Source organism: Sphingomonas horti, assembly GCF_009753715.1.
Lineage (GTDB): Bacteria > Pseudomonadota > Alphaproteobacteria > Sphingomonadales > Sphingomonadaceae > Sphingomonas_B > Sphingomonas_B horti.
Map to the genome: position 1 here is coordinate 333,830 of NZ_WQMS01000006.1, position 185,951 is coordinate 519,780.

179 protein-coding genes, 1 tRNA gene and 1 other RNA gene (1 of these 181 cut by a window edge) are annotated in these 185,951 nt (G+C 67.9%); 88 read left to right on the forward strand and 93 right to left on the reverse strand.

Annotated elements, in window-relative coordinates:
- Nucleotides 1-882 carry the 5' portion of a protein adenylyltransferase SelO family protein gene (locus GON01_RS16605; protein WP_181599908.1) on the reverse strand. 474 nt of this gene lie to the left of the window's left edge, so 882 of the gene's 1,356 nt are visible here — the first part of the coding sequence; the start codon lies at nt 880-882; its stop codon lies beyond the left edge, outside the window.
- A 36-nt stretch (nt 883-918) separates the two neighbouring features.
- On the opposite strand from GON01_RS16605, the gene GON01_RS16610 reads away from it, so the two are divergent.
- The 3 genes from GON01_RS16610 to GON01_RS05265 all read left to right on the forward strand — a co-directional run bounded on the left by GON01_RS16610 (nt 919) and on the right by GON01_RS05265 (nt 4,969).
- Nucleotides 919-1,806: an alpha/beta fold hydrolase gene (locus GON01_RS16610; protein ID WP_181599909.1), complete on the forward strand. Its 888-nt coding sequence runs from the start codon at nt 919-921 to the stop codon at nt 1,804-1,806.
- A gap of 205 nt (nt 1,807-2,011) precedes the next feature.
- Entirely contained in the window at nt 2,012-3,418 is a 1,407-nt protein-coding gene (locus GON01_RS05260; protein ID WP_157026493.1) for an NAD(P)H-dependent flavin oxidoreductase, read from the forward strand.
- A 57-nt stretch (nt 3,419-3,475) separates the two neighbouring features.
- Nucleotides 3,476-4,969: a tetratricopeptide repeat protein gene (locus GON01_RS05265; protein WP_157026292.1), complete on the forward strand. Its 1,494-nt coding sequence runs from the start codon at nt 3,476-3,478 to the stop codon at nt 4,967-4,969.
- A 13-nt stretch (nt 4,970-4,982) separates the two neighbouring features.
- Here the strand turns inward: GON01_RS05265 and GON01_RS05270 are convergent, their stop codons facing one another.
- The 4 genes from GON01_RS05270 to GON01_RS05285 form a co-directional block, all read right to left on the reverse strand.
- Nucleotides 4,983-6,251: an acyl-CoA dehydrogenase family protein gene (locus tag GON01_RS05270; RefSeq protein ID WP_157026293.1), complete on the reverse strand. Its 1,269-nt coding sequence runs from the start codon at nt 6,249-6,251 to the stop codon at nt 4,983-4,985.
- Entirely contained in the window at nt 6,251-6,946 is a 696-nt protein-coding gene (locus tag GON01_RS05275) for a dienelactone hydrolase family protein (protein WP_157026294.1), read from the reverse strand. The genes GON01_RS05270 and GON01_RS05275 overlap by 1 nt, the downstream gene beginning before the upstream one ends.
- A gap of 3 nt (nt 6,947-6,949) precedes the next feature.
- Nucleotides 6,950-8,263, reverse strand: a complete 1,314-nt coding sequence (locus GON01_RS05280) for a phosphotransferase family protein (protein ID WP_309503112.1) — start codon at nt 8,261-8,263, stop codon at nt 6,950-6,952.
- A 164-nt stretch (nt 8,264-8,427) separates the two neighbouring features.
- The gene (locus GON01_RS05285; protein ID WP_157026295.1) at nt 8,428-9,417 is read right to left on the reverse strand and encodes a 2-hydroxyacid dehydrogenase; all 990 of its coding nucleotides are present in this window, start codon (nt 9,415-9,417) and stop codon (nt 8,428-8,430) included.
- Nucleotides 9,418-9,494: 77 nt separating this feature from the next.
- Here GON01_RS05285 and GON01_RS05290 point away from each other — a divergent pair, with 77 nt between their 5' ends.
- Nucleotides 9,495-9,962 (forward strand): SH3 domain-containing protein, encoded by a 468-nt coding sequence (locus GON01_RS05290; protein WP_157026296.1) that lies wholly within the window; start codon nt 9,495-9,497, stop codon nt 9,960-9,962.
- A gap of 75 nt (nt 9,963-10,037) precedes the next feature.
- Here the strand turns inward: GON01_RS05290 and GON01_RS05295 are convergent, their stop codons facing one another.
- Complete coding sequence (locus GON01_RS05295) at nt 10,038-10,550, reverse strand: CinA family protein (protein ID WP_157026297.1); 513 nt, start codon at nt 10,548-10,550, stop codon at nt 10,038-10,040.
- Entirely contained in the window at nt 10,551-11,738 is a 1,188-nt protein-coding gene (locus GON01_RS05300; protein ID WP_157026298.1) for an acetyl-CoA C-acyltransferase, read from the reverse strand.
- Between the two features lie 132 nt (nt 11,739-11,870).
- On the opposite strand from GON01_RS05300, the gene GON01_RS05305 reads away from it, so the two are divergent.
- Nucleotides 11,871-12,617: a prepilin peptidase gene (locus tag GON01_RS05305; protein ID WP_157026299.1), complete on the forward strand. Its 747-nt coding sequence runs from the start codon at nt 11,871-11,873 to the stop codon at nt 12,615-12,617.
- Nucleotides 12,618-12,669: 52 nt separating this feature from the next.
- Here GON01_RS05305 and eda read toward each other — a convergent pair whose 3' ends face one another.
- Nucleotides 12,670-13,329: a bifunctional 4-hydroxy-2-oxoglutarate aldolase/2-dehydro-3-deoxy-phosphogluconate aldolase gene (gene eda, locus GON01_RS05310; RefSeq protein WP_157026300.1), complete on the reverse strand. Its 660-nt coding sequence runs from the start codon at nt 13,327-13,329 to the stop codon at nt 12,670-12,672.
- Nucleotides 13,330-13,463: 134 nt separating this feature from the next.
- On the opposite strand from eda, the gene GON01_RS05315 reads away from it, so the two are divergent.
- The gene (locus tag GON01_RS05315) at nt 13,464-14,195 is read left to right on the forward strand and encodes a S8 family peptidase (protein ID WP_181599910.1); all 732 of its coding nucleotides are present in this window, start codon (nt 13,464-13,466) and stop codon (nt 14,193-14,195) included.
- On the opposite strand, the gene GON01_RS05320 is transcribed toward GON01_RS05315, so the two are convergent.
- Both GON01_RS05320 and GON01_RS05325 read right to left on the reverse strand, forming a co-directional pair.
- A complete protein-coding gene (locus GON01_RS05320; protein WP_157026302.1) occupies nt 14,192-15,391 on the reverse strand; it encodes a L,D-transpeptidase family protein in 1,200 nt (399 codons plus the stop codon). The two genes, GON01_RS05315 and GON01_RS05320, sit on opposite strands and share 4 nt — an antisense overlap.
- A 143-nt stretch (nt 15,392-15,534) precedes the next feature.
- Complete coding sequence (locus GON01_RS05325) at nt 15,535-16,443, reverse strand: NAD(P)/FAD-dependent oxidoreductase (RefSeq protein ID WP_157026303.1); 909 nt, start codon at nt 16,441-16,443, stop codon at nt 15,535-15,537.
- A 369-nt stretch (nt 16,444-16,812) separates the two neighbouring features.
- Between GON01_RS05325 and trmD the strand changes: the two genes are divergently transcribed.
- The 3 genes from trmD (at nt 16,813) to GON01_RS05340 (ending at nt 20,849) form a co-directional block, all read left to right on the forward strand.
- Nucleotides 16,813-17,559, forward strand: a complete 747-nt coding sequence (gene trmD, locus GON01_RS05330) for a tRNA (guanosine(37)-N1)-methyltransferase TrmD (protein ID WP_157026304.1) — start codon at nt 16,813-16,815, stop codon at nt 17,557-17,559.
- Nucleotides 17,556-17,948, forward strand: coding sequence for a 50S ribosomal protein L19 (gene rplS, locus GON01_RS05335; protein WP_157026305.1), 393 nt, complete (start codon nt 17,556-17,558; stop codon nt 17,946-17,948). The genes trmD and rplS overlap by 4 nt, the downstream gene beginning before the upstream one ends.
- A 102-nt stretch (nt 17,949-18,050) precedes the next feature.
- Nucleotides 18,051-20,849 (forward strand): DUF3857 domain-containing protein, encoded by a 2,799-nt coding sequence (locus GON01_RS05340; RefSeq protein ID WP_309503117.1) that lies wholly within the window; start codon nt 18,051-18,053, stop codon nt 20,847-20,849.
- A 94-nt stretch (nt 20,850-20,943) separates the two neighbouring features.
- Here GON01_RS05340 and GON01_RS16885 read toward each other — a convergent pair whose 3' ends face one another.
- The 3 genes from GON01_RS16885 to GON01_RS05355 all read right to left on the reverse strand — a co-directional run bounded on the left by GON01_RS16885 (nt 20,944) and on the right by GON01_RS05355 (nt 22,942).
- Entirely contained in the window at nt 20,944-21,693 is a 750-nt protein-coding gene (locus GON01_RS16885) for a PEPxxWA-CTERM sorting domain-containing protein (RefSeq protein WP_157026307.1), read from the reverse strand.
- 145 nt (nt 21,694-21,838) lie between these two features.
- Nucleotides 21,839-22,711, reverse strand: coding sequence for a DMT family transporter (locus GON01_RS05350; protein ID WP_157026308.1), 873 nt, complete (start codon nt 22,709-22,711; stop codon nt 21,839-21,841).
- A gap of 45 nt (nt 22,712-22,756) precedes the next feature.
- A complete protein-coding gene (locus GON01_RS05355) occupies nt 22,757-22,942 on the reverse strand; it encodes a hypothetical protein (protein WP_157026309.1) in 186 nt (61 codons plus the stop codon).
- 160 nt (nt 22,943-23,102) lie between these two features.
- On the opposite strand from GON01_RS05355, the gene GON01_RS05360 reads away from it, so the two are divergent.
- From GON01_RS05360 to GON01_RS05375, 4 genes are all read left to right on the forward strand, one after another.
- Nucleotides 23,103-24,809, forward strand: coding sequence for a tetratricopeptide repeat-containing sulfotransferase family protein (locus GON01_RS05360; RefSeq protein ID WP_157026310.1), 1,707 nt, complete (start codon nt 23,103-23,105; stop codon nt 24,807-24,809).
- Between the two features lie 199 nt (nt 24,810-25,008).
- Nucleotides 25,009-27,663 carry a TonB-dependent receptor gene (locus GON01_RS05365; protein WP_309503121.1) on the forward strand — a complete coding sequence of 885 codons (2,655 nt, stop codon included), beginning with the start codon at nt 25,009-25,011 and terminating at the stop codon, nt 27,661-27,663.
- A 1,203-nt stretch (nt 27,664-28,866) separates the two neighbouring features.
- On the forward strand, nt 28,867-31,077 hold the full coding sequence (locus GON01_RS05370; protein ID WP_157026311.1) for a S9 family peptidase: 2,211 nt from the start codon (nt 28,867-28,869) through the stop codon (nt 31,075-31,077).
- Nucleotides 31,074-31,475, forward strand: a complete 402-nt coding sequence (locus tag GON01_RS05375; protein ID WP_157026312.1) for a dihydroneopterin aldolase — start codon at nt 31,074-31,076, stop codon at nt 31,473-31,475. Before GON01_RS05370 ends, GON01_RS05375 begins: the two co-directional genes overlap by 4 nt.
- Here GON01_RS05375 and GON01_RS05380 read toward each other — a convergent pair.
- Nucleotides 31,472-34,876: a peroxidase family protein gene (locus GON01_RS05380; protein ID WP_157026313.1), complete on the reverse strand. Its 3,405-nt coding sequence runs from the start codon at nt 34,874-34,876 to the stop codon at nt 31,472-31,474. The genes GON01_RS05375 and GON01_RS05380 overlap by 4 nt on opposite strands.
- A 134-nt stretch (nt 34,877-35,010) precedes the next feature.
- Nucleotides 35,011-35,853: a hypothetical protein gene (locus tag GON01_RS05385; protein WP_232328665.1), complete on the reverse strand. Its 843-nt coding sequence runs from the start codon at nt 35,851-35,853 to the stop codon at nt 35,011-35,013.
- A 229-nt stretch (nt 35,854-36,082) separates the two neighbouring features.
- Here GON01_RS05385 and GON01_RS05390 point away from each other — a divergent pair, with 229 nt between their 5' ends.
- The 6 genes from GON01_RS05390 (at nt 36,083) to GON01_RS05415 (ending at nt 41,719) form a co-directional block, all read left to right on the forward strand.
- On the forward strand, nt 36,083-36,745 hold the full coding sequence (locus GON01_RS05390) for an energy transducer TonB (protein ID WP_157026314.1): 663 nt from the start codon (nt 36,083-36,085) through the stop codon (nt 36,743-36,745).
- A gap of 58 nt (nt 36,746-36,803) precedes the next feature.
- Nucleotides 36,804-37,646, forward strand: a complete 843-nt coding sequence (locus GON01_RS05395) for a MotA/TolQ/ExbB proton channel family protein (RefSeq protein WP_157026315.1) — start codon at nt 36,804-36,806, stop codon at nt 37,644-37,646.
- Between the two features lie 82 nt (nt 37,647-37,728).
- Nucleotides 37,729-38,208: an ExbD/TolR family protein gene (locus GON01_RS05400; protein ID WP_157026316.1), complete on the forward strand. Its 480-nt coding sequence runs from the start codon at nt 37,729-37,731 to the stop codon at nt 38,206-38,208.
- A gap of 12 nt (nt 38,209-38,220) precedes the next feature.
- Nucleotides 38,221-38,646: an ExbD/TolR family protein gene (locus GON01_RS05405; protein WP_181599911.1), complete on the forward strand. Its 426-nt coding sequence runs from the start codon at nt 38,221-38,223 to the stop codon at nt 38,644-38,646.
- Nucleotides 38,647-38,816: 170 nt separating this feature from the next.
- Complete coding sequence (gene hrpB / locus GON01_RS05410) at nt 38,817-41,366, forward strand: ATP-dependent helicase HrpB (RefSeq protein WP_181599937.1); 2,550 nt, start codon at nt 38,817-38,819, stop codon at nt 41,364-41,366.
- Nucleotides 41,367-41,437: 71 nt separating this feature from the next.
- Complete coding sequence (locus tag GON01_RS05415) at nt 41,438-41,719, forward strand: NADH dehydrogenase ubiquinone Fe-S protein 4 (RefSeq protein WP_157026317.1); 282 nt, start codon at nt 41,438-41,440, stop codon at nt 41,717-41,719.
- A 28-nt stretch (nt 41,720-41,747) separates the two neighbouring features.
- Here the strand turns inward: GON01_RS05415 and GON01_RS05420 are convergent, their stop codons facing one another.
- The 4 genes from GON01_RS05420 to GON01_RS05435 are packed head-to-tail and all read right to left on the reverse strand — an operon-like array spanning nt 41,748 to nt 44,490.
- Entirely contained in the window at nt 41,748-42,266 is a 519-nt protein-coding gene (locus GON01_RS05420) for an NUDIX hydrolase (protein WP_157026318.1), read from the reverse strand.
- Nucleotides 42,263-42,928 (reverse strand): TPM domain-containing protein, encoded by a 666-nt coding sequence (locus GON01_RS05425; protein WP_157026319.1) that lies wholly within the window; start codon nt 42,926-42,928, stop codon nt 42,263-42,265. The genes GON01_RS05420 and GON01_RS05425 overlap by 4 nt, the downstream gene beginning before the upstream one ends.
- The gene (locus GON01_RS05430) at nt 42,928-43,884 is read right to left on the reverse strand and encodes a TPM domain-containing protein (protein WP_157026320.1); all 957 of its coding nucleotides are present in this window, start codon (nt 43,882-43,884) and stop codon (nt 42,928-42,930) included. The genes GON01_RS05425 and GON01_RS05430 overlap by 1 nt, the downstream gene beginning before the upstream one ends.
- A 9-nt stretch (nt 43,885-43,893) precedes the next feature.
- Nucleotides 43,894-44,490, reverse strand: coding sequence for a LemA family protein (locus tag GON01_RS05435; protein ID WP_157026321.1), 597 nt, complete (start codon nt 44,488-44,490; stop codon nt 43,894-43,896).
- Nucleotides 44,491-44,615: 125 nt separating this feature from the next.
- On the opposite strand from GON01_RS05435, the gene mscL reads away from it, so the two are divergent.
- From mscL to GON01_RS05460, 5 genes are all read left to right on the forward strand, one after another.
- Entirely contained in the window at nt 44,616-45,044 is a 429-nt protein-coding gene (gene mscL / locus GON01_RS05440; protein ID WP_181599912.1) for a large conductance mechanosensitive channel protein MscL, read from the forward strand.
- Nucleotides 45,023-45,363: a transfer-messenger RNA gene (gene ssrA, locus GON01_RS05445) on the forward strand. Before mscL ends, ssrA begins: the two co-directional genes overlap by 22 nt.
- A 183-nt stretch (nt 45,364-45,546) precedes the next feature.
- Nucleotides 45,547-45,840 (forward strand): hypothetical protein, encoded by a 294-nt coding sequence (locus GON01_RS05450; protein WP_157026323.1) that lies wholly within the window; start codon nt 45,547-45,549, stop codon nt 45,838-45,840.
- A gap of 147 nt (nt 45,841-45,987) precedes the next feature.
- The gene (locus tag GON01_RS05455; protein ID WP_232328666.1) at nt 45,988-46,398 is read left to right on the forward strand and encodes a DUF1801 domain-containing protein; all 411 of its coding nucleotides are present in this window, start codon (nt 45,988-45,990) and stop codon (nt 46,396-46,398) included.
- 26 nt (nt 46,399-46,424) lie between these two features.
- Nucleotides 46,425-46,814 carry a DUF1801 domain-containing protein gene (locus GON01_RS05460; protein ID WP_309503127.1) on the forward strand — a complete coding sequence of 130 codons (390 nt, stop codon included), beginning with the start codon at nt 46,425-46,427 and terminating at the stop codon, nt 46,812-46,814.
- On the opposite strand, the gene GON01_RS05465 is transcribed toward GON01_RS05460, so the two are convergent.
- The 8 genes from GON01_RS05465 to GON01_RS05500 form a co-directional block, all read right to left on the reverse strand.
- A complete protein-coding gene (locus GON01_RS05465; protein ID WP_157026325.1) occupies nt 46,811-47,653 on the reverse strand; it encodes a sigma-70 family RNA polymerase sigma factor in 843 nt (280 codons plus the stop codon). The two genes, GON01_RS05460 and GON01_RS05465, sit on opposite strands and share 4 nt — an antisense overlap.
- Entirely contained in the window at nt 47,650-48,114 is a 465-nt protein-coding gene (locus GON01_RS05470; RefSeq protein ID WP_157026326.1) for a carboxymuconolactone decarboxylase family protein, read from the reverse strand. Before GON01_RS05470 ends, GON01_RS05465 begins: the two co-directional genes overlap by 4 nt.
- A 131-nt stretch (nt 48,115-48,245) precedes the next feature.
- Nucleotides 48,246-48,401 carry a hypothetical protein gene (locus GON01_RS05475; RefSeq protein ID WP_181599913.1) on the reverse strand — a complete coding sequence of 52 codons (156 nt, stop codon included), beginning with the start codon at nt 48,399-48,401 and terminating at the stop codon, nt 48,246-48,248.
- A gap of 66 nt (nt 48,402-48,467) precedes the next feature.
- The gene (pnp, locus tag GON01_RS05480) at nt 48,468-50,816 is read right to left on the reverse strand and encodes a polyribonucleotide nucleotidyltransferase (RefSeq protein ID WP_157026328.1); all 2,349 of its coding nucleotides are present in this window, start codon (nt 50,814-50,816) and stop codon (nt 48,468-48,470) included.
- A gap of 126 nt (nt 50,817-50,942) precedes the next feature.
- Complete coding sequence (rpsO, locus tag GON01_RS05485; protein ID WP_157026329.1) at nt 50,943-51,212, reverse strand: 30S ribosomal protein S15; 270 nt, start codon at nt 51,210-51,212, stop codon at nt 50,943-50,945.
- 14 nt (nt 51,213-51,226) lie between these two features.
- Nucleotides 51,227-52,156, reverse strand: coding sequence for a tRNA pseudouridine(55) synthase TruB (truB, locus tag GON01_RS05490; RefSeq protein ID WP_309503131.1), 930 nt, complete (start codon nt 52,154-52,156; stop codon nt 51,227-51,229).
- A gap of 39 nt (nt 52,157-52,195) precedes the next feature.
- Entirely contained in the window at nt 52,196-52,552 is a 357-nt protein-coding gene (locus GON01_RS05495) for a DUF6491 family protein (protein ID WP_157026331.1), read from the reverse strand.
- A gap of 50 nt (nt 52,553-52,602) precedes the next feature.
- Nucleotides 52,603-53,544 (reverse strand): methyltransferase, encoded by a 942-nt coding sequence (locus GON01_RS05500; RefSeq protein WP_157026332.1) that lies wholly within the window; start codon nt 53,542-53,544, stop codon nt 52,603-52,605.
- A 107-nt stretch (nt 53,545-53,651) separates the two neighbouring features.
- Between GON01_RS05500 and GON01_RS05505 the strand changes: the two genes are divergently transcribed.
- From GON01_RS05505 to leuD, 6 genes are all read left to right on the forward strand, one after another.
- Nucleotides 53,652-54,359, forward strand: coding sequence for a CoA transferase subunit A (locus GON01_RS05505; RefSeq protein ID WP_157026333.1), 708 nt, complete (start codon nt 53,652-53,654; stop codon nt 54,357-54,359).
- Entirely contained in the window at nt 54,359-54,994 is a 636-nt protein-coding gene (locus GON01_RS05510; protein WP_157026334.1) for a 3-oxoacid CoA-transferase subunit B, read from the forward strand. Before GON01_RS05505 ends, GON01_RS05510 begins: the two co-directional genes overlap by 1 nt.
- Nucleotides 54,995-55,078: 84 nt before the next feature.
- Nucleotides 55,079-55,813 carry a hypothetical protein gene (locus tag GON01_RS05515; protein WP_157026335.1) on the forward strand — a complete coding sequence of 245 codons (735 nt, stop codon included), beginning with the start codon at nt 55,079-55,081 and terminating at the stop codon, nt 55,811-55,813.
- Between the two features lie 124 nt (nt 55,814-55,937).
- Complete coding sequence (locus tag GON01_RS05520) at nt 55,938-57,233, forward strand: serine hydrolase domain-containing protein (RefSeq protein WP_157026336.1); 1,296 nt, start codon at nt 55,938-55,940, stop codon at nt 57,231-57,233.
- Nucleotides 57,234-57,281: 48 nt separating this feature from the next.
- Nucleotides 57,282-58,715: a 3-isopropylmalate dehydratase large subunit gene (gene leuC / locus GON01_RS05525; protein ID WP_157026337.1), complete on the forward strand. Its 1,434-nt coding sequence runs from the start codon at nt 57,282-57,284 to the stop codon at nt 58,713-58,715.
- 126 nt (nt 58,716-58,841) lie between these two features.
- On the forward strand, nt 58,842-59,423 hold the full coding sequence (gene leuD / locus GON01_RS05530) for a 3-isopropylmalate dehydratase small subunit (protein WP_181599915.1): 582 nt from the start codon (nt 58,842-58,844) through the stop codon (nt 59,421-59,423).
- Here leuD and GON01_RS05535 read toward each other — a convergent pair.
- On the reverse strand, nt 59,407-59,787 hold the full coding sequence (locus GON01_RS05535; RefSeq protein ID WP_198159783.1) for a hypothetical protein: 381 nt from the start codon (nt 59,785-59,787) through the stop codon (nt 59,407-59,409). The two genes, leuD and GON01_RS05535, sit on opposite strands and share 17 nt — an antisense overlap.
- Before the next feature lie 93 nt (nt 59,788-59,880).
- Between GON01_RS05535 and GON01_RS05540 the strand changes: the two genes are divergently transcribed.
- The 4 genes from GON01_RS05540 to grxD are packed head-to-tail and all read left to right on the forward strand — an operon-like array spanning nt 59,881 to nt 61,852.
- Entirely contained in the window at nt 59,881-60,885 is a 1,005-nt protein-coding gene (locus tag GON01_RS05540) for an NADPH:quinone oxidoreductase family protein (RefSeq protein WP_157026339.1), read from the forward strand.
- Nucleotides 60,886-60,945: 60 nt separating this feature from the next.
- A complete protein-coding gene (locus GON01_RS05545) occupies nt 60,946-61,272 on the forward strand; it encodes a DUF1476 domain-containing protein (protein WP_157026340.1) in 327 nt (108 codons plus the stop codon).
- A 1-nt stretch (nt 61,273) separates the two neighbouring features.
- Nucleotides 61,274-61,513, forward strand: coding sequence for a BolA/IbaG family iron-sulfur metabolism protein (locus GON01_RS05550; RefSeq protein WP_157026341.1), 240 nt, complete (start codon nt 61,274-61,276; stop codon nt 61,511-61,513).
- A gap of 6 nt (nt 61,514-61,519) precedes the next feature.
- A complete protein-coding gene (grxD, locus tag GON01_RS05555; protein ID WP_157026342.1) occupies nt 61,520-61,852 on the forward strand; it encodes a Grx4 family monothiol glutaredoxin in 333 nt (110 codons plus the stop codon).
- A 1-nt stretch (nt 61,853) separates the two neighbouring features.
- On the opposite strand, the gene GON01_RS05560 is transcribed toward grxD, so the two are convergent.
- Nucleotides 61,854-63,251, reverse strand: a complete 1,398-nt coding sequence (locus GON01_RS05560) for a S41 family peptidase (protein ID WP_157026343.1) — start codon at nt 63,249-63,251, stop codon at nt 61,854-61,856.
- A gap of 98 nt (nt 63,252-63,349) precedes the next feature.
- Here GON01_RS05560 and GON01_RS05565 point away from each other — a divergent pair, with 98 nt between their 5' ends.
- The 10 genes from GON01_RS05565 to GON01_RS05610 all read left to right on the forward strand — a co-directional run bounded on the left by GON01_RS05565 (nt 63,350) and on the right by GON01_RS05610 (nt 72,282).
- Nucleotides 63,350-63,718, forward strand: coding sequence for a BlaI/MecI/CopY family transcriptional regulator (locus GON01_RS05565; RefSeq protein WP_157026344.1), 369 nt, complete (start codon nt 63,350-63,352; stop codon nt 63,716-63,718).
- On the forward strand, nt 63,715-65,286 hold the full coding sequence (locus tag GON01_RS05570; protein ID WP_157026345.1) for a M56 family metallopeptidase: 1,572 nt from the start codon (nt 63,715-63,717) through the stop codon (nt 65,284-65,286). Before GON01_RS05565 ends, GON01_RS05570 begins: the two co-directional genes overlap by 4 nt.
- Before the next feature lie 44 nt (nt 65,287-65,330).
- Nucleotides 65,331-66,188 carry an MBL fold metallo-hydrolase gene (locus tag GON01_RS05575; protein WP_157026346.1) on the forward strand — a complete coding sequence of 286 codons (858 nt, stop codon included), beginning with the start codon at nt 65,331-65,333 and terminating at the stop codon, nt 66,186-66,188.
- Nucleotides 66,185-66,862 carry a DUF4230 domain-containing protein gene (locus tag GON01_RS05580; protein ID WP_309503138.1) on the forward strand — a complete coding sequence of 226 codons (678 nt, stop codon included), beginning with the start codon at nt 66,185-66,187 and terminating at the stop codon, nt 66,860-66,862. The genes GON01_RS05575 and GON01_RS05580 overlap by 4 nt, the downstream gene beginning before the upstream one ends.
- 137 nt (nt 66,863-66,999) lie before the next feature.
- Nucleotides 67,000-68,010, forward strand: coding sequence for a quinolinate synthase NadA (gene nadA / locus GON01_RS05585; protein ID WP_157026348.1), 1,011 nt, complete (start codon nt 67,000-67,002; stop codon nt 68,008-68,010).
- Between the two features lie 3 nt (nt 68,011-68,013).
- On the forward strand, nt 68,014-68,409 hold the full coding sequence (locus GON01_RS05590) for a hypothetical protein (protein WP_157026349.1): 396 nt from the start codon (nt 68,014-68,016) through the stop codon (nt 68,407-68,409).
- A 34-nt stretch (nt 68,410-68,443) separates the two neighbouring features.
- On the forward strand, nt 68,444-68,785 hold the full coding sequence (locus tag GON01_RS05595; protein ID WP_198159784.1) for a hypothetical protein: 342 nt from the start codon (nt 68,444-68,446) through the stop codon (nt 68,783-68,785).
- 109 nt (nt 68,786-68,894) lie between these two features.
- Nucleotides 68,895-70,958, forward strand: a complete 2,064-nt coding sequence (locus tag GON01_RS05600) for a prolyl oligopeptidase family serine peptidase (RefSeq protein ID WP_232328667.1) — start codon at nt 68,895-68,897, stop codon at nt 70,956-70,958.
- A gap of 179 nt (nt 70,959-71,137) precedes the next feature.
- Nucleotides 71,138-71,983, forward strand: coding sequence for a carboxylating nicotinate-nucleotide diphosphorylase (nadC, locus tag GON01_RS05605; protein ID WP_157026352.1), 846 nt, complete (start codon nt 71,138-71,140; stop codon nt 71,981-71,983).
- Nucleotides 71,980-72,282, forward strand: a complete 303-nt coding sequence (locus GON01_RS05610; RefSeq protein ID WP_157026353.1) for an I78 family peptidase inhibitor — start codon at nt 71,980-71,982, stop codon at nt 72,280-72,282. Before nadC ends, GON01_RS05610 begins: the two co-directional genes overlap by 4 nt.
- Here the strand turns inward: GON01_RS05610 and GON01_RS05615 are convergent.
- Together GON01_RS05615 and GON01_RS05620 are read right to left on the reverse strand one after the other, a co-directional pair.
- Entirely contained in the window at nt 72,263-72,700 is a 438-nt protein-coding gene (locus GON01_RS05615) for a DUF4112 domain-containing protein (protein ID WP_157026354.1), read from the reverse strand. The two genes, GON01_RS05610 and GON01_RS05615, sit on opposite strands and share 20 nt — an antisense overlap.
- A gap of 48 nt (nt 72,701-72,748) precedes the next feature.
- Nucleotides 72,749-74,194 (reverse strand): ABC transporter substrate-binding protein, encoded by a 1,446-nt coding sequence (locus tag GON01_RS05620; protein ID WP_157026355.1) that lies wholly within the window; start codon nt 74,192-74,194, stop codon nt 72,749-72,751.
- An 84-nt stretch (nt 74,195-74,278) separates the two neighbouring features.
- Between GON01_RS05620 and GON01_RS05625 the strand changes: the two genes are divergently transcribed.
- Both GON01_RS05625 and GON01_RS05630 read left to right on the forward strand, forming a co-directional pair.
- Nucleotides 74,279-75,355 (forward strand): DUF2336 domain-containing protein, encoded by a 1,077-nt coding sequence (locus GON01_RS05625; RefSeq protein ID WP_181599917.1) that lies wholly within the window; start codon nt 74,279-74,281, stop codon nt 75,353-75,355.
- Nucleotides 75,352-76,671, forward strand: coding sequence for a sensor histidine kinase (locus tag GON01_RS05630; RefSeq protein ID WP_157026357.1), 1,320 nt, complete (start codon nt 75,352-75,354; stop codon nt 76,669-76,671). Before GON01_RS05625 ends, GON01_RS05630 begins: the two co-directional genes overlap by 4 nt.
- Here the strand turns inward: GON01_RS05630 and GON01_RS05635 are convergent.
- From GON01_RS05635 to gltX, 3 genes are read right to left on the reverse strand one after another with little or no spacing between them, the layout of a single operon-like run.
- Nucleotides 76,668-77,189 (reverse strand): DUF3833 family protein, encoded by a 522-nt coding sequence (locus GON01_RS05635; protein ID WP_157026358.1) that lies wholly within the window; start codon nt 77,187-77,189, stop codon nt 76,668-76,670. The genes GON01_RS05630 and GON01_RS05635 overlap by 4 nt on opposite strands.
- Nucleotides 77,167-78,450 carry a citrate synthase gene (locus GON01_RS05640; RefSeq protein WP_157026359.1) on the reverse strand — a complete coding sequence of 428 codons (1,284 nt, stop codon included), beginning with the start codon at nt 78,448-78,450 and terminating at the stop codon, nt 77,167-77,169. The genes GON01_RS05635 and GON01_RS05640 overlap by 23 nt, the downstream gene beginning before the upstream one ends.
- Nucleotides 78,451-78,454: 4 nt before the next feature.
- Nucleotides 78,455-79,900, reverse strand: a complete 1,446-nt coding sequence (gene gltX / locus GON01_RS05645; RefSeq protein ID WP_157026360.1) for a glutamate--tRNA ligase — start codon at nt 79,898-79,900, stop codon at nt 78,455-78,457.
- Between the two features lie 57 nt (nt 79,901-79,957).
- Here gltX and GON01_RS05650 point away from each other — a divergent pair, with 57 nt between their 5' ends.
- The 4 genes from GON01_RS05650 (at nt 79,958) to GON01_RS05665 (ending at nt 87,652) form a co-directional block, all read left to right on the forward strand.
- Nucleotides 79,958-82,069, forward strand: coding sequence for a ComEC/Rec2 family competence protein (locus tag GON01_RS05650; RefSeq protein WP_157026361.1), 2,112 nt, complete (start codon nt 79,958-79,960; stop codon nt 82,067-82,069).
- 157 nt (nt 82,070-82,226) lie between these two features.
- Complete coding sequence (locus GON01_RS05655) at nt 82,227-84,005, forward strand: MBL fold metallo-hydrolase (RefSeq protein WP_181599918.1); 1,779 nt, start codon at nt 82,227-82,229, stop codon at nt 84,003-84,005.
- Between the two features lie 3 nt (nt 84,006-84,008).
- The gene (locus GON01_RS05660; protein ID WP_157026363.1) at nt 84,009-86,711 is read left to right on the forward strand and encodes an adenylate/guanylate cyclase domain-containing protein; all 2,703 of its coding nucleotides are present in this window, start codon (nt 84,009-84,011) and stop codon (nt 86,709-86,711) included.
- On the forward strand, nt 86,711-87,652 hold the full coding sequence (locus tag GON01_RS05665) for a glucokinase (RefSeq protein WP_157026364.1): 942 nt from the start codon (nt 86,711-86,713) through the stop codon (nt 87,650-87,652). Before GON01_RS05660 ends, GON01_RS05665 begins: the two co-directional genes overlap by 1 nt.
- Before the next feature lie 156 nt (nt 87,653-87,808).
- Here the strand turns inward: GON01_RS05665 and GON01_RS05670 are convergent, their stop codons facing one another.
- From GON01_RS05670 to GON01_RS05680, 3 genes are read right to left on the reverse strand one after another with little or no spacing between them, the layout of a single operon-like run.
- Nucleotides 87,809-88,075, reverse strand: coding sequence for a hypothetical protein (locus GON01_RS05670; RefSeq protein WP_157026365.1), 267 nt, complete (start codon nt 88,073-88,075; stop codon nt 87,809-87,811).
- Nucleotides 88,076-88,133: 58 nt separating this feature from the next.
- The gene (gene cutA / locus GON01_RS05675; RefSeq protein WP_309503144.1) at nt 88,134-88,463 is read right to left on the reverse strand and encodes a divalent-cation tolerance protein CutA; all 330 of its coding nucleotides are present in this window, start codon (nt 88,461-88,463) and stop codon (nt 88,134-88,136) included.
- Nucleotides 88,433-89,440: a COX15/CtaA family protein gene (locus GON01_RS05680; protein WP_309503146.1), complete on the reverse strand. Its 1,008-nt coding sequence runs from the start codon at nt 89,438-89,440 to the stop codon at nt 88,433-88,435. The genes cutA and GON01_RS05680 overlap by 31 nt, the downstream gene beginning before the upstream one ends.
- 110 nt (nt 89,441-89,550) lie before the next feature.
- Here GON01_RS05680 and GON01_RS05685 point away from each other — a divergent pair, with 110 nt between their 5' ends.
- Nucleotides 89,551-89,919 (forward strand): MerC domain-containing protein, encoded by a 369-nt coding sequence (locus GON01_RS05685; RefSeq protein WP_232328668.1) that lies wholly within the window; start codon nt 89,551-89,553, stop codon nt 89,917-89,919.
- A gap of 21 nt (nt 89,920-89,940) precedes the next feature.
- On the opposite strand, the gene GON01_RS05690 is transcribed toward GON01_RS05685, so the two are convergent.
- Nucleotides 89,941-90,486, reverse strand: coding sequence for a PEPxxWA-CTERM sorting domain-containing protein (locus tag GON01_RS05690; RefSeq protein WP_232328669.1), 546 nt, complete (start codon nt 90,484-90,486; stop codon nt 89,941-89,943).
- 170 nt (nt 90,487-90,656) lie between these two features.
- Between GON01_RS05690 and GON01_RS05695 the strand changes: the two genes are divergently transcribed.
- The 3 genes from GON01_RS05695 to GON01_RS05705 are packed head-to-tail and all read left to right on the forward strand — an operon-like array spanning nt 90,657 to nt 93,328.
- A complete protein-coding gene (locus GON01_RS05695) occupies nt 90,657-91,121 on the forward strand; it encodes a Fur family transcriptional regulator (protein WP_157026369.1) in 465 nt (154 codons plus the stop codon).
- Between the two features lie 42 nt (nt 91,122-91,163).
- Nucleotides 91,164-93,089 carry a 1-deoxy-D-xylulose-5-phosphate synthase gene (gene dxs, locus GON01_RS05700; RefSeq protein ID WP_157026370.1) on the forward strand — a complete coding sequence of 642 codons (1,926 nt, stop codon included), beginning with the start codon at nt 91,164-91,166 and terminating at the stop codon, nt 93,087-93,089.
- Entirely contained in the window at nt 93,086-93,328 is a 243-nt protein-coding gene (locus GON01_RS05705) for an HTH-like domain-containing protein (protein WP_157026371.1), read from the forward strand. The genes dxs and GON01_RS05705 overlap by 4 nt, the downstream gene beginning before the upstream one ends.
- 15 nt (nt 93,329-93,343) lie before the next feature.
- Here GON01_RS05705 and GON01_RS05710 read toward each other — a convergent pair whose 3' ends face one another.
- Together GON01_RS05710 and GON01_RS05715 are read right to left on the reverse strand one after the other, a co-directional pair.
- Nucleotides 93,344-94,525, reverse strand: a complete 1,182-nt coding sequence (locus tag GON01_RS05710) for a vWA domain-containing protein (protein WP_181599919.1) — start codon at nt 94,523-94,525, stop codon at nt 93,344-93,346.
- A 47-nt stretch (nt 94,526-94,572) separates the two neighbouring features.
- Nucleotides 94,573-95,976 carry a glycosyltransferase family protein gene (locus GON01_RS05715; protein ID WP_157026373.1) on the reverse strand — a complete coding sequence of 468 codons (1,404 nt, stop codon included), beginning with the start codon at nt 95,974-95,976 and terminating at the stop codon, nt 94,573-94,575.
- A 118-nt stretch (nt 95,977-96,094) separates the two neighbouring features.
- Between GON01_RS05715 and GON01_RS05720 the strand changes: the two genes are divergently transcribed.
- Nucleotides 96,095-97,495: a methyl-accepting chemotaxis protein gene (locus GON01_RS05720; protein ID WP_157026374.1), complete on the forward strand. Its 1,401-nt coding sequence runs from the start codon at nt 96,095-96,097 to the stop codon at nt 97,493-97,495.
- A 21-nt stretch (nt 97,496-97,516) separates the two neighbouring features.
- Here GON01_RS05720 and GON01_RS05725 read toward each other — a convergent pair whose 3' ends face one another.
- The 3 genes from GON01_RS05725 to GON01_RS05735 form a co-directional block, all read right to left on the reverse strand.
- Nucleotides 97,517-98,542 carry a hypothetical protein gene (locus GON01_RS05725; protein ID WP_157026375.1) on the reverse strand — a complete coding sequence of 342 codons (1,026 nt, stop codon included), beginning with the start codon at nt 98,540-98,542 and terminating at the stop codon, nt 97,517-97,519.
- Nucleotides 98,543-98,611: 69 nt separating this feature from the next.
- Complete coding sequence (locus GON01_RS05730) at nt 98,612-99,463, reverse strand: AAA family ATPase (protein ID WP_157026376.1); 852 nt, start codon at nt 99,461-99,463, stop codon at nt 98,612-98,614.
- A 42-nt stretch (nt 99,464-99,505) separates the two neighbouring features.
- Nucleotides 99,506-100,183 (reverse strand): DUF6975 family protein, encoded by a 678-nt coding sequence (locus tag GON01_RS05735; protein ID WP_157026377.1) that lies wholly within the window; start codon nt 100,181-100,183, stop codon nt 99,506-99,508.
- A 154-nt stretch (nt 100,184-100,337) separates the two neighbouring features.
- Here GON01_RS05735 and GON01_RS05740 point away from each other — a divergent pair, with 154 nt between their 5' ends.
- The 3 genes from GON01_RS05740 to GON01_RS05750 all read left to right on the forward strand — a co-directional run bounded on the left by GON01_RS05740 (nt 100,338) and on the right by GON01_RS05750 (nt 103,356).
- Entirely contained in the window at nt 100,338-100,763 is a 426-nt protein-coding gene (locus tag GON01_RS05740; protein ID WP_157026378.1) for a MerR family transcriptional regulator, read from the forward strand.
- 87 nt (nt 100,764-100,850) lie between these two features.
- Entirely contained in the window at nt 100,851-102,653 is a 1,803-nt protein-coding gene (locus GON01_RS05745; protein ID WP_157026379.1) for an acyl-CoA dehydrogenase C-terminal domain-containing protein, read from the forward strand.
- A gap of 133 nt (nt 102,654-102,786) precedes the next feature.
- Nucleotides 102,787-103,356: a PEPxxWA-CTERM sorting domain-containing protein gene (locus GON01_RS05750; RefSeq protein ID WP_232328670.1), complete on the forward strand. Its 570-nt coding sequence runs from the start codon at nt 102,787-102,789 to the stop codon at nt 103,354-103,356.
- 82 nt (nt 103,357-103,438) lie between these two features.
- On the opposite strand, the gene GON01_RS05755 is transcribed toward GON01_RS05750, so the two are convergent.
- Genes GON01_RS05755 through fmt form a run of 3 tightly spaced genes read right to left on the reverse strand, consistent with a single transcriptional unit; the run spans nt 103,439 to nt 105,363 of the window.
- Nucleotides 103,439-103,618: a hypothetical protein gene (locus GON01_RS05755; RefSeq protein ID WP_157026380.1), complete on the reverse strand. Its 180-nt coding sequence runs from the start codon at nt 103,616-103,618 to the stop codon at nt 103,439-103,441.
- 45 nt (nt 103,619-103,663) lie between these two features.
- Complete coding sequence (truA, locus tag GON01_RS05760) at nt 103,664-104,404, reverse strand: tRNA pseudouridine(38-40) synthase TruA (protein WP_181599920.1); 741 nt, start codon at nt 104,402-104,404, stop codon at nt 103,664-103,666.
- The gene (gene fmt / locus GON01_RS05765; protein WP_157026381.1) at nt 104,401-105,363 is read right to left on the reverse strand and encodes a methionyl-tRNA formyltransferase; all 963 of its coding nucleotides are present in this window, start codon (nt 105,361-105,363) and stop codon (nt 104,401-104,403) included. The genes truA and fmt overlap by 4 nt, the downstream gene beginning before the upstream one ends.
- 346 nt (nt 105,364-105,709) lie before the next feature.
- On the opposite strand from fmt, the gene recR reads away from it, so the two are divergent.
- Nucleotides 105,710-106,306, forward strand: a complete 597-nt coding sequence (recR, locus tag GON01_RS05770; RefSeq protein WP_157026382.1) for a recombination mediator RecR — start codon at nt 105,710-105,712, stop codon at nt 106,304-106,306.
- On the opposite strand, the gene phaR is transcribed toward recR, so the two are convergent.
- Nucleotides 106,303-106,845 (reverse strand): polyhydroxyalkanoate synthesis repressor PhaR, encoded by a 543-nt coding sequence (phaR, locus tag GON01_RS05775; RefSeq protein WP_157026383.1) that lies wholly within the window; start codon nt 106,843-106,845, stop codon nt 106,303-106,305. The genes recR and phaR overlap by 4 nt on opposite strands.
- A gap of 91 nt (nt 106,846-106,936) precedes the next feature.
- On the opposite strand from phaR, the gene GON01_RS05780 reads away from it, so the two are divergent.
- Together GON01_RS05780 and GON01_RS05785 are read left to right on the forward strand one after the other, a co-directional pair.
- On the forward strand, nt 106,937-108,058 hold the full coding sequence (locus GON01_RS05780) for an alpha/beta hydrolase (RefSeq protein WP_232328671.1): 1,122 nt from the start codon (nt 106,937-106,939) through the stop codon (nt 108,056-108,058).
- Between the two features lie 32 nt (nt 108,059-108,090).
- On the forward strand, nt 108,091-109,263 hold the full coding sequence (locus tag GON01_RS05785; RefSeq protein WP_157026385.1) for an acetyl-CoA C-acetyltransferase: 1,173 nt from the start codon (nt 108,091-108,093) through the stop codon (nt 109,261-109,263).
- Nucleotide 109,264: 1 nt separating this feature from the next.
- Here the strand turns inward: GON01_RS05785 and GON01_RS05790 are convergent, their stop codons facing one another.
- From GON01_RS05790 to GON01_RS05800, 3 genes are read right to left on the reverse strand one after another with little or no spacing between them, the layout of a single operon-like run.
- Nucleotides 109,265-110,296 carry an alanine racemase gene (locus GON01_RS05790; protein WP_181599939.1) on the reverse strand — a complete coding sequence of 344 codons (1,032 nt, stop codon included), beginning with the start codon at nt 110,294-110,296 and terminating at the stop codon, nt 109,265-109,267.
- A gap of 28 nt (nt 110,297-110,324) precedes the next feature.
- Nucleotides 110,325-111,926: an MFS transporter gene (locus tag GON01_RS05795; RefSeq protein WP_309503154.1), complete on the reverse strand. Its 1,602-nt coding sequence runs from the start codon at nt 111,924-111,926 to the stop codon at nt 110,325-110,327.
- 45 nt (nt 111,927-111,971) lie between these two features.
- Nucleotides 111,972-112,307 carry a tRNA-binding protein gene (locus GON01_RS05800; protein WP_157026386.1) on the reverse strand — a complete coding sequence of 112 codons (336 nt, stop codon included), beginning with the start codon at nt 112,305-112,307 and terminating at the stop codon, nt 111,972-111,974.
- A gap of 36 nt (nt 112,308-112,343) precedes the next feature.
- Between GON01_RS05800 and GON01_RS05805 the strand changes: the two genes are divergently transcribed.
- Complete coding sequence (locus GON01_RS05805) at nt 112,344-112,745, forward strand: hypothetical protein (protein WP_157026387.1); 402 nt, start codon at nt 112,344-112,346, stop codon at nt 112,743-112,745.
- Here the strand turns inward: GON01_RS05805 and GON01_RS05810 are convergent.
- The 7 genes from GON01_RS05810 to GON01_RS05840 all read right to left on the reverse strand — a co-directional run bounded on the left by GON01_RS05810 (nt 112,742) and on the right by GON01_RS05840 (nt 120,284).
- The gene (locus GON01_RS05810; protein WP_157026388.1) at nt 112,742-113,554 is read right to left on the reverse strand and encodes a class I SAM-dependent methyltransferase; all 813 of its coding nucleotides are present in this window, start codon (nt 113,552-113,554) and stop codon (nt 112,742-112,744) included. The genes GON01_RS05805 and GON01_RS05810 overlap by 4 nt on opposite strands.
- 66 nt (nt 113,555-113,620) lie before the next feature.
- Entirely contained in the window at nt 113,621-115,123 is a 1,503-nt protein-coding gene (locus tag GON01_RS05815) for a CpaF family protein (RefSeq protein ID WP_157026389.1), read from the reverse strand.
- A 156-nt stretch (nt 115,124-115,279) separates the two neighbouring features.
- Nucleotides 115,280-115,534, reverse strand: coding sequence for an ATP synthase F1 subunit epsilon (locus GON01_RS05820; protein ID WP_157026390.1), 255 nt, complete (start codon nt 115,532-115,534; stop codon nt 115,280-115,282).
- Between the two features lie 122 nt (nt 115,535-115,656).
- Complete coding sequence (gene atpD, locus GON01_RS05825; RefSeq protein WP_157026391.1) at nt 115,657-117,126, reverse strand: F0F1 ATP synthase subunit beta; 1,470 nt, start codon at nt 117,124-117,126, stop codon at nt 115,657-115,659.
- A gap of 96 nt (nt 117,127-117,222) precedes the next feature.
- A complete protein-coding gene (locus tag GON01_RS05830; RefSeq protein ID WP_157026392.1) occupies nt 117,223-118,101 on the reverse strand; it encodes a F0F1 ATP synthase subunit gamma in 879 nt (292 codons plus the stop codon).
- Nucleotides 118,102-118,197: 96 nt separating this feature from the next.
- Nucleotides 118,198-119,727, reverse strand: a complete 1,530-nt coding sequence (gene atpA / locus GON01_RS05835) for a F0F1 ATP synthase subunit alpha (RefSeq protein WP_157026393.1) — start codon at nt 119,725-119,727, stop codon at nt 118,198-118,200.
- Between the two features lie 2 nt (nt 119,728-119,729).
- Complete coding sequence (locus GON01_RS05840) at nt 119,730-120,284, reverse strand: F0F1 ATP synthase subunit delta (protein ID WP_181599941.1); 555 nt, start codon at nt 120,282-120,284, stop codon at nt 119,730-119,732.
- Nucleotides 120,285-120,453: 169 nt separating this feature from the next.
- Here GON01_RS05840 and GON01_RS05845 point away from each other — a divergent pair, with 169 nt between their 5' ends.
- Together GON01_RS05845 and ada are read left to right on the forward strand one after the other, a co-directional pair.
- On the forward strand, nt 120,454-120,975 hold the full coding sequence (locus GON01_RS05845; RefSeq protein WP_332308472.1) for a DUF1203 domain-containing protein: 522 nt from the start codon (nt 120,454-120,456) through the stop codon (nt 120,973-120,975).
- Between the two features lie 3 nt (nt 120,976-120,978).
- Nucleotides 120,979-122,016 (forward strand): bifunctional DNA-binding transcriptional regulator/O6-methylguanine-DNA methyltransferase Ada, encoded by a 1,038-nt coding sequence (gene ada, locus GON01_RS05850; protein WP_157026395.1) that lies wholly within the window; start codon nt 120,979-120,981, stop codon nt 122,014-122,016.
- 18 nt (nt 122,017-122,034) lie between these two features.
- Here the strand turns inward: ada and GON01_RS05855 are convergent, their stop codons facing one another.
- Genes GON01_RS05855 through GON01_RS05870 form a run of 4 tightly spaced genes read right to left on the reverse strand, consistent with a single transcriptional unit; the run spans nt 122,035 to nt 127,983 of the window.
- A complete protein-coding gene (locus GON01_RS05855) occupies nt 122,035-123,570 on the reverse strand; it encodes a S1C family serine protease (protein WP_157026396.1) in 1,536 nt (511 codons plus the stop codon).
- The gene (locus GON01_RS05860; protein WP_157026397.1) at nt 123,560-124,426 is read right to left on the reverse strand and encodes an alpha/beta fold hydrolase; all 867 of its coding nucleotides are present in this window, start codon (nt 124,424-124,426) and stop codon (nt 123,560-123,562) included. Before GON01_RS05860 ends, GON01_RS05855 begins: the two co-directional genes overlap by 11 nt.
- Nucleotides 124,427-124,478: 52 nt before the next feature.
- Nucleotides 124,479-126,647 carry a primosomal protein N' gene (locus GON01_RS05865; protein WP_157026398.1) on the reverse strand — a complete coding sequence of 723 codons (2,169 nt, stop codon included), beginning with the start codon at nt 126,645-126,647 and terminating at the stop codon, nt 124,479-124,481.
- A 55-nt stretch (nt 126,648-126,702) separates the two neighbouring features.
- A complete protein-coding gene (locus GON01_RS05870; protein ID WP_181599921.1) occupies nt 126,703-127,983 on the reverse strand; it encodes an aspartyl/asparaginyl beta-hydroxylase domain-containing protein in 1,281 nt (426 codons plus the stop codon).
- 119 nt (nt 127,984-128,102) lie between these two features.
- Here GON01_RS05870 and fsa point away from each other — a divergent pair, with 119 nt between their 5' ends.
- Both fsa and GON01_RS05880 read left to right on the forward strand, forming a co-directional pair.
- Nucleotides 128,103-128,756, forward strand: a complete 654-nt coding sequence (gene fsa, locus GON01_RS05875) for a fructose-6-phosphate aldolase (RefSeq protein ID WP_157026399.1) — start codon at nt 128,103-128,105, stop codon at nt 128,754-128,756.
- Between the two features lie 160 nt (nt 128,757-128,916).
- A complete protein-coding gene (locus tag GON01_RS05880; RefSeq protein WP_157026400.1) occupies nt 128,917-129,792 on the forward strand; it encodes a tyrosine recombinase XerC in 876 nt (291 codons plus the stop codon).
- Here the strand turns inward: GON01_RS05880 and GON01_RS05885 are convergent.
- Genes GON01_RS05885 through rsmI form a run of 4 tightly spaced genes read right to left on the reverse strand, consistent with a single transcriptional unit; the run spans nt 129,789 to nt 132,557 of the window.
- Nucleotides 129,789-130,388, reverse strand: coding sequence for a DedA family protein (locus GON01_RS05885; protein WP_157026401.1), 600 nt, complete (start codon nt 130,386-130,388; stop codon nt 129,789-129,791). The genes GON01_RS05880 and GON01_RS05885 overlap by 4 nt on opposite strands.
- Nucleotides 130,389-130,397: 9 nt before the next feature.
- Nucleotides 130,398-131,354 carry a glutathione synthase gene (gshB, locus tag GON01_RS05890; protein ID WP_157026402.1) on the reverse strand — a complete coding sequence of 319 codons (957 nt, stop codon included), beginning with the start codon at nt 131,352-131,354 and terminating at the stop codon, nt 130,398-130,400.
- Between the two features lie 17 nt (nt 131,355-131,371).
- The gene (locus GON01_RS05895) at nt 131,372-131,725 is read right to left on the reverse strand and encodes a YraN family protein (protein ID WP_157026403.1); all 354 of its coding nucleotides are present in this window, start codon (nt 131,723-131,725) and stop codon (nt 131,372-131,374) included.
- On the reverse strand, nt 131,718-132,557 hold the full coding sequence (rsmI, locus tag GON01_RS05900; RefSeq protein WP_157026404.1) for a 16S rRNA (cytidine(1402)-2'-O)-methyltransferase: 840 nt from the start codon (nt 132,555-132,557) through the stop codon (nt 131,718-131,720). Before rsmI ends, GON01_RS05895 begins: the two co-directional genes overlap by 8 nt.
- An 84-nt stretch (nt 132,558-132,641) precedes the next feature.
- Here rsmI and GON01_RS05905 point away from each other — a divergent pair, with 84 nt between their 5' ends.
- Nucleotides 132,642-133,757: a penicillin-binding protein activator gene (locus tag GON01_RS05905; protein ID WP_232328672.1), complete on the forward strand. Its 1,116-nt coding sequence runs from the start codon at nt 132,642-132,644 to the stop codon at nt 133,755-133,757.
- Nucleotides 133,758-133,836: 79 nt separating this feature from the next.
- Here GON01_RS05905 and hemW read toward each other — a convergent pair whose 3' ends face one another.
- Genes hemW through rph form a run of 3 tightly spaced genes read right to left on the reverse strand, consistent with a single transcriptional unit; the run spans nt 133,837 to nt 136,384 of the window.
- The gene (hemW, locus tag GON01_RS05910) at nt 133,837-135,027 is read right to left on the reverse strand and encodes a radical SAM family heme chaperone HemW (RefSeq protein ID WP_408640898.1); all 1,191 of its coding nucleotides are present in this window, start codon (nt 135,025-135,027) and stop codon (nt 133,837-133,839) included.
- 41 nt (nt 135,028-135,068) lie between these two features.
- The gene (gene rdgB / locus GON01_RS05915; protein WP_181599922.1) at nt 135,069-135,683 is read right to left on the reverse strand and encodes an RdgB/HAM1 family non-canonical purine NTP pyrophosphatase; all 615 of its coding nucleotides are present in this window, start codon (nt 135,681-135,683) and stop codon (nt 135,069-135,071) included.
- Nucleotides 135,680-136,384, reverse strand: coding sequence for a ribonuclease PH (gene rph / locus GON01_RS05920; protein WP_157026408.1), 705 nt, complete (start codon nt 136,382-136,384; stop codon nt 135,680-135,682). Before rph ends, rdgB begins: the two co-directional genes overlap by 4 nt.
- Nucleotides 136,385-136,521: 137 nt before the next feature.
- On the opposite strand from rph, the gene hrcA reads away from it, so the two are divergent.
- The 7 genes from hrcA to pepN all read left to right on the forward strand — a co-directional run bounded on the left by hrcA (nt 136,522) and on the right by pepN (nt 145,278).
- Nucleotides 136,522-137,562, forward strand: a complete 1,041-nt coding sequence (gene hrcA, locus GON01_RS05925) for a heat-inducible transcriptional repressor HrcA (RefSeq protein ID WP_157026409.1) — start codon at nt 136,522-136,524, stop codon at nt 137,560-137,562.
- On the forward strand, nt 137,559-138,104 hold the full coding sequence (gene grpE / locus GON01_RS05930; RefSeq protein ID WP_157026410.1) for a nucleotide exchange factor GrpE: 546 nt from the start codon (nt 137,559-137,561) through the stop codon (nt 138,102-138,104). Before hrcA ends, grpE begins: the two co-directional genes overlap by 4 nt.
- Before the next feature lie 142 nt (nt 138,105-138,246).
- Nucleotides 138,247-138,621 (forward strand): preprotein translocase subunit SecG, encoded by a 375-nt coding sequence (gene secG, locus GON01_RS05935; protein WP_157026411.1) that lies wholly within the window; start codon nt 138,247-138,249, stop codon nt 138,619-138,621.
- Between the two features lie 76 nt (nt 138,622-138,697).
- Entirely contained in the window at nt 138,698-140,332 is a 1,635-nt protein-coding gene (locus tag GON01_RS05940) for a CTP synthase (protein ID WP_157026412.1), read from the forward strand.
- A 193-nt stretch (nt 140,333-140,525) separates the two neighbouring features.
- Nucleotides 140,526-142,307: an aminopeptidase P family protein gene (locus GON01_RS05945; protein ID WP_157026413.1), complete on the forward strand. Its 1,782-nt coding sequence runs from the start codon at nt 140,526-140,528 to the stop codon at nt 142,305-142,307.
- Nucleotides 142,308-142,578: 271 nt separating this feature from the next.
- Nucleotides 142,579-142,653, forward strand: a tRNA-Thr gene (locus tag GON01_RS05950).
- A gap of 42 nt (nt 142,654-142,695) precedes the next feature.
- Nucleotides 142,696-145,278 (forward strand): aminopeptidase N, encoded by a 2,583-nt coding sequence (pepN, locus tag GON01_RS05955; protein WP_157026414.1) that lies wholly within the window; start codon nt 142,696-142,698, stop codon nt 145,276-145,278.
- 149 nt (nt 145,279-145,427) lie between these two features.
- Here the strand turns inward: pepN and GON01_RS05960 are convergent, their stop codons facing one another.
- The 9 genes from GON01_RS05960 to lgt all read right to left on the reverse strand — a co-directional run bounded on the left by GON01_RS05960 (nt 145,428) and on the right by lgt (nt 153,648).
- Entirely contained in the window at nt 145,428-146,006 is a 579-nt protein-coding gene (locus tag GON01_RS05960; RefSeq protein WP_157026415.1) for an ABC-type transport auxiliary lipoprotein family protein, read from the reverse strand.
- A gap of 8 nt (nt 146,007-146,014) precedes the next feature.
- Nucleotides 146,015-146,959 (reverse strand): MlaD family protein, encoded by a 945-nt coding sequence (locus tag GON01_RS05965; protein WP_157026416.1) that lies wholly within the window; start codon nt 146,957-146,959, stop codon nt 146,015-146,017.
- Complete coding sequence (locus GON01_RS05970; RefSeq protein WP_157026417.1) at nt 146,959-147,759, reverse strand: ABC transporter ATP-binding protein; 801 nt, start codon at nt 147,757-147,759, stop codon at nt 146,959-146,961. Before GON01_RS05970 ends, GON01_RS05965 begins: the two co-directional genes overlap by 1 nt.
- Nucleotides 147,756-148,865, reverse strand: a complete 1,110-nt coding sequence (locus GON01_RS05975) for an ABC transporter permease (protein WP_157026418.1) — start codon at nt 148,863-148,865, stop codon at nt 147,756-147,758. Before GON01_RS05975 ends, GON01_RS05970 begins: the two co-directional genes overlap by 4 nt.
- A 210-nt stretch (nt 148,866-149,075) precedes the next feature.
- Entirely contained in the window at nt 149,076-150,386 is a 1,311-nt protein-coding gene (locus GON01_RS05980) for a cystathionine gamma-synthase family protein (RefSeq protein WP_157026419.1), read from the reverse strand.
- A 41-nt stretch (nt 150,387-150,427) separates the two neighbouring features.
- The gene (pgeF, locus tag GON01_RS05985) at nt 150,428-151,195 is read right to left on the reverse strand and encodes a peptidoglycan editing factor PgeF (protein ID WP_181599923.1); all 768 of its coding nucleotides are present in this window, start codon (nt 151,193-151,195) and stop codon (nt 150,428-150,430) included.
- Entirely contained in the window at nt 151,192-151,707 is a 516-nt protein-coding gene (locus GON01_RS05990; protein ID WP_157026420.1) for a GNAT family N-acetyltransferase, read from the reverse strand. The genes pgeF and GON01_RS05990 overlap by 4 nt, the downstream gene beginning before the upstream one ends.
- Nucleotides 151,704-152,759: a class I SAM-dependent methyltransferase gene (locus GON01_RS05995; RefSeq protein ID WP_408640899.1), complete on the reverse strand. Its 1,056-nt coding sequence runs from the start codon at nt 152,757-152,759 to the stop codon at nt 151,704-151,706. The genes GON01_RS05990 and GON01_RS05995 overlap by 4 nt, the downstream gene beginning before the upstream one ends.
- Nucleotides 152,760-152,787: 28 nt before the next feature.
- The gene (gene lgt / locus GON01_RS06000) at nt 152,788-153,648 is read right to left on the reverse strand and encodes a prolipoprotein diacylglyceryl transferase (protein WP_232328673.1); all 861 of its coding nucleotides are present in this window, start codon (nt 153,646-153,648) and stop codon (nt 152,788-152,790) included.
- A gap of 64 nt (nt 153,649-153,712) precedes the next feature.
- On the opposite strand from lgt, the gene GON01_RS06005 reads away from it, so the two are divergent.
- The 5 genes from GON01_RS06005 to GON01_RS06025 all read left to right on the forward strand — a co-directional run bounded on the left by GON01_RS06005 (nt 153,713) and on the right by GON01_RS06025 (nt 161,112).
- A complete protein-coding gene (locus tag GON01_RS06005) occupies nt 153,713-155,416 on the forward strand; it encodes a class I adenylate-forming enzyme family protein (RefSeq protein WP_157026422.1) in 1,704 nt (567 codons plus the stop codon).
- 301 nt (nt 155,417-155,717) lie between these two features.
- Nucleotides 155,718-156,419, forward strand: coding sequence for a PEPxxWA-CTERM sorting domain-containing protein (locus GON01_RS16890; protein ID WP_157026423.1), 702 nt, complete (start codon nt 155,718-155,720; stop codon nt 156,417-156,419).
- A 124-nt stretch (nt 156,420-156,543) separates the two neighbouring features.
- Nucleotides 156,544-159,057 (forward strand): type I DNA topoisomerase, encoded by a 2,514-nt coding sequence (topA, locus tag GON01_RS06015; RefSeq protein WP_157026424.1) that lies wholly within the window; start codon nt 156,544-156,546, stop codon nt 159,055-159,057.
- 1 nt (nt 159,058) lies between these two features.
- Complete coding sequence (locus GON01_RS06020; protein ID WP_181599924.1) at nt 159,059-159,376, forward strand: DUF167 domain-containing protein; 318 nt, start codon at nt 159,059-159,061, stop codon at nt 159,374-159,376.
- Nucleotides 159,377-159,792: 416 nt separating this feature from the next.
- On the forward strand, nt 159,793-161,112 hold the full coding sequence (locus GON01_RS06025) for a hypothetical protein (protein ID WP_157026425.1): 1,320 nt from the start codon (nt 159,793-159,795) through the stop codon (nt 161,110-161,112).
- A gap of 13 nt (nt 161,113-161,125) precedes the next feature.
- On the opposite strand, the gene GON01_RS06030 is transcribed toward GON01_RS06025, so the two are convergent.
- Genes GON01_RS06030 through GON01_RS06065 form a run of 8 tightly spaced genes read right to left on the reverse strand, consistent with a single transcriptional unit; the run spans nt 161,126 to nt 166,892 of the window.
- Nucleotides 161,126-161,884 carry a HesA/MoeB/ThiF family protein gene (locus tag GON01_RS06030; protein WP_157026426.1) on the reverse strand — a complete coding sequence of 253 codons (759 nt, stop codon included), beginning with the start codon at nt 161,882-161,884 and terminating at the stop codon, nt 161,126-161,128.
- Complete coding sequence (locus tag GON01_RS06035; protein ID WP_157026427.1) at nt 161,881-162,363, reverse strand: DUF29 domain-containing protein; 483 nt, start codon at nt 162,361-162,363, stop codon at nt 161,881-161,883. The genes GON01_RS06030 and GON01_RS06035 overlap by 4 nt, the downstream gene beginning before the upstream one ends.
- Nucleotides 162,360-162,827, reverse strand: coding sequence for a dUTP diphosphatase (dut, locus tag GON01_RS06040; protein WP_157026428.1), 468 nt, complete (start codon nt 162,825-162,827; stop codon nt 162,360-162,362). Before dut ends, GON01_RS06035 begins: the two co-directional genes overlap by 4 nt.
- Nucleotides 162,814-163,989, reverse strand: coding sequence for a bifunctional phosphopantothenoylcysteine decarboxylase/phosphopantothenate--cysteine ligase CoaBC (gene coaBC / locus GON01_RS06045; protein WP_157026510.1), 1,176 nt, complete (start codon nt 163,987-163,989; stop codon nt 162,814-162,816). The genes dut and coaBC overlap by 14 nt, the downstream gene beginning before the upstream one ends.
- Nucleotides 163,989-164,327, reverse strand: coding sequence for a HepT-like ribonuclease domain-containing protein (locus GON01_RS06050; RefSeq protein ID WP_181599925.1), 339 nt, complete (start codon nt 164,325-164,327; stop codon nt 163,989-163,991). Before GON01_RS06050 ends, coaBC begins: the two co-directional genes overlap by 1 nt.
- Nucleotides 164,327-164,623, reverse strand: a complete 297-nt coding sequence (locus GON01_RS06055; RefSeq protein WP_181599926.1) for a nucleotidyltransferase family protein — start codon at nt 164,621-164,623, stop codon at nt 164,327-164,329. The genes GON01_RS06050 and GON01_RS06055 overlap by 1 nt, the downstream gene beginning before the upstream one ends.
- Nucleotides 164,624-164,627: 4 nt before the next feature.
- Nucleotides 164,628-166,160: a 2-polyprenylphenol 6-hydroxylase gene (gene ubiB, locus GON01_RS06060; RefSeq protein WP_157026430.1), complete on the reverse strand. Its 1,533-nt coding sequence runs from the start codon at nt 166,158-166,160 to the stop codon at nt 164,628-164,630.
- Nucleotides 166,161-166,892: a class I SAM-dependent methyltransferase gene (locus tag GON01_RS06065; protein ID WP_157026431.1), complete on the reverse strand. Its 732-nt coding sequence runs from the start codon at nt 166,890-166,892 to the stop codon at nt 166,161-166,163.
- 57 nt (nt 166,893-166,949) lie between these two features.
- Between GON01_RS06065 and mutM the strand changes: the two genes are divergently transcribed.
- Nucleotides 166,950-167,762 carry a bifunctional DNA-formamidopyrimidine glycosylase/DNA-(apurinic or apyrimidinic site) lyase gene (gene mutM, locus GON01_RS06070; RefSeq protein WP_181599927.1) on the forward strand — a complete coding sequence of 271 codons (813 nt, stop codon included), beginning with the start codon at nt 166,950-166,952 and terminating at the stop codon, nt 167,760-167,762.
- Nucleotides 167,763-167,765: 3 nt separating this feature from the next.
- Here mutM and parE read toward each other — a convergent pair whose 3' ends face one another.
- The 4 genes from parE to GON01_RS06090 all read right to left on the reverse strand — a co-directional run bounded on the left by parE (nt 167,766) and on the right by GON01_RS06090 (nt 172,266).
- Entirely contained in the window at nt 167,766-169,745 is a 1,980-nt protein-coding gene (parE, locus tag GON01_RS06075) for a DNA topoisomerase IV subunit B (protein WP_157026433.1), read from the reverse strand.
- A 279-nt stretch (nt 169,746-170,024) separates the two neighbouring features.
- Nucleotides 170,025-170,492 carry an SRPBCC domain-containing protein gene (locus tag GON01_RS06080; RefSeq protein ID WP_157026434.1) on the reverse strand — a complete coding sequence of 156 codons (468 nt, stop codon included), beginning with the start codon at nt 170,490-170,492 and terminating at the stop codon, nt 170,025-170,027.
- A gap of 116 nt (nt 170,493-170,608) precedes the next feature.
- Nucleotides 170,609-171,445, reverse strand: a complete 837-nt coding sequence (locus tag GON01_RS16895) for a PEPxxWA-CTERM sorting domain-containing protein (protein WP_232328674.1) — start codon at nt 171,443-171,445, stop codon at nt 170,609-170,611.
- A gap of 167 nt (nt 171,446-171,612) precedes the next feature.
- The gene (locus GON01_RS06090) at nt 171,613-172,266 is read right to left on the reverse strand and encodes a GcrA family cell cycle regulator (protein ID WP_157026435.1); all 654 of its coding nucleotides are present in this window, start codon (nt 172,264-172,266) and stop codon (nt 171,613-171,615) included.
- A 68-nt stretch (nt 172,267-172,334) separates the two neighbouring features.
- On the opposite strand from GON01_RS06090, the gene GON01_RS06095 reads away from it, so the two are divergent.
- The 7 genes from GON01_RS06095 (at nt 172,335) to GON01_RS06125 (ending at nt 178,204) form a co-directional block, all read left to right on the forward strand.
- Nucleotides 172,335-173,162 carry an ABC transporter permease gene (locus GON01_RS06095; RefSeq protein ID WP_157026436.1) on the forward strand — a complete coding sequence of 276 codons (828 nt, stop codon included), beginning with the start codon at nt 172,335-172,337 and terminating at the stop codon, nt 173,160-173,162.
- On the forward strand, nt 173,159-173,860 hold the full coding sequence (locus tag GON01_RS06100; RefSeq protein ID WP_157026437.1) for a dienelactone hydrolase family protein: 702 nt from the start codon (nt 173,159-173,161) through the stop codon (nt 173,858-173,860). Before GON01_RS06095 ends, GON01_RS06100 begins: the two co-directional genes overlap by 4 nt.
- A gap of 81 nt (nt 173,861-173,941) precedes the next feature.
- Complete coding sequence (locus GON01_RS06105; protein WP_157026438.1) at nt 173,942-174,280, forward strand: hypothetical protein; 339 nt, start codon at nt 173,942-173,944, stop codon at nt 174,278-174,280.
- A gap of 239 nt (nt 174,281-174,519) precedes the next feature.
- Nucleotides 174,520-175,710 carry an aspartate aminotransferase family protein gene (locus GON01_RS06110; RefSeq protein WP_157026439.1) on the forward strand — a complete coding sequence of 397 codons (1,191 nt, stop codon included), beginning with the start codon at nt 174,520-174,522 and terminating at the stop codon, nt 175,708-175,710.
- A 162-nt stretch (nt 175,711-175,872) separates the two neighbouring features.
- Complete coding sequence (argF, locus tag GON01_RS06115) at nt 175,873-176,826, forward strand: ornithine carbamoyltransferase (protein WP_181599928.1); 954 nt, start codon at nt 175,873-175,875, stop codon at nt 176,824-176,826.
- On the forward strand, nt 176,810-177,736 hold the full coding sequence (gene hslO / locus GON01_RS06120) for an Hsp33 family molecular chaperone HslO (RefSeq protein ID WP_157026440.1): 927 nt from the start codon (nt 176,810-176,812) through the stop codon (nt 177,734-177,736). The genes argF and hslO overlap by 17 nt, the downstream gene beginning before the upstream one ends.
- A gap of 60 nt (nt 177,737-177,796) precedes the next feature.
- Nucleotides 177,797-178,204: a DUF3617 domain-containing protein gene (locus tag GON01_RS06125; RefSeq protein WP_232328675.1), complete on the forward strand. Its 408-nt coding sequence runs from the start codon at nt 177,797-177,799 to the stop codon at nt 178,202-178,204.
- A gap of 250 nt (nt 178,205-178,454) precedes the next feature.
- Here the strand turns inward: GON01_RS06125 and GON01_RS06130 are convergent, their stop codons facing one another.
- The 4 genes from GON01_RS06130 to GON01_RS06145 all read right to left on the reverse strand — a co-directional run bounded on the left by GON01_RS06130 (nt 178,455) and on the right by GON01_RS06145 (nt 185,571).
- Entirely contained in the window at nt 178,455-180,518 is a 2,064-nt protein-coding gene (locus tag GON01_RS06130) for a TonB-dependent receptor (protein WP_157026441.1), read from the reverse strand.
- A gap of 89 nt (nt 180,519-180,607) precedes the next feature.
- Nucleotides 180,608-182,482, reverse strand: coding sequence for a phosphogluconate dehydratase (gene edd, locus GON01_RS06135; RefSeq protein ID WP_181599929.1), 1,875 nt, complete (start codon nt 182,480-182,482; stop codon nt 180,608-180,610).
- Between the two features lie 94 nt (nt 182,483-182,576).
- Nucleotides 182,577-184,028 carry a glucose-6-phosphate dehydrogenase gene (zwf, locus tag GON01_RS06140; protein WP_181599930.1) on the reverse strand — a complete coding sequence of 484 codons (1,452 nt, stop codon included), beginning with the start codon at nt 184,026-184,028 and terminating at the stop codon, nt 182,577-182,579.
- Nucleotides 184,029-184,086: 58 nt separating this feature from the next.
- Entirely contained in the window at nt 184,087-185,571 is a 1,485-nt protein-coding gene (locus GON01_RS06145) for a coniferyl aldehyde dehydrogenase (RefSeq protein WP_332308474.1), read from the reverse strand.
- Nucleotides 185,572-185,715: 144 nt separating this feature from the next.
- On the opposite strand from GON01_RS06145, the gene GON01_RS06150 reads away from it, so the two are divergent.
- Nucleotides 185,716-185,951 (forward strand): hypothetical protein (locus GON01_RS06150; protein ID WP_198159785.1); only part of this gene is annotated, 236 nt, incomplete at its 3' end.

A 185,951-nucleotide genomic window follows, 5' to 3' on the forward strand; every position in this document is an offset into this window, starting at 1 on the left:
GTCCCACTGGATCGCCTCTGCCTGCCGGCCGTACGAATACAGCCCGGCATGGTCGAAATAGGCCGCCGTGAAGCCGGGATCGAAGGTCGGCGCGAACCGCCAAGGCCCATAGTCGAAGCTCTCGGCAGTGATGTTGATGTTGTCGGAATTGAGCACGCCGTGCACAAACCCGGCGGCCATGTAGCTTGCCGCCAGCCGCGCCGTGCCTTCGACGACATGGCGCAGCAACTCTATCGGGTCCGCGCTTGCCGAGCCGAAATAGGTGCGCAAGCTATAATCGGTCAGCCGCCTCAGCTCGTCGTCGCTCTTCAGGAAGGCGAGCCGCTGGAAACTGCCGATGCGAATATGGCCGTGGCTCAGCCGCACCAGCACGGCTGCACGGGTGGGGGAGGGCTCGTCGCCCCGGTGCAGCTGCTCCCCCGTCTCGATCAGGGAGAAGCTGCGCGAGGTGCTTACGCCCAGCGCCTGCAGCATCTCGGTGGCGAGGATTTCGCGCACGCCGCCCTTCAGCGTCAGTCGGCCGTCGCCGAAGCGGCTATAGGGCGTCTGGCCCGAACCTTTGGTGCCGAGGTCCAGCCAGCGCCCGCTCTTGTCCTTCAGCTGCGCGAACAGGAAACCGCGGCCGTCCCCGATCTCTGGATTGTAAACGCGGAATTGGTGGCCGTGATAGCGCAGCGCCAGCGGCCGGGGCAGGTTGCCGGGCAGCGGCTCGAACCGGCCGAAGTGCCGCACCCATTCGTCGTCGCTGATGCCGTCCAGCCCTACGTCCGCCGCCGCGCGGTCGTTGCGGAAGCGCAGGATCGTCTGCGGGAAATCCGCCGCCGCGACGGGATCGGCGATGAACTCGGCGATGTCGAGGATGGGTTGCGGGGGAGAGGCCATGCCGCGATATGTGGCCGCGGCATCCAGGGGACAAGCGTGGCCGATTTCGCGGACGAATATTGGACGAACGACGGCCTGAGGCTCCACTACCGCGACTATGCGGGCGGCGGCGACGGCCGGCCGGTCATCCTGTGCCTGCCGGGCCTGACCCGCAACGTCCGCGACTTCGCCGCCCTGGCCGAGCGGCTCGCCCCGGCCTGGCGCGTGATCGCGATCGATTTTCGCGGCCGCGGCGAAAGCGCCTACAGCAAAGAGCCGGCCAGCTATGCGCCGCTTACGTACGCACAGGACGTGAAGGCGCTGCTCGATGAACTCGCGCTCGACGCCATTATCCCGATCGGCACGTCGCTGGGCGGGCTGGTGACGATGCTGCTGGCCGCGACCGACGCGCAGCGCGTCAAGGGCGTCGTGTTCAACGATGTCGGGCCGGAGGTCGAGCCCGCCGGAATTGCCCGCATCCGCTCCTATGTCGGGCGCAGCGGCAATTGGCCCACCTGGCTGCACGCCGCGCGCAGTCTCGCCGCCAATCAGCGCCACGTCTATCCGAACTATGGTATCGAGGACTGGCTGCGCATGGCCAAGCGCCTGTACCGCCTGTCGGGCAACGGCCGCATCGTCATCGACTATGATCCGCGCATTTCCGAGCCGATGCGCAACGCCATCGACGAGCCCGCGCCTGACCTGTGGCCCCTGCTGACGCCGCTGAAGGACGTGCCGGCGCTGATTCTGCGCGGCGAACTGTCCGACGTGCTTTCGACCGGGACAGTCCGGCGGATGCTGGCGGCGCTGCCTCGTGCCGAGGCAGTGACGGTCCCGCGGGTGGGCCATGCGCCGACGCTGGAGGAAGCCGCGGCCGCCGAGGCGATCGACCGGCTGCTCGCGGCGGTGCTGGAGGCTGGCGCACAAAAGGAGCCCGCCGGGTAAGGGGGTGCGGGAACCCGGTGGGCCCAATTCGTCTTGGCCTGGCGGTTTAACTTGCGGCAAAGTTCCGGGTTCCCGCCGACCGTCTCGTTTAGAGACAAAATCGGCGGGAGCGCGAGCGGCTCGCGCGCGTTCCTTCGCACGCACCAAGTTTCTTTGCGCGGAAGGAAAAACCGCTGCTATAGGCCGCCCGATGAATGCAGCGACGATGAGTTTCAAGGGCCTGAAGCCGATCATCTATGCCGGCCGCGAGGTCTGGCCGTTGGTCGAAGGCGGCAAGGGCGTGTCCGCGACCAACCATGCCAGCTCCGGCGCCTGGGCGGCGGCCGGCGGTATCGGCACGGTGTCGGCGGTCAATGCCGACAGCTATGATCCGACCGGCAGGATCGTGCCCCAGGTCTATCAGAGCCGCACCCGCCGGGAGCGGCATGAGGAGCTGATCCAGTACGCGATCGACGGCGCGGTCGAGCAGGTCCGCCGCGCGTTCGATCTGGCGGGCGGCAAGGGTGCCATCAACATCAACGTGCTGTGGGAAATGGGCGGCGCGCAGCGCGTGCTGCACGGCGTGCTGGAGCGGACGCGCGGCCTGGTCGCCGGCGTCACCTGCGGCGCGGGCATGCCCTATAAGCTGAGCGAGATCGCCGCGTCCTACGGCGTCAACTACCTGCCGATCATCAGCTCCGCGCGTGCGTTCCGTGCATTGTGGAAGCGCGCCTATTCAAAGGCGGCGGACTGGCTGGCGGCGGTCGTGTACGAGGACCCGTGGCTGGCGGGCGGCCATAACGGCCTGTCGAATGCCGAAGATCCGCTGAAGCCCGAGGATCCCTATCCGCGCGTCAAGGCGCTGCGCGAGACGATGCGCGAAGGCGGCATCCCGGACCATGTGCCGATCGTGATGGCGGGCGGTGTCTGGTATCTGCGCGACTGGAACCACTGGATCGACAATCCCGAGCTCGGGCAGATCGCGTTCCAGTTCGGCACCCGGCCGCTGCTGACCAAGGAAAGCCCGATCCCGGCGGGCTGGAAGCAGGCGCTGTTGACGCTCGACGAAGGCGACGTGCTGCTGCACCGCTTCTCGCCGACCGGCTTCTATTCCTCGGCGGTGCTGAACCCGTTCCTGCGCAACCTCGTCGCCCGGTCGGAACGGCAGGTGCCGTTCTCGGGCGAGATGGCGGGCGATCACACCCACCAGCTCGATGTCGGCGTAAAGGGCCGCAATTTCTGGGTCACGCGCGGCGACCTGATGCGCGCGCGCGAATGGTACGGCCTCGGCTTCACCGACGCGTTGAAGACGCCGGACAACACGCTCGTGTTCGTGACGCCGGAGGAAAAGGCGGTGATCCGCAAGGACCAGGCCGATTGCATGGGCTGCCTCAGCCAATGCGGCTTCTCGTCCTGGGCGGACAACGAGACAAACTCGACCGGCCGCCTCGCGGACCCGCGCAGCTTCTGCATTCAGAAGACGCTTCAGGACATCGCCCACGGCGGCCCGGTCGAGCAGAACCTGATGTTCGCCGGCCACAACGCCAGCAATTTCAAGCGCGACCCGTTCTACTCCAACGGCTTCGTGCCGACCGTGAAGCAGCTGGTCGACCGGATTCTGACCGGCGATTGAGCCGGATTGTCACTGCCATTTCAGCGCGCTAGCTCTGCCCTGCACATGGGGGAGCGGATGCGTCATTTCGGGTTGTTCGTTGCGGCCTGCGGCTTCGCCGCCCCGGCGCTTGCCAGTCCGGGCGGGCCCGCCGGCGGCGGGGTCGAAGTGGCGAACGCGCAGCTGATCCAGGCGGCCGAGGCGATGGACGCGAAGGACTGTCCGCGTGCGCTGGGGCTTGCGCGGCCCATCGCCGACAGCCCCAACACCGCCGGGCTTGACGAGAACGATGCGCTGCTTGCCTACCAGGTCACCGCCCGGTGCGCCTTCCAGACCGGCGACCATGAGCGAGCCTATGCCGATATCCGCCGCGCGACGGCGATCGCGGCGGCGTCCGATGATCTGTGGTTCGCGCGGCTCGATTTCGACGCGCTCGGCAAGCGGTGGGATGCAGTCGTCGAGACGATCGAGGAGATGCACGCCCGGCGGCCGGCGGCGCTGAATGCCGTGAACCAGCGGGCGCTCGACTATATCCGGACCGAGCTGCGCCGCGCCGAACGCAAGGACCTGACGATCCGCCTGGTCCACGTGCTCGCCAGCGACGATTATTTGCCGACCGAATTCCTGGTTTCGACCGACAGCTACCGCCGCGACTACGCAGTCTATCTCGCTGAAGGCGGTCGGAAGGACGAGGCGCGGGCGATGGTCGCCCGGCTGACCAGCCCCTGGACCGTCGCGCGGGCGAGCCTCGATCCGCGCCTTCGTGCCTTTTACCCGGCCGATCCGGACATACGCGCGCTGGTCGAGCGCCGCCTCGCCGACCGCCGGCAGAAGATGGAAGAGCATCCGGAGCGGCTCGAAGCGGTGATCGAAGTGGCCGACAACCTGAAGCTGCTCGGTCGACCGCGAGAGGCGCTGGAGGTGCTTCAGTCGGTCGCCGGCCGCGTCGGCGACCCGGATGCCTTTGTCGATGCCGAAGTTCAGCTGCCCTGGTGGTGGGACGAATTGTCGCGCGTCTACGCGATCCTCGGCCGCTTCGACGAGTCAATGGACGCGATGCGAAAGGGCGGCGCGCTGGACGAGAATGGCGGCGCAAATGTCAGCCAGGCGATAAATCTCGCCCACCGGCAGGTCCGCGCCGGACGCAGCAAGGATGCGCTGGTGACGCTCGCGGCGTTCGACACGGCAAAGCATGACGTCAGCCCCTATGGGCAGATCGCGCTGCGCTCGGCCCGGGCCTGTGCTTATGCCTTCACCGGCCAGCGCGAGGCGGCGCTGAAGGATGTGGAGTATATCCGCACCCACCAGCTCGACGCGCCGGGTTCGCTCGGGTCCGTGCTGGGTTGCGTCGGAGACCTGGACGGCGCAGCCGCGGCGCTGATCAAGCGGCTCGAGGACTTGGACCAGCGCGCATCGGAGCTGCTGACCCTCAGCGACTATGACACGCCGCCGGTCGCGCTGCCGGACGATCCGTACGAAACCGTGGTGAAGGCGTTGCGCGCTCGCTCCGATGTGCAGGCGGCGATCGTCCGCGCCGGCGGCACGCGCCGCTTTCATATCCAGAACCCGTGACGAGCTGCGGTGCTCACCCGCCCATGAACCCGAACAGATGCCCTGCCACCTTGCGCATCTGGATCTCCTCGGAGCCTTCGGTGATGCGATAGCGGCGGTGGTGGCGGTAGATGTGCTCGAACGGCTTGTGCCGCGAATAGCCGATGCCGCCATGCACCTGCATAGCGAAATCGGCCGCCTGGCAGACCAGCCGGTTGGCGCGGTAGTTGCACATGCTGACCTTGTCGGAGAGGCGCAGTGCGACCTCGGGCTTTGACATCGTGTCCATCTCCGCCGCCGTCTTCCAGATCAGCAGCCGCAGCATTTCCGCCTCGGTCGCGAGCTCGACCAGCGGGAATTGTATCGCCTGGTTGACGGCGAGCGGCTTGCCGAACGGCTTGCGCGCCTTCGCGTATTCCACCGCCTCGTCGATGCAATATTGCGCCGCGCCGACCGAGCTTGCCGCCTGGCGGATGCGGTTTTCGTGTACGAAATGCTGCGCGACGGCGAGGCCTTCGTCGAGCAGGCCGAGGATCGCCGTTTCCGGCACCCACACGCCGTCATAGCGGAGCCGCGGGTGGTCGGTCGGCATGTTGAAGGTCCACAGATACTCGCCGATCCGGAGTCCCGGCGCGTCGGTGGGCACGATGAAACAGGTGATGCCTCTCGCGCGGCCGTCCTCGCCGGAGGTGCGCGCGAAGGTCATCACGTGGGTCGCGACATGGCTGCCGGTGATCCACATCTTCTCGCCGTCGATCCGCCAGCCGGGGACGCCCTTCCGCACTTCCGGCACCGCGCGCGTCTCCATATGCGTGGCGTCGGAGCCATGCGCTTCCTCGGTCAGTCCGAACGCCCAGCGGATGTCGCCCGCCAGCATCGGCGGGATGAAGTCGCGCTTCTGCGCCTCCGTCCCGAAGTCCCGCAGCATCAGCACCTGCACCAGATTGCCGACGATCGAGCTTTCGTTCTGCAGGTCGTTGTGCAGCCCCAGCCCCTTCGCGGCGAGGTGATGCCGGATCACCGCCATCGCCAGGTTCGACCCGTCGCGGCCGCCATATTCGGCGGGAATGGCGAAGCGGTAATGCCCCGCCGCATCGGCCCGCCGCCGCATCTCGGCGAGCAGCGCCTCCCACTCCGCGCGCGGCAGCCCGCCCCGATCCCAGTCCGTCCGCGCATGCTCGCGTCGATGGTCGAAGAAGCGGGCATTGTCGTCCGCCGCCTCCAGCGGCCTGATCTCCGCCCCGATGAAGGCGTCGAGCTCAGCGAGATAGTCGGTGATCTCATGCGGGATTTCGAACAGCATCAGCCGAGGCTCTCCTTCAGCATCGCGAACACCATCGCCCAGGCACGCGCATCCGCCTTCGCGTCGTAGCGGAAGCCCGGATAGTTCAGCGCTTCGACCGCCTGGTCAGTGAAGCTGTGGCCAGCACCGCCGAAAATGTGGAGCTGCCAGTCGGCCCCGCCGGCGTCCATCTCCGCCCGGAACGCGTCGCGATCCTCGGCCGGGATCAGCGGATCCTGGTCGCCGATCATCATCAGCACCTTGCCGTGCGGCAGCCCAGTCGAGCCCTCCGGCTTCCGGAAGCTCGGGTGGCAGGCGATCGCGCAGGCGATGGGCGCCTGGTCGCGCAGCATCTCCAGCGCCACGATCCCGCCGAAGCAGAAGCCCAGCACCGCATGGGGACCGCTGGACAGGGTCGCGAGCTGCGCCAGCCCCGCCCGCGCCCGACGGCGGAGCAGCGCGGCGTCACCCATCAGCGCGCCCATCAGCGCGGTCGCCTGCTCCACCGAAGTCGCGGTGCTGCCGTACATGTCGAGCGCGAAGGCGGTATAGCCATGCTCCGCCACCCTGGCAGCCGCTTCCTTGGTGTGATCGGTGATTCCCATCCCCTGATGCACGACCAGCACGCCGCCCGCCGCTTCGCCGCCCGATCCGTCGGCGAGCCAGCCGGTCAGGTGTTGTCCGTCGCAGTCATAAGGGATCGGCTGCAGGCCCATCGCTCAGCTCCAGAGTTGGCGCGCCTTGGCGAGCGCGCTGTATTTGGGTTGGTCGGCCTCCAGCTTGGTGAGCGTGTCGCGCTTCAGGCGCGCGAGCAAGCCGGGCGTGGTGAGGGTCGCGCGGCCGGTAAGGATGTCGTCGCTCAGCTCGCGATCGGCAGCCAGACCCTGTTCCCGCTGGAGCATGCCGAGCGCGTTCAGCGCGACATTGGCCTGGAATCGGTCGCGGCCGCTGAGCCGCGGCTTCACGTCCCGCTCGATCCATGCGCCGAGCGCCTCCAGCAGCTGGGCGCGCGACGGCTCGCCCTGGCGGCGCGCCGGCGCGGACGAGGGGAGGGCGATCGGCCGGCGTTCCGCTTCCGGCGCATCCTCCTCCAGTATCATCAGCAGGTCGATCTCGGTCTCGGATGCCCGCCGGCCGATCACCACGCGCTCCAGGCTGCGGTCGCGGCCGGAGCGCCAGATGTCGGCCATTTCCAGGCAGCACAGTCCCCACCAGAGGGTCGAATAGACCAGCCAGAAGCGGAACCGTGCCGGGTCGACCGCGACCCCGCTCTCCCGCTGATAGGCCGCGAACAAGTCCTGCAGCTGCCCCACGCCGAACGCCGGCCGGCCGATCTGCCCGAAGCGCCAGCTGTTGATGCAGCCGAACGCCAGGTCCTGATGCCGGTCGCCGATATGCGCCAGCTCCCAGTCGAGCACGGCGGCCAGGCCGCTCGCATCGACAAGTAGGTTGCCGACCCGGAAGTCGCCGTGCAGCAGCACCGGGCCAGCGGGCCCGGGCAAATGGTCGCGCAGCCAGCGGAGCGCCAGCGCCATCACCGGCCGGTCGCCGCCATAGCTTTCGAACCGCGTCGCCAATGCCTCGACCATCGCACCGGCATCGCTGGCCGGGACGCCCTTTGGCACCTCTGCCAGAGGGATCGCGTGAATCCGCGCCAGCTCCCACGCGAAATCGTCGAGCAGCACGGGCGGCGGGTCGGCGACGATCGCGCGCGGGTCCGCTGTCCCCTCGACTCGCCGCATCAGATAGCCGCTGCCGAGCCGGTCCGCCGCGACCAGTTCGCCCACCACCTCCGGCGCCCGCACGCCATGTGCGCGGGCCAGCCGGATCAACGCCGCCTCGACATCATGGCCATAGCCCCGCCCCGCCATCAGCGCGCCGCTCGGGCTCCGTCGCAGCACATAGCCGCAGTCGCTCCGGTCGAAGGACCAGCTCTCCATATTCGCGCCGCCGGTCAGGCGCGTGAGGTTCTCGATCGTGCCGCCCGGGCCCAGCATCCGCGTGAGGGCGGAGTGAAGGAGGGCGGCGTCCACCTACATTCCTCCCCGAGCTTGCTCGGGGAGGGGGACCGCGCGCAGCGCAGTGGAGGGGCCGGGGGAGGACTGCTGATCGTCCGCTTGCGCGGGCGCCCCTCCACCATCCCCGCTGGCGCGGGGACGGTCCCCCTCCCCCGCAAGAGCAGGGGAGGACCTGAAAATCACGCCCACCCCTCCAGCACCTGGTCCGGGGGCCGGTGCCCGTCGGCCCACATGCGGATGTTCGCGATCACTTTCTCGCCGGTCGCGTGCCGCGCCTCGATCGTGGCGGAGGCCATGTGCGGCAGCAGCACGACGTTAGGGCGGGCGAGCAGCCGCGGGTCGACCGCCGGCTCATGCGCGAACACATCGAGGCCGGCGCCGCCGATCGTGCCTTTCTCCAGCGCGGCGATCAGCGCCGGTTCGTCGACGATCTGCCCGCGCGAGATGTTGACCAGATAGCCGTCGCGCCCCAGTAGCTCCAGCCGCCCGGCGTCGATCAGCCGATGGGTCGAGGGATTGTGCGAGCAATTGACCGAAAGCACGTCGATCTCGGTGAGCATGTCGTCCAGCCGTTCGTGCCAGGTCGCGTCGACCGCGCGCTCGACCACTTCCGGCAGCCGCTTGCGGTTTTGGTAATGGACCTTCATGCCGAACCCGCGCGCGCGCATCGCAATCGCCTGGCCGATCCGGCCCATGCCGAGAATGCCGAGCGCCTTGCCGGAAACGCGGCGGCCCAGCATCGCGGTCGGGCCCCAGCCGTGCCAGTCGCCCGATCTGACCAGCCGCTCGCCTTCGGAAAGCCGGCGCGGCACTGCCAGGATCAGCGCCATTGCCATGTCGGCGGCATCGTCGGTCAGCACGCCCGGCGTGTTGGTGACGATGATGCCGCGCGCTCTGGCCGCCGCCAGGTCGATATGGTCGACGCCGTTGCCGAAATTGGCGATCAGCTTCAGTTGCGGGCCGGCGCCCGCGATCAATTCGGCGTCGATCCGGTCGGTCAGCGTCGGTACCAGCACGTCTGCATCGGCCATCGCCGTAGCAAGGTCGTCGCGGCTCATCCGCCGGTCGGCCTCGTTCAGCTGCGCCGCGAACAGCTCGCGCATGCGCGCTTCCACCGTATCGGGAAGCTTGCGGGTGACGACCACCCGGGGATGCGCGATCTGCGGCATGCATCGAGCTAGTCAGCCGGGCGGAGTGCCGTCAAGCGCGCTTGATGCCGGACTCGGGCTGGGGCAACAGAAGCGCCATGCGCAAAGCCGTCCTCCTTCTCGCCCTGGTCTCGACCGTCGCCGTCGCGCAGGACAAGGCGCCGCCTTATTGGGCCTCGATCGTGCCCGGCAAGGCGCGCATCCGCACCGGCCCGGGGCGCAATTTTCCGGCGATCTGGCTTTACCAGCGCCGCGGCCTGCCGGTGAAGGTGATCGCGACTTACCCGTCCTGGCGCAAGATTCAGGACCCGGACGGCGCCCAGGGCTGGATGCAGGCCAACATGCTGTCGGACGAGCGCACCGGCATGGTGACGGGGGGCGTCCAGCCGATGCGCGCCAAGCCCGACGCCGGCGCCCCGATCGTCTGGCGCGCCGAACCGGGCGTCGTCGGCCGCCTCCGCAAGTGCCGGAACGGCTGGTGCGATTTCGACGTGAACGGCCGCCGCGGCTGGATCGAAGCCGCGCACCTCTGGGGCGCGGCGCCGGGGGAGACGGTGGAGGATTAGAGGGCTGGAGGGATTCGCAACCACACCAACTTGCTCGGGACGAGCGACATACTCCGATCAGGTCTCCAAGCGATTCTAGCCCAGCGCTTCCAGCATCATCTCAAGCGCGACGCGGGTCGCCTGCTCGCGCACCTTGCCACGGCCGATGTCGCCGAAATGCTCTTCGCGGTGAAAGGCGGGGCGGCCGCGGCGGGCGCAGCCGAAATGGACCAGGCCGGGCTCGTCGTCCGGACCGCCCGGGCCGGCAAAGCCGGTGACCGACACCGCTACGTCCGCGCGGCTGTGCGCCAGCGCGCCTTCGGCCATCGCCAGCGCGACATGCTTGCTGACGGCGCCCTGCGTGTCGATCAGCGCGCGCGGGATGCCCAGCATCCCGGCCTTGGCCTCGTCGGTATAGACGACGAAGCCGCGCTCGAATGCATGGCCCATGCCGTCGACATCGGTCAGCAGCGACGCGATCAGCCCGCCGGTGCAGCTTTCCGCGGTCGCAAGCACCAGCTCCCGGTCGCAGGCGAGCGTCAGCAGCCGGATCGCCAGCGCTTCCACCTCGGGCGGCAGCGCCCCGCTCAACGTCTCCGCGCCGGCCATTCAGTCGATCAGCTCGATCGCGACCGCGGTCGCTTCGCCGCCGCCGATGCAGAGCGAAGCGACGCCGCGCTTCAGCCCGCGGTTCTGGAGCGCCGCGATCAGCGTCGCCATGATCCGCGCGCCCGACGCGCCGATCGGGTGTCCGAGCGCGGTCGCGCCGCCGTTCACGTTCACCCGCTCGTGATCGATGCCCAGGTCCTGCATCGCAATCATCGCCACACAGGCGAACGCCTCGTTGACCTCGAACAGATCGACCTCGTCCGCCGACCAGCCGGCCTTGGCGAGCACCTTCTGCACTGCGTTGACCGGCGCAGTCGTGAACTTCGCCGGCTCGTGGGCGTGAGCGGCGGTTGCGACCAGCCGCGCGACTGGCTTCAGCCCATTCGCCGCAGCGACGCTCTCGCGCGTCATCACGAGAGCCGCCGCGCCGTCGGAGATCGACGAGGCGTTGGCGGCGGTTATCGTGCCGTCCTTGGCGAAAGCCGGCTTCAGCGACGCGATCTTGGACGCGTCGCCCTTCAACGGCTGCTCGTCCTTGTCGACGATCTCGACACCCTTGCGGCCCTTGACTTCGACCGCCACGATCTCGCGGTCGAAGGCGCCGCTCGCCTGCGCCGCTTGGGCGCGCGTCAGCGAGGCGACCGCATAATCGTCCTGCGCGGCGCGCGTGAACTGGTACTCGCCGGCGCTTTCCTCGGCGAAGCTGCCCATCGCGCGGCCCGGCTCATAGGCGTCCTCCAGCCCGTCAAGGAACATATGGTCAAACACGCGGTCATGGCCGATCCGCGCGCCGCCGCGATGCTTTTGCAGCAAATAGGGCGCGTTGGTCATGCTCTCCATGCCGCCGGCGACCAGCACGTCGATGGAGCCGGCCGCGAGCGCTTCGGCGCCCATGATCGCGGCCTGCATGCCGGAGCCGCACATCTTGTTGACCGTGGTCGCCTCGACCGAGCGGGGCAGCCCGGCCTTCAGTGCCGCCTGCCGCGCCGGCGCCTGGCCCAGCCCGGCGGGCAGCACGCAACCCATATAGATGCGCTCGATATCGTCGCCCTCAACGCCGGCGCGCTCGACCGCCGCCTTCACCACCGTCGCGCCCAGATCGGTCGCCGAGGCGCCGGCGAGGCTCCCTTGGAACGAGCCCATCGGCGTGCGGGCATAGGACAGGATGACGATCGGATCGGCGGTCATTGAGAACCTCTGCGCGAGTGACGTGAATCGCGAACTCCCTAGTCGCTCGTCCCGAGCGAAGTCGAGGGGCGCTGCTCCGAGCGTGCGACACGCCCCTCGACTTCGCTCGGGGCGAGCGCTTACGGGTCGCCCATGGTTGCTATATGGGCCGGGCTGGGCTTCATTCTAGGCGCGATCGTCGGCAGCTTCCTGGCCACGGCCGCGATCCGCTGGCCGGCGGGACGCGAGGTCACGCGCGGCCGCTCCGCCTGCGACCATTGTGACCGTAAGCTCAAGCCCATGGATCTGATCCCGATCGCCGGCTTCCTGATCCGCCGCGGCCGCTGCGGCAGTTGTGGTGGGGCGATCGATCGCCGGCATTTGCTGATCGAGGTCGCCGCCGCGCTGATTGGCGGCGTCGCGCTCGCAGTCGCACCCGGTCCCGCCGGTCTCGCGGGGGCGCTGTTCGGCTGGATGCTGCTGTTGCTCGGCGTGCTCGATGTCGAGCATTTCTGGCTGCCCGATCGCGTAACCGGCTTGCTTGCTCTCACCGGCATCGCGTTCGGCGCAGCGGGCCTGCCGCCCTATCCCAACGACCGCCTGATCGGCCTCGCACTCGGCTTTGCCGGCCTGTGGCTGACAGGCCTGCTCTATAAAGCCTTGCGCGGCCGCGAGGGGCTGGGGGGAGGGGACCCGAAGCTGCTCGGCGCGATCGGCGCCTGGCTCGGCTGGGCGGCGCTGCCGTCGGTGCTGGTGCTTGCCGGCCTCGTCGGGCTGGGTGCCGTACTGGTCGCGCGGCTGCGCGGCGACGCAGTCAGCGCGACCACCCGCCTGCCCTTGGGCGCGCTGATGGCGATGGCCGCGTGGCCGGTGTGGCTGCTCTTGAATGGCATGCTCTAAACTTTGTTCGGGCTGAGCTTGTCGAAGCCCTCCTTTTTTCTGGCACTCAGGATCAAGACGAAGGGAGGCCTTCGACAAGTTCAGGCCGAACGGAGCGGGGATTGGTCCGGAGTCCAGCCGCCGCTCGCGCCGCCGCCTCAACGTCCGCCGCGCTCGTGCCGGGTTTCACCAGCCAGCTGCCGCCGACGCACAGCACCGTGTCCTCCGCCAGCCAGTCCGGCGCGCTCTGCAGGGTGATGCCGCCGGTCGGGCAGAAGCGCACGTCGCCGAACGGTCCCGCCAGTGCCTTCAGCGCCTTCAGCCCGCCGCTCGCTTCGGCGGGGAAAAATTTGAACCGGTTCAGCCCCAGCTCGAGCCCGCGCATGATGTCCGATGCATTGGCGACGCCGGGCAGAAAGCAGGCGCGCCGCGCCGCCGCCGCCCGCGCCAGCCGCTCGGTCAGGCCCGGGCTGACGATGAACCGCGCGCCTGCGTCCAGCGCATGGTCGAGCTGTGCGTCGTCGAGCACCGTGCCCGCGCCGACGATCGCGCCGTCGATCGCTGTCATAGCCGCCAGCACGTCCAGCGCGCGGCGGGTGCGGAGCGTCACCTCCAGCACGCTGAGCCCGCCCCGCACCAGCGCGGTGCCGATCTCGACTGCCTGCTCCGGATCGTCGAGCACTAGCACCGGGATCACCGGCGCGGTCCGCATGATCGTTTCGATATCGTCCATTCGCCGTGCTCCTGCGGTGCTCCGTTCGTCGCGATTAGCGGGATTTTCACTTCCGCCAAGTAGCAGCGCAACCCATATTGCTGGCGCGAATCCGCGGGGGATTCGCGTGTAACTTCGGTCGGGGGGCCGATAGAGTGCGTCTGCCGCTGTTCCTGCTGGGCCTGCTGGCCTCGGTTTCAGCCTCTGCCCGTCCACTTGTCGCGATCGTCGATAGCGGCGTGTCGCGCACTCCTCAGCTCGCCTCGGTGCTGATCGGCGAATACGACATGGCCGGCAACCGCCCCGCCTATCAGCCGCGCTACGACCATGGCACGATGGTGGCGACCATCCTCAACCGAGAAGCGCACGGCGAAGTCGACATCGTCTCACTCCGGATCGACGACGCGGCCGGCTGTCCGGCCGACCGTTCGCCGCCGTGCCAGCCCTCCGCCGCCCCGATCGCGGCGGCGATCGACAAGGCGGCAAGTCTCGGGGTCGACGCGATCAACCTGTCGCTGGCGCTGGCCGACGATCCGGCGATCACCAATGCCGTGCGCCGCGCCGCGGCCCAGGGCATTATTGTCGTGATGGCGGCCGGCAATGACGGCCGCAACCACCCGGACAACACCGCCATGGCCCGCGCCGGCTTCCCACGTGCGGTGCTGGTCGGCGCGACCGACGCGGCCGGCAATCCCTGGACCGGCAGCAACCGGCCGGACGCGGACGATTATCTCTATGTCTGGCGCAGGGGGGTCGACGTGCCGACCATCTCTGCCGCCGGTGAGCAGGTGTTCGGCACCGGCACATCGTTCGCCGCCCCGATCGAAACCGCTCGCCGCGTGCTCGCGAAAACGCAGGAAATGGCCGCGCTCAACGGCACGCATTAGCGCATCGCCAGCCGCACTGGCTTCTCCAGCTGCGCGATCAGCCTGGTGTCGCGATTGTACGGATCATCCAGCACCTGCAGCTGCCCGTCCGCCCGGACGTCCACGGTGAAATAGACCAGCCACACCGGTCGCGCCTCGCGCAGCTTCAGCGTCTGCGTCCGGTAGGTCTTCAGCCCCTGCGTCACCGCCGCGTCGCTGCCGCCGTCCAGCTTCACCAGCTCCGCCGCGAGCCGCTCCGCGTCCTGCACCCGGATGCAGCCATGGCTGTAGGCGCGCGACGGTTTCTCGAAATAGACCTTGACCGGCGTGTCGTGCAGGTAGATCGCGTGCGGGTTCGGCAGGTCGATCTTGACCCGGCCGAGCGCGTTGCGCGGGCCCGGCGGCTGGCGCCAGGTGGCGCCGTCGCGCACGAAGCCCTTGCCCGACACCTTGATGCTCTTGGGCGGCGTCCACCAGGGATTGAGCACGACCGATTGCGCGGCATAGCCGATTGCCGGCGTCGGCGTCGCCTTCGCGCCGACGACCACGACATGCTCGGCGACCGTGCGGCCTCGCTCGACCAGCTGCAGCGTATAGCTCGGCACGTTCACATAGATGTGGTCGGGCCCCAGCTCGCGCGGCATCCAGCGCCAGCGTTCCAGGTTGGCGCGCAGCCGTCCGCGCAGGATGAAATTGCCCTCCGGCGTTTCGGCATAGGCTGTGCGCAACGCCGCATAGCGCGCGTCGCCCGGCAAAAGCGAGCGCAGCCAGCGCCGCACCGTCCCGGCCGCGACCGCCTGCCGCAGCCCGGCCGCGAGGCGCGTCGGATCATCGTCGCCGCGCGCGATATGCCAGTCATAGGCCGCCTTGTCCTCGACGGCGCCGAGCAGATAGTCGTGCGCCAGCTTCAGCGCCGCGGCATCCGCCATCCGGTCGAAATCCGCGCCGCCGCCGCCCCCGCTCCGCTCCAGCTCGGCCGCCAGCGCGCCGGCCTGGTAGTCGGCCGGGTCGAGGCCTTCGCCCGCCGAGGCCGCGATCTCGTCGATCAGCGCGCGGCCATCTTCCGCCGACCAGCGGCCGAGCGGGGCCGGGGGCTGCGCGACGGCAGGACCGGCGAGCGGTGGGGTCGCGTTGGCGGCCAGCATGATGCCGGCCAGGGCAGTGGCGGTCGCGAGCAGGGCGCGCCGGCCGTGCCCGGGGAATCCGGGTGCAAACATCCTCGTCTCCGAAATGGGAGTGTCCGTTTGCGACCCGGGCACATGGTGTCGGCCCCTGATTAGGGGATGAGCGGCCGGGATTCAGTGCGCCGCGGCACAAGCCGGCGGCTTGGTCGCGCCCGCCGCCATTTTGGTCGCGCAGATCAGCGCAGCAGCGGCGCGAGCTTCGCCAGATCGTTGCGGATCGTCGTCGCGGCGACCCCGCCTTCGCCCATCGCATGGCTGATCTGGTCCAGCCCCTTGACCACGTCGCCCGCCGCATACACGCCTGCGACGGAGGCACGCTGGTGCGCGTCCACCTTGATGCAGCCGTCCGGCGCCAGATCGATTCCCAGCATCCGTGCGAGCGCGGAATGGATGTCCGATCCAAGCGCGGGATAGACGCTGTCGAAACGGTGCTCCGCCGTCACGGTGACCAGCACGATCGCGTCGTCTTCCAGCCGTACGTCGGTCACCGGCCCGTCCGCCGCGGCGATGCCGCATTCCTCCAGCCGGTCCCAATCCTGCGCGTCAAGCTTGCGCTGCTTCGTATCGGGCGCGACCAAAGTCACGTCCCCGGTATAGCCGCGCAGGAACACCGCCTCGGCGACGCCGTGGCTGTCGTCGCCGATCACGCCGACGCGCTTGTCGGTCACTTCATAGCCGTCGCAGATCGGGCAATAGCGGATCAGCCCGCGCGCCAGCGCTTCGTCGTGCAGCGCTTCGTCCATCGGCGGCCGCCGGTTAGTGACGCCGGTCGCGAGCAGCACGGTCCGCGCCGCGACCGGCCCGCATCCCCATTCGACTTCGAACCCGCCGCCGATCGCAGCGACGCGCGTCACCCGGCCCGTATCGATGGCCGCCCCGTATTTCTGCGCCTGCGCCGTCATCCGCGCCAGCAGCTCCGCGCCGGCGATCCCGTCCGGAAAGCCGGCATGGTTGCGCGTGCACGGAATCGACGCCGCCCGCCCATCTCCCGCGTCGACGACCCGGATCGAAAGATGGAACCGCGCGAGATAAATGGCTGCGGTGAGCCCGGCAGGCCCCCCGCCGACGATCAGGCAATCGAGCATATTTCTCCAGATTGGTTCAGGTTGCTCTCGCGTTTCAACGCCCGGATAGGACAAGGAGTTCGAAGGAGTAAGAACATGAGCTCTTGCCGCTGGAGCGATGGCGATCTCTACGCCTACCCGGGAGCGAGGGCTACGTCGTTCATGTAGCCGCGCGACGAGTTGGGAACGGTGTCCGCGAACTCTGCGTCGAGCCAAGCGCTCACGAGTTGCTGGCGCGAATTCCTTGGCTCGGGAGCAAAGGCTGCGACTATCCTTGGGACGCGCTGCGCTACCTGAAGGATGATATCATCACGGAAATGGAAGAGCAGGAGAAAGCGTTCCAAAGCTAGCCCCTTGTATGGCCGGCCGAACTGCTCCAGCCCAGCGCTCATGACCTTCGCCGCCACTGTCCTCACGCTTTATCCGGACATGTTCCCCGGCCCGCTTGGCGCCAGCCTGGCGGGGCGGGCGCTGGCGGAGGGCGTCTGGTCTCTTTCCACCGTCCAGATCCGCGATTTCGCGATCGACAGGCACCGGACCGTCGACGACACGCCGGCCGGCGGCGGGGCGGGAATGGTGCTCCGGCCCGACGTGCTCGCCGCTGCGGTCGATCATGCCCGCGCGCGCCAGCCGCACGCGCCGGTGCTGGCGATGAGCCCGCGCGGGAAGCCGCTCACCCAGGCGCGCGTGCGCGCGCTTGCCGCCGGCCCCGGCGTCACCATTCTCTGCGGCCGGTTCGAGGGGTTCGACGAGCGCATCTTCGAGGGACGGGACGTCGAGCCCGTCTCGATCGGCGACTATATCCTTTCCGGCGGCGAAGTCGGCGCGCTGGTGCTGCTCGATGCTTGCATTCGGCTGCTCCCCGGCGTAATGGGCGCCGCTTCCAGCGGGATCGAGGAGAGCTTCGAAAGCGGGCTGCTCGAATATCCGCATTATACCCGACCAGTCGACTGGGAAGGGCGCACGATCCCCGAAGTGCTGCGATCGGGGGATCATGCGAAGATCGCCGCCTGGCGGAAGCATCAGGCGGAGACGGAGACACGGCTAAGGCGGCCGGACCTTTGGGAGCGCTACAGGAGCGCTCGGGTCGATCCGCCCTCTGGCGCGCGGCAGAAGAGTAGGGACGACACGAAATGAACCTGATCCAGCAGCTCGAGGCCGAGCAGATCGCCAAGTTCAACGAATCGAAGAAGATTCCCGAATTCCGCCCCGGCGATACGCTACGCGTGGGCGTGAAGGTGGTCGAAGGCGACCGCACCCGCGTCCAGGCCTATGAAGGCGTCTGCATCGCCCGCGCCAATAAGGGCATGGGCTCCAGCTTCACTGTCCGCAAGATCAGCTTCGGCGAGGGCGTCGAGCGCGTCTTCCCGCTCTATTCGCCGAACATCGAATCGATCGATGTCGTCCGCAAGGGCGTCGTCCGCCGCGCCAAGCTCTATTACCTCCGCGGCCGCACCGGCAAGTCGGCCCGCATCGCCGAACGCCGCGACGCGCGCCCGGAAAAGAGCGTCGAAGCGGTCGGCTAAGCGTCCGCTCCAGGACTTCAGCAGCGGGCCGGCGACGGGCGTCGCCGGCCCTTTTTTATGCGCCGCGATTGGACTACCAATCCTCCTGAACAAGGGGGACTTGTGATCAGATTTGCGTATTTGGCCGCCGTCGCGGCGATCGTGATGCCAGCTGCGGCGCACGCAGGCGAGGCGGTGCTCTATGGCCCTGCACCGGCCTGGGCCTTGCGCTCGACCTTGCCCGATCCGGCGATGCAGGCAGCCGACGCGCCGGTGCTGCTGCTCTACGACAGCCAGCAGCGGATCGAGGGCGACACGCTCTACACCTATCTCGACACCGCCTCGCGCGCAGCCACGCCGGAGCTGCTGTCGCAACTGGCGACGCTGTCGCTGATGTGGCTGCCCGACAAGGGCGACGTCACCATCCACGAGCTGTCGATCCAGCGCGCCGGTGAGCGGATCGACCTGCTCGCAAAGGGGCAGAAGTTCACCGTGCTCCGCCGCGAGGAGACGATGGAGCAGCGCGAACTGACCGGCCTGCTGACCGCGACCATGCCGGTGGAGGGGCTGCGGATCGGCGACGTGCTGCGCCTGTCCTACTCAACCTCCACGCGCGACCCGGCGCTCGGCGGTCATGTGCAGAATGTCGTGCCAGTCCCGGTCGAGCCGGTCCGGCTCGCCGCCGGCCGCATGCGCCTGTCCTGGGCCGACGCGGCGCAGCCGCGGTGGAAAACGCTTGCCGACACGATTGCGGTCAAGCCGCCCAAGGCCGGCGCCAATGCCGTCGAGATCGCGCTTCCCGCTGCCAAGCTGGCCGAGATGCCGCCTGACGCGCCGGTCCGCTTCCGGCCGCTGCCGCTGTTCGAGCTTTCCACGTTCGACAGCTGGCAGCAGGTGTCGCGCGTGATGGCGCCGCTTTACGCGACCGACGGGCTGATCGTTCCCGGCAGCCCGCTCGCCGGCGAGGTTGCGGCGATCATGAAGGCGGACTCGACGGCGGTCGGCCGTGCCGGGCGTGCGCTGCGGCTGGTGCAGGACCAGGTCCGCTATCTCGCGGTGCTGATGAACGGCGGCAACTACACGCCGCAGGCGCCCGCACGCACCTGGGAGCTGCGCTACGGTGACTGCAAGGCCAAGTCGCTGCTGCTGCTGGCGATGCTCCGCGCGATGGGGATCGAGGCCGAAGCCGTGCTCGCCAGCTCGCAGCTCGGCGACCGGGTCGCAGACCGGTTGCCCAGCGCGGCGGCCTTCGATCATGTGCTCGTCCGGGCGGTGATCGACGGCCGCACGATGTGGCTGGACGGTACCCGCACCGGATCGCGGCTGCCGGACATCTGGGACACGCCGGCGCTCCGTACCGTGCTTCCGCTGCGGGCCGCCGGCGCCGAGCTGATGCCGGTCGTGCTGCACAATGATGCGCGGCCGCTGATCGACGTCAGCATCGACGCCGACGAGACCGCTAGCGTCGACCTGCCCGATGTCATGGCTATTTCGGCCAGCTTCCGCGGCGACATCGCCGGCAAGCTCGCACTCGCCAACCAGCTGACCGCGAAGCAGCGGCTCGACGGCGCCCGCGCGGCGCTGGGACCGTTCATCGGCGAGGCGCAGCTGTCGGACGTCGCCTTCAGATATGACGACGCCTCCGGGACGACGACCATCTCCGCGCGCGCGGCGGCGACGACGCCGTGGCGGATGACCGACCGCCGCATGCGCCGCGGGGTGACCAAGTTGCTCGACACGATCGACTTCGCGCCGGATCGCGGCCGCCCCGCCTGGGCGGTGATCCCGGTTGCCGTCGACGGGCCGATCGCGATGCGTTGGCGCATGCGCGTGCGCTTGCCCGAAGCCGGGCGCGACATGACGCTGGAGGGCGATCGTTCCCTCTCCGGCCATGCCGCCGGCTATGATTTCCAGCGCACTGTCGACCTTGCGGGCGGCGTGCTGACGATCGAGGAGCGGATCGACCAGACCGGCAAGGAAATCGCAGCCGCCGAAGTCGCGAAGGAACGTGACGCGCTCGCTGGTATCCAGGCGCGCAGCCCGAAGCTGGTCGCGCCGGCCGACACGCGGCGTCGCTGGGAGATCGCCGGCGCCGACCCGGCGGGCGCCACCCAGGTCAAGGCGCTGGAGGAAGTGTTCGCCAAGGCAATCGCCGCCGATCCGGATGAAGTCACCGGCTATACCAGCCGCGCCAATTTCCGGCGCGGCATCGGCAACCGCGCCGGCGCGATCGCCGACTATAGCAAGGCGCTGGCGCTCGCGCCGACCGTCGATGTCTACCTCGCCCGCGCCTGGCTGCACGAAAGCGGCAAGGCGATGGACGCGGCGCTGGCCGATGCGGAAGCCGCGCGCAAGCTCGATCCCTCCTCGGTCGATGCCAATGTTGGGCTGGCCGGGCTGAAGGCGGAGGCGGGCGATCTCGCCGGCGCGCTGGCGCTGCTCAACGAGCGGGAAGCGGTCGGCGGCGAGGCCCGCGCGCTGTACCGGCGCGCCAGGGCCGATGTGCTCGGCAAATATGGCGACCCAAAGCAGGCGGTCGAAATCCTCGACACCGCGATCGCCGAAAAGCCGGGCAGCCCGTCGCTGCTGAACGCGCGCTGCTGGGTGAAAGGCACCCGGTCGATCATGCTGGACACCGCAATCAAGGACTGCACGACTGCGGTCGAGCTGAGCGAGGTCTCGGCGGCCGCGCTCGACAGCCGCGCGCTGGTCTGGTTCCGACTCGCCCGCTACGACGACGCGCTGCGCGATCTGGACGCCGCGCTCGCCGAGGCGCCGGGCCAGGCGGCGAGCCTGTTCATGCGCGGCATCGTGCTGGCCAGGCTCAATCGCCTCGACGATTCGAAGAAGGACCTGGCGCTCGCCCGCCGGCTCTATCCCCGCATCGATGAGGATTACGCCCGCTACGGCCTCAAGCCTTAGCGGACACGCCCGTTGCCGGATGGCTCAAATGCGTTCCATCACGCCCGGCTGCATCGGGCAGGAGAACTCGCGTGACGACGCGATTGAATGAGCGTCAGGCGCGCGCCGCGACGGCCACGCCCTTCCGACGCGCCGCGAGGCCGGCCGAGCCGAAGCCGATGATCATCAAAGCCCATGTGCCCGGTTCCGGCACGGCCGCCGCGGCGATGCCGAATTGCACGACCGGCACATTGTAAAAGCCGGCTTCGCCTTGCGTCGCGTCCGGACCCGAACCGCCGCCGACCGATCCGGTAATGCCATTTCCGACCGCCACTGCATCGACACCAAAGAAATTCAGCGTGTCGGGTGCCGATCGCCGCAACGTCACCACCAGGTCCCCGCCATGATAGGTGAAGGCCTGGCTGAAGCCGATGGTGAAGAACGGGTAGGGAGTGGGACCCGAGGCCGTGATCGAGGCCGCGGGGATCGAAAGAGCGCCCGACCGGACCTGCACGGCGTCCGCGCCGACATTGTCGGCAAACACGCCTGACATCGCATTCAGCGGGGTGGCGAGCGTCGCCAACTGGACGTCGAAACGGGAGAACTCGAAATCCTGCGCGGCTGCGAAGCCGGGCTCGGCGCGAAACCCGATGCTGGTGATCTTGGATCCGGCTGCAACGCCAGCAAACTGGGATGCCGCATAGGCGAATTGGAAGGTCGTGGCCGCGCCATTGTTGATGATCGCGACCGTCAGGGTCGGCGCGTCCGTGGTTGCGTAGGCATTGGGCGCCACGACTTCGGCGGCTAGCGCGGTTGACGATGCGATTGCGGCGCCCAGCGCGGCGGCCATGATCGAACGAAGCATTTGATTCCCCTTTTAGTCTTCCTTGTCCGATAACAAGCATGGCGGCTGCCGCGAAAGGGGAAGATGTGCTGTCGGTGTCTCAAAATCTTACGGTATCCGGCCCGAACCGAGCGCGACCCGGCGTTCGGCCGTCTTTTCTCGGGCTCTAGCTGCTCCCCAGCAGCAGCACGCCGCCCAGCAGCACCGCGCAGCCGGCGAGACGCGGCGCGCCGACATGCTCGCCCAGGATCAGTAAGCCGAACAGCGCGCCAATCATCATCGACATCTCGCGCGCCGGCGCGACGATGCTGACCGGCGCGCCCAGGCTCAGCGCCCCCAGCACCAGGATATAGCCGAGCGGGGACAGCAGCCCGACGCCGATCGCGAGCGCCCAATAGCCTCGCATCCGCCGCATGGCGCCGGCCCGGTCGCGCATCACCGCCGGCAGCAGCAGGACGAAGCGCAGCGTGTTGGACGTCCAGTCGAGCACGACCGGCGGGATCAGCAGCGCCTTCACCGCATAGGCGTCGGTCAGTGTGTAGCCGGCGATCAGCGCGCCCGTCGCGCCGCCCCAGCGCACGCCGTCGCGCGCCGCCGGACGGGAGAAGGCGCCCACATGGCCGTCAGTCGCGATCGGCGCGATCCCGACGACCACCCCGACCAGACCGGCGACCCGGAGCCAGGTGACCTGCTCGCCCAGCAGCAGGAACGCCCCGATCGCCGACAGCATCGGGCCGGTGCCGCGCGCGACCGGATACACGACCGATAGGTCGGCCAGCTGATATCCGCGCTGCAGCGCCAGGCTATAGGCCAGGTGGATCAGCGCGCTTGCGATCAGGCAGCCGAACACCGGCCCGCTCGGCGTCAGTGCGCCGGTCGCGATCAGCCACAGCGCCCAGGGGGCATAGGCGACGCACGCGACCAGGTTGTACGCGAACACGAACGCCACGCCCGCGTCGGCCGCGCGTTTGGCCACCAGGTTCCAGGTCGCATGACAGATCGCCGCCAGGATGACGAGCGCGAACGAGGCGAGGGGCATCGCCGCGCATGGACCCGGTTTTGGCCCCGCTTGTCCAGCGGCGATCTATCCGATGATCTTCAGCAGCCGGGGCTCAGGCGCCGAGCGGCGTGAATCGCTCTCCGCCTCCGCCGCGATCAGCGCGTGCAGATCGGCAACGGCGGCATTCAGCTCGGCCTCCGCGTCGGTCGCGGGATCGGCATTCTCGTAGAGGCAGGCGCGCAGCGCGCGCGGCAGGCGGCGGTCGATCATCCGGAGGCCCTTGGCCGACCGGAAAAGCGCGTTGAATCAAGAGTCGATCAACCGCCGCCCGGGGCGCCGAACCGCCCGGGCCTGCGGCCAATGGCCGCGCCACGCCGCCGAACGTCAGCATTGCAAGGGCTGGCCCAACCCGGCACACCCTCCCGCGTAGATGCTTCGAACGCCGGCTCCCGACCCTCGCGCCCTCCGTCACGCCGCCACGGCGGCGAGGGCCGCCGGCCGCGATGCGGAGGCCGAGCGGCTGGAGCTCGCCGCGATCGACACCTCGGTCGCCAATCCGGTGCTGATCGAGGCCGGCGCGGCGCTGGTCGCGAGCGACCTGCGCACCGCCGAGCGGCTGTTGCGGGCGCATCTGCGGGACGATCCCTTTGACGTCGCGGCGATCCGGATGATGGCGGAGCTGGCAGGGCGGCTGGGGCGCTACCGCGACGCGGAGGCGCTGCTGCGGCGCGCGCTGGAGCTGGCGCCCGGCTTCCGTCCGGCGCGGTCGAACCTCGCGACGGTCCTCCATCGCCAGAACCGATCGGCCGAGGCGCTGGCGGAGCTCGATCGGCTGCTCGCCGACGAGCCTGACAATCCGACGCACGAGAATCTGAAGGCGGCCGCGCTCGGCCGGATCGGCGAGTTCGAGGAGGCGATCGCGCTCTACGAAAGCGTGCTCGCCAAGGCTCCCGACCAGCCCAAGATCTGGATGAGCTACGGCCATGTGCTGAAGACCGTCGGCCGCCAGCCGGACGCGATCGCCGCCTATCGCCGCGCCATCGCACTCCGTCCCGGGCTGGGGGAGGTCTGGTGGAGCCTCGCCAACCTGAAGACCGTGCGCTTCTCCGAAGAGGACGTGGCGGCGATGCAGGAGGCGCTCGCCGGTCCCGTTCTGAGCGAGGACGACCGCCTCCACCTCCATTTCGCGCTGGGCAAGGCGCTGGAGGATCGCGGTGACGCTTCGCCGTCGTTCCGCCACTATGTGCAGGGCAACGCGATCCGTCGCGTCCAGCTTCCCTACGACCCGGCCGAGACCGACGAGCAGGTCGCCCGCGCGATGGCGATCTACACCTCCGATTTCTTCGCCGTTCGCGCCGGCTGGGGCTGCCCGGCGCCCGACCCGATCTTCGTGCTCGGCATGCCGCGCGCCGGCTCGACGTTGATCGAGCAGATCCTTGCCAGCCATTCGCAGGTCGAAGGCACGATGGAGCTGCCCGACATTCCAGCGCTTGCCGCCCGCATCGGCGCGGGCGGCACACCGATTGGGGAGCTCACCCCCGATCAGGTCCGCGCGCTCGGCGAGGAGTATCTCGACCGCACCCGCATCCAGCGCAAGACGGACCGGCCCTTCTTCATCGACAAATTGCCGAACAATTGGGCGCATGTCGGGCTGATCCGGCTGATCCTGCCGAACGCGAAGATCGTCGACGCACGCCGCCACCCGCTCGCCAGCTGCTTCTCCAACTTCAAGCAGCATTTCGCGCGCGGCCAGAGCTTCACTTACGGGCTCGAAGACGTCGGGCTGTACTACGCCGCCTATGTCCGCCTGATGGCGCATTTCGACCGGGTGCTGCCGGGCGCCGTCCACCGCGTCATCTACGAAGGGCTGGTCGACGACACCGAAAGGGAGATCCGCGCCCTGCTCGCGGCCCTCGGCCTGCCGTTCGAGGAGCCTTGCCTCCGCTTCTGGGAAACCGATCGCGCCGTCCGCACCGCCAGCTCCGAACAAGTCCGCCGCCCGATCAACCGCGACGGCCTGGAGCCGTGGAAGCCGTTCGACCCGTGGCTGGAGCCACTGAGGACGGCGCTCGGCGAGGTGCTCGATGCCTATCCGGAGATACCGGCGGCCTGTTCGTTTCCGTCGCCCCGGCCTTGAGCCGGGGTACCGCTGCCTTTGCGCAGAACGAGAAGCGGGATCCCGGCTCAAGACCGGGGATGACGACACCCACAGGCGCGCCCAACCGTTGCACAATCGCAACAGCCGTTCAGGAAAGCGCAGCGGCTGCGGCGCCCCTCTTTACCATGTCGCCAAACGGGTGAAGCTTCTTTGCGGGGACTTGGTTGGGAGGTGCATTGTGGGGCGGAAGACTCTCGCGCCGGCGATGGCGGCGTTGCTCGGCAGTTCGATGCTGGCGGCGCCGGCGATCGGGCAGGACCAGACCGCGCAGGCGCCGCAGCAGGCGGCAACCGGCGGCAATGCCGCGATCGGCGACATCATCGTCACCGCGCAGAAGCGCGAGGAAAGCCTGCAGAACGTGCCGATCAGCGTGCAGGCGATGGGCACGCAGAAGCTCGAGCAGCTGAACATCTCGGACTTCAACGACTATACCAAGCTGCTGCCCAGCGTCGCGTTCCAGACGATCGTGCCGGGCGCCACCACCGTCTATATCCGCGGCGTCGCGAGCGGCGGCGACGGCAACCATTCGGGCTCGCTGCCTTCGGTCGGATTCTATCTCGACGAGCAGCCGATCACGACGATCGGCGGCACGCTGGACGTCCATATCTACGACATCGCCCGCATCGAGGCGCTGTCGGGCCCGCAGGGCACACTCTACGGCGCTTCGTCGGAAGCGGGCACGGTTCGCATCATCACCAACAAGCCCTCGACCGCCGGCTTCGAAGGCGGCTTCGACGTGGAGGGCAACACCGTCCGCAAGGGCGGCCAGGGCGGCAAGATCGAGGGCTTCGTCAATGTGCCGCTGAGCGAAAGCGTCGCGATCCGCGCGGTCGGCTTCTACCAGCATGATGCCGGCTATATCGACAACATCGCCGGCACGCGCACCTTCATCGCGGGCGGCGATCCGGACGCGCCGGTGGTTGATCCCAATGGCCTGTCGATCAGCAATCCCGGCCTAGTCGAGAAGAATTATAACGACGTCGACACCTATGGCGGCCGCCTCGCGCTGGGCATCGACCTGTCGGACGACTGGACCGCGACCGCCTCGGTGTTCGGCCAGGACCAGAAGGCGCATGGCTCGTTCGGCTACGATACCAGCCTCGGCGACCTGAAGGTCCAGCGCTTCTTCCCCGAGATCAACCACGACCGCTGGGTGCAGGCCGCGCTGACCGTGCAAGGCAAGATTGGCTCGTGGGACCTGACCTATGCGGGCGCCTATCTCGACCGCAAGCGCAACAGCAAGACCGACTATGTCGATTATGCCGAAGCCTATGACCAGCTCTACGCCAATTACGCGCTCTACGACGACGACGGCGCGATCACCGGCTATCTGCATGGCCTGGCCCAGGTCTTCTACTACCAGGACAATGCCGGCAACACGATCCTGCCGCTGCAGCACATCGACGGCAGCGACCATTTCAAGCGCATCAGCCAGGAATTGCGCATCGCCTCGCCGGCGGAGGAGCCGTTCCGGATCGTCGGCGGCGTCTTCTACCAGCGCCAGTCGAACCTGATCCATCAGGATTACAAGATCGACAATCTCGGCGCCGATGTCTCGGTCAACGGCTTCCCCGGCACCCTGTGGCTGACGCAGCAGAAGCGCGTCGACCGCGACTATGCGATCTTCGGGGAGGCGAGCTGGGACGTGACGCCGACGGTGACGCTGACCGGCGGCCTGCGCGGCTATAAATTCGACAACACGCTGATCGGCTTCTTCGGCTTCGGCCGTAATCCGAACGCCGATCCGGCAGACGGCCGGCCCTTCACCGCGACGCCGTTCAACGCCGCCGCGAGTTCCCGGACCGGCGTCGCCGGCTGCTACACCGCCGACGGCCGCACACTGCGCGAGGTGATCAACGGCAGCACCGATACCGTCACGCTGCTGCCGCCGACCGTCAGGGGCAGCCCGTGCACCGACCTCGCCGATTTCAAGGGCGGCAAATTGGTGCCGAAGCGGACCAAGGATACGGGCGTGCTCTACCGCGCCAACGTGACCTGGAAGCCGGCCGAGGGCAAATTGCTCTATGCGACCTGGTCCAAGGGCTTCCGCCCCGGCGGCATCAACCGCCGCGGCACGATCCCGCCCTATGCGCCGGACTTCCTGGTCAACTATGAAGTCGGCTTCAAGACGACGTGGAACAACGTGTTCCGCTGGAACGGCGCCTTCTTCTGGCAGGACTGGAAGAAGTTCCAGTTCAGTTTCCTGGGCGAGAACAGCTTCACAGAGATCCACAATGGCCCCAATGCCCGGATCAAGGGCGTCGAGACCGACTTCGCCTGGAACCCGGTCACCGGCCTGACCCTGTCGGGCAGCGCGGCCTATACCGATGGCAAGATCAGGCGGAATCTCTGCCAGTTCGACGATCCGACCTTTACCTGCTTGCAGGGCGGGGTGGCGATGATCGCGTCGCCGAAGGGCACACGGCTGCCGATCACGCCCCGGTTCAAGTTCACCGCCACCGGCCGCTACGAGTTCGAGGCCGGGCCGGAGCTGAAGCCCTATCTCCAGGCGACCGTCACGCATGCCAGTTCGGCCTCGTCCGACATCCGGCAGAATGCGGGGGGCCCGAACGGCTTCGTCTTCAACCCGGCGCTCCAGCTCGGCCGCCTGCCGGCCTGGACGACGGCGGACTTCGCGATCGGCGCCAAATGGCAGCGCTTCACGACCGAGCTGTTCATCCAGAACGCGTTCGACGAGCGCGCGCAGATCAGCCGCTTCGTCAATTGCGGCAGCTGCTACCCCGCCGCCGGCGGCTTCGCCGGCTTCAGCCGATCCTACGCCGTCGTCCAGACGCCAAGGACGATCGGCGTGAGGGCAGGGTACAGGTTCTAGTCTGAACCCTCTCCCCAGCGTAGAAAGGCCGATTCCGCCATTGTCTCACCTCTCCCATAGGGAGAGGTCGAGTCGGGCGTGAGCCTGGCCGGGTGAGGGGATCGGGAGCATGATTTCAGGCCGCCGATCCCCTCACCCCGCTCGCGGCTCCGCCGCGAGTCACCCTCTCCCTATGGGAGAGGGTACTGTCCGCAGTCGAACCATTGCAGACATTCTCTCCTCCCTCGACGAAGACCACGATCGGCCAAAGGCTTAGTGCTATGAATCTCAAAGGCAGAGTTGTTCTCGTTGCCATAGTTGCAGGTACGCTACTCTCGAGCTGCTATCCAGCTAAGCCCTACCAGAACCCCCTTTCCCCTGACCAAGTCCGAACACTTCTCATCAGAAATGTGAGATTCCTTTCCCCCGCATCCGCTGACGCAACGGCGGTTGAGATCAACATGTACAGGCGTTTTGCGCTTCGATCAGCGGCTTGCCGACTGGGCAAGCACTTCAACAAGAGAGGTAGCGCCACTTTGACCTTTTGGTTGCGGGAATTTGAGGTGGGTCACGAGGCGGGAAACACCAGCGTTGCGTCCGCACTCTCCGCTAAAGTCGAAGGGCCGGGGCTGAAAGGAGAGTATAGTATCGGCTTAGCCACCGATGCCCGAACGAATGTGCCTAATCCACCCTCACCAGCCGACGAGGGAGCAACGCAAGCGGCCATTATTGTCGAGCAGCTACTCTGGATACAGGCAGATCATGATGCCGGATCGCCAGCTGCGTTTGCGACCGGCAATGGAGAGCCCTGTCTTGCGGAACTAGAGCGGGATATACGGTTAGCCCGGTAGCGACCGCTTTCCACCGGCTGCGGACGTTCGCCTCGCTCAGCCTTTTCCGTCACCCCGGCCTTGAGCCGGGGTCCCGCTTCTTCTGTTTCTCCCCCCTCTGTCAGAGCATCCGGTTGAACCGCCCCGCGCCGGTCGGATTGCCACCACCGCTCCGCTCGCCTCCCAGGCAGAAGGAGCGGGCCCCCAGGTCAAGCCCGGGGTGACGGATTGAGAGTCAGCGGCTCGCTGTCGATCCAACTCACAAAAACCCTGTCCTCAACACCCCGGCTTGTGCCAAACCGCGCCGGGCCGGCGGACCGGCTGCGGGGAAATGGGAAATGTTCGTGAATCCATGTGAATGTCGTCAGCTTCGTCCGGATTGTCCGTCTTGCGCATGATCCGGCCGCTTGTCGCCGCGCTTGCGCTCGTTTCGCTCGCTGCCCCCGCCATGGCCCAGCAACACCTCACGCTCGAACGCATCTTCGGCAATCCGCCGCTCGCCGGGCCGACGCCGCGGCTGCTCAAGCTGTCGCCGGACGGGCGCTGGCTCACCTCGCTGCGCAACCGCGCGGACGAAAAGGAGCGGTTCGACCTCTGGGCGCTCGACACCAAAACCGGCGCCGAGCGGATGCTGGTCGATTCCAAGGCTTTCGGTACCGGGGCGACGCTGTCGGAGGCCGAGCGGATGCAGCGCGAGCGCGCCCGCATCGCCGACCAGAAAGGCATCGTCGCCTATGACTGGAGCGCCGATTCGCAGACGCTGCTGGTGCCCTTGGACGGCGATCTCTTCCTCGCCTCGCTGGACGGCAAGGTCCGCCGGCTGACTGACACCAAGACCAGCGAGCTCGACGGCACCGTCAGCCCGAAGGGGCATCTCGTATCGTTCGTCCGCGACCAGAATCTGATGATCCTCGACCTCGCGACGGGCAAGGAACGCCAGCTGACCAAAGGCGGCGGCGGCACCGTCAGCTGGGGCACCGCCGAGTTCGTCGCGCAGGAGGAAATGCACCGCAACCGCGGCCATTGGTGGTCACCGGACGACCGGCTGATCGCCGTCGAACGCTCGGACGAAGCGCCGGTCGCGATCGTCACGCGCGCCGCGATCGGCGCCGAGGGCACCCGCGTCTACCAGCAGCGCTATCCGAAGGCCGGCACCGACAATGCGGTGGTCGAGCTTCACGTGTTCGACGTCGCCACCGGCAAAAGCGTCAAGGTCGATCTCGGCACCGACCCCGACATCTATCTCGCCCGCGTCGACTGGACCAAGGACGGCAAGACGCTGCTCGTTCAGCGCGAAAGCCGCGACCAGAAGAAGCTCGACATGCTGCGCGTCGATCCGGCGACCGGCAAGTCGAGCGTGCTGTTCACCGAGACCGCGAAGACCTGGATCAACCTTCACGACAATCTGAAGCCGCTTTCGGACGGCAGCCTGCTCTGGGCCTCGGAGCGCGACGGCTTCAGCCATCTCTATCGCTGGAAGGACGGCGCCTGGATGCAGCTGACCAGCGGTCCATGGGAAGTTCGTTCGGTCGAGGGCGTCGATGAGGCGAAAGGGCTCGCCTACATCGTCGCCAATCGCGAGACGCCGATCGAGTGGCAGCTCTATGCGGTGCCGATCAAGGCGCCCGGCACCCCGAAACAGCTCACCGATTCCGGCTTCAGCAACGCGGTGGAGATGGACAAGAGCGGCACGCACGCGATCGTCACGCGCTCCAGCACAGGCCAGCCGCCGCAGACCTACCTCGCCGAGGCCGACGGGCAGGGCCGCCGCTGGGTCGAGCAGAACAGGCTCGCCGGCGATCACCCCTATGCGCCGTTTCTGGCGTCGCACGTCGCGCCGAAGTTCGGCACGATCAAGGCCGCCGACGGCGTCACCGACCTCTATTACAAGGTCTACGTGCCGACCGGCTTCACCGGTCCGCGCCCGGTGCTGCTCTGGGTCTATGGCGGCCCCGGCACCGGCGGGCAGGCGCGCAATGAGTGGATGCGCGACCTGCCGGTGCAGCAATATCTGGTGTCGAAAGGCTGGGTCATTTTCTCGGTCGACAATCGCGGCACCGCCGATCGCGGCAAGGCGTTCGAGGACCCGATCTATCACGCGATGGGCACCGTCGAGGTCGCTGACCAACTGAAGGCGGTCGACTGGCTGAAGACGCAGCTCTTCGTCGATCCGAAGCGAATCGCCGTCTTCGGCTGGTCCTATGGCGGCTACATGACACTGAAGCTGCTGGAGGCCGCGCCCGGCACCTTCGTCGCGGGCGTCGCCGGCGCCCCGGTCACGCGGTGGGAGCTTTACGACACTCATTATACGGAGCGTTATCTCGGCGATCCGCGCAAGGTACCGGAGGTCTATGAGAAGTCCGATGCGCTGCCGGACGCGACGACGATCAAGGACCCGCTGCTGCTGATCCACGGCATGTCCGACGACAATGTCGTGTTCGACAACTCGACCGCTTTGATGGCGAAGCTGCAGGCGGCGGCGATCCCGTTCGAGACGATGGTCTATCCTGGCTTCGGCCACCGCGTCGCCGGCCCGGACGTCAGCGTCCATCTCTGGCGCACGATCGAGAACTATCTCGATCGGCACGTGGGGGAGGGGCGATGACCACCCCGCCGCGCATGGATGGCCTCGTGCCTCGCGAGCTTGCCCCGAAGACCTTTCGCATCTTCCTCGAGGACTTCGACCTGCCCGTCGATATCGGCTTTCATGATTTCGAGGTCGGCACGCCGCAGCGGCTGCTGGTCAGCGTCGACGTCCATGTCTCGGCCGAGGCATTCGCCAGCGAGGACACGGCGGCGGCGGCCTGGAATTACGATTTCCTGCGCACAGAGATCCTGCGCATGACTCAAGGCCGCCGCTTCAACCTCCAGGAGACGCTGGCGCGCGAAATCTACGACCTGGTCGCCGCGCGCCAGGGCGTGACGGGCCTCACCGTCTCCACCCGCAAGCCCGACATCTATCCCGACTGCGCCGGCGTGGGCGTCGAGATCAGTTCCTTCTAGATCACGAAATCCGACTGGGTGATCAGGCTGGCGCGGGCAAGGCCGGCAAGCAGGATCGTCTGGTCCAGGTTGCCGTCGATCGTGACCAGCGTGTCGCGCCCCATATCGGTGATCGACACCCGCTGCGCGAAGTCGCCCGGCGCGATCCCGAATGCGGTCAGGTCGATCAGGTCCTGGCCGCCGCCCCGCTTGGCATCGAAATGCTCGATTCGATCCTGGCCGAAGCCCGCGGCGAAGACGAAGCGGTCGTTGCCGCTGCCGCCGATCAGCCGGTCATCGCCGGCGTCGCCGATCAGCACGTCGCGGCCGCCGCGCCCGTCGATCAGGTCGCTGCCATTGCCGCCTTCCAGCCGGTTCGCGCCGGCCGTGCCGCGCAGCGTGAACATGCCGATGCCGGAATAGTCGCCCACGTAGGTCGCGTTCTCGATCGCGCCGCCGACCGTGTAGGAACTGCCGAAGCCGACGCGGACCGTGTCGTTGCCGAAGCCGAGCTCGACGATGCGATCGCCCGGCTGGTCGATCACATAGGTGTCGTCGCCAAGGCCGCCGATCAGGATATCGGCGCCGCCGCCGCCGTCCAGCAGGTCGTTGCCCAGGTCGCTGTCGAACAGGTTGGAGCCGCCGTCGCCGGTCAGGCTGTCGTCGAAGCGCGTGCCGACGACGTTCTCGACATTGTCGATCACGGTGCCCTGCACATAGCCGCCGAGCCCCGGGATCGGCGTCAAGGCAGTGCGCAGGTCGATGGTCACGCCGGCATCGGAGTCTTTCACGTCCAGCGTGTCGACGCCGTTGCCGCCATCGATCATGTCCGCGCCCGGCCCCGCGACGATCAGGTCGTTGCCGTCGCCGCCGGACAGGAAGTCCTTGCCGTCCTGGCCGCGCAGCAGGTCGTTGCCGTCGCCGCCCAGCAAATTGTCGTCGCCGTCATTGCCGATCAGCACGTCGTTGCCGCTCTCGCCATAGGCGAACACGCCGCGGTTGCCGCCGCCCGCCTCGATCCAGTCGTCGCCGCCTTCGCCGTGGAGCGCGTCGAGGCCGGGGCCGCCATAGAGCCGGTCGTTGCCGCCGCCGCCCCAGATCGTGTCGTCGCCCGCGGTCCCGGTGATCGTGTTGCCCAGCTCGTTGCCGACGATCGAATAGACGTGGTCCGGCGTCACCACCGTGGCGCTCATGTCACGGTTGCGCTCGCGCGCGTCCAGGTCGACTTCCTCCGCCACCTTGAAGATCGAATAATGGAGGTGGTCGAGCCCGGTGTTGCGGGCGACGATGTCGGAGAAATGCTGGGAGTTGATGTCCGCCAGCAGCAGCGGATCGTCCTTCAGCTGGTTGAAGTAGTAGAAGCGGTCGCCTTCCTGCAGCCGGTCGAGCTGTTCCTGGAAAATCCAGGTGAAAGTCGATCCCATCTGGCTCGCGCCGACCGGGGCTTCCGCCAGCCCGCCGACGAACAGGTCGACGTCGTTCACATGAATGTCGTCCTCGCCATAGGTCGCCTTGAACAGCGCCAGCAGCGATGCCTGCTCCTCGGGCGTGCCGCGCAGGTGCGCGCCGAAATCGGCCCAGCTTTCATAGGGCGTGAGCACCGGCACCTGGTTGGCTCCGACCGAGACATAATTCGAATTCTGTCCCGCCTGGGCGAGCAGGCTGCCGTCTTCGGACATGGCGCGCCGGAAGTCGTTCAGCGTCGAGATGCCGAGCTCGCGCCCCCGCTCGATATTGGCCGAATAGAGATCCAGCGGGATGCCCAGCAGCTTGGAGCGGATGACCTCGACCACTTCGCTGTCGATGCGCTGGTGCGCAGCGCCGATCTCGCCGCCGATGATCGCGGCGGCGCCGCCGACGCCGCCGCTTCTCGCATCGTCCCCCGCGTACATCGCCGGATTCAGGAAGGCGTCGAACAGTGGCACCTCCCGCACATGCCCGTCTTCGTCCTTGAACGGGATCGTCTCGTTGATCATCGAATGGCCGACCCGGTACATCGCGCCCGCGAACTCGTCGGAGATCGCCGGATTAACGTTCGGGTTGTAGCCGGAAAATCCGTGCGACGGGCCGGGGATCGGCCCCGACATGGCCTCCGCGAACTCGGTGAACACGACGCGCTGGTACTCGGCATTCTGGATCACCTTCGCCGCCTCGAACACCTGATCGTCGGTCCATTCGGGATGCGCGGCGTGGATCAGCTCGGCCTGGAAATTGGCCTCGCGGTGCCAGACCGCGTGCACCGCGGTCAGCGCGACATTCTCGTTCGCCCGGTGGTCGCCCGCGATATAATAGGAGAGCAGGTCCCCCAGGGTGAAGGTGGCGTTCGGCTGGCCGTCCGGCCCGAGCGGCGACGCCAGCCCGTCATTCTTGTCGCCCAGCAGGATCGAGTGGTCCGGCCCGACATCGTTGAAGTCGACGAACCCGGCCATGCCTTTGAGCTGGGCCCAGGCGTCGCCATTGCTGAGCGTGCCCTGCTGCACCTGGGCTAGCAGACCATCGATCGCGCTGAGCGAGACGCCGTTGTTGACCAGCACGTCCTTGTAGGTGGCGAGGTTGCCGCGGGCGATGCCGTCCGGGCCGACCTCGCTGGCGCCGTCCAGCAGCCGGTAGGTCTTCACCCAGCCGCCCTGGCCGTCGGAGATCAGATTGCCGTGCGCGTCGCGCGCGCTTTCGCGCAGCAGGTAGGTGACGGCGTCGGACGAGCCATAGGTCTGGCTCTGCTCGACGAACGGAGCAGTGCGGTTCACCGCCGCGGTGCCGGCGGCATTGTCGAGCTTCGGGCTGCCGTCCGGGTTGCGGGCGACGCTGCCGTCGGGGTTCAGGTCGTAGCGCCCGGCGCGGCTGCCGATCAGGAAGTCGAACCCCGGCGGCGCGTCCTGCAACTCCTCGAGCAGATTGTCGGTCGGGTCGATCTGGACCGGCGGCAGGCCCTGCGCCGCGCGGATCGCGTCCAGCCGCGCCTGCGCCGCCGCGATCTGGTCGGTCATGTCGGCGATCGGCACCAGGTCGGCGCCGCCGCCGCGCGCATAGAAGTCGAGGCCATGGTCAAAGAATTGGCCGAACGACATCAGGAACAGGTTTTGCCCGAACGGATTCGCCACGCTGATCGTGTTGCCGTCGGCGTCGAGCGGCTGCTGGCCGATCACGTCGCTGACCAGCCGCGGATTCGGCAGCGCGGAATGCCCGTCGGCTGACGTCACGCGGATGCCGTTGACGGTCCCGTCCTCGAAATCGTGCGGCGTCAGGCGGACGAAGGGCTGGTCGGCGCTGCCCCACCAGGCGCGCCCGGCCGTTTGGTTGTTGCCATAGCCGCTGATGCTGCGGATGCCGCCGCTATCGACCAGATTGCAGAGGAAAGCGTAATCGTCGCTTCGAAGCTGGATCGTCGAGGCGTTCTGCCCCTTCGGCTGTGCACGTCCCATTCCACACCCCCTTTGGCGGAATCATGTGCGCGCCGAGACATGCGGAAACGGGCCGAATCTTCGTCCGGTGGGGAATGTTTAGCTGTATCCGCTCGCGCCCGATTGGATGAAAGCGACACGCGCGGGCGGTAGCGTTATCGCTTGAGCGGGCTCGTGCGCGTGCAAGGGCCCAGCGCCTCCAGCACGAAGCGATAGTCGTTCCGTGCATCCTGCGCCGATCCGGCGTCCAGGTCGGCTACGGCTTCGGCCGGGAGCTCCCGAGGCAGGCCGCAGGCGAGGCGATACCAGAGCAGGCTGTCCCGAGGCGGCGCCTCGGCGGCTTGGTCGACGATCTCGCCCAGCGCGACCGACCATTGCTTTTCCTGCCCGGGCCGGCTCAGCACGCTGATCGAAATCGGCCGGTGCTCGCGCGTCGACAGGAAGATCTGGGTCTCGCCTTCGCCGGGGATGGTGCCGTCGACATGGAAGGCGCTGGTTATGCCGGTGATCGGCGGGGGTGCGTCGGCGCGGAGCGCTTCGGTCAGGATCGCGCGGACGCGCTGCTCGATGTCGGGCGTCAGCGGCAGCTGCGCGTCGGGCGCGACCAGCTGCAGCTCGCCGGGCTTGCCGGCGACCGGCCGGGCGAGCAGCAGCACTTGCGTGTCCTTCAGCTTCGGCGCCTTGCCTTTCGCGTTCAGCGGCACATCGACCAGATAGCTGACGCTCGGCGGCAGCCCGCCGGCCCCGCGAATCAGTGCGTCCGCGGTCGCCTCGACATACAGCCGCGCGTGCCCCGGAGCGACGCCGGGCGCCCGTTCGGGCTTCAGGCGAATCGTATCCGAAATCGTGGCGATCACGGCAATCGGAGCGATCAGCGCGCGATCGGCGAGGTCGGCATAGCTGTAGCGGGCGGGGGAAGGAGCTGTCTGGGCGCGGCTGTCCACCGCTGTCAGCAGCATGCATGCCGTAGCGGCAATCAGGAGAGGGATACGGTTCATTTCTCGCGCGTTACAGCCTTTCGGACCGGTGCCGCTACTCCAATAATCCCGCTGTGGGACCGTAGGTTCCGCAGCGGCGACAAAGCGTTTGCGTCATGAAAGCGTGAGCGATAAACAGCCGGGCTTCTGCCTGATTGCATAATAACAGGGGCGGATGGATTGCACTGCGGCATCCGGGTCGGCGCTCCCTTCGCTCCGGCCGTGCCGAGAGAGGGAGATTCAATTCTGAATGGCCTACGCTGACAAACAAGGCTTGAACGGCAGCAAGGTCGCGTCGATCGTCATCGTGATCCTGATCCACGCGCTCCTGGGCTACGCGTTCGTGACCGGCCTTGCGTTCAACGTCATCAAGAAGGTCGCGACAGACCTCAAGACGTTCGACGTGCAGGAGGAGCCGCCGCCCCCCGAGGAGCCGCCGCCTCCGCCGCCGCCGGAACAGAAGGTTGAGCCGCCGCCCGTCGTGGTCCCGCCGCCGATCGTGCAGGCGCCCACCGTGCAGGCGCCGGTGATCATCGCGCGCCCGAACCCGCCGCCGGTGTTCGTGCCGTCGCCGCCCGCGCCGCCGCCGCCGCCGCCGCCGCCGGTTCCGACCGTCTCCAAGGCCGCCAACGCCAAGGGCGACCCCAATCGCTGGTTCACGACGGACGACTATCCGCCGCGTGCCCTGCGCGAGGGCGCCGAAGGCTCGGTGCGCATTGCCTGGGACATCAACACCGAAGGTCGTGCCGAAAATTGCCACGTCGTCTCCTCGAGCGGCAATGCCGATCTCGACGAAGCGTCGTGCCGCGTGATCCTGCGCAAGGGCCGCTACAGCCCCGCGCTCGATCAGAACGGCAACCCGATCAAGGTGACGAACCAGCAGCGCACCGTTCGCTGGCAGATTCCAAAGTGATGGCGGTGCTGCGCACGCGCAGCGTCGGATGTCTGAACTATTCTAGAGGATTTAACGCATGATCACTCAAATCGCTTTCCTGCAGGAGGCCGCATCGGCCACCGCCACCGCCGCCAAGGGCGAGAACCCATACGGCCTTCTGCCCGCTCTGCAGCAGGGTGGTCTCATCGCCTGGTCGGTGTTCATCATCCTGGTCGGCATGTCGATCTTCTCCTTCTACATCCTGTTCACCAAGCTGTTCGAGCAGCAGAAGATCATCAACCAGGGCCGCAAGATGCGCTCCGGCTTCTGGAACATGACCAGCCTGCGCGAAGGTGCGAACAAGCTCGAGAAGAATTCGGCCTATCGCCAGATCGTCGACGACGCGCTGGTCGCGCAGGAGCAGCACGCCAAGCTGACCGACCCGGTCGAGGCGCATGACTGGATCCACGGCTCGATCAACCGCAGCCAGGGCCTGATCAACTCGAAGCTGGGCTCGGGCCTGGCGTTCCTCGCCACCGTCGGCGCGACCGCGCCGTTCATCGGCCTGTTCGGTACCGTCATCGGCATCTACCGCGCACTGATCAAGATCGGCCTGGCCGGCCAGGCATCGATCGACGCCGTCGCCGGTCCGGTCGGTGAGGCGCTGATCATGACCGCGCTCGGCCTCGTCGTCGCGGTCCCCGCGGTGCTTGCCTACAACTGGCTGCAGCGCCGCAACAAGGGCATCGCAGAAGACCTCGCGGCCTTCTCGAACGACGTGCTGGGCTACGTCATGTCCGGCGGCAACGTGAAGCCTTCGGCCGTGCGTCCGGCGACTGCGCCGGCGGGTGCGTCGACCAAGCCGGCGACCACCACCGCCAAGCCGGTCACCGGTTCGACGACTGCTGGCCAGACCGGCGGCGTGCCGAACAAGGCGTAAGTTTGGACTGGCGGGCGCTTCCCTTCATAGCGTCCGCCACCCACCGCCGGAGACTTTCGGCGGCAAGACAGGATAGGATCCAATGGCAGTTGCAGTCGGGGGTGACGAAGAGATCCCCATGTCCGACATCAATACGACGCCACTCGTGGACGTCATGCTGGTGTTGCTCATCATCTTCCTGATCGCGGTTCCGGTGGTGGTCCAGACCGTGCAGGTGAAGCTTCCGAACGTTCGCTTCGACCCGACCACCACCAAGCCCGAAAACGTGTCGCTGACCGTGCGCGCCGAACAGGATGGCTCGTGCGGCGTGTATTGGGGCATGACCAGGGTCAATGCCACCGAGTTGCTCAATCGCGCGGTCGCCAAGCTGCGCCGCGAGATCGACCGTCAGGGTGGCGTGAATGCGCCGGGCCTGGAGCTTCCGGAGGCGCACATCCGCGGCGACATCAACACGCCGTACCGCTGCATCGGCGGTGCGATCTACACGATGCAGCTGGCCGGCTTCAGCCGCGTCGGGTTCATTTCCGAACCGCCTCCGGGCGGCGTCGTCGAGCGCATGTAAGGAGTAGTCATCATGGCAATGAGTGGTGGCCAAGACGACGGAATGCCATTTATCGAAATGAACATGACGCCGCTGATCGACGTCTTGCTCGTGCTTCTCATCATGTTCATCATCACGATTCCGATCCAGACCCACGCGGTGAAGATCGATCTGCCGGTCAACAGCGATGTGAACAACCCGCCGCCGATCGATCCGATCAAGAACACGGTCTCGGTCGATCCGGCCGGCACCGTGACTTGGAACGGCTCGCCGATCGACATGGTGACGCTGCGTCTCTACCTAGAGCGTACCCGCGCGATGAGCCCGGAGCCGGAACTGCACGTGCAGCCCGATCCCCAGGCGCGCTATGCGGTGGTGGACAACGTGCTTGCAGTCATCAAGCGCTCGGGCGTGACCAAGATGGGCTTTGTCGGCAACGAGCAGTATCGCGCGTTCTGACCTTCGCCTGATCGACACAAGAGGGCGGGGCCGCAAGGCTCCGCCCTTTTCGCATTTCCGTCATCCCGGGCTTGACCCGGGACCTACCTTTCCTTTGACCGATCGCAACAAGAAGGTAGGCCCCGGCTCAAGCCAGTCCTGAACCTGTCGAAGGAGCCGGGGTGACGATCGTGAACGTTACCAATCTGCCGATCCACGCCGTCCTTCCCGACCTGCTCGCCGCCCTGCGCGCCGGCAGCAGCGCCGTCGTGGTCGCGCCGCCGGGAGCCGGCAAGACCACCGCGATCGCGCCCGCGCTGCTCGATCAGCCCTGGTGCGCCGGCGAGGTGCTGCTGCTGTCCCCCCGCCGGATCGCCGCGCGCGCCGCCGCCGAGCGGATGGCGGAGTTGGCCGGCGAACCGGTCGGCCGCACCTTCGGCTATGCGACGCGTATGGACGCGAAGCGCTCGGCCGCGACGCGGGTTACCGTCCTGACCGAAGGCATTTTCGTCAATCGCATCCAGGCCGACCCGGAGCTCGCCGGGGTCTCGGCCGTGCTGTTCGACGAAGTGCACGAGCGCAGCCTGGACAGCGACTTCGGCTTGGCTCTTGCGCTGGACGCCCAGGCGGCGCTGCGCCCCGACCTGCGGCTGGTCGCGATGTCGGCGACGCTGGACGGCACCCGCTACGCTGAGCTGATGGACGGCGCGCCGGTAGTCGAGAGCGCGGGCCGCTCGTACCCGCTCGATCTCCGCTATCTCGGCCGGTCGCCCGAGCTGCGGATCGAGGATGCGATGGCCTCCGCGATCCGCGGCGCGATCAGGAACGAGGACGGCGGCATCCTTGCTTTCCTGCCCGGCGTTGCGGAGATCGAGCGCACTGCCGAGCGATTGGGTCCGCTCGCGGACAGCATCGTCGTGCACAAGCTTCACGGCCAGATCGATCCTGCCGCCCAGCGGGTCGCGATCGCACCGGCGGGCCCGTGCCAGCGCAAACTGGTGCTCGCCACGTCGATCGCGGAGACGAGCCTGACGCTCGACGGCGTGCGGATTGTCGTCGATTCCGGTCTCGCCCGGCGCCCGCGCTACGATCGCGCGGCGGGGATGACGCGTCTTATGACCGAGCGGGCCAGCCAGGCCGCTGTCACCCAGCGCGCCGGCCGCGCCGCGCGGCAGGGCGCCGGGATCGCCTATCGTCTCTGGGAGGAGGCCGCGACTGCCGGCCTGCCGCGCTTCGACCCGCCCGAGATCCTGGAGGCCGACCTGTCGCCGCTGCTGCTGGCGTCGGCGATCTGGGGCGTCGCCGATCCGCGTGACCTGCGCTGGCTCGACCCGCCGCCGGATGCGGCCATAGCCGAGGCGCGCGCGCGTCTCACCGCGCTCTGCGCGCTGGATGGGGAAGGCCGGCCCACGCCGCACGGTCGTCGCATCGCCGAGCTGCCGATGCCGCCCCGCATCGCGCACATGCTGGTCGAGGCGGATCGGTTGGGCGTGCTGCCGCTCGCCACCGAAGTCGCTGTGCTCCTCTCCGAACGCGGCCTCGGCGGCAGTGGCGCGGACCTGGAACTCCGCCTCCAGCGCTGGCGCGGCGATCACGGCAAGCGCGCCGACGCGGGCAGGGCGCTGGCGAAAAGGTGGGGTCGGCTGGTCTCGCCCCTCTCTGCAAAGGAGGGGCAGGGGGCGGGTGTCGCCGAAGGCGAGCAAGCCACAAGGCCAGCAAGCGCTCGCTACCGCTCGCCGCCCACCCCTAACCCCTCCCTTGCAGGGAGGGGGATTGGCGCCGCCGTCGCGCTCGCTTTCCCCGATCGCGTCTCCCGCCGCCGCTCCGGCGACGGCGCCGACTGGATCAGCGTTGGCGGCCGCGGTTTCCGGCTCGACCCGGTCTCGCCGCTCGCGGGCGCGGAGTGGCTGGCGGTGGCGGAAGTGCAGGGCGCCGCATCCGGCGCTCGCATCCTGTCGGCGGCTCCGCTCGATCCGGCCGAGATCGAATCCCTGTTCCCCGGCCCGATCGAGACGGTCCGTCAGGTCCGTTTCGACCGCGCCACCGGGGCCGTCGCCGCAACGCGCGAGCGGCGCCTCGGAGCTATCCGCCTGTCGTCCGGCCCCGACGCCGACGCCGACCCGGCGGAGATCGCGACGGCGCTGCTGGAGGGGGTGCGCAGTCATGGCGTCGCCTTGCTGCCCTGGCCAGCATCCACCCAGGTCTTCCGCAAGCGCGCTGCCTTCGCCGGCGTCGATCTGAGCGACGAGGCGCTGCTTGCCAGCCTTGACGAGTGGCTGCCGCCGCTGCTCGCCGGCAAGCGCCGGCTCGACGCGATCGCCCCCGGCGAGCTCGTCCAGGCGCTCGAAACGCTGATCGGCTGGGACGCCAAGCGCAGGATCGACCAGCTGGCGCCGTCGCATTTCACCTCGCCCGCCGGAAGCACCCACGCGATCGACTATGGCGCGGAGGCCGGCCCGACTGTCGAGCTGCGCGTCCAGGCGTTGTTCGGCCTGGCGGAGCATCCGGCAGTCGGCCGCGACCGCCTGCCGCTGGTGCTGAGCCTCACCTCGCCCGCCGGCCGCCCGATCCAGACCACGCGCGACCTGCCCGGCTTCTGGCGCGGCAGCTGGGCCGACGTCGCCAGGGAAATGCGCGGCCGCTATCCCAAGCATCCCTGGCCCGACGATCCGGCCAGCGCCGCCCCGACGCTCAGGACAAAAGCCGCGGATGCAAGGCGATCTTCGTCACCCCAGGCTTGACCCGAGGGCCGCCTTATCCTTGAGAAGCGAAGGATGGATGCCGGATAGGTCCGGCATGACGAGGAATAGACATGCCCCAGGCCCGCATCTTCCAGCGCCCCAAGAACGCCACTCAGTCCGGGCGCGCCCGCACCGACGAATGGGTGCTCGAATTCCTGTCGCGCGAGAAAGTGCCCGTCGACCCGCTGACCGGCTGGAACGGCCAGGCCGACACCCAGGCGCAGGTCAAGGTGGTGTTCCCGACGCTCGCCGCCGCCCAGGCCTATGCCGACAGGCGCGGCGTGTCATACCACGTGGTCCCCGCGCCGCAGCCCAAGCTGAAGCTCCAGGCCTACGCCGATAATTTCCGCTGATTCCTGATCCTCTCCGCCGCTGACGTCGTCAGGCGAGGATTGAGCTCGCCAGCAGCAACAGCATCTTCACATCGACGAAGCGCCCTTCGGCTCGCTTGCGCGCGACGAAGGCGGGCACGTCCCCGACCGGCACGCGGTGCACGGTGATTCCCTCATGCGCCTCGCCGCCGCCTTCGCCGACCTCGGTCAGCCCGTGCGCCTTCACCAGCGTGAAGGTTTCCGAAACCATGCCGGGTGACGACGCGAAGCGGCCGATCACCTCGATCCTGTCCGCGCGGTAGCCGGTCTCTTCCTCCAGCTCGCGGGCGGCGGAGGCTTCGACCGTCTCCCCTTTGTCGATGTCGCCGACCAGGCCGGCCGGAAGCTCGATACAGGGGCCGCCCAGCGGCACGCGGTTCTGCTCGACCAGCAGGACATGGCCTTCGTGGATGGCGATGATCACCGCCGCGTGGATGTTGTTGGCGCGGCCCACGAACTCCCAGCGGCCCTTGCGCTTCGCCTCGATATACTTGCCCGCCCAGACGGTCTCGACCGGTTCGCCTGTCATAGCTGGATCAAGCGGTCGGGCAGCTCGTTCGGGTCGGTGCCGGTGTGGGGGAAGTGCCCCGCCAGCACGTCGCCGATCTTGGCAACGGCGGCGGCGATGCCCTGGCCGGGCTGCCCGGCGCGCACGCCGTCCAGCAGCGCGACCATCGCCTCGCCCCATTCCTCGCCGCCGATCTTCGACTGGATGCTCTGGTCTGCGACGATCTCGGCCCGCCGCTCGGCCAGGCTCAGATAGACGAGCACGCCGGTGCGCGTCGCGGTCCGCCGTTCGGTGCCGACCTGGAACAGCATGATCGCCCGCCGCCGCACCCGCCGGGCCTTGGTTGCGTCGGGCGTCAGCGCCAGCTTGACGCGGGGGATGCGGAAGATAAGCCAGCCGACGATAAAGGCGCCCGCCGTCTTCAGCAGCAGATAGGTCACCATCAGCCGCAGCGACGGCTCCGCCGCCCAGGGTTCGATCAGCGTCATCACCCAGCGCAGCGTCCCCGGGAAAGTCGCGAACCAGGCGAGCGGCAGCAGCGCCAGCAGCAGCGCCCAGTGCAGCGTCACGTCCGCATAGCTGTCCGATTCCGGCGCGATGACCGCCGAGATTTCGCCGTCGGTGCGCGCTTCCGCGCCCCGGATGGCGTCCGCGACCAGCGCATGATCCTCAGCCGTCAGCATCACCAGCTCCCCGAGGCGCCGCCGCCCCCGAACGACCCGCCGCCGCCGGAGAAGCCGCCGCCACCGCCGCCCCAGCCACCACCGCCACCCCAGCCACCGCCACCGCGGCCGCTGCGCGCCGCGCTTTCGGCGATCTCGCTCGCGACCCAGAGCCAGACCGGCCAGTTGCTGCCCCGGCGATAGCGCCGCGCGCCCCAGGGGCCGGCGCGCCGCCCGCGGCCGCGCCGCATCGACGCGAACACGAACACGGCGACGATGATCCAGAAGATCAGCCCGACCGGGAAGCCTCCGCCGCTGCTGCTGTGGGAGCGCTGCTCCTTCTGCCCCTGCTCCAGCACCTGCTGCTGGCGCGCCTGGGCCTGGTCCTCGGGCAATTGCAGCTGGGCGAGCAGCGCGTCGACGCCCGCCTCGATGCCGCCGGGGAAATCGCCGGCCTTGAAGCGCGGCAGGATCTGATCCTGGATGATCATCGAGGACAGCGCATCGGTTACATAGGGCTCCAGCCCATAGCCGACCTCGATCCTGACCTTCCGCTCGTTGGGCGCGACGATCAGGATAATGCCATTATTCTCGCCTTTCTGCCCGATCTTCCAGGCACGGCCGAGCTGATAGCCGTAATCCTCGATCTCATAGCCTTGCAGGCCGGGCAGCGTCGCCACGACCAGCTGCCGCCCGGTCGATTTCTCCAGCGCTTCCAGCTTGGCGGACAGCGCTGCTTCCTCCGCCGGGCTCAGCAGGTTGGCGTCGTCGACAACGCGACCCGTGAGCGGCGGAAAGGTCTGGGCAAGCGCGGGTGCGGCGAACAGGACCAGGACGACGCACAAAGCCCATAGCCACAGCGCCACGCCCCAATGCCGGCTGGCCTGAGCCTGTCGAAGGCCTCCCTTCTGCTTCGAGAGCTGGAAGAAAGAGGGAAAGGGCTTCGACAGGCTCAGCCCAGCCGGTGCTGGAAACATGGTGTGGTCTTACTTCCCGAAATCGACCGTCGGCGCGGTGTCCGCGTTTGGCGTGGTCGCCTGGTACGGCACCAGCGGCTTGGCGCCGTGGACCAGCTTCGCCCCGATCATGTCAGGGAAGGTGCGGATGCGCGTGTTATAGTCGCGCACCGCCTCGTTATAGTCGCGGATCGCGATGTTGATCCGGTTCTCGGTGCCTTCCAGCTGGCTCATCAGCGTCTGGAAATTGGCCTGGCTCTGCAGCTGCGGATATTGCTCCTGCAGCCGCTGCAGCGGGATGATGCTGGCCGACAGCCGCGCCTGCGCCTCGTTGAAGCGGGCCATCGCCGCGGGGTCGCTCAACTGCTCGGGGGAGACGTTGATGCGGGTCGCGTTCGCCCGCGCCTCGGTCACGTCGGACAGGATCTTGCCCTCCGACGCCGCCGCGCCCTTGGCGGTCGCGACCAGGTTCGGGATCAGGTTCGCGCGGCGCTGATAGGCGGCCTGCACGTCGGCCCATTTGGCCTTCGCGACTTCCTCCGACGCCGGCACCGAGTTGATGCCGCAGGCGGAGACCGACACCGCGACCACGGGCGCGGCAAAGGCAGCGAACAGGCGAGAATTCATGGATGTCCTCCAGGTGTATTGCGCGGGGAATACAGCAGCGTCCGCCATCGCGCAATCGGCCTTGCTTTCACGGCCGTAACGATGGAGCCTCATCGCGCGTTCCGCGCAAATGGGGAGGGAAAGCCGTGTTCAAGGGATTTCGGGAGTTCATCGCCAGGGGCAATGTGCTGGACCTGGCAGTCGCCGTGATCATCGGCGCCGCGTTCGCCACCATCACGACGTCGCTCACGGAGGACATCATCATGCCGCTGATCAGCGCGATCACCGGCGGGATCGATTTCTCCAACAAGTTCCTGCTGCTCGGCAGCGTGCCCGCGGGCTATGCCGGATCGCCGACCGACTATGAGGCGCTGAAGAAGGCCGGGGCGGTGGTTTTGGGCTGGGGCAAGTTCGTGACCACGGTCATCAATTTCCTGATCCTGGCATTCATCATCTACCAGCTGGTCCGCGCCGCCACGCGCGTGCAACTCCGCAAGGACGCGGAGCCCGCCGCCACCCCTGAAGAGGTCGTCTTGCTGCGTGAGATCAGGGACTCGTTGAAGACGCGCGCCTGAACGCCTATATCGGTCGTGCCGGCTCGTCCGGCTATGGCGATAAATCGCGGCGTGTGAGTATGCACAGCGGACCCGGGGGCAGTACCCGGCGGCTCCACCAGAAGCCCGTTTAGGCGGGCTCCTGACGGGGCCGAACCAGGATCGACGTGTGTTGAAAGGCGCAGCTTTCGCTCGGAATGGGACCACCGTGACGGCCCATCACACAAGTGCCAACGACAACGAGGCGCTCGCGATTGCGGCCTAACCCAAGACCTCACGGTCTAGGTTAGTTCCGACAAAAGCGCGGTCCGGGCCGCACCGGGCAACAGAAGCGGATTCCAGCGGCCGCCAGGGGGGCCGGGCAACAGAACCCCCTGGACCTTCCCTGCAAAAGCGCGAAGCGCCGGCAGCGGAAGCGCCCCACTTCACCCCACATTCGGAACGAACCCAGCGGCTTGCGCGCTGACACGTCCGGCCGGATCGGATGGAGGCTCGCATGCGAAAAATGGCGGTAGGAGGGGCGGTGCTGCTGTTGCTGGCGGCGTGTGGCGGCAGCGGCAAGGACCGGATCGCGCAGCGCGTGGAGGACGATGCCGAAAACCGCGCCGCCGCGATGGAGCAGGCCAGCGAGACCATGACCAATGCGCTGCGCGCCAACGCCACTCAGCAGCAGGCCAACATCGTCCGCAGCGCCGGGGAGGACCGCGCCGAGGCGATCCGCGAGTCGGACCTGGACGCCGGCGCGCTTACCCAGCAGCAGAAGAACGCGATCGTCGCCGGCCGCTCGACGGGAACACAGACGCCTCGGCCGCGTTGATAGCGGGTCACTCGCCAGAAGAGACGAAATCCCGAAGTCTTTCGGGTCGCACGGCCGGCGCTCCAACAGGGGCGCCGGCCATTTCGTTGCGAGCAGACCCACAATCGCATAACTGTGGCTTTGGCAGGGCGACGAATGGGGGTGCGAATGACCGGGAAGCCGAAGCTCCTCGCCGGCGGCAATCCCCAGATTCCTAAGGGTGACGGCGACGCGCCGGTTCAGGCCTATATCGCGGCGATGCCCGGCTGGAAGCGGGAGGTCGGACGGCGGCTGGACGTGCTGGTCGAGCGCGTCGTTCCCGGCGTGCGCAAGGCTGTCCGATGGAATTCGCCCTTCTACGGAATGGAGGGGCAGGGATGGTTTCTCGCCGTCCATTGCTTCACCCGCTACGTGAAGCTGAGTTTCTTTCGCGGCGCGTCGCTGCGTCCCGTCCCGCCAGTCGCGTCGAAGGACGACAAGGTGCGCTACGTCCACATCCACGAGGACGAGGACATCAACGAGGCGCAGCTCGCGGACTGGATCAAACAGGCATCGGAGTTGCCCGGCTGGACGCCCTAACCCCGGCGCATATCTGGAGAATATCTGTGACGAAGGTGGAATCTGCCAACGCCAAATCCCCGCCCGAACTGATTGACGCCCGCATCGCGGAGCTGGGCGACTGGCGCGGCGAGATGCTCGGGCGCATCCGCGCGCTGATCAAGGCCGCCGATCCCGACATCGTCGAGGAATGGAAGTGGCGCGGCGTGCCGACCTGGTATCATGGCGGCATCGTCTGCACCGGCGAGACCTACAAGAGCGTCGTCAAGACCACGTTCGCCAAGGGCGCCAGCCTCGACGATCCGAAAGGGCTGTTCAACGCCAGCCTGGAAGGTAACACCCGCCGCGCGATCGACTTTCGCGACGGCGATGCAATCGACGAGGACGCGTTCAAGGCGCTGATCCGGGCGGCGGTGGCGCTGAACACCCGCGCCTAGTGAAGGTGCCGCAGCTTGTCCGGGTTGCGCATTACATAGATCGCCGTCACTTTGCCGTCCTCGATCTGCAGCGCGGTCGTTTGCAGCTCGCCATCGGCCTCGCGCGTGACGAAGCCGGGCAGGCCGTTGACCATCGCGGTGCGCAGCAGCGTCGACGGATATTTGCGGCAGAGCACGCCGAGCGCCTTGTGCAGCTTCATCACATGGTCGAAACCGAGGATGACCTGCGGCGCCGCCGGCCGCTTGCCGCCGCCGTCCGAATGGACGCTGACATCGGCGGCGAGCAGCGCCCCCAGCGCGCTCATGTCGCCGCTCCTCGATGCCGTGAAAAAGGCATGGGCGATCTCCAGCCCGCGCCGTTTCTCGACCTGGAAGCGCGGCCGCGCCTCGCGCACATGGGCGCGCGCCCGCGCCGCGAGCTGCCGGCAGGCGGCGGCGTCGCGGCCGATCGTGCCGGCGATCTCGTCAAAGCCGACGCCGAACACGTCGTGCAGCAGGAACGCCGCGCGCTCCAGCGGCGACAGCCGTTCCAGCGCCAGCATCAGCGGCAGCGTCACGTCCTCGTCTGCTTCCTCCTCGACCACCGGCTCGGGCAGCCACGGGCCGATATAGGTCTCGCGCCGGTGCTGTGCCGATTTCAGCTGGTCCAGGCACAGCCGCGTGACGGTGCGGCGCAGATACGCTTCCGGCTCACGCACGCCGGCGCGATCGGCGCTCATCCAGCGGATGAACGCCTCCTGCACCACGTCCTCGGCGTCGGCGACGGACCCCAGCATCCGGTAGGCGACGCGGGTCAGCCGCGGCCGCAGCGGATCGAAGCTTGCCGCCGCGTCGCTCATGCGGCTGCCTTGCCGGTGCTGGCCGCGGGATCGTACCAGAGCCCGAAGCCCACCGCGATCCGGTTCCAGCCGTTGATCACGTTGATCATCAGCGTCAGCTTCACCTGCTCCTCCTCGGTGAACCAGGCCTTCAGCGCGTCATAGGCCGCTTCGTGGCTACGCCCCTGCGACAGCGTCGTCAGCGCTTCGGTCCAGGCCAAAGCCGCGCGCTCGCGGTCGGTATAGCAGGGCGCCTCCCGCCAGGCGGACAGCAGATAGATGCGCTGTTCCGTCTCGCCCTTCGCCCGCGCGTCGATCGTGTGCATGTTGATGCAATTGGCGCAGCCGTTGATCTGGGACGACCTGATCTTGACCAACTCGATCAGGCTGGCCTCCAGGCTGGTCTCGGCGGCCATCGACAGGCCCATCCAGCTTTTCATCAGCTGCGGCGCGGCGGCGAAGGGATCGAGCTTGGCAGTCATCGGAACGTCTCCTCATTGGGGGTTCCATGTTATGACGAGCCAGCCTCGCGCAATGTGACATGCGTGGCGAAAAATTCCGCGCGACCATAGGCTATCCGGGACTCACCCTCGTCGGCGCCTTGTTATGCCCTTCATCCCTCGCCGCTGTCGCGGTTGCGCTTCATAATGCCGCGGACGGTTTTCGCGCGTGCGTCGCTCGCTTCCTTGGCGTTGTCGCCGTCGGAATTCCGTCCGCCGGTTTTCTTGCCGGGCCTGGTTGTTTCCTTGCCCTTGCGCTCGGTTGCCATGACGGCTGAACGAAAATGGGCCCCGCAGTTTCCCGCGACGCCCATCTTTCGTTTCCGGGTTCGAGCTTACTCGTCGCCGCCCTTCAGGAAGGCCGGCGCGAACTCGGGCTCGGGGCCTTCGTCGCGCCCGCCTTCGCCGCGGTCGCGGCGGGGGCGATCGCCCCGGTCGCCACGATCGCCGCGCGGGCCGCGATCGCGGTCGCCGTCGCGGCGGGGGCCGCGGCCGCGGTCGCCGTCACGGCGCGGGCCACGATCGCCACGATCGCCGCGCGGGCCACGTTCGCGATCGCCGCCCTCGCGCGTCGGCCGCGTGTCTTCCAGTTCGGCGCCGGTTTCCTGGTCGACGACGCGCATCGACAGGCGGACCTTGCCGCGGCCGTCGATCTCCAGCACCTTGACCTTCACTTCCTGGCCCTCGGACAGGACGTCGGACACGTTCTGGACGCGCTCGTTCTTGATCTCGGACACGTGCACCAGCCCGTCGCGGCCGCCCATGAAGTTCACGAACGCGCCGAAATCGACGATGTTGACCACCTTGCCGGTGTAGATCTTGCCGACTTCCGGTTCTTCGACGATGCCGAGAATCCACTTCTTGGCGGCGTCGATCTGCGACAGGTCGGACGAGCTGATCTTGATCACGCCTTCGTCGTCAATGTCGACCTTGGCGCCGGTGGTGGCGACGATCTCGCGGATCACCTTGCCGCCGGTGCCGATCACGTCGCGGATCTTCGACTTGTCGATCGTGATCGTCTCGATCCTGGGCGCATGCGCCGACAGCTCGGACCGGGTCTCGCCCAGCGCCTTGTTCATCTCGCCGAGGATGTGGGCGCGGCCTTCCTTCGCCTGGGCGAGGGCGGTGCGCATGATCTCCTCGGTGATGCCGGCGATCTTGATGTCCATCTGCAGGGACGTGATGCCCTCGCTGGTGCCGGCGACCTTGAAGTCCATGTCGCCCAGATGGTCCTCGTCACCCAGGATGTCGGACAGGACGGCGAAGTCCTTGCCTTCCAGGATCAGGCCCATCGCGATGCCGCTGACCGGGCGCTTGATCGGCACGCCCGCATCCATCAGCGCGAGCGAACCGCCGCACACGGTCGCCATCGACGACGAGCCGTTGGACTCGGTGATGTCGCTGGTGATGCGGATCGTGTAGGGGAACTCCTCCTTGGTCGGCAGCACCGCGTGCAGCGCCCGCCAGGCGAGTTTGCCGTGGCCGATGTCCCGCCGGCTCGGCGCGCCGAAGCGGCCCACTTCGCCGACCGAATAGGGCGGGAAGTTATAGTGCAGCATGAAATGCTGGTAGCTGAGCCCGTTCAGCCCATCGATCATCTGCTCGGCGTCCTTGGTGCCCAGCGTGCAGGTGGCGATGGTCTGGGTCTCGCCGCGGGTGAACAGCGCCGAGCCGTGGGCGCGGGGCAGGAAGTGCGCCTCGGCCTCGATCGGGCGGACCTGGGTGGTCGAGCGGCCGTCGATGCGGCGGCCGTCCTTCAGGATCGCGGTGCGGACGATTTCCGCCTCCAGCTTCTTGACCAGCTTGATCGCGACCATCTGCTCCTGGGGCGTCTTGTCGGCCATCGCCGCCTTCGCCTTGTCGCGGGCGGCGTCGAGCTGCTCGCGGCGGCTGCCCTTCGACAGCGTCGCATAGGCCTTGGCGATGTCGTCGCCGATCAGCTTCTTCAGCTCGGCCTTCATCGCCGCCTTGTCGTCGGCTTCGGCGAGCTCCCACGGGTCCTTCGCCGCCTGCTCGGCCAGGTCGATGATCGCGTCGATCACCTGCTGCGAAGCCTTGTGCGCGAACATCACCGCGCCCAGCATCACGTCTTCCGAAAGCTCCTTGGCTTCGGATTCGACCATCATCACCGCATCGTGGGTGGCGGCGACGACCAGGTCGAGCTCGCCTTCCGCGATCTCGGCGTCGGTCGGGTTCAGCTGATATTCGCCGTCCTTGTAGCCGACGCGCGCGGCGCCGATCGGGCCCATGAACGGCACGCCCGACAGGGTCAGCGCGGCCGAGGCGGCGATCATCGCCAAAATGTCGGGCTCGTTCTCACCGTCATAGGAGAGCACCTGCGCGATGCAGTTGATCTCGTTGTAGAAGCCTTCCGGGAACAGCGGCCGGATCGGCCGGTCGATGAGGCGGCTGACGAGCGTCTCGCGCTCGGTGGCACCGCGCTCGCGCTTGAAGAAGCCGCCCGGGATGCGCCCGGCGGCCGAGAATTTTTCCTGGTAGTGGACGGTCAGCGGGAAGAAGTCCTGCCCTTCCTTGACCGACTTGGCGGCCGTGACCGCGCAGAGGACAACGGTTTCGCCGAGGGTCGCGATCACCGCGCCGTCGGCCTGACGGGCAACCTTGCCCGTTTCGAGTGACAGGGTTTTTCCGCCCCACTCGATCGATACTTTCTTTGCGTCGAACATTTGGTTTCCTTCATCCGCGGGACCTTCCCGCGGGGCCTGTGATGAGCCTGGATTGGCTCAGCCGAGGGACGCCTTATTGCGCCCTGCGGATAGAGAAACGGCCGCCCGTACCGGCGGCCGTCTCGTTTACTTACGAAGCCCGAGCTTCGCGATCAGTGCGGTATAGCGTTCCGCGTCCGTCTTGCGGAGGTAATCCAGCAGCGAACGGCGCTTGTTGACGAGCATCAGCAGGCCGCGGCGCGAGTGATTGTCCTTCGCGTGGGTCTTGAAGTGCTCGGTCAGGTTGGCGATGCGCTCGGTCAGGATCGCGACCTGCACTTCGGGGGAACCGGTGTCGCCCGAGCCCCGGGCATTGTCGTTGATCAGCGCCTGCTTGCGCTCTGCGGTAATCGACATCGTCGTCCTTTCGTCTAGAGGTTGAAGCCGCGCACGACCCGGAGCGTTCCGGCCTGGACTTCCGCCAGCGCGACCGGGACGTCCCCCAGCATCGCGAAGCATTGGCCATCGGGTGCGGCGATCCCGACCAACTGCTGACCCCTGCGGAGCAGCCCTGCCTGATCGGGGGTGAGGGAAAGAGCCGGGATGTCGTCCAGCCCCGCCCTCAACGGCAGGCAAACCTGTTCAAGCGCGTGGCCCTTAGCGAGATCGTCCAGCTTGTCCAGCGAAATCGCGTGATCCAGCGTGAATGGCCCGGCCTTGATGCGGCGAAGATAGGTGACGTGCCCTACGGTTCCAAGCGCCCGCGCAATATCTCGCGCCAGCGAGCGGATATAGGTGCCCTTAGACACGTGGGCGCTCAAGGCGATGCTTTCCAGCCCTGCCTTCGCGTCGTCGCGGTTTCGCGCAAGTTCAATTGGTTCATGCGAAGACGCGAAGACGCGAAGATCATGCACCGTCACCCGGCGCGCGCTGAGTTCGACCTCGGCGCCGGTCCGCGCAAGATCATAGGCGCGTTCGCCATCCACTTTGAGCGCGGAAAAGCGGGGCGGGATTTGTTCGATCGGACCGGTGAAGCGGGGGAGGGCGGCGTGCACTTCGGCTGACGTCGGCCGCACATCGGAGGTTCGGACGACCTTGCCTTCGGCATCCAGCGTATCCGTCTCTTCGCCGAACCGGATCGTGAATTCATAGACCTTGTCGCTGTCGAGCAGCCGCCCGGCGAGCTTGGTCGCCTCGCCGATCGCGACGGGGAGCACACCGCTCGCCAGCGGGTCCAGCGTGCCGCCATGACCGACCTTCAGCTTCGGATAGCCGCCCGTTCGCAGCGCGCGCTTGACCGCGCTCACTGCCTGGGGCGAGCCGAGGCCGAGGGGTTTGTCGAGGATGATCCAGCCGTGCACGCCGGGGCGCTTAGCCGCCTGCCTGCGCTCCACCAACCGTCAGGATGGCTTTTTCGCCTTTTTCGGCGGCGGCCCGCTTTCGACCAGGCTCTTCAGCGGGCAGCGCTGGCCGCGCACGATCAGCGTGCCGAACCGGTCGAGCGTGTCAGGCCCGCGCGTCTCGAAGCCGATCGCCTGGGCAAAGCCGAGCTCCGGGCAATAGCCCATCAGTTCGGCGCGGTACCAATGGCGGTGCTGGTCCTCGATATAGAGCGTGTCGCTGTCGACTGCTTCGAAATTGCGGACGCCGCCGTGATTGACGAACGGAATGCTGGCCTGCGGCTCGGCCGGACGGACGGCCGCGAGCGCAGGGGCGCCAAGGGCAAGCAGCGCGGCGGCGATCAGGAGTTTCTGCATGCTTTCGTCTAGCGCACCGGCGCTGAACCTGCGCTGACCGGGCAGGCTGGTCAGCCGTCGTGCGCGAGCGTGGCGGCCACCAGCGCGATCCGTTCGACATCGCGATAGCCGGGCCGGGCGAGTTCCTCCCCGAACACGTCGGGGTCGAGCTCCCGGCAGCTGAACGCGAGGCGACCCTCCTCCGCCAGGCGGCCGATCGCTTCGCACAAGGCGTTCCGGCCGTTCACGATCGCGGCGCCGGTGTAGAGGATCAGCCGCCCGCCGGGCGCCAGGCGGGCGGCGGCCATGCGCGTCATCGCGAGCGCCATTTCGCCGCCGTGCATGCCGCCGCCGTCGCGATAGGCGCGCCTGTCCGCATCGATGATGTAGGGCGGGTTGATGACGGCCAGATCGATCGGGCCCTCGACCGGATCGAGGCTGTCGGTCGCGACCGTCTCGACGGCGACGCCGGCGGCTGCCGCATTGATCCGCGCCAGCCGCAGCGCCTCGGGATTGACGTCCGTCAGCGTCACTTGGACGCGATCGCTCGCCAGCGCCGCGACGATCCCGCCGACCCCCGCGCCGGCGCCGATATCGGCGACATGCGCGCCGGGCTTCAGCGGCGACGCCGTCAGCTCGCGCACGATCAGGTCGGCAAAGCGATAGCTGTCGGGGCCGAAGAACACGGCGTCCCGCGCGTCGGTCGGATAGGCGGAGTGCAGGAACAGCTTGCCGTGCAGCCGCGACACCCGCAGCTTGCTCCTCAGCAATCCGTTCCCCGCTTCCTCGATCATGCCCGCCAGGCGCAGCAGGTCGGCGACCTTCGGGGCGATCGTTCCCGGCGCGAACGGCAGGCTCCAGCCGAGCATGTCGCGAAGATCGCGCGCAAGTGCCTTCCCGGGTTGGCTCACGACGCGGGCATGGCTCGCCGGCGTCGGCGTGACGAAATCATAGCCGAGCGCATCGAGCGACCGCAGCAGGTCGAGCAGGGCGGAATCGGCGTCGCGCGTCATGTCGCAGCACGAACGGCCCGGCTCCGCCGTCGTTCCGGACGCGTTTGCGCCGCCGTTGACCGCGTCCGCGCCCTCTCGCTAAGGCCGAGCCGCGAGGAGACGCGCTGATGAAGAAAATCTACCCCGACGCCACAGCGGCGCTCGACGGCCTGTTGTTCGATGGCATGACGATCTGTTCCGGCGGCTTCGGGCTGTGCGGCCTGCCCGAGCGGCTGATCGACGCGATCCAGGCCTCGGGCGTGAAGGACCTGACCTGCGTCTCCAACAATGCCGGCATCGACAATGAAGGGCTCGGCAAGCTGCTGCGCACCCGCCAGGTCAGGAAGATGATCTCGTCCTATGTCGGCGAGAACAAGGAGTTTGAGCGCCAGTATCTGGCGGGAGAGCTGGAGGTTGAGTTCTGTCCCCAGGGCACGCTCGCCGAACGCTGCCGCGCGGGCGGTGCGGGCATTCCGGGCTTCTATACAAAGACCGGCGTCGGCACCCTCGTCGCCGAGGGCAAGGAGCACAAGGAGTTCGACGGGGAGACCTATATCCTCGAGCGCGGCATCCGCGCCGACCTGTCGATCATCAAGGGCTGGAAGGCGGACGAGATGGGCAACCTCGTCTTCCGCAAGACAGCGCGCAACTTCAACCAGCCGATGGCGACCGCCGGCAAGGTCTGCGTTGCCGAGGTCGAGGAAATCGTGCCGGTCGGCAGCCTCGACCCCGACTGCATCCATGTCCCCAGCATCTTCATCAAGCGCCTGATCCTCGGCGCGCCCTACGACAAGAAGATCGAATTCCGCACGACTCGCCAGAGGGAAGCCGCCTGATGCCTTGGGATCGCAACGAAATGGCCGCGCGCGCGGCGCGGGAGCTGCAGGACGGCTTCTATGTGAACCTGGGGATCGGCATCCCGACTTTGGTCGCCAACAACATTCCGGAAGGGATCACCGTCACGCTCCAGAGCGAGAACGGAATGCTCGGCATCGGGCCGTTCCCCTATGACGACGAGGTCGACCCCGACCTGATCAATGCCGGCAAGCAGACCGTCAGCGAGCTGCCGCAGACCTGCTATTTCGGCTCGGAGCAGAGCTTCGGCATGATCCGTGGCGGCCATATCGACCTGGCGGTGCTGGGCGCGATGGAGATTTCCGAAGACGGCGACATCGCCAACTGGATGATCCCGGGCAAGATGATCAAGGGGATGGGCGGCGCGATGGACCTGGTCGCCGGCGTCAAGAAGATCATCGTGGTGATGGAGCACACGTCGAAGAACGGCGATCCGAAGTTCATTCCCGAATGCACGCTGCCGCTGACCGGCAAGAACGTAGTCGACATGATCATCACCGATCTCGCCGTGTTCCAGCGTCCCGATCATGATACGCCGTTCAAGCTGCTGGAACTCGCCCCCGGCGTCACGGCCGCGGACGTGAAGGCGAAGACGAGCGCCCACTACATCGCATGAACGGTTAGCCTCGTCTCAACGGGCGTGAGCTTGCCTCGCATCGGTGCATGGGGGCGTCCTGCTCACGTGTTGGGAGGGGCTGGCATGGCGACCCGTGCGATCGCGCCGCGTTGGGCGGCAGAACGGCAATTCTATTTCTGGATGGCGGCGGCGATCCTGGCGACGGTCTTCGCCGGCTTCGCGCCCAGCTTCTACCTGCGCGGAGCGGTGCCCGCCTATCATCCCTATCCGCCGATGACCTGGCTGGTGGCGACGCACGGCCTGATCTTCAGCGCCTGGGTGCTGCTGTTCATGACCCAGGTGGCGCTGGTCTCGGCCGGCCGCGCCGACCTTCACCGCCGGCTCGGCCTGGCCGGCTTCGCGATGGTCGTGCTGATGGCCGGGGTGGGAACGGCGGCGGCGCTCTTCGCCGTCGCGCGCGATACTGCCCCGCCAGGCGTGTCGCCGCTCTCCTGGCTGGCGGTGCCGCTGCTCGACGTGCCGGTATTCGTGTCGCTGATCGGTCTCGGCCTCACCAACCGCCGCAAGCCGCAGGTGCACAAGCGCTTCATGCTGGTGTCGATGATCGGCCTGCTGCCGCCTTCGATCGGCCGGCTGCCCTGGCCGGAGGCGATGCCGTTCCCGCTGATCATCATCGGCGGCCAATTGCTGTTCCTGGTCCCGCTCGCGCTGTGGGACCTGCACAGCCGCGGCCGCGTCCACTGGGTCACGGCTGCCGGAGCGGGCGTGCTGGTCGGCTCCTGGCTGTTCCGGCTGGCGATCTGGCAGACGCCGTGGTGGCTCGCCTTTGCCGGCTGGATTTCGCGGCCGTTCGCCTGAGTTCCGTCACTCGGCGGCCATTTCCGTCGGTTCATCGTGAAAAGCGACGGTAAAAGCTTGTCGTTAAGGTGATTCTCTGATTCCGTGTCCCATAAAGGGGCAAGGAACAGAGGGTCGCGCGGCAGTGGTAACGAAGATCGGCAGCAGCATCAGGAAAAGGCCCAGGGCGGCCGCGATCGGCGGGGGGATTGCCGGCCTGGTGTCGCTGATCGCGATCGCGCCCAGCCTCGTCGCCGCGCGCGCTCCGGCGCAGACCCCGCAGCCGGCCTATGCCGGCGCCAGCTCCGCGCTGGTCTCGTCCGCCGTCCGCGCGCCCAACAAGATCGATTACGAGCGTCTCGACCAGCGGCTGCGCATCGCCGCCGCGAAGCCCGACATGGTCGGCATGGCCGTCGCGGTGATCGAGAATGGCGAGATCACGTTCGTCCAGGGCTATGGCACGACGACGGCGGCCGGCACCGAGCCGGTCACGCCGAACACGGTATTCCGCTGGGCCTCGCTGTCGAAGGGCGTGGCCGCGACGATGGTCGGGCTGCTGGCCGACCAGGGCAAATTGTCGCTCGACGAGCCGGTTGCGAAGTTCGACACCTCGCTGCGGCTGCCCGCGGGCGGCGAGCAGTTGGCGACCGTGGCCGACATCCTGTCGCACCGCGTCGGCCTGCCGCACAATTCGAACGACAACAAGCTCGAGGCCGGGGCCGACCCGAAGGTGTTGCGCGCGTCGCTCGCCGAGGTGAACGCGATCTGCCCGCCGGATAGCTGCCACAGCTACCAGAACATCGCTTTCGACACGGCCAGCGAGATCGTCCAGCGCGTGACCGGCATTCCCTATACGGAGGAAGTGCGCCGCCGCATCTTCGCGCCGCTCGGCATGCAGAATGCCAGCCTCACGCGTGCCGGGCTGATGTCCGCGCGCAGCTGGGCGCGCCCGCATATCGGCCGGCGCACCGTCGAGGTGAACGACAATTACTACCGCGTCCCGGCCGCCGGCGGCGTCAATTCCTCGATCATGGACATGGCGCTTTGGATGCGCGCGCAGATGGGCCTCGCCCCGCAGGTGGTGCCGCAGCGGGTGCTCGACACGATCCACCAGGCGCGGGTCAATACGGAGCGCCGCAACACGACCTTCGCGCGGGTGATGGGCCCGTCGCGTTACGCGCTCGGCTGGCGCGACTACACTTATGCCGGCCATTCGCTGATCGGGCACCAGGGCGCGGTGATGGGTTATCGCTCGACGATCCTGTTCGATCCGGCGACCCGGTCGGGCGTCGCGGTGCTGTGGAACTCGCAGAGCACGCGTCCTTCGGGCGTCCAGCTCGAAGTGCTCGAGATGCTCTACGACCAGCCGCGCAACGACTGGCTGAAGATCGACGGCCCGGGCGGCGCACCGGCCGGCGCCCAGGACATCGCTGCGCAGTAATTGCGCCGGCGGCTCGACTTCACCCGATCCTCTGCTAGGCGGCCTGGCATGGCCTCTCGTCCGCGCAATCTCTACGAAAAGATCTGGGACGCGCACGTCGTCGAGCGCCGCGACGACGGCACCTGCCTGATCTATATCGATCGTCACCTCGTCCATGAAGTGACGAGCCCGCAGGCGTTCGAGGCGCTTCGGCTGAGCGGGCGGACGGTCCGGCGGCCCGACCTGACCCTCGCCGTCCCCGACCATAACCTGCCGACCACGCCGCGCGTGGACGGGGCGGGTCGGCGCCTGCCGATCGCCGATCCCGAAAGCGCCGCGCAGCTCGCCGCGCTGGAGGCCAATGCGCCGGCCTTCGGCATCCGCTATATCGGGCCGACCGATGCGGAGCAGGGCATCGTCCATGTCGTGGGGCCGGAGCAGGGCTTCACGCTTCCCGGCTGCACATTGGTCTGCGGCGACAGCCACACCGCCGCGCACGGCGCGCTCGGCGCACTGGCCTTCGGCATCGGCACCAGCGAGGTCGAGCATGTGCTCGCGACGCAGACTCTGCTGCTGAAGCAAGCGAAGTCGATGAACATCCGGGTCGAAGGCGCGCTCGGTTTCGGCGTCAGCCCCAAGGACCTGATCCTGCACGTCATCGGCCGGATCGGCGCGGCCGGCGGCACCGGCCATGTCATCGAATATTCGGGCTCCGCGATCCGCGCCATGTCGATCGAGGGCCGGCTGACCGTCGCCAACATGTCGATCGAGGCGGGCGCGCGCGCCGGTCTGATCGCCCCCGACGACAAGACGTTCGCCTATCTTAAAGGGCGGCCGATGGCGCCGAAGGACGAGGCATGGGATCAGGCGCTCGCCTGGTGGCGCACGTTGCCCAGCGATCCCGGCGCCGCTTTCGACCGGGTGGTCGAGATCGACGCTGCCGCCGTCGCGCCCAGCGTCACCTGGGGCACCAGCCCGGAGGATGTCGTCCCCGTCTCCGGCGCGGTGCCGGACCCGGAGAGCTTCGCCGAGCCCGCCCGGCGCGAAGCGGCGCAGAAGTCGCTCGCCTATATGGGCCTGGTGCCCGGCCAGCGGATGCAGGACGTAACGGTCGAGAACATCTTCATCGGCAGCTGCACCAACAGCCGGATCGAGGATCTGCGCGCCGCAGCGGCGGTGCTGAACGGCCGCCGCCGCGCCGACAATGTGCGGCAGGCGCTGGTCGTGCCCGGTTCCGGCCTGGTCAAGCGCCAGGCGGAAGCCGAGGGCCTTGACCGAATCTTCATCGAAGCCGGGTTTGAATGGCGCGAGCCCGGTTGCTCCGCCTGCCTGGGGATGAACCCGGACAAGGTGCCGCCGGGCGAGCGCTGCGCCTCGACGTCCAACCGCAATTTCGTCGGGCGGCAGGGGCCGGGCGCGCGGACGCACCTGGTGTCGCCGGCGATGGCGGCGGCGGCAGCGGTGACGGGGCACCTGACCGATGTGCGCGAGTTGATGCGTTAAGTGGGTCGAACCGGGGAACGAGACAATGAAGAAGGCCATTTTCCTTTTGGTCGCAGGAACCTTGTTGAGCGGCGTCGCGGCCTTCGCGGTCAGCGCCAAGCCTGAGCCGGTGGCCATGGTCGCGCCGTGACGCCGGTCGCGCGGATCGAGGGGAAGGCGATCCCGTTCGGGCGCGCCAATGTCGACACCGACGTGATCATCCCGGCGCGCTGGTTGAAGACGATCAGCCGGCACGGCCTCGGCCGCGGCGCGTTCGAGACGGTGCGGGCGGAGCCCGGCAACGTCTTCGACGATCCCGTCTATGCCGACGCGCCGATCCTGATCGCCGGCGAGAATTTCGGCTGCGGCTCCAGCCGAGAGCACGCCGCCTGGGCGCTCGCCGACCTCGGCATCCGCGCGGTGATCGCGCCCGGCTTTTCCGATATTTTTTCCGGCAACGCGTTCAAGAACGGCATCCTCACGGTCGAGCTGCCGCGCCCCGCGGTCGACCGGCTGATGGAGGTCGCGCGGACCGACCCGATCGCGATCGACCTTGAGCACCAGACCGTCATCACGCCGTTCCAGGACCGCTTCGCGTTCGCGATCGACCCGTTCCGCAAGCACTGCCTGCTTGAGGGTCTCGACGAAGTCGGCCTGACGCTCGCGATGGAGCCGAAGATCGCGGCTTTCGAGGCGCGGCAGGCGCCGTGGCTCAAGCCGGCGATCTGAGCACCCGATAGCCGAACGCGCACAGCGCGATCAGCACCGCTTCCACGATCATCGGCGCTGCCGCGCCTTCATAGGGTCCGTTCACGATCAGGTTCACCGCGCGTCCCGAAATCGCGACCGCATACAGCGCGCCCGGCACAAGCAGCGCGGCGCCGCGCCCGGTGCGGGCGGCGAAGAACGCCCAGGCCGCGCCGACCAGGAAGAAGCTCGCCATGTCCGCTCGCAGCGTCGCCTCGCCCGCGGCCCCGATCGGCTGCACGAAGAAATAGGCCGCCGCATCCGGCGTTGCCGCAAAGAACCAGGCGCCGAACGCCAGCCCGAACAAACCCACCAGCGCCGCGGCCGCCCGCGCCAACATCGTCATGATCCGCCCCTCCCGGTCGGGGACCGTAACGCTCTGGACAAGGTCCGTCACCCCGGCGAAAGCGGGTGGCGATCTGAAACGGAAGGAAACGCCATGAAGGCCCTTTTGTCGCGCGCGCCCGGCGGACCCGATACGTTGGAGCTGGCCGACGTGCCCGAGCCGGTCGCCGGCAAGGGCGATCTGCTGGTCCGCATCCATTATTGCGCGATCAATTATCCCGACGTGCTGGTGATCGAGGACAAATATCAGTTCAAGCCGCCGCGCCCGTTCGCGCCAGGCAGCGAAGTCTCGGGCGTGGTCGAGGCGGTCGGGGAGGGCGTCGAGGGCTGGCAGGTCGGCGACCGGCTGCTGGCGCTGACCGCCTCGTCGGGCGGCCTCGCCGAGAAGGTGGCGGTCGCCGCCAACCGGGCCTTCAAGGTGCCGGACGGGCTGCCGCTCAAGGAAGCCTCCGCGTTGCTGATGACCTATGCGACGACGATCCACGGTCTGCTGGACCGGGGCCATCTCCAGTCCGGCCAGACGTTGCTGGTGCTGGGGGCGGCCGGCGGCGTCGGGCTTTCCGCGGTCGAGCTCGGCAAGGCGTTCGGCGCGCGCGTGATCGCCGCCGTCTCGTCGGCCGAAAAGGCTTATGTCGCAAAGGCATGCGGCGCCGACGACGTTCTGATCTACGATCGCGCACCGTTCGACAGGGAGCAGTCGAAAGCGCTCGCCGACGCCTTCAAGGCGAAGGTCGGGCCCGAAGGCGCGCACGTGATCTACGATCCGGTCGGCGGCGACTATGCCGAGCCGGCGCTCCGCTCGATCGCCTGGGAAGGGCGTTACCTGGTCGTCGGATTTCCCGCCGGCATCCCGCGCCTGCCGCTCAACCTGACGCTGCTGAAAAGCTGCGACGTGTGCGGCGTCTTCTGGGGCGCCTTCACGATGCGCGAGCCGAAGCGGCACCAGGAACACGTCGCGACCTTGTTCCGGCTCTGGCAGGAAGGCAGGATCGCGCCGCGCGTGTCGGAGGTCTATCCGCTCGAACGCGGCGGCGAGGCGATCGCCAAGCTCGCCAATCGCGGCGCGGTCGCCAAGCTGGTGGTGGAAGTCGGTGCGTAGCGCTCCCCTTGCAGGGGCGGATTTCAGGGTTATCTCAGGGATGAAGCTAGAGGGGATTGCATGACCACGTTCGACGATCGCGAGCGCGCATTCGAAACGAAGTTCGCCCGTGATGAAGAGATGCAGTTTCGGATCACCGCGCGGCGCAACCGGCTGCTCGGCGAATGGGCTGCGGCGCAGATGGGCCTGACCGCGGCCGAGACCGATGCCTATGCAAAGGCCGTCGTCCAGGCCGATTTCGAGGAAGCAGGCGACGAGGACGTCGTCCGCAAGCTGGTCGGCGACCTGACGGCAGCCGGCGTGGAGGTCGACGAGGCGACCGTCCGCAAGGCGCTCGCCGACAGGACGGTCGAGGCGCGGCGGCAGCTGATCGAGTCGCAGCCCTGACATGCCGATGCCAGCCCATGAGATCGAGGCGATGATCCAGTCCGCGATCCCGGATGCGCAGGTCCAGATCACCGACCTCGCGGGCGACGGCGACCATTATGCCGCGCGCGTGGTGTCGGAGAGCTTTCGCGGCGTCTCGCGCGTCGAGCGCACCCGCCGCGTCTATGCCGCCTTGGGCGGCCGCATGGGGGGCGAGCTGCACGCCCTGCAGCTGACAACCGACGTCCCCGCAGGAGATTGAGTGACGATGACCGACGAATCCCACGCCCGCATCCAGGAGCTGGTCTCCGGAAACGATGTGCTGCTGTTCATGAAGGGGACGCCGCTTTTCCCGCAATGCGGCTTTTCCAGCCGCGCGGTCGCGATCCTCGACCGGCTGGGCGTCGATTATGAAAGCGTCGACGTGCTCCAGGACCAGGGCATCCGCCAGGGCATCAAGAGCTTCAGCGACTGGCCGACCATCCCGCAGCTCTATGTGAAGGGCGAATTCGTCGGCGGCTCCGACATCATGATGGAGATGTACGAGAATGGCGAGCTCGCCGAGCTGATGGCCGACAAGGGCGTCGCCAAGGTCGGCTGACCTATCTCGCGAGGGCCTCTGCTCTCGCGATTGCCTCCGGCAGCTTCGCTTCGATCAGCCGCGCCTTGAACCCCGGCCCGTCGTCGAACCGTAGCGCGACGACCACGTCCGGCACGATGCCGTTGACTTCGTTCGATCCGTCGCGGCGAAAACGCGCGCAATCAGGGACTTCCAGCACGCCCTTGCTGTTGGCGAGCGTCGTCGGCGTGCCGCCATCGGTATGGCCGCAGCCGGCGCCGCCCGTGCGCGCGCCCATCACGACGGCGGCATCATTGTCCTGCAGCATCGCCGCGAATTCCTCGGCCGCGGACCAGGTTTCCTGATCCACAACCACGATCACCGGCCCGTCCCAGACGCCGTCATGATACCCATATTGCGCCGGCGTGAAGACATGGACGGCCCATGGCTTGCCGTCGAACTGCGCCGAAGGCGCGCTCCCGACCAATCCGGTGGCATAGCCCGCGCGTCCCAATCGCGGGCATGAGCCGTCGGCGCAGTCGCGCCCCGCCTCGGCGGCGGCGGCGTTGGCCTCGGCGATCCAGCCGGCAAGGGCAGCGCGGTCGGCAGGCGCCGCGGTCTTGCGCGCGTCGTTCAAGGCTGCGGCGACCTCGCGCCATTGCTTCGCCCAATGCTCGCCGCGCACGAAGCCGAGCGGCGCCGATTGCAGCCTCTTGCGGCTGAGGGCTCGGGCAGCGGCCTCGGCCCATTCCGACCCGCCGCTGTTGCCGCTGATATCGACCAGCAACACTTGCGCGCCGGCCCGTTTCAGGTCGCGCAGCCGCTGCTCGAACGCGGCCGTCATCAGCTCATAAGCGCGCGTGATGAGCCGGTCGGAACAGCTGTCGTCGCATTCCGCCCCTTCGGAGAGCGACAGATCGCGTGCCGCCTGTTCGCAGAGCGCCGGATAGCCTTGCGGCATGAAGATGCCGACCCGGATCACGCCGATCCGGGTTCCGCCATTGTCGATCGTGCCGGCGGGAAAAATGTCCCCCGAAACGGCGCGGTAGCCGGCCAGATGCCGGGCGGTGCCGTCGCGCAGATAGGCGGCATTATAGCCCATGCGCACGCAGAGCGGCGCCGGCTTTGGCGGCATCCCCGATGCGGCCGGCGCAGGCGTCGGCCAGCGGATCGCGACATGGCCGTCGTGGAAGCGCTCGAACAGCCGCTCGAGCGCGCGGCGGGCCTCGGCCTCGCTCTGCGCTCCCTCCAGCCGCTCCTTCGTCCGCGCGAAAGCCGCGTCGAGGTCGACGCCGCGGTCGTGCCTCAGCCATTCGAGATTGGCATATTTCCGGTCGATCGCCTGTCGCGCCTGGGCAAGGTCGCCGAGCCACGGCGCCGGATCGAACGCCACCGCGGGCGCCGCCGCAAGGAACAGAGAAAGCAGGGCGAAGGCCTTCATCACGCCTGCGTAATCGTCCCCGCCGCCACTTTCAATTCACGCGCCGTTCAGCTAAACGATGACACCTGTAGTCGTAATAACGACAAAGGGCCTGGGGAATGGCTGAACGGATCAGTGAGGCCGAGCATGCGGTGATGGAGGTGCTCTGGGAGGAGCAGCCGCTGACCGCCGCCGAAGTCGCCGAGCGCGCAAGCCCGGAACGGGGCTGGAGCGTGCACACCGTCAAAACCCTGCTGTCCCGGTTGCTCGCCAAGGGCGCCATCAGCCACGAGGCCGATGGCCGCCGCTTCCTCTATCGCCCCGCGATCGAGCGCGAGGCCTATGTCGGCCGCGAATCGGAAAAGCTGGTGAACCGGCTGTTCGGGGGCCGCGTCACGCCGCTGATCGCGCACCTGGCCGAGCGCCGCTCGCTTTCGCCTGAGGACATCGCCGAACTGGAAGCTCTCCTGAAGGAGCTGAAGCCATGATCAGCTGGGCCATCGAGACGTTCGTCGCCAGCACTTTGCTGATGCTGGTCGTGCTCGCCGTGCGCCGTCCGGTCGCGCGGCATTTCGGGCCCCACATCGCCTACGGCCTGTGGCTGCTGCCGGCGCTGCGCATGCTGCTGCCGCCGCTGCCGGAGACGGTCGCGCCGGTGCCGATCCACGTCCTCCCCGCCAATGTCGAGGCGCTGCTCGCCGCGGCGGCGGCGCTGCACACGGATGCGGGGACCGCCGCGGTCGACGCGCCATCTGTCAACTGGCTGCTGCTGTTCGGCTGCGCCTGGGCCGCGGGCGCGCTCGTCTTCCTGTTCTGGCACATCTGGACGTACCGCCGCTTCGTGCGCGCCGCGCTCGCTGATGCGACCCAGCTGCCGCGCTTCGATCGCGGCCGGATCGAGGTCTGCGCCAGCCCCGCCGCGCGCGGGCCCTTCGCGGCCGGCATCTTCCTGAAGACGGTCGTGCTGCCCGAGGATTATCGCCGCCGCTACGAGCGCGATGAGCTGCGCCTCGCGATCGAGCACGAAGTGCAGCACCATCGCCGCTGCGACATGTCCGCCAATTTCGCGGCTTTGGTCGTGCTCGCGCTGCACTGGTGGAACCCGATCGCGCACTTCGCGCACCGCGCCTTCCGCGTCGATCAGGAGCTTGCCTGCGACGCGCTGGTGCTCGCGCAAGCGACGCCGTTCGAGCGCCATGCTTATGGTTCGGCGCTGCTGAAATCCGCCTGCGACCGCCTGCCGGTGGCCGCATGCGCTCTTGGGGCCGGGGATGACCTCAAGAGGAGACTGACGATGATGAAAATCTATCGGTGGAATGCCAGCCGCGCCCGGCTCGGCAGCATGATCGCGACCGGCCTGGTCGGCGGCGGGCTGCTGCTGACCGCGTCGAACGGCATCGCCGCCGAGACGACCAAGCGGGTCGAGCAGCAGGTGCGCACGATCCTGCCGGTCGCGGCGCCGCTGCCGCCGGTGCCTCCGGCCGCACCGCCGGCGCCGCATGCGGCGGTGCCTCCGCAAGCTCCCGCCGCGCCTGACGCGCCGCCGGTCCCGCCCGCGCTCCCGGCTCTGCCGGCCGTGCCCGCGGTTCCCGCTTCGCTGGTGTCGATCAGCTGGTCGAGCGACGGCCAGGATCAGATGCTGGATGCCGACGACATCCGCGAGATCCAGGAATCGGCGCGTGAAGCGCAGCGCGAAGCCTGGGCCGCCGCGCGCGAAGCGCAGGCCGACGCTCTCGCTGACGCGCGCGAAGCCGCTGCCGAAGCCCGCGCCTCTGCGCGCGAAGCGGTGCGCGCCCACCCTGTCACCGTCACGAAGAATTGCCCCAAGGGCACGCCGTTCATGGCCAAGGTCAGCGACGACGGCCACGCGCAGGTCCTGTGCGGCGCCTTCTCGCCGGTCGATCGCGCGAAGCTGCGTAAGCAGATCATCGCCTCTCTCGAGCAGACCCGCGCCTCGCTCGCCGCGTCGCTCAACGACGAATGGGCGCGCCGCACGCGCGAGAACGCACTGGCGAGCATCGACCGCGAGATCGTCCGGCTGAAGTCGGAGAAATAGGCCCAGCCCTTGTCAAAGCCGGCGGGCGCCCCCATCGCTTCAGGATGGAGAACCCGCCGGTCGGACAGGTCGTCGAACTCGAGCCCCTTGTGCGCCGCGTGCTCGCGGGCAATCCGGGCCCGTTCACCTACACCGGCACCGAAACCTATATCATCGGCAGGGGCGAGGTCGCGATCATCGATCCCGGCCCGGACGATCCCGCCCATGTCCGCGCTCTGCTGGACGCGGTCGCGGGGGAGACGGTCATAGCGATCCTCTGCACCCACACGCACCGCGATCACAGCCCCGCCGCGCCGGCCGTGAAGGCAGCGACCGGCGCGCCGGTCATGGGCTGCGCGCCGCTGGTGCTGGAAGACCTGGGCCCCCGCGCCGACGCCTCGTTCGACGACAGCTACGCGCCCGACCGCGTGATGCAGGACGGCGAGCAAGTAGAGGGTCCCGGCTGGACGCTGGAAGCCGTCGCGACCCCGGGCCACACGTCCAACCATCTCTGCTTCGCGCTGAACGAGACCGGCGCGCTGTTCAGCGGCGACCATGTGATGGGCTGGTCGACCACGGTCGTCTCGCCTCCGGACGGCGATATGGCCGCCTATATGGCCAGCCTCGACAAGCTCCTCGCCCGCGACGACCGCATCTATTACCCCGCGCACGGCGATCCGGTCGGCGATCCGCGGCGCTTCGTGCGCGGCCTCGCCGGCCACCGCAAGCAGCGCGAGGGCCAGATCCTCCGCCTGCTCCGCGAAGGCGTCGACGCGATCCCGGCGATGGTCGAGCGCATGTATGTCGGGCTCGACCCGCGGTTGCACGGCGCCGCCGGCCGCTCGGTGCTGGCGCACCTGATCGACCTGCGCGACCGCGGCATCGCCCGAGAGGACGGCGAGGCCTGGAGCCTCGCTGCGTGACGCGCGAGCTCCGCAGTGCGCTGATCGGCGGCCTGGTCGCGCTGGCGCTGCTGTTCGCCGGCTTCGTCGTGCTGAAAATCTATCTCTCGTCCCGCTTCGCGCCCGACCCGGAGACGATCGTCTCCTCGACCCTCAGCGGCATGCGCGAGCAGAACCGGCTGACCTCGTTCATCGCCAGCTATGTCGCGGTGGTGACGTCGGAGCAGAGCCGTCTGGGCCTCACTGCGAAGAAGACGCTGATCATGCCCGGCACCGTCCGATACGAAGTCGACATGGCCAAGCTCGGGCCGCAGAGCGTCAGCTGGGACGCAGGCACGAAGGAATTGACGGTCACGCTGCCGCCGATCGAGATCGCCGGGCCGCAGGTCGATCTGAACGCGATCCGCGAATATGACGGCGGCGGCCTGTTGATGCGCCTCACCAATGCCGAGCAGCGGCTGGACGACGCCAACCGCAAGGCCGCCCAGGCGGAGCTGCTTCGCCAGGCCCGGGCGCCGACGCCGATGCGGATCGCGCGCGAGGCCACCCGCCGCGCCGTCGAGCGCAATTTCGCGCTCCCCCTGCGCGCCGCCGGCCTCGACGCGCACGTGATCGTCCGCTTCCCGGACGAAGGCCGCTCCGACCGGCAGATGGACCGCTCGACGCCGCTGAACGAGGTGGCCGGCACGCGCTGAGCGGACTGGATTGTCCGCGGCCCACACCCCATCTTCGTTGGGCCTGACCTTGTCGAAGGCTTCCCTTCTTCTTACGGGCTCCCGGAGAGAAAGAGTGGGCTTCGACAGGCTCATCCCGAACGGAGTTTGGTGGCTCGATGGATGCGAGAAACGGAATCGGCGGAACCCTGACCGGCCTGGACCTGCGGGCCGAGATCGACCGGCTGCGCAAGGAGCGCAACGCGGTCATCCTCGCCCATTATTACCAGAAGCCGGAGCTGCAGGACCTCGCCGATTTCGTCGGCGACAGCCTTGAGCTCAGCCGCAAGGCGCAGGAAACGGACGCTGACGTGATCGCCTTTTGCGGCGTCCGCTTCATGGCCGAGACCGCGAAGATCCTCTCGCCGGACAAGATCGTCGTGCTGCCCGACATGGACGCCGGCTGCAGCCTGGAAGACAGCTGCCCGCCCGAGCGCTTCGCCGCGTTCCGGGCCGAGCATCCGGACCATATCGCGCTGACCTACATCAACTGCTCGGCGGCGGTGAAGGCGCTCAGCGACGTGATCGTCACTTCGTCCTCGGCCGAAAAGATCCTGATGCAGATCCCGAAGGACCAGAAGATCATCTTCGGCCCCGATCGCAATCTTGGCGGCTATCTCGCGCGCAAGACCGGGCGCGACATGCTGCTGTGGCCGGGCGTCTGCATCGTCCATGAGGCCTTTTCGGAGACCGAGCTGCTGAAGCTTCGGGCCGAGCATCCCGACGCGCCGATCCTCGCCCACCCGGAATGCCCGCCGCACCTGCTCGACCATGCCGATTTCGTCGGCTCGACCAGCGCGATCCTCGAGCATGCGAAGAAGTCGCCGGCCAGGACTGTGATCGTCGCGACCGAGCCGCACATCATCCACCAGATGCAGAAGGCGGTGCCCGACAAGCAGTTCATCGGCGCGCCCGGCGCCGACGGCAACTGCAACTGCAACATCTGCCCGTACATGGCGCTGAACACGATGGAGAAGCTCTACGTCGCGCTGCGCGACCTGGAGCCCCGCATCGAGCTTGACGAGGACCTCCGCCTGAAGGCCAAGACCAGCCTCGACCGCATGCTCGCGATGGCGAGCGGCACCGTCGGCATGGGCGATCTGGGGCCGGTTCGGGCGACGGGGGATTGAGCCTTGAGATTTGCAGAAGCGTTCAAAGCGCTCGGCTATGAATTGGAGGCCGTCCGGACCGATTGGTCTGCCGAGGCCGATCATGGCGTGTGCTTAAGCCTCTGGAAGAAAGAGACTGATTTTAGAGCGCTTGTAATGGACACGCGTGTGCACGCCGACCCTATCGAAGGATGGGGACACAAGCCGGGCAACAAGCGCCGCATAGCTCATGCGGACCGAGCGCTGCGCGAGTTCGACGGATGGATTGATGTAGTTGCGCTAGATGGCGTGCCAGGGGAGGGTTACGGAAATGCCTCACCTTGGGACGCCAAGGCGCGAGGAAGGCGCTGGCGAATCACCTTCTTAGATCCCAAGACCGGGCACTTGAGGCTGGAAGCCCAAGAAACGAAGGTTGAATAGCCGAATGAAGATTCCGCTTGTCATCTGCCTTGCGATGGCGAGCCCGACCGCCGCCCAGACGCCGCTCTGCGCCTGGAACGGCACGAGCCTCAGCTGCCCGAACCAGCCTGTGCCGCAGGGACCGCTGACACCTGCCCAGCCGTTTAAGGCCTTGCCCACGCCCCAGCAAAGGCTCGCCGAACTTCAGGCCCAAGCCGATTTCGACCGAACCTTGATCGCCGCACGAACGGCGCAGGACGCGAAGCTGCTGAAGGTGCTCGAACAGGCCGACGGCCTGATCGCCGCCGGCAGCTGCCCTGACGCCGAGACTCTGGTGCGTGAAAAAGCGCCGACCGAAATCGCCACCGTCACCTCGCGCTGCGCCGCGCGCAAATAGCAGAGCCGGAGCGGGTGACAGGCCTGCTGACTGTCTCTAACGTCCGCGCGTTTCCAGCCAGGAGGTCCCGCCTTTGTATCGCGCGCTGCTGCCCCTTGCCTCGCTTCTGTTGGCCGCCGCACCGGCAGCTTCCGCCGACGATCCCTATCTCTGGCTCGAGGAGATCGAGGGGCCCAAGGCGCTCGCCCAGGTCAAGGAATGGAACGGGCAGACCGAGGCGGTGCTGACCGCCATGCCGGGCTACGAGCAGTATCGGGCGCGGGCGCTGGCGATCCTGGACGACGAGCAGCAGATCGCGCTGCCCGAGGATGTGCAGGGCGACCAGGTCACCAATCTGTGGCGTGACGCGAAGAACCCGCGCGGCCTGTGGCGCGTGTCGCCGCTCGCCGCCTATCGCGCCGGCAAGCCGGAATGGCGCACGCTGATCGACGTCGACGCGCTGGGCAGGCAGGAAGGCAAGAGCTGGGTCTGGCACGGCGCCGACTGCCGGGCGCCGGACTATAGGCGCTGCCTCGTCTCGCTGAGTCCCGGCGGCACCGACGCCGATGTGGTGCGGGAGTTCGATCCGGTCACGGCCCGGTTCATCGATTCGGGCTTCACCCTGCCGCAGGCCAAGAGCAACGTCGCCTGGGCGGATGCCGACACCTTGCTGGTGGCGACGGACTATGGCCCGGACTCGCTCACCACCTCCGGCTATCCGCGCGTCGTGAAGCTCTGGAAGCGCGGGACGCCGCTGGCGGACGCCGTGACGCTGATGACGGGCGAGAAGGCCGATGTGTCGGTCTCGCCCTTCTCGGTGATGGATGGCGACACGCGCTGGTCGTTCGTCGTGCGCGGCAAGAGCTTCTGGACACGCGACATGTACCTGCTGGCTGCCGGCCGGCTGGTGAAGCTGCCGGTCCCCGACGACGCCGATTACCAGGGCGTGATCGGCGGCCGCATGGTCGCGCTGCTGAACAGCCCGCTGGCGGCGGCCGGCCGGACCTTCCCCGCCGGCGCGCTGGTCGCCTGGCCGTTGGCCGACATGGCGGCAGGCAAGGCGCCCGCGCCGGAGCTGGTGATGGCGCCCACCGAGCGGCAGGCGATCGAGGAAGTCGCCGCGTCGGACAATGTGTTGTGGGTCAAGGCGCTGGACGACGTGTCGGGCCAGCTGTTCGCGCTCCGCCGCGGCGCCGGCGGCGGCTGGACCAGCGCGCGCATCCCCCTCGCGCGCAACAACAGCGTCCATCTGGTCGAGACGTCGGGCAAGTCCGACCTCGCCTTCGTGACGGTCGAGGGGATGCTGACCCCGCCCTCGCTCTATGCGGTCACGCCTTCGTCCCCGCCGGAGCTCGTCCAGAGCCTTCCCGCCCGCTTCGATGCGAGCAAGTTCAGCGTCGAGCAGCGCTTCGCGACCTCCGCCGACGGCACCCGCATTCCCTATTTCCTGGTCCGCAAGAAAGGCGTGACCGGTCCGGTCCCGGCGCTGATCCACTCCTATGGCGGCTTCAAGGCCGCGCAGACGCCGACCTATCTGACCGGCCAGCCCTATCGCGCCGGCCCGCTCGCCCTGTTCTGGGTCGAGGAAGGCAATGCCTATGTGCTCGCCAACCTGCGCGGCGGCGGCGAGTACGGCCCACGCTGGCACGAGGCGGCGGTGAAGGAGCACCACCAGCGCGTGTTCGACGATCTGCAGGCGGTGGCGGAGGACCTGGTCAGGACCGGCGTCAGCGCGAAAGGCAAGATCGCGATCTCCGGCCGGTCGAACGGCGGCGTCACGGTCGGCGCGGCCGTCAACCAGCGTCCCGATCTCTACGGCGCGGTCATTTCCGGCTCGCCGCTCGGCGACATGAAGCGCTATTCGCACCTGCTCGCCGGCGCCTCGTGGATCGACGAATATGGCGACCCCGACAAGCCCGACGAATGGGCGTATCTGTCGAAATATTCGCCCTATCAGAACATTCGCCCGGGCGTGAAATATCCGCCCGTCTTCTTCTACAACTCGACCAAGGACGACCGGGTGCACCCCGGCCACGCCCGCAAGATGGCGGCGCGGCTGAAGGAATATGGCAACCCTGTCTATTACCATGAGTATATGGAAGGCGGCCATTCGGTCGGCGCCGATCATGCGGAGGATGCCAAGCGCGCGGCGCTGCTGATCGAGTTCCTGAACCGCGTGCTGCCCGGGCGTTGAAGAATGTCGGTCCTACACGCCGGTGTTCCTGGTACGTTCCGAACCATGACCCCCGAATCGCCTCTCGCCTGCCATGGCCGGTTGATCGATCCGGTCGATCAGTCCGCTCCCATTGATCGAGGGGATTTTTTCCGCACGCCGAACCTTCCTAACCTTCCGCCTTTCGCAAGGCTCACCCCATGACCTTCGCGCTCTCCGGCTTCGACCTGCACGCGTTCGTCCAGGCCGCGTTCGCTGAGGATCTGGGGCAGGGCGGCGACGTCACGTCCGAAGCGGTGATCCCCGCCGACGCCCGGTTCGAAGGCGTGATGGACAGCCGCGACGCGATCACTGTCGCCGGGCTTCCGCTCGCCGCCGCCTTCTTTCGCGCGCTCGATCCCGGCGTCGAGATCGAGATGCTGGTCGAGGATGGGCAGCAGGTGCGTCCCGGCGCCGACCTGATGCGGCTGCGCGGGGCTGCCCGGGCGATGCTGACGGCGGAGCGCCCGGCGCTCAACACCGTTCAGCATCTGTCGGGGATCGCCACGCTAACCCGGCGCTATGTGGATGCGATCGCCGGCACCGGCGCGACCCTGCTCGATACGCGCAAGACCATCCCGGGCCTGCGCCTGCTGGAGAAATATGCGACGCGCATGGGCGGCGCCACCAATCACCGCATGGGCCTGTGGGACGCGGCGATGATCAAGGACAACCATGTCGCGGTCGCCGGTGGCGTCGCGGAGGCGGTGCGCCGGGCGAAGGAGGCGCGGATCGCCGAGATCATCGTCGAGGTCGACCGCGTCGACCAGATCGAGCCTGCGCTGGCCGCGGGCGCCACGCGCCTGCTGCTCGACAATATGGACCCGCCGACGCTGCGGGGCGCGGTGACTCTGGTCGGCCGCCGCGTGCCCACCGAAGCGTCGGGCGGCGTGCGGCTGGAAACGATCCGCGCCATTGCCGAGACGGGGGTCGACTATATCTCGGTCGGGCGGATCACCCAGTCTGCACCGGCCGCCGATATCGGCTTGGATTTCAGCAGCTTATGATGATGTCCCTGCTTGCTTCCGCGCTCGCGCTGGGCCCCAGCTTCGCCGAGAAGACGCATACGGCGCGGCCGGCATTGTCGCGCCCGCCCGCCATGGAGGGCTGCGATGCCGAGGACGTGCAGCCATGGGTCGGCAAACCATTCCCCGCCGACGGCGCTGAACAGGCCCGCCAGGCGACCGGGTCCACGGTGGTGCGGGTCGTCCGGCCTGGCGAGGCGGTGACGATGGACTTCCGGGCCGACCGCCTGACGATCGCCCTCGACGCCGCCGGGAAGGTGGTCAGCGCCCGCTGCGGCTGACCCCGTCGAGCGTGACGGTCGCCGGATGATGCCGGTCGAGATGCCGCTTGATGATCCGCAGGTTGCGGGTGTTGGATCGGAAGAAGAAGTCGGGGATCGCGCCGACCCACGGGATCGCGCCCAGCAGCGTGTCGACGCCGACATTGCCGGCCATCCGCGCCATCTGCCATTTGGACATGCCCAGGTTGCGCGCTTCCCAGATCATCCAGGCCCCCAGCGCGCCTGCGGCGATGCTGCCGACCCCCGGCACCACGTCCAGGATCACGTCCAGGCCCAGCTGGCGCTTCGTGCCGGGAATGGTCACCAGCCGCTCCAGCAGCGCCTCCATCGCCTCGACGCGCCGGCGGACGCCGTGCGGGTTCTTCAACTCCGGCAGGCTGCGGGCAATCTCTTCCATGCGGCGGTAGCGGCTGGCCATCGGCGACTCCTTCACGCATCCCAACGTGGGGAGCGCGGACCGGTTGCGCTAGCGCTTCGCGGCGACCAGGTGCGTAAGCGGATGCCAGGCCCGCGCATTCTCCTTGAACAGGCCGAGCCGCGGCGACGCCAGGGACCAGCGCAGCGGCCGGGTCAGCGGAATGTACAGGCCGGAATTGGCGATCACCCGGTCGGCCGTCGCCAGCTGGACGCTGCGGTCGAGCAGCGACTGGGCGTTGCGCGCGCCTTCGAGCGCGTCGATCGCTTCGTCGGAGCATGCGTCGGCGGACGGGCAGGCGACCGTGTCGAGATACCAGAGCGCGCTGCCCGCGGGCGCGACTTCGTCGATGACCGCCAGGTCCGATTCGGACGGCTTGTCGACGCGCACCGTTTCGATGCCGACGCGCCGCCAGTCCGCGGCCAGCCGCCCGTAGAGCAAGGTGTTGCCGGGCGAGGCGGGCAGGTAGAGCCGCACGCGTACCGGCTGCGGGTGCGTCGCGCGCCACGCCTGCACGCGGCGCCGCGCCTCGGCGATGCGGCCGGTGATGTCGAAGGCGGCCCAGGGTGGATAGGACGGATCGGCGGCCGAGCGGTAGCGCTGCGGCAGGATCGTCAGGGCGCCGAGCCAGCCCGGCGCCTTGAACGCGTCGAGCAGCGCGTCGCGGTCGATCGCCATGCCAAGGACCTGCCGCATCTCGGCGTCGGCCAGCCAACCGCCCGCCTTGACCACCGACAGGCCGAAAAGCCCCTCCGCCGGATCGATGCGGATCGCCCGCTTGGCCGGCTGCGCGGCCTGGACAAGCGGCCAGTCGCGATAGGTGCCGCCCAGCACCAGGTCGGTGCCGCCCTGCACGAACCGCGCGACCGCCAGCGCCGCGCGCTCGCCGGTCAGGCGGACGTCGGGCAGCACCGGGTCCTTCGATCCTTCCGGCGGCTTGACCCGCTGCGTCAGCGCGACCGTGCCGCCTTCGCGCTTGCCCATCTGGTAAGGGCCGGTCGTCCCCATTGCCCGCGACAGGATGCTCGCTTCGGGCTGGGCGAGCAGCTCGAACAGCGGCGGGCGCGGCACCGTCAGCCGGAACTCGATCACCTCCGGCGTCGTCGGGTTGATCTCCTCGATCGAATCGAACGCGTCGCGCAGCGGGTTGCGGCTGTTGGCGGTGATGATGCCGCGCGCGCGGCGCGCCACTTCCTCGGACGTGACGTTCTTGCCGTTGGGCCAGGTCGCCTGGCGCAGCCGGAAGATCGCGCTCAGCCCGTCGCTGGTCACGATCCAGCGCTCGGCAAGCGCCGGCCCGACCTGCGCATCCTCGTCATAGGCGACCAGCGTTTCCGCGACCGCCCCCAGCAGCACCCGCTGCGTCAGGTCGGGCGGCTTGCGGCTGGGATCGACCATCGTCGGCGGTCCGCCGATCGCGCTGACGCGGATCGGCCCCTGGTCGTCGGCCTGGCTGCACGACGCCAGCAACAGCAGGGGGAGGAGCCACCGCTTCATCCGGCAAACCTCTATGAGGCCTGCGGGGCCGCGCCAACCCTTGCCTTAATGCGTCTTTTACCGCTCGGGGCTAAGTCGTTGGGAATGGCTCTGACTGCGCGCGATGGCGGTGATGCTGCGCCCACGGGACCCGATCGGCTGCTGGCCGAGGCGGCCCAGGTCGCGCGCCATGCCGACGCGCGGCTGACGGCCGCGCTCAACGATCTGTTCCTGCCCGATTTCGTCCGTCCGACCGACAGCCAGCGCGCCGCAATGGCCAACATGCTCGATGCGCTGGTCACCGAGCTGGATCGCGACCTCCGCGCGGGCCTGATCGCACGACTGGGCGAGGCCGCTCCCCCGGTGCTCGGCGTCGCGCGCATCCCGATCATCCGCCCGATCTTCGATCGCGCCGGCGTGCTCCGCGACCGGGAGCTGGTCGCGCTGCTGCTCGCCCGGGCGGAAGAGCATCGTATCGCGCAGGCGATTCGGCGCGTCGCGCAGATCAGCCCCGAACCGACCCCGGCCGTGCAGCTGGCGATCGCGCCGGACGTCGAGGCGACATTGCAGCTCGCCGAGAACCGCCGCACCGGCAGCTATGGCGAGCCGAACGTCACGGTCGCCGACCTGTCCGCCGAGCTGCTCCACCGTCTGATCTGGTGGGCGGCGGCGGCGCTGCGGGACTATCTGGGGCGTTCGACCACGCTGGACGCCGGCACGCGTGACGAGGCGATCGCGGCGGTGGTCGCATCGCGCCTCGCCGCCCATGACGAAGGGCAGACGCTGGAGGCAGCGGCGATGCGCGCCGCGATGGCGCTGCACGGCGACGAATCGCTGCTGTTCGAGCTGTTCCGCGCCGGCCGCTTCAGCCTGTTCGTCGCGATGCTCGCGGTGCGTGCCCGGATCGACTTTGCGCCTGCCTTCATGCTCGCGGCCGATCCCGGCATCGGCGCGCTCGCGGTGCTGCTGCGCGCCGTCGAGGCCTCGACCCAGGTCGCTGCCCCTGTCCTGCTGCAGATGGCGGCGATAAACCGTCTCTCCGAAGCCAAGCTCGAGGAGCGGGTGAACGACTATCTCGATCTCGAACTCGCCGCCGCCCAGGACGCGATCCGGCCGTGGCGGCTCGAAAAGGCGTTCCGCCACGCGATCGCCGATATCGGGCGGGAGCGGCGGCAGAAATGAGCGGCAGCCTTGCCTATGGCCGCGTCGACCGCGACGGCCGGCTGGTGGAAGCGGAGCTGCCGCTCCAGCGCCTCCAGGAATCCGCCGGTTCCGGGCTGGGGCAGCCGATCGCCGTTCCGCAGATCGCGACGATGGCGCGGCTCGCGCAGCGGCTCGGCATCCTCGTCTCGCGCTGCGTGATCGCGGCGGAAGGCAGCGACGATCTCGATCTCTGGGTCGAGGCGAAGCCCGACAATGATGGCGTCGCGCTGTCCGTCGGCGGGTGGGCACGGCGTCCGTCGCGCGGCGGCGATGAGGGCGGCGAGCGCGTCTATGACTTCATGCGTTCGCGCGGCGACTGGCTGTGGGAAACCGACGCTTCGCTGAAGATCACCTCGATCGGCGCCGACGCTGCGGAGTCGATGGTGGGTCAGCCGTTCGGGCGCATCTTCCAGTTCGTCGATACCGGCGAGGGCCTGGCGATCCTGGAAGCGCTGGCGACCCGCGCGCGGTTCGAAGGCCAGGAAGCGGTGGTCCGCGTGTCGGGCGAGCGGGTCCGGCTGACCGGCCTGCCGCTGATGGACGGGGGCGGGCGCTTCGCCGGCTATCGCGGCAACGCTTTCCGGCTCGATGGCGAGCCGGCGGTGGCGGAACCGCAGGAGCCGGCGGTGGACGCGTTCGGCGCCCGCCTCGAAAAGGCGCTGCGCGGGCCGCTGTCGCAGATCATCGAGCAGGCGGAGAATATCGGCGCGCAGAAAGACGGCCCGATCCGCCGCGACTATGCCGAATATGCGAACGACATCGCCAGCGCCGGCCGGCACCTTCTGGGCGTGATCGGCGACCTGGTCGACCTCCAGGCGATCGAGCGCGACGACTTCCGGCCGCGGAGCGAACGCATCGACCTGACCGAAATTGCCCGCCGCGCTGCCGGCCTGCTGAAGGTGCGCGCATCCGAACGCGGCATCCGCATCGACGCGCCCGCCGCCGACGAGACCCTGCTCGCGATGGGCGACGAGGGCCGCGTGATCCAGATCCTCGTCAACCTGATCGGCAACGCCGTCCGGCATTCGCCCGATGGCGCCTCGATCTGGCTCCGTGCCGAGGCGCAGGACCGGCGCGCGGTGCTCGTCGTGGCGGACCAGGGCCCTGGCATCGCGCCCGCGGATCATCAGCGCGTGTTCGACAAATTCACGCGGATCGCCCCTTCCGACGGTGCCGGCAGCGGCCTCGGCCTCTACATCGCGCGCAGGCTCGCGCGAGCGATGGGCGGCGACATCGCCGTCGACAGCGCGCCGGGCCAGGGCGCGCGCTTCATCCTGAGCCTGCCGCTCGCCTAATCGAGCTTCCGGATCGTCTCGTCGAGGCGGCCGACCGTGATCCCCAGCTTGGTAAGGCGCATCCGGTTGAGCGCCGTGCGTCCACCCGGCTGCAGGTAGATCCACTGCTCGGCGGTCACCCCGTCCTTCATCGGATAGCGCAGGTGAAGCATGTTGCCTTGCACCTCGCCGGCGACCGGCCCGGTGGCGTCGGTCAGCGTGCCCGCAAAGCGGTTGCCGCCGAGCGGCCGGAACCGCCACTGGCGCTTCTCCGGCGCGCGGGTCCCGCGCCGCACTTCCTGGTCCAGCACCAGCGTGCCGTCGGGCCCGCTCCGGCCAAAACCTTCGACGCGGACCGGCTCCGGGTGCTTGAAGATGATCTTCAGCGTCGCGTCGCCGTGCGTGCGTCCGGCGAAGAAGGCGGCGACGCCGAAGACCGGCTGCGGCCGCGCCAGCTCTTCGCCCGGATGGCTGGCCGAGCAGCCGGCCAGCGCAACCGCGGCGAGCAGCCCGATCCTAGCGCCGGTCGATTGGAACATAATCGCGCTGCGTCGGCCCGGTGTAGAGCTGGCGCGGGCGGCCGATCTTCTGGTCGGGATCGGTGATCATCTCGTTCCACTGGGCGATCCAGCCGACCGTGCGGGCAAGCGCGAACAAAGCGGTGAACATCGAGGTCGGGAAGCCGATCGCCGACAGGATCACGCCCGAATAGAAATCGACGTTCGGGAACAGCTTCTTCTCGATGAAATAGTCGTCGTTGAGTGCCATTTCCTCGAGCTGCAGCGCGACCTCGAACACCGGGTCGGTAACCTTCAGCGCGTTGAACACCTCGCGCACGGTCTTCTGCATCACCGTGGCGCGCGGGTCGTAGTTCTTGTAGACGCGGTGGCCGAAGCCCATCAGCCGGAACGGGTCGTCCTTGTCCTTCGCGCGCTCGATATAGTGGGGGATGCGGTCCGGGGTGCCGATCTCGCGCAGCATGTTGAGCGCGGCCTCGTTGGCGCCGCCATGCGCCGGGCCCCACAGGCAGGCGATGCCGGCGGCGATGCACGCGAACGGATTGGCGCCCGACGACCCGGCCAGACGCACCGTCGAGGTCGACGCGTTCTGCTCGTGGTCGGCATGGAGGATGAAGATGCGGTCCATCGCCTTCTCGACCGCGGGGTCGACTTCGTACGGCTCGGCCGGCACGCCAAAGGTCATGCGCAGGAAATTGGCCGAATAGCTCAGCGAGTTGTCGGGATAGAGGAAGGGCTGGCCGACCGAATATTTGAACGCCATCGCCGCGATCGTCGGCATCTTCGCGATCAGCCGGTGGCTGGCGATCATCCGCTGCTGCGGGTCGGTGATGTCGGTCGAGTCGTGGTAGAAGGCGGAAAGCGCGCCGACGATGCCGCACATGATCGCCATCGGGTGCGCATCGCGCCGGAAGCCGCGCAGGAACGTCATCAGCTGCTCGTGCAGCATCGTGTGGCGGCTGATCGTGCGGCTGAACGTCGCCAGCTCGTCCTGCTTCGGCAGCTCGCCGTTCAACAGCAGGTAGCAGACTTCCATGAAGCTCGACTGCTCGGCGAGCTGGCTGATCGGGTAGCCGCGGTGCAGCAGCACGCCCTGGTCGCCATCGATATAGGTGATCTTGGACTGGCAGCTGGCCGTGGACGTGAAGCCGGGATCGTAGGTGAAGGCGCTGGTCTGCGCATACAACTTGCGGATGTCGATGACCTCGGGGCCGACCGATCCGTGCAGGACCGGGAATTCCGTCTCTTTGCCTCCGAGCGCCAGCTTTGCCATGTCACCCATATCGTTACTCCTTGATCATCTGCGCCTCGGCGCTGCCCCTGTTTCCTTGCGCAACGTCCGCCAGCCGGGCCAGCGATTCCGCGCGGCCCAGCAACACCAGCACGTCGAATATGCCCGGAGAGGTGGTCCGGCCCGTAAGCGCGGCGCGCAATGGTTGCGCGACCTTTCCGAGACCAATCCCGGCCTCCTCCGCAACCTGCCGCACCGCTTCTTCGATCGGCCCGGCCGCCCAGTCGGAAACGGCCGCGAGCGCGTCGTGGGCTTTCCCCAGGAGCGTTGGCGCTTCGCCTTGTAGCAGCGCTGCGGCCTTGTCGTCGATAGTGAGGGGACGCGCGGCGAACAGGAAAGTTGCTCCGTCCGCGATCTCGTCCAGCGTCTTCGCGCGCGGCTTCAGCTCCGGCATAGCGCGCACCAGCAGCGCCTGCTCGTCCGGCGAGAGCGCGCGGCCGATCAGCTTTGCCACGCGCGGGTCCGCAAGGCCGGCCAGCCGCGCGTCGTCGGCCTCGCGCAGATAATGGCCGTTCAGGTTCTCCAGCTTCTTCAGGTCGAAGCGCGACGGCGAACGCCCAACGCCTCCGATGTCGAACCATTCGATCGCCTGGTCACGCGAGATGATCTCGGCATCCCCATGCCCCCAGCCCAGCCGGAGCAGGTAATTGTTCACCGCTTCCGGCAGCATGCCGAGCTCATCGCGATAGGCGTCGACGCCCAGCGCGCCGTGCCGTTTCGACAGCTTCGCGCCGTCCGCGCCGTGGATCAGCGGGATATGGGCATAGGCCGGCTCCGGCCAGCCCATCGCCTTGATGATGCCAAGCTGGCGGAAGGCGTTGTTCAGATGATCGTCGCCGCGGATCACATGGGTCACGTCCATGTCGTGATCGTCGACGACGACCGCGAGCATATAGGTCGGCGTGCCGTCGGAGCGGAGCAGGATCATATCGTCCAGCTCGCTGTTCTGGACAGTCACGCGGCCCTGGACGAGATCGTCGATCGCCGTCTCGCCGTCGCGCGGCGCCTTCAGGCGCACGGCATAGGGCGCGTCCTCCGGCCAGTCGGTGCGGTCGCGCCAGCGCCCGTCATAGCGGAGCGGCAGCTTCGCCGCGCGCTGCTGCTCGCGCAGTTCGGCCAGCTCCTCGGAGGTCGCGTAGCAGCGATAGGCGTGGCCGCCCGCCAGCATCGCTTCGGCGACCTCGACATGCCGCGCGGCGCGCTGCGACTGGAACACCGTCTCGCCGTCCCAGTGCAGATCGAGCCAGGTCATGCCGTCCAGGATCGCGTCGATCGCTTCCTGGGTGGAGCGCGCCTTGTCGGTGTCCTCGATGCGCAGCAGGAACTTGCCGCCGTGATGACGCGCGAACAGCAGGTTGAACAAAGCGGTGCGCGCCCCGCCGATATGCAGGAAACCGGTCGGCGAGGGGGCAAAACGGGTGACGACGCTGCTTGCGCTCAAGCGCTTATGCTCCCTACGCTGCGGTGGACCATGAACTCAGGTGCCGGCGCCCCTAGCATGCCCTTTGCCCCCGGCGGAAGAGGGTGGCGGCTGGACGGAGCGCTGGCGCGGATTGAGGCCTGGCTGGAGGGGGAGCGCGACCAGCTGCCTTTATGGCTGCCGGTCATGCTGGGCCTCGGCATCGCCGGCTGGTTCATGCTGCCGGACCGGGCGAGCTGGACGGCGCTGATCGCGGCGGCGCTCGGGCTCGCGCTCGCCGGAGTGGCGGTCGGGCTTGCGCGGCGCACGGGATTCGCGCTGCTGGCCGGCGGCCTCGCGATCGCGGGCGGCTGCGCGCTTGCCTGGGCAAAGGCGGAATGGGTCGCGGTGCCGGTGCTGACCCGGCCCGTCGTGGCCGCGTTCGATGCGGACGTCGAGCGCGTGCAGCAATTGGCGGCGAAGGACAGCGTGCGCGTTGTCCTCCGCCCGATCGCGGCCCCGACGCTGCCCCCGCGCCTCCGCGTGAACATCGCCAATGCCGATGCGCCGCCGGGGCTCGCGCGGGGCGACCGGCTGCAGCTGCGCGCCAGGCTGATGCCGCCGCCTTCCGCCTCGCTGCCGGGCGGCTACGACTTCGCGATCACCGCCTGGTTCCAGCAATTGGGCGCGACCGGCAAGGCGTTCACTCCGGTCGAGCGGCTGTCCGCGGTCCCCGATGGCGGCTCGCTGCGGGAGCGGATCGGCAAGCACATCCGCGACGCGCTGCCGGGGCAGGGCGCAGGGATCGCAGTCGCGCTTGTGACGGGCGACCAGGGCAGTGTCAGCGAAGCCGACGCCGACGCGATGCGCCGCTCCGGCCTCGCGCACCTGCTGTCGGTCAGCGGGCTGCATATCACTGCCGCCGTCGGTGCGGCGATGCTGCTGACGCTCAGGCTGTTGGCGCTGAGCCCGGCGCTCGCGCTGCGCTGGCCGCTGATGCTGATCGCGGCCGGCGTGGGAGCGGTGACCGGCATTGCCTATACCTTCATCAGCGGCGCGGAGGTGCCGACGGTCCGCGCCTGCGTGGCGGCGCTGCTGGTGCTGGCCGGCCTCGTGATCGGGCGTGAGGCACTGACCCTGCGGCTGGTCGCGGCGGGTGCCCTGGTCGTGCTGCTGGTCTGGCCGGAGGCGCTGATCGGCCCCAGCTTCCAGCTGAGCTTCGCCGCCGTGGTCGCGATCATCGCGCTGCACGAGCATCCGCGGATGCGCGCCTTCACCGCCGCGCGCGAGGAAGGGCCGCTGTTCCGCCTCGGCCGCAACGCCGCCGCTTTGCTGCTGAGCGGCATCGCGGTCGAGATCGCGCTGGCGCCGATCGCGCTGTTCCATTTCCATCGCGAGGGACTGTACGGCGCCCTCGCCAATATTGTCGCGATCCCGGTCACCACGTTCGTCGTGATGCCGCTGGAGGTGCTGGCTTTGCTGTTCGATCTTGTCGGCCTTGGCGCGCCTTTCTGGTGGGCAACCGGCAAGGCGATCGCACTGCTGCTCTGGATCGCGCACGCCGCCGGCAACGCGCCCGGGGCCGTCGCGCTGCTGCCCGGCGTTCCGCGCGGCGCCTTCGCGCTGATCGTGGCGGGCGGCCTCTGGATATCCCTGTGGCGCACCCGCCTGCGCTGGCTAGGGGCGTTGCCGTTCGCGGCCGGCGCCGCCTGGGCGCTCGCCGTCCCCGCGCCGGACCTGCTCGTCACCGCTGACGGCCGTCACCTTGCCCTTCGGGGCGCTGGCGGGAGCTACGCCCTGCTCCGCCCCAAGGCGAAGGATTTCGTCCGCGACATGCTGTCCGAAGCCGCCGGCATCGACGACGAGCTCGCCGACCTCGACGACCTGCCCGGCGCCACCTGCACCGCCGACACCTGCCGCGCCACGATCCGCGCCGACGGCCGCGACTGGCACCTCCTTGCCACCCGCAGCGCCTACCTGACGCCGATCCGGGCCATGAACCAGGCCTGCGCCGAAGCCGACATCGTCATCAGCGACAGACGGTTGCCGAGAACCTGCCGCCCGCGCTGGCTGAAGCTCGACAAGCCGATGCTGGAGCGCACGGGCGGAGTGGCGATCGTGTTCGGCGAGAATCCGACTGTGCGGATCACGAAGATGGCGGGCGACCAGCATGCGTGGGTTGCGCTTGCATCGGCGCGACCACGTCGCTGATCGCTTGTCGACTTCCGACCCATAGCGGGCCCTCTCCCTATGGGAGAGGTGATTGGTCCGCGACCATCCAAATCAGCCGCCGCCGCCCCGCACCAAGTCGCTAGACAGTCTCCCCCAAAGGCCGCACAATTGCCGCCGCACTGCAGGGGGCGTCGCGTTGAGGATACGATTCTGGGGAACGCGCGGTTCGCTGGCGAAGCCGGGACCGACCACCGTCCGCTTCGGCGGCAACACGTCGTGCGTGGAGCTGCGCTCGGCGGCGGGGACGCGGGTGGTGATCGACTGCGGCACCGGCGCGCATGCGCTCGGCCAGGCGATCATGCGCGAAGGCGTGCCGTCGCGCGGGCACGTGCTGATCAGCCACACCCATTGGGATCACATCCAGGGCATCCCGTTCTTCGCGCCGCTGTTCGCGGCCGGCCACAGCTGGGACATTTACGCGCCCCAGGGTTTCGGCGAGTCGCTGAAGGACACGCTCGCGGGGCAGATGGAATATACCTATTTCCCGGTCACGCCCGACGCGTTCGGCGCCAATGTCCGTTATCATAATCTGGGCGAGGGCTGCTTCACGATCGACGACCTGACGATCCGCACCCGCTACCTCAACCACCCTGCGCTGACGCTCGCCTTCCGCATCGACGGGGACGGCGCCAGTGTCGCCTATGCCTGCGATCATGAGCCGCACTCGCGCGAGCTGGCGCTGGGCGAAGGCATGATCCACGGCGAGGACCTGGCCCATGCCGAGTTCATGGCCGGCGCCGATCTGATCATCCACGACGCGCAATATCTGGCGGACGAATATCAGGCGAAGCAGGGCTGGGGCCACAGCACGGTCGAATATGCGGTCGCGATCGGACGCGCGGCCGGCGCCGACCAGCTCGCGCTCACCCATTATGATCCGAGCCGCACCGACGACGAGGTCGACGCGATCATCGCCCGCGTCCGCGCGGAGATCGGCACCGGCAAGCCGCAGGTGATCGCCGCGTTCGAGGGGCTCGAGATCGGGATCGGGCGGGAGGACGGGCTCGCAGCGCCCGCGCCGCTGCCCAATCTGGAAAGCGCGATCCGCACCGATACGTCGCAGGACCAGGCGCTGGTGCTGCTGATCGCGCCCAGCGACGAGGTCGCCGAGCGGATCGGCCGCGCGGTCGCGGCGGAACCGGTGCGGCTGGTGCGCGCCGAAAGCCTGGAGCAGGCCGCCGCCTCGCTGAGCGGGCGCCGGCCGTCACTTGTGCTGGTCGAGGACGGATCGGAGATGCAGCCCTTCGTGCCGAGCCGCCTGGAGTCGCCGGACAATCCTGGGGAGTCGCATTTCGTGCTGCTCGGGGGATCGGGCGCGGCGGACCGCGGCTATGCCGACCGGCTGGAGGAGCCCTGGTCGGTCGAATATGCGCGCACCCGCATCCGCACCTGGCTGATGCGCGCCGAATGCCATTGGGCCCGCCCGGCGATGCCGGATGACGAGGCGGAGCGGATCGCCGCCCTCCATCGCCTCGGCCTGCTCGACACGCCGCCGGAGGAGCGGTTCGACCGCCATACCCGCATCGCTTCGGCGCTGTTCAAGGTGCCGATCTCGCTGGTCAGCCTGATCGACGAGGACCGGCAATGGTTCAAGTCGTGCTTCGGCACCGATGTCTGCGAAAGCGCGAGGGAAACGAGCTTCTGCGCGCACGCGATCGCGGCCGGGGACACGCTGATCGTGCCCGATGCGCTGCAGGACGATCGCTTTCGTGACAATCCGATGGTCTCGGAGGGGCCGCGCATCCGCTTCTATGCCGGCGCGCTGATCCATTCGCCCGAGGGCAAGAGGATCGGCACGCTCTGCATCCTGGACGTCCGGCCGCGCAACCTGTCGGATCGGGAAGTCGCGCTGCTGAAGGACGTGGCGGCGGCTGTCGAGGCCGAAATCTGCGGGAACCGCGCAAAGGCCGCCTGACGGATGAATGCGCTCAGCCCACGCCTGTTCAGGCGCACCCGGCACGGCGAAGGCGATGATGGCCGAGCCCTGCTGTGGCGGCTGATCTGGATCTACCAGGGCGGCTGCGCGGCCGCCGTCGTCATCTCGATGAGCCTGGTGTTCCTGGGGCTGGAAGTCACCGGCTACCAATGGGCGATCCTGCTCTCGATGCTGCCGATCGCGGTCGCGCTCTACAACCTGCCGGACGTGTGGCTGCTGCGCCGGCATGCCGGCCCGATCGTCGACGCGATGCGCGCGCAGCAGGCGGGCGCCGCGACCGAGCCGCTGCTGGCGAACGGTCTGGTCCGCGCGTTGAACCTGCCCTATTTCTCGTTCCTACGAGTGACCTTCCTGCACGGACCTCTGGTCACCGTGCTCGTGTTCGTCGTGACGGGATCGGCCAATTGGCTGGTCGGCGCAGGTTTCGCCGACTGGCAGATACTCGCGTTCGGCGCGACCACCCTGTTCTTCGCCTCGCCGACCCATGCGATCTTCGAATATTTCGCGGTCAGCCGGGCGATGGAGCCGGTGATCGTTCGGTTCGGCGGCGCGCTCGGCGGCACGCTGCCGCCGGAATATCGGCAGGGGCTGATCTCGGTCCGGCTGAAGAGCAAATTGCTCTACCTCGCCATTTTCGTCACCACCTTGCCGCTGATCTTCTTCGCCGCCTCGATGGTGTTCAAGGTCCAGCGCATGTTCGCCCAGGTGGGCGTCGCGACCACTGCCGAGATGATGGGGCCCTTCTATGCATGGATCGTCGGCGTCGTGCTCGCCTGCGGCCTCGGCTCGGTGATGATGGCGCTGCTGACGGCCCGCGACGTGTCGCGTTCGGCGATGCGGCTGATCGACGACATGCGGCTGGTCGAAAGCGGCCGGCTGAACGAGGTCCGGCTCGAGGTCTTCTCGACCGACGAATATGCCGACATCTTCCACGGCTTCCAGCACATGCTCGACTCGCTGCGCGAGGAGCAGCAGATACTGGAGATCAGCCACGACCTTGCCGGCGAGCTCCAGCTCGACGTGCTGATCGCCCGGATCATGACGGCGACGACCGAGCTGCTGAATGCCGAGCGCTCGACCCTGTTCCTGCACGATCCGAAAACGGGCGAGCTCTATTCCGTGTTCGCTGAAGGCGATGCGATCACCGAAATCCGTCTGCCCGCCAATCGCGGCATTGCCGGCGCGGTCTTCACCACCGGCAAGGCGGAGAACATCACCGATCCTTATAGCGACGACCGCTTCGACCAGAGCGTCGATCTCCAGACCGGCTTTCGCACGCGCAGCATCCTCTGCCAGCCGATCGTCAACAAGCATGGCGGGCGTATCGGCGTCACCCAGGTGCTGAACAAGAAGGGGGCGGGCGCCTTTTCCGAAAAGGACGAGGCCCGCCTGCGCGCCTTCTCCGCCCAGATCGCCGTCAGCCTGGAGAACGCCAAGCTGTTCGACGACGTGCTGAGCATGAAGAACTACAATGAGAGCATTCTCGAAAGCACCTCGAACGGCTTCGTGACGCTGGATGCCGAAGGCCGCATCGTCACTGCCAACACGGCCGCCCTGGAAATCCTCGGCGTGCGCGAAAGCCTCGCCGGCCGGTCCGCCGCGGACGTCTTCGCGGGCGAGAACCGGTGGGTGATCGAGATGCTGGAGCGATCCGCGATCGCAGGCGAGAGTCAGCTGGCAGTCGACGCGGAGATCGTGCGCGCGACCGACGTGCCCGCCTCCGTCAATCTCTCCGCCGCGCCGCTGATCGACGCCGGCGAGCAGCGGATCGGCTCGATGCTGGTGATCGAGGATATCACCGCCGAAAAGCGCGTCCGCTCGACCATGGCGCGCTACATGTCGAAGGAAGTCGCCGACCAGCTGCTCCAGGCCGGCGAGGACGTGCTGGGCGGGCGCGACCAGATGGTGTCGATCCTGTTCTCGGACGTGCGCGGCTTCACCACCATCGCGGAGACGATCGGCGCCCGCGAGACGGTGACGATGCTCAACGAGTATTTCACCGAGATGGTCGATGTGATCCTGGAGAATGGCGGCATCCTCGACAAATATATCGGCGACGCGATGATGGCCCTGTTCGGCGCGCCCTTCGTCGGCCCCAGCGACGCCGATAATGCGCTCGCCGCCGCCAACAACATGCTGCTGTGCCTGGGCGAGCTCAATGCGCGCCGGGCCAGGCGCGGCAAGCCGCCGCTCGACGTCGGGCTTGGCGTCAGCACCGGCGACGTGATCGTCGGCAATATCGGCTCGTCGAAACGGATGGAGTACACCGTCATCGGCGACAGCGTGAACCTGGCCTCGCGCCTCGAAGGCGCGAACAAATTCTACGGCACCCGCATCCTGCTGTCCGAATTCACGCGCGAGCGGCTGACGCGGCCGGTGCTGACGCGTGAGATCGACCTGATCCGAGTCAAGGGCAAGGACTTCCCGGTCGCGGTCCACGAATCGCTGGAGCATTGCCGGGAGCGGCTGAACGGCGCGCTCGACGATATGCTCGGCTATTACGGCCGCGGCCTGGACGCCTATCGCGGCCGCTGCTGGGCAGAGGCGAAGCGCGCGTTCGGCGAGGCGTGCAGGGCCGTTCCCGGCGACGGTCCCTCGGCCATCTATATAAGCCGCTGCGAGCAGTTCGCGAAAATGCCCCCGCCCGAAGATTGGGACGGCGTCTGGTCGCTGACCGCCAAATAATGGAGATCGTCGCGGTCGATATCGGCGGCACGCACGTCCGCTTCGCCCTTGCCGGGCTGGGCGGGGGCGGCGTGTCGCTCGGGGCGGAAACGGTGCTCAGGACCGGCGATTATGCCGGCCTCGCCAAAGCATGGCAGGCGTTCGGGAAGCAGCTTGGCCGCCCGCTTCCGGACGCCGCGGGCATTGCGATCGCCGCGCCCGTGGACGGCGCGGAGATCAAGCTCACCAATAACAGCTGGCTGCTTCGTCCGGCCGCTCTGGCTGCCGAGCTTGGCATCGGGCGCGTCGCTCTGGTCAACGACTTCGCTGCCGTGGCGCATGCCGTCGCGGTCTGCGCGGACGCGCAACTCCGCCACGTCTGCGGGCCCGACCGTCCCTTGCCGCGATCGGGCGTGGTCAGCATCGTCGGCCCGGGCACCGGGCTCGGCGTCGCGCTGCTCGCGCACGGCCGGGTGATTGCGGCTGAAGGCGGCCATATCGGCTTCGCGCCCGCCGACGCGATGGAAGACGAGTTGCTCGCCAGGCTGCGGGCGCGGCATGGACGCGTTTCCGTCGAGCGGGTCGTGAGCGGCGCGGGTCTTGGCGAGATACACGCCGTGCTGACCGGCGCCGAGCCGCCCGGGGACGACCGTGCTTTGTGGCAGCGGGCACTGTCCGGCGAGGACGCACAGGCCAGCGAATCGCTCGATCGATTCTGCGCGATCCTCGGCGCGGTCGCCGGTGATATCGCGCTGGCGCAGGGCGCCGACGCCGTGGTGATCGGCGGCGGGCTGGGCCTGCGGCTCGCCGATCACGTGGCCGACTCCGCCTTCGGTCGGCGCTTCCGTGCCAAGGGCCGGCTCGAAACGAGAATGGCGGGGCTGACGGTCCGGCTCATCACCCATCCGCAACCCGGTCTGCTCGGTGCGGCGGCTGCTTTCGCCGCCGCCGATCGCGCATAAAAAGAGGCCCCGCTCCAGGGGTTGGAAAGCGGGGCCCTATTCAGGGAGTCATGTCGCAGCGGGGGGTGAGATCGCTGCTCCAGGAACAGCTTATCAACTCAAGCTGTCACCAAACTGTGTCCGCCAATGGTTAATATTGTCTCAACGTGTCGCCGGTCATACGACGGGCGAGATGCGCTTGCGCTTCGGCGCCTTCGGGTCGGGCCGCTCCTCTTGCGCGGCGAATTGGATATGGGCGAGCTGGTGACGGATCATCACTTCGCCTTCGCGTACCGTCGGCACCGGGTGCTCCGAAAGCGTGCGTTCGCCCATCTTGAAGACGACCTTGTACGGGTGTTGCTCGCCCGGCGTGATGACGACGCGGCCGGACGCGGTGTCCGCGCGCTTGGACAATGGAAGCGCGGGCTTGATCGATTCGCTCATGCTTCCCTCCCTCTGGCTGCCATTTGTCAAAACTCCCGGGGCGGGCGCCGCGTTCCGCTCAGCTGTTCTCCTGCACCCAGGCGGCATAGGGTGCGTACGCCTCTTCGATCCGCCATGCGACCGCGGCCGGCACGTCATAGCTGTGCAGCGCTGCGATCCGCGCGATCAACGCATCGGGCTGCGCCGTCTTGAACAGCGCGGGCACTTCCTCGGCCCGCTCGACCGCGCCTTGCCAGCAATAGATAGACCGGCAGCGCGCGAGGAGGTTCGCGCAGGCGGCGAGCTGTTCGGTCACCACCGTTTCGGCGATCCGCTCGGCTTCGGCGGCATCGGCGAACACGGCATAAACCGTCGCGATCATCGCCGCCGCCCGGGCGCGTGCGCGCACCAGATCGCGCTCCCGACCACGAGCGCGGCGACCGCCTGGTGGAGAACGGCGAGCGTCAGGTCGACGCCGGTCATGATCGTCGCGATGCCCAGAATGATCTGCGTGCCGAAGGCGGTATGGAGCGCGATGCTCGCGCGCCGGTCGATTTTGCGCGCCATCCGCGCCAGCACGACCAGCGCCGCGACCGCCACCCAGGCCCACCAGCGATGCTCCCACTGCACCAGGAACGGGTCGTTCGCCATGTTCCACGGCCAGTCGGGCGAGACTTCGGGGAAAAAGCGGCCGTTCATCAGTGGCCAGTCGCTGGCGGCAAGGCCCGCGCGCAGCCCGGCGGTCCAGGCGCCGAGGAGGATCTGGATCGCCAATACGACCAGCATCCCGGCCGCGAGAGGGCCAAGCCGGGCAGGCCGCGACCGCGGGTCGCGAGCCAGGGTGCGCAGGTCCAGCGCCGTCCAGATCAGGCCGGCGAAGATGAACAGCGCCGTCATCAGGTGCACGGCAAGCCGGTAGTGGCTGACCTCGGTCCGCCCGGCGAGGCCCGATTCCACCATCCACCAGCCGATCGCACCTTGCAGTCCTCCCAGCGCAAGCAGCGCGACCAGCCGCCAGCCATAGCCTTCAGGGATTTGCCGCTTCACCGCGAACCAGATCAGCGGCAGCGCGAAGGCGACGCCGATTAGCCGCCCGAGCAGCCGGTGGACGAACTCCCAGAAAAAGATGAACTGGAAATCGCCCAGCGTCATTCCCTGGTTCAGCGCCCTATATTGTTCCGTGTCCTTGTAGAGGGCGAAGGCCCGCTCCCAGTCGGTATGGGTGAGCGGCGGCAGCGTGCCGGCCACGGGCTTCCATTCGGTGATCGAAAGGCCCGACTCGGTCAGGCGGGTGATCCCGCCCACGACCACCATCAGGAACACAAGCGCGGCTACGCTCAGCAGCCACCAGGAAAGCGCGAGAGGGCGGGGGGAACGTGCAGTCACCCGGTGGCTTTGCGACGGGTGCGGGAGCGAAACAAGCCCTTCGTCGTCCGATGATATATTGTAACCGTCACCGCTTCGTGCCATATAGCGGCGGACGAGAGGAGTCGCATTTGCTCGAACGCTTGCCAGGAACGGGAACGTTCGACCGGCTGGCCATTGGCCTGTCGGGGCTTTGCCTCGTCCATTGCGTGGCCAGCGTGTTCCTGCTGTCGCTGCTGGCATCGGCCGGCGGGATGCTGGTGCATCCGGCCGTGCACGAAGTCGGGCTGGCGCTCGCGATCGCGGTCGGCACGTTCGCGCTGGTGCGTGGCGCCGTCGAGCACGGCTATTCGCTGCCCGCGGCGGTCGGCGGCCTGGGGCTCGGCGTGATGGCCGGCGCGCTGTCTATGCAGCACGGTCCGGCGGAAACCGTCTACACGATGCTGGGCGTCGGCATCCTCGCGCTCGGCCACGACCTCAACCGGCGCGCCGCCAACTAGCCGGCGCGCCGGAAGGACGGTTCAGGCAAACGCGACCTTGCCGCGGCGGCGCGAGGCGCGCAGCGCGGCGCCCGTCGCGGCGAAGCCCGCGATCAGCATCAGCCAGCTGGCCGGCTCCGGCACCGCCGCGAGCTCGCGCACGCCGATGCGCGAGGCGTGCCAGATCTTGCCGCTCCCCGAATAGAGGAAGGTCTGGATGAACGGCGTGCCGCCCGGATTGCGGAGCACGAAGCCGAAGCCCGGCACGACCGGCGAGATGGTGAAACTGACCAGGCCGGAGATGTTGTCGCTCACCATCAGGAAGTCATTGCCCTTGTTGAAGGTGAACTTCGCGACGCCGGTATAGGGCAGGTTGAAGTTGCGGATCGCCAGCCCCGCCGAGGTGATCGGCGTGATGAACGCGGCATTGTCGTAGGTGAAGCTGAACACGCCGGAGGCGGTCGGAACCGGCGCCCCGGCCTCGAAGCCGGTCGCGCTGACCACGAAATGCTTGGTGACGACGGCGGCATCGGCCTGATTAGCCGTGATGCCGAGAGCAGATGCGACCAGAAGAGCAGCGAGTTTCATGTAACACCCCATTGTTCAGTGGACGGATGGGCCCTCTTCTGAAGGCGGGGGCGCCGTTAACCATCGCCCATGGCCACAGAACCCCGGCGCGACCAGCCTGCGGCAATCCGCGACAAAGGCGCCGGCCCGCTCGACTTGCCCTTGGGGGCGTGCGCGCCTAACTCTACGGCATGGGCGTCCATCATCACGCGCATCATGAGGGTCATGACCTGGTCGTCGCCGCCCGGCACGCGCTGGAGCGGGCCGGCCAGCAATGGACCGGCATGCGGCAAAGCGTGTTCGAGGCGCTGTCCGCGTTCGACAGGCCCGCCTCCGCTTATGACATCGCGGAGGAGGTCTCGAGGCGGCAGGGCCGGCGCGTGGCGGCCAACAGCGTCTATCGCATCCTCGACCTGTTCGTCGGCGCCAACCTGGTGCGGCGCGTCGAGAGCGCGAACGCTTATGTCGCGAACGAGCATCCCGACTGTCTGCACGACTGCATTTTCCTGGTCTGCGACAGCTGCGGGCAGACCACGCACATCGACGACGATTCGGTCGCGTCGAACCTGCGTGGCGCGGCGGCCCGCACCGGCTTCGCCCCGGAGCGGCCGGTGATCGAAGTTCATGGCCGCTGCTCGGACTGCGCCGAAAGCTGACAAGCCTTTGAACCCGCGGCGACAGCGGGTAAGGAAAGCCGAATGTCCGACCTGCCCGAAACGCCGCTGCTCGACTCGGTTCGCCTTCCGTCAGACCTGCGAGAGCTGGAGCCGCAGCAATTGCGCCAGCTCGCCGACGAGCTGCGCGCGGAGACCATTTCGGCCGTCTCGGTGACCGGCGGCCATCTCGGCGCCGGCCTCGGCGTCGTCGAGCTGACGGTGGCGCTCCACTATGTCTTCGATACGCCGGACGACCGGCTGATCTGGGACGTCGGCCACCAGGCCTATCCGCACAAGATCCTGACCGGCCGCCGCGACCGCATCCGCACGCTGCGCCAGGGCGGCGGCCTGTCCGGCTTCACCAAGCGCAGCGAGAGCGAATATGACCCGTTCGGCGCCGCGCATTCATCAACCTCGATCTCGGCGGCTTTAGGCTTCGCGATCGCCAACAAGATCACCGGCCGGCCGGGCAAGGCGATCGCGGTGATCGGCGACGGCGCGATGTCCGCCGGCATGGCGTACGAGGCGATGAACAACGCCCGCGACGCCGGCAACCGGCTGGTCGTGATCCTGAACGACAACGACATGTCGATCGCGCCGCCGGTCGGGGGGCTCTCCGCCTATCTCGCGCGGCTGATCTCGTCCCACGAATATATGGGCTTCCGCTCGCTCGCGAAGCGCGTCACGCGCAAGCTGTCGCGGCGGATGCACGACGCCGCCCAGCGCGCGGAGGAATATGCGCGCGGCATGGCGACCGGCGGCACGCTGTTCGAGGAATTGGGCTTCTACTATGTCGGTCCGATCGACGGCCACAATCTCGACCATCTGATCCCGGTGCTCGAGAACGTCCGCGATGCCGAAGACGGGCCGATCCTGGTCCATGTCGTGACCAAGAAGGGCAAGGGCTATGCCCCGGCCGAGGCGTCCGCCGATAAATATCACGGCGTCCAGAAGTTCGATGTCATCACCGGCGCGCAGGCGAAGGCGCCGGCCGGGCCGCCCAGCTACACCAACGTGTTCGCCAGTGCGCTGGTCACGGAGGGGAAGCGCGACCCGGCGGTCTGCGCGATCACTGCGGCAATGCCGTCGGGCACCGGCCTCGACAAATTCGCGACCGAGTTTCCGGAGCGCTTCTTCGACGTCGGCATTGCCGAGCAGCATGCGGTGACGTTCGCCGCCGGCCTCGCCGCGCAGGGGATGCGGCCCTTCTGCGCGATCTACTCGACCTTCCTTCAGCGCGCCTATGACCAGGTCGTGCACGACGTGGCGCTGCAGAACCTGCCGGTCCGCTTCGCGATCGACCGGGCGGGGCTGGTCGGCGCGGACGGGGCGACCCATGCCGGCAGCTTCGACGTCACCTATCTCGCGACCTTGCCCAACATGGTCGTGATGGCGGCCGCCGACGAGGCTGAGTTGGTCCACATGGTCCACACCTGCGCGGTGCACGATTCAGGCCCGATCGCGGTCCGCTATCCGCGCGGCAACGGCACCGGCGTCGCGCTGCCCGAAACCCCCGAGCGGCTGGAGATCGGCAAGGGTCGCATCGTCCGCCACGGCAAGACCGTCGCGATCCTGTCGCTGGGCACGCGGCTGGAGGAAGCGCTGAAGGCCGCCGACCGGCTGGAGGCGCAAGGGCTGTCGACGACCGTTGCCGACCTGCGCTTTGCCAAGCCGCTCGACGAGGAGCTGATCCGCAAGCTGCTGACCACGCACGAAGTCGCGGTCACGATCGAGGAAGCCGCGATCGGCGGCCTCGGCGCGCATGTGCTGACGATGGCCAGCGACGCCGGCCTGATCGACGCCGGCCTCAAGCTCCGCACGATGCGCCTGCCGGACATTTATCAGGACCACGACAAGCCCGAACTCCAGTATAAGGAAGCCGGCCTCGACGCCGACGCGATCGTCGACACGGTGCTGAAGGCGCTGCGCCGCAACAGTGTCGGGGTGGTGGAGGGCGCGCGGGCGTGAGCAACCTGTCGAACAAGATCAACATTCTTGGCGGCAAGCTGCGTGAGCTCCACAGAAGTTTTCCGGCCGGCGAGAAAACCACGGCAATACATCTCTTCGGGATAAAATACTCCGATGAGATGCTGGATCTTACACGCGCTGATCTGGACAAAGTTTCGGAAGCAGCTGGTCTCAAGCCGATCTATGGCTTAGAACTTAGAAAGATGATCAAGCTCGGAAAGTATGTGATGCCTAAATAGGGCTGTCGAAGAATATCATACCTTCCGGCTCAGCTCCCGCATCGCGTCGTCCAGGCCTTCCAGCGTCAGCGGGAACATGCGGCCGTTCATCAACTCGCGCAGGATCGCGATCGACTGGGAATAGCCCCAATGCTTCTCCGGCACCGGGTTCAGCCAGGCGGCGGCCGGGTAGGTGTTGGTGACGCGGTGCATCCAGACCGCCCCGGCTTCCTCGTTGAAATGCTCGACCGAGCCGCCGGGATGGGTGATTTCATATGGGCTCATCGACGCGTCGCCGACGAAGATCACCTTATAATCGTGGCCGTATTTGTGCAGCACGTCCCAGGTCGGCGTCCGCTCCGAAAAGCGGCGGCGATTGTCCTTCCACACGCCTTCGTACAGGCAGTTGTGGAAATAAAAGAACTCCAGGTTCTTGAACTCGGCGGTGGCGGCGGAGAACAGCTCCTCGCAGAGCTTGATGTGCGGGTCCATCGACCCGCCGACGTCGAGGAACAGCAGCAGCTTCACCGCATTGTGCCGCTCCGGCCGCATATGGATGTCGAGCCAGCCCTGCCGCGCGGTGCCGTCGATCGTCGCGTCGATGTCGAGCTCGTCCGCCGCACCTTCGCGGGCGAAACGGCGCAGGCGGCGGAGCGCGATCTTGATGTTGCGGGTGCCGAGCTCCCTGGTCGAATCGAGGTTCTTGAACTCGCGCTTGTCCCATACCTTGACGGCGCGGCCGTGGCGGCCTTCCGCCTGCCCGATCCGCACCCCTTCCGGGTTGTAGCCATAGGCGCCGAACGGCGAGGTGCCGCCGGTCCCGATCCACTTGCTGCCGCCCTGGTGCCGCTCCTTCTGCTCCTCGAGCCGCTTCTTGAGCGTCTCCATGATCTCTTCCCAGGAGCCGAGCTTCTCGATCTCCGCCATCTGCTCTTCGGTCAGGTACAGCTCGGCGATCTTGCGCAGCCAGTCCTCGGGAATCGGCACCGCCTCGGTGCCGTAGCTGGTCTCGATCCCCTTGAAGACCTTGGCGAACACCTGGTCGAACCGGTCCAGCAGCCCTTCGTCGTGCACGAAGGTCGCGCGGGCGAGATAGTAGAATTCCTCCGGGCTGCGCCGGATCACGTCGCGGTCCAGCGCTTCCAGCAGCACCAGATGCTCTTTCAGCGAAGCCGGAATGCCGGCGTGCCGGAGCTCGTCCATGAAGTTGAAGAACACGAAAGCGTCTTAAGTCCGATCGCAGCGGAATCAAATCACCCGGTCGGCTACTCCACGCGTTCGTAGAGCGTCCAATTCTGTCCGGCGAGGCCGCGCGAGGCGGCGGCGGCGATCGCTCGGTAGGATTTGCCGCAGCGCGCGATTGTCGCCGGGCTGGCCTTCTCCCCGTTGAACCAGTCGGCAAAAACGAACGGCGCGGCCGGGCAGGCCGTGGTGATCGCGACCGGATAGCCGGCCTCGGCGGCGGCCACCTGCATCAGCGCGAGTCCGGTTTCCCGGTCGATCATCACGCGGGCGCCCGCCGGAGCGCGCGCGGCGAGGGCGCGGATCGCGCCGCCCGGATCGCCGCGTTTGTAGCGGACCAGCTCCAGGTTCGCCGCCGTGCTGGCGCCCGAAAAGAGCAGCAGCGCGCCGGCGCCTGCGACGGCCTTCCATCCGCCGGCGCGGACCATCGCCGCCACCGCCTCGCCCAGCAGCAGCAGCAGCGCCACTGCGACCAGCAGGTAATAGCGCGGGTGGCCGACGTTCATCATGTGCAGGGCCGCGACGGTCAGCGGGAAGGCGATCACAGCCAGCCAGTAAAAGGCCAGCCGCGGCGTTCCCAGTGAGCGGGCGAGCACCACCAGGATCGCGGCTCCGGCTGGCAGCCAGAAGGAAATCACCGTCGCGCCCACGGTATAGCCGAGCAGGTCGATCAGGCCGTGCAGGAACAGCAGCAGGGTGAAGGGCTGGCGCGATCCGAAGCGGAACTCCGTCCCGCCGATCAGCACCGGCGCGAACACGATCGCGAGCGCCAGCGCCAGCGCGAGCAGTGCCGGGCCGATCAGCCGCGCCGTCTCCGCTGCGGCGGTGCGCAAACCCTTGCGACGCCACAAGACCAGCAGCAGCCAGCCCGCCAGCGCGCAGGCGGCGAACGCCATCGTCAGCTGCGACAGCGCGCCCAGGAAGAAGCAGATGGCGAGCGTGACGGGCCGGTTCGCGCTCTCGTCGCCGGACAGGTAGCGGTCGATATACCAGGCGGCGATCAGCAGCAGCAGCGTCATCGGCGCATAGCCGCGCGCTTCGGAGCCGAGGCTCACCAGCACCGGAGATAGCGCGAACAGCAGGGCGGTGACGATGCCCACCAGCGGCCCCCGCCGCGCGCCGATCAGGCCGGCGACGACGATCGCGAGCGTGCCGGTGGCGATCGACAGCGCGCGCGCCACCAGCGGCGGCGCGCCCAGCCCCACCCATTGCAGCCACAGCGAGTTCAGATGGTGGTTGTTGTCGTGGTTGATCTGCACGAACACGCCCAGCGGCGTCCGCACGTCGTGCGCCAGCACCGCGGACCAGGCCTCGTCCAGCCACAGCGCGCCGCTTGCCGCCGCGATGCGGACGATCAGCCCGGCCAGGGCCAGGATCACGATCCAGGCCAGCACGCGCGCGGGGGGGAGGGCGTCGATGCTCCGCATGGCGCCAATCCATGCCGAAAGCTGCTTAAGGCGGCGCTAACGACCGAACGCAGTTAAGCGATCCTCAACTCCTTGGGCCTAAGCCGCTGGCCAACATGCCAGAACCAAGAGCAGTAGAATGATCGAGGGCGCAATCAAGGCAGCGAATCCGGGAGCGATCGACGCGGTCGCGAAGTCGTGCGGCGATCTCGCCGTCGGCTGCACCGGGGCCGCGACATACGTGACGCAGGTGGCTGACAGCCTTGGCCGGCAGATGCAGGTGCTTGCCGATCTTGAGCAGGTGACGGCCGCGCTCGAAGCTGACCAGCGGCGTGCGGCGGATTCGACCGACGAGGCGCGGCTGCTTGCCGAAAAGGCGGGTACGAAGCTCGACGAAGGCACGAAGATCATCGCCCAGTCGCTGCACGACTTCACCGCTCTGACCGAGCTGGTCGTGCGGCTGGGCGAGCAGGTGACCAATTTCGCGGCCGCGATGACCCAGGTGCAGCGGGTGACCGCCGGCATCGACTCGATCGCGCGCACCACCAACATGCTGGCGCTCAACGCCGCGATCGAGGCCGAGCGCGCGGGCGCCGCTGGGCGCACCTTCGCCGTTGTCGCCGCCGAGGTGAAGAAGCTCGCGCAGGACACGCGCGGCGCGACCGAGGAAATCAGCGCGACCGTCGCTTCGCTGGCCCACGAGGCCGAGACGTTCGTGGCCGAGATCGGCGCCGGCGTCGCCAAGAGCCGTGCCGCCCAGTCGAGCTTCGGCAAGGTCAATGACACCGTCGCGGAAGTCGCCCAGATCGTCGAGATGGTCGAGCAGCAGTCGGACGGCATCGCCCGCTCGACCAGCCTGATCCACGACAATGCGATTCGCGTGAAGGATGAGCTGACCGGCTTCGCTCGCGAGGCCCGCGCCAATGCCAAGCAGCTGGTCGACGCGCAGCAGACCATGGCCAAGATGGAGCTGCTGTCGAACAAGATGTTCGACCAGCTGGTCCACAGCGGCTTCGCGCACCAGGACCAGCGTTATGTCGAGCTCGCGATCCAGACGCGCGACGAGGTCCAGCAGCTGATCGAGGGCGCCATCGCGCGCGGCGAAATCGGCATGGATGACGTGTTCGACACCGATTACCGGCTGATCCCCGGCTCGAACCCCGAGCGGTTCGACAACCGCTTCAACGCTTTTGCCGATCGCCACCTCCAGCCGATCATCGACCGGGTGAACGCTAGCGATCCGTCGATCGAAGGATCGATTTGCTCCGACGTCAACGGCTACCTACCGACGCACCAGAGCAGCCGCTCCAAGCCGCCGCGGCCCGACGACCCGGACTGGAACGACCGCAATTGCCGCAATCGCCGCATCCTGCTCGACGATCAGACCGCCCGCGCGGTGGCGAGCGAGGCGCCCTTCATGATGTCGGTCTATCATCTCGATCGCGGCAGCGAGGCGATGATGGTCAAGAACGTCTTCGTGCCGCTGCGGATCAACGGCAGGCGCTGGGGCAATTTCGAGATCGCCTACGTCAACCGGTAAGCCCCGGCCCTTCGGGCAGCCCTATTTGGGCAGCGAGACTTCGATGTTCTGGGTTCCGTAGGCGACGGCCACATACGCCTCCTTGCTGCCGGCGATGATCAGGCGCGCCGCCGGCACGAAGCTGGCCTCGGGCGAGGGAATGCCCCGCGCGAACAGGATGGCGCGCGTCTTGTCCAGCCCGTTGGCCGTGATCATCCCGCCCTCCTTCGTCTTCTTCTTGTCGAAGATCAGGGTCTTCAGGCCGCTCACGCTCGTGCCTGAATCCGCCAGCAGGGCGGTCCATTCTCCGCCCGCGTCGTTCTTCCGGTGATACAGGGCCGCGGCCGGCCCCGCTCCGGGCAGCTCGGCGCGGCAGTAGGTTTCGGGCGCTGCGGCCAGGCTGCCTTCGCCGCCGGCCATTCGCTGCGCGTCCGCCAGCAGGATCGCGCCCGCGGCCAGCATCGTTTCGGGGTTCGGCTTGGCGATGGCCTCGCTGTTCAACAGCATCTGGAATTTGGTGCCGGCCTCCTCGGCGGGGCAGGGCTCCGGCAGCGTCAGCGGGTTGGGCGGCTTCGCGCCGGCGGGCGGCGTGATGGTCGCGAGCACCTGTTCGATCCGCGCCAATTGCGCGTCCCGGTCGAGCGTTCGCGACGAGGCGCGGACCTTGACCAGCCAATCGCCGATCTGGGCGACCGCCAGGCCGGTGCTCTTATATTCTCCCGAAACCGAGAAGCTGCGGGCGAGCGCGTTGGGAACGGATGAGCCGACCACGCTCAGCCGCCGCGTCTCGCCGCCTTCGCCCAGGCCACGCTCCTTCCAGAGCGTCGTCAGGATCGCCTCAGCCCGCTCGAACCAGAGCGCGGCATTCGGGTGCGTCGGACGGAACAGGTAGAGCGAAAAGACTTCCCCGTCGCTCTCGTAGTTCACCACCTTGTTGAACGGCTCGTCGAGCGGCTGGACCGTCCGCATGCCCTCCATGGCGGCGGGCAGGGCGATCGGAGGCGCGTCGCTCGCCTGCGCAGGTCCTGCCAGCAAGGCGGCGAACGCCCACGTCAATAGCTGCCGCAATGTCTGTCTCCCCCTGTTCCTGCCGGGCGAGACTGGCAGTGAAGCGCCCTGGCCGCAAGCGGCTGGGCGTCAGCCCGGCCGGCCCTGCCGCTTCGCCATGAAGGCGAGGCGTTCGAACAGCATCACGTCCTGTTCGTTCTTCAGGAGCGCGCCGTGCAGCGGCGGGATCGCCTTGGTCGGGTCGCGGTTCTGCAGCACCTCGAGCGGCATGTCTTCGTGCAGCAGCAGCTTCAGCCAGTCGAGCAGCTCGCTGGTCGAGGGCTTCTTCTTCAGCCCCGGCACGTCCCGGACCTCGTAGAAAATGTCCATCGCGCGCTGGACCAGGATCTTCTGGATGCCGGGAAAATGGACGTCGACGATCGCCTGCATCGTCTCCCGGTCCGGGAATTTGATGTAGTGGAAGAAGCAGCGGCGCAGGAATGCGTCGGGCAGCTCCTTTTCATTGTTGGACGTGATGACGACGATCGGCCGCTCGACCGCGCGGACCGTCTCCTTGGTCTCGTAAACGTGGAACTCCATCCGGTCGAGCTCGTGCAGCAGGTCGTTCGGGAACTCGATATCCGCCTTGTCGATCTCGTCGATCAGCAGCACCGGCAGCTGGGGCGATGTGAACGCCTCCCACAGCTTGCCCTTGCGGATATAATTGGAAATCTCATGGACGCGCGGGTCGCCGAGCTGGCCATCGCGCAGGCGCGCCACCGCGTCATATTCGTAAAGCCCCTGATGCGCCTTGGTGGTGGACTTGATGTTCCATTCGATCAGCGGCGCACCGATCGCTTTGGCGATTTCCTGCGCGAGGACGGTCTTGCCGGTGCCCGGCTCGCCTTTCACCAGCAGCGGCCGGCGCAGCGTCACCGCTGCGTTCACCGCCACCTTCAGGTCGTCGGTGGCGACATAGTCCCGCGTGCCTTCGAAGCGCATTCCCGGCCTTTCCGTTGCTGGCCGGCCGGGGATAGGTGACGTTTACGAGAGCGTCAAACCTTGGCGCGCCTGCTGCCGCGCCTCCAGCAGGTCCCACAGCCCGCGATGTTGGGCGAGCAATTGCTGGGCGCCGAAGCTCATCGCCCGCTCGAACGATGTCGTCTCGGCGACGATCATCGCGACGGTGCGCGTCTCTTCCTCGCCCGGAAGGCCACAGTCGCCCGGCGCGATAGAGGCGCGCCGCGCGGCGGCTTCCAGCACGGCGCGGACCGCCTGCCAGTCGAGCGCGAGCGCGAAGGCGGCGCCCAGCGCGCAGCCGGCCCGCTCCGACTGGGACAGCATCTCGAGCGCGTGGCGCTGCTGCAACACCGCGGCTTCGCATTCGGCCTGGCCCGGCGTGCTGGGCAGCGGGCCGGTGGCGACCGCCAGCCGCGTCAGCAGCGCGCGCTCGGCGGCGAACGCTTCGGCGGCGGTGGACAGCCAGCCGCGCGCGGCCGGGTGGCCCGTCTTCCTGGCGGCATGCTCGATCACGCCGGGGAAGCGGCCGTGCAGCACGCACAGATAATGGGCCGCGTCGGCCAAGTTGCGCATCGCTTCGGGGCCGGCGGTGAGCTCGGTCGCTTGCGGATAGGCGTGGCCAGCGCTCCCGTCCGCGCGCACCAGCGAAACCAGCAGGTCTGCGACCTGTTCGCTGCGTGCCGTTTCGATCGCGTGACTCATTAATCCTTGTCCCTGCTGTCGCGCGCTCCGCCAAGCGCCGGTGCATCCGTGGCCAAGGGGATAGAGAAGGGCCGTAAAGAGGTGGTTTATTTCGGGGGCGGCGAACGCGGTTAACAGCTTGACGCTTACGTAAATGGGATGCTTTACATGAGTGATGGCCACACCGCACCACGCGATCGTCGACACGCCGGATACGCAGAACCGGCATCAATATTCGATCACCGACCTGTCCGAGGAATTCGACGTCACGCCGCGGGCGCTGCGCTTTTACGAAGAGGAAGGGCTGATCCAGCCGATCCGGCGCGGCACGACGCGCATCTATACCAAGCGCGACCGGGCGCGGCTCGCCTGGATCCTGCGGGCTAAGCGCACCGGCTTCAGCCTCGCGGAAATCCGGGAGATGATCGACCTCTACGACCTTGGCGACGGCCGCCACATGCAGCGCAAGGTGACGATCGAGAAGTGCAATGCGCGGATCGAGCTGCTGAAGCGCCAGCGGCTCGACATCGACGCCCAGATCGACGAGCTGACCCGCTTCGTGAAGATGGTCGAAAAGGTCGAGGCCCAGGCGAGCCATTGAGGATCGCGCTCCGGCGAAGGCCGGAGCCATGCGAAACATCGTGCCGACGGTTCCGGCCTTCGCCGGAGCGCGGTTTTGGAGACGCGAATGCCCAGCTATACGCCACCCGTCCGCGACACGCGGTTCATCCTGGACCAGGTGCTCGGGCTCGACCGCTACGCCAACCTGCCGGGGTTCGAGAACGCGACCGCCGACACGATCGACGCGGTGCTGAACGAAGGCGGGCGGTTCGTCGCGGAAGTGCTGTTCCCATTGAACCAGGTCGGCGACCGGGAGGGCTGCACGCGCCACCAGGACGGCTCCGTTACGACTCCGACCGGCTTCAGGGAAGCGTACCGCCAGTTCGTCGATGCCGGCTGGCCGACGCTGTCCGGTCCGGAGGAACTCGGCGGCCAGGGTCTGCCGCACGTGGTGATGACCGCGTTCGAGGAATTCGCGATCTCCGCGAACATGGCCTTCATGATGTATCCCGGCCTGACCGCCGGCGCGACCGCGGCGATCCTCGCCAAGGGGTCGGACGAGCAGAAGGCGCTCTATTGCCCGAAGATGATCTCGGGCGAATGGGGCGGCACGATGAACCTGACCGAGCCGCAATGCGGCACCGACCTCGGGCTGATCAAGACCAGGGCCGAGCCGCAGGCGGATGGCAGCTATCGCATCACCGGCACCAAGATCTTCATCTCGGCCGGCGAGCACGACCTGACCGAGAACATCATCCATCTTGTGCTCGCCAAGACGCCGGACGCGCCGGACAGCGTGAAAGGCATCAGCCTGTTCATCGTGCCCAAGCTGCTCGTGAACGCGGACGGGTCGCTCGGCGAGCGCAACGCCGTCTCGTGCGGCTCGATCGAGCACAAGATGGGCATTCACGGCAACTCGACCTGCGTGATGAATTACGACGGCGCGACCGGCTTCCTCGTGGGCGAGGAGAATAAGGGCCTGGCCGCGATGTTCATCATGATGAACGCGGCGCGCCTCGGCGTCGGGCTGCAGGGCCTGGGCGTCGGCGAAGTCGCCTATCAGAACGCGGTGACGTACGCGCACGATCGCCGCCAGGGGCGCGCGCTGACCGGTCCCGCCGAGCCCGAGCAGAAGGCGGACCCGCTGTTCGTCCACCCGGACGTCCGTCGCATGCTGATGGAAGGCAAGGCGCTGACTGAAGGCCTGCGCGCGCTGTGCCTGTGGGCCGCGCTGCTGGTCGACCTGTCGCACAAGGCACCGAGCGAGGAAGAGCGCGATAAGGCCGATGCGCTCGTCGGGCTGCTGACGCCCGTGATCAAGGGCTTCGGCACCGACATGGGCTATAGGATCGCGACCGATTCCCAGCAGGTCTATGGCGGCCACGGCTACATCGCCGAATGGGGGATGGAACAATATGTCCGCGATGCCCGGATCGCGATGATCTACGAAGGCACGAACGGCGTGCAGGCGATGGATCTGGTCGGCCGCAAGCTGCCGGCCAAGGGCGGCCAGGCGATCCAGGCGTTCTTCGGGATGACCGCGGACGAAGTGGCCGCGGCGAAGAACGGCCCTCAGGCCAAGCTCGCCGAGGCGCTGGGCGGGACCTTGGCGGAGCTTCAGGCCGCGACGATGTGGCTGATGCAGAACGGTTTCGCCAACCCGAACAATGCCGGCGCGGGCGCTGTGCCCTATATGCACCTGATGGGGATCGTCGGCGTCGGCCTGATGTGGCTGCGCATGGCAGTCGCCGCGCAGACGCAGCTCGACGCGGGCGACGGGGACAAGGCTTTCCTGGAGGCGAAGCTGGTCACGGCCCGCTTCTGGTTCGATCGCCTCGCACCCCGGGCCTATGGCCTGCGCAAGGAGATCGAGGGTGGCTCGGACTCGATGATGGCCCTGCTCCCGCACCACTTCGCTCGATCGGCTTGATTTAAGTTATAATAAAGCTGTGTCTCAATAATGGACAGTAAAAGTCCGTACTTGACGCACGCCGTTAATAGGCGTTGACTGCAAGCGGTTCGATCTGTGCTTGATCCGAACCGGGGTGCAAAAGGGGGTTTCTATGACTTTGCTGAAAGCGGCCTTGCTTGGCGCGTGCTGCGCATTTGCGACGATTCCGGCGCAAGCCACTGTTTATACGGGCAATCATGCGATCGACACGGCGACCGTCAGTGTTTCGCTGACGACCGACGGCACGACCGGCGTGCTGTCGATGGCGAACATCACTGCCTGGTCATTCACGCTCTCCAACCCGGGCGGAACGGTGACGCTCGACAACAGCAACTCGAACTTCACGTTCCTGTCCGGCACGTCGTTCCAGGCGACCGCGACCGACATCGTGTTCGACTACAGCGTCGCCGGTCACATGCAGTGGGATAATTTCGGCCTTGGCGGAAACAACGCGCTCTGCTTCGACGCGGTCGGCGGTTCGTTTACCTGCATCGGCAATCCGCCCGCGGAAACGGTCCTCGTGAACGGCGTTTTCTCGAATGGCCCGCGTTCCGGCCGTTTCGTGCTCGGCAACGCCGTGGCGGTGCCGGAGCCGGCGACCTGGGCGATGATGATCGGCGGTTTCGCGATGGCCGGCATGGCCGCGCGGCGCCGCACGCGCACGTCCGTCACCTTCGCCTGATCGGCGTCTGAGGAATGACAGGGGCGCCGCCGGCTTGCGGCCGGCGGCGCCCTTCTGCGTGCGCTGGGCGGGTGCCGTGCGGCTAGCCGGCCGGAACGCTGGTCGGATTGTCCTGATTCTGGACGACGCCGGCGGTGCCCATCACGCCGTCCTCTTCGCCCGCGCTGCCTTCGATCGGCTCCTTGGGCAGCTTCTCCTTGGGCTCGCGGCTGCCGACTGACTTTTCATCGGGCGAATCGATCGGATTCTTCTCGTTGCTCATGGCCGTCTCCTTTGAACGAGGAGAACGCAGGCCGCCGCGATCCGTTCAGGGATAGCGCGCCCGGACGAAATAGAGGCCGTCCGGCGGCGCGTTGAAGCCGAGCGCGGCGCGGTCCCGGGCCGCCAGCGCTGCGGCAAGATCGCCGGCGCTCCATTTACGCTGCCCAACCAGCGCCAGGCAGCCGACCATCGACCGCACCTGGTGATGCAGGAACGATCGCGCTTCCGCGAAGATCGTCACGCCCTCGCCCTCGCGGGCGACGTCCAGCCGGTCGAGCGTCTTGACCGGGCTTTCCGACTGGCAGTGCACCGAACGGAAGGTCGTGAAATCGTGCCGGCCGACCAGGATCTGCGCCGCCTCGTGCATGGCCGCGACGTCCAGCGGCGCCGGTACGCGCCAGGCGAGCCCGGCTTCCCAGGTCAGCGGCGCCCGGCGGTTGACGATCCGGTATTCATAGGCGCGGCCGATGCACGAAAAGCGGGCGTGCCAGTCGTCCGGCACGATGCCGCAGGCCAGGATCGCGACCGGGTCCGGGCGAAGCAGCGCGTTCAGTCCTTCCATCAGCCGGAACGGCGTCAGGTCGCGCTCCAACTCCAGATGCGCGCGCATCGCCATCGCGTGCACGCCGGCATCGGTGCGGCCGGCGGCATGGACGGCCACCGTTTCGCCGGTCATCCGCTCGACGGCCGTCTCGATCGCCTGCTGGACGCTCGGGCCATGGTCCTGGCGCTGCCACCCCATGAACGGCCGCCCGTCATATTCGATCGTCAGCGCAAAGCGGGTCACGAGAGGCGCGTGCCCGGCGGGATCGGAAAGCCGCGCAACAGTGCGTCGGCGCTCATCGCCCCGCGCCCGGCGCGCTGCACCGTCGTCGGACGAAGCGCATCGGTGCCGCAGCCGATCAGAAGGCGATCGTCCAGCACCAACCCGGCGTCATCCCGGCCAAAACCGGGACCCCCCGTCTTCCCGCCGGGCTCGGCAGCTGGGTTTGCGTCGAGGTCATGAACGACCTCCGCGCTCAGCACCCGAATCCGCTCGCCGCCAAGCTCGAAAAATGCGCCCGGCGCCGGATTGAACGCGCGCACCTGCCGTTCGGCCGCCTCGGCGCCGGCGGCGAAGTCCAGCCGCGCTTCGGCCTTGTCGACCTTGGAGGCATAGGTGACGCCCTCTTCCGGCTGCAGCTGAGGCGGATAGGCCGCCAGGTCGCCGAGCACCGTCACCATCAGCGCCGCACCCTTGTCGGCCAGTTCGGCGGTGAGCTCGCCCGCGGTCTTGCGGTCGATCCCGATCTCCACGGTGGCGCGCATCGGGCCGGTGTCGAGCCCGGCCTCCATATCCATGATGGTGACGCCGGTGACGGCGTCTCCGGCCAGGATCGCGCGCTGGATCGGCGCCGCACCGCGCCAGCGGGGCAGCAGCGAGGCGTGGATGTTGAAGCAGCCGAGCCGCGGCGCCGCCAGGATCGGCCCGGGCAGGATCAGGCCATAGGCCGCGACCACCGCCGCGTCCGCGCCGACCGCCGCGAACCGCGCCTGCTCGCCGGCATCGCGGAGCGTGACGGGCGTGCGCACGTCCAGCCCCAGCGCTTCGGCGCGCCGTTGCACCGGCGAGGGCTGGAGCGCCTTGCCGCGCCCGGCCGGCCGCGGCGGCTGGCAATAGACCGCCGCAACCTCGTGCCCCGCTGCGACGAGCGCGTCGAGCGCGGGCACCGCGAATTCGGGCGTTCCCATGAAGATCAGGCGCATGGCGCGCCCTCTAACAGCTCCTCCCCGGAACGGGGAGGGGGACCAAGCCGGGGAAGCGGGTTGGTGGAGGGGCCGTCCGGCATCGGGTACACTGTCGCTCGCGAGCCCTCCACCGTGCCTGCCGCACATTTTCCTGTCCTACGTCCAGTGTTCCTGATACGTTCTCCCTATCGCGGATCAGAGGAGCTGACGGATGGGCCTGAGCGATTTATCGACGGAATCGATCAATGCCGGTTCGGTGATAGAGCGGATTTTTTCCACGCGGCGAACTTTCCTAACCTTCCGATGATTGGGGGCGGGGTTCGCGCCCTCTCCCGGATCGCGGACGCGCTGCTATATCGGCTCCATGGCTTCTCCCGAAATCGAGACTCTCACCCAGGCGCTGGCGCGCTTGCCCGGGCTTGGGCCGCGCTCCGCCCGGCGGGCGGTGCTGCATCTGCTGAAGAAGCGGGAGACTGCGCTCGCGCCGCTGCTGCGCGCGCTGGAGGCGGTCAACGAGCGGCTCGCCACCTGCGGCATCTGCGGCAATGTCGACACCACCGATCCCTGCGGCATCTGCGCCGATCCGCGCCGCGACGCCCGCGCGCTGTGCGTGGTGGAGGACGTGCCGGACCTCTGGGCGCTCGATCGCTCGCGGCTGTTCCCCGGCCGCTATCATGTGCTCGGGGGCCGTCTCTCTGCGCTGGAGGGCGTGCGGCCGGAGGACCTGCGGATCGACAGCCTCGTGTCGCGGATCGCCGCCGGCGGGATCGACGAGGTCGTGCTGGCGATGAACGCGACGCTCGAGGGGCAGACCACCGCCCATTACATCGCCGAGCGGATCGAGCGCTTCCCGGTTCGCCTCACCCAGCTCGCCCATGGCCTTCCGGTCGGCGGCGAGCTCGATTATCTCGACGAAGGCACGCTCGCCCAGGCGCTGCGCGCACGGCGGCCGGTCGCCTAGCCGAGCTTCTCGATCTTGGACTGAAGCTCCGCCAGCTGCGCCTTCAGCGCCGCGATCTCGTCGTCCTTCGACGCGGCATCCGGCTTGCCCTTGGGCGTGAAGGCGGTGGTGGCGGCCTCGAACATCTCCATGTTGCGGCGCGCGATCTCGGCGAACGGGCCGCCGGAAAAGGCGCCCTTCATCGCTTCGTGGAACTGGGCCTGGTTGCGGCGGAACGCGTCCATCGACGCTTCCAGATATTGCGGCACCATGCCCTGCATCGAATCGCCATACATGGAGATCAGCTGGCGCAGGAAGTTGACCGGCAGCATCGTCTGGCCGCGCGATTCCTCCTCCATGATGATCTGGGCAAGCACGGATCGGGTGATGTCTTCCTCGGTCCGCGCGTCGAGCACCTGGAACTCGCGGCCCTCGCGCACCATGGTCGCCAGATGGTCGAGCGTGATGTAGCTCGACGTCTCGGTGTTGTAGAGGCGCCGGTTCGCGTATTTCTTGATGATCACGACGTCGGGCGCGTCGCGATTGGGATTCTTGGCCATGGACGAGCCTTCAACAGAAAAAGAGAGGCTAGCACCCGGCCATGCCGCAGCGCAACACGGGCCGCGGCCGCTGCCTTTGTTCCTCGACCTGATGCGCAGCCAGACCGAAGGCGATCCGGCGCGCCGCGCGGCGGTGCTGGCGGGCTTGCGCGCCTATCAGGCCGCCCCGCGAACGCCGCGGCCGCCGGACATGCCGATCGTTGCCCGCGCCGGACGCGCGGTGCTGCGGGACTATGGCGGGGTGGGGCCGCCGGCGGTGTTCGTGCCCTCGCTGATCAACCCGCCCTTCATCCTCGACCTGGCCGAGGACAACTCGCTGCTCCGCTGGCTGAGCACCCAAGGCGTCCGCCCCCTGCTGGTGGATTGGGGAGTGCTAAATCCTCCCCTGCATTTGCAGGGGAGGGGGACCGCTCGCGAAGCGAGTGGTGGAGCGGCGGAGCGCAGCGACGAAGCTGGCTCTCCGTTTCGCTCCGGGCCCCTCCACCATGCTTCACATGGCCCCCCTCCCCCAGCAGAGCTTGGGGAGGAGCAAGACATCGCCGCCCATGCCGAGCTCCTCCTCCCCCTCCTCGGCGAGCTCGGCGAGCCCGCCCATCTGGTCGGCTATTGCCTCGGCGGGACGATGGCGCTCGCTGCCGCGATGCACGCCCGCATCCGCAGCCTGACCCTGATCGCCGCGCCCTGGCATTTCGCCGGCTTCGGCCCTGCCGCGCGGGACGACATCGCTGCCTTGTGGCAGGCCGCCCGGCCCGCCGCCGAGGCAATGGGGCTGGTGCCGATGGAAGTGCTGCAAAGCGGCTTCTGGCGGCTCGATCCTGCCCGCACCGTCGCCAAGTACGAAGCGTTCGGCCGGCTCGACCCCGCCTCCGATTCCGCCCGCGCGTTCGTCGCGCTGGAGGATTGGGCCAATGCCGGCGCGCCGCTGCCCTACGCCGCCGGGCGCGACCTGTTCGAGGACTTTATCGGCGCCGACGTCACCGGGCGCGGCGCATGGCGCGTCGGTGGCGGGACGGTCGATCCCGCGCGCCTGCGCGTCCCGACGCTGGAGTTCGTGTCGCTGAGCGACCGGATCGTGCCGGCGCCCTCGTCGGCGCGGCTGGCGAACGGCCGCACCTTGGGCCTCGGCCATGTCGGCATGATCGTCGGCTCCCGCGCCCGCGAACAGCTCTGGCAGCCGCTCGCCGCAATGCTTTCGCAGTTGCAGCAAAACTGATAGTCGCCGGTCCAGACTCTCAGGAGACAGCCATGCAGGACATCGTCATCACCGCCGCGAAGCGCACGCCGGTCGGCAGCTTCCTTGGTTCCTTTGCCGCGACTCCGGCGCACGAGCTCGGCCGCGTCGCGATCGAGGCGGCGCTCGCCCAGGCCGGCGTCGGCGCCGACGAAGTGTCCGAAGTCATCCTCGGCCAGGTGCTGACTGCCGCCCAGGGCCAGAATCCGGCGCGCCAGGCGTCGATGGCGGCGGGCGTGCCGAAGGAAGTGCCGGCCTGGGGGCTGAACCAGGTCTGCGGGTCCGGCCTTCGCGCCGTGGCCACGGCAGCGCAGATGGTTGCGACCGGCGACGCGCGGATCGTCGTGGCGGGCGGCCAGGAAAGCATGTCGCTCAGCCCGCACGCGCAGCAGCTGCGCGGCGGCACCAAGATGGGCGCGGTGCAGCTTGTCGATACGATGATCGTCGACGGCCTGACCGACGTCTTCAACGGCTATCACATGGGCATCACCGCGGAGAACCTGGCGGAGAAATACCAGATCACCCGCGACGAGCAGGACGCCTTCGCTTGCGCTTCGCAGAACAAGGCGGAAAAGGCGCGGGCGTCGGGTCGCTTCCAGGACGAGATCGCGCCGGTCACGATCAAGGCCCGCAAGGGGGACACCGTCGTCGACCGCGACGAGTTCATCCGCGAAGGCGTGGTCGTCGCCAGCCTTGCCGGGCTGAAGCCCGCGTTCAAGAAGGAAGGCACCGTCACTGCCGGCAACGCCTCCGGCCTGAACGACGGGGCCGCCGCCCTTGTCGTGATGACCCGTGAAGAGGCGGAGCGGCGCGGCTCGCCGGTGCTGGCGCGGATCGCCAGCTGGGCGTCGTGCGGCGTCGATCCCTCGATCATGGGCATCGGCCCGGTGCCGGCGAGCCGCCGCGCGCTGGAAAAGGCGGGTTGGTCGGTCGGCGATCTCGACCTGATCGAGGCGAACGAAGCCTTCGCCGCCCAGGCGCTCGCGGTCGGCAAGGACATGGGCTGGGATCCGGACAAGGTGAACGTCAACGGCGGCGCGATCGCGATCGGCCACCCGATCGGCGCCTCGGGCGCGCGCGTGCTGACGACTTTGATCTACGAAATGGCGAAGCGCGACGCGAAGAAGGGCCTGGCGACGCTCTGCATCGGCGGCGGCATGGGCATCGCCATGTGCGTGGAGCGGTGAGCTAGTCGGACCACACTCGCTCGAACCGGTCGCCCAGGCCGGTCAGCAGCTCGTACTGCGACAGGCCGGATGCGGCCGCGGCGGCTGGAAGGTCGTAGTTGATCGTCACCCAGTCGCCTTCTGCAAGCCCGGGCGCGGCGGTGGCGTCGATCGCGACCAGATCCATCGATACCCGGCCGACAAAGGGAAGGGTAGCGTCCCCCACCCGCGCGCGCCCGGTGCCGGAAAAGCCGCGCAGGATGCCGTCGGCATAGCCGATGTTGAGGACTGCGATCTCGGTCTCCTGAGTGGCCGTCCAGGTCGCGTTGTAGCCGACGCTCGCACCCGCGGGCACGCGGCGGCGCTGCAGCACCTGGGCTTCGGGAAAGACGACCTGGCGGAGGTGTCCCGCCGCCTCGCCGCGCGGCAGCCCGCCATAAAGTGCGAGGCCCGGACGGGTCAGGTCGACGGCATAATCGGGTCCCAGGCACACGCCCGCCGAGTTGGCGAGGCTCAAGCGGCGGTGCGGCACGCGCTGGGCGACCGCGAGCAGCGCATCGCGCTGATCGGCGTTCTGCGGCACGTCCTCGTCGGCGCAGGCGAGGTGGCTCATCAGCGTCTCGATCGCGAGCCCGTCCAGCAGGTCCGCGTCCCCCGGCGCGATGCCGAGCCGGTTGATGCCGGTGTCGATCATCACGTCGCACGCCCCGCCGCCGGCCTCCCGCCAGCGCCGCACCTGCTCGGGCGTGTTGAGCACGGGACGGGCGGGAAGGGCCGTAGCGGCCGCCATGTCCTCCGGCCGGACGCCATGCAGCACCGACAGCGCCACACCCGCCGGCAGCGGCATCAGCGCCGCTGCCTCGGCCCATGTCGAGACGAAGAAGTCCCGGCACCCGGCCGCCGCCAGCCTGGCGACGACCTCGCGCGCGCCGAGCCCGTAGCCGTCGGCCTTGACCGCCGCGCCGCACGCGGCGCCGCCGCCTTGGCGCTGCAGCCAGCGCCAGTTCGCGACCAATGCGGCGCAGTCCAGCCGCAGCCGATGGGGAGGGGAGATGGTCACCGGGCGCGCGGTAGCGGGCGTGTCATGCCTCGTCGAGGGTGCGCAGGTCGTCACTGCGCAGCCAGATGACGGTCACCACCAGCGCCATCGCGACCACCGCCCAGGTGTACCACAGGCCGGCATAGGGGTTCCCCGTCTTGGCGATGATGTACTGGCTGACGAAGGGCAGGAAGCCGCCGAAATAGCCGGTCCCGATATGATAGGGGATCGACATGGAGCTGTAGCGGATGCGCGCCGGGAAGAGCTCCGACAGCAGCGCCGCGACGGGGCCGTAGGTCGCGCCGGAAAGCGCGCTGAGCGCGAGCACGCCCAGCAGGATGATCGCGATGTTGCCGCCTTGGGGCATGGTCTGCTCCAGCTCGTAGCCCGCTGTCTTCAACGCGGCGTCGAGCTCGGCCGCGGTCGGGTAGCGGCCCGCGCTGGCGCGGATGTCGCCGATGATGACGCCGGTTAGCTCGCGGTTGACCGTATAGGGCACGCCGCGCTTGGTCAGCATGTCGAGCGCCTTGCCGCACTCAGTCGCCTGCACCTTCGCGAACGGGCTGTAGCTGCAGTTCTGCCCGCCGACCACGACTGGCGCGCGCGCGGCGGCGGTCGCGAGGTGCGGGTTCGCGGCCTTGCCCATGATGCCGAAGATCGGGAACAGCAGGATCAGCGTCAGCGCATAGCCGATCACGATCGGCGGCTTGCGGCCGACCCGGTCTGACAGCCAGCCGAACAGCACGAAGAAGCCGAGGCCAGATCCGGCGCCGATGCCGACCAGCACCTGCGCCGTGGTGGGATCCAGCTTCATCGCGTTCTGGAGGAAATAGAGCACCTGGAACATCGCGGTGTACCAGATGACGGTCAGCCCGGCGGCGATGCCGAACAGCGCGACCAGCAGCCGGCGCCAATTGCCCGGATGGGTGAAGGTCTCCTTCAGCGGGTTGCGCGAGAGCTCGCCGGCCTGCTTGATCGCGCGGAACACCGGGCTCTCGTTGAGCTTCAGCCGCATCCAGAGCGAGACTGCCAGCAGCAGCAGCGAGAAGACGAACGGCACCCGCCAGCCCCAGGCCTTCCACGCCTCCTGGCCCAGCACCGCCTGCGTCAGCAGCACCACGGCAAGTGACAGGATGAAGCCGCCCGCGACGCTCCCCTGGATGAAGCCGGTGTAATAGCCGCGCCTGTCCGCTCGCGCATGCTCGGCGACATAGATCGAGGCGCCGCCATATTCGCCGCCCAGCGCGAGGCCTTGGAAGATGCGCAGCAGGATCAGGATCACCGGGGCGGCATGGCCGATCTGCGCCGCGGACGGCACGAAGCCGACGGCGGCGGTCGCCAGGCCCATCACCGTGATCGTGATCAGGAACGTATATTTGCGGCCAAGCTTGTCGCCGAAATAGCCGAACAGCACTGCGCCCAGTGGGCGGAAGCCGAAGCCGACGGCGAAGCCTGCGAGCGAATAGAGCAGCTCCACGGCCGGGCTGGACGCCGGGAAGAAGGTGCGGCCGATGATCGACGCCAGCGTGCCGTAGATGAAGAAGTCATACCATTCGAAGATCGTGCCCAACGAGGAAGCGGTGATGACCAGCCGCACCTCGCTGGGCTTGAGTTCCTTGACCGGTTCCTCCGCGATCGTCGCCACGCTGCCCCTCCCACGCTTTCGGAACGGCTTAAGCCCGCCGCCGCCCTAGAACAACCGCCCGCCGTCGGGCACGGCATGGCTGGGCTGAACCAGCACCACTTCGCCGTCCGCATCGGGAAAGCCGAGCGTCAGCACCTCCGACATGAACGGCCCGATCTGGCGCGGAGCGAAGTTGACGACGGCGGCGACCTGGCGGCCGACCAGCGATTCCGCCGGATAATGCTTCGTGATCTGCGCGCTCGACTTCTTGCGGCCGATCTCGGGGCCGAAATCGATCACCAGCTTGTAGGCCGGCTTGCGCGCCTCGGGGAACGGGTCGGCCGAGACGATCGTGCCGACGCGGATGTCGACCTCAAGGAAGGCATCGAACGGAATCGTCATCTTGAACCTCTTGCGCCCCCGGAACGTTTAGCCGCCATGGCAGACGAAGACCAAGCCCGCGTCTATGGCATGGCCGATCCGGCCAATCGCGACCCGCCGGCCGCCGAGGGTTTGCGCGGCGCGAAGGCGGAGACCGGCGGCGACCGCGAATCGCTGGACTTCCGCCATGACGTGGCGCTGGACGACGGACGCACCGTCACGGTCAGCGAAGGGTCGGGCGTCTCCTTCGCCGAACAGACCGGACGCGCCGGTCTGGCCGAGGCAAAGCCCTGGCGGGATACGGCTGTCAGTGACGAAGATGCCTCGTCGGTGCCGCTGATGCCGATCCTCGCCATTGCCGCCGCCGCCGGCATCATCGCCTTCGCGCTGTGGCGTTTCCGCCCGCAGGCGCCGGACGTCGAGACGGAGATCGACTTCCGCCCGGCGCCCGATCTTTAGGCCTTCGGCTTTACGAACTTCAGCGTCATGCGGTCGCTTTCGCCGATCGCTTGGTATTTGGCGCGGTCGGTCTCGCCGTTCGCATAGGTCGGCGGCAGCGTCCACACGCCCTTTGCCCAGTCCGCCGTGTCCTTCGGGTTCGCGTTCACTTCGGACGCGCCGACGAACTTGAACCCGGCCTCCTCGGCGAGGCGGCGGATCGTCGAGACCTTCATATAGCCGCTGGTCCGTTCGCGCTCGGCATCCGCCTTTTCGGGCAGGCGGTGATCGACGACGCCCAGCGTCCCGCCGGGCTTCAGCATCGCGTACATCTCCTTGAACGCGGCGAGGCTATAGTCCTGCTTGTCGGCCGTCTGGTAGCCGCCCCGCCAGTTGTGGACGTTGCGGAAGGTCAGCACGACATCGGCCGTGCCGGGCGCGACGCCGGTGCCGCCGAGCACGCTAGGGAACGCGGCGTGCTGGACCTTGCCGTAGATCGCCGGATCGGATGCGAGCTCCGCCGTCAGCGTCTTGCCCATCTTGTCGCCGGCATTGGCGAGGATCAGCTGCCCATTGGCGGCGAGATAGGGCCCCAGGATCTCGGTGTACCAGCCGCCGCCGGGCCAGATTTCGACGACCGTGTCGGTCGGCTTCACGCCGAAAAAGGCCAGCGTCTCGGCCGGATGCCGGTACTGGTCGCGCGCGCGATTCGCGTCGGTCCGTGATGGCGCCGCGACGGCCGCCTTCAACGCGGCGCTGGGCGCCTGCGCAAACGCCGGGGCGGCAATCAGCATGGCGGCCGAAGCGACAGCAATCGAGAAAATGCGCATAGTCCCTCCTTGTCCGGTCGTTGCCGGATCGGGACAAGCGTTACGCGGCCAGCAGCTTTCGATCAATCACAGGCAGGCTTCGAGGAACGGTTGGTCGAAACCGAACTGCTTTGCCTTTTCGAGCGTGTAGGGGCGCAGGCCGGACGAGCGGTATTCGCCGATGATCTTGCCGTCTGCGGTCTCGTCCAGATACTCGAACTTGAACAGCTCCTGCGTCACGATCACCGGGCCTTCCATGCCGATCACCTCGGTGACGTTGGTGACACGGCGGGAGCCGTCGCGGAGGCGCTTCACCTGCACGATCATGTCGACCGAGTCGGCGATCTGGCGGCTGATCGCTTCCTTCGGCACCTTGATGTCCGACATCATCACCATGTTCTCCATACGCGCGAGGCATTCGCGCGGGGAGTTGGAGTGAAGCGTGCACATCGAGCCGTCATGGCCGGTGTTCATCGCCGCGAGCATGTCGAAACACTCGCTGCCACGGATTTCGCCCAGGATGATGCGGTCGGGACGCATGCGCAGCGCGTTGATGACGAGGTCGCGGATCGTGATCGCGCCCTGGCCTTCCAGGTTCGCCGGACGGGTTTCCAGCGGCAGCCAGTGCGGCTGCTGCAGGCGAAGCTCGGCCGCGTCCTCGATCGTGATCACGCGCTCGCCGGGGTCGATCATCTTCGACAAGGCGTTGAGCATCGTCGTCTTGCCCGAGCCGGTGCCGCCCGAGATGACGATGTTGAAGCGGCTGGCGCCGGCGATCTTCAGCGCCGTCGCCATCTTCTCCGACATCGATCCGAACTTCGCCATCATATCGAGCGTGATAGGCTTGGCCGAGAATTTGCGGATCGAGATGGCTGTGCCGCGCAGGGAGAGCGGCGGCACGATCACGTTGACGCGGCTGCCGTCCTTCAGGCGCGCGTCGGCAAGCGGGGTGGTCTGGTCGACGCGGCGGCCGACCTGGTTCACGATCCGCTGCGCGATCTGGAACAGATGCTCCTCGTCGCGGAACTGGATCGGTGCGATCTCAAGCTTGCCCTTGCGCTCGATATAGGTCTGCTGCGGGCCGTTGACCATGATGTCGGACACGTCGGGGTCGGCAAGCAATTCCTCGAGCGGCCCGAGGCCCAACAGCTCGTCGATCAGCACCTTTTCGAGCGCGAATTGCTCGCGCCGGTTCAGCGTGATCTTCAGCTCGGCCAGCACCTCGCCGATGATCGGCGAGAATTCCTCGGCCAGCTCGTTTTTGCTGAGCGAGGCCGCCGCTTCCGGGTCGACGCGCTCGAGCAGGCGGGGAAGCACTTGCTCCTTGATGCGATGAACCGAAGATTCGAAGCCTTCGACCTTGGACTGGCCGGCCTCTCCCGACGCCGCCTGGCGCTCGGCGAGCCGTTGCAGGGCGTCCATCGGCGGCGCGATCGGCTCCGCATCGGCGACCGGGAACGGATCGCCCGGCGTTTCGCGCGGCGCGGAGGGCGCAGGCGCGGGGGCCGGGGCGGTCGCCTGCATCGGCCGCGCCACGCCAAAGGACGGCCTTTGTCCGCCGACGCCGCCACGTTTCCCGAATGCGCTCATTCCATCCCCAGCATTTGGCTCAATTGCGAGCGCTAGGGTGAATAGGGCGCAAACTTTGACAGAGTGCTAATCGGGAGGCGCGATCTCCCGGCCGCTGGGACGCAGATAAGCGGATGCGACAGAATGGAGGCCTCCGCTCGTGCGGAGGACGAGAGCCTATTCGGCGCGTTCCGCCAGAACGGTCAGGCCGCGCTCGTTGACTTCGGCGAAACCGCCTTGGACGCGGATCGTTGCGGGCTGGGCCGCTTGGGTGACGAACACCAGCAGGTCCCCATCGCGCAGCGTCGAGACGAGCGGGGAGTGGCCCTCTAGCACGCCGAAATCGCCCTCGGTGCCGGGGACGGTGACCATGTACACGCCCTCGGAACGGACGAGCTTTTCGGGTGTCACGAGTTCGAAGTGCAGGGGCATTGTTCAGACCTTCTCCCCTCCCGCTTGCGGGAGGGGTCGGGGGAGGGACTTTCCTTCTAAGAGAGAGCCTGCCGGAACAGGCCCTCCCCTAACCCCTCCCGCAAGCGGGAGGGGAACTTTGCTTACGCGTTCTCGGCCAGCTTCTTGGCCTTTTCGACCGCCTCGTCGATGCCGCCGACCATGTAGAAGGCGGCTTCGGGCAGGTGGTCGTACTCGCCGTCGACCACGGCCTTGAACGACTTGATCGTGTCCTCGATCGCCACGAACTTGCCGGGGATGTTGGTGAACACCTCGGCGACGTGGAACGGCTGCGAAAGGAAGCGCTGGATCTTGCGCGCGCGAGCGACGGTCAGCTTATCCTCTTCGGAAAGCTCGTCCATGCCCAGGATCGCGATGATGTCCTGCAGCGACTTGTACTTCTGCAGGATCGACTGGACGGCGCGCGCGGTCTCGTAATGCTCCTGGCCGACAGTGCGCGGCTCCAGCACGCGGCTCGTCGAATCGAGCGGATCGACGGCTGGATAAATGCCGAGCTCCGAGATCGCGCGGCTGAGCACGGTCGTGGCGTCCAAGTGGGCGAAGGAGGTGGCCGGCGCCGGGTCGGTCAAGTCGTCTGCGGGCACGTAGATCGCCTGCACCGAGGTGATCGAGCCCTTGTTCGTCGACGTGATCCGCTCCTGCAGCGCGCCCATGTCGGTCGCGAGCGTCGGCTGATAGCCAACGGCCGAGGGAATGCGGCCCAGCAGCGCCGACACTTCCGAACCCGCCTGGGTGAAGCGGAAGATGTTGTCGACGAAGAACAGCACGTCCTGGCCTTCGACGTCGCGGAAATATTCGGCGATCGTCAGGCCCGACAGCGCGACGCGGGCGCGGGCGCCCGGCGGCTCGTTCATCTGGCCATAGACCAGCGCCACCTTCGAGCCTTCCGAGATCGCATTGCCGTCGGCGTCCTTGGCGATGACGCCCGCGTCGAGGAATTCGTGATACAGGTCGTTACCCTCGCGGGTGCGCTCGCCGACGCCGGCGAAAACCGAGGTGCCGCCATGGCCCTTCGCGATGTTGTTGATCAGTTCCTGAATCAGCACGGTCTTGCCGACGCCCGCGCCGCCGAACAGGCCGATCTTGCCGCCCTTCGCGTAAGGCGCGAGCAGGTCGATGACCTTGATGCCCGTGACCAGGATCGAGCTTTCGGTCGACTGGTCGGCAAACACGGGGGCTTCGGCGTGGATCGGGGCGGAGGTGTCGGCGCCGATCGGGCCACGCTCGTCGATCGGCTCGCCGACCACGTTCATGATGCGGCCAAGCGTCTTCGGGCCGACCGGCACCCGGATCTGCGCACCGGTGTCCGTGACGGCCTGGCCGCGGGTCAGGCCCTCGGTCGAGTCCATCGCGATGGTGCGGACGGTGTTTTCGCCCAGGTGCTGCGCGACTTCGAGCACCAGGCGGTTGCCGTTGTTGTCCGTCTCCAGCGCCGACAGGATGGCGGGCAGATGGTCGTCGAACGCGACGTCGACGACGGCGCCGATCACCTGGGAAATGCGGCCGACATTGTTGGTCGTGGCCTTGCGGTCGAGGGTCTGGGGCTCAAGCATCTTGTCTTCCTTGCCTTCTACATCGTGCTCCGGCGAAGGCCGAAGCGTTGCACGAACAGGGCTCCGGCCTTCGCCGGAGCACAGCGTGCGTTGTCGTTACAGCGCCTCGGCGCCCGAAATAATCTCTACGAGCTCGGTGGTGATCGCGGCCTGACGAGTGCGGTTGTACTGGATTGTCAGACGGTTGATCATGTCGCCGGCGTTGCGGGTCGCGTTATCCATCGCCGTCATCTGCGAGCCGTAGAAGCCGGCCTGGTTCTCCAGCAGCGCGCCGTATATCTGGATGGCGACATTTTTCGGCAGCAGGTCGGCGAGGATCGCTTCCTCGTCGGGTTCGTAGTCGACGGCCGCCGCGCTGCCGGCCTGGGCCGCGCCTTTGGCGAGCGGCACCGGGATCAGCTGCTTCTCGGTCGGCTCCTGCACCAGCGCCGACTGGAAGCGGGAGAAGAACAGGTGGGCGACGTCGAACCGGTCGTCCTCATAGCGCGCGATCAGGTCCTGGGCGATCGCATGTGCATCCTCGAACCGCGCCGTCTTGGCCTGGCTCATGTCGTGATCGTGCAGCGTCAGCTTCGGATAATAGCGGTTGATCGCGGCGCGGGCCTTGCGACCGACGATGTAGAAGCGGACCGACTTGCCCGCGGCGATCAGCTCGTCCGCACGGCGCCGCGCGGCCCGGACGATGTTGGTGTTGAAGCCGCCGGCAAGACCCCGCTCCGAAGTGACGACGACGAGCAGGTGCCGATCGTCCTTGCCGGTACCGGTCAGCAGCTTCGGCGACGAGGCGCTGATCACGACCTTTGACGCGAGCGAGGCCATCACCGCCTCCAGCCGCTCGGCATAGGGACGGCCCGCCAGCGCCGCGTCCTGCGCACGGCGCAGCTTCGCGGCGGCGACGGTCTTCATCGCCTTGGTGATCTTCTGCGTCGACTTCACCGAGCCGATGCGGAGTTTCAGAGCCTTGAGGCTGGCCATTCTTTTCCTCTTTTCGTCATCCCGGGCTGGACCCGGAACCCATCTGCCTTGGTGAAGAAGATAGGCCCCGGCGCAAGGCCGGGTGACGGTTATTGTTCAGGCAAAGGTCTTGGCGAACGCGTCTAGGGCGGCCTTCAGCTTGCCCTTGGTGTCGTCCGACAGGTCGCGCTCGGTGCGGATCGCTTCCAGCACGCCCGGGTGGTTGTGGCGCAGGTCCGACAGCATCTCGCGCTCGAAACGGGTCACCGCCTCGACCGGGATCGCGTCCAGATAGCCATTGGTACCGGCGAAGATCGACGCGGTCTGCTCCTCGAACGGCATGGGGTTGAACTGGGGCTGCTTCAGCAGTTCGGTCAACCGGGCGCCACGGTTCAGCAGCTTCTGGGTAGAGGCGTCGAGGTCCGAGCCGAACTGCGCAAAGGCCGCCATTTCGCGATACTGCGCCAGCTCCAGTTTGATCGAGCCCGACACCTTTTTCATCGCCTTGGTCTGCGCCGCGGAACCCACGCGGCTGACCGACAGGCCGACGTTGATGGCCGGGCGGATGCCCGCGAAGAACAGGTCGGTTTCGAGGAAGATCTGGCCGTCGGTGATCGAGATCACGTTGGTCGGGATATAGGCCGAAACGTCGCCCGCCTGCGTCTCGATGATCGGCAGCGCGGTCAGCGAGCCCGAGCCGTTCGCCTCGTTCAGCTTTGCGGCGCGCTCCAGCAGGCGGCTGTGCAGGTAGAAAACGTCGCCCGGATAGGCTTCGCGGCCCGGCGGACGGCGGAGCAGCAGCGACATCTGGCGATAGGCGACCGCCTGCTTCGAAAGGTCGTCATAGACGATCACGGCGTGCATGCCATTGTCGCGGAAATACTCGCCCATTGCGCAGCCGGTATAGGGCGCGAGGAACTGCAGCGGCGCGGGCTCCGACGCGGTCGCGGCGACCACGATCGAATATTCCATCGCGCCATTCTCTTCGAGTGCGCGGACGATCTGCGCGACGGTCGAGCGCTTCTGACCGACGGCGACGTAGATGCAGTAGAGCTTCTTCGATTCGTCGTCGCCGGCGTTGACCGACTTCTGGTTGATGAAGGTGTCGAGCGCGACGGCGGTCTTGCCGGTCTGGCGGTCGCCGATGATCAGCTCGCGCTGGCCGCGGCCGACGGGAACAAGCGCGTCCAATGCCTTGAGGCCGGTCTGCACCGGCTCGTGGACCGACTTGCGCGGGATAATGCCGGGCGCCTTCACCTCGACGCGGCGGCGCTCGGTCGCCTCGATTGGGCCTTTGCCGTCGATCGGGTTGCCGAGGCCGTCGACGACGCGGCCGAGCAGGCCCTTGCCGACCGGCACGTCGACGATGGTGCCGGTGCGCTTGACGGTATCGCCTTCCTTGATCTCGGCGTCCGAGCCAAAGATCACGACGCCGACGTTATCGGCCTCCAGGTTCAGCGCCATGCCCTTGATGCCGTTCGCGAACTCGACCATCTCGCCGGCCTGGACGTTGTCGAGGCCGTAGATGCGCGCGATGCCGTCGCCGACCGACAGCACCTGGCCGGTTTCGGAAACCTCGGCCTCGGTGCCGAAGTTGGCGATCTGGTCCTTGATGACCTTCGAGATTTCTGCGGCGCGGATATCCATGATTAGCCTTTCATCGCGTGCGCGAGGGAGTTCAGACGGGTGCGGATGGAGCTGTCGATCATCTGCGATCCGATGCGGACTACGAGCCCGCCCAAGATGGTGGGATCGACATTCAGTTCAACGGAAACGTCGCGGCCAAGACGCTGCTTCAGCTGGCTTTTCAGCTGCGCGACCTGATCGTCGTCGAGCGGGTGGGCGGAGGTGACCTCGGCCGTCGTCTCGCCGCGATGGCGGGCGGCCAGCGTCCGGAAGTTGCGGATCACGCCCGTCAGCTGGTTGAGACGGCGGTTTGTCGCGAGCACGCCCAGGAATTTGGTGGTGATATCGTCGAGGCCCAGCGACCCGGCGGCAGCTTCGACCCCTTTGGCGGCATCGGCGCGGCTCAGCACCGGGCTGGTCGTCAGCGCCCGGAAATCATCGGACTGGTCCAGCGCGGCGCGCAGCTTGCCCAGGCTCGCTTCGACCGCTTCTATCTTCTTGGAATCGCGCGCAAGCTCGAACAGCGCGGTCGCATACCGCCCCGAAAGGCTAGCCCCAATGCCGCCGGAATTCTCCACGCGCTCGATGTCCTCCAAGACGAGAAAATGGCCCTACGCCAAAAGGGGCGCGCAAGCGCACCCGGCGAGGTCGCGGCGCGGTTAGCAAAGGGGCGGTGGCGATGCAAGGCACTTAGCTCCTCCCCGGACCGGGGAGGAGTTGATCTGCTTTCACAGCAAGCCTTGGGACGTGTCCGATTCGCCCGGACGCTACACCGTCTCCATATCCACGATGGAGACCGAGATGGCGTACCGAATCGAAGGACTGGACCCTGCGCCCTATGTGCCGCTGTTCGCGCTGACGGACGCGGAGCTGGAGGAACGGCAGGCGCGGCAGGTCACGGCGGACGGCCGGCCTGCCTTTCCATGCCGGGCGACGCTGGAGGATGCGGGGGCGGGCGAGCGGCTGATCCTGGTGAACCACGTCTCCCACGACGTGGCGGGGCCGTTCCGCTCGAGCTTCGCCATCTATGTGCGCGAGTCGGCGGAGCGGCCGGCGGTGTTCCGGGACACGCTGCCGCCGGTGTTCGCGACGCGTACGCTGACGCTGCGCGCGATCGACGGCGACGGCATGCTGGTCGACGCGGTGCTTGTCCCCGGCGCCGACGCCGATGCCGCGATCCGGCGGCTATTCGGCAACCCGCACATTGCGCAAATCCACGCCCATTATGCCGCACCGGGATGCTTCGCGGCCAAGATCGTGCGAGACTGAGCCATGGCCACTGCCTTCAAATTCGACGACGAGGCCGCCTGGGCGGCGGTGCAGCGGCGCGACCGGGCCTATGACGGGCGCTTCGTGACCGGCGTGCTGACGACCGGCATTTATTGCCGGCCCAGCTGCGCGGCACGGCACACGCGGCGGGAGAATGTCCGCTTCTTCGGCAGCGGTGCGGAAGCCGAGGCGGCAGGGTTGCGCCCGTGCCTGCGGTGCAAGCCCGACGAGGTCGCGCGCGATGCGGACGCCGTCTCGCGGGCGATCGCGCTGATCGGTGCCAGCGAATCGCCGCCCTCGCTCGACGCGCTGGCGCACGCTGTCGGCTATTCGCCCTTTCATTTCCACCGGCTGTTCAAGCGCGCGACCGGCGTCACCCCGGCCGACTATGCGCGCGGGCTGCGGGCGAAGCGGGCCGAGGCCGCGCTGACGGAGAATGGCCGGATCACCGACGCCATCTACGATGCCGGCTATTCGGGGCCGGGCCGCTTCTATGCGGATGCGGGCAAAAGGCTGGGCATGACGCCGTCTGCGTGGCGTGACGGCGGCCGCGGCGAGACGATCCGCTGGGCCACGGCGGAAACCGATCTCGGCACGATGCTGGTCGCCGCGACCGCCAAGGGTATTTGCCGCCTGTCGTTCGACGAGGACGAGTCGGCGCTCCGGCGACGCTTCCCCAAGGCGACGATCGAGCATGGCGGCGCGGGCATGGCGGAGCTGGTGCGGCGCACGGTCGCGGCCGTGAACGCTCCCGAGAAACCGCACGACCTGCCGCTCGACGTCCACGGCACCGCGTTTCAGCAGGCGGTGTGGCGCGAGCTTCAGAAAATCCCGGCCGGCGAGACGCGCACCTATGCGCAGATCGCTGCCGCCGTCGGGCGACCGGCCGCGGTACGCGCGGCCGGCAGCGCGAACGGCGACAACAATGTCGCAGTGTTGATCCCCTGCCATCGCGTAATCCGCACCGATGGGACGCTCGGCGGCTATGCCTATGGGCTGGAGCGCAAGGAAAAGCTGCTGCGGCGGGAAGGCGCGCGGTAAGTCAGCAGCCCGCGAGCTTCATGAGCCTTGAGCCGGCGGCACGTGATCGCAGCTATAGACCAGCCGCTCGTTCGGAGCGGGCGGCAGCAGGTCGCGGAGCGCCTGGGTCATGTCACCCGCTGCCCGCGCGCCGTCGGCGGAGCAGCTCTTTGCCGGGTGCTTTGCCTGGAGAGCGCGGGCGGCGGCGAGGGTGTCCGCAGGCAGGAGGTAGCGTTCCACCGTGTAACGCGACGCCGCCGGATCGAAGCGGCGGACCAGCGCGATTCCTTCGGTGGGCGACACCTCCGCACGGACCCAGCGATCGTCCTCGGCCGCGAACGGTGCCCCGCCTTCGCAGCTCGGCGCAGCCCAATCGAGCGTCACGTCCCTGGGTTCTGAGATGGTGATGCGGCTGCGCTCCAGATCGAGGCGGCAAGCATAGGCGCCCTCGACAGCGGTCGCGGCGGTCTTGGGACTCGCCTTCGGCGCCGCGGCCGCCAGCCGCGCGTCGGCCTGGTCGAGATCGGGGCGCGCGACCCAGGCGATTGGCGCGCCGGCCATCAACACCAGGCCCGCCGCGCCGGCGCCGAGCGCCACGCGGCGATCGTCCTTCGACAGCAGCACAAGGGCGCCGTTCACGAATGCCACGCCGAAAACGAGCAACAGGCCGGCCACCGCGAGGCCATTGTCGCGCTCGGCGAGGATGCGGTCGCGGACCTGCTCACGCCGCGCATCCATCCGCTCTTCGGCATAGGCGGCGCGGTTGCGCTCGGCCTGGGCGCGCTCGTCCTCGCTGCGGGCGAGGCGCTCGTCGATAGCCGCCTGCTCGGCGCTGGTGCGGCAGGGCAGCCCGGTGGTGTGCGGCTTGACGCCGGCGGCGCGGAGGAACGGGATGATCTCCTTCACCGAAACAGCGAAGCCGAACACCGCGTCGACGCCTTCGGAGTTGGAGACGAAGCTGTTGATGCCGACCACGCGGCCGCACGAATCGACCAGCGGACCGCCCGAATTGCCGCGCCCGATCGCCGCATCGTGCAGCACCGTGTCGAAGCGCTGCGACGACTGGCCGCCCGAAACATGGCCCCAGCTCTTGACCGGAGCCTGGGGCGTGACGAAGCCTTCGGCGCCCAGCTCGCGGGCCCGATCGACCGAAAAGGGATAGCCGACCGCGGCGACCGCGGCGCCGTCCGGGACCGGCCCGGTCGCGATCGTCGCCGGCTCGACATGGCCGTCGGTCAGCTCGATCAGGGCGAGATCGCGCTGCGGCTGATAGGCGATCAGCCGACCGGTGAACCGCTTCGATCCTTCGGAAGGTACGACACCGATGATCGCCTCGCCCTCCGCGGCGTCGGAAACCACGTGCGCGTTGGTCAGTATCTTGTCCGGGGCGACCGCGACGCCGCTGCCTGTTCCGATCCCCTGCGGCACGCCGCCTTCCATCGCGACGACGACCACGCGCACCACGCTGCGCCCGGCAGCGGCGACGTCGAGATTGTCCTGGGCGAGCGCGGGGGCGGGGAGGAACTGGAAAACCAGCGCCAGCATCCATCCCCACAGGTTCGATTTATTGAGCAAGGAACGCCTTCACTTCGTCCGCGAATGCATTCGGTGCGTCGAGCATTATGAAGTGGGCGGCATTGGGCACGCGCTTCAGCGTCACGCCGGAGAGATCGGCATAGGCGGCCTTGTAGCCGGCATCCATCTGTTCGTCGGTGAACGGTGCCCCCGCCGGGGTGACGTAGAGGACGGTGGTCGGCACGGTGATCGCCTTCAGCTCCGGGCGGAGGTCGGTGACGATCAGCTCGGCAAAGGCATTGGCGACCGCGTTCGGATCGCTCGCAAGGCTGTCCTCGATCGGGCCGGCGCGCTCGCTTTCGGTGTTGATCATCGACGTGACCATGGTCCGGCGCTCACGGTCGCGCTCCTCCGGTGTCGCCTTGGCGGAGCGGGCGCGCATTGCATCGGCGATCGGGCGGACGCTGTCGGCGTTGGCGCTCGGCCCGCCATAGAGCTGGCCAACGAACGGGTGCATGTCGACGACCATCAGCTTGCCGACTTCCTTGGGATGGCGCGCGGCAACCATCATCGCGATCGTGCCGCCCATCGAATGGCCGATCAGCGCCGGCTTTTCGAGCTTTTCCTCCGAGATGTAGCGCGCGACTTCCTCGGCGACGGGCGCGATGACCGCACCCTGCGCGTTGCCTCCCGCCGGCGTCGCGCCCATGCCAGCGATCTGGACCAGATGGTAGCGATAGCCCGGCACGCGCTCGACCGTGCCGTTCCACACCCGGGTCGACGATGCGAGGCCGTGGATCAGCACGACGTCCGGGCCGGAGCCTTCGGCGGTGACGCTGATCCGGTCGGACTGGAAGGCGGCGAAAACAGGGTTGGCAGCGATCAGAGCCGCGGCGGTGAACAAGGCGCGAAACATTGGAGACCCTCCCGGTAGTGCGCGATGATTAGGCGAGGCGGCGGGCAGGGCGCTAGAGGAAAGAATAGGGGTCGACGTCCACGCTCACGCGCACGCTTGCCGGCCAGTCAAGCGCGCCCAGCCAGTCGCGGATCACGTCCTGAACATCGAGGCTGCGGCGCGCGTGGACCAGCAGGCGGTGGCGGTGGCGGCCGCGGAGCATCGCCAGTGGGGCGGGGGCGGGGCCGAAGACGTGCATGTCTTCCACTTGCGGCGCGGTCTTGCCGATCAGCCGCGCGGTCTCGATCGCGGCCTGCGCGTTTTCGGAGCTGACGACGATCGCGGCCATGCGCCCGAACGGCGGTGCGCCCGCCTCGCGCCGGGCCTCGGTCTCGGCAGCGTAGAAGCTTTCCGCGTCGCCGCTGACCAGCGCCTGGATCACGGGCGCGTTCACGTCGTGCGTCTGCACGAAGACCCGCCCCGGCTTCTCGCCGCGTCCGGCGCGGCCGGCGACCTGGGCGATCTGCTGGAACGTCCGCTCTGCCGCCCGCAGGTCGCCGCCGGAAAGGCCCAAGTCGGCATCGACCACGCCGACCAATGTCAGGTTCGGGAAGTGATAGCCCTTGGTCACAAGCTGCGTGCCGATCACGATCGAAATCTCGTTCGCTTCCATCCGCGCGACGAACTCGGCGGCCTTGGCGGGGGACCAGATCGTGTCCGACGTGACGATCGCGCGCGGCGCATCGGGGAACAGGGCCGCGACCTCGTCCGCGATCCGCTCGACGCCGGGACCGCAGGCGACCAGCGAATCCTCTGCCTTGCATTCGGGGCAAAGCTCGGGCGGCTTCGCGATCAGCCCGCAATGATGGCATTGCAGCCGGTGGATCAGGCGGTGCTCGACCAGCCAGGCGGTGCAGTTCGGGCATTTGAAGCGGTGGCCGCAATGGCGGCACAGCGTCAGCGGGGCATAGCCGCGGCGATTGAGGAACAGCAGGCTCTGCTCGCCGCGTTCGATCGTCTCCTCGATCGCCTTGACCAAAGCCGGCGCCAGCCAGTGGCCGCGGGGCGGCGGGTCCTGCAGCAGGTCGATCGCGGCGATGTCGGGCAGCTGTGCGCCGCCGAACCGGGCTGGCAGCTTCACGTCCTTGTACCGACCGAGCTCGACTTGGTGACGCGTCTCGATCGCCGGCGTGGCCGAGGCGAGGACGATCGGGATATCCTCGAAATGCGCGCGCATCACCGCGGTGTCGCGGGCATGGTACTGGACGCCTTCTTCCTGCTTGAAGCTCGCCTCATGCGCTTCGTCGACGATGATCAGGCCGAGGCTGCGATAGGGAAGGAACAGTGCCGAGCGCGCCCCGACCACAACCTTCGCTTCACCTTTCGCGATCGCGCGCCACGCGCGGCGGCGCTGGGATTGGCGCAGCCCCGAATGCCAGGCGACCGGCAACACGCCGAAGCGCGCGTCGAAACGGCGCAGGAAAGGCTCGGTCAGCGCGATTTCAGGGAGGAGGACGAGCGTCTGACGTCCCTCCCGAATCGCAGCGGCCACCGCTTCGAAATAGACCTCGGTCTTGCCGGAGCCGGTGACGCCGTCAAGTACGAAGGGTTCGAAGCTATGGGCCTGCACCGCCGCGGCGAACCGCGTGGCAGCTTCAGCCTGCTGCGGTGTCAGTTCAGGCGGCGCATGGTCGGGATCGGGTTCGGGGAACGGCGTGTCGAGGGCGACTTCGATCGGCTCGATCGCGCCCGCCTTGCACAGGCCGCGGATCACTGCGTCCGAGACGCCGGCGATCAGCGCCAGCTCCCGCACCAGCCCCTGCCGGTCGCCGATCCGCTCCAGCGCCTGGATGCGTTGCGGCGTCAGGCGGTCGGGAGCGATGCCGGTCGCGCGATATTCGAGCACTGTGCGCCCGCTCTCCAGCGCCGAAGAGGAGGGCAACGCCATCCGCAGCACCGCGCCGGGCGGGCTCAGATAATAATCGGAGGCCCACTCGATCAGCCGGCGTAACGGGCCTGCGAGCGGCGGCGCGTCGTGGACGGCGATCAGGTTGCGCAGCCGATTGTCGCCCACTTCCGCGCCGGACGGCATCCGCTCCGGCTCCCACACCACTCCAGTCAGCTGGCGAGGGCCCAGCGGCGCCACTACGACCGATCCCGGCTCGACCGTCATGCCGTGCGGAACGCGGTAGTCGAGCGGGCCAAGCGCGGGGTTCAGCAGCAGGACGCGGGCGCGGGACATGGCGTTGCTCGATAACGGGCTCCCCCATCCTGACAAGGGACGGGAATATCGGGGCTCAGTCGTCGATGATCACGTTCATGCCGCTCGCGTCGGCGGCCTGGAAGAAGCGGTTGACCAGGTCACGCTCGGTCTGGGTGATGTGGGGATTCCAGACATCGAGGATCAGTACCGCGCGCAACTCATCGCTGTCGTTCCACGCCTCATGCTCGATCGTGTCGTCGAAGGCGAAGGCCTGGCCCTCCTGCCATTCGCGGGTTTCCCCGCCGACGCGGAAGCCGCATTTCTCCGGCACGATCAGGCCGAGATGGACGATCGTGCGGGCGTTGGTGACGCCGGTGTGAGGCGGGATGCGCGTTCTGGGGTGGAGCAGCGAGAAGAAAACGGTCGGCGCGCGGCCCGCATGGTCGGCCAGCGGCAGCTTCTCGACGGCCGCTGCAGTCTGCGGGCAGCGCGCGCAATGGTCGTCGATCCGCTTGCCGTGCCGCCAGAGGAAATAGGCGCTCCAGCGCTCGCTATGGTCGAGCTCGCTCCATTTGCTCTCCGGATAGCCGGACGGATACTGGACGTAGGGCGCAAAGCCCTCGTCGCCCTTATCGAGCAGGTCCTTCAGCTCCGCGCGGATGGCGGGGGCCGCGGCTTCCAGCTCGCTCATCCAGGGAAAATGCTCGCGGTCGAAGAACTCGTCGGCCGGCAGGAACGGGAAGGTCATCCCCTCGCAGACGTTCGCATAGACCTGGCGCCGCCCCAGCATCGCGTCGATCGCCGCACCGACGCGCCGCCGGTCGCGCGGCGAAGCTGCGGCCAACGCGTCGCCCATCGCCCCATCTATCACGCCGCCGAATCGCGCGTTATGAGCCACCGCAAAGGCGCGGCCCTCGTCCAGCATCGCCCGGATCTCGGGCGACAGCTGCTCGTCGGGCGGGGCGACGGCGCCGGCCTGACCCCAATGCAGCGCGGCCCGGGCGTTCTGGCCCGTCCGCTGGAACAGATGCGCCTTGCGCAGCAACGCGACGAACGCGCGCGCATCGATCGCCAGCACGCGGTCGAGCGCGGCGAGTTCGCCGTCATCATCGCCGAGCTCCCGGCAGGCGCGGGCGAGGTTCAGCCACAGCACCGGCTCGCCGGGATCCGCAGCTGCGGCGCGGGCGAAGTAATTGCGCGCCGCGGCAAAGTCCGACCGCGCCAGCGCCTGCGTGCCCAGCGAGTTGAGCGCCTGCGGATGATCGGGGGCGATCGCGACCACCTGCTCTAGATATCTGACCGCCGCCTGCGGGCGCTGCGCCCGCTGCTCGGCCGCCGCCGCCGACAAGAGTTGCGCGATGCGCGGATCGTTCACCCGAATTTCCCCAAGTCCACGTCACCCCGGACTTGATCCGGGGTCCACCTTCTTTACGGAGGCTGTCAACAGGAAGGTAGGTCCCGGGGTCAAGCCCGGGGCGACGGATCGAGGGTCATATGAAATTCTTCGTCGATACGGCCGATACGAACGACATCCGCGAGCTGGCCGTGACCGGCCTACTCGACGGGGTCACAACCAACCCGTCGCTGATCCATAAGGCGGGGCGCGATTTCCTCGACGTGGTGAAGGAAATCTGCGCGATCGTGCCGGGACCCGTTTCCGCCGAAGTCGTCGCGCTCGACCACGAGACAATGATGAAAGAGGCCGAAATCCTCCGCAGGATCGCGGACAATGTCGCGGTCAAGGTGCCGCTGACGCTGGACGGGCTGAAGACCTGCCGCAAGCTGACCGCCGACGGCACGATGGTGAACGTGACGCTTTGCTTCTCGGCGAACCAGGCGCTGCTGGCGGCGAAGGCGGGCGCGACCTTCGTCTCGCCGTTCGTGGGGCGGCACGACGATGTCGGGTTCGACGGCATGCAACTGATCAGCGACATCCGCCTGATCTACGACAACTATGATTTCGCGACCGAGATCCTGGTCGCCAGCATCCGCCATCCCGTCCACGTGCTCGAATCGGCGAAGCTGGGCGCCGATGTCGCGACGATGCCGCCCGCTGTGATCCGCCAGCTCGTCAAGCATCCGCTGACGGACAAGGGCATCGAAGGCTTCCTCGCCGACTGGGCGAAGACCGGGCAGAAGATTTCGTGAAATCCTCCCCGAGCTTGCTCGGGGAGGGGGACCGCGCACCGAAGGTGCGTGGTGGAGGGCCCGCAGCGAAGCGAGGATCGCTGACCCTCCGCTTCGCTGCCGGCCCCTCCACCGGACTTCGTGCGATCCGCCTCCCCTCGCAAGGCGAGGGGATGATCTAATGCAGCTGCTCGTCCAATCCTTCGCTGACCATTTGCGCCGGGATCGGCGACGATCGGTGCATACGGTGCGCGCTTATGTCGCAACCGCTGAGCGGTTGCTGGCGTTCCTCTCGGAACATCACGGCCGCCCCGCCGATGCGGCGCTTCTGAAGACCATCGGCGTCGCCGACCTGCGCGCCTTTCTTGCCGACCGGCGCGGCGACCGGATCGGCAATGCGTCGGCGGCGCGGGAGCTCTCGGCGGTGCGCACGTTCCTGGCTTTTGCCGGGGTCGAGGCGCCGCGGCTGAAAGGGCCGAAGGTGAAGAAAGGCGCGCCGCGTCCGGTCTCACCGGCCGAGGCGGTCGCGCTGGCCGAAGACGTGGCCGAGGAGCGGGAGGGATGGGCCGGCGCGCGCGATCTTGCGGTCCTGTTGCTGCTCTACGGCGCCGGCTTGCGGATCGGCGAGGCGATGGGGTTGACGGGGGCCGCGCTGCCGCTGGGTGCGACGCTCAGCGTCACCGGCAAGCGCAACAAGACCCGGGTGGTGCCGCTGCTGCCGCAGGTGCGCGAAGCGATCGACGCCTATGTCGCCGCCTGTCCGTATCCGCCTGCGAAGGACCAGGCGCTGTTCCGGGGTGCGCGCGGCGGACCGTTGGAACCGTCGCAGATCAGGCGCGCGGTGCGGCGGGCGAGGGGACGGCTGGGGCTATCGGAGCAGACGACGCCGCATGCGCTCAGGCACAGCTTCGCGACCCATTTGCTCGGCCGCGGCGTCGATCTTCGCTCGCTCCAGGAGCTGCTCGGCCATGCGAGCCTCAGTTCGACTCAGATCTACACCGCCGTCGATGCCGCGCATCTGATGGACGTGTACAGGAACGCTCACCCCCGCGCCTAGTCGCGCGGTTTCCAGGTGAAGACGCGCCACAGATACCAGCCGACCATGCCGGCCATGACGGCGAGCGCGACCGGACCGACATAATCCTGCAGCTGATGGAAATTATGGCTGAGGAACACCCCGGCTCCGGCCAGCACCGAGTTCCAGATCGCGCTGCCGGCGAAGGTCCAGAGCGTGAATTCCCAGAAAGGAATGCGCGCCATGCCGGCGGGAATCGAGATCAGCGTGCGGCCTGTCGGCATGAATCGCGCCGCAAGGATTACCCAATGGCCGTGGCTGAGAAAGAAGCGATGCAGCTTCTCCACCTCGTGCCAGTCGAGCGTCAGCCAACGGCCGTAGCGCTCCACGAACGGGCGGAACCGCTGATAGCCGGTGCGCCAGCCGATCCAGTACCAGAAATAGTTGCCGATCGTGGTGCCGATCGTGCCCCAGAGCACGAGCGGCACGAACGCCATCTCGCCCTGCTCCACGGCGATGCCGCCCAAACCCATGATGACTTCGGAGGGAATGGGCGGAAACACATTCTCCAGCACCATCAGCAGGAAAATGCCGGCGTAACCGCCGCGGGCGATCAGATGGACGATGAAGTCGGTCATTTCGGGTGGTCAGGCGCGCGCCGCGACCTTGCGCTCGATCACGTCCCAGATCAGCGCGGGCGTGTCGGTGCCGTTGAATTTGTCGATCGCGACGATCCCGGTGGGCGACGTCACGTTGATCTCGGTCAGCCATTCGCCGCCGATCACGTCGATGCCGACAAACACCAGGCCGCGGCGCTGCAGCTCCGGGCCGAGCGCGGCGCAGATCTCCCGCTCGCGGGCGGTCAGATCGGCCTTCGCCGCTTTGCCTCCGACCGCGAGATTGGAACGGATCTCGCCTTCCCCCGGGATGCGGTTGACCGCGCCCGTCACCTCGCCGTCGATGAGGATGATCCGCTTGTCGCCGTCCGCCACGCCCGGCAGGAACGCCTGCACCATGTGCGGCTCCCGATAGGCGGTGTTGAACACCTCGATCAAAGACGAGAGGTTGGCGCCGTCGCGGCCGACCTTGAAAATCGCCTTGCCGCCGTTTCCGTGCAGCGGCTTGACGACGATCTCGCCATGCTCGGCCAGGAAAGCCCGCGCCGCATCGAGCTCGCGCGTGACGAGAGTCGGCGGCATGAAGCGCGCATAGTCGAGAACGAACACCTTTTCCGGCGCGTTGCGGACCGAGGCGGGGTCGTTCACCACCAACGTCTCATGTGCGATCCGCTCGAGCAGGTGGGTGGCCGTGATGTAGCCGAGGTCGAATGGCGGGTCCTGCCGCATCAGCACCACGTCGATGTCGCGGCCGAGATCGATCGTGACCGGCGCGTCGATGGTGAAGTGATTGCCGACGACCGGTTGCACCCGCACCGGATGGGCGACCGTCCAGACGCGGCCGTCGCGGTAGTTCAGCCGGTCGGCGGTGTAGTGATAGACCGCGTGCCCCCGCTCCTGCGCCTTCAGCATCAGCGCAAAGCTGGAATCGCCGGTGATGTTGATACCCTCCAGCGGGTCCATCTGCACGGCGACACGCAAGCTCATTCACATTCTCCCGCGAGTCAGCCGACCCAAGCGTTGCGGATGTGGCGGGGCAAGCTCCACGGCGCAAGCAGGATCACGTCGACACGAATGTCATCGCCGGGCCGGCCGTAGCGCGGCGCCAGCATCGATGCGGCCGACGCGACGCGGGAAAGCCGGAATTCATCGATCGCCAGATCGAGCTCGGGCCGGGTGGCGCGGGTCTTCACTTCCACGAACAGGGTGGTCCGCCCACGACGCGCAACCAGGTCGACTTCGCCCACCGGCGTGCGGACGCGACGGGCGACGATGCTCCAACCCTGAAGGTTGAGCCAGAGCGCGGCGGCCGCCTCGCCCGCGCGGCCGCGACGTTCGGCACGTTGGCGGTCACGCATCCGATTTCAATATCATTGCCCGGGCGTAGAGCGCCTTGCGATCGGCGCCAAACGCCTTCGCGACCTCGCCCGCGGCCTTGGCGGGCGGCAATCGCTCCAGGGCCTCACGCAAGGCCTTTTCCACCTCGTCCTCGCTCGCGGGCGCTCCTGCGCCGGGTGGAGCGACGACGATGACGATTTCGCCTTTGGGCGGGGCATTGGCGTAGCGGGCAGCCAGGTCGGGAAGGGGCGCAGTGATGGTCTCTTCGAAGGTCTTGCTGATCTCCCGCGTGACGGCAGCGTCACGCGGGCCGAGAGCGCCTGCCAGTGCGGCGAGTGCGGCGGCGAGGCGCGGGCCTGATTCGTAGAAGATCAGGGTTGCACGAATTGCCGAAAGTTCGGCGATGGCGTCGGCGCGCGCCTTGGCCTTGGCAGGCAGGAAGCCGGCAAACAGGAACCGATCGGTCGGAAGCCCGGCGAGCGTCAGTGCGGCGATCGCGGCGCAGGGGCCGGGGATCGTCGTCACCACCACACCCGCCGCGCGCGCATCGCGGACCAGCTTGTAGCCGGGGTCCGAGATCAGCGGCGTGCCTGCATCCGAAACGAGCGCGACCGATTCGCCGGCCATACGCGCGATCAGCTCGGGCCGCACCCGGTCGGCGTTATGGTCATGATAAGAGATCATCGGCCGCCGCGCGCCGATATGGTGGAGGAGCTTCGCCGTCACCCGGCTGTCCTCCACCGCCAGCACGTCGGCGCGCGCCAGCACGTCGGCCGCGCGTGCGGAAAGATCGGACAGGTTGCCGATCGGGGTGGCGACAATATAGAGGCCGGGTTTCAGCTTTTCTTGCATGTAAGGGACGTCATGGCAGAGGCAGCGACCGCGCCGCAACACTGGGTCCGGCGAGCGACGAGGTTTGGCGCATTTGCCGGCCTGATGGCGCTTGCGGCCTGCGTGTCCGGTCCGCGCCGGGGCACCACGCCGCCGCCCCCGCCGCCGCCTGTCGTCGAGACGCCCCGCCCGGTCGGTCCGGAGCTGCCGGAAGACCAGAATCGCCACCGGATCGCTCTGCTGGTGCCGCTGTCCGGCCCCAATGCGGGCGTCGGCCAGTCGATCGCCAATGCCGCGAATCTTGCCGTGCTCGACACCGGCGGCAAGCGGATTCGCGTCACCTTCTACGATACTGCCCCCGGCGCCGCGGCGGCGGCCAGCCGCGCCGTCAACGAAGGCAACAAGATCATCCTGGGGCCGCTGCTGGCGGAAAATGTGCGGCTGGTCCTGCCGGTCGCGCAGAAGGCGCATGTGCCGCTGATCAGCTTTTCGAACGATACCAGCGTGGCAGGCAACGGCGCCTTCATCATGGGATACACGCCGGCGGAATCGATCGACCGCGTCGTCCGCTTCGCGCGATCGAAAGGCATGACGAAGTTCGCGGCGCTCGCCCCCGTGGGCACCTATGGCCGGCGCGCGACGAATGCGCTGCTGCGCTCGGTCGAAAGCGCTGGCGGACAGGTCGTCGCGATGCAGATGTACGATCGCAGCAAGGGCGGCTTGGCGAGCGCGATCGCGAAAATCGACAGCGCCCCCTATGACGCCGTCCTGATCGCCGACAATGCCCGCAACGCATCCGGCGCGGTCACTCTGCTGCGCAAGGAGGTACCGAACGCAAAGGTGCTGGGCACCGAACTGTGGAACACCGAGACCGGTATCGCCAGCATGATTACGCTGCATGGCGCCTGGTTTGCGAGCGTGTCGGACAATCTCTACCGCCAGCTCGCCGCTAAATACCGCGTGAAATACGGCACGGGACCGTACCGGATAGCGTCAATGGGCTATGATGCGGTTCTGCTGGTTTCGCGGATCGCGCAGGACTGGCGCGTCGGAGCCGACTTCCCGATGGCGCGGCTGCTCGACCAGGGCGGTTTCACCGGAATTGATGGCCCGTTTCGCTTCCGCTCCGACGGCATCGTCGAGCGCGCGCTGGAAGTGCAGCAGGTGGGCGCCGGCGGGTTGACCGTGGTGAGCCCGTCGCCGGCGAAATTCGGGGAGTGATCCTCCGTCACCCTGGGCTTGACCGGGGGCCCAGCTGTCTCGGTTGAGAAGGTGTGCTCGGCTCAAACCCGGATGACGGTCAGGGCACGATCTCGGCAAGTATCCTGTCGAGCACGAGCATGCCCGATGGCGTGACTTGGAGACGGGTGCCATCCCGCTCCACCAGCTGATGCCCGGACAGTCGATCGGCGGCCGTTTCATCCACCAGCGTCTCGACTCCCGTCTCGGCGGCCAGCCGCGCCAGATCCACGCCTTCTTCCAGCCTTAGGCCCATCAGCAGGGCTTCGGCGGCACGCGTTTCGGGCGATAGCGCGTCCTCGCTCTCGATGCCGTGGCCGTTGCGGGCGACGGCGGCGAGGAAATTTTCCGGCTTCTTGCGGCGGAAGCTGGCGGTGGCGAGCCGTCGGCCGTGCGCTCCCGGGCCGATGCCGACATAGTCACCATAGCGCCAATAAGTGAGGTTGTGCCGGCTCTCCTCGCCGGCGCGGGCGTGATTCGACACTTCGTAGGCCGGCAGGCCAGCTTCGGCGGTCACCGCGCGCGTAAGCTCGAACAGCTCGGCGGAGTGGTCGGGATCGGCCAGCGGCAGCGCGCCTTTGGCGGCCAGCGCGGCGAAGCGCGTGCCCGGCTCGATCGTCAGCTGGTAGAGGGAGAGGTGCCCGGTGCCGAAAGTGAGGGCACGGCACAGCTCCGCTTCCCAGTCGGCGAGCGACTGGCGGGGGCGCGCGTAAATCAGGTCGAAGCTGACGCGCTCGAAGGCCGATTGCGCAGTGTCGAGCGCGAGCAGACCTTCGCTGAGGCTATGCGCGCGGCCGAGAAAGGCGAGCGCCGCATCGTCGAGCGCCTGAAGGCCGAGCGACACGCGGTTGACGCCGGCGCGGGCGAGGTCGCGGAACCGCGCCGCCTCGACCGAAGAAGGGTTCGCCTCCAACGTGATCTCGATACCCGGCGCGAAGCCCCAATGCCGCTCCGCCGCCTCGATCAGCGCGCCGACCGTCTCCGGCGGCATCAGCGATGGTGTGCCGCCACCGAAGAAGATCGATGTAAGGGGGCGGCCGGGCGTGAGGCGCGCTTCATGTCCCAGGTCCGCGAGAAGGGCGGTGCGCCACTGCTCCTGGTCGATCCGCTCCCGAACGTGCGAGTTGAAGTCACAATAGGGGCATTTCGAGACGCAGAACGGCCAATGGATGTAAAGGGCGAGGGGGTTAAGCCCCTCCCCTTCAGGGGAGGGGTTGGGGGTGGGGCAGTCAAGCGGACCGGAGCGGGTCACGGCCCCACCCCAACCCCTTCCCTGAAGGGGAGGGGCTAGATTCATAACAATGCCGCCTTCAGCTTCTCGAACGCCATGGCCCGGTGGCTGATCCTGTGCTTCTCGTCCGGGTCCATTTCGCCGAACGTCTGATCGTAGCCGTTCGGTACGAACATCGGATCGTAACCGAAGCCGCCGTTGCCGCGGGGCGGCCAGACCAGGGTGCCGTCGACCCGGCCTTCGAACGCTTCCAGATGGCCGTCCGGCCAGGCGACGGCGAGCGCGCACATGAAGTGCGCATTGCGCCCGGCTTCCGGGCCGGCGCGCTCCAGATGCTCCTCGACCAGGCGCATCGCGAGACCGAAATCCTTGTCCGGTCCCGCCCAGCGCGCGGAGAAGATGCCGGGCTCCAGCCCCAGCGCCTCGACGCACAGCCCGCTGTCGTCGGCGATCGCGGGCATGCCCGACAGGTCGGCCGCGAGCAGCGCCTTCAGTTCGGCATTGGCGGCGAAGGTGGTGCCGGTCTCGTCGGGCTCGGGCAGGCCAAGGCTGCCGGCCGACACCGGCTCGATGCCGTGCGGGCCGAGCAAGGCCGCGACTTCCTTCACCTTGCCGGGATTGTGGCTGGCAACGACCAGCTTGCCGGGCTGGAGCTTGCGGCTGTCCTGGTAATTCACCGGCCCACGGCCCTGGCTTGCGCCGCGAATATCTCCGCGCAGCCGATCCGGGCGAGGCGGAGCAGCCGCAGCAGCCCCTCCTCGTCATAGCAGGCGCCTTCGGCGGTCACCTGCGCCTCGATGATGTTGTTGTCGTCGGTCAGCACGAAATTCCCGTCGCAATGGGCCGATGAGTCCTCGGGATAATCGAGGTCGAGCACCGGAGTTCCCTCATAGATGCCGCAGCTGACCGCGGCGACCTTGCGCTGGATCGGATCGACGGGAAGGTTCAGCGTGTCGATCGCGAGCCGCAGCGCGACCCAGGCGCCGGAGATCGAGGCGGTGCGGGTGCCGCCATCTGCCTGCAGCACGTCGCAATCGAGCGTGATCTGGCGTTCGCCCAGCGCCTTCAGGTCGACGACCGCACGGAGCGAGCGGCCGATCAGCCGCTGGATTTCCTGCGTGCGGCCGGACTGCTTGCCTTTGGCCGCCTCGCGATTGCCGCGGGTGTGCGTCGCCCGCGGCAGCATCCCGTATTCGGCAGTGACCCAGCCTTCGCCCTTGCCGCGCAGGAACGGCGGCACGCGCTCCTCGACACTGGCCGTGACCAGCACCTTGGTGTCGCCGAAGCCGATCAGCACGGAGCCCTCGGCGTGGCGGGTGTAATTGGGCTCGATGATGATGGCGCGCATCTGATCGGGCGCGCGGCCTGAGGGTCGCATTCAAAATCCTTTCGTCATCCCGGCCCTTCGGCAAGCTCTGGGCCGGGACCTACCTTCTTCGCCGCCGCCATGAAGGAAGCTAGGCCCCGGCTCAAGGCCGGGGTGACGAAAACAGCGGACGCAACTATCTCTCCGCCATGGCTACTCAGCCGATCGCAGAATTGTCCGACCGGGCGCGCGAAGTGTTTCGCGTGGTGGTCGAATCGTATCTCGGCTCGGGGAGCCCGGTCGGATCGCGGACCATATCGAAGCTGGGCGGGTTCAACCTGTCGCCGGCCTCGATCCGCAACGTGATGCAGGATCTGGAGGAGGCCGGCCTCCTTTCCGCGCCTCATATTTCAGCGGGGCGGATGCCGACCGAGCAGGGGCTGCGGCTGTTCGTCGATGCCATCATGCAGGCAGCCGAGCCCTCCCCGGAAGAGCGGCGGCTGATCGAGCGGCAGTTGAGCGGCGGGCCGATCGAAAGCGCGCTGTCCGCGGCGACGACCGCGCTGTCGGACCTCTCCGCCTGCGCCGGGGTGGTGATGGTGCCGAAGCGCGAGCCGCGGCTGCGGCAGATCGGCTTCGTGCCCCTGTCGCGTGATCAGGCGATGGCCGTGCTGGTCGGGCAGGACGGCAGCGTCGAGAATCGCGTGATCGAATTGCCGCGCGGCACCACGCCTTCGGCACTGGTCGAGGCGGCGAATTTCGTCAGCGCGGAGCTGAGCGGGCTGACTCTGGGCGAAGCACGGGCACGCCTGTCGGCCGAAATCCGCCGGGGCCGGGCGGCGCTCGACCGAGCTTCCCGCACGCTGATCGAGCATGGGCTCGCCGTCTGGTCCGAGGACGGCGATCGCCGGCCGGTGCTGATCGTGCGCGGCCAGTCGCACCTGCTCGACGGCGGCGCGGCCGAGGACCTGGAGCGCGTGCGGCAGCTGCTCGGAGAGCTGGAGGACCGGCAGGAGATCGCGCGGCTGCTCGACAGCGCGGCCGAAGGTGCCGCGACCAAGATTTTCATCGGATCGGAGAACAAGCTGTTTGCCCTGTCCGGCTCGTCCGTGATCGCCTCGCCCTATCGGGGGAGCGATGGGCGGGTGGTGGGCGTTGTCGGGGTGATCGGTCCGACCCGGTTGAACTATGCGCGAGTGGTCCCCATGGTGGATTTCACGGCACAAACCCTTTCGAGATTGATGGGATGATGGACGAGAACGAGACGGTTCGCGAAGACACGGCTGCGGATGCGCCCGAAGTGGCGGAACATGATCGGATGCAGGCGATGGAGGCGGAGCTGGCCGAGGCAAAGGCCGCCGTGCTCTACGCCCAGGCCGAGACGCAGAATGTCCGGCGGCGGCTGGAAAAGGACGCGCAGGACGCACGTGCCTATGCGGCGACCGGCTTTGCCCGCGACATGCTGTCGGTCGCCGACAATCTGGAGCGCGCGCTGCAGGCGATCCCGGCCGACCTGCACGAGGACGAGCGCTTCAAGGGCCTGATCCTGGGGATCGAGGCGACGGCGCGCGAGTTGACGGCGGTGTTCGAGCGCAACGGCATCGTCAAGATCACGGCGCTGGGCGAGAAGCTCGATCCGCACCGCCATCAGGCGATGGTCGAATTGCCGACCGCCGATGTCGAGCCGGGCACGATCGTCCAGGAGATGCAGGCCGGCTACATGATTCGCGACCGCCTGCTGCGCCCGTCGCTTGTGGGTGTGGCCAAGGCGGCGGAAGCGGTTGGGGCCTGATCATGGTCGTCATCCCGGGCTTGATCCGGGACCCGCCTTCTTTTTTCCGCGTCGCAAGAAGGTAAGCCCCGGATCAAGTCCGGGGTGACGAAAGTTAGAATCATCGCTAAGGGCGTCGCCCTTCCGGAATAGAAAGACAGCCATGTTCACCTTCCTCCTCGTTCTCCAGGCGCTGATCGCGGCGGGTCTCGTCACCGTCATCCTGATCCAGCGGTCGGAAGGGGGCGGCTTCACCGGCGGCAGCCCGTCGGGGCTGATGTCGGCACGCGGCGCCGCGGACTTTTTGACGCGCGCGACGGCGATCCTCGCGACGGCGTTCGTTCTGTGCTGCATCGCGCTGGCAACGCTCGCTGCGATGAACCAGCGTACCGGCAAGATCGACGCCTCGGCCGTCGCTCCGGCCCAGTCGGCGCCCGCTCCCGTCGCCGCGCCGACGACGAGCCCGAACGATCCGCTCGCGGCTGCGGCCGGCCAGGCGGCAGGGAACGGCGCGGCGCCGACGCCGGCGACGAAGTAGCTCTCAACCCCTTCCGCTTGTGGGAGGGGAATATCGCTTGCCCCGCACCCGATCCCGCGGCTAGGGCTCGACTCCCATGGCGCGGTATATTTTTATCACCGGCGGCGTGGTCTCCTCGCTTGGCAAGGGCCTTATGGCGGCGTCGCTCGCGGCGCTCTTGCAGGCGCGCGGGTACCGCGTCCGGATCCGGAAATTCGATCCCTATCTGAACGTCGATCCGGGCACGATGAGCCCGTATCAGCACGGCGAGGTCTATGTGACCGACGACGGGGCGGAGACCGACCTCGACCTCGGCCATTATGAGCGCTTCACCGGCGTGCCGTCGCGTCAGTCGGATAACGTGACGTCCGGCCGAATCTATCAGACGGTGATCCAGCGCGAGCGGCGCGGCGACTATCTCGGCGCCACCGTGCAGGTGATCCCGCACGTCACCGACGCGATCAAGGCGTTTGCCCAGACCGACACCGATGATCTCGATTTCGTGCTGTGTGAGATCGGCGGCACCGTCGGCGACATCGAATCGCTGCCGTTTATCGAGGCCGTGCGTCAGCTTCGGAACGAGCTTGGCCGCGAGCACACGGTGTTCGTGCACGTGACCCTGGTGCCGTACATTGCCGCCGCCGGCGAGCTGAAGACCAAGCCGACCCAGCACAGCGTCCGCGAGCTGACCGCGCTCGGCATCCAGCCCGATGTGCTGGTCTGCCGCTGCGAAAAGCCGCTGCCGGACGGCGAGCGGGCGAAGATCGCTCTGTTCTGCAACGTCCGTAAGGAAGCGGTGGTCCCGGCGCTCGACGCCAGGAGCATCTACGGCGTGCCGCTCCAATACCATGCCGAGGGACTCGACCGCGAAGTGCTGCGCGCGTTCGGCATCGAGACGCCGCCGGCTAGCCCCAATCTCTCGCGCTGGACCGAGATCATGGACCGGCTCGAGAATCCGGAAGGTGAGGTCACGATCGGCGTGGTCGGCAAATATGTCGGGCTGCCGGACGCCTACAAATCGCTGCACGAGGCGTTGGTTCATGGCGGGATCGCCAACCGGGTGAAGGTCAACATCCAGTGGCTCGACGCGGAGCTGTTCGAGCATGAGGACGAAGTGGCCGCGAAGCTGGAGCCGATGCACGGCATCCTGGTGCCTGGCGGGTTTGGTGAGCGCGGGTCCGAGGGCAAGATTTCCAGCGTGAGATTCGCGCGCGAGCGCAACGTCCCCTTCTTCGGCATCTGTCTCGGCATGCAGATGGCCTGCATCGAAGGGGCGCGGAACGTCGCCGGGATTGCCGGCGCCTCGACGACCGAGTTCGGACCCACCGACGAGCCGGTGGTCGGCCTGATCACCGAGTGGATGTCCAAGGAAGGCCTGCAGAAGCGGGCGGCGGACGGCGACCTGGGCGGGACGATGCGGCTTGGCGCCTATCCGGCGGCGCTGAAAGGGAACAGCGTCGTCGAATCGATCTACGGCACGCGCGAGATCAGCGAGCGCCATCGCCATCGTTATGAAGTGAATGTCCATTACCGCGACGCGCTTGAGACAGGCGGGCTGCTGTTCACCGGCATGAGCCCGGACGGCGCGCTGCCGGAGATCGTCGAGCGGCCCGACCATCCCTGGTTCGTCGGCGTGCAGTTTCACCCGGAGCTCAAATCGAAGCCGTTCGACCCGCATCCGCTCTTCGCCAGCTTCGTGGCCGCGGCGGTGAAGCAGAGCCGGTTGGTTTAAAACCCTCCCCTGCGTTTGCAGGGGAGGGGGACCGCCGGGCGCAGCCCGGTGGTGGAGGGGCGGAGCCTAGCGACGACGCTTACCCTCCGCTTCGCTCCGGGCCCCTCCACCGCGCTTCGCGCGGTCCCCCTCCCCTCGCAAGCGAGGGGAGGATTGTTTATGGCACTCCCAAATCCACTGACAGGAGTCGCCGATGTCCACCTATGAAGCGCGCCTCGCCGCGCTCCGCGAGCAATTGAAGCGGGACCGGCTGGACGGGTTCGTCGTGCCCCTGACCGACGAGCACATGTCGGAATATGTCGGCGCCTATGCCCAGCGGCTGGCCTGGTTGACCGGTTTCCAGGGCTCGGCCGGGACAGCGGTGGTGCTGCCGGAAGAAGCGGCGATCTTCGTCGACGGGCGCTACACGCTGCAGGTGCGCGAGCAGGTCGATCCGAAGCATTGGGCCTATGTGTCGGTGCCGGAGACCTCCGTCTCCGACTGGCTCGGCGAGCATGCGGCGGACGGCGCGCGGATCGGTTATGATCCCTGGCTGCACACCCGCGCCTGGGTGGAAGCGGCGACCAAGGCGCTCAAGGAAAAGGGCGCCGAGCTGGTCGCGGTCGACACCAATCCGGTCGACGCGGTGTGGCCCGACCGGCCCGAGCCGTCGCGCGCGCGGCTGGTCGTGCAGCCCGACGAATATACCGGCAAGAATTCGGCCGAGAAACGGGCGGAAATCGGCGAGTGGCTGGCGGCAAAGAAGGCCGACGCGGTGGTGCTGTCCGCGCTCGATTCGATCGCCTGGACGTTCAATGTGCGCGGCAAGGATGTGGAGCGCACGCCCGTCGCGCTGGCCTATGCGCTGGTGAACAAGGACGGCACGGCGGACCTGTTCGTACAGCCGGAAAAGATCGGCGAGGACGTCGCCAAGCATCTCGGCAATGCGGTGCGCCTGCACGACCGCGCGGAGTTCCCGAAAGCGCTGGCGGGCTTTGCCGGCAAGCGCGTCGCGGTCGATCCCGAGCGGGCGGTGGCGGCGATCTTCGAGCGGCTGGAAAAGGGCGGGGCGGAGACGCTGCAACTCCGCGACCCCGCCGTGCTCGCCAAGGCGATCAAGAACGCTGCCGAGATTGCCGGCCATCAGGCCGCGCAGGCGCGCGATGGGGCAGCGATCGTGCGGTTCCTGCACTGGCTGTCGGTCGAGGCGCCCAAAGGCGGGCTCGACGAACTGACCGCCTCGGACAAGCTGGAAAGCCTGCGCCGCGAGACGGGTCTGCTCCAGGATCTGTCGTTCGACACGATTTCGGGCGCGGGGCCAAACGGAGCCATCGTCCATTATCGCGCCTCGCCGGAAACGAACCGGAAGCTGGAGCGCAACTCGCTGTACCTGATCGATTCGGGCGGCCAGTATCGCGACGGCACCACCGATATCACGCGGACGGTAGCGATCGGCGAGCCGATGGCGGAGATGCGCGACCGGTTCACCCGCGTGCTGAAGGGCCATGTCGCGATCGCGACGGCGCTGTTCCCGAAGGGCACGCGCGGGCAGCAGATCGATGCGTTCGCACGGCGGCCGCTGTGGGAAGCGGGGTTGGATTACGCCCATGGCACCGGTCACGGCGTCGGCAGCTATCTGTCGGTCCACGAGGGCCCGGCGCGTATCGCGACCTTCGGCGGCGGCGACGAGCCACTCGCAGCCGGCATGATCCTGTCGAACGAGCCTGGCTATTACAAAACCGGCGCATACGGCATCCGCATCGAGAATCTGGTGCTGGTGGTGCCGAAGGATGTGCCGGGCGCCGAGCGCGAGATGCTGGGCTTCGACACGCTCACCTTCGCGCCAATCGACCGCCGGCTGGTCGACGTCGGGATGCTGACCGAAAGGGAGCGGACGTGGCTGAACGCGTATCACGCGAAGGTGGTCGAAGTGATCGGGCCGCAGCTCGAGGGCGAAGTACGCGCCTGGCTGGAAGCGGAGTGCGCGCCTCTTTAGTCGTCATCCCGGGCTTGACCCGGGACCTACCTGCGTTCCTGAAGAAGGTAGGCCCCGGCTCAGGGCCGGGGTGACGGCGGAGGATTCGGCTGATCTTCGTTCGGCTCCTCCCGCGCCCGCATCTTCCGCTTGCGCAGATTCTCCCTGAGCGCCGCCGCCAGCCTTCGTTCGCGTTCTTCGTCCTTGGCCATGACGACGCGCTAGACCCGGCCGCAACGCCTTGACAAGCTTCGCGCCCTCGCCCAAGTGCGCGCCTCGCCCGCGGGCCCGTGCTGCCGTAGCTCAGTGGTAGAGCGCATCCTTGGTAAGGCTGAGGTCGTGAGTTCAATCCTCACCGGCAGCACCATTCTCCTTCCTATCGGAAGACCGGCCCGCTAGGTCTGCCGCCATGGCAGACGTGCAAGGAACCGCCGCGGCCGCGCCGCAAGTCATCCGCCGCGAGGACTATACGCCGCCGGCCTGGCGCGTGCCGGAAATCGCGCTGGAGTTCGACCTCGATCCGGCGCGGACCGTCGTCCGCAGCCGGATGCAGGTGGAGCGCGCCGGGCCCGGGCCGCTCAAGCTCGATCATGGCGGGCAGCAGATCGTCTCGATTCGCGTCGATGGCGCATCCGCCGAATATCGGGACGAGGGCGGCAGGCTGATCCTCGACCTGCCCCGGGACTCGCACGCGATCGAGATCGTCACGGAAATTTCGCCGGAGGCGAACACCGAGCTAATGGGTCTCTATGCATCGGGCGGGCTGCTCTGCACCCAGTGCGAGGCGGAAGGCTTTCGCCGGATCACGCCGTTCCCGGACCGGCCGGACGTACTCAGCCGCTATTCGGTCAGGATGACGGCCGACAGGGTGAGCTTCCCGGTGCTGCTGGCGAACGGCGACCGTGTCGGCGGCGGCGACCTGCCCGGCGGGCGGCATTGGGCCGAATGGCGCGATCCGTTCTTCAAGCCCTGCTATCTGTTCGCGCTGGTCGCGGGCGACCTGAAGGCGAACCGCGACCATTTCACGACCATGTCCGGCCGCAAGGTCGAGCTCGGCATCTGGGTGCGCGAGGCCGACCTGCCGAAGACGGCGCATGCCATGCAGGCGCTGAAGGACGCGATGGCGTGGGACGAGCGCGTCTATGGCCGTGAATATGATCTCGACGTGTTCAACATCGTCGCGGTGTCCGACTTCAATTTCGGCGCGATGGAGAACAAGGGCCTCAACATCTTCAATTCGCGCTACATTCTCGCGGACCCGGAAACTGCGACCGACGCGGATTTCGACGCGATCGCCGCCGTGGTGGCCCACGAATATTTCCATAACTGGTCTGGCAACCGGGTCACTTGCCGGGACTGGTTCCAACTCAGCCTGAAGGAAGGGCTGACCGTCTTTCGCGACCAGCAATTCTCGGCCGATCACGGCTCGGCGGCGGTGGAGCGGATCAATCAGGTGCGGATGCTCCGCGCCGCGCAGTTCCAGGAGGATGCGGGGCCGCTCGCCCATCCGGTGCGGCCGGATTCCTACATCGAGATCGGCAATTTCTACACCGCCACCGTCTATAACAAGGGCGCCGAGCTGATCCGGATGATGGCGACGATGCTGAGGCCGGAACGCTTCCGGCGCGGCACCGACCTGTATTTCGAGCGGCACGACGGCCAGGCGGTGACCTGCGACGATTTCGTCAAGGCGATGGAGGACGGCGGAGGCATCGACCTGTCGCAATTCCGTCTCTGGTACAGCCAGGCGGGCACGCCCAAGGTGAAGGCGACGGTGCGGCAGGACGGGCAGGACGCCATTGTCTCGCTGGAGCAGACGGTGCCGTCGACGCCCGGCCAGTCGGACAAGCAGCCGATGCCGATCCCGTTGCGCATGGCGCTGTTCGGCGCCGGCACCGGCGCGGCCGAGGCAGGGGAGCGGCTGGTCGTGCTCGACAAGGAGAGAGCCGATATTCGCTTCGAAGGCGTGGGCGAGGCGCCGGTGCTGTCGATCAATCGCGGCTTTTCCGCGCCGGTCATCGTCGAGAGCGACCGCGATGCCGCCGCGCTGGCGCTGCTGTCGGCGCACGACGATGACCCGTTCGCACGCTACGAGGCGCTGCAGCAGCTGATGCTCGATACGCTGATCGCGCGGGTCGAGGCCGGTGCGGCCGAGTTTGCGCCGGTCGTCGACGCCGTGCGGCTCACGCTTGAGAATCCCGCACTCGACAAAGCCTTTGTGGCGGAGGCGGTGCTGCCGCCATCGGAAGCGTTCATCGGCGACCGGATGGCGACCGTGGACCCTGAGGCGATCCATCAGGCGCGCGAGGCGCTCCGGGCCGAGCTCGGGCGTTTGCTGGAAGGCCAGTGGCGCGCGGCCTATCTCGGCAGCGCGTCGAACCGGTTCGAGCTGACTCCCGCCGCCAAGGGCGCGCGCCGGCTGCGGTCGATCGCGCTCGGCTTCCTGATGGCCGGCGGCGCCGAGGATGCGCCAGCCTTGGCCTGGGACCAGTTCCAGGGTGCGACCAACATGACCGATCGCCAGGGCGCGCTGGCGGTGCTCGCCAACAGCGATGCGGCGCAGAGGGAGGACGCGCTCGCCGCCTTCTATGCGCGGCACAAGGACGATGCGCTGGTGCTCGACAAATGGTTCACCACCCAGGCGCTGTCGACCCGCGCCGACGCGCTGGAGCAGGTGCTGAAGCTATCGCAGCATCCGGATTTCACGCTGTCCAATCCCAACCGCGCGCGATCGCTCGTCGGTGCCTTCTCTGCCAACCAGCGCGGTTTCCACAGCGGGGAAGGGCGGGGCTATCGGTTCCTGGCGGACAACATCGTGGCGCTGGACGCAATCAACCCGCAGACTGCGGCCAAATTCGTCGCTCCGCTGGGCCGCTGGCGCCGCTTTGGCGAAACCCGCGGCGCCCTGATGCGCGCGGAACTGGAGCGCATCGTCGCGAAGCCGGGCCTGTCGAAGGACGTGTTCGAGCAGGCGAGCAAGTCGCTCATCTAGATCCTCCCCTCAGCAGCGCTGAGGGGCCGCTTGCTGAAAGCGGGTGGTGCAGGGTCCGTGCGGAGCGAGGACTGCTGAGCCCTCCGCTTCGTTGCGGGCCCCTTTATTGCACTTCGTGCGGTCCCCCTCCGAGCAAAGTCGGGGAGGTTCTATTTCAGCCAGTCGGCGACTTCGGCGGCGACCTGGTTGGCGGCCTGGTTGATCGCGGCGCCGACCGCTTGCGCCTCGATCGCCGCCACCGGCACCCGGGCTTCGAAGCGTCGGGTGCGGATGTCGGCCCCGCGGGCGACGGCGGCGTCGAACACCACGACCGCCTGTTGCGGGCTGGCATCGATGCCGAACCGCTCCAGCTGGCCACTGAGGCGGGTGCCGGGATCGAGCGTGAACTGGCGCGGAGACAGCACCGGATGGCCGGTCCGCGCCTCGATCGTCTCGGCGAGCAGCCGCGCGAACAGCTTGTTGGGCGTGTCGGACCATTGCGCATTCTTGACATACGCGACCGACGTCGGCGTCGCCTGAACCGGCACGCGCGTCGTGTTGAGATCGGCCGGCATGCCCGGCCACAGGACCGTGATCGCTTCGCCGGCAGTGACCGTCTGCGTGGTTCCCGCGGCGACCTTTTGCGCGGGCATCAGGGTCAGCAGCTGGTCAGGCGGCTCCGCCCCGAAGCTGATGCAGCCGGACAGGGCGAGGGCCGCGAGAAGGGCGAGGGGAAGCGGGCGAGTCATGGGCTGTCTCATTTTGTCGGCTCATAGTCCGGGAGCTTGCGGCTGCCGACCAGCGAGCCGGCGCCGCCGCGATTGAGCCGCTCCGCGACTCCGCTCAGCGCGTCGGCCATGTCGCGCAGATCGCGGACCAGCAGGCCAACTTCCGGCAACGTCTGCTTGGAGAAGGCCTGCACCCCGGGCCGCGCGTCCTTCAGCACCGCGTCGAGATTGTCCATCGAGCTGCGGGCGCGGGCGACTGTCTCGCGCAGGTCCACAAGCAGCGGCCGCCCCTGCTCGTCGAGCAGCTGGTTGGTGGTGCCGGCCAGCTTGCCGATCTGCTCGGCGGCGTCGCCCGCCTGCTTCACCGCGACCCGGGTTTCGGCCAGCGTCGCCGCAATCTCGGGCCCGCGATCGGCCAGGCTGCCGCTCAGCCGGTCGACATTCTTCAGGATGCTGGCGATCGACGCCTGGTTCTGGTCGGACAGCAGCAAGGTCAGCCGCTCGGTGAGCGTCGACAGCCGCTCGAGCAATTGCGGCGCGCTGTTGAGGAGCGCGCCCAGGCCGCCCGCCTTTGTAGGGATGACCGGCGCGCCGGCGGGTCCGATCTCCGTGATCGGCGGATTGCCCTTCTGCGCGCCTTCCAACAGCAATGTGGAGACGCCGGTGAAGCTGCCCTGGATCGTCGCGGTGGTGCCGACCAGCACCGGCACGTCGGCGCCGATCGAGATGCGGACGCGGACGAAATTGGGATCGTCCTTCCAGATCTTGATGTCGTCGACCTGGCCGACGGGCACGCCGCGATAGCTGACGCTCGATCCCTTGGCCAAGCCCTCGACCGACTGCTTGAAGAAGATGTCGTAGATCTTCTGGTCGCTGTCGGAGACGCGGGCGAGCCAGACGGTGAACACCGCCGCGGCCAGCAGCAGGATCAGCACCACCGCTCCGACCAGGACGTGGTTCGAACGGGTTTCCATCAGCGCGTCACCTCAGCTTCTTGCCGTCGTTCTTCGGTGGCGGCGGCCATCCGTCCGCGGGGCCCGTTGAAATATTCCTGAATCCACGGATGGTCCAATGCCAATAGTTCCGGGATCGTTCCAACCGCGATCACTTTCTTGTCGGCCAGCACCGCGACGCGGTCGCAGATCGCATACAGCGTGTCGAGGTCGTGGGTGATCAGGAACACGGTCAGGCCGAGCGTATCGCGCAAGCTCTTGGTCAGCTCGTCGAAATGAGCGGCGCCGATCGGATCGAGACCCGCGGTCGGCTCGTCGAGGAACAGCAATTCGGGGTCCAGCGCCAGCGCCCGGGCAATGCCGGCGCGCTTGCGCATGCCGCCCGACAGCTCGGCCGGATATTTCGGCCCTGCCTCCGGCGACAGGCCGGTCATCACGACCTTATAGGCGGAAATCTCGTCGAGCAGCTGCTGGCTGAGATCGGGGTAGAATTCCTTGAGAGGTACCTGCACGTTCTCGGCCACGGTCAGGGTCGAGAACAGCGCGCCGCCCTGGAACAGGACGCCCCAGCGCTTGCGCAGCTCGATCGAATCGGCTTCGTCGCCCCCGAGGATCGGCTCGCCGAACACCTCGATCTCGCCCGCGTCCGGCGTCTGCAGCCCGATGATCGAGCGCATCAGCACGGACTTGCCGGTGCCGGAGCCGCCGACCACGCCCAGGATCTCGCCTTTGAACACATCCAGATTGAGGTCGTCATGGACGACCTGCTCGCCGAAGCTGTTGCGCAGATGGCGGACGCGGATGACCGGATCGTCGCTCATATCCAGCCGATCCGTTCGAAGAAGACGGCGAAGAAGGCGTCGATCACGATGACCAGGAAGATCGCCTGCACCACAGCGGCGGTGGTGCGCAGGCCGACCTGCTCGGCATCGCCTTCGACCTGCATGCCCTGGAAGCAGCCGGTCAGCGCGATGATCGCGCCGAACACCGGCGCCTTAACCAGCCCGACCCAGAGGTCGGTGATCGGCACCACCTCGCGCAGCCGCGTGACGAACGTGACCGGCGGAATGTCGAGTGAGATCCAGCAGAAGATGGCGCCGCCGACGATCGCGATCACCGACGAATAGAAGCCGAGCAGCGGCATCATCACCACTGCGGCGAGCACGCGCGGCAGCACCAGCGCCTCCATCGGCGACACGCCGATCGTGCGCATGGCGTCGATTTCCTCGGTCAGCTTCATCGTGCCGATCTGGGCCGCGAAGGCGGAGCCGGAGCGGCCGGCGATCATGATCGCGGTCATCAGCACGCCCAGCTCCCGCAGCGTGATGCGGCCGATCAGGTTGATGGTCAGGAACTCCGCCCCGAATTGCTGGAGCTGCACCGCGCCCTGCTGGGCGATGACAATGCCGATCAGGAAACTCATCAGCCCGATGATGCCGAGCGCGGAGACGCCGACCACCTCGAACCGCTGGATGACGGCGTTCCAGCGGAACCGGCGCGGATGCGTCATCACCTGAAAGATCGACACCAGCATGCCGCCGAAGAAGCCGAGCAGGCCGAGCAGGGTGCGGCCGGCCTGCGACACGGCGGCGCCGATCTCTTCCAGCACGCGGACGAAGGAGGGCAGGGGCTCCGGCCGCATCCTGACCGGCTGGTCGGCACGGTCGACTTCGGCCAGCAGCCGCTCTGCGTCCTCGCTGGCGCCCTCGATTCGCGCGTCATGCTCCCGCGCAAAGCGGCGGACGATCCACGCCCCGATCGTGTCGATGCGGTCGGTGCCGCTCAGGTCGATGCTGCTGACGGGACCTTCGATCGAGCTGAGCCGGTCGGGCAGATCCCGCACCCGCGCGAGCGTCAGCGCGCCGGAGAACCGGACGACCCGTCCGCCGGCGTCACTCTCCTCGACGAAATCGGCAGGCGCATCCATCTCGTTACCAGTGCGAGATAATCCCGCCAGGGGCAAGACGTTCCCTTAGGTCCTCCCCTCGGCTGGGCCGAGGGGAGGGGGACCGCTCGCCGCAGGCGAGTGGTGGAGGGGCTGAGCGCCAAGCGCGAAGTATGGACCCCTCCGCTTCGCTCCGGCCCCTCCACCGCACTTCGTGCGGTCCTCCTCGCCTGCAAGTGCAGGGGAGGATTTCTAAACGGCCGCCAGCGCCTGCTCGAAGTCGGCGATCAGGTCGTCGGCATCCTCGACGCCGATCGAGATGCGGACGAGGTTGTCGGTGATCCCCAGCGCCTTCTTGCGCTCCTCGGGGACCGACAGGTGAGTCATGCCGGCCGGGTGCGAGGCGAGCGTCTCCGTGCCGCCCAGGCTGACCGCCAGCTTCGCGATCTTCAGCGCGTCGAGGAAGCGGAACGCCTCCGCCTCGCCGCCCTTCAGGAACAGCGAGAAGGTCGATCCGGCGCCGGTGCAGTGGCGCCTGTAGATGTCGGCCTGGCGGTCGCCCGCCAGGAAGCCGAGATAGCCGACATGCTCGACCTTGGGATGGTCGCGCAGGAAGGCGCACACCTTGGCGGCGTTTTCGCCGGCGCGGGTCATCCGCAGCTCCAGCGTCTCCAGGCTGCGGAGTAGCATCCAGGCGGTGTTCGGGTCGGTGATCGTGCCGATCGTGTTGCGCATCAGCCGGATCGGATCGATCAGCGCCTTGCGGCCGACCACGCCGCCGGCGACCAGGTCGCTATGGCCACCCGCATATTTGGTCAGCGAATAGACGACCAGGTCGGCGCCGTGCTTCAGCGGCTGCTGCCAGAGCGGGCCGAGGAAGGTGTTGTCGATCGCGATCGGCGGGGCGTCGGGGCCGTTGCCGAAGATCGCGTCGCGGCTGGCCGCGACGGCTTCGACGTCGACCAGCGCGTTGGTCGGGTTCGCCGGGCTTTCGAGGTAGATCAGCGAGACCGTGCCCTCGGCCGCCTTCTTCATCACCGCGTCGATTTCGTCGCGCGTCGCACCGGCCGGGAAATCGAGGAAGTTGACGCCGAAGCGGCCGAGGATGCGCGCGATCAGCGTCTCGGTCGCGGCATAGAGCGGGCCCGAATGGACGATCGTATCGCCGGGCTTGACTGTCGCCAGCAGCAGGGTCGCAATCGCGGACATGCCGGAGGAGAAGGTCAGCGCTTCCTCGGCATCTTCCCAGACGCTGAGGCGGTCTTCCAGGATTTCCTGGTTTGGCCCGTTGAAGCGCGAATAGACCAGGCCCTCGGCGCCGCCCGGACGCTTGCCGGTCACGCCTTCGAAATGGCGCTTGCCGGCGGCCGCATTCTCGAAGACGAAAGTCGAGGTCAGGAAGATCGGCGGCTTCAGCGACCCTTCCGACAGCATCGGATCATAGCCATGGCCCATCATCAGCGTCGCCGGCTTCAGCCGGCGGCCGCCGATCGTATCGATGTCGGGCTTCGGCTTGCGCCGCGGCGTGGCGCCGGTCAGCTGGGCTTCGGTTTCCTTTGTCATTCTTGTGCTCCAAGCGCGGGGATGAACGGCGTCTAGCCTTATCACGCGCCCGCCGTCACCCCGATCAGCGAAATCTGGCGGCCATAATCGGGCTCGTCTCGGTGCGTGGCGCGGCGGAAGCTGTAGAAGCGGCTTTCGTCGGCATAGGTATCGAGCCCGAGTGCATCGACGCGGGCGATGCCGGCGGCGGCGAGGCGGGCGGCGACATAGGCTTCGAGGTCGAAGCGGTGATGCCCGGGCCGGCCGGCGGTGAAGAAGCGCTCATTCTCCGGATCGGCCTCTTCGAACCGGCGGGCGAACGCGTCGTCGACTTCGTAGGACGCGCGGGCGATGCACGGGCCGATCGCCGCCGCGATCCGCTCGCGCCGGGCGCCGAGACGCTCCATCGCCGCAACCGTCGAATCGGTCACGTCGGCGAGCGCGCCTTTCCAGCCGGCATGCGCGGCACCGACCACGCCGGCTTCGGCATCCGCCAGCAGCACCGGCGCGCAGTCGGCGGTCAGGATGCCGAGCACCAGACCGGGCCGGTCGGTGACGATCGCGTCAGCCCGGGGCCGATCCGCTGGGTCCCACGGCTCCGCAACCACGCAGTGCGCCGAATGGACCTGATAGACCGTGACCAGCCGCGCCTCGGGCAGCACGGCGGCGACCGCGCGGCGGCGATTCTCCTCGATCGCGGCGGGATCGTCGCCGGAGCCGGTGCCGACGTTCAGGCCTGCGCAGATGCCGGTCGACACGCCGCCGCGCCGGCCGAGGAAGCCGTGCGGCACCTCGCCGAGCAGCGAGGAGCGGATGACATCGACGCTCACAGCGGCAACCGCATGATCAGGTCGCGATCGGTCTGGTTGCCGGTCTGGAACGCATAGTCGCCGATGTGCTCGAAGCCGTAGCGCTTGTAGAAGCGGAATGCGCGGTGGTTCTCTTCCCAGACCGTCAGCAGCAGTTCGTCGGCGTCGAGGTCGCGGGCGGTGCGGATCGTCCAGTCCATCAGCACCTGGGCGATGCCGACGCCCTGCCATGGCCTGGCGACATAGAGCTGGCTGAGCTGCCGCGCACGCGGGCCGAAGGTGCCTTCCGGCAGCCATGGCTCCGACAGCTTGGCATAGCCGGCGATGGAATCGCCGTCCTTCGCCAGCCGGAAGCGGTGCGCCGGGTCGGTCAGGTGCCGCAGCAGCGCGCCGTTCGGGCCATAGGCCTGGCCGAGATACAGCGCCATATCCTCAGGCGAGCAGCTGTGCCGGAACGTATCCTCCCAGCACGCCCGCGCCATCGCGTCGAGCGCCGGTCCGTCGGCGGGGGTGGCGTCCATATAGCGGATCATGCCGCGAACCCCGCCGGCTCGGGCCAGTCTCGGCCGGTCAGCGCCAGCGCCTTGAACAGCGTGCCCATCGCGTCGGGAGCGGTCAGCCGCGCAACGGCGGCGGCGATCTCCTCGCGGCGCCCGGGCGCGGACCGGGACAGCCGCTCGGCGCGGGCCCGGATGCCGAGCGCGTCCAGCAGCGCGCCCTGCCCGACGGGGCCGAAGCTCCGCGCCCCTTCCGCGCGCGCGGCCTCGGCCAGCGTCGCAAAATCGACATGGGCGGTCAGGTCCCGCTCGCCGGGCTCCTCGAACGGGTTGGCACAGGCGTGGCCGCGTACGGCCTGCAGCGTGTCGCCGATCGCGGGGCCCTCATAGCCATAATCGACGATCAGCGCCGCGCCGCCCTGGGCCGCGAGGCGAGCCCCAAGCTGCCGCGCGATCGCGGCGGACGCGGGCGAGGTCTCGATGATGCTGCCGGCGGCAGCCTCACGCAGATGGTCGGGCAGGATTGCGTCGAGCGGCGGCCCGCTCGCGACCGGCACGAACACGAGCTGCGACCAGCCGAGATGACGCTCCCGCCAGCCCTGGGCAGTGCGCACGAGCTGGCGGACGGGAAGGGCGTCGAAGAACTCGTTGGCAATGATCAGCAGCGGCTGGTCGCCGGGCAGCGTGTCGATGCCGTCATGGAAGACCGGGTCCGGAACGCGCTCGCGTTGCCGTTCGCGCAAGGTCGGGCTGGTCTCGACGAAATGCACGGCCGGCTCCAGCCCGGCGCTTTTCATCGCCCGGAGCGCGTCGGCTGCCAGCGTGCCGCGGCCGGGACCGAGCTCGACATAATGCACGCCGGGTTTGCCGGCGCGACTCCACAGGTCCGCGAGCCACAGGCCGGCCAGCTCGCCGAACATCTGGCTGATCTCGGGCGCCGTCGTGAAGTCGCCCGTCGCGCCCAGCGGATCGCGGGTCGCGTAATAGTGCCGGTTCGCGGCGGCCATGAAATGCGCGACCGGGATCGGGCCGCCGGCGATGATCGCGGCGGCGAGCGCGTCAGTGCAGGTGAGGGGGGATCGAGTCACGCCCGCCCCTTATCCGAACCGGGCTGGATTATGCCACGCTCTCCGTGCCCGCGACCGGCTCGACCCGCCGGCGGCGGCCCTTGGCGGTCAGGATCAGGTAGAGGCCGAGCAGGATCAGCGGCACGCTCAGCGTCTGGCCCATGGTCAGGCCCCAGGACAGATGCTCGAGGCCGGCATCCGGGTTACGGACCTTTTCCACGCCGAAGCGGATCACGCCATAGACCAGCGCGAAGGTGCCGACGAGCTTGCCCGGCTGGTAGCGCGCGTCCGTCTTCCAGAACAGGAACCACAGGATCGCGAACAGCAGCAAGCCCTCGCCGGCGGCTTCGTAGAGCTGGCTGGGGTGGCGCGGCACGTCGCCGCCGGTCGGGAACACGATTGCCCAGGGCACCGTCGTCGGCCGACCCCACAGCTCCCCGTTCACGAAGTTCGCGAGCCGCCCGAAGAACAGGCCGAAGGGTACGCAGCAGGCGACATAGTCGTGGACCCGCAGCCAGTTCAGGCCGTTCTTCCTGACCACATAGGTCAGGCCCAGCACCACGCCGATCAGGCCGCCATGGAAGGACATGCCGCCTTCCCACAGCTTCAGAATCTCGACCGGGTGCAGCAGCATGTCGGGCTTGTAGAACAGCACATAGCCGAGCCGGCCGCCCAGGATGATGCCCAATGTCACGTAGAACACCAGATCCTCGGCATGACGCTTCGCCATCGGCGCGCCGGGCTGGGCGAGCAGCTTGGTCAGATACCACCAGCCCGCGAAGATGCCGGCGATATAGGCGAGCGAGTACCATTTGATCTGGAAGAAGCCGAGATCGAGCGCGACCGGATCGAGCCCGAGCCGGTCGAAATGGAGATAGCCGGCGGCTTCGGCGAGAATGGGCAGGATCAAGGCTTTTCCCCAGCGATTTCGGCCTGCATAGTGGCGGCAACGATAAAGCCAAGAGGTGAGAGGAATGCCGTCAGAGCTCGACAAGCGGCTCGATGCGATCATGGACCAGCTGACCGGACCGGGCGGGCAGCTGCGGACGACGACGATCGAGCAGGACGGCGTGACCTTGCCGATGATCGCGGTCGCCCCGCCGGCGCTGCCGCAATATTTCGCCTGGTTCTGCGCGCAGCATGGCGCCGCCGAGTTCCTGGTCTGCGGCGACGAGCGGCTGACCTTTGCCCAGGTCCATGCGCAGGCACAGGCCGTCGCGAAGGCGCTGGTGACGGGCTATGGCGTGCAGAAGGGCGATCATGTCGGCATCGCCGCGCGCAACGCGCCGTCCTGGATCGTGCTCTACATGGGCATATTGATGGCGGGCGGCGTCGCCAGCCTGCTGAACGGCTGGTGGACCGGCGCGGAGCTGGCCGACGCGGTCGATGCGACCGACACAAGGCTGGTCTTCGCCGATCGGACTCGCGCGGAGCGGCTGGCCGAGGCGAAGCACGGCGCCACGGTCGTGACGCTCGACGTCGGCCGGCCGCTGGCCGAGGCGCTGGCCCCGGTGCTGGCGCGCGGCACCGGCGAGGCGACGCTGCCGGAGCTGACCGGCGACGACATCGCGACGATCCTGTTCACCTCCGGCTCGACCGGCCAGTCGAAGGGCGCGGTCTCGAACCACCGCGCCGTGGTGCAGGGGACGTTCAACTATATCGCCCAGTCGCTGATGTCGCTGCAGCTGCTGACGCAGATGGGCGAGGTCTCGGCGCTGCAGCCCGCGACCCTGCTCAACGTGCCGCTGTTCCACGTCACCGCCGAAGTGCCGGTGATGCTGCAGAGCTTCGCCATCGGCCGCAAGCTGGTGATCATGGGCAAATGGGACGCCGAAGAGGCGATGCGGCTGATGGAGAAGGAGAAGGTCACCTATTTCGTCGGCGTGCCGCTGATGAGCTTCGAGATCCTGACCCATCCGAACCGGCACAAATACGACCTGTCGACGGTCCGCGACTTCGCCGCCGGCGGCGCGCCGCGGCCGGTCGACCATGTCAAGCGGATCGAGGACGAGATGGGCGGAGCCAAGCCGCTGATCGGCTATGGCCTGACCGAGACGAACGGCGTCGGCTGCGGCAATTTCCGCGAGAACTACCTCGCCAAGCCCAACTCGACCGGCCGCGGCTCGCGCCCGCTGGTCGACCTCGCCATCCTCGACGACGCCGGCAATCCGGTGCCGCAGGGAGAGCGGGGCGAAGTCTGCATCCGATCGGTCTGCAACTTCCTGCATTACTACAACAACCCCGAAGCGACCGCGGAGGCGTTCACCGCCGACCGCTATTTCCGCTCGGGCGATATCGGCTATCTCGACGAAGACGGCTATCTGTTCATCGTCGACAGGAAGAAGGACATCATCATCCGCGGCGGCGAGAATATCAGCTGCCAGGAAGTCGAGGCCGCGCTCTACGAGAACGCGGACGTGGCCGAAGCGGCGGTGTTCGGGATCGCCGACCCGAAGTTCGGCGAAGTGCCGGCCGCGGTCGTGCACGCGGCGGACGGCCGGACGCTGACGGTCGAGGGGCTGCGCGCCTTCCTCGCCGCGCGCCTCGCCGCGTTCAAGATCCCGGACCGGATCTGGATCGTGCCCGACCCGCTGCCGCGCCTGGGCACCGAGAAGATCGACAAGGTGACGATCCGCAACCACTATCGCGCGATCGCTGCCCGGAGCGCCGCAGCCTGACCGACTCGGGCGTCTAGCCCGGAAGGTTAGGAAGGTTCGGCGCGCGGGAAAAATCCCCTCGATCAATGAAGCCGGATTGATCGATTTTGCGGATGAGAAAGAGCAGCGTGCCGGAACGAAGGTGGAACGCCTAGCACAGGCGTCGCCATGTAGGACAGCATTGTTTCGCGCGCTCGCGTCCGGCGGGCCGCCGCCTGCGGGTCCGGCCGGCGGATCGTTAGCCATTCGCCTTGACCCGACTCGCACGCGGTGAGACCCTTTTGCACCGCCTATTCCGGGCGGTTCAGAAGGGGGGTTTTCCATGCGTAAACTCGTCCTGACGGGCCTTGTGGCCGCCCTTGCCGCGCCGGCCGGCGCCTCGATCGTGTACAGCAACAATTTCGACGCTGAGAACGGCGGCAATACCGCGCTGAACTATAACGGCTTCAACGGACTGACCGTCAGCAACGGCACCGTCGACCTGGTGAGGTCCGGCGATTTCGGGATCACCTGCCCGGGCGGCACCGGCTCCTGCGTCGATCTCGACGGCAGCACCTTCGATGCCGGGCTGGTATCGAGCAACTCCTATGCGTTCAACGCCGGCGACCGCGTCGCCTTGAGCCTGGTGTTCAGCGGCAACCAGCGCAACGCACCGCCGCCTGATTCCTTCTCGATGAGCTTCAATTTCGCCGCGCCGGTCAGCGGCCAGTTCGGCTATATGTCGAGCACCCTGGGCAGCAGCATCGCGAACTTCACGAACCTGACCTCGCTGACGCTGACCGTGTCCAACATCCAGCCCAATTTCGCGTTCACCGACCTGACCTTCTTCTTCGACCCGACCAACGCCGGCAGCACGGTGTTCGGGCTGCAGGACGGCGGCAGCGACAATATCGGCGTCGTGATCGATAATCTGGTGCTGTCGGTCGGAGCGGTGCCTGAACCGTCCACCTGGGCGACGATGATCGCCGGCTTCGGCCTGGCCGGGATCGGGCTTCGCCGCCGACAGAGGGCCGCGATCGTCTGACGCGCCCACCGGCTGGCGCTCGCCGGTCGGCGGCGATCTTCGCAGAGGCTTGACGCGGGGTGGGGAGGCTCTCCACCCTCGCGCGTACGTACGTAAAGCCCAGCGAAGAGAAACCCTGTCCAACATGCAGCTTGTCATTGTCGAATCGCCGGCCAAGGCGAAAACCATCGAGAAATATCTTGGTCGCGACTACCGCGTCCTCGCGTCCTACGGCCATATCCGCGACCTGCCGCCCAAGGACGGCTCGGTCGATCCGGACAATGGCTTCGCGATGGAGTGGGAGACCTATGGCGACAAAGCCAAGCAGCTGAAGGCGATCGCCGACGAGGCGAAGAAGGCCGACCGGCTGATCCTCGCCACCGACCCGGATCGCGAAGGGGAGGCGATCAGCTGGCATGTGCAGGAAGTGCTGAAGAAGCGGAAAGCGCTGCCCAAGGAGGTCGAGCGCGTCACCTTCAACGCGATCACCAAGGGGGCCGTCACCGAGGCGATGGCGAAGCCCCGGCAACTCGATGAGGACCTGATCGACGCCTACAAGGCCAGGCGCGCGCTCGATTATCTGGTCGGCTTCACCCTGTCGCCGGTGCTGTGGCGCAAGCTGCCCGGCGCCAAGTCCGCCGGCCGCGTCCAGTCCGTGGCGCTGCGCCTGATCGTCGATCGCGAGCGCGAGATCGAGACGTTCCGGGCCCAGGAATACTGGTCCATCTTTGCCGATATGGAACAGGACGGTACCCAGTTCCAGGCGCGGCTGGTTCGCTGGAAAGGCGACAAGATCGACCGGCTGACGATCGGCAAGGCGGGCGACGCCGAGGCTGCGAAGGCCGCGGTCGAGACCGGGCGCTTCACCGTCGCCAGCGTCGAGACCAAGCCGCTGACCCGCAATCCGCCGCCGCCCTTCACCACCTCCACGCTGCAGCAGGAAGCGGCGCGCAAGCTGGGCTTTTCCGCCAGCCACACGATGCGGATCGCGCAGAATCTCTACGAGGACGGCGCGATCACCTATATGCGGACCGATGGCGTGCAGATGGACGGCAGTGCCATTTCCGCCGCCCGCGCCGCGATCGCGAACCGCTATGACGGCAGCTATGTGCCCGACAAGCCGCGCCAGTACCAGACCAAGGCCAAGAACGCGCAGGAAGCGCACGAGGCGATCCGCCCGACCGATTTCGGCCGCGATCATGCAGGCTCGGGCGACCATGGGCGGCTCTACGAGCTGATCTGGAAACGCGCGCTCGCCAGCCAGATGGCCTCGGCGCGGCTGGAGCGGACCACGGTCGAGCTGGAGGACGGCACCGGCCAGACGGCGCTGCGCGCGACCGGGCAGGTCGTGCTCTTCCCCGGCTATCTCGCGCTCTATGAGGAAGGCCGGGACGATGCGGATGATGAGGAATCCCGGCGCCTGCCGCGCCTCTCACAGGGCGATGCGCCGCTGAAGAAGGCGGTGCATGCCGAGCAGCATTTCACGCAGCCGCCGCCGCGCTTCTCCGAGGCGAGCCTGGTCAAGCGGCTGGAGGAATTGGGGATCGGCCGCCCGTCCACCTATGCGTCGATCCTGCAGGTGCTGAAGGACCGGGAGTATGTGCGGGTCGAGAAGAACCGGTTCATTCCCGAGGAAAGCGGCCGGCTGCTGACCGCGTTCCTGGAGCGGTTCTTCGAGCGTTATGTCAGCTACGACTTCACCGCGGGGCTGGAGGAGGAGCTGGACGACGTCTCCGGCGGCCGCGCGCAGTGGCAGGCGGTGCTCGATGCGTTCTGGCGCGACTTCAAGCCGAAGACCGCCCAGGTGATGGAGCAGAAGCCGTCCGACATCACCGCCGCTTTGGACGAGTTCCTTGCGCCGTTCCTGTTCCCGCCCAAAGCGGACGGGTCCGACCCGCGGCTCTGCCCCAATTGCGGGCACGGCCAGCTGGGTCTTCGCGGTGGCCGGTTCGGCGCGTTCGTCGCCTGCTCCAATTACCCGGAATGCAAATACACGCGCCGCTTCGCCCAGGGCGGCGGCGAGGAAGGCGCCAACGACAATGGCGAACTGGCCCTTGGCCAGGACCCGGCGACCGGCGCCGAGGTGTTCCGCAAGACCGGCCGCTTCGGCCCCTATGTCCAGCTCGGCGACGGCAAGGACGCGAAGCGCGCCTCGATCCCGAAGGACATCGGCGAGATCGACCTCGACTGGGCGCTCAGGCTGCTGAGCCTGCCGCGCACCATCGGCCCGCACCCGGAGACGGGCGCGCCGATCACTGCCTCGATCGGCCGGTACGGGCCCTATCTGGCGCATGAAGGCAAATATGCCCGGCTCGCCTCCACTGCCGAAGTGTTCGAGACCGGCATGAACGCGGCAGTCGCGAAGCTGGCGGACGCGGCCAGGGGCGGCGGGCGCCCGCAGCGCGGCGCCTCGCGCGAGCCGCTGCGCCTGCTCGGGCCCCACCCGCGCACCGAAGCCGAGATCAAGCTGATGGAAGGCCGGTTTGGCCCGTACGTCACCGACGGCACCACCAACGCGACGATCCCCAAGACGGTCGCCCCCGAAGCGCTGACGCTGGAGGAAGCGGCGCAATTGCTCGACGCCCGCGCGGCGGCGGGGCCGGCGAAGAAGAAGGGTCGGGGCGGGGCGAAGAAGGCGGCGGCCAAGAAGCGGGCGTGACGTGCCGGCGGAGCCTTGGTCCGAAAACGCGGACGGCCTGACGCTGACGGTCCGGGTCACGCCCAAGGCATCGCGCACAGCGATCGCCGGCATCGTTCCGCTTCCCGATGGCCGCACCGCCTTGAGTATCCGCCTTGCCGCCCCGCCTGTGGAGGGCGCCGCCAATGCCGAGCTGGCCGCCTGTCTGAGCAAGACGCTCGGCATTCCCAAGTCCGCGATTACCCTCGCCAGCGGACAGACCGCCCGCGTGAAGACGCTGCGGATATCCGGTGCGTTCGAAGCGCTCGCCGATCAGCTGCGCACGACGCTGGAACGCTGAGCCCGCAACGCCGCACGGGTTCCTCCTGCTCGGAATCGGAGATTCGGTCGACGGATCCGCTCGGCTCGATCGATCACTACGGGTCCCAAGACAGCAGCTGTTTGTGTCACATTCAACTGGAGGAATAGGCGCTTGCGCCCGCGGGCAGCGTGCGGACCCGATCGGCGACGGAAAAGCGGGTCGCCTTCCGGAACCAGAGAAGCTCCGCCAGCGGCTGGAACTCGCGTTCGACGAGTCCAAATTATCCTATGTTAGTTACTAACATTTGTGTAAAAACCCGCCCGAATCTCCTGTTCGCGGGGGTTTCGGGGGCAATTTCGACGACCAGCGTCCAGGCGGCGGGGCCGAGCTGACCGCCAGGCCGCGGCTGTCGACGGGTCGGCGTTCGGCCCAAGCTTACCGGGGGGTAAGGGGCAATGGGGAACTGGGTCGAGAAGCGATATCGGTATCTGCTTTGGTCGATCGTCGGCCTGGGAGCACTGGCGCGACTGGTCTGGATCGTGCGACGCGGCGAGTTCGATCCGATGCCCGTCGAGTCGCAGCAGGTCGCGGTTACCCTGGTGCGCGAGGGGCGCTTCGCCGATCCTTTCCTGGCCGTGACAGGCGCGACTGCCCATGTCGGGCCGGCGACCGTCTGGCCGACCGCGATCGCCTATCGGCTGTTCGGGATCGAGACGCCGCTGGCCGAGGTCGCGCTGCAGCTGGTCGCAGTGCTGCTCAGCATGTCGTGCGTCCTGCTGGCCGCGCGGCTTATGCGTGCAGCGGGAGCCGGCGCCGTCGCGTGCCTTGGAGCAGCGGCACTCGCCTGCTTCGTGCCATTGCAGATCTCGATCGAGATCGTGGAGATGCGGGTGTGGGAAGGCATGCTGGCGGCGTGCCTGTTGCTGTTCGCGCTGGGTCTCATCATCGAAGCGGACAAGGCGATTCCGAGCGGGAAGCGCCTCGCAGCGATCGGTGCGATCGTCGCGCTTTGCCTGTTCGTGAACCAGGCGGCCGGATTGGGCGCGGGAGGCGCGTTTGCGCTGCTGCTCGTGCGGCGCGTCCCGCCACGCCGCTGGGTGGCGCCGGTGCTCGGGTTTGTCGTCGCGCTGACGCTGACGGCGGGGCCCTGGGCCATGCGCAATGCGCAGGAGCTGGGCCGGCCGATCCCGTTCCGCGACAATCTGGGCCTGGAGCTCGCGCTCGCCAACAACGACTATATGGCGCGGACCGACGATCGCCATCGCACCTTTATGGAGATGCTGGACCGCATTCATCCGATGAAGCCGGCCGGGCTGGCCGCACTGCGCCGGTCCGGCGGCGAGGTCGCCTATTACGACCAGCTCAAGGAGCAGGTGATCGGCTGGATCGGAACGCATCCGGCCGATTTCGCGCGCCTTAGCCTGGTCCGCGCATCCGACATCTTCTTCCCGCCGGCCTGGTACTGGACCTTCTGGGGGGAAGGCGCGAAGGCCGTCGGTCCGCGGCAGGCTCTGACCTGGGCGATTTCAGCCCTGGCCCTGCTGTCGTTGGCGACCCTGGCCTGGCGGCGACGATCGCATGCCTATGTCGCGGTGGCGCTGCCGCTGGCGATGCTGCCCTATGTTCTCGTCCAGCCGGTGTTCCGTTACCGCTATCTGATCGCGACGCTGCTCGTGTTCGTCGCCTGTGACGGCCTGATGCGACTGATCGCCTGGCTGCGGAGCCGGCCCGCGATGCGCATCGGGCTGCGGGACGAGCTGGTGGCGGCGGAATGACAGGGCGTCGCAGTCAGCGGCTTCCGCACGCCTTGCACGTCGGCTCTTTCGGGATGCGGATGGTGCGGAGCGTCGCAGTGATGCCGTCGAAGACATGGACCTTGCCCGCAGGGTCCGGGCCGAAGCCGGTGATCGCGCGCACCGCCTCCATCGCCGCCCAGCTGCCGACCAGGCCGGCCATCGCGCCCAGCACGCCCTGTTCGGCGCAGGTGTCGCAATCATCGGCGTCGAAGGCATCGCCGACGAAGCAGCGATAACAGGGCTGGTCCGCTTCCCAGCCGCGGAACGTGCCGATCTGCCCCTGGAACTGGCCCAGCGCACCGGAGACGAGGGGAAGGCGCGCGCGCGTGCAATGATCCGCCACCGCCAGCCGGGTCGCGAAATTGTCGCAGCCGTCGAGCACCAGGTCGACATCGCCGATCAGCGCGCCGGCATTGGCCGCCGTCAGTCGCTCCGCCACCCCCGCGAAGCCGACGGCGGGGTTGAGGCGGGCGACCGCTTCGCCAGCGACCTCGACCTTGGGCCGGCCGATATCGCCGGTCCCGAACAGGGTCTGGCGCTGGAGGTTGGAAAGGCTGACCGCGTCATCGTCGATCACCCGGAGCCCGCCGATGCCGGCAGCGGCGAGATACTGGATCGCAGGACAGCCGATCCCGCCCGCGCCGATCACGGCAACCTGCGCCCGCGCGAGCTTCACCTGCCCCGCGCCGCCGATCTCCTTCAGCACGATGTGGCGGGCGTAGCGGTCGAGCTGTTCGTCGGTGAGGGTCAACGGATCGGAATATCGTCGAAGGATACCGGCGGATTCTCGATCACGTTCCACCCAGGCGGGTCGATCGGGAACGTGTCTTCGGCGAAGCCTGTCTCCGCCACCGCCTCGACCCGGGCCTGCCGATACGCTTCTGCCCGGATTTCCTCCAGATGCTGCTTCAGTCCCGGATTTCGATCGAGACGACGCCGATACCGCCTGTGGTGCTCTCGAATGGTGTTGAACCATGACCGGGAACGAAAGGCCGGCTGGTACTCCCATTTCAGCAAGTGAAGGAGAAGGACACGAAGCGCAGACTCGACCTGATCATACTCGCTTCGCCCCACGCTCTCGATCTCCTCGATGATCTTGTCCCAGTCGGCGGCATCGAAGCGGCGCTCGCGAAGAAGCTGGGCCTGCGCCATCGCCCAGCCATAGCCGTCCAGCTCGTAGGGCGGGAAGGCAGGCGCGAACGGCGGCTCGGGGTGAGTGGGCTTGTTCATGGGCTCTCTTTACCACGCACCCCGGTCGAGCCGAACCCCCCGGCGCCGCGTCCGGTCTCGTCGAGCTCGTCCACCTCCGCGAAGCGGGCGCGCTGGACCGGGGCGGGGACGAGCTGGGCGATGCGGTCGCCGCGGCGGATCGGGAACGGCTCGGCGCCCAGATTTGCAAGGATCACCTTCACCTCGCCGCGATAGTCCGCATCGATCGTCCCGGGGGTGTTGAGGCACGTGATGCCGTGCTTCAGCGCCAGCCCGGAGCGGGGGCGGACCTGGACTTCGTAGCCTTCCGGAATGGCGATCGCGAAGCCGGTCGCGACCGCGTGGCGGGCGCCGGGCGCGAGCGTCAGCTCCTCGGCCGCGACCACGTCCATGCCGGCGGCGTGCTCGGTGGCGTAGGCGGGGAGCGGCAGGCCCTCCCCGTGCGGCAGACGCTTCAGGCGGATCGCGATCTCAGGCGAGGGCATCGGCGATCCTGTCGGCGAGCCGGGCGGCGACCTGGTCCTTCGGCATCTGCTCCCAATCCTCCACGCCGGCTTCGGTGACGAGGTGCACGCGATTGTCCGCGCCGCCCATCACGTCGCCGGACACATCGTTGGCGACGATCCAGTCGGCGCCCTTGCGCGCGCGCTTCGCTGTCGCGTTGGCGATCACGTCGTCGGTTTCGGCCGCAAAGCCCACGACCAGCGCCGGGCGGCGGGGATCGGCGGCCAGACCGGCCAGGATGTCGGGGTTTTCGGCGAAGGAAAGGGACGGAGGGGTGCCCTGCTTCTTGATCTTGGACCCGCTCGGCTCGACCCGCCAGTCGGCGACGGCGGCGACCAGTATGGCGGCGTCGGCGGGCAGCGCGGTATCGATGGCGGCGGCCATATCGCGCGCGGTCTCGACATCAATCCGGGTGACGCCGGCGGGCGTGGGCAGAGTTACCGGACCGCTGACCAGCGTCACGCGTGCGCCGAGATAGGCGAGGGCGGCGGCGATCGCGAAGCCCTGCTTTCCCGACGACCGGTTGGCGATGTAGCGCACCGGGTCTATCGGCTCGTGCGTGGGACCGGCGGTGACCAGGACGTGGCGCCCACTCAACCTTCCGCTCGTCCCGAGCGATGCCTGTATGTTCCTGAGAATAGCTTCCGGCTCCGGCAACCGTCCGGGCCCGAACTCGCCGCAGGCCATCGGCCCTTCGTCCGGCTCCAGCACGGTCACGCCATCGGCGCGCAGCCGCTCGACGTTGCGGCGGGTGGCGGCGTGCTGCCACATGCGCACGTTCATCGCGGGCGCGGCGAGGACGGGCTTGTCGGTCGCGAGCAGCAGCGTGGTGGCGAGATCGTCGGCGATGCCGGCGGCCATCCGGGCGAGCAGGTCGGCGGTCGCGGGCGCCACCACCACCAGGTCCGCCTCGCGGCTGAGCTGGATGTGCCCCATCTCGGCCTCATCCTTGAGGTCCCAGAGGCTGGTGTGCACCGCCTGTTCGGAGAGTGCGGCAAGCGTCATCGGCGTCACAAACTGCGCCCCGCCGTCGGTCAGCACGCAACGCACGCTCATACCCGCCTTGCGGATCAGCCGCACCAGCTCGCACGCCTTGTAGGCCGCGATGCCGCCGCCGACGATCAGAAGGATGCGCGCCTGCATCACTGCGAACGTCGCCCGATTTCTGTGGCACAGACCGACTTGAGGTGGTTGAGGCGCTCAGTCGCCGCCCTCCACACCAGCGCAGCCTCAAGAGTGGAATAGTCATGCGCGATGATATTGCGCATCGCGTAGATGCCAGGATGGCGCTCCCGAAGAGCTGCTGACAGCTTGTTCGACGTTTCCCCAATGGCGGAAAGACGAAAAGCCGTAAGATCGATCTCGTCTTTGTCGTTCAGAAATTCGGCTTCGGATTTTGACCCGAGGCGTCGCTCCACATGCGCGATCAGCTCCAGGATCAATTCGCACCGGTCGAGATCGGTCGCGTCGGACGATTTCACTAGAAAACTCGTACCATCTCGGGTTCGACACGTTCGCGCACGCGTGGGCGCAGCGCCGACCGAGGAACGAAATCGACATTGAGACCCAAGGCATCCGAAAGCCGAACTTGAATGTCGGCCTGGTCGAGAAGGCTGAAGTGGGGCGCATCCCCCAGGTCGAAAAGGAGGTCGACATCGGAATCAGGGCCGGCTTCGCCACGTGCAACCGACCCGAAGAGATAAAGCGCACGGATGCCTTCCAACCGCAAAGGCCGTTCGAAGGACTTCAGCCGGCGAAGGACTTCCTCCCTGGTCATCGGACTAAAATAGCCATGCGCCCGCAAGAATTCCAATGGCCGCGGCGGCGAGGCCGATGCCCGCATAGCGCCAGCCATGGCCGCGGCCGAGCACGTTGACGTCGACCAAGGGCGGCGGGGGCGGGGCGGCGCCGGGCCTCGGCATCTGATGATCGAGGCGGCGGATCAGGTCCGGGATCAGCGCCAGCGTGCGGCCGAACTCGACGAGGCGGTCGGCCGCCCAGGCCTCGGGCCCGATTTCGGTCCTGATCCATTCCTTCACGAACGGACCGGCCGTCTCCCACATGTTGATGTCGGGATCGAGCGTCTGGGCGACGCCTTCGACCATCACCATCGTCTTCTGCAGCAGCAGCAGGTGCGGCTGGGTGGGCATGTCGAAGTCGCGGGTGATCGCGAACAGGCCGTCCAGCATGTTGCCGATCGAGATGTCCTTGACCGGTAGGCCGCGGATCGGCTCACCGACGGCGCGCAGCGCAGTCGTGAACTCGGCGAGGTTGTGGTGCGCCGGCACATAGCCCGCCTCGAAATGGATTTCGGCGACGCGCTCGTAATTGCCGGTGATCAGGCCGTAGAGGATTTCCGCCAGCCACATGCGTGCGCGGCGGTCGATCCGGCCCATGATACCGAAATCGATGGCGACGATCGTCCCGTCCGGCCGCACCAGCAGGTTTCCCTGGTGCATGTCGGCGTGGAAGAAGCCCTCGGAGATCGCCTGGCGCAGGAAGGCGCGGACCAGGCGTGCCGCCAGCGCCTTCACATCGTGGCCGGCGGCGATCAGCTCGTCGCGGCGCGAGACCTTGATGCCGTCGATCCACTCCAGCGTCATCACCCGCCGGGCGGTGCGCTGCCAGTCGATCGACGGCACGCAATAGCCAGGCTCCGCCTCCATGCCCTCGGCCAGCTCGGAGGCAGAGGCCGCCTCGCGCCGGAGGTCGAGCTCCCGCATCGTCCATTGCTTGAAGGTGGCGATGACGAGGCGCGGGCGAAGCCGCTGCAGCTCGGCACCCAGCGCTTCCGCCTGCGCGGCCGCCCATTCATAGGTGTCGAGCGCCTTGGCGAACTCCTCCTCGACGCCGGGGCGGAGCACCTTGACGGCGACTTCGCGGCCGTCGCTGGTGACGGCGCGGTGAACCTGCGCGATCGAGGCGGCGCCGATCGGCTCCGGGTCGATCGACCGGAACAGCTCCTCGACCGGCTTGCCGAGCGCCTGCTCGATCGCCTTGCGGACCTCCTCGAACGGCGCGGGCGGCAGATTGTCCTGCAGGCGCAGCAGGTCGGCGGCCGCTTCCGGGCCGACCAGGTCGGGCCGCGTGGCGAGCGCCTGGCCGAACTTGATCGCGGCCGGCCCCAGCGCCTCGAACGCATGCGCATATTCGGGAATGCGGGGAATGCGGGCGCCGAAACGGGCAAGCCTGACCAGCCGGCGCACGGCGGGCGGCGTCAACGGATCGCGCTCGACGCCGCGCAGAGCGCCATGACGCGCGAGCGTGCGGCCCCATTTCAGCAGCCGGAACAGGTGGGTCGCGGTGGAGGCCAACTAGATCTTCCAGCCCGAATGGATCGCGACCAGCCCGCCAAGCATCGGCTCGACCTTCGTCCGCACGAACCCGGCCTCGCCGATCATCCGCTCGAACGCCGGCATGTCGGGGAAGCGGCGGATCGATTCGATCAGGTAGCGGTAGCTGTCCTCATCATCGGCGATCAGCTTGCCGACCTTGGGCACGATCCGGTGCGAGTAGAAGTCGTAGACTTCGGCAAAGCCCGGCCACAAGGTCGTCGAGAATTCGAGGCAGAAGAAGCGGCCGCCGCGGCGGAGCACGCGGTGCGCCTCGCCGAGCGCGGCCGGGATGTCGGTCACGTTCCGGATGCCGAACGCGATGGTGTAGGCGTCGAAGAAGCGATCGGGGAAGGTCAGGCTGTCGGCGTTCGCCTCGCTCCATACCAATGTGTCCAGGCCGCGCGCTTCGGCCCGGCCCATGCCGACCTCGAGCATCTCGGGGTTGATGTCGGCGACGGTCACGCGCGCGCCGCACCGCGCCAGGCGGAAGGCGATGTCGCCGGTGCCGCCGGCCATGTCGAGAATCTCCTCGCCCTCACGCGGTTTCACGCGGCGGACGAAGCGGTCCTTCCACAGCCGGTGCATGCCGGCCGACATGGCGTCGTTCATGACGTCGTAGCGGCGCGCGACGTTCGAGAAGACGGCGCCGACGCGGCGGGTCTTTTCCTCTGGGGCGACCTCTTGGTAACCGAAGGAGACTGTTTCGGACATGAGGCGGTGCACTAGCGAAGGGTTGTGGACCTAGCAAACGCCGCGTAGCTGCATCCGGTGCCCGAGCTCCCCGAAGTCGAAACCACCGTCCGCGGGCTGCGGCCCGTCCTTGAAGGACAGACGCTCTGGCACGTGGAGGCGCGGCGCCCGGACCTGCGCTTCGCGTTCCCGCCCGACCTGCGCCAGCGACTGACCGGCGCGCGTGTGACGGGCCTCGGCCGGCGCGCCAAATACGGGCTGGTCGACACCGATCGCGGCGACACGATGATCTTCCATCTCGGCATGTCCGGGCGCTGGCGGCTGGACCCCGAGACGATCGGGACGCACGACCATCTGGTGCTGGAGACGGGGGCGGGACGACGGCTCGCGCTCAACGATCCGCGCCGGTTCGGTTCGGTCGACCTGTTCCCGACGGCCGACCTGCCAGCTTATCCCGTCTTCGCCGCGATGGGACCGGAGCCGCTCGGGCCGGACTTCACGCACGGATATCTGGCCGCGGCGCTGGAAGGGCGAAGCGCGGCGATCAAGGCGCTGCTGCTCGACCAGCGGATCGTCGCGGGCCTGGGCAACATCTATGTCTGCGAGGCGCTGCACATGGCCGGCATCGCGCCGACCCGCGCCGGCGGCCGCATCGCGCGCAAGCGGCTGGACGCGCTGGTGCCGGCGATCCGCGCGGTGCTGGAAGCGGCGATCGAGGCCGGTGGCTCGACCTTGCGCGACTATGCCCGGCCGAGCGGGGAGCTCGGCTATTTCGCGAAGCAGTGGCGCGTCTATGGCCGCGAGGGACAGCCATGCCTGTGCGGCGCACCGGTCAGGCGCCGGGTCGATGGCGGCCGCTCGACCTTCTACTGCGCGGCATGCCAGCGCTGACGATCACGCGTCGATCGCTTCCTCGTCGAGGCGGGAGGCATTTTCCTGGATGAACTGGAAGCGGTGTTCCGGGTTGCGGCCCATCAGCCGGTCGACCAGGTCGCGGACACCGGCGCGCTCTTCATAATCCTGGGGCAGGGTGATGCGGATCAGGCTGCGCGTCTTCGGGTCCATCGTGGTTTCGCGGAGCTGCTGCGGGTTCATCTCGCCCAGGCCCTTGAAGCGGCCGACCTCGACCCTCTTGCCCTTGAACTCGGTCGCTTCCAGCTCGGCGCGGTGGGCGTCATCGCGGGCGTAAAGGCTCTTGCCGCCCGCAGTCAGGCGGTAGAGCGGCGGCTGGGCGAGGTAGAGGTGGCCGCGGCGGACGATGTCGGGCATTTCCTGGAAGAAGAAGGTCATCAGCAAAGTCGCGATATGGGCGCCGTCCACGTCCGCGTCGGTCATGATGACGATGCGTTCGTAGCGGAGCGCATCGGGCGAGCATTTGTCGCGCGTGCCGCAGCCCAGGGCCTGGATCAGGTCCGCGATCTCGTTGTTCGCGCGGATCTTGTCGGCGGTGGCGGAGGCGACGTTCAGGATCTTGCCGCGGATCGGCAGGATCGCCTGAGTCTTGCGGTCGCGCGCCTGCTTGGCCGAGCCGCCGGCCGAATCGCCCTCGACGATGAACAGCTCGGTGCCGGCGGAATCGCTCGCCGCGCAGTCGGTGAGCTTGCCGGGCAGGCGGAGCTTGCGCGCGCCGGTCGCGGTCTTGCGCCGCACCTCGCGCTCAGCCTTGCGGCGCAACCGCTCGTCCATCCGGTCCATGACGAAGCCGAGCAGCGCCTTGCCCCGCTCCATCCGGTCGGCGAGGAAATGATCGAAATGGTCGCGGATGGCGTTCTCGACGAGCCGGGCCGCTTCGGGGCTGGTCAGCCGGTCCTTGGTCTGGCTCTGGAATTGCGGGTCGCGGATGAAGACGGACAGCATCAGCTCGGCGCCGGTGACGATGTCGTCGGCCGAGATGTCCTTCGCCTTCTTCTGCCCGGTCAGCTCGCCGAAGGCGCGGATGCCCTTGGTCAGTGCAGCGCGGAGCCCCTGTTCATGCGTGCCGCCGTCGGGCGTCGGGATGGTGTTGCAATACCAGCTGTAGCTGCCCTCGCTCCATAGCGGCCAGGCGACCGCCCATTCGACGCGGCCCTGACCGTCGGGAAATTCCTGCGCGCCGGTGAAGAACTCGGTGGTCGCACATTCGCGCTCGCCGATCTGCTCCTTCAGATGGTCGGCGAGGCCGCCGGGGAACTGGAACACGGCTTCGGCGGGGATGCCCGCCTCGACGATCAGCTCCGGCGCGCATTTCCAGCGGATTTCGACCCCGGCGAACAAATAGGCCTTGGACCGGGCGAGGCGGTAGAGGCGTGCCGGGCGGAACCGCAGCTCATCGCCGAAAATCTCCGGGTCCGGCACGAAAGTGACGGTGGTGCCGCGGCGGTTCGGCACCGCGCCGAGCTCCTCGAGCGGGCCGAGCGTCACGCCACGGGCGAAGCGCTGGCGGTAGAGCGACTTGTTGCGCGCGACCTCGACTGTCGTCTCGGCCGATAGCGCGTTGACGACGCTGACGCCGACGCCGTGCAGGCCGCCCGACGTCGCATAAGCCTTGCCCGCGAATTTGCCGCCCGAATGGAGCATCGACATGATGACTTCCAGCGCCGACTTGTCCGGATATTTGGGATGCGGATCGACCGGCATGCCGCGGCCATTGTCCGCGATGGTGATCCGGTTGCCGGGCTCCAGCGTCACCTCGATCCGCGTCGCGAAGCCGGCGACCGCCTCGTCCATCGCATTGTCGAGCACTTCGGCGGCGAGGTGATGCAGCGCCCGCTCGTCGGTGCCGCCCACATACATGCCGGGCCGCCGCCTGACCGGCTCCAGCCCTTCCAGCACCTCGATCGAGGACGCGTCATAGTCGGTGGAAATCGCGGCATTGGAAGCAAACAGGTCGGACATGGAGCAAGGCTATAGAGGGACGAGGGGCGAGTGCGAAACCCGGCAATGGCCGACAGGCGCGCGCATGTTGGGGATAAGGCAGGCGTCCGCCGGATGCGCCGAACAGGCCGCCGGGCGCGAAAGGTTAGGAAGGTTCGGCGCGCGGGAAAAATTCCGTCGATCAATCGCGGCCGAATGATCGACCGGATCAATCAATGCCGACAAGCGAGGGCGGGACGAATCGTTCATTCTTCTGCGAACATATCAGGAACATGGGAATGTAGGACAGCGATTTGAATGTCAGGAAACGCGGCGGAGGGGCACGACGTTTTCCAGCGCCTCCAGCCTGTCGGCGAGGGAGCGATTGCAGGCTTCGTAGGCGGGGACGAAGGCTTGCTCGATCTGCTCGTCGGTGAAGCGCCAGGGGATCAGGCCGGACAGCGTCTCGCTGTGGAACAGGCGCGTGCCGCCGGCTTCGTGGCAGAGCTCGAACAGGTGATCGCCGGTGAAAAGCAGCGGGACATGGCCGCGCCAGCCGAGCGCGCGTCCCCGTTCGGCGCGGGTGATGGTGACGGTCTGGCGGATCGTGGTGCCGGGCCGCGCCGGATTGGCGAAGCGCATCGCCACCCGCTCGCCGACATAGGCCTGGCCGTCCGCTTCCAGGTTCAGCGGGTTCCAGTCGCGATAATGCGCGAAATCGGCGAGCACCGTCCACACGCGCTCCGGCGCATGCGGCAAGTGGATCGACGTCAGGATGCGCTTCGGCATGCCCCATCGATCAATGCCTGGAAACGCGGCCGCGCAAGGCCGCGTCGACCAGCGGCCGGCGGGATTCGACCAGCGGCCGGAGCGCCGGCGCCGCCGCGCCGGCGCCCCGAGCCTGGTCAGGCGTAGGTGACCTGCGCGGTCCGCCGCCGGCGGCGCGCCGCGGCGCCGACCGCCATGAAGCCGCCGATCATCAGCGCCCAGGTCGCGGGCTCCGGAACCGCAGTGATGGTGAAAGTGCCGGAACCGGTCGCACTGCCCAGCGAATAGGTGCCGGTGAAGGTGCCGCCGCCGAACGCCGACCAATAGCCGGCCGCGTCGTCGATCGCCTGCTGCTGCTGGGCGACCGTGCAGCCCGTGCAATAGGCGGCGAACGAGTTGCCGGTGCCGCGGCCGACCAGCCCGTCGACCAGCTGGGTGTTGGCGCCGCCCGTGATGAAGACGTCGTCCGCCGTCCACAGCGTGTCGTCCGCGCCCTTCAGCACGCCCCAATATTCGGCATTGTACTGATAGGCGCCGGCGGCGACCGAATATTGCAGGCCGTTGGCGGGATCGCTGGAGTTCATCACCAGCGACAGCTGGCTGATCGAGAACTGGCTGCCGTCGCCATCGATGCGGACGCCGAAATGCATGCGGTTGCCGAGCTCGCTGCCATATTGCGCGCCGAACGCGGCGGCCGGGCCAGCGACGCCTTTCCAGGACGGAAAGCCGGTCACGATCCCTTCGCGTGCGGTTACCGTCGACTGCGCCTTGAAATAGGTCGGCTGGTTGGGATCGCCCTTGGCGGTCAGGCCGTCATGAAGCGCCGAATTGATGTTCTGCACCCAGCCCGCATAGGAAGGCGAGCCGAAGGCGTTGGGCGCCAGCGTCGGCGTGACCGTGATCGTGGCGGCCTGGGCCGCAGACGCGCCGAACAGCGCGGCCGAAGCGGCCGCGAGCAACATGGTCTTGGACATGATACCCCCTCTCAGTTGTCGCTGAAGCGACCCCGCCCGGCGCTCTGCGGCGCCTGGACGACTCGGGTTTATAACCTGTTTAGGATTTTTGTCACGACCCGTTGCGTTCGTTACGATTTGAAATTGAACGCAAAGCGCTCCCGCACCAAGGCGGGAGCCGAAGCGCCTCAGCGCACCCGCGGGCCGCCGAAGGGGAGCGGCGGGGGCGGGCGGCGATCGCGCCGCGGCAGCTGCGCCTGATAGGCCTGGCCGCAATGGGCGACGCAATAGGGGAAGCCCGGGTTCACCGGCGCCCCGCAGAAATGGAAGTCCGGTTCGCCCGGATGGCCGAGCGGCCATTTGCAGATGCGCTCGTTCAGATCGAGCAGGCTGGTCTTGCCGGCGATCTCCGGGCTCGGCTTGGCCGGCACCAGGCGGCGCGGCGGCGCGGGCGGGATCGGCGCGGAGGTCTCGCCCGGCGCCTGGCGGAGGAAGCCGCCGGGGCCGATCGAGCGGATCTGCGGCTGCGGCGGAGCCGGAGGCGCATCCGGCGCGGCTGCGGCCGGCGCGGGGCGCTCGGGCGCGGGGAGCGCGACGCGGGGCGCGGGCGCGGGGCGCGGCGCCGTCTCGGCGCGCGGTTCCGCGGGCGCGGCGGCGGGAACGACGGCGTCGTCCTTGCCCTCGCGCACCGGCGACGGACGCGACTGCAGGCCCAGCCGGTGCGCCTTGCCGATCACCGCGTTGCGGCTGACGCCGCCCAGCTCTTCGGCGATCTGGCTGGCGGTCATTCCCTTTTCCCACATCGATTTCAGCTGGTCGATGCGTTCGTCAGTCCAGGCCATCGTCGTCCTTACGTCCCAAAAATCCTGCGCCTTGCGGGTGAGGCCGTCAGCCGATAGGCGGGCAGCCGATGCTCGACCAGTCCCAATCCGGAGTCCGCCTCGCACCCGGCATCGCGTCCATCACGAACGTGAACTGGCCGGGCTTGCGCGCCCTTTATGTGAAGGAGGTGCGGCGTTTCTTCAAGGTGCAGCTCCAGACGATCTGGGCGCCGGCGATCACCAACATGCTGTTCCTGGCGATCTTCACGGTCGCGCTGGGGCGCGCGGGGCGGACGGTGCTCGGCCACCCGTTCGCCGATTTCATCGCCCCCGGCCTGATCGTGATGGGCATGCTGCAGAACAGCTTCGCCAACGCAAGCTTCTCGCTGCTGGTCGGCAAGATCCAGGGCACGATCGTCGACTATCTGATGCCGCCGCTTTCCCATGGCGAGCTGCTGGCGGCGCTGAGCGGCGCGGCGGTGACGCGGGCGATCCTGGTCGGCTCCACCGTGTGGCTGGCGATGCAGCTCTGGCCCGGCGTGCACGTGATGCCGCGCCATTTCTGGGCGGTCGCCTGGTTCGGCGTGCTGGGCGCGCTGTTCCTCGCCTTCCTGGGCATCCTGACGTCGATCTGGGCGGAGAAATTCGACCATGCGGCATCGGTGACGAACTTCGTCGTCGCGCCGCTGTCGCTGCTGTCCGGCACCTTCTATTCGGTCGACGCGCTGGCGCCGGCGTTCCGCGCGATCAGCCATGCCAACCCGTTCTTCTACATCATCTCCGGGTTCCGATACGGCTTCCTGGGCGACGCCGACTCGCCGGTGATGATCGGCGCGATCGTGGTGCTGGCGATCGATATCGTGATGGGCGCGATCTGCTACGCGCTGCTGCGTTCGGGCTGGAAGATCAAGGCATGAGCTTCGTCGACTATCAGGCGCACGACATCGCCTGCGAGGCCTATGTCGCGCGGCCGGCGGGGGCGGGGCCGCATCCGGCGGTGCTGATCGCGCCGACGGTGCGCGGGCCGACGCCGCTGGAGCACGCCAAGGCCGACGCGCTGGCCGCGGACGGCTATCTCGCGATCGTCCTCGACCATTACGGGAAGGACCAGCGCGACCTCGGCGACCGGGCGATGGGGCTGATGAACGCGTTGCTCGCCGACCGGGCGCTGCTGCGCCGGCGGCTGCTCGCGCACCTTGCCTTCGCGCAAGGGCTGGAGGGCGTGGACCGCGAGCGGATCGCGATCATCGGCTATTGCTTCGGAGGGCTCTGCGCGCTGGACCTCGCGCGCACCGGCACGGACGCGATCCGGGGCGCGGTTTCGATCCACGGCATCTTTCCGCCGCCGGAGCTCGGGCCGCAGCCGCCGATCGCGGCGAAGCTGCTGGTGCTGCACGGCTGGGACGATCCGCTGGCGACGCCGGATTCGGTGCTGGGGCTCGCCAGGGAGCTGACCGACGCCGTCGCGGACTGGCAGCTCCACGCCTATGGCCACACGGTGCACGGCTTCACCAATCCGGAAGCGGCGGTGTCGGGGCGGGTGCTCTACAATGAAGATGCCGACCGGCGCGCGAACCAGGCGCTGTCCGCCTTTCTGGCCGAAGCGCTGGCTTAACCGATCATAACGGAAGCGTTCAGGCTCGCTCCAGCGCGACTCGCCTAATCCGGCGCCATGTCCGAAGAAGGAGTGAGTGCCATGAAAAGACTGATCGCTTCGCTTGCCATCGCATCGGCCGCCATGATCGCGGCGGCGCCCGCCTCTGCCCAGGGCTGGGGTCGCGACGGCAATATCCATCAGCGGCTGCAGCGGATCGAATATCGGATCGACCGCAATTTCCAGCGCGGATCGCTGACGCGCAACGAAGCCAGCCGGCTGCGCGCCGAAGCCAATGGCGTGCAGCGGCTCGCCTGGCGTTACAGCCGCAACGGCCTGACCGGCTGGGAGCATCGCGACCTGGAGCGCCGCGTCGACCGGCTGCAGAACCAGCTGCAGCGCCAGCGCTTCGACGACGATCGCCGCGGCTGGCGGCGGTAAACTAAATCCTCCCCTGCATTTGCAGGGGATGGGGAAGGGGCCGGAGCGAAGCGGAGGTATTTCCGCCCGCTGCGCGGTCGGCCCCTCCACCGCTCGCCTTTGGCGAGCGGTCCCCCTCCCCTCGCGATGCGAGGGGAGGATCCGGGTTGCGGGGTTGTCTCTCCCGGCCCCGGCTCCTATACGGCCCACAGGCGACCGTGCGGTCGCCTTTTTGCGTTTCTTGCCCAGGAGCCTTCGCCATGCCGATCACGCCTTTGATGCCCGTCTATCCCCGCTGCGGCGTGCGGCCGGTGCGCGGCGAGGGCGTGTATCTGATCGGCGAGAAGGGCGAGCGATATCTGGACTTCGCGAGCGGCATCGCGGTCAACCTGCTGGGCCACGGCCACCCGCATCTGACCAAGGCGATCCAGGACCAGGCGGCGACGCTGATGCATGTGTCGAACCTCTACGGATCGCCGCAGGGCGAGGCGCTGGCGCAGCGCCTGGTCGACAACACCTTCGCCGACACGGTGTTCTTCACCAACTCCGGCGCCGAAGCCGTCGAGTGCGCGATCAAGACCGCGCGCCGCTTCCACTATGCGAACGGCGACACGCACAAGACGACGCTGATCACCTTCAAGAACGCGTTCCACGGCCGCACGATCGGCACGATCAGCGCGACCGACCAGGAGAAGCTCCGCTCCGGCTTCGACCCGCTGCTGCCGGGCTTCAAGGTCGTCGAGTTCGACAATCTCGAAGCGGCCGAGGCGGCGGTGGACGACACGACGGCGGGCTTCCTGGTCGAGCCGATCCAGGGCGAGGGCGGTATCCGGCCGGCCAGCCAGGCCTTCATGAAGGGGCTGCGCCGCATCTGCGACGAAAAGGGCCTGATGCTGGTGCTGGACGAAGTGCAGTGCGGCGTCGGCCGGACCGGCACTTTGTTCGCGCATGAGCAGTACGGCATCACGCCCGACATCATGGCGGTCGCCAAGGGCATCGGCGGCGGTTTCCCGATGGGGGCGTGCCTCGCGACCGAGAACGCCGCCAAGGGTATGGTGATCGGCACTCACGGCTCGACCTATGGCGGCAACCCGCTGGCGATGGCGGCGGGGCAGGCGGTGCTGGACGTGGTGCTGGAGCCCGGCTTCCTGGAGCATGTCCGCGCGATGGGCGACCGCCTGCGCCAGGCGCTGGAGCAGATGATCCCGAATTACGACGATCTGTTCGACAGCGTGCGAGGCATGGGCCTGATGCTGGGCATCAAGCTGAAGTCCGACAGCCGCGCCTTCGTCGCGCACCTGCGCGATCATCACGGCCTGCTGACGGTCGCGGCTGGCGACAATGTCGTCCGCATCCTGCCGCCGCTGACGATTGACGAAAAAGACATCGCCGAGTGCATCGAGCGGCTGAGCGCGGGTGCGCGGGATTACGCGCCGGCGAAGGCGGCGTGAGGGCTTGAATCCTCCCCAAGCTGTGCTTGGGGAGGGGGACCATGCGAAGCATGGTGGAGGGGCCCGGAGCGAAGCGGAGGGTGAGTTCCGTCGGCTGCGCCGCCGGCCCCTCCACCGCCTTCGGCGGTCCCCCTCCCCATCGCTGCGCGATAGGGAGGATTTGTGACTCGCCACTTTCTCGACCTCTCCTCGGCCGGTGCGGACGGCGTTGCGGCGATGCTGGCGGACGCGCTTGCGCGCAAGCAGGCGCGGGGCGGCTGGCCGAAGGGCAAGCCCGATGCCGACCGCCCGCTCGACGGGCGGGTGCTGGCGATGATCTTCGAGAAGAGCTCGACCCGCACGCGCGTGTCGTTCGACATGGCGATCCGGCAGCTCGGCGGCACCTCGATCGTGATGGACGCAGGGAGCATGCAGCTCGGCCGCGGCGAGACCATCGCGGACACGGCGCGCGTGCTCAGCCGCTATGTCGACGCGATCATGATCCGCACCGACGATCCGGCGAAGCTGGAGGAACTGGCGGCCTATGCCTCGGTGCCGGTGATCAACGGCCTCACCGACCGCTCGCACCCGTGCCAGATCGTCGCCGACCTGCTGACCGCGCTGGAAAAGGGGGTGCAGCTGCCGGGCTCCAAATGGGCGTGGCTGGGCGACGGCAACAATGTGGTGCACTCGATCATCGAGGCGGCGGGGCTGTTCGGCTTCTCGGTCGCGATCGGCTGCCCCGAAGGCTATGACCCCGACGACAGCTTCGTGCGCGAAGCCAATGCGCGGCTGGCTGGCAGCAATGCGCGGGTGACGATCGAGCGCGATCCGGTGCGGGCAGCGGCGGACGCGGATGTGGTCGTCACCGACACCTGGGTGTCGATGGGGCAGGCGGACAGCGCGGAGAAGATCGCCGCCATGACGCCGTACCAGGTCAACGCCGCGCTGATGGCGCATGCCAGGCCGTCGGCGACTTTCCTCCATTGCCTGCCGGCGCATCGCGGCGAGGAGGCGACCGACGAAATCCTGGACGGCAGTCAGTCGGCCATCTGGGATGAGGCAGAAAACCGCCTACATGCACAAAAAGCGATTTTGCTTTGGTGCTTTGGACTTCTGAATGGAAAACCGGACTGAGCTGGACCGGACAGAGCTTGATCGGACTCTGGGGTTCGCGATCCTTCAACAACATGCGCGCGGGCGGCTGGTGCGGCTCGGGCCCGTGCTCGACCAGATCCTGTCCGCGCATGCCTATCCGCCGGTGATCGAGCGGCTGCTGGCGGAGGCGCTGGCGCTGACCGCGCTGCTCGGCTCGACGCTGAAGAACGAGACCGGCCAGATGACGCTTCAGGCGCAGACCGAGGGCGGTCCGATCTCGCTGCTCGTCTGCGACTATAAGGACAGCGAGCTGCGCGGCTATGTCCAGTTCGACGCGGACCGGCTCGCCCAGGCGCCGGCCGACCCGACTTTGTTCGCGCTGTTCGGCAAGGGCTATCTGGCGATCACCTTCGACCAGGCGCTGACCGGCGAACGCTACCAGGGCATCGTGCCGCTGGAGGGCGCGTCGCTGGCCGAAGCAGCGGAGAGCTATTTCGCGCAAAGCGAGCAGATCCCGAGCCTTGTCCGGCTGGCCCATCGTCACGACGCCTACGGTCGCGTGATCGCCGGCGGCATGCTGCTGCAGCACCTGCCCGAGGGCGAGGAAGGACGCGACCGGCTGCACGCGCGGCTCGATCACCCCGAATGGCAGCATGTCGAGACGCTGGGCGGCACGATCCGCGACGAGGAGCTGACCGATCCCGGCCTGCCGATGGAGACGCTGGTCTGGCGGCTGTTCCACGATGAGCAGGAAGTGCGCGTGCTGGGCGGCGCGGCGCTGACGCGCGGCTGCCGCTGCAACCGCGAGCATATCCTGGGCGTGCTGTCGCGCTTTCCGGCCGAGGAGCAGGAGAATATGGCGGACGCCGACGGGCTGATCCGAGTCGACTGCGCCTTCTGCTCGATCAGCCATCCCGTCCGGCTCGAGGAGCTGCAATCCGCGGCTTGATCGGGACGGGATCGTAACCAATTGTCCCTATCGGCCGCCGGCGGCCAAAGAGGGGACCGAATGCGATTGGTGGCGATCATGGTTGCGGGAGCGACGGTGCTGATGCTGGCAAGTGCCGCGCACGCGCCGATCCAGGCGTTCGGCCGCATCGAGCCGGGCCAGTGGCAGCTGCGCGCGCTCGACAATTCGGCGCCGGTCCGGCGGCTGTGCGTCGCCGACGCCTATGACCTGGTCCAGCTCCGCCACCCGGGGGCCGCCTGCTCACGCTTCGTGCTGGCGAACGAGCCGCAGACCGCGACCGTCCACTATACCTGCGCCGGCGCCGGCTATGGCCGCACGACGATTCGGGTCGAGACCCCGCAGCTGGTGCGCATCGAGTCGCAGGGCCTTGCCAACCAGTCGCCGTTCCAGGTGACGCTGGAAGGCCGGCGCCTCGGCAAATGCGAGCCCGAACACGCCGCCCGTTAAGCCGGCATTTACCATTGCGTGGTTAAGAGGATCGCGTGTCGAGTAGGCACGCTTTCCTCCCAAACGGCCGAGAGGCCGACTGGGCCGCCTTCGCAAGGAGGCGGCCCGTTTTCTTTTGGAAACCACCTCTCCCAAGGGGAGCGGTCGAGTCGGCGCAGCCGACCGGGTGAGGGGATACGGAGCTCAATATTTAAGCGCTTGGTCCCCCTCACCCCGCTCGCGCCTGATTGCGCGAGTCGCCCTCTCCCTATTAAAACGAGGCTCTCAGCGTCACGCGCAGATCGCGGCCCGAGAGCGGCGCGAAGTCCTTCAGGAAGCTCGCGTGGCGGCGGGCGTCGACGTCGAAGATGTTGTTCGCGCTCAGCAGGATTTCCGGCTTGTCGCGGCCCTCGCCGAACGGGCGGATGCCGACGCTGGCATTGACCAGCGTGTAGCCGGGAGTCGCCGTCTCGAACGGGGCGACCCGGTCCTGGTCGAAGCTGTGCTCGACCTCGACGCGGCCGTCCAGCAGCCCGCTGGTCGCGCTGATCCCGCCCAGCAGGCGCAGCGGCGGGATGCGCGGCACCGGGCCGACGCCCTTCACCGTGGCATGGACATAATCGGCAAGCCCGTTGGCATCGACCTTCCAGTCGCCGAAGCGGGCGAGAGTGACCGTCGCCTGCGCCTCGAACCCGTAATAGGTCGCGTCGGCCTGGGCCGACTGGAACACGGGCAGCCCGTCCTCGATCGCGCCGGTCTGGCGGTCGAAGATATAGTCGTCGAACTTGTTGTAATAGGCCGACACCTCCAGGATGTAGTTGCGGCCGCCGCCGCGCAGCGTCCCTTCGATGCCGAAGCTGCGCTCTTTCCTGAAGTCCGGGTTGCCGATCTCGAACGCCTGGGTGCCGGCGTGCGGGCCGTTGGAGAACAACTCCTCGGCGGAAGGCACGCGCTCGGTATGCGCGAGGTTCACGCCGAATTTCCAGCCCGGCACGAATTCGTAGCTGGCACCGGCCGAGCCTGACCAGGCCGTGAAGCGCCGATCGACGTTGATCGGATCGGACGAGATATGGCTGCGATCGACGCGGCCCCCGAATTCCGCCTTCAGCTTGCCCCAATCGAGCGTCTGCAATGTGAACAGGCTGTACTGGATCGTCTCGTTCTTCGGGACGAAGGCTTCCTCGCCGATCACGTTGAAGTCGCGGATCAGCATCTGGGTGCCGATCGAGCCCTGCCAGACGCCGCGCCGGTTCTGCACCAACTCCAGCCGTCCCTCGCCTCCCTTGTTGAAGAAGCGGGTGCCGGCGGTGCCGTCTTCCTCCAGCTCGGTATGCTTGTAGTCGGCGAAGCCGAAGCGGCCGCGCAGCTGCTTGAAGAAGCCGCCGCCCAGATCGAGCTCGGTGCGAGCGTCGAGGCGGGTCTGGTGCACGTCGAGGCGGGGCATCTCGCCTTCGCCGGTGGTGAGATCATAGCGGGCGGGCACGCCGTAGAGGCTGTCGTAATGGCTGAGCGCGAAGCCGAGCTGGCCGGTGTCGGTGATGACCGACGCGCCGCCGGCAATGTCCCAGGTCCGCGCGGCCGAGTTCGGCAGCCGGCCCTTGAGATCGGCGAGCGCGCGTACCTCCGGATTTGGGTTGGCGAGCGCCTGCGCGCGGGCGGCGGGCGAAAGCACATAGCCGCCGATCTTCAGGTCGTCGCCGTCGAGATAGCTGCCGTCGACGTGCAGCACGACCTTGCCCGATACCGGCAGGTCGACGGCGCTGGCGCCGAACAATTGGTCGGAGGCCGACGCATAGGTGCCGATCGCGTCGACATGGACGGCCTCGTCCGGCACTTCGCGCGGAATGCGCTTGTCGAGCACGTTGACGACGCCGCCGATCACCGACGATCCATATTGCAGCGCGGCCGGCCCGCGCAGCACCTCGATCCGGTCGGCGAGCAGCGGGTTGATGGTCACGGCATGGTCGACGCTGGTGTTCGACACGTCGAAGCTGCCGATTCCGTCGGTCAGGATATGGACGCGGTCGCCCTGGAAGCCGCGCAGGATCGGCCGCGACGCGTTGGGGCCGAACGAGGTGGAGGAGACGCCCGGCTGCCGGGCCAGCGTGTCGCCGATCGTCGAGCGGACCTCGCGCGCCAGATCCTGCCCGCTCAGCACCGAAACCGCCGACAGCACGTCCGCACGGTTCCGCTCGAACGGCGCCGCGGTGACGACGATGTCGCTGGACGTCGGCTCGTGATAGTCGCCCGGCGGGGCGGCTTCGTCAGCGGCGGCGGCAGGCGTTGTCAGCAGGGCGGCCAGCGCGGCGCCGGCAAGAAGGGCGAAACGGGACAAGGAGCAACTCCGGAAACAGCGCGGGCTGACTAGCGGTCGTGATACAATATATCAAGACGGTTGGTCGGAACGATGCGGCGGGTCGTCGATCAGCCGCGCGCGTCCATCGCGGACAGCACCGGCGAAGCGCCGCGCTCCGCATCGTCGCTGGAACCTTGAAATAAGCTGAACAGCTCGCGCCCCAGGCCGGTCGCCGGCGGGGGTGCAGGCACGACGGGGCGGTCCAGCGCGCCGGGCGTCAGTACCGCGATGGTGCCGGCCACCGCATCGACCCGGACCAGATCGCCGTCCGCGACGCGCGCGATCGGGCCGCCGTGCAGCGCCTCCGGGTAGAGGTGGATCGCGGCCGGCACCTTGCCGCTGGCGCCGGACATGCGTCCGTCCGTCACCAGCGCGACGCGGTGGCCGCGGTCCTGCACCACGCCCAGTGCAGGAGTCAGCTTGTGCAACTCCGGCATGCCGTTCGCGGCCGGGCCCTGGAAGCGGACGATGACCACAACGTCGCGGTCGAGCTCGCCGGCCTTGAACGCGCGCAGCACGTCGTCCTGGTCGGAGAAGACACGCGCGGGCGCCTCGATCACCCAGCGGTCGGGATCGACGGCGCTGGTCTTGATGATCGCGCGGCCGAGATTGCCGGCGAGCAGCTTCTGACCGCCGGTCGCCTGGAACGGATCGGCGACCGGGCGCAGCATGGTGGGATCGCGGGTCGCCGCAGGAGCCTCCACCCACTCGATGTGCTCCGGCGAAGGCCGGAGCGTTGCGATTTCAGGGCTCCGGCCTTCGCCGGAGCACTCGCGGAGGATCGGCTCACGCGTGTAGTCCGCCATGCCGTTCCGGGAGGTCGTCAGGATGTCGCCGTGCAGCAGGCCGGCATCGAGCAGCTCCCGGATCACGAACGGCATGCCGCCCGCCTCGCGGAAGTCGTTCACGTCGCCGGACCCGTTCGGATAGACGCGGGCGAGCAGGGGAGTCGCCTCGGAGACTTCCTCGAAATCCTGCCAGTCGATGAGGATGCCGGCCGCGCGCGCGATCGCCGGCAAGTGAATGGCGTGGTTGGTCGAACCCCCAGTCGCCATCAGCCCGACGCACGCGTTCACGATCGCCTTTTCGTCGATCACGCGGCCGATCGGGCGGTAATCATTGCCCGCCCAGCCGATCTCGGTCACGCGGTGCACGGCGGCGCGGGTCAGCTCCTGGCGCAGCTTCGTGCCCGGATTGACGAAGGCGGCATTGGGCACGTGCAGGCCCATCACTTCCATCATCATCTGGTTGGAATTGGCGGTGCCGTAGAACGTGCAGGTGCCGGGCGCGTGATAGCTGGCGGATTCTGCCTCCAGCAGGTCGTCCCGGCCGACCTTGCCCTCCGCATAGAGCTGGCGGATGCGCGCCTTCTCCTTGTTCGGGATGCCGGACGGCATCGGGCCGCCGGGGACGAGGATCGTCGGCAAATGGCCGAAGCGAAGCGCGCCGATCAGCAGGCCGGGCACGATCTTGTCGCAGATGCCGAGCAGCAGTGCGCCTTCGAACATCGCGTGGGACAGGGCGACGGCGGTCGCGAGCGCGATCGTGTCGCGGCTGAACAGCGACAGCTCCATGCCCGCCTGGCCCTGGGTCACGCCGTCGCACATCGCCGGCACGCCGCCCGCCACCTGCGCGGTCGCCCCGCGCTCGCGGGCGAAGATCTTGATCTGCTCCGGATAGCGTCCGTATGGCTGATGCGCGGACAGCATGTCGTTGTAGGCGGTGACGATGCCGATGTTCATCGCCTGGCCGGAGCGGATGACCGGCTTGTCCTCCTCCGATGCCGCGAAGCCGTGGGCGAGATTGCCGCACGAGAGGATGCCGCGGTTCGTCCCCGCCTCGCGCTGGCGGTCAATCAGGTCGAGATAGGCGGCGCGGGTCGGGCGGGAACGCTCGATGATCCGATTGGTGACGCGGGCGATGGCGGGGTGGAGATTTGTCACCTTAAACTCCGTATGCTCCGGCGAAGGCCGGAGCGTTGATCAGGGCTCCGGCCTTCGCCGGAGCACATGGAGCCGCTGCTCCCTTTACCCTGTCTCACTCATGCCAGCTCGCTCCGTCGCGTTCGATCAGCGCGATTGCGGCGGAGGGACCCCAGGTGCCGGCGGTATAGGGCCGGGCGGGCAGGCTCGCCTGGGTCCAGGCCTGGTTGATCGAATCGATCCAGGTCCAGGCCGCTTCCACTTCGTCGCGGCGCACGAACAAGGTCGGGTCGCCTTCGATCAAATCAAGGAGCAGCCGCTCATAGGCGATCCGCCGCCGCTGGCCGGCGGCTTCGGTCGACAGCGACACGTCGAGCGCGACTTCGCGCAGGTTCAGGCCGTGACGGTCGAGGCCCGGCTGCTTCGCCATCACCTGCAGCTGGATATTCTCCTGCGGCTGGATGCGGATCAGCATCGTGTTGGGCTGCAGCCCCTTGCCCCGTTTCGCGAAGATCGAATGGGGCACGGGGCGGAACTGGATCAGGATTTCGGAGCTGCGCTCGGGCATGCGCTTGCCGGTGCGCAGGTAGAAGGGGACGCCGGCCCATCGCCAATTGTCGATATGCGCCTTCAGCGCCACGAACGTCTCGGTGTCGGAGCTGTGGCCGAGCTCGTGCGCATAGGCCTTGACCGGCTCGCCGCCGACCGCGCCCGAGCCATATTGGCCGCGCACGCTCAGCGTTTCGACCGTTTCCGGTGACATCGGGCGGAGCGAACGGATCACTTTCACTTTCTCGTCGCGCACGGCGGCCGGCGTCATCGAGGCGGGCGCTTCCATCGCCACCAACGCCAGCAGCTGGAGCATGTGGTTCTGCACCATGTCCTTCAGCGCGCCGACGCCGTCATAATAGGAGACGCGGCCTTCGAGCCCGACCGTCTCGGCGACCGTGATCTGGACATGCTCGATCCCGCGCGCGCTCCACAGCGGCTCGAACAACATGTTGCCGAAGCGCAGGACCAGCAGGTTCTGCACGGTTTCCTTGCCCAGATAGTGATCGACGCGGAACACCCGCTCCTCGTCGAACACCGCGTTCACCGCGTCGTTCACTTCCCGGGAGGAGGCGAGGTCGTGGCCGATCGGCTTTTCCATCGCGACGCGGACGGTCGGCCCCGCCAGCCCCGCCTTGCCGAGCCCCTCGACCATCGGCGCGAACAGCGACGGGGGCGTCGACAGATAGACGGCGACGCCGCGATCGATCCGGTCGCCGACCATCTCGCGCAGCGCGGCGAATTGCGCGTCCTCGCCGCTGACCGGGCAATAGCGGATGCGCGACAGGAAAGCGGCGGCCTCGTCCGGCTCGTAGCGGTCCTCGGGCAGCGTCTTCTGCAGCTCGATCGAGGCGCGGAACCCATCGTCGTCCATCGCGCTGCGGCCGGACGCGACGATCTGCACGTCGTCCGGCAGCAGGCGATCGAGATAGAGGTTGTAGAGCGACGGAAACAGCATGCGGTGCGCCAGATCGCCAGTGGCGCCGAAGATGATGATCGTCTGGTAAGCGTCGGTCACGCGCATCTCCCGCTAGCCGCGGCTGTTCCTAGGGCGTGGGAGCGGCGGGTCAACCGAGCTAAATCTTCAGCTCCCGTGCGATCGTCTTTGCGGTGGTGGCGCCATAGGGCGGCTTGATGCCGGCCAGGCGGGCGATGTCGATCCTCGGCTGCCGATAGACGGCGCGCGCGTGGCTGAACGTCCTGAAGCCGTCGAAGCCATGATAGGCACCCATGCCCGACGGGCCGACGCCGCCGAACGGCAGTTCCTCGGCGGAGATGTGGAAGATCACGTCGTTGATGGTGACGCCACCGGAGATGGTCCGGTCGAGCACGCGGCGCTCCTCGGCCGCGTCGCTGCCGAAATAATAGAGGCCGAGCGGCCGGTCGCGGCCGTTCACGAAATCGATCGCCTCGTCGATCGTGCCGTAGCGCCTGACCGGCAGCACCGGCCCGAAAATCTCGTCCTGCATCACCGCCATCTCGTCGGTCGGATTGCGGACGATGAAGAGGGGCATCTTGGTGCCGTTCGACGCCGCGAAGTCCTCGCGCGCGGGGTTCACTTCGATCACGTCGCCGCCCTTGGCGCGGGCATCGTCGAGATAGGATTGCAGCCGGACATGGTGCCGCTCGTTGACGAGCGCCGTATAGTCGGGATTGTCGAGCAGCCGCGGATAGAGCGCTGCGGCGGCGGAGGTGAGCCCGGCGATCACCGCGTCCTCCTTGTCGTTCGGCACCAGCAGATAGTCCGGCGCAAGGCAGATCTGCCCCGCGTTCATCAGCTTGCCGGTCGCGATCCGCGTGGTGGCCTGACCGATATCGGCGGAGCGGCCGATGACGGTTGGCGACTTGCCGCCCAGCTCCAGCGTCACCGGCGTCAGATTGTCGGCGGCGGCGTGCAGGATGTGGCGGCCGATCCCGGTCGCGCCGGTGAAGATCAGATGGTCGAACGGCAGCGCGGAGAAGGCGCGGCCGGCCTCGGCGCCGCCGCTGACGAACGCGAGCTCCGCCGGATCGAAATATCGCCCCGCCAGCTGCTCGAATAGCGCGGCGGTGCGCGGGGTGAACTCGCTCGATTTCACCATTGCCCGGTTGCCGGCAGCCAGGATGCCGGCGAGCGGCGCCATCGTCAGCTGCACCGGGAAATTCCACGGCGCGATCACGCCGACCACGCCCTTGGGCTGGTATTCGACCGCAGCGCGCGCGCCGAGCAGGCCGAGCGGGAAGTCGAGCCGGCGCCGCTCAGGCCGCACCCAGCGGTCGACATGCTTGCGGGCATGCTTCAGCGCGCGGACGCTGCCGATCACGTCGGTCAGCATCGACTGCTCGCGGCTGCGATGGCCGAAATCGGCGGACAGGGCGGCGCAGAATGCGTCCGCGTTGTCGACGAGCATCCGGATCGCGCGACCGATCCGGTCCTTGCGGATGGCCGGCGGCACGGGGCGCTCGGCGTCGAAAGCGGCGCGCTGGGTCCGCAGCAGGGTCGTCAGGTCCATGCGCCGATCCTTCCTGAAATCTCCGCCCGCGACAAGGCGGCGGCGCGGCCCTCCCCGTAAAAGCCGCAGCGCCAGCGCAGCATTTCGGGAATCTAAACTGAGCCGCGATTAACCAGACCTTCTAACCGATCGCTGAAACTAGCAGGCCTATTCCGGCCCCGACCACGACGCGCCCGCAGGCTTTCCCTGGCCGCGTCTCGATCGGGGATAGCGATGACCATTTTCAATGTTGCGAGCAGTGCGGAACTGAGTGCTGCGCTTGCGAGTGCTGCGGGCGGCGACCGGATCGTCGTTGCCGACGGCAGCTATGGCCGGGTGAGCATTGCCAACCGCAGCTTCGATTCGACCGTCACGATCACGGCGGCGAATCCGGGCGCGGGCGCGCATTTCGACGGGCTCACCATCACCGGCTCGAAGAATGTGAGCCTGGTCGGCCTCGACCTCGGCCG

Excerpts from the sequence above, each read along its gene's own strand:
- GON01_RS05260 (WP_157026493.1), top strand. The coding sequence starts at position 2,012 with ATGAGTTTCAAGGGCCTGAAGCCGATCATCTATGCCGGCCGCGAGGTC.
- GON01_RS05265 (WP_157026292.1), top strand. The coding sequence starts at position 3,476 with ATGCGTCATTTCGGGTTGTTCGTTGCGGCCTGCGGCTTCGCCGCCCCG.
- GON01_RS05270 (WP_157026293.1), bottom strand. The coding sequence starts at position 6,251 with ATGCTGTTCGAAATCCCGCATGAGATCACCGACTATCTCGCTGAGCTC.
- GON01_RS05275 (WP_157026294.1), bottom strand. The coding sequence starts at position 6,946 with ATGGGCCTGCAGCCGATCCCTTATGACTGCGACGGACAACACCTGACC.
- GON01_RS05285 (WP_157026295.1), bottom strand. The coding sequence starts at position 9,417 with ATGCCGCAGATCGCGCATCCCCGGGTGGTCGTCACCCGCAAGCTTCCC.
- GON01_RS05290 (WP_157026296.1), top strand. The coding sequence starts at position 9,495 with ATGCGCAAAGCCGTCCTCCTTCTCGCCCTGGTCTCGACCGTCGCCGTC.
- GON01_RS05295 (WP_157026297.1), bottom strand. The coding sequence starts at position 10,550 with ATGGCCGGCGCGGAGACGTTGAGCGGGGCGCTGCCGCCCGAGGTGGAA.
- GON01_RS05300 (WP_157026298.1), bottom strand. The coding sequence starts at position 11,738 with ATGACCGCCGATCCGATCGTCATCCTGTCCTATGCCCGCACGCCGATG.
- GON01_RS05305 (WP_157026299.1), top strand. The coding sequence starts at position 11,871 with ATGGTTGCTATATGGGCCGGGCTGGGCTTCATTCTAGGCGCGATCGTC.
- eda (WP_157026300.1), bottom strand. The coding sequence starts at position 13,329 with ATGGACGATATCGAAACGATCATGCGGACCGCGCCGGTGATCCCGGTG.
- GON01_RS05320 (WP_157026302.1), bottom strand. The coding sequence starts at position 15,391 with ATGTTTGCACCCGGATTCCCCGGGCACGGCCGGCGCGCCCTGCTCGCG.
- GON01_RS05325 (WP_157026303.1), bottom strand. The coding sequence starts at position 16,443 with ATGCTCGATTGCCTGATCGTCGGCGGGGGGCCTGCCGGGCTCACCGCA.
- trmD (WP_157026304.1), top strand. The coding sequence starts at position 16,813 with ATGACCTTCGCCGCCACTGTCCTCACGCTTTATCCGGACATGTTCCCC.
- rplS (WP_157026305.1), top strand. The coding sequence starts at position 17,556 with ATGAACCTGATCCAGCAGCTCGAGGCCGAGCAGATCGCCAAGTTCAAC.
- GON01_RS16885 (WP_157026307.1), bottom strand. The coding sequence starts at position 21,693 with ATGCTTCGTTCGATCATGGCCGCCGCGCTGGGCGCCGCAATCGCATCG.
- GON01_RS05350 (WP_157026308.1), bottom strand. The coding sequence starts at position 22,711 with ATGCCCCTCGCCTCGTTCGCGCTCGTCATCCTGGCGGCGATCTGTCAT.
- GON01_RS05355 (WP_157026309.1), bottom strand. The coding sequence starts at position 22,942 with ATGATCGACCGCCGCCTGCCGCGCGCGCTGCGCGCCTGCCTCTACGAG.
- GON01_RS05360 (WP_157026310.1), top strand. The coding sequence starts at position 23,103 with ATGCTTCGAACGCCGGCTCCCGACCCTCGCGCCCTCCGTCACGCCGCC.
- GON01_RS05370 (WP_157026311.1), top strand. The coding sequence starts at position 28,867 with ATGATCCGGCCGCTTGTCGCCGCGCTTGCGCTCGTTTCGCTCGCTGCC.
- GON01_RS05375 (WP_157026312.1), top strand. The coding sequence starts at position 31,074 with ATGACCACCCCGCCGCGCATGGATGGCCTCGTGCCTCGCGAGCTTGCC.
- GON01_RS05380 (WP_157026313.1), bottom strand. The coding sequence starts at position 34,876 with ATGGGACGTGCACAGCCGAAGGGGCAGAACGCCTCGACGATCCAGCTT.
- GON01_RS05385 (WP_232328665.1), bottom strand. The coding sequence starts at position 35,853 with ATGAACCGTATCCCTCTCCTGATTGCCGCTACGGCATGCATGCTGCTG.
- GON01_RS05390 (WP_157026314.1), top strand. The coding sequence starts at position 36,083 with ATGGCCTACGCTGACAAACAAGGCTTGAACGGCAGCAAGGTCGCGTCG.
- GON01_RS05395 (WP_157026315.1), top strand. The coding sequence starts at position 36,804 with ATGATCACTCAAATCGCTTTCCTGCAGGAGGCCGCATCGGCCACCGCC.
- GON01_RS05400 (WP_157026316.1), top strand. The coding sequence starts at position 37,729 with ATGGCAGTTGCAGTCGGGGGTGACGAAGAGATCCCCATGTCCGACATC.
- GON01_RS05405 (WP_181599911.1), top strand. The coding sequence starts at position 38,221 with ATGGCAATGAGTGGTGGCCAAGACGACGGAATGCCATTTATCGAAATG.
- GON01_RS05415 (WP_157026317.1), top strand. The coding sequence starts at position 41,438 with ATGCCCCAGGCCCGCATCTTCCAGCGCCCCAAGAACGCCACTCAGTCC.
- GON01_RS05420 (WP_157026318.1), bottom strand. The coding sequence starts at position 42,266 with ATGACAGGCGAACCGGTCGAGACCGTCTGGGCGGGCAAGTATATCGAG.
- GON01_RS05425 (WP_157026319.1), bottom strand. The coding sequence starts at position 42,928 with ATGCTGACGGCTGAGGATCATGCGCTGGTCGCGGACGCCATCCGGGGC.
- GON01_RS05430 (WP_157026320.1), bottom strand. The coding sequence starts at position 43,884 with ATGTTTCCAGCACCGGCTGGGCTGAGCCTGTCGAAGCCCTTTCCCTCT.
- GON01_RS05435 (WP_157026321.1), bottom strand. The coding sequence starts at position 44,490 with ATGAATTCTCGCCTGTTCGCTGCCTTTGCCGCGCCCGTGGTCGCGGTG.
- GON01_RS05455 (WP_232328666.1), top strand. The coding sequence starts at position 45,988 with ATGACCGGGAAGCCGAAGCTCCTCGCCGGCGGCAATCCCCAGATTCCT.
- GON01_RS05465 (WP_157026325.1), bottom strand. The coding sequence starts at position 47,653 with ATGAGCGACGCGGCGGCAAGCTTCGATCCGCTGCGGCCGCGGCTGACC.
- GON01_RS05470 (WP_157026326.1), bottom strand. The coding sequence starts at position 48,114 with ATGACTGCCAAGCTCGATCCCTTCGCCGCCGCGCCGCAGCTGATGAAA.
- GON01_RS05475 (WP_181599913.1), bottom strand. The coding sequence starts at position 48,401 with ATGGCAACCGAGCGCAAGGGCAAGGAAACAACCAGGCCCGGCAAGAAA.
- pnp (WP_157026328.1), bottom strand. The coding sequence starts at position 50,816 with ATGTTCGACGCAAAGAAAGTATCGATCGAGTGGGGCGGAAAAACCCTG.
- rpsO (WP_157026329.1), bottom strand. The coding sequence starts at position 51,212 with ATGTCGATTACCGCAGAGCGCAAGCAGGCGCTGATCAACGACAATGCC.
- GON01_RS05495 (WP_157026331.1), bottom strand. The coding sequence starts at position 52,552 with ATGCAGAAACTCCTGATCGCCGCCGCGCTGCTTGCCCTTGGCGCCCCT.
- GON01_RS05500 (WP_157026332.1), bottom strand. The coding sequence starts at position 53,544 with ATGACGCGCGACGCCGATTCCGCCCTGCTCGACCTGCTGCGGTCGCTC.
- GON01_RS05505 (WP_157026333.1), top strand. The coding sequence starts at position 53,652 with ATGAAGAAAATCTACCCCGACGCCACAGCGGCGCTCGACGGCCTGTTG.
- GON01_RS05510 (WP_157026334.1), top strand. The coding sequence starts at position 54,359 with ATGCCTTGGGATCGCAACGAAATGGCCGCGCGCGCGGCGCGGGAGCTG.
- GON01_RS05515 (WP_157026335.1), top strand. The coding sequence starts at position 55,079 with ATGGCGACCCGTGCGATCGCGCCGCGTTGGGCGGCAGAACGGCAATTC.
- leuC (WP_157026337.1), top strand. The coding sequence starts at position 57,282 with ATGGCCTCTCGTCCGCGCAATCTCTACGAAAAGATCTGGGACGCGCAC.
- GON01_RS05535 (WP_198159783.1), bottom strand. The coding sequence starts at position 59,787 with ATGACGATGTTGGCGCGGGCGGCCGCGGCGCTGGTGGGTTTGTTCGGG.
- GON01_RS05540 (WP_157026339.1), top strand. The coding sequence starts at position 59,881 with ATGAAGGCCCTTTTGTCGCGCGCGCCCGGCGGACCCGATACGTTGGAG.
- GON01_RS05545 (WP_157026340.1), top strand. The coding sequence starts at position 60,946 with ATGACCACGTTCGACGATCGCGAGCGCGCATTCGAAACGAAGTTCGCC.
- GON01_RS05550 (WP_157026341.1), top strand. The coding sequence starts at position 61,274 with ATGCCGATGCCAGCCCATGAGATCGAGGCGATGATCCAGTCCGCGATC.
- grxD (WP_157026342.1), top strand. The coding sequence starts at position 61,520 with ATGACCGACGAATCCCACGCCCGCATCCAGGAGCTGGTCTCCGGAAAC.
- GON01_RS05560 (WP_157026343.1), bottom strand. The coding sequence starts at position 63,251 with ATGAAGGCCTTCGCCCTGCTTTCTCTGTTCCTTGCGGCGGCGCCCGCG.
- GON01_RS05565 (WP_157026344.1), top strand. The coding sequence starts at position 63,350 with ATGGCTGAACGGATCAGTGAGGCCGAGCATGCGGTGATGGAGGTGCTC.
- GON01_RS05570 (WP_157026345.1), top strand. The coding sequence starts at position 63,715 with ATGATCAGCTGGGCCATCGAGACGTTCGTCGCCAGCACTTTGCTGATG.
- GON01_RS05575 (WP_157026346.1), top strand. The coding sequence starts at position 65,331 with ATGGAGAACCCGCCGGTCGGACAGGTCGTCGAACTCGAGCCCCTTGTG.
- nadA (WP_157026348.1), top strand. The coding sequence starts at position 67,000 with ATGGATGCGAGAAACGGAATCGGCGGAACCCTGACCGGCCTGGACCTG.
- GON01_RS05595 (WP_198159784.1), top strand. The coding sequence starts at position 68,444 with ATGGCGAGCCCGACCGCCGCCCAGACGCCGCTCTGCGCCTGGAACGGC.
- nadC (WP_157026352.1), top strand. The coding sequence starts at position 71,138 with ATGACCTTCGCGCTCTCCGGCTTCGACCTGCACGCGTTCGTCCAGGCC.
- GON01_RS05610 (WP_157026353.1), top strand. The coding sequence starts at position 71,980 with ATGATGATGTCCCTGCTTGCTTCCGCGCTCGCGCTGGGCCCCAGCTTC.
- GON01_RS05615 (WP_157026354.1), bottom strand. The coding sequence starts at position 72,700 with ATGGCCAGCCGCTACCGCCGCATGGAAGAGATTGCCCGCAGCCTGCCG.
- GON01_RS05620 (WP_157026355.1), bottom strand. The coding sequence starts at position 74,194 with ATGAAGCGGTGGCTCCTCCCCCTGCTGTTGCTGGCGTCGTGCAGCCAG.
- GON01_RS05625 (WP_181599917.1), top strand. The coding sequence starts at position 74,279 with ATGGCTCTGACTGCGCGCGATGGCGGTGATGCTGCGCCCACGGGACCC.
- GON01_RS05630 (WP_157026357.1), top strand. The coding sequence starts at position 75,352 with ATGAGCGGCAGCCTTGCCTATGGCCGCGTCGACCGCGACGGCCGGCTG.
- GON01_RS05635 (WP_157026358.1), bottom strand. The coding sequence starts at position 77,189 with ATGTTCCAATCGACCGGCGCTAGGATCGGGCTGCTCGCCGCGGTTGCG.
- GON01_RS05640 (WP_157026359.1), bottom strand. The coding sequence starts at position 78,450 with ATGGGTGACATGGCAAAGCTGGCGCTCGGAGGCAAAGAGACGGAATTC.
- GON01_RS05650 (WP_157026361.1), top strand. The coding sequence starts at position 79,958 with ATGCCCTTTGCCCCCGGCGGAAGAGGGTGGCGGCTGGACGGAGCGCTG.
- GON01_RS05660 (WP_157026363.1), top strand. The coding sequence starts at position 84,009 with ATGAATGCGCTCAGCCCACGCCTGTTCAGGCGCACCCGGCACGGCGAA.
- GON01_RS05665 (WP_157026364.1), top strand. The coding sequence starts at position 86,711 with ATGGAGATCGTCGCGGTCGATATCGGCGGCACGCACGTCCGCTTCGCC.
- GON01_RS05670 (WP_157026365.1), bottom strand. The coding sequence starts at position 88,075 with ATGAGCGAATCGATCAAGCCCGCGCTTCCATTGTCCAAGCGCGCGGAC.
- GON01_RS05690 (WP_232328669.1), bottom strand. The coding sequence starts at position 90,486 with ATGAAACTCGCTGCTCTTCTGGTCGCATCTGCTCTCGGCATCACGGCT.
- GON01_RS05695 (WP_157026369.1), top strand. The coding sequence starts at position 90,657 with ATGGGCGTCCATCATCACGCGCATCATGAGGGTCATGACCTGGTCGTC.
- dxs (WP_157026370.1), top strand. The coding sequence starts at position 91,164 with ATGTCCGACCTGCCCGAAACGCCGCTGCTCGACTCGGTTCGCCTTCCG.
- GON01_RS05715 (WP_157026373.1), bottom strand. The coding sequence starts at position 95,976 with ATGCGGAGCATCGACGCCCTCCCCCCCGCGCGCGTGCTGGCCTGGATC.
- GON01_RS05720 (WP_157026374.1), top strand. The coding sequence starts at position 96,095 with ATGATCGAGGGCGCAATCAAGGCAGCGAATCCGGGAGCGATCGACGCG.
- GON01_RS05730 (WP_157026376.1), bottom strand. The coding sequence starts at position 99,463 with ATGCGCTTCGAAGGCACGCGGGACTATGTCGCCACCGACGACCTGAAG.
- GON01_RS05735 (WP_157026377.1), bottom strand. The coding sequence starts at position 100,183 with ATGAGTCACGCGATCGAAACGGCACGCAGCGAACAGGTCGCAGACCTG.
- GON01_RS05740 (WP_157026378.1), top strand. The coding sequence starts at position 100,338 with ATGGCCACACCGCACCACGCGATCGTCGACACGCCGGATACGCAGAAC.
- GON01_RS05745 (WP_157026379.1), top strand. The coding sequence starts at position 100,851 with ATGCCCAGCTATACGCCACCCGTCCGCGACACGCGGTTCATCCTGGAC.
- GON01_RS05750 (WP_232328670.1), top strand. The coding sequence starts at position 102,787 with ATGACTTTGCTGAAAGCGGCCTTGCTTGGCGCGTGCTGCGCATTTGCG.
- GON01_RS05755 (WP_157026380.1), bottom strand. The coding sequence starts at position 103,618 with ATGAGCAACGAGAAGAATCCGATCGATTCGCCCGATGAAAAGTCAGTC.
- fmt (WP_157026381.1), bottom strand. The coding sequence starts at position 105,363 with ATGCGCCTGATCTTCATGGGAACGCCCGAATTCGCGGTGCCCGCGCTC.
- recR (WP_157026382.1), top strand. The coding sequence starts at position 105,710 with ATGGCTTCTCCCGAAATCGAGACTCTCACCCAGGCGCTGGCGCGCTTG.
- phaR (WP_157026383.1), bottom strand. The coding sequence starts at position 106,845 with ATGGCCAAGAATCCCAATCGCGACGCGCCCGACGTCGTGATCATCAAG.
- GON01_RS05780 (WP_232328671.1), top strand. The coding sequence starts at position 106,937 with ATGCGCAGCCAGACCGAAGGCGATCCGGCGCGCCGCGCGGCGGTGCTG.
- GON01_RS05785 (WP_157026385.1), top strand. The coding sequence starts at position 108,091 with ATGCAGGACATCGTCATCACCGCCGCGAAGCGCACGCCGGTCGGCAGC.
- GON01_RS05800 (WP_157026386.1), bottom strand. The coding sequence starts at position 112,307 with ATGACGATTCCGTTCGATGCCTTCCTTGAGGTCGACATCCGCGTCGGC.
- GON01_RS05805 (WP_157026387.1), top strand. The coding sequence starts at position 112,344 with ATGGCAGACGAAGACCAAGCCCGCGTCTATGGCATGGCCGATCCGGCC.
- GON01_RS05810 (WP_157026388.1), bottom strand. The coding sequence starts at position 113,554 with ATGCGCATTTTCTCGATTGCTGTCGCTTCGGCCGCCATGCTGATTGCC.
- GON01_RS05815 (WP_157026389.1), bottom strand. The coding sequence starts at position 115,123 with ATGAGCGCATTCGGGAAACGTGGCGGCGTCGGCGGACAAAGGCCGTCC.
- GON01_RS05820 (WP_157026390.1), bottom strand. The coding sequence starts at position 115,534 with ATGCCCCTGCACTTCGAACTCGTGACACCCGAAAAGCTCGTCCGTTCC.
- atpD (WP_157026391.1), bottom strand. The coding sequence starts at position 117,126 with ATGCTTGAGCCCCAGACCCTCGACCGCAAGGCCACGACCAACAATGTC.
- GON01_RS05830 (WP_157026392.1), bottom strand. The coding sequence starts at position 118,101 with ATGGCCAGCCTCAAGGCTCTGAAACTCCGCATCGGCTCGGTGAAGTCG.
- atpA (WP_157026393.1), bottom strand. The coding sequence starts at position 119,727 with ATGGATATCCGCGCCGCAGAAATCTCGAAGGTCATCAAGGACCAGATC.
- ada (WP_157026395.1), top strand. The coding sequence starts at position 120,979 with ATGGCCACTGCCTTCAAATTCGACGACGAGGCCGCCTGGGCGGCGGTG.
- GON01_RS05860 (WP_157026397.1), bottom strand. The coding sequence starts at position 124,426 with ATGTTTCGCGCCTTGTTCACCGCCGCGGCTCTGATCGCTGCCAACCCT.
- GON01_RS05865 (WP_157026398.1), bottom strand. The coding sequence starts at position 126,647 with ATGTCCCGCGCCCGCGTCCTGCTGCTGAACCCCGCGCTTGGCCCGCTC.
- fsa (WP_157026399.1), top strand. The coding sequence starts at position 128,103 with ATGAAATTCTTCGTCGATACGGCCGATACGAACGACATCCGCGAGCTG.
- GON01_RS05880 (WP_157026400.1), top strand. The coding sequence starts at position 128,917 with ATGCAGCTGCTCGTCCAATCCTTCGCTGACCATTTGCGCCGGGATCGG.
- GON01_RS05885 (WP_157026401.1), bottom strand. The coding sequence starts at position 130,388 with ATGACCGACTTCATCGTCCATCTGATCGCCCGCGGCGGTTACGCCGGC.
- gshB (WP_157026402.1), bottom strand. The coding sequence starts at position 131,354 with ATGAGCTTGCGTGTCGCCGTGCAGATGGACCCGCTGGAGGGTATCAAC.
- GON01_RS05895 (WP_157026403.1), bottom strand. The coding sequence starts at position 131,725 with ATGCGTGACCGCCAACGTGCCGAACGTCGCGGCCGCGCGGGCGAGGCG.
- rsmI (WP_157026404.1), bottom strand. The coding sequence starts at position 132,557 with ATGCAAGAAAAGCTGAAACCCGGCCTCTATATTGTCGCCACCCCGATC.
- GON01_RS05905 (WP_232328672.1), top strand. The coding sequence starts at position 132,642 with ATGGCGCTTGCGGCCTGCGTGTCCGGTCCGCGCCGGGGCACCACGCCG.
- rph (WP_157026408.1), bottom strand. The coding sequence starts at position 136,384 with ATGCGACCCTCAGGCCGCGCGCCCGATCAGATGCGCGCCATCATCATC.
- hrcA (WP_157026409.1), top strand. The coding sequence starts at position 136,522 with ATGGCTACTCAGCCGATCGCAGAATTGTCCGACCGGGCGCGCGAAGTG.
- grpE (WP_157026410.1), top strand. The coding sequence starts at position 137,559 with ATGATGGACGAGAACGAGACGGTTCGCGAAGACACGGCTGCGGATGCG.
- secG (WP_157026411.1), top strand. The coding sequence starts at position 138,247 with ATGTTCACCTTCCTCCTCGTTCTCCAGGCGCTGATCGCGGCGGGTCTC.
- GON01_RS05940 (WP_157026412.1), top strand. The coding sequence starts at position 138,698 with ATGGCGCGGTATATTTTTATCACCGGCGGCGTGGTCTCCTCGCTTGGC.
- GON01_RS05945 (WP_157026413.1), top strand. The coding sequence starts at position 140,526 with ATGTCCACCTATGAAGCGCGCCTCGCCGCGCTCCGCGAGCAATTGAAG.
- pepN (WP_157026414.1), top strand. The coding sequence starts at position 142,696 with ATGGCAGACGTGCAAGGAACCGCCGCGGCCGCGCCGCAAGTCATCCGC.
- GON01_RS05960 (WP_157026415.1), bottom strand. The coding sequence starts at position 146,006 with ATGACTCGCCCGCTTCCCCTCGCCCTTCTCGCGGCCCTCGCCCTGTCC.
- GON01_RS05965 (WP_157026416.1), bottom strand. The coding sequence starts at position 146,959 with ATGGAAACCCGTTCGAACCACGTCCTGGTCGGAGCGGTGGTGCTGATC.
- GON01_RS05970 (WP_157026417.1), bottom strand. The coding sequence starts at position 147,759 with ATGAGCGACGATCCGGTCATCCGCGTCCGCCATCTGCGCAACAGCTTC.
- GON01_RS05975 (WP_157026418.1), bottom strand. The coding sequence starts at position 148,865 with ATGGATGCGCCTGCCGATTTCGTCGAGGAGAGTGACGCCGGCGGACGG.
- GON01_RS05980 (WP_157026419.1), bottom strand. The coding sequence starts at position 150,386 with ATGACAAAGGAAACCGAAGCCCAGCTGACCGGCGCCACGCCGCGGCGC.
- GON01_RS05990 (WP_157026420.1), bottom strand. The coding sequence starts at position 151,707 with ATGATCCGCTATATGGACGCCACCCCCGCCGACGGACCGGCGCTCGAC.
- GON01_RS06005 (WP_157026422.1), top strand. The coding sequence starts at position 153,713 with ATGCCGTCAGAGCTCGACAAGCGGCTCGATGCGATCATGGACCAGCTG.
- GON01_RS16890 (WP_157026423.1), top strand. The coding sequence starts at position 155,718 with ATGCGTAAACTCGTCCTGACGGGCCTTGTGGCCGCCCTTGCCGCGCCG.
- topA (WP_157026424.1), top strand. The coding sequence starts at position 156,544 with ATGCAGCTTGTCATTGTCGAATCGCCGGCCAAGGCGAAAACCATCGAG.
- GON01_RS06025 (WP_157026425.1), top strand. The coding sequence starts at position 159,793 with ATGGGGAACTGGGTCGAGAAGCGATATCGGTATCTGCTTTGGTCGATC.
- GON01_RS06035 (WP_157026427.1), bottom strand. The coding sequence starts at position 162,363 with ATGAACAAGCCCACTCACCCCGAGCCGCCGTTCGCGCCTGCCTTCCCG.
- dut (WP_157026428.1), bottom strand. The coding sequence starts at position 162,827 with ATGCCCTCGCCTGAGATCGCGATCCGCCTGAAGCGTCTGCCGCACGGG.
- coaBC (WP_157026510.1), bottom strand. The coding sequence starts at position 163,989 with ATGCAGGCGCGCATCCTTCTGATCGTCGGCGGCGGCATCGCGGCCTAC.
- GON01_RS06055 (WP_181599926.1), bottom strand. The coding sequence starts at position 164,623 with ATGACCAGGGAGGAAGTCCTTCGCCGGCTGAAGTCCTTCGAACGGCCT.
- GON01_RS06065 (WP_157026431.1), bottom strand. The coding sequence starts at position 166,892 with ATGTCCGAAACAGTCTCCTTCGGTTACCAAGAGGTCGCCCCAGAGGAA.
- parE (WP_157026433.1), bottom strand. The coding sequence starts at position 169,745 with ATGTCCGACCTGTTTGCTTCCAATGCCGCGATTTCCACCGACTATGAC.
- GON01_RS06080 (WP_157026434.1), bottom strand. The coding sequence starts at position 170,492 with ATGCCGAAGCGCATCCTGACGTCGATCCACTTGCCGCATGCGCCGGAG.
- GON01_RS16895 (WP_232328674.1), bottom strand. The coding sequence starts at position 171,445 with ATGTCCAAGACCATGTTGCTCGCGGCCGCTTCGGCCGCGCTGTTCGGC.
- GON01_RS06090 (WP_157026435.1), bottom strand. The coding sequence starts at position 172,266 with ATGGCCTGGACTGACGAACGCATCGACCAGCTGAAATCGATGTGGGAA.
- GON01_RS06095 (WP_157026436.1), top strand. The coding sequence starts at position 172,335 with ATGCTCGACCAGTCCCAATCCGGAGTCCGCCTCGCACCCGGCATCGCG.
- GON01_RS06100 (WP_157026437.1), top strand. The coding sequence starts at position 173,159 with ATGAGCTTCGTCGACTATCAGGCGCACGACATCGCCTGCGAGGCCTAT.
- GON01_RS06105 (WP_157026438.1), top strand. The coding sequence starts at position 173,942 with ATGAAAAGACTGATCGCTTCGCTTGCCATCGCATCGGCCGCCATGATC.
- GON01_RS06110 (WP_157026439.1), top strand. The coding sequence starts at position 174,520 with ATGCCGATCACGCCTTTGATGCCCGTCTATCCCCGCTGCGGCGTGCGG.
- hslO (WP_157026440.1), top strand. The coding sequence starts at position 176,810 with ATGGAAAACCGGACTGAGCTGGACCGGACAGAGCTTGATCGGACTCTG.
- GON01_RS06125 (WP_232328675.1), top strand. The coding sequence starts at position 177,797 with ATGCGATTGGTGGCGATCATGGTTGCGGGAGCGACGGTGCTGATGCTG.